Annotated in this window: 204 protein-coding genes, 1 tRNA gene and 1 riboswitch (2 of these 206 running past the window's edge); of the genes, 118 read left to right on the top strand and 87 right to left on the bottom strand. The window is 33.9% G+C overall.

Annotation, left to right across the window (positions count from 1 at the left end; translation table 11 throughout):
- Positions 1-694 carry the 3' portion of a hypothetical protein gene (locus ASD98_RS05980; RefSeq protein ID WP_056201487.1) on the top strand. The gene continues 14 nt to the left of window position 1, outside the view, so the window shows 694 of its 708 coding nt (coding positions 15-708); its start codon lies beyond the left edge, outside the window; it ends in the stop codon at positions 692-694.
- 66 nt (positions 695-760) lie between these two features.
- On the opposite strand, the gene ASD98_RS05975 is transcribed toward ASD98_RS05980, so the two are convergent.
- The 3 genes from ASD98_RS05975 to ASD98_RS05965 are packed head-to-tail and all read right to left on the bottom strand — an operon-like array spanning position 761 to position 6629.
- Positions 761-3898 carry a T9SS type A sorting domain-containing protein gene (locus tag ASD98_RS05975; protein ID WP_056201483.1) on the bottom strand — a complete coding sequence of 1046 codons (3138 nt, stop codon included), beginning with the start codon at positions 3896-3898 and terminating at the stop codon, positions 761-763.
- Positions 3899-3925: 27 nt separating this feature from the next.
- On the bottom strand, positions 3926-4687 hold the full coding sequence (locus ASD98_RS05970) for a LytTR family DNA-binding domain-containing protein (RefSeq protein ID WP_056201482.1): 762 nt from the start codon (positions 4685-4687) through the stop codon (positions 3926-3928).
- A gap of 10 nt (positions 4688-4697) precedes the next feature.
- Positions 4698-6629, bottom strand: a complete 1932-nt coding sequence (locus ASD98_RS05965) for a tetratricopeptide repeat protein (RefSeq protein WP_128414789.1) — start codon at positions 6627-6629, stop codon at positions 4698-4700.
- 240 nt (positions 6630-6869) lie between these two features.
- Between ASD98_RS05965 and ASD98_RS05960 the strand changes: the two genes are divergently transcribed.
- The 10 genes from ASD98_RS05960 to ASD98_RS05915 all read left to right on the top strand — a co-directional run bounded on the left by ASD98_RS05960 (position 6870) and on the right by ASD98_RS05915 (position 17327).
- Positions 6870-7643 carry a hypothetical protein gene (locus ASD98_RS05960; RefSeq protein ID WP_056201479.1) on the top strand — a complete coding sequence of 258 codons (774 nt, stop codon included), beginning with the start codon at positions 6870-6872 and terminating at the stop codon, positions 7641-7643.
- 154 nt (positions 7644-7797) lie between these two features.
- Positions 7798-8298 (top strand): tetratricopeptide repeat protein, encoded by a 501-nt coding sequence (locus ASD98_RS05955; RefSeq protein WP_056201478.1) that lies wholly within the window; start codon positions 7798-7800, stop codon positions 8296-8298.
- A 141-nt stretch (positions 8299-8439) separates the two neighbouring features.
- Positions 8440-10509 (top strand): CotH kinase family protein, encoded by a 2070-nt coding sequence (locus tag ASD98_RS05950; protein ID WP_056201475.1) that lies wholly within the window; start codon positions 8440-8442, stop codon positions 10507-10509.
- 14 nt (positions 10510-10523) lie between these two features.
- Positions 10524-11483, top strand: coding sequence for an ion channel (locus ASD98_RS05945; RefSeq protein WP_056201472.1), 960 nt, complete (start codon positions 10524-10526; stop codon positions 11481-11483).
- Positions 11484-11554: 71 nt separating this feature from the next.
- On the top strand, positions 11555-12454 hold the full coding sequence (locus ASD98_RS05940) for a MerR family transcriptional regulator (protein WP_056201469.1): 900 nt from the start codon (positions 11555-11557) through the stop codon (positions 12452-12454).
- A gap of 37 nt (positions 12455-12491) precedes the next feature.
- Positions 12492-13958 carry an NAD(P)/FAD-dependent oxidoreductase gene (locus ASD98_RS05935; RefSeq protein ID WP_056201466.1) on the top strand — a complete coding sequence of 489 codons (1467 nt, stop codon included), beginning with the start codon at positions 12492-12494 and terminating at the stop codon, positions 13956-13958.
- Between the two features lie 3 nt (positions 13959-13961).
- Positions 13962-14801 (top strand): phytoene/squalene synthase family protein, encoded by an 840-nt coding sequence (locus ASD98_RS05930; RefSeq protein ID WP_056201463.1) that lies wholly within the window; start codon positions 13962-13964, stop codon positions 14799-14801.
- Positions 14802-14951: 150 nt separating this feature from the next.
- Positions 14952-15392, top strand: coding sequence for a sterol desaturase family protein (locus ASD98_RS05925; RefSeq protein WP_056201461.1), 441 nt, complete (start codon positions 14952-14954; stop codon positions 15390-15392).
- Positions 15393-15442: 50 nt separating this feature from the next.
- Positions 15443-15952, top strand: a complete 510-nt coding sequence (locus ASD98_RS05920) for an SRPBCC family protein (protein WP_056201460.1) — start codon at positions 15443-15445, stop codon at positions 15950-15952.
- A gap of 79 nt (positions 15953-16031) precedes the next feature.
- Positions 16032-17327 carry a deoxyribodipyrimidine photo-lyase gene (locus ASD98_RS05915; protein WP_056201458.1) on the top strand — a complete coding sequence of 432 codons (1296 nt, stop codon included), beginning with the start codon at positions 16032-16034 and terminating at the stop codon, positions 17325-17327.
- A gap of 193 nt (positions 17328-17520) precedes the next feature.
- On the opposite strand, the gene ASD98_RS05910 is transcribed toward ASD98_RS05915, so the two are convergent.
- Together ASD98_RS05910 and ASD98_RS05905 are read right to left on the bottom strand one after the other, a co-directional pair.
- Positions 17521-18825 (bottom strand): AarF/ABC1/UbiB kinase family protein, encoded by a 1305-nt coding sequence (locus tag ASD98_RS05910; protein WP_056201456.1) that lies wholly within the window; start codon positions 18823-18825, stop codon positions 17521-17523.
- Entirely contained in the window at positions 18822-19484 is a 663-nt protein-coding gene (locus ASD98_RS05905; RefSeq protein WP_056201455.1) for a TetR family transcriptional regulator C-terminal domain-containing protein, read from the bottom strand. Before ASD98_RS05905 ends, ASD98_RS05910 begins: the two co-directional genes overlap by 4 nt.
- A gap of 98 nt (positions 19485-19582) precedes the next feature.
- Here ASD98_RS05905 and ASD98_RS05900 point away from each other — a divergent pair, with 98 nt between their 5' ends.
- Positions 19583-20494 (top strand): TIGR01777 family oxidoreductase, encoded by a 912-nt coding sequence (locus ASD98_RS05900; RefSeq protein WP_056201451.1) that lies wholly within the window; start codon positions 19583-19585, stop codon positions 20492-20494.
- 2 nt (positions 20495-20496) lie between these two features.
- Here the strand turns inward: ASD98_RS05900 and ASD98_RS05895 are convergent, their stop codons facing one another.
- The 4 genes from ASD98_RS05895 to rmuC all read right to left on the bottom strand — a co-directional run bounded on the left by ASD98_RS05895 (position 20497) and on the right by rmuC (position 23871).
- Positions 20497-21066 carry a YceI family protein gene (locus ASD98_RS05895; RefSeq protein ID WP_056201449.1) on the bottom strand — a complete coding sequence of 190 codons (570 nt, stop codon included), beginning with the start codon at positions 21064-21066 and terminating at the stop codon, positions 20497-20499.
- A 411-nt stretch (positions 21067-21477) separates the two neighbouring features.
- Positions 21478-21873 (bottom strand): VOC family protein, encoded by a 396-nt coding sequence (locus ASD98_RS05890; RefSeq protein ID WP_053474301.1) that lies wholly within the window; start codon positions 21871-21873, stop codon positions 21478-21480.
- A gap of 42 nt (positions 21874-21915) precedes the next feature.
- A complete protein-coding gene (locus tag ASD98_RS05885) occupies positions 21916-22464 on the bottom strand; it encodes an acyl-CoA thioesterase (protein WP_056201446.1) in 549 nt (182 codons plus the stop codon).
- A 33-nt stretch (positions 22465-22497) separates the two neighbouring features.
- The gene (gene rmuC, locus ASD98_RS05880; protein ID WP_056201443.1) at positions 22498-23871 is read right to left on the bottom strand and encodes a DNA recombination protein RmuC; all 1374 of its coding nucleotides are present in this window, start codon (positions 23869-23871) and stop codon (positions 22498-22500) included.
- A gap of 172 nt (positions 23872-24043) precedes the next feature.
- Here rmuC and ASD98_RS05875 point away from each other — a divergent pair, with 172 nt between their 5' ends.
- From ASD98_RS05875 to ASD98_RS05860, 4 genes are all read left to right on the top strand, one after another.
- Positions 24044-24895, top strand: coding sequence for a protease complex subunit PrcB family protein (locus ASD98_RS05875; RefSeq protein WP_056201441.1), 852 nt, complete (start codon positions 24044-24046; stop codon positions 24893-24895).
- 162 nt (positions 24896-25057) lie between these two features.
- Positions 25058-25609 carry an RNA polymerase sigma factor gene (locus ASD98_RS05870; protein ID WP_056201438.1) on the top strand — a complete coding sequence of 184 codons (552 nt, stop codon included), beginning with the start codon at positions 25058-25060 and terminating at the stop codon, positions 25607-25609.
- The gene (locus tag ASD98_RS05865) at positions 25606-27465 is read left to right on the top strand and encodes a hypothetical protein (RefSeq protein ID WP_056201435.1); all 1860 of its coding nucleotides are present in this window, start codon (positions 25606-25608) and stop codon (positions 27463-27465) included. Before ASD98_RS05870 ends, ASD98_RS05865 begins: the two co-directional genes overlap by 4 nt.
- Positions 27466-27586: 121 nt before the next feature.
- On the top strand, positions 27587-28114 hold the full coding sequence (locus ASD98_RS05860; RefSeq protein WP_056201432.1) for a MepB family protein: 528 nt from the start codon (positions 27587-27589) through the stop codon (positions 28112-28114).
- 56 nt (positions 28115-28170) lie between these two features.
- Here ASD98_RS05860 and ASD98_RS05855 read toward each other — a convergent pair whose 3' ends face one another.
- From ASD98_RS05855 to ASD98_RS05845, 3 genes are all read right to left on the bottom strand, one after another.
- The gene (locus ASD98_RS05855) at positions 28171-31581 is read right to left on the bottom strand and encodes a T9SS-dependent choice-of-anchor J family protein (protein ID WP_056201429.1); all 3411 of its coding nucleotides are present in this window, start codon (positions 31579-31581) and stop codon (positions 28171-28173) included.
- A gap of 298 nt (positions 31582-31879) precedes the next feature.
- Entirely contained in the window at positions 31880-32632 is a 753-nt protein-coding gene (locus ASD98_RS05850) for an SDR family NAD(P)-dependent oxidoreductase (protein ID WP_056201426.1), read from the bottom strand.
- A 148-nt stretch (positions 32633-32780) separates the two neighbouring features.
- Positions 32781-33155 (bottom strand): hypothetical protein, encoded by a 375-nt coding sequence (locus ASD98_RS05845; RefSeq protein ID WP_056203238.1) that lies wholly within the window; start codon positions 33153-33155, stop codon positions 32781-32783.
- Positions 33156-33294: 139 nt separating this feature from the next.
- On the opposite strand from ASD98_RS05845, the gene ASD98_RS05840 reads away from it, so the two are divergent.
- The 3 genes from ASD98_RS05840 to ASD98_RS05830 are packed head-to-tail and all read left to right on the top strand — an operon-like array spanning position 33295 to position 34859.
- Positions 33295-33870 carry a pseudouridine synthase gene (locus ASD98_RS05840; RefSeq protein WP_056201424.1) on the top strand — a complete coding sequence of 192 codons (576 nt, stop codon included), beginning with the start codon at positions 33295-33297 and terminating at the stop codon, positions 33868-33870.
- A 52-nt stretch (positions 33871-33922) separates the two neighbouring features.
- Positions 33923-34378, top strand: coding sequence for a tRNA (cytidine(34)-2'-O)-methyltransferase (locus tag ASD98_RS05835; RefSeq protein ID WP_056201421.1), 456 nt, complete (start codon positions 33923-33925; stop codon positions 34376-34378).
- A gap of 1 nt (position 34379) precedes the next feature.
- A complete protein-coding gene (locus tag ASD98_RS05830) occupies positions 34380-34859 on the top strand; it encodes a hypothetical protein (protein WP_056201418.1) in 480 nt (159 codons plus the stop codon).
- Here ASD98_RS05830 and ASD98_RS05825 read toward each other — a convergent pair.
- From ASD98_RS05825 to ASD98_RS05810, 4 genes are all read right to left on the bottom strand, one after another.
- On the bottom strand, positions 34856-35632 hold the full coding sequence (locus tag ASD98_RS05825; protein WP_056203236.1) for an ABC transporter ATP-binding protein: 777 nt from the start codon (positions 35630-35632) through the stop codon (positions 34856-34858). The genes ASD98_RS05830 and ASD98_RS05825 overlap by 4 nt on opposite strands.
- A gap of 91 nt (positions 35633-35723) precedes the next feature.
- Positions 35724-36137 carry a GxxExxY protein gene (locus tag ASD98_RS05820; RefSeq protein WP_056201415.1) on the bottom strand — a complete coding sequence of 138 codons (414 nt, stop codon included), beginning with the start codon at positions 36135-36137 and terminating at the stop codon, positions 35724-35726.
- Positions 36138-36210: 73 nt separating this feature from the next.
- On the bottom strand, positions 36211-37239 hold the full coding sequence (locus tag ASD98_RS05815; protein ID WP_128414787.1) for an iron ABC transporter permease: 1029 nt from the start codon (positions 37237-37239) through the stop codon (positions 36211-36213).
- A 1-nt stretch (position 37240) separates the two neighbouring features.
- On the bottom strand, positions 37241-38383 hold the full coding sequence (locus ASD98_RS05810) for an ABC transporter substrate-binding protein (RefSeq protein ID WP_056201412.1): 1143 nt from the start codon (positions 38381-38383) through the stop codon (positions 37241-37243).
- 95 nt (positions 38384-38478) lie between these two features.
- Between ASD98_RS05810 and ASD98_RS05805 the strand changes: the two genes are divergently transcribed.
- The 8 genes from ASD98_RS05805 (at position 38479) to ASD98_RS05770 (ending at position 46743) form a co-directional block, all read left to right on the top strand.
- Complete coding sequence (locus tag ASD98_RS05805) at positions 38479-38841, top strand: DUF5522 domain-containing protein (RefSeq protein ID WP_056201409.1); 363 nt, start codon at positions 38479-38481, stop codon at positions 38839-38841.
- A 201-nt stretch (positions 38842-39042) separates the two neighbouring features.
- Positions 39043-39552 carry a bifunctional adenosylcobinamide kinase/adenosylcobinamide-phosphate guanylyltransferase gene (gene cobU / locus ASD98_RS05800; RefSeq protein ID WP_056201406.1) on the top strand — a complete coding sequence of 170 codons (510 nt, stop codon included), beginning with the start codon at positions 39043-39045 and terminating at the stop codon, positions 39550-39552.
- A gap of 147 nt (positions 39553-39699) precedes the next feature.
- On the top strand, positions 39700-41379 hold the full coding sequence (gene cobT, locus ASD98_RS05795; protein WP_056201403.1) for a nicotinate-nucleotide--dimethylbenzimidazole phosphoribosyltransferase: 1680 nt from the start codon (positions 39700-39702) through the stop codon (positions 41377-41379).
- A 66-nt stretch (positions 41380-41445) separates the two neighbouring features.
- Positions 41446-41877 carry a transposase gene (locus ASD98_RS05790; protein WP_056201400.1) on the top strand — a complete coding sequence of 144 codons (432 nt, stop codon included), beginning with the start codon at positions 41446-41448 and terminating at the stop codon, positions 41875-41877.
- 366 nt (positions 41878-42243) lie between these two features.
- Positions 42244-43029 carry an adenosylcobinamide-GDP ribazoletransferase gene (locus ASD98_RS05785; RefSeq protein ID WP_056201397.1) on the top strand — a complete coding sequence of 262 codons (786 nt, stop codon included), beginning with the start codon at positions 42244-42246 and terminating at the stop codon, positions 43027-43029.
- Positions 43014-43550 carry an alpha-ribazole phosphatase gene (gene cobC, locus ASD98_RS05780; RefSeq protein WP_056201394.1) on the top strand — a complete coding sequence of 179 codons (537 nt, stop codon included), beginning with the start codon at positions 43014-43016 and terminating at the stop codon, positions 43548-43550. The genes ASD98_RS05785 and cobC overlap by 16 nt, the downstream gene beginning before the upstream one ends.
- A gap of 66 nt (positions 43551-43616) precedes the next feature.
- A riboswitch (cobalamin riboswitch) is annotated at positions 43617-43819 on the top strand.
- 27 nt (positions 43820-43846) lie between these two features.
- On the top strand, positions 43847-45697 hold the full coding sequence (locus tag ASD98_RS05775; protein ID WP_056201391.1) for a TonB-dependent siderophore receptor: 1851 nt from the start codon (positions 43847-43849) through the stop codon (positions 45695-45697).
- Positions 45698-45702: 5 nt separating this feature from the next.
- On the top strand, positions 45703-46743 hold the full coding sequence (locus ASD98_RS05770) for a YncE family protein (protein ID WP_056201388.1): 1041 nt from the start codon (positions 45703-45705) through the stop codon (positions 46741-46743).
- 71 nt (positions 46744-46814) lie between these two features.
- Here ASD98_RS05770 and ASD98_RS05765 read toward each other — a convergent pair whose 3' ends face one another.
- Complete coding sequence (locus tag ASD98_RS05765; RefSeq protein ID WP_056201387.1) at positions 46815-48287, bottom strand: S41 family peptidase; 1473 nt, start codon at positions 48285-48287, stop codon at positions 46815-46817.
- Positions 48288-48448: 161 nt separating this feature from the next.
- Between ASD98_RS05765 and ASD98_RS05760 the strand changes: the two genes are divergently transcribed.
- The 5 genes from ASD98_RS05760 to ASD98_RS05740 all read left to right on the top strand — a co-directional run bounded on the left by ASD98_RS05760 (position 48449) and on the right by ASD98_RS05740 (position 51037).
- Positions 48449-48958 (top strand): RNA polymerase sigma factor, encoded by a 510-nt coding sequence (locus ASD98_RS05760; protein ID WP_053474321.1) that lies wholly within the window; start codon positions 48449-48451, stop codon positions 48956-48958.
- On the top strand, positions 48945-49400 hold the full coding sequence (locus ASD98_RS05755) for a hypothetical protein (protein WP_056203231.1): 456 nt from the start codon (positions 48945-48947) through the stop codon (positions 49398-49400). Before ASD98_RS05760 ends, ASD98_RS05755 begins: the two co-directional genes overlap by 14 nt.
- A gap of 17 nt (positions 49401-49417) precedes the next feature.
- Positions 49418-49945: a DUF4252 domain-containing protein gene (locus tag ASD98_RS05750; RefSeq protein WP_056201384.1), complete on the top strand. Its 528-nt coding sequence runs from the start codon at positions 49418-49420 to the stop codon at positions 49943-49945.
- A gap of 2 nt (positions 49946-49947) precedes the next feature.
- Positions 49948-50484, top strand: coding sequence for a DUF4252 domain-containing protein (locus ASD98_RS05745; protein WP_056201381.1), 537 nt, complete (start codon positions 49948-49950; stop codon positions 50482-50484).
- A gap of 145 nt (positions 50485-50629) precedes the next feature.
- The gene (locus ASD98_RS05740; RefSeq protein ID WP_056201378.1) at positions 50630-51037 is read left to right on the top strand and encodes a hypothetical protein; all 408 of its coding nucleotides are present in this window, start codon (positions 50630-50632) and stop codon (positions 51035-51037) included.
- Positions 51038-51244: 207 nt separating this feature from the next.
- Here the strand turns inward: ASD98_RS05740 and carB are convergent, their stop codons facing one another.
- Positions 51245-54100, bottom strand: coding sequence for a carbamoyl-phosphate synthase large subunit (gene carB / locus ASD98_RS05735; RefSeq protein WP_056201375.1), 2856 nt, complete (start codon positions 54098-54100; stop codon positions 51245-51247).
- 147 nt (positions 54101-54247) lie between these two features.
- Positions 54248-54409, bottom strand: a complete 162-nt coding sequence (gene rpmH, locus ASD98_RS05730; RefSeq protein WP_008464848.1) for a 50S ribosomal protein L34 — start codon at positions 54407-54409, stop codon at positions 54248-54250.
- A gap of 167 nt (positions 54410-54576) precedes the next feature.
- Here rpmH and ASD98_RS05725 point away from each other — a divergent pair, with 167 nt between their 5' ends.
- Entirely contained in the window at positions 54577-55092 is a 516-nt protein-coding gene (locus tag ASD98_RS05725) for a hypothetical protein (RefSeq protein ID WP_056201372.1), read from the top strand.
- 264 nt (positions 55093-55356) lie between these two features.
- Here ASD98_RS05725 and ASD98_RS05715 read toward each other — a convergent pair whose 3' ends face one another.
- The 4 genes from ASD98_RS05715 to ASD98_RS05700 all read right to left on the bottom strand — a co-directional run bounded on the left by ASD98_RS05715 (position 55357) and on the right by ASD98_RS05700 (position 60102).
- Positions 55357-56778, bottom strand: a complete 1422-nt coding sequence (locus ASD98_RS05715) for a thioredoxin-like domain-containing protein (protein WP_082577799.1) — start codon at positions 56776-56778, stop codon at positions 55357-55359.
- Between the two features lie 104 nt (positions 56779-56882).
- Entirely contained in the window at positions 56883-59309 is a 2427-nt protein-coding gene (locus ASD98_RS05710; RefSeq protein WP_082577798.1) for a hypothetical protein, read from the bottom strand.
- A 305-nt stretch (positions 59310-59614) separates the two neighbouring features.
- Positions 59615-59848 carry a hypothetical protein gene (locus ASD98_RS05705; RefSeq protein WP_056201356.1) on the bottom strand — a complete coding sequence of 78 codons (234 nt, stop codon included), beginning with the start codon at positions 59846-59848 and terminating at the stop codon, positions 59615-59617.
- A 62-nt stretch (positions 59849-59910) separates the two neighbouring features.
- Entirely contained in the window at positions 59911-60102 is a 192-nt protein-coding gene (locus ASD98_RS05700; protein WP_128414786.1) for a hypothetical protein, read from the bottom strand.
- 20 nt (positions 60103-60122) lie between these two features.
- Between ASD98_RS05700 and ASD98_RS05695 the strand changes: the two genes are divergently transcribed.
- Positions 60123-60560, top strand: coding sequence for a hypothetical protein (locus ASD98_RS05695; RefSeq protein ID WP_056201348.1), 438 nt, complete (start codon positions 60123-60125; stop codon positions 60558-60560).
- A gap of 140 nt (positions 60561-60700) precedes the next feature.
- Here ASD98_RS05695 and ASD98_RS05690 read toward each other — a convergent pair whose 3' ends face one another.
- The gene (locus ASD98_RS05690) at positions 60701-61360 is read right to left on the bottom strand and encodes a YqiA/YcfP family alpha/beta fold hydrolase (protein WP_056201344.1); all 660 of its coding nucleotides are present in this window, start codon (positions 61358-61360) and stop codon (positions 60701-60703) included.
- A 283-nt stretch (positions 61361-61643) separates the two neighbouring features.
- On the opposite strand from ASD98_RS05690, the gene ASD98_RS05685 reads away from it, so the two are divergent.
- Positions 61644-61955, top strand: a complete 312-nt coding sequence (locus ASD98_RS05685; protein ID WP_242412080.1) for a GNAT family N-acetyltransferase — start codon at positions 61644-61646, stop codon at positions 61953-61955.
- On the opposite strand, the gene ASD98_RS05680 is transcribed toward ASD98_RS05685, so the two are convergent.
- The 5 genes from ASD98_RS05680 to ASD98_RS05660 form a co-directional block, all read right to left on the bottom strand.
- Complete coding sequence (locus ASD98_RS05680; RefSeq protein WP_056201341.1) at positions 61952-63382, bottom strand: anion permease; 1431 nt, start codon at positions 63380-63382, stop codon at positions 61952-61954. The two genes, ASD98_RS05685 and ASD98_RS05680, sit on opposite strands and share 4 nt — an antisense overlap.
- A gap of 20 nt (positions 63383-63402) precedes the next feature.
- Positions 63403-64554: a porin gene (locus ASD98_RS05675; RefSeq protein ID WP_056203223.1), complete on the bottom strand. Its 1152-nt coding sequence runs from the start codon at positions 64552-64554 to the stop codon at positions 63403-63405.
- Between the two features lie 207 nt (positions 64555-64761).
- Entirely contained in the window at positions 64762-66396 is a 1635-nt protein-coding gene (locus ASD98_RS05670) for an ABC-F family ATP-binding cassette domain-containing protein (protein ID WP_056201338.1), read from the bottom strand.
- Between the two features lie 395 nt (positions 66397-66791).
- Positions 66792-67967, bottom strand: coding sequence for a GlmU family protein (locus tag ASD98_RS05665; RefSeq protein ID WP_056201335.1), 1176 nt, complete (start codon positions 67965-67967; stop codon positions 66792-66794).
- A 233-nt stretch (positions 67968-68200) separates the two neighbouring features.
- Positions 68201-68455 (bottom strand): type B 50S ribosomal protein L31, encoded by a 255-nt coding sequence (locus ASD98_RS05660; protein ID WP_011921626.1) that lies wholly within the window; start codon positions 68453-68455, stop codon positions 68201-68203.
- A gap of 249 nt (positions 68456-68704) precedes the next feature.
- Here ASD98_RS05660 and ASD98_RS05655 point away from each other — a divergent pair, with 249 nt between their 5' ends.
- From ASD98_RS05655 to ASD98_RS05635, 5 genes are all read left to right on the top strand, one after another.
- Positions 68705-69235 (top strand): DUF4199 domain-containing protein, encoded by a 531-nt coding sequence (locus tag ASD98_RS05655; protein ID WP_056201332.1) that lies wholly within the window; start codon positions 68705-68707, stop codon positions 69233-69235.
- 9 nt (positions 69236-69244) lie between these two features.
- Positions 69245-70201: a glycosyltransferase family 2 protein gene (locus ASD98_RS05650; protein WP_056201329.1), complete on the top strand. Its 957-nt coding sequence runs from the start codon at positions 69245-69247 to the stop codon at positions 70199-70201.
- A gap of 130 nt (positions 70202-70331) precedes the next feature.
- Positions 70332-72059, top strand: a complete 1728-nt coding sequence (locus ASD98_RS05645) for a phospho-sugar mutase (RefSeq protein ID WP_056201327.1) — start codon at positions 70332-70334, stop codon at positions 72057-72059.
- 279 nt (positions 72060-72338) lie between these two features.
- A complete protein-coding gene (locus tag ASD98_RS05640; RefSeq protein ID WP_056201324.1) occupies positions 72339-74168 on the top strand; it encodes an ABC transporter ATP-binding protein in 1830 nt (609 codons plus the stop codon).
- A gap of 132 nt (positions 74169-74300) precedes the next feature.
- Positions 74301-75002 carry a DUF2971 domain-containing protein gene (locus ASD98_RS05635; RefSeq protein WP_056201320.1) on the top strand — a complete coding sequence of 234 codons (702 nt, stop codon included), beginning with the start codon at positions 74301-74303 and terminating at the stop codon, positions 75000-75002.
- Positions 75003-75185: 183 nt separating this feature from the next.
- On the opposite strand, the gene ASD98_RS05630 is transcribed toward ASD98_RS05635, so the two are convergent.
- From ASD98_RS05630 to ASD98_RS05615, 4 genes are read right to left on the bottom strand one after another with little or no spacing between them, the layout of a single operon-like run.
- Positions 75186-75905 carry a hypothetical protein gene (locus ASD98_RS05630; protein WP_056201317.1) on the bottom strand — a complete coding sequence of 240 codons (720 nt, stop codon included), beginning with the start codon at positions 75903-75905 and terminating at the stop codon, positions 75186-75188.
- A 29-nt stretch (positions 75906-75934) separates the two neighbouring features.
- The gene (locus ASD98_RS05625) at positions 75935-76600 is read right to left on the bottom strand and encodes a hypothetical protein (protein ID WP_056201314.1); all 666 of its coding nucleotides are present in this window, start codon (positions 76598-76600) and stop codon (positions 75935-75937) included.
- Entirely contained in the window at positions 76597-79062 is a 2466-nt protein-coding gene (locus ASD98_RS05620; RefSeq protein WP_056201311.1) for a carboxypeptidase-like regulatory domain-containing protein, read from the bottom strand. Before ASD98_RS05620 ends, ASD98_RS05625 begins: the two co-directional genes overlap by 4 nt.
- 11 nt (positions 79063-79073) lie before the next feature.
- Positions 79074-80756 (bottom strand): M23 family metallopeptidase, encoded by a 1683-nt coding sequence (locus ASD98_RS05615; protein WP_056203219.1) that lies wholly within the window; start codon positions 80754-80756, stop codon positions 79074-79076.
- Between the two features lie 179 nt (positions 80757-80935).
- Between ASD98_RS05615 and ASD98_RS05610 the strand changes: the two genes are divergently transcribed.
- The 3 genes from ASD98_RS05610 to rny all read left to right on the top strand — a co-directional run bounded on the left by ASD98_RS05610 (position 80936) and on the right by rny (position 83296).
- Positions 80936-81226: a hypothetical protein gene (locus tag ASD98_RS05610; RefSeq protein WP_056201310.1), complete on the top strand. Its 291-nt coding sequence runs from the start codon at positions 80936-80938 to the stop codon at positions 81224-81226.
- 5 nt (positions 81227-81231) lie between these two features.
- The gene (locus ASD98_RS05605) at positions 81232-81525 is read left to right on the top strand and encodes a cell division protein ZapA (RefSeq protein WP_012022231.1); all 294 of its coding nucleotides are present in this window, start codon (positions 81232-81234) and stop codon (positions 81523-81525) included.
- 208 nt (positions 81526-81733) lie between these two features.
- Positions 81734-83296 (top strand): ribonuclease Y, encoded by a 1563-nt coding sequence (rny, locus tag ASD98_RS05600; protein WP_056201307.1) that lies wholly within the window; start codon positions 81734-81736, stop codon positions 83294-83296.
- A gap of 56 nt (positions 83297-83352) precedes the next feature.
- Here rny and ASD98_RS05595 read toward each other — a convergent pair whose 3' ends face one another.
- The 3 genes from ASD98_RS05595 to ASD98_RS05585 all read right to left on the bottom strand — a co-directional run bounded on the left by ASD98_RS05595 (position 83353) and on the right by ASD98_RS05585 (position 86575).
- Positions 83353-84873, bottom strand: a complete 1521-nt coding sequence (locus tag ASD98_RS05595; RefSeq protein ID WP_056201304.1) for a PAS domain-containing protein — start codon at positions 84871-84873, stop codon at positions 83353-83355.
- Between the two features lie 142 nt (positions 84874-85015).
- Entirely contained in the window at positions 85016-85912 is an 897-nt protein-coding gene (gene xerD / locus ASD98_RS05590; RefSeq protein ID WP_056201299.1) for a site-specific tyrosine recombinase XerD, read from the bottom strand.
- A gap of 78 nt (positions 85913-85990) precedes the next feature.
- Positions 85991-86575: a porin family protein gene (locus tag ASD98_RS05585; protein ID WP_056201296.1), complete on the bottom strand. Its 585-nt coding sequence runs from the start codon at positions 86573-86575 to the stop codon at positions 85991-85993.
- Positions 86576-87344: 769 nt separating this feature from the next.
- Here ASD98_RS05585 and ASD98_RS05580 point away from each other — a divergent pair.
- From ASD98_RS05580 to ASD98_RS05570, 3 genes are all read left to right on the top strand, one after another.
- On the top strand, positions 87345-87902 hold the full coding sequence (locus ASD98_RS05580) for a porin family protein (protein ID WP_056201294.1): 558 nt from the start codon (positions 87345-87347) through the stop codon (positions 87900-87902).
- Positions 87903-88023: 121 nt separating this feature from the next.
- On the top strand, positions 88024-88437 hold the full coding sequence (aroQ, locus tag ASD98_RS05575; RefSeq protein WP_056201291.1) for a type II 3-dehydroquinate dehydratase: 414 nt from the start codon (positions 88024-88026) through the stop codon (positions 88435-88437).
- A gap of 167 nt (positions 88438-88604) precedes the next feature.
- The gene (locus tag ASD98_RS05570; RefSeq protein WP_056201288.1) at positions 88605-91094 is read left to right on the top strand and encodes a DUF5686 and carboxypeptidase regulatory-like domain-containing protein; all 2490 of its coding nucleotides are present in this window, start codon (positions 88605-88607) and stop codon (positions 91092-91094) included.
- 228 nt (positions 91095-91322) lie between these two features.
- Here ASD98_RS05570 and ASD98_RS05565 read toward each other — a convergent pair whose 3' ends face one another.
- The 4 genes from ASD98_RS05565 to ASD98_RS05550 form a co-directional block, all read right to left on the bottom strand.
- Positions 91323-92198, bottom strand: coding sequence for a cation diffusion facilitator family transporter (locus ASD98_RS05565; protein ID WP_056201285.1), 876 nt, complete (start codon positions 92196-92198; stop codon positions 91323-91325).
- 78 nt (positions 92199-92276) lie between these two features.
- The gene (gene murA, locus ASD98_RS05560; protein ID WP_056201282.1) at positions 92277-93590 is read right to left on the bottom strand and encodes a UDP-N-acetylglucosamine 1-carboxyvinyltransferase; all 1314 of its coding nucleotides are present in this window, start codon (positions 93588-93590) and stop codon (positions 92277-92279) included.
- Between the two features lie 90 nt (positions 93591-93680).
- Positions 93681-94403, bottom strand: a complete 723-nt coding sequence (locus ASD98_RS05555) for a DUF4290 domain-containing protein (RefSeq protein WP_056201279.1) — start codon at positions 94401-94403, stop codon at positions 93681-93683.
- A 4-nt stretch (positions 94404-94407) separates the two neighbouring features.
- Complete coding sequence (locus ASD98_RS05550; protein WP_056201276.1) at positions 94408-94704, bottom strand: DUF493 family protein; 297 nt, start codon at positions 94702-94704, stop codon at positions 94408-94410.
- Between the two features lie 299 nt (positions 94705-95003).
- Between ASD98_RS05550 and ASD98_RS05545 the strand changes: the two genes are divergently transcribed.
- From ASD98_RS05545 to ASD98_RS05520, 6 genes are all read left to right on the top strand, one after another.
- Positions 95004-95915 (top strand): S9 family peptidase, encoded by a 912-nt coding sequence (locus ASD98_RS05545; RefSeq protein ID WP_056201273.1) that lies wholly within the window; start codon positions 95004-95006, stop codon positions 95913-95915.
- Between the two features lie 409 nt (positions 95916-96324).
- The gene (locus ASD98_RS05540; RefSeq protein ID WP_056201270.1) at positions 96325-96858 is read left to right on the top strand and encodes an AAA family ATPase; all 534 of its coding nucleotides are present in this window, start codon (positions 96325-96327) and stop codon (positions 96856-96858) included.
- Positions 96859-96923: 65 nt separating this feature from the next.
- Entirely contained in the window at positions 96924-98819 is a 1896-nt protein-coding gene (locus tag ASD98_RS05535) for an ATP-dependent DNA helicase RecQ (protein WP_056201267.1), read from the top strand.
- A complete protein-coding gene (gene fmt / locus ASD98_RS05530; RefSeq protein ID WP_056201264.1) occupies positions 98819-99766 on the top strand; it encodes a methionyl-tRNA formyltransferase in 948 nt (315 codons plus the stop codon). Before ASD98_RS05535 ends, fmt begins: the two co-directional genes overlap by 1 nt.
- Positions 99767-99946: 180 nt before the next feature.
- Entirely contained in the window at positions 99947-100219 is a 273-nt protein-coding gene (locus ASD98_RS05525) for an HU family DNA-binding protein (RefSeq protein WP_012022249.1), read from the top strand.
- Between the two features lie 129 nt (positions 100220-100348).
- Entirely contained in the window at positions 100349-100909 is a 561-nt protein-coding gene (locus tag ASD98_RS05520; protein ID WP_056201261.1) for a YqgE/AlgH family protein, read from the top strand.
- Here ASD98_RS05520 and ASD98_RS05515 read toward each other — a convergent pair.
- Positions 100906-101742: an aminotransferase class IV gene (locus tag ASD98_RS05515; RefSeq protein WP_056201257.1), complete on the bottom strand. Its 837-nt coding sequence runs from the start codon at positions 101740-101742 to the stop codon at positions 100906-100908. The genes ASD98_RS05520 and ASD98_RS05515 overlap by 4 nt on opposite strands.
- A gap of 54 nt (positions 101743-101796) precedes the next feature.
- Positions 101797-102189 (bottom strand): START-like domain-containing protein, encoded by a 393-nt coding sequence (locus tag ASD98_RS05510; RefSeq protein WP_026727620.1) that lies wholly within the window; start codon positions 102187-102189, stop codon positions 101797-101799.
- 151 nt (positions 102190-102340) lie between these two features.
- On the opposite strand from ASD98_RS05510, the gene ASD98_RS05505 reads away from it, so the two are divergent.
- From ASD98_RS05505 to ASD98_RS05490, 4 genes are all read left to right on the top strand, one after another.
- Positions 102341-102414 (top strand) — tRNA-Met (locus tag ASD98_RS05505).
- Positions 102415-102848: 434 nt separating this feature from the next.
- Positions 102849-103151, top strand: coding sequence for a helix-turn-helix transcriptional regulator (locus tag ASD98_RS05500; RefSeq protein ID WP_056201254.1), 303 nt, complete (start codon positions 102849-102851; stop codon positions 103149-103151).
- Between the two features lie 70 nt (positions 103152-103221).
- The gene (locus ASD98_RS05495; RefSeq protein WP_056201251.1) at positions 103222-104163 is read left to right on the top strand and encodes a proline dehydrogenase family protein; all 942 of its coding nucleotides are present in this window, start codon (positions 103222-103224) and stop codon (positions 104161-104163) included.
- A gap of 210 nt (positions 104164-104373) precedes the next feature.
- The gene (locus ASD98_RS05490; protein WP_056201249.1) at positions 104374-105339 is read left to right on the top strand and encodes a hypothetical protein; all 966 of its coding nucleotides are present in this window, start codon (positions 104374-104376) and stop codon (positions 105337-105339) included.
- Between the two features lie 56 nt (positions 105340-105395).
- On the opposite strand, the gene ASD98_RS05485 is transcribed toward ASD98_RS05490, so the two are convergent.
- Together ASD98_RS05485 and ASD98_RS05480 are read right to left on the bottom strand one after the other, a co-directional pair.
- Positions 105396-106217, bottom strand: a complete 822-nt coding sequence (locus ASD98_RS05485) for an alpha/beta fold hydrolase (RefSeq protein ID WP_056201246.1) — start codon at positions 106215-106217, stop codon at positions 105396-105398.
- 38 nt (positions 106218-106255) lie between these two features.
- On the bottom strand, positions 106256-107026 hold the full coding sequence (locus ASD98_RS05480; protein ID WP_056201243.1) for a carboxylesterase: 771 nt from the start codon (positions 107024-107026) through the stop codon (positions 106256-106258).
- Positions 107027-107508: 482 nt separating this feature from the next.
- Here ASD98_RS05480 and ASD98_RS05475 point away from each other — a divergent pair, with 482 nt between their 5' ends.
- The 4 genes from ASD98_RS05475 (at position 107509) to ASD98_RS05460 (ending at position 110185) form a co-directional block, all read left to right on the top strand.
- Positions 107509-107799 (top strand): GNAT family N-acetyltransferase, encoded by a 291-nt coding sequence (locus tag ASD98_RS05475; RefSeq protein ID WP_056201241.1) that lies wholly within the window; start codon positions 107509-107511, stop codon positions 107797-107799.
- Positions 107800-107941: 142 nt separating this feature from the next.
- Positions 107942-108562, top strand: coding sequence for an alpha/beta hydrolase (locus ASD98_RS05470; RefSeq protein WP_056201238.1), 621 nt, complete (start codon positions 107942-107944; stop codon positions 108560-108562).
- Positions 108562-108912 (top strand): hypothetical protein, encoded by a 351-nt coding sequence (locus ASD98_RS05465; protein ID WP_056201235.1) that lies wholly within the window; start codon positions 108562-108564, stop codon positions 108910-108912. The genes ASD98_RS05470 and ASD98_RS05465 overlap by 1 nt, the downstream gene beginning before the upstream one ends.
- Before the next feature lie 334 nt (positions 108913-109246).
- Positions 109247-110185, top strand: a complete 939-nt coding sequence (locus ASD98_RS05460) for a ring-cleaving dioxygenase (RefSeq protein ID WP_056201232.1) — start codon at positions 109247-109249, stop codon at positions 110183-110185.
- 120 nt (positions 110186-110305) lie between these two features.
- On the opposite strand, the gene ASD98_RS05455 is transcribed toward ASD98_RS05460, so the two are convergent.
- The 10 genes from ASD98_RS05455 to ASD98_RS05410 form a co-directional block, all read right to left on the bottom strand.
- Complete coding sequence (locus ASD98_RS05455; protein WP_056201230.1) at positions 110306-112216, bottom strand: thioredoxin family protein; 1911 nt, start codon at positions 112214-112216, stop codon at positions 110306-110308.
- 6 nt (positions 112217-112222) lie between these two features.
- Positions 112223-112744: a peptide-methionine (R)-S-oxide reductase MsrB gene (gene msrB / locus ASD98_RS05450; RefSeq protein WP_056201228.1), complete on the bottom strand. Its 522-nt coding sequence runs from the start codon at positions 112742-112744 to the stop codon at positions 112223-112225.
- Positions 112745-112752: 8 nt separating this feature from the next.
- The gene (msrA, locus tag ASD98_RS05445; protein WP_056201225.1) at positions 112753-113394 is read right to left on the bottom strand and encodes a peptide-methionine (S)-S-oxide reductase MsrA; all 642 of its coding nucleotides are present in this window, start codon (positions 113392-113394) and stop codon (positions 112753-112755) included.
- A 78-nt stretch (positions 113395-113472) separates the two neighbouring features.
- Positions 113473-113925, bottom strand: coding sequence for a thioredoxin fold domain-containing protein (locus ASD98_RS05440; RefSeq protein ID WP_056201223.1), 453 nt, complete (start codon positions 113923-113925; stop codon positions 113473-113475).
- 102 nt (positions 113926-114027) lie between these two features.
- A complete protein-coding gene (locus ASD98_RS05435; RefSeq protein ID WP_082577797.1) occupies positions 114028-114570 on the bottom strand; it encodes a peroxiredoxin in 543 nt (180 codons plus the stop codon).
- Between the two features lie 120 nt (positions 114571-114690).
- The gene (locus ASD98_RS05430; RefSeq protein WP_056201220.1) at positions 114691-115107 is read right to left on the bottom strand and encodes an OsmC family peroxiredoxin; all 417 of its coding nucleotides are present in this window, start codon (positions 115105-115107) and stop codon (positions 114691-114693) included.
- A 163-nt stretch (positions 115108-115270) separates the two neighbouring features.
- Positions 115271-116269: a hypothetical protein gene (locus ASD98_RS05425; RefSeq protein ID WP_128414784.1), complete on the bottom strand. Its 999-nt coding sequence runs from the start codon at positions 116267-116269 to the stop codon at positions 115271-115273.
- A gap of 33 nt (positions 116270-116302) precedes the next feature.
- Complete coding sequence (locus tag ASD98_RS05420; protein ID WP_056201212.1) at positions 116303-116797, bottom strand: hypothetical protein; 495 nt, start codon at positions 116795-116797, stop codon at positions 116303-116305.
- 164 nt (positions 116798-116961) lie between these two features.
- A complete protein-coding gene (locus tag ASD98_RS05415; protein ID WP_056201210.1) occupies positions 116962-117819 on the bottom strand; it encodes an AraC family transcriptional regulator in 858 nt (285 codons plus the stop codon).
- 69 nt (positions 117820-117888) lie between these two features.
- On the bottom strand, positions 117889-118236 hold the full coding sequence (locus ASD98_RS05410) for a helix-turn-helix domain-containing protein (protein WP_056201208.1): 348 nt from the start codon (positions 118234-118236) through the stop codon (positions 117889-117891).
- Between the two features lie 119 nt (positions 118237-118355).
- On the opposite strand from ASD98_RS05410, the gene ASD98_RS05405 reads away from it, so the two are divergent.
- The 6 genes from ASD98_RS05405 (at position 118356) to ASD98_RS05380 (ending at position 125791) form a co-directional block, all read left to right on the top strand.
- Positions 118356-119315, top strand: a complete 960-nt coding sequence (locus ASD98_RS05405) for an aldo/keto reductase (RefSeq protein ID WP_056201204.1) — start codon at positions 118356-118358, stop codon at positions 119313-119315.
- 94 nt (positions 119316-119409) lie between these two features.
- Complete coding sequence (locus ASD98_RS05400; protein ID WP_056201201.1) at positions 119410-119820, top strand: glyoxalase/bleomycin resistance/extradiol dioxygenase family protein; 411 nt, start codon at positions 119410-119412, stop codon at positions 119818-119820.
- A 138-nt stretch (positions 119821-119958) separates the two neighbouring features.
- Positions 119959-120810, top strand: a complete 852-nt coding sequence (locus tag ASD98_RS05395; RefSeq protein WP_056201198.1) for an AraC family transcriptional regulator — start codon at positions 119959-119961, stop codon at positions 120808-120810.
- Positions 120811-120885: 75 nt separating this feature from the next.
- Positions 120886-122043 carry an MFS transporter gene (locus tag ASD98_RS05390; RefSeq protein ID WP_082577796.1) on the top strand — a complete coding sequence of 386 codons (1158 nt, stop codon included), beginning with the start codon at positions 120886-120888 and terminating at the stop codon, positions 122041-122043.
- 210 nt (positions 122044-122253) lie between these two features.
- Positions 122254-124635, top strand: a complete 2382-nt coding sequence (locus ASD98_RS05385) for a TonB-dependent receptor (protein WP_056201195.1) — start codon at positions 122254-122256, stop codon at positions 124633-124635.
- A 58-nt stretch (positions 124636-124693) separates the two neighbouring features.
- Positions 124694-125791, top strand: a complete 1098-nt coding sequence (locus tag ASD98_RS05380) for a PepSY domain-containing protein (RefSeq protein ID WP_255357661.1) — start codon at positions 124694-124696, stop codon at positions 125789-125791.
- 80 nt (positions 125792-125871) lie between these two features.
- Here the strand turns inward: ASD98_RS05380 and ASD98_RS05375 are convergent, their stop codons facing one another.
- Together ASD98_RS05375 and ASD98_RS05370 are read right to left on the bottom strand one after the other, a co-directional pair.
- Entirely contained in the window at positions 125872-127800 is a 1929-nt protein-coding gene (locus tag ASD98_RS05375; protein WP_056201192.1) for a glycoside hydrolase family 97 protein, read from the bottom strand.
- A 23-nt stretch (positions 127801-127823) separates the two neighbouring features.
- Entirely contained in the window at positions 127824-128855 is a 1032-nt protein-coding gene (locus tag ASD98_RS05370; RefSeq protein ID WP_056201189.1) for an aldose epimerase family protein, read from the bottom strand.
- A gap of 136 nt (positions 128856-128991) precedes the next feature.
- Here ASD98_RS05370 and ASD98_RS05365 point away from each other — a divergent pair, with 136 nt between their 5' ends.
- The 3 genes from ASD98_RS05365 (at position 128992) to ASD98_RS05355 (ending at position 134765) form a co-directional block, all read left to right on the top strand.
- Positions 128992-129900, top strand: coding sequence for an AraC family transcriptional regulator (locus ASD98_RS05365; RefSeq protein WP_056201187.1), 909 nt, complete (start codon positions 128992-128994; stop codon positions 129898-129900).
- Positions 129901-130028: 128 nt separating this feature from the next.
- A complete protein-coding gene (locus ASD98_RS05360) occupies positions 130029-131438 on the top strand; it encodes a sugar porter family MFS transporter (protein WP_056201186.1) in 1410 nt (469 codons plus the stop codon).
- Positions 131439-131456: 18 nt separating this feature from the next.
- The gene (locus tag ASD98_RS05355; RefSeq protein ID WP_056201184.1) at positions 131457-134765 is read left to right on the top strand and encodes a DUF5107 domain-containing protein; all 3309 of its coding nucleotides are present in this window, start codon (positions 131457-131459) and stop codon (positions 134763-134765) included.
- A gap of 242 nt (positions 134766-135007) precedes the next feature.
- Here the strand turns inward: ASD98_RS05355 and ASD98_RS05350 are convergent, their stop codons facing one another.
- The 10 genes from ASD98_RS05350 to ASD98_RS05305 all read right to left on the bottom strand — a co-directional run bounded on the left by ASD98_RS05350 (position 135008) and on the right by ASD98_RS05305 (position 157083).
- Positions 135008-137275, bottom strand: coding sequence for a GH92 family glycosyl hydrolase (locus ASD98_RS05350; protein ID WP_056201181.1), 2268 nt, complete (start codon positions 137273-137275; stop codon positions 135008-135010).
- A 243-nt stretch (positions 137276-137518) separates the two neighbouring features.
- Positions 137519-139921 carry a glycoside hydrolase N-terminal domain-containing protein gene (locus ASD98_RS05345; RefSeq protein WP_242412077.1) on the bottom strand — a complete coding sequence of 801 codons (2403 nt, stop codon included), beginning with the start codon at positions 139919-139921 and terminating at the stop codon, positions 137519-137521.
- 60 nt (positions 139922-139981) lie between these two features.
- Positions 139982-142975 (bottom strand): discoidin domain-containing protein, encoded by a 2994-nt coding sequence (locus ASD98_RS05340; RefSeq protein ID WP_242412076.1) that lies wholly within the window; start codon positions 142973-142975, stop codon positions 139982-139984.
- Between the two features lie 145 nt (positions 142976-143120).
- On the bottom strand, positions 143121-144650 hold the full coding sequence (locus ASD98_RS05335; protein WP_082577795.1) for a RagB/SusD family nutrient uptake outer membrane protein: 1530 nt from the start codon (positions 144648-144650) through the stop codon (positions 143121-143123).
- Positions 144651-144683: 33 nt separating this feature from the next.
- Entirely contained in the window at positions 144684-147707 is a 3024-nt protein-coding gene (locus ASD98_RS05330; protein ID WP_056201176.1) for a TonB-dependent receptor, read from the bottom strand.
- A 441-nt stretch (positions 147708-148148) separates the two neighbouring features.
- Positions 148149-149741: a solute:sodium symporter family transporter gene (locus tag ASD98_RS05325; RefSeq protein WP_056201172.1), complete on the bottom strand. Its 1593-nt coding sequence runs from the start codon at positions 149739-149741 to the stop codon at positions 148149-148151.
- Positions 149742-149744: 3 nt separating this feature from the next.
- Positions 149745-150761: a GntR family transcriptional regulator gene (locus ASD98_RS05320; protein WP_056201169.1), complete on the bottom strand. Its 1017-nt coding sequence runs from the start codon at positions 150759-150761 to the stop codon at positions 149745-149747.
- A 68-nt stretch (positions 150762-150829) separates the two neighbouring features.
- Positions 150830-153034, bottom strand: a complete 2205-nt coding sequence (locus ASD98_RS05315; protein ID WP_056201166.1) for an alpha-galactosidase — start codon at positions 153032-153034, stop codon at positions 150830-150832.
- A gap of 19 nt (positions 153035-153053) precedes the next feature.
- Entirely contained in the window at positions 153054-155024 is a 1971-nt protein-coding gene (locus tag ASD98_RS05310; RefSeq protein ID WP_056201163.1) for a sialate O-acetylesterase, read from the bottom strand.
- 10 nt (positions 155025-155034) lie between these two features.
- Positions 155035-157083: a hypothetical protein gene (locus ASD98_RS05305; protein ID WP_056201160.1), complete on the bottom strand. Its 2049-nt coding sequence runs from the start codon at positions 157081-157083 to the stop codon at positions 155035-155037.
- A 541-nt stretch (positions 157084-157624) separates the two neighbouring features.
- On the opposite strand from ASD98_RS05305, the gene ASD98_RS05300 reads away from it, so the two are divergent.
- Both ASD98_RS05300 and ASD98_RS05295 read left to right on the top strand, forming a co-directional pair.
- Positions 157625-160306, top strand: coding sequence for a T9SS type A sorting domain-containing protein (locus ASD98_RS05300; RefSeq protein ID WP_056201158.1), 2682 nt, complete (start codon positions 157625-157627; stop codon positions 160304-160306).
- 165 nt (positions 160307-160471) lie between these two features.
- Complete coding sequence (locus ASD98_RS05295) at positions 160472-160729, top strand: hypothetical protein (protein ID WP_053474453.1); 258 nt, start codon at positions 160472-160474, stop codon at positions 160727-160729.
- A gap of 66 nt (positions 160730-160795) precedes the next feature.
- On the opposite strand, the gene ASD98_RS05290 is transcribed toward ASD98_RS05295, so the two are convergent.
- The 5 genes from ASD98_RS05290 to ASD98_RS05270 all read right to left on the bottom strand — a co-directional run bounded on the left by ASD98_RS05290 (position 160796) and on the right by ASD98_RS05270 (position 167662).
- A complete protein-coding gene (locus ASD98_RS05290; RefSeq protein ID WP_128414783.1) occupies positions 160796-164440 on the bottom strand; it encodes a DUF2339 domain-containing protein in 3645 nt (1214 codons plus the stop codon).
- A 197-nt stretch (positions 164441-164637) separates the two neighbouring features.
- The gene (locus ASD98_RS05285) at positions 164638-165390 is read right to left on the bottom strand and encodes an SDR family oxidoreductase (protein WP_056201155.1); all 753 of its coding nucleotides are present in this window, start codon (positions 165388-165390) and stop codon (positions 164638-164640) included.
- Between the two features lie 12 nt (positions 165391-165402).
- Entirely contained in the window at positions 165403-165873 is a 471-nt protein-coding gene (locus tag ASD98_RS05280) for a DUF1097 domain-containing protein (RefSeq protein WP_056201152.1), read from the bottom strand.
- A 16-nt stretch (positions 165874-165889) separates the two neighbouring features.
- Complete coding sequence (locus ASD98_RS05275; RefSeq protein ID WP_056201149.1) at positions 165890-166630, bottom strand: SDR family oxidoreductase; 741 nt, start codon at positions 166628-166630, stop codon at positions 165890-165892.
- A gap of 108 nt (positions 166631-166738) precedes the next feature.
- A complete protein-coding gene (locus ASD98_RS05270; protein ID WP_056201147.1) occupies positions 166739-167662 on the bottom strand; it encodes an AraC family transcriptional regulator in 924 nt (307 codons plus the stop codon).
- 159 nt (positions 167663-167821) lie between these two features.
- Between ASD98_RS05270 and ASD98_RS05265 the strand changes: the two genes are divergently transcribed.
- From ASD98_RS05265 to map, 7 genes are all read left to right on the top strand, one after another.
- Positions 167822-168862, top strand: coding sequence for an aldehyde reductase (locus tag ASD98_RS05265; protein WP_056201143.1), 1041 nt, complete (start codon positions 167822-167824; stop codon positions 168860-168862).
- A 3-nt stretch (positions 168863-168865) separates the two neighbouring features.
- Complete coding sequence (locus ASD98_RS05260) at positions 168866-169513, top strand: NAD-dependent epimerase/dehydratase family protein (RefSeq protein ID WP_056201141.1); 648 nt, start codon at positions 168866-168868, stop codon at positions 169511-169513.
- A gap of 2 nt (positions 169514-169515) precedes the next feature.
- Positions 169516-170652, top strand: a complete 1137-nt coding sequence (locus ASD98_RS05255) for an MBL fold metallo-hydrolase (protein ID WP_056201138.1) — start codon at positions 169516-169518, stop codon at positions 170650-170652.
- A gap of 11 nt (positions 170653-170663) precedes the next feature.
- Positions 170664-171464, top strand: coding sequence for an AraC family transcriptional regulator (locus ASD98_RS05250; protein ID WP_056201135.1), 801 nt, complete (start codon positions 170664-170666; stop codon positions 171462-171464).
- A 48-nt stretch (positions 171465-171512) separates the two neighbouring features.
- Entirely contained in the window at positions 171513-172247 is a 735-nt protein-coding gene (locus tag ASD98_RS05245; protein WP_056201131.1) for a helix-turn-helix transcriptional regulator, read from the top strand.
- Between the two features lie 66 nt (positions 172248-172313).
- Entirely contained in the window at positions 172314-172856 is a 543-nt protein-coding gene (locus tag ASD98_RS05240) for a dihydrofolate reductase family protein (RefSeq protein WP_056201128.1), read from the top strand.
- Between the two features lie 77 nt (positions 172857-172933).
- The gene (map, locus tag ASD98_RS05235; RefSeq protein ID WP_056201126.1) at positions 172934-173698 is read left to right on the top strand and encodes a type I methionyl aminopeptidase; all 765 of its coding nucleotides are present in this window, start codon (positions 172934-172936) and stop codon (positions 173696-173698) included.
- Positions 173699-173873: 175 nt separating this feature from the next.
- Here map and ASD98_RS05230 read toward each other — a convergent pair whose 3' ends face one another.
- The gene (locus ASD98_RS05230) at positions 173874-174455 is read right to left on the bottom strand and encodes a Crp/Fnr family transcriptional regulator (RefSeq protein WP_056201123.1); all 582 of its coding nucleotides are present in this window, start codon (positions 174453-174455) and stop codon (positions 173874-173876) included.
- Between the two features lie 126 nt (positions 174456-174581).
- Between ASD98_RS05230 and ASD98_RS05225 the strand changes: the two genes are divergently transcribed.
- The 4 genes from ASD98_RS05225 to ASD98_RS05210 are packed head-to-tail and all read left to right on the top strand — an operon-like array spanning position 174582 to position 178196.
- Positions 174582-175022 (top strand): hypothetical protein, encoded by a 441-nt coding sequence (locus ASD98_RS05225; protein WP_088636445.1) that lies wholly within the window; start codon positions 174582-174584, stop codon positions 175020-175022.
- 17 nt (positions 175023-175039) lie between these two features.
- Positions 175040-176035, top strand: coding sequence for an L-glyceraldehyde 3-phosphate reductase (mgrA, locus tag ASD98_RS05220; protein WP_056201122.1), 996 nt, complete (start codon positions 175040-175042; stop codon positions 176033-176035).
- Positions 176036-176062: 27 nt separating this feature from the next.
- A complete protein-coding gene (locus ASD98_RS05215) occupies positions 176063-177526 on the top strand; it encodes a glycoside hydrolase family 30 beta sandwich domain-containing protein (protein WP_056201119.1) in 1464 nt (487 codons plus the stop codon).
- 16 nt (positions 177527-177542) lie between these two features.
- Complete coding sequence (locus tag ASD98_RS05210; protein WP_056201116.1) at positions 177543-178196, top strand: delta endotoxin C-terminal domain-containing protein; 654 nt, start codon at positions 177543-177545, stop codon at positions 178194-178196.
- 67 nt (positions 178197-178263) lie between these two features.
- Here ASD98_RS05210 and ASD98_RS05205 read toward each other — a convergent pair whose 3' ends face one another.
- Positions 178264-179289 carry a hypothetical protein gene (locus ASD98_RS05205; RefSeq protein ID WP_056201113.1) on the bottom strand — a complete coding sequence of 342 codons (1026 nt, stop codon included), beginning with the start codon at positions 179287-179289 and terminating at the stop codon, positions 178264-178266.
- Between the two features lie 196 nt (positions 179290-179485).
- Between ASD98_RS05205 and ASD98_RS05200 the strand changes: the two genes are divergently transcribed.
- The 8 genes from ASD98_RS05200 (at position 179486) to ASD98_RS05165 (ending at position 186976) form a co-directional block, all read left to right on the top strand.
- Positions 179486-180001, top strand: coding sequence for an RNA polymerase sigma factor (locus ASD98_RS05200; RefSeq protein ID WP_056201111.1), 516 nt, complete (start codon positions 179486-179488; stop codon positions 179999-180001).
- Positions 180002-180050: 49 nt separating this feature from the next.
- Positions 180051-180950 (top strand): FecR family protein, encoded by a 900-nt coding sequence (locus ASD98_RS05195; RefSeq protein ID WP_056201109.1) that lies wholly within the window; start codon positions 180051-180053, stop codon positions 180948-180950.
- Between the two features lie 27 nt (positions 180951-180977).
- Positions 180978-183482, top strand: a complete 2505-nt coding sequence (locus ASD98_RS05190) for a carboxypeptidase-like regulatory domain-containing protein (protein WP_242412075.1) — start codon at positions 180978-180980, stop codon at positions 183480-183482.
- Positions 183483-183801: 319 nt separating this feature from the next.
- Entirely contained in the window at positions 183802-184713 is a 912-nt protein-coding gene (locus tag ASD98_RS05185; RefSeq protein WP_056201106.1) for a hypothetical protein, read from the top strand.
- Positions 184714-184816: 103 nt separating this feature from the next.
- The gene (locus tag ASD98_RS05180) at positions 184817-185212 is read left to right on the top strand and encodes a hypothetical protein (protein WP_056201104.1); all 396 of its coding nucleotides are present in this window, start codon (positions 184817-184819) and stop codon (positions 185210-185212) included.
- Positions 185213-185214: 2 nt separating this feature from the next.
- Entirely contained in the window at positions 185215-186057 is an 843-nt protein-coding gene (locus tag ASD98_RS05175) for a DUF5777 family beta-barrel protein (RefSeq protein WP_056203204.1), read from the top strand.
- Positions 186058-186068: 11 nt separating this feature from the next.
- Positions 186069-186419, top strand: coding sequence for a hypothetical protein (locus tag ASD98_RS05170; protein WP_056201102.1), 351 nt, complete (start codon positions 186069-186071; stop codon positions 186417-186419).
- A gap of 11 nt (positions 186420-186430) precedes the next feature.
- Positions 186431-186976 (top strand): YceI family protein, encoded by a 546-nt coding sequence (locus tag ASD98_RS05165; RefSeq protein WP_056201099.1) that lies wholly within the window; start codon positions 186431-186433, stop codon positions 186974-186976.
- Positions 186977-187294: 318 nt separating this feature from the next.
- On the opposite strand, the gene ASD98_RS05160 is transcribed toward ASD98_RS05165, so the two are convergent.
- Positions 187295-188275, bottom strand: coding sequence for an aldo/keto reductase (locus ASD98_RS05160; RefSeq protein ID WP_056201096.1), 981 nt, complete (start codon positions 188273-188275; stop codon positions 187295-187297).
- Positions 188276-188454: 179 nt separating this feature from the next.
- On the opposite strand from ASD98_RS05160, the gene ASD98_RS05155 reads away from it, so the two are divergent.
- Together ASD98_RS05155 and ASD98_RS05150 are read left to right on the top strand one after the other, a co-directional pair.
- A complete protein-coding gene (locus tag ASD98_RS05155) occupies positions 188455-189348 on the top strand; it encodes an AraC family transcriptional regulator (protein ID WP_056201094.1) in 894 nt (297 codons plus the stop codon).
- A 4-nt stretch (positions 189349-189352) separates the two neighbouring features.
- The gene (locus ASD98_RS05150) at positions 189353-190924 is read left to right on the top strand and encodes a Na+/H+ antiporter (protein WP_056201092.1); all 1572 of its coding nucleotides are present in this window, start codon (positions 189353-189355) and stop codon (positions 190922-190924) included.
- A 68-nt stretch (positions 190925-190992) separates the two neighbouring features.
- Here the strand turns inward: ASD98_RS05150 and ASD98_RS05145 are convergent, their stop codons facing one another.
- Positions 190993-191964: an alpha/beta fold hydrolase gene (locus ASD98_RS05145; RefSeq protein WP_082577794.1), complete on the bottom strand. Its 972-nt coding sequence runs from the start codon at positions 191962-191964 to the stop codon at positions 190993-190995.
- A 59-nt stretch (positions 191965-192023) separates the two neighbouring features.
- Here ASD98_RS05145 and ASD98_RS05140 point away from each other — a divergent pair, with 59 nt between their 5' ends.
- The 3 genes from ASD98_RS05140 (at position 192024) to ASD98_RS05130 (ending at position 195191) form a co-directional block, all read left to right on the top strand.
- Positions 192024-192926: a LysR family transcriptional regulator gene (locus ASD98_RS05140; protein WP_242412074.1), complete on the top strand. Its 903-nt coding sequence runs from the start codon at positions 192024-192026 to the stop codon at positions 192924-192926.
- Between the two features lie 230 nt (positions 192927-193156).
- Positions 193157-194623: a glycoside hydrolase family 130 protein gene (locus tag ASD98_RS05135; protein ID WP_056201089.1), complete on the top strand. Its 1467-nt coding sequence runs from the start codon at positions 193157-193159 to the stop codon at positions 194621-194623.
- 28 nt (positions 194624-194651) lie between these two features.
- Positions 194652-195191, top strand: a complete 540-nt coding sequence (locus ASD98_RS05130; protein WP_056201087.1) for a hypothetical protein — start codon at positions 194652-194654, stop codon at positions 195189-195191.
- A 299-nt stretch (positions 195192-195490) separates the two neighbouring features.
- Here the strand turns inward: ASD98_RS05130 and ASD98_RS05125 are convergent, their stop codons facing one another.
- Positions 195491-196483 carry a hypothetical protein gene (locus ASD98_RS05125; RefSeq protein ID WP_056201085.1) on the bottom strand — a complete coding sequence of 331 codons (993 nt, stop codon included), beginning with the start codon at positions 196481-196483 and terminating at the stop codon, positions 195491-195493.
- Between the two features lie 160 nt (positions 196484-196643).
- On the opposite strand from ASD98_RS05125, the gene ASD98_RS05120 reads away from it, so the two are divergent.
- Genes ASD98_RS05120 through ASD98_RS05110 form a run of 3 tightly spaced genes read left to right on the top strand, consistent with a single transcriptional unit; the run spans position 196644 to position 198227 of the window.
- A complete protein-coding gene (locus ASD98_RS05120) occupies positions 196644-197219 on the top strand; it encodes a Crp/Fnr family transcriptional regulator (protein ID WP_056201082.1) in 576 nt (191 codons plus the stop codon).
- A gap of 52 nt (positions 197220-197271) precedes the next feature.
- Complete coding sequence (locus ASD98_RS05115; protein WP_056201079.1) at positions 197272-197682, top strand: tautomerase family protein; 411 nt, start codon at positions 197272-197274, stop codon at positions 197680-197682.
- The gene (locus ASD98_RS05110; RefSeq protein WP_056201076.1) at positions 197679-198227 is read left to right on the top strand and encodes a nuclear transport factor 2 family protein; all 549 of its coding nucleotides are present in this window, start codon (positions 197679-197681) and stop codon (positions 198225-198227) included. The genes ASD98_RS05115 and ASD98_RS05110 overlap by 4 nt, the downstream gene beginning before the upstream one ends.
- Before the next feature lie 75 nt (positions 198228-198302).
- On the opposite strand, the gene ASD98_RS05105 is transcribed toward ASD98_RS05110, so the two are convergent.
- A complete protein-coding gene (locus tag ASD98_RS05105; RefSeq protein WP_056201073.1) occupies positions 198303-198971 on the bottom strand; it encodes an SDR family NAD(P)-dependent oxidoreductase in 669 nt (222 codons plus the stop codon).
- A gap of 17 nt (positions 198972-198988) precedes the next feature.
- The gene (locus ASD98_RS05100) at positions 198989-199438 is read right to left on the bottom strand and encodes an ester cyclase (protein WP_056201066.1); all 450 of its coding nucleotides are present in this window, start codon (positions 199436-199438) and stop codon (positions 198989-198991) included.
- A 162-nt stretch (positions 199439-199600) separates the two neighbouring features.
- On the opposite strand from ASD98_RS05100, the gene ASD98_RS05095 reads away from it, so the two are divergent.
- Positions 199601-199969, top strand: a complete 369-nt coding sequence (locus ASD98_RS05095; protein WP_053472352.1) for a helix-turn-helix domain-containing protein — start codon at positions 199601-199603, stop codon at positions 199967-199969.
- A 14-nt stretch (positions 199970-199983) separates the two neighbouring features.
- Here ASD98_RS05095 and ASD98_RS05090 read toward each other — a convergent pair whose 3' ends face one another.
- Positions 199984-200760: a TIGR03915 family putative DNA repair protein gene (locus ASD98_RS05090; RefSeq protein WP_056201059.1), complete on the bottom strand. Its 777-nt coding sequence runs from the start codon at positions 200758-200760 to the stop codon at positions 199984-199986.
- Between the two features lie 5 nt (positions 200761-200765).
- Entirely contained in the window at positions 200766-202025 is a 1260-nt protein-coding gene (locus ASD98_RS05085) for a putative DNA modification/repair radical SAM protein (RefSeq protein ID WP_056201057.1), read from the bottom strand.
- A 345-nt stretch (positions 202026-202370) separates the two neighbouring features.
- On the opposite strand from ASD98_RS05085, the gene ASD98_RS05080 reads away from it, so the two are divergent.
- From ASD98_RS05080 to ASD98_RS05070, 3 genes are all read left to right on the top strand, one after another.
- Complete coding sequence (locus ASD98_RS05080; protein WP_056201054.1) at positions 202371-202613, top strand: hypothetical protein; 243 nt, start codon at positions 202371-202373, stop codon at positions 202611-202613.
- A gap of 323 nt (positions 202614-202936) precedes the next feature.
- Positions 202937-203392: a hypothetical protein gene (locus ASD98_RS05075; RefSeq protein ID WP_056201051.1), complete on the top strand. Its 456-nt coding sequence runs from the start codon at positions 202937-202939 to the stop codon at positions 203390-203392.
- 91 nt (positions 203393-203483) lie between these two features.
- Positions 203484-204896, top strand: a complete 1413-nt coding sequence (locus ASD98_RS05070; RefSeq protein ID WP_056201047.1) for a P-loop NTPase fold protein — start codon at positions 203484-203486, stop codon at positions 204894-204896.
- Positions 204897-204948: 52 nt separating this feature from the next.
- Here the strand turns inward: ASD98_RS05070 and ASD98_RS05065 are convergent, their stop codons facing one another.
- A complete protein-coding gene (locus tag ASD98_RS05065) occupies positions 204949-205551 on the bottom strand; it encodes a nucleosidase (protein WP_056201044.1) in 603 nt (200 codons plus the stop codon).
- Positions 205552-205721: 170 nt separating this feature from the next.
- On the opposite strand from ASD98_RS05065, the gene ASD98_RS05060 reads away from it, so the two are divergent.
- From ASD98_RS05060 to ASD98_RS05045, 4 genes are all read left to right on the top strand, one after another.
- Positions 205722-206285 (top strand): DUF6642 family protein, encoded by a 564-nt coding sequence (locus ASD98_RS05060; RefSeq protein ID WP_053472360.1) that lies wholly within the window; start codon positions 205722-205724, stop codon positions 206283-206285.
- A 2-nt stretch (positions 206286-206287) separates the two neighbouring features.
- The gene (locus ASD98_RS05055; RefSeq protein WP_056201041.1) at positions 206288-207208 is read left to right on the top strand and encodes an AraC family transcriptional regulator; all 921 of its coding nucleotides are present in this window, start codon (positions 206288-206290) and stop codon (positions 207206-207208) included.
- Positions 207209-207278: 70 nt separating this feature from the next.
- Positions 207279-207479, top strand: a complete 201-nt coding sequence (locus tag ASD98_RS05050) for a hypothetical protein (RefSeq protein ID WP_056201039.1) — start codon at positions 207279-207281, stop codon at positions 207477-207479.
- A 45-nt stretch (positions 207480-207524) separates the two neighbouring features.
- Complete coding sequence (locus ASD98_RS05045; RefSeq protein ID WP_056201037.1) at positions 207525-208097, top strand: pentapeptide repeat-containing protein; 573 nt, start codon at positions 207525-207527, stop codon at positions 208095-208097.
- Between the two features lie 148 nt (positions 208098-208245).
- On the opposite strand, the gene ASD98_RS05040 is transcribed toward ASD98_RS05045, so the two are convergent.
- From ASD98_RS05040 to ASD98_RS05025, 4 genes are all read right to left on the bottom strand, one after another.
- Entirely contained in the window at positions 208246-209808 is a 1563-nt protein-coding gene (locus tag ASD98_RS05040) for a DUF5123 domain-containing protein (protein WP_242412073.1), read from the bottom strand.
- 48 nt (positions 209809-209856) lie between these two features.
- Positions 209857-211638, bottom strand: a complete 1782-nt coding sequence (locus ASD98_RS05035; RefSeq protein WP_056201031.1) for a RagB/SusD family nutrient uptake outer membrane protein — start codon at positions 211636-211638, stop codon at positions 209857-209859.
- A gap of 20 nt (positions 211639-211658) precedes the next feature.
- Positions 211659-214871 carry a TonB-dependent receptor gene (locus ASD98_RS05030; RefSeq protein WP_056201028.1) on the bottom strand — a complete coding sequence of 1071 codons (3213 nt, stop codon included), beginning with the start codon at positions 214869-214871 and terminating at the stop codon, positions 211659-211661.
- 624 nt (positions 214872-215495) lie between these two features.
- Positions 215496-216662, bottom strand: a complete 1167-nt coding sequence (locus ASD98_RS05025) for an MFS transporter (protein ID WP_056201025.1) — start codon at positions 216660-216662, stop codon at positions 215496-215498.
- Positions 216663-216764: 102 nt separating this feature from the next.
- Here ASD98_RS05025 and ASD98_RS05020 point away from each other — a divergent pair, with 102 nt between their 5' ends.
- The 7 genes from ASD98_RS05020 to ASD98_RS23975 all read left to right on the top strand — a co-directional run bounded on the left by ASD98_RS05020 (position 216765) and on the right by ASD98_RS23975 (position 224874).
- On the top strand, positions 216765-217598 hold the full coding sequence (locus tag ASD98_RS05020; RefSeq protein WP_056201022.1) for an AraC family transcriptional regulator: 834 nt from the start codon (positions 216765-216767) through the stop codon (positions 217596-217598).
- A 70-nt stretch (positions 217599-217668) separates the two neighbouring features.
- A complete protein-coding gene (locus tag ASD98_RS05015) occupies positions 217669-218052 on the top strand; it encodes a hypothetical protein (RefSeq protein ID WP_056201018.1) in 384 nt (127 codons plus the stop codon).
- A 173-nt stretch (positions 218053-218225) separates the two neighbouring features.
- Positions 218226-218756 carry a DUF3347 domain-containing protein gene (locus tag ASD98_RS05010; protein WP_056201016.1) on the top strand — a complete coding sequence of 177 codons (531 nt, stop codon included), beginning with the start codon at positions 218226-218228 and terminating at the stop codon, positions 218754-218756.
- 2 nt (positions 218757-218758) lie between these two features.
- Positions 218759-219319, top strand: coding sequence for an AraC family transcriptional regulator (locus ASD98_RS05005; RefSeq protein WP_056201013.1), 561 nt, complete (start codon positions 218759-218761; stop codon positions 219317-219319).
- A 349-nt stretch (positions 219320-219668) separates the two neighbouring features.
- A complete protein-coding gene (locus tag ASD98_RS05000) occupies positions 219669-222200 on the top strand; it encodes a heavy metal translocating P-type ATPase (RefSeq protein ID WP_056201010.1) in 2532 nt (843 codons plus the stop codon).
- A 9-nt stretch (positions 222201-222209) separates the two neighbouring features.
- On the top strand, positions 222210-224447 hold the full coding sequence (locus ASD98_RS04995; RefSeq protein WP_056201007.1) for a multicopper oxidase family protein: 2238 nt from the start codon (positions 222210-222212) through the stop codon (positions 224445-224447).
- Positions 224448-224718: 271 nt separating this feature from the next.
- The gene (locus ASD98_RS23975) at positions 224719-224874 is read left to right on the top strand and encodes a hypothetical protein (RefSeq protein ID WP_157849138.1); all 156 of its coding nucleotides are present in this window, start codon (positions 224719-224721) and stop codon (positions 224872-224874) included.
- 120 nt (positions 224875-224994) lie between these two features.
- Here the strand turns inward: ASD98_RS23975 and ASD98_RS04990 are convergent, their stop codons facing one another.
- A complete protein-coding gene (locus ASD98_RS04990) occupies positions 224995-225447 on the bottom strand; it encodes a DUF4442 domain-containing protein (RefSeq protein WP_056201005.1) in 453 nt (150 codons plus the stop codon).
- A gap of 251 nt (positions 225448-225698) precedes the next feature.
- Here ASD98_RS04990 and ASD98_RS04985 point away from each other — a divergent pair, with 251 nt between their 5' ends.
- The 5 genes from ASD98_RS04985 to ASD98_RS04965 all read left to right on the top strand — a co-directional run bounded on the left by ASD98_RS04985 (position 225699) and on the right by ASD98_RS04965 (position 230007).
- Positions 225699-226157 (top strand): DUF4870 domain-containing protein, encoded by a 459-nt coding sequence (locus ASD98_RS04985; RefSeq protein ID WP_056203192.1) that lies wholly within the window; start codon positions 225699-225701, stop codon positions 226155-226157.
- A 123-nt stretch (positions 226158-226280) separates the two neighbouring features.
- Positions 226281-226613 carry a PadR family transcriptional regulator gene (locus ASD98_RS04980; protein ID WP_017498072.1) on the top strand — a complete coding sequence of 111 codons (333 nt, stop codon included), beginning with the start codon at positions 226281-226283 and terminating at the stop codon, positions 226611-226613.
- 3 nt (positions 226614-226616) lie between these two features.
- Positions 226617-228347: a PspC domain-containing protein gene (locus ASD98_RS04975; protein ID WP_056201002.1), complete on the top strand. Its 1731-nt coding sequence runs from the start codon at positions 226617-226619 to the stop codon at positions 228345-228347.
- A gap of 3 nt (positions 228348-228350) precedes the next feature.
- Positions 228351-229088 carry a head GIN domain-containing protein gene (locus ASD98_RS04970; protein WP_056200998.1) on the top strand — a complete coding sequence of 246 codons (738 nt, stop codon included), beginning with the start codon at positions 228351-228353 and terminating at the stop codon, positions 229086-229088.
- An 85-nt stretch (positions 229089-229173) separates the two neighbouring features.
- On the top strand, positions 229174-230007 hold the full coding sequence (locus ASD98_RS04965; protein WP_056200995.1) for a GIN domain-containing protein: 834 nt from the start codon (positions 229174-229176) through the stop codon (positions 230005-230007).
- Between the two features lie 161 nt (positions 230008-230168).
- On the opposite strand, the gene trxB is transcribed toward ASD98_RS04965, so the two are convergent.
- Positions 230169-230686: the 3' portion of a thioredoxin-disulfide reductase gene (gene trxB / locus ASD98_RS04960; RefSeq protein WP_056200992.1), read on the bottom strand. Its footprint extends 430 nt past the window's final position; 518 of the gene's 948 nt are visible here — the last part of the coding sequence; its start codon lies beyond the right edge, outside the window; it ends in the stop codon at positions 230169-230171.

The following is a 230686-nucleotide window of genomic DNA, read 5'->3' as shown; positions in this document are numbered from 1 at the left end:
CCAGAAAATTCCAGAAAACATAAAAGTATTAGAAATCCGTAATTATTTATTAAAACCAAATTTAACCGATAAGTTCCGCGATTATTTTCATTCGAAATTTGTTACTCCAATGAATGAATTAGGCGGCTACACGTTGGGAGAATTTAAAATTGACAACATAAATGATCGATTTGTTTGGTTTCGTGGTTTTACTGACATGAAAACCAGATCAAAATTTTTGAATGATTTTTATATCAATAGTACAACCTGGAAAGAATATGGCAAAGGTGCGAACGAGATGATGATAAACTCGGATAATGTTTATTTGTTACGACCTTTAAAAAAAGAAATTAATACTGAGTTACTAAAAACAGATAAAACATTTAGTGTTGTAGATTTCTATATCTGTAATAACACTCTTGAAAAGGTTATTAATTTATTTGAAACCACTTACATCCCTTTTCTTAAAAATTTAAAAATAGAAGATATAACACTTTGGGTAAGCGAAATGGTTGAAAATGATTTTCCAGGATTACCTGCTTTTCAAGATAAAAATCTTTTAGTGAGCATTACACATTATAAAGATGAAAATGAGTTTTATGCCAAACAAAAGGAAATTGACTCTATGCCGATTGATTTAAAAAATTCGATGCAAGAATTAATAACCATTCAGAATAAATTAGTGCTTTTGAATTTGAACCGTGAATTACTGTAAAAAAAGCCTCTCAAAGTCATCAAACTTTGAAAGGCTCTTAAATCAGAATAAAATGGCAACTTAAATTTATTCCTTAATTATTTTTTCTACAGAAATTCCTTTTTCAGAAATTACTCTGATAAAATACAATCCGTTTGATTTATTGGATAGATTAATTTTCGAACTATTTTTGTTTTCAATTACAGACTGAAGTATTCTTCCCTGAACATCAAACAATTCAATTCTTTTTAATGTATTATCACAATTAATAAATACCTCCCCTTTTGTTGGATTTGGATATATATTTATAGTGCTGTCTTTTTCAAAGTCTTTATTGCCTAATGATTTAAAAATGGTTTCTGCCGTATTTGTATCAACTGCTTCGTTATAATCAAAATAAATACTGGCATCTTGTTCAACCTCATCTCCTGAATGAAGCGAAGGCAGTGTTTTTATCTTAAATAAAATATTTCCATGACCTCCAACCGGCGGCGCTTTTGAGGTGCTCAATTTAATTTTAGCAAAAATAAATTCGGCTGTATTTCCTTTGATGACAACATGTACTGCATGTGATGCATCTAATAACTGAAGTGAACTAATATCATACTTACTTTCATCAATAACGACCTTTACAACCACATTCTCAGCTTCGGCCGTGCCTGTGTTTTCAAAATTGATTCCGTAATGTAAATAATCTCCAATTGTTGAAGGAGAAACACTCTCGCCTTCTAAACAAGTAATATCATTTGGATCAAATGAACCAACTATTTCCTGATTAAAAACAAATTGATTATCGGCCGGATTACTATCTCCAGCAATTGGATTTATTGAAGCTGTAAAGTTTAAAATATCTCCCAAATTTGCTGGCGGAACCTGAACAGGAGTATTTACATTTAATCCCACATAAATTCTTCTGCTCTCAAACGGAAGCAAATTAGCGTAATTCCAACCAATAGTTCCCGGCATTTGAACATTTGGTGCCTGCGTAGCTATTCCATAATGTAATACACTTTGATTGTATGTAAAGTTAGCTGTGCCATTTAGCGTTTGATTTCCTTTATTTCGTATCAAAATCTCATACCATGCCATAAATCCGGGTTTTGCAGGATATATAGGCGTAATCACAATTTCAGCATCACTATTTGTTCCTAATGCGCTTACACAAAAATTTTGCTGGGCTGTGTTATTGTTGTTATCTGCAAATGAAACAACTGGTGTTGTTGGCGAAACAGAAAAGAAGGCAGGATTCTCAACCGCTGTTGTTATATTAAAATTTCCGGTATCGGTAAAAAAAGTATATTTTCCGTTTAAATCTGTAAAAGTTGAACTTAAAGAAGAACCATCATTTAAATTCACTTTTACATTAGCTTGTTTTGAATCGGCAGCATCGCAGCCATTATTATCAACATCAAAAGCAATTGTTCCGGTTATGGTATTGTAGCTGCCGCCCGGATTAAAACTGCAGTATGAATTTACCACAACTGCTGACAAACCTAATCCAACTAAATAACTTTTTGTATCTGCTACATTTGCATCATCCTGACAAACAAAAATCAAATTTGAATTTCCGGCATTAAAAAACAAATCTTCATCACGTCCGTTTTTTGCAAACACCATTTTCAGATTCGGATTATCATTTGCTGTCAAAGATTGAAATGCTGAAAAATTCGAAACATCAATATTTTGCAATCCTGTTTTAGTAATATTTAAAACCGTAATATTTGGCGAATCAGAGAAATCAACTGCCGCTAAAGGAATATCATAATAAAATACATTTATCAATGCACTGCAATTTGTTAAATTAATCAAATTGATGTTGCTATAACTGCAGTTTAAAAGTTTCAAATTAGTCAATCCAGATAGATTCAACGAAGTCAAAGGTGCTTTTTGAACATTTGTCCCGGCAAGTACAAGTGTTTCAAGCGCACTGCAGCCCTGAACATTTATTGAATTCAACGCTTCACTCGTATTACTAATAACTTTAAGCGCATTGCAATTTGAGAAGTCGGCGGTTATCAGCGGAACATCCTGAATACTTAAAATATTCAACTTCGCGCATCCTGAAAGATTTAGATTTGCTGTTGGATTAGTATCCAATTCTAAAATTTCCAAATTTGTATTTCCCGAAAGATCAACCGAAGGAATTTGATTAGAATTCAAAAAAACATTTTTTAAATTCACAGTACCAGCCAAATTCAAATTTGAAATAGAATTTGTGTTTGCTCTAAGTTGTGTAAGATTGGGAGACGAACTCAAATCTAAAGCGGTTAATTGATTTTTAGAACACTCAATAGTCAAAAGTGCCGAACATCCTGTGAGACTTAAATTTGTCAATGCATTGTTATAAACATTTAACCCCTGTAACGAACTGCAGCCTGATAAATTTAAAGTAGTCAGCAGATTATCCTGAATTAGAAGATTTTGCAAACTGGAACAATTCGAAAAATCAGCAGTTTTTAATACATTATAAGAAAGAAAAGTAGACTGCGGAAAATTAAGCAGTGAACATCCCGAAGCATTTATATCTTCTAAAGTTGGATTATCTGTTATTAAAAAAGTAGTCAGTTTTGTTAATCCTGAAACATTTAATGTTGTCAGTTTATTATTTACTGCATTAAAATATTCCATATTCGGGCAGCCTGTTAAATCAAGTTCCGTCAAAACATTATCTTCTAAATACACTTGCTTCAAAGCCAAAAGACTGCCAAAATTCAATGTAGAAAAAGCCGGGTTTTGCTGCGCCACGATATTAGAAAGACTGGTACAATTCGAAATATTCAAAGTAGTCATCAACGGATTTTCCATAAAAGTAACTCCCGTTAATCCATTCATTCCTGAAACTGTCGCTGAGGTCAAAGTTGGACTTTTTACATAAATTGTTTTGAGGTTTGGCATACCGCTTAAATTGATTGAAGTAGTGCTGATTCCGTTAAAACCCAATTCAGTCACATTCGTAAAACCTTCAATTCCCTGAATATTGGTAACGGCATAAGCATTGGTACCTTCAATCCAAAGTTTATCAATTAAAGCCGCTTCAGAAACCTGAATTTGATTATCAAAATTAGTATCGATTCTCGTAACAGCAGCGCCGCCAGAATAAGCCGTAAAATTTGCCGCGCCTCCATTTACAAGCATTGTTTTAAATGTTGGATCAGTAAAACTTAAAATCTGTGCCTTTAATATTACTGTGAAAAACAGTAAAAACAAGAGTAATTTTTTTCTCATAATTATTTTGGTTTTTGGGGATAAGAGTTAAAGGGCATTTATTAATTCCTGCAGTTTTTCTTTTTTGCTTTGCGCAATCGGAATATTCGAATTATCAGCCATAATCACATAGCCGCCATCTGTTTTTATATAAGATTTCAGATAAGACAAGTTGATTAAATGTGATTGATGAATGCGCTCAAAACCATGTTCAGAGAGTAATTCTTCGTATTCCTTAAGCGTTTTGGAAATTAATATTGGTTTGTGATTTTTAATAAAAAACTGCGTGTAGTTAATTTTTGCTTCACAGCGAATGATATCCGAAACTTCAAACAAATGAATTCCATCGCTTGTAGAAAGCGCGATACGTTTAAAATTATCTACTTTTTTTCGAATATTTTCCAGCAGTAAATCAATGTTTTCGAATGAATTGTTTTTCCCAACAGCTTCTTTAATTTTTGCCATTGTATCTTGCAATTCTTCGGGATCAACAGGTTTTAAGATAAAATCAAGAGCACTAAATTTAAATGCCTTTACAGCGTATTGTTCATGCGCAGTGATAAATACGACGTGTGCATTTAATTTTCCGTTTACTTTGTTTAGCCTTTCGAGAATGTCAAAACCAGTTCCATCGGTTAAATGAATATCCAGAAAAATAACCTGAGGCCTTAATTTTTCAATAACGGCAATTCCGGTTTTTACACTTTCGGCTTCGCCAATAATTAAAATATCATTTGTATAACGTTCTAAAAGCGCTTTTAGACCTGTTCTCAAATGTTTGTCGTCCTCTATTAATACTGCTGTTATCATTTATTAAAAATTAAGGTATGTATTGAACAGGCAGACGCAAAACGACTTTTGTTCCTGTTTTTTTATTTTGTGATTCTAATTCGGTAATTTCTATCTGTGCAGATTTGGAGGTTATGGATTCCATAATTTCCAAACGCTTTTTTGTAATTCCCAAAGCCATTGATTTATGAGCCGTAACGGAGTTTTCTTTTAAATGTTTCGATTCAGATAAGCCTATACCATCATCCGTAATCGTACAAATCAATTGTTCTTTTTCGACATCAAAATCAACTTCGATTTTTCCTGTTCCTTCTTTGGGAACAATTCCGTGAAGAATCGCATTTTCTACAAAAGGCTGAATTAGTAAAGGCGGCAATCCCATATTAAATTCGACTCTTTCGCTTGATCTTATTTCAAACTCAAATTTGTCATGAAAGCGGAGTTTTTCTAATTCCAGATAATTCTGCAGACTTTCAATTTCTTTATCAATCGGAATCAATGAACCTTTTGAATATTCGAGTGTAAGCCGCATTAGTTTTGAGAATTTAGACAAATATTTCAAAGCCGAATCGGTTCCGTTCTGAACAATAAAACTCGAAATCGAACTCAAACAATTAAAGACAAAATGCGGATTCATTTGTAAATGCAGTGCTTTTTGCTCATACTCCGCAACTTCTTTTTTCAATGTGAGCTGGCGTTTAACCTGCATTCGATTATAAATTACCAATATCAAGGCAATTAAAAGTAAAGCACCTAAAATGGAGAAAACAATAAATTGAATCTGTCTTTTATTCTTTTCAGATAATAAAGCTTCCTTTTTTCTGTATTCGTAATTGACTTCTGCCAAAGCAAATTTCTGACTTGTCGTTTCGTTAATAATACTATCACGTGCTTGTACATAATTTTTATAATGTTCTAATGCTGCTTTTGGATCATTTAAAGCTTCGTATAATTCGCTCAATAATTTTTCAGAATGATACGTCTGATCCAGCACTCCTATTTCTTTTGCATAAGCAAGAGATTTCTCAGCAAAAGGCATTGCTTCTTTATATTTTTTTTGGTTTTGAAGTAAGCCAGCGATATTGTATAAGGAAAGCGAAGCCCCAAATTTATTTTGCAGTTCTTCATACAAATTCAGCGATTTTGTATAATAATCATTTGCAAGATTTATATTGTTTTCCTTTTTATAATAGTCGCCTAAGTAATTGCACAAAAGAGCAAATCCACGTTTGTTATCATTATTTTCAAAAAGTTTTTTTGCTTTTTCGTAATACAGAAATGCATTTTTATTTTCTCCGGTTTCAAAATAAATCGCCCCAATATTCGTCAATGTAACAGCCGCATTTTGTTCTCCTAAAGCCGATTGAATTTTAGAGGCCTTTTTTAAATATTCTAATGCTTTTGGATAATTTAATTGCGATTTATAAATAATCCCGATATTATTAAGTGCCTTAGAAACACTTGCCTGATCATCGATTTCCTGATAAAGCCTTAAAGCTTCTTCGTAATTTTTCAATGCCAGAATTTGATTGCTTTGTTCTGAATACACAACCCCGGAACTGGCATAAGCACGTGCCAGGCCGCTTTTTACTTTTTTACCTGAATCTTCCTTTAAAACTTTTTTAAATTCTAATTGAGCAGTTTTAAAATATTTTAGAGCATTTGGATAATTTCCTAAAATGATTGAAGCGTTGCCTTTATTAATGTAAGCTGTTGCAAGTCCAAAAGTAAAGTCAGATTTCAAACTTAGACTTGCCGCTTTTTGAGCATAAAACAATGTCGAATCAGGATTGATTTCTTTATATAAGTCGGCAATTTTATTATACTGATTGACTTTTGAAGTATCAATCTTAGTATAACTTAGCACTCTTTTTAAGCTGTCGATCTGCACGTTTTGTGCATTCGTCATCTGCCAAAGAAGAAAGAAGAAAAAGAAAATTATTAGACGTAATTTTTGGTTCACTATTTTTTATTTTGCTTGTTGTGAGACAAATGTATGATATGTTTTTTAGTAACAGAACATGAATTATTATTTCTCAGGTTTCATTTATTATTTGGTAATTTTCATTTATTCCAATCTTAAAAACCTTGAAAAACCTAGCTTGGCAAGTCTTTTTTTAATACATATCTTATAGGTCTAAATAATCCTTTTCAATATTTTTTGTAACTTCATCACTGTTTCTATTTCCTTAAAATTATTTCTATGGCACGAATACATTTATTTGAATTTGAAGATCAAAAATGGTTTCCTGTTTTTTTAAGAAACTACATAACTGACTTTTTACAATTCCTTTCAAATAAAACCGGAATGTACAAACCCGTTGTTCCTTTACTTACAGCTATTTTAAAAACCAATCATACGACGACAATTATTGATCTTGCTTCTGGCGGAGGCGGCGGACTTATTTGGTTAAATGGTGAATTAAAAAAAGAAATCCCAAACTTAAAAATCATTCTGACCGATTATTACCCAAACATTCCAGCTTTTGAATACACTAAAAAGCATGCTGATAATTTTGAATACATAAGTCATTCTGTCGATGCACGAAATGTTCCTGCAGAATTAAAAGGACTGAGAACACAATTTCTTTCCTTACATCATTTTAAGCCAAACGACGCTAAACAAATTTTGCAAAATGCAGTAGATTCTAAATTTCCAATCGCAATTTTTGAAGTACAGGAAAGAAGTTTTGCCAGTATTACGGCAATGATTTTTTCTCCAATAAGTGTTTTATTAACTACACCTTTTATCAGGCCTTTTAAAATTGGCCGCATTATTTTTACCTATTTAATTCCTGTAGTTCCTCTTTTCGTTTTATGGGATGGCATTGTTTCTTCATTAAGAACTTATTCTGTCGAAGAAATGAATGATCTTGTAAAAGACTTAGATAATACAGAAACTTATAACTGGCAAATTAACCGTGTAAAATCCGGCCCCGGAGTTGTGCTGTATTTAATAGGAACACAGAAGAAATAAATCCTTAAAGGTATTTATACCAAAAACACAATTCACAATTCACAATTCACAATTCATAATTAGTAATTATTTTACAAAAAAATTCTTTCATAAAAATAAAACTTTGCTAAATTCGTTGGAAGAATAATTAACCTGCTAATCCCAAATTAGTTTTATGAAAAACCTACTATTATTATCATTTATTATGATAAGCTTTTCTTCGTGGTCACAAACCGCAGAAATTTATTTTAACAAAGCTTTTAACAAAGCTGCAACCGGAAATTACAAAAGCGCAATTGCTGATTACACAAAAGCCATTCGCAAAAATTCTAAATTTGTTGAAGCGTATCAAAATCGCGGCGTGGCAAAATATAAGCTCAATGACTTAAAAGGCGCTATGGATGATTTTAACAAAACCATCGAATTAGACAACATGAATGCCGATGCTTTTACCGGCCGCGCCAATGTAAACTTTATGCTCTTAAAATACAAAGAAGCGATCGAAGACTGTACATTTTCACTTGGTTTAAACCCAAGAGATTATGTTGCTTACAATTTACGAGGTTTGGCTTACAATAAAATTGGAGACAAAGTAAATTCCTGCAAAGATTTCTTGAAAGCAATCGAATTAGGAAGCCAAAGTGCCATAAAAAACAAAAGCACTTTTTGTAAATAATAAATCAAATTTGTGTTAACAAAAGGTAATCTGCAAAAGAATATGTTTGCAGATTGCTTTTTATATCTTATTCATAAAAAAATAGTGCCCACTTTTTAATAATCCGGTTAGTTGTTACATTTGTTACAAACTAACCTGACCATGATAAAACACTACTTTTCAAAAACTTACACTTCTTATATCTTTTTCATATTGGTTTTTCTTTTTACAGCCAATGTAAAATCACAAACCTTTACAGATAGCAATTTACCTATCGTTATAATTAATACAGATATAGATCCCAATACGAATCAGCCAATTGAAATTCCCGATGATCCAAAAGTTTTGGCATCGATGAAAATCATTAAAAGACCAGATGGAAGCCGAAATTTTTTAACCGATATTGATAACGCCGCTTATCTAAATTATAACGGAAGAATTGGCATCGAGCTGAGAGGATCGAGTTCACAAACTCTTCCGAAAAAACCCTACGGATTTACGACTTTAAAAGCAAATAACACAAGCAATAATAATGTCAGTTTACTGGGAATGCCAGTAGAAAACGACTGGATTTTAAACTCATTAGCTTTTGATCCTTCTTGTATTCGTGATTATATTTCCTATAATTTATCCAGACAAATTGGCGATTATGCTACCAGAACTGTTTATTGCGAAGTCGTCATTAACAATGAATACAAAGGATTGTATATTTTACAGGAAAAAGTAAAATCAAACGTTAACAGAGTGAACGTCATTAAAATGGCTGATACTGATAATACACTTCCAAATGTCAGCGGAGGCTATATTACAAAAGCCGATAAAACAACGGGCGGAGATCCTGTTGCCTGGACAATGTCTTCTTATAATGGATCTTCTGTAGATTTTATTCATGAATTACCAAAACCCGAAAACGTAACTGTTCCGCAAAATGATTATATAAAAAGTCAATTTCAAAATCTGGAAACTACGACCACCTCACACAATACTGATTTAGCAACAGGGTATTCATCGATTATTGATGTTCCTTCATTTGTTGATTATATGATTTTGGCTGAATTTGCTTCCAATGTCGATAGTTATCAATACAGCACTTATTTCCATAAAGACAAAGAAGGAAAACTGCGTGCCGGCCCTATTTGGGATTTTAATTTAACCTACGGAAACGATTTATTTAGCTGGGGATTTGACAGAAGCAAATACAATGTCTGGCAGTTTTCAAACGGAGATAATGAAGGTGCCAGATTTTGGCAGGATTTATTTAATGACACTACTTTTAAATGTTATTTCACTAAAAGATGGAATGAGCTTACATTACAAGGACAGCCTTTAAACTACAACAGCCTTACTCAGTTTATCGACGAAACTGTAAATTATATCAGTGAAGCAAAAGCGAGAGAAAATCAAAAATGGGGAACAATTCCAAACGATGCACTTGAAATTAGCAGTCTAAAATCTTTTTTATCTAATAGAATTTCATGGATAACAGGCCAGTTAGGAAGTTTTAGCGCCTGTAGTAATCTCGAAATTCCTTCGCTTGTTATCACAAAGATAAATTACAATCCCGGCGTTTCCGCTACTTTTCCAACCAGCAATGATTTGGAATTCATAGAAATTAGAAATACAGGTAATACTACAATTAATTTAACTGGTATTTATTTAAGCGAATTGGGTCTTTCGTATCAATTTCCTGCTAATTCAACATTAGCGACAAATCAGGGTATTTATATTACAAGTAATAAAACTACTTTTGAATCTAAATACGGAGTAACAGCTTTTGGGCAATTCTCCCGAAATTTATCCAATACATCACAAAAAATAGTTTTAGCTGATGGTTTTGGAAACACAATCGATTCTGTTGAATATACAAATGTATCTCCGTGGCCAAGTGCAGATGGAAACGGAAATTATTTACAGCTTTCCAGTACTGACCTTGACAATGCGCTGGCTTCGAGCTGGATTGCAGCATCTGATACTAATTTATCTGTTCCTGAAAGCGTTGAATTAAAAAGTGCCGTTTTATATCCAAATCCGGTAAAAAACACATTGACTATTCAGGCAGACAAACCAATTTTGAATTACAAAGTGTATGATGTACTGGGACGTTTATTATATGAATCCAAACAAGATTCTAATACAATAAAAACAGATTGGAGTTTGTATCCAAAAGGAATTTATTATATTTCGATTTCCAATGAAAATGGATACAGTACCAAAAAAGTAATCAAACAATAACAGTAAAAAACTGCATGTCGATTTTAAGAAAAACAAATACACTTCAAACAGATAAAAATTCAGGATTTGGCACCAATGCCGGAAGCTACGGCGGAAGATTTGTAAATAAAAACGGAACTCCAAATATCGAAAAAAGAGGCATGAACCTGCTTAGACGAATAAGCTGGTATCATACCATGATCGAAATGCCGAACTGGAAATTCATGCTTATTTTATTTTCTTTTTATATTATAATCAATTTTATTTTTGCGGTTGTTTATTATGCCATCGGGATTGAACATCTCGACGGAATTTCGCCATCCGGAAGTATTTTAACTCAGTTTGGGCAAGCTTATTTTTTCAGTGCGCAGACATTTACAACCGTGGGTTACGGACATATCAGTCCAACTGGATTCCTTACAAGTGCTTTATCTGCTGCCGAGGCCTTGATTGGTTTGCTCAGTTTTGCCATTGCAACCGGTTTATTCTTTGGAAGATTCAGCAAACCAACTGCTTTTTTAAAATTTTCGCATAACGCTTTAATTTCTCCTTATGGAGAAGGCAAAGGTTTAATGATACGCCTTGTTCCTTTTAAAAACACCAATTTTACAGATGCAGCCGCAAAAGTTACTTTAGGAATGAGTATGGAAGAAAACGGCCAGAGAGTAAATAAATTTTATAATCTTAATCTCGAATTAGACCGCATAAATGCACTATCATTAAGCTGGACATTAGTTCACCCAATTGATAAAAACAGTCCGCTGTACAATTTTACCGAAGAGGATTTTAAGAAAACACACGGTGAGATTTTAGTCTTCATAACCACTTTTGATGATATGTTTAGTAATACCGTGGCAGCCAGAACTTCGTATACTTTTAATGAAATAATATATGGCGCAAAATTCCAAACCATGTACAACCGAAGCAAAGATGGTACTAAAACGATTTTACATTTAGACAAATTAAATCAGTTTGATACTACAAACTTATTATAAAGCATCATTTTTATATAGTTTTTAAGGTTTTTTGAGATTTTATTTTACTTTTGTTTACATAATCCTATAAAATGGTAAACAACATAAAAACTGTTTTCAGTATAAAAGATCTCGAGAATTTATCCGGAATAAAAGCACATACAATTCGCATTTGGGAAAAAAGATATAACATTTTGGAGCCAATGCGTACTGATACCAATATCAGGCTTTATAATCTGCAAAATCTACAAAAACTTTTAAACATCACATTATTACACGAATACGGTTATAAAATTTCTAAAATAGCAACTTACCCGGAAGAAAAAATTCCGCAGTTGGTTCGTGAAATTATTTCGAAGAAAAACTCTCAAAATTACGCCATTACATCTTTCAAAATGGCCATGATGAATTTTGATCAGGAATTGTTTTTCAACACTTTTGACTGGCTTATTTCTGAAAAAACTTTCAAAGAAGTTTTTAAGGAACATTTTTTACCTTTATTAAAAGAATTAGGATTATTGTGGCAGTCGGAAACAATCACACCTGCAAATGAACATTTTATGAGTCATTTGATCAAACAGAAAATTCTAATTTATACCGAAAGCCTTCAGATTCAAAAACCAACCAAAACAGACAGGATTTTTGTTCTTTCACTTCCATTAAATGAAATTCATCAAATTGGACTTCTTTATCTTCAATATGAAATTTTATCTAAAGGTTATAAAACCATTTATTTAGGTGAAAGTATGCCAATCGAAAATCTACAGGATCTAACCAAACATTTTGAAAACATCACTTTTGTATCCTTTATGACCATTCAGCCGGATCGTAGTGTTATTAATCAATATGTTAAGTCAATGGGGCAAAAACTGCTGCAAAAAAACAATGAAATCTGGCTTATGGGTAAAATGGTTGAACATATTGATCAAAAAGTACTGCCGGAAAGAATCCGTATTTTTGATTCAATGGAAGAAACAATGGAGACTATTTAAAGTTTTGTTTAAAGTTTTTGTATATTTGTTAAACAAAATGACAAAAACTATCACTATAATCGGATCAGGCTTTTCTTCGTTAGCCGCTTCATGTTACTTGGCAAAGCAAGGTAACAAGGTCACTATTTATGAAAAAAATCCAACGATTGGAGGCCGTGCAAGACAATTCAAAAAAGATGGTTTTACATTTGATATGGGACCAAGCTGGTATTGGATGCCGGATGTTTTTGAACGTTTTTTTCAGGACTTCAACAAAAAACCATCCGATTATTACGAGCTTATAAAACTAAACCCCGCCTATCGTGTTTATTTTGGAGTAAATGATTTTATCAGCATTTATGACAATTTAGAAGAAATTAAAACTACGTTTGAAAAGATTGAAAAAGGAAGTGCTCAAAAACTTCAAAACTTTATTGATCAAGCCAAAAGCAATTATGATATTGCCATAAAAGATTTAGTGTACCGCCCCGGAGTTTCTCCCCTTGAATTAATCACTAAAGAAACCGCTTTAAAACTCAATCAGTTTTTTAACAATGTCAGCTCTGATATCCGCAAGAAATTTAAGAATGAAAGGCTGATCCAAATTCTCGAATTTCCTGTTTTATTCCTCGGTGCAAAACCAGCCAAAACGCCTTCATTTTACAATTTTATGAATTATGCCGATTTCGGACTTGGAACCTGGCATCCTAAAACCGGAATGTTTGATGTCATTCGAGGAATCGAAAAATTAGCCATAGAACTTGGCGTTACCATCAAAACCAATGCACCAATCGAAAAAATAATCGTTGAGAATAAAACCGCGACAGGAATTGTTATCAACGGCGAGATTATAAAAGCCGATGTTATTTTAAGTGGTGCCGATTATCAGCATACTGAAACTTTACTGGAAAAAGAGCATCAGGTTTATTCTCAAAAATACTGGGAAAGCAGGATCTTTGCGCCATCCTCCCTTCTATTTTTTGTGGCTTTCAATAAAAAAATTGAGAACATTTCTCATCATGCCTTATTTTTTGATACCGATTTTAATCAGCACGCTATTGACATTTACGATAATCCAAAATGGCCCGAAGCTCCTTTGTTTTATGCCAACTTTCCGTCTAAAACAGATCAAACAGCAGCACCAGAGGGAATGGAAACCGGATTTTTCTTAATTCCGCTTGCGCCCGGAATTGAAGATAACGAAACACTAAGGGAAGCCTACTTCGAAAAGATAATCACTCGTTTTGAACAGCTTACACAGCAAGAAATTAGAAATAACATTATATTTAAAGAGTCATTCTGTAAAAACGATTTTATAGCAGATTATAATGCATATAAAGGAAACGCTTACGGAATGGCGAATACATTATTGCAAACTGCTTTTTTACGCCCAAAACTAAAAAGTAAAAAAATTCGTAACTTATATTTTACTGGACAATTGACTGTTCCCGGCCCAGGTGTTCCTCCTGCGTTAATTTCAGGAAAACTAGCAGCTGAATTAATTCAAAAATCTTTAAGATCCTAAAAAATGAAATCACTATTCGACGCCGTTTCTTTCAAATGCAGCAAACTGGTTACCAAAAACTATAGTTCTTCTTTTTCGCTTGCCGTAAAAATGCTGTCGCCAAGTATTCGAGATGCCATTTACAGCATATACGGTTTTGTTCGTTTTGCTGATGAAATTGTTGATTCTTTTCACGATTATGAAAAGGAATACCTGATCGACGATTTTGAAAAAGAATACTATAAGGCTATGGAATTAGGAATCAGTCTAAATCCTATTTTAAATTCTTTCCAGCATACGGTAAAAGAATACAATATCACCGACGATCTGGTTCAGGCATTTTTAAAAAGCATGAAACTCGACCTTATAAAGTCAACTTATAATACACAGGCCGAATATGCAGATTACATTTACGGTTCTGCCGATGTTGTGGGTTTAATGTGTTTAAAGGTTTTTGTTTCCGGAAAAGAACATAAATATGAACAGTTAAAAAATGAAGCCATGCGATTAGGATCTGCTTTTCAGAAAGTGAATTTTTTGAGAGATTTAAAAGATGATAATACGATCTTAAACCGAACTTATTTTCCGGGCGTTAACCTCAACAATTTCAACGAAGACTCAAAAGCGCAGATCATCAAAGAAATCGAGGAAGATTTCCGCATTGCTTATCAGGGAATTGTAAAACTGCCAATCGAAGCTAAATTTGGAGTTTATACTGCTTATGTTTATTACAGAAAGCTCCTCAAAAAACTAAAAAATACGCCGTCTCATGAAATTGGAAATTCAAGAATTCGGGTTTCTAACTATACAAAAGCCGGGCTTTTAGCGCAGTCTTTTGTGACTTATAAGCTAAAACTCGTTTAATTACAAGTTCAGTTTTGTCATTTCGATTAAGCAACAGTTTGTCGAGAATCAGGCAATAAAACAAAAAATAATCTTTAGAGTCAATCTTTTATAATCTAAAGCTAAACTCATAAGGTTTTAAATTATAATTTTAATAACAACATTTATAAAATGATTTCTTTTTTAATCTTTTTAGGCGTTTTTCTATTTATGGAATGTGTTACCTGGCTCACACACAAATATGTAATGCACGGTTTTATGTGGTATTTTCATGCTGATCATCATCAGCCAAAATATGAGCATACTTTTGAGCGTAACGATATTTTCTTTGTCATTTTTGCGACCCCGAGTATTCTTTTATTTTATTTTGGTGTTCAGGGAGGGTTCAATTATTTGTTTTTCATTGCCTGTGGGGTTACGCTTTACGGAGCATGCTATTTTTTAATTCACGATGTATTAATCCATCAACGTTTTAAATGGTTCAAAAACACCAAAAACAAATACCTCATCGGACTCAGAAAAGCACACAAAATTCATCATAAACACCTTAATAAAGAAAAAGGAGAATGTTTCGGAATGTTGTTTGTACCCTTAAAATATTATAAAATGTAGATTATTGGACGTTCCAAAGAAGCATTTATAACAATTGATTTAGTTAGAAAATGAAATTATACAAGATAGCAACCGTACAATATGTAAACGCCAGTGTCGAAGACTGCTGGAATTTTTTCTCCAGTCCAAAAAACCTGCAGACTATTACGCTCGATAATATGAATTTTGAAATCAAGGATTTCGACGAAAAACGAATGTATCACGGACAAATTATAACCTATACTTTACGACCGCTTTTAGGAATCAAAATTTCGTGGGTTACCGAAATTACAGCCTGCAAAGAAAATCACTATTTTATCGACGTTCAGCGTTTTGGCCCTTATAAATTATGGCATCACAAACACTTTTTTGAACGAACACCAGGCGGCGGAACCAAAATGACAGACATCGTTCATTATGCTCTCCCACTCGGGATTTTTGGAAGAATTATGAATCGGTTAGTGGTAAAAAACAAGCTGAAAACAATTTTTGATTTCCGTTATAATAAAATCGAAGAATTATTTAATTCAAAATCACAGCCAAAAATTATACAGATTAACGCAGAGCAAAAAAGTATTTAAAGAAATAACTTTTCGACTTTGCGTCTTTGCGAGCAATTTAAGTGCTAAAGAAAAACTTAGCGTAGCGAGAACAAATACAATGACAAAACAAAAAGTTTCCTTTTTCTGGTTCAGACGTGATTTGCGTTTAGAAGACAATACCGGATTATTTCATGCTTTACAATCCAATTTTCCTGTAATACCATTATTTATTTTTGATGAAGATATTCTGGACAATCTTCCAAAAAATGATGCTCGTGTAAGTTTCATTTACAATTCAATTCAAAAAATAAATACAGGATTAAACACTTTCGGGTCATCTGTTTTAATTAAAAAAGGAAGAACAAAAGAAGTCTGGAAATCGCTTCTGGAAGAATTTGATATTCAAAGCGTATTCTTTAACAAAGATTATGAACCTTTTGCTATCAAACGTGACGCATCGATTTGTGCTGCATTAAAAGAAAATAATATTGAATGTTTCTCTTTTAAAGATCACGTTATTTTCGAAGAGAAAGAAATCACAAAAGCCGACGGACTTCCGTACACGGTTTATACTCCTTATAAAAATAAATGGCTTGAAAAATACCATTTATCAGGGTCAGCTCCAGAATATGATTCTAATGCATTTCAATCTAATTTCGCAAAAAATCAATTTTCATTTCCTGAATTAGCAGCAATTGGTTTTGAAAGAAGTGCCATAAAAGTTCAGCCTCACAACTTAACAAAAATTACCAATTATAAAGAAACAAGAGATTTTCCGGCTCTTGACAGTACGTCTTATCTTTCGCCGCATTTACGATTTGGAACCGTAAGTATTCGGAAATTAGTAAACTGGGCAAATCGAAAAAACCAGACTTTTTTAAGCGAATTGATTTGGAGAGAATTCTTTATTCAAATTCTGTTCAGCTTTCCTAATTGTGTCAATCATAATTTCAAAGCGGCTTACGACGGAATTCAATGGCGAAATAACGAAGACGATTTTAAACGCTGGTGTTCCGGAACAACCGGATACCCAATAGTAGATGCAGGAATGCGCCAGCTCAATGAAACAGGTTATATGCACAATCGTATTCGTATGGTTGTGGCCAGTTTTTTATGCAAACATTTATTGATTAACTGGCAATGGGGCGAAGCTTATTTTGCTGAAAAACTTTTGGATTTTGAATTGGCTTCAAATGTAGGAAACTGGCAGTGGGCTGCCGGAACAGGCTGTGATGCTGCGCCATATTTCAGAGTTTTCAACCCTGAAATCCAACAAAAGAAGTTTGATGAAAAAGGCCAATACATCCGTAAATGGATTCCTGAGTTTGATTTTGGTTATAATGAACCTATGGTTGATCATGCCTTTGCGAGGGATCGCGCGATTTCGACTTATAAAGCGGGAATCATTAAATAAAATTCCAAATTTTTTTATATTCCAAATTCCAATATTAAAAAAACGTTTCCTTCTTTCTTCAGGATGAGAAAATAGACAAAAAAAACCTTTGTCAAAGTTTGAAACTTTAACAAAGGTCTGTGTATTTTATTCAGCATCAAAAGTAAAACTTGAAACTTGAAACCTGAAACCTGAAACAAAAGAAACTACATCTTTAATATTTCAAATAATTATCAACCACAATTTTAGCTTTCAAATCGAACATTAAATTATAAAGTCCAAAGAAAGTACGGTTCATGTAAATAAAGTGTTTAGAACCACGATTTCCGTTCATTTTTTTAAGATTGGTATCGTTTGAGAAACGTTCCCCTAATTTAGCGATGCTTTCAAAGAAGGTTTCATCGGCAAAATCAAAGGTATCGTTTTGAAAAGGTTTTGTAAAAAGGGATAATAAATCATGAAACATTTCGGTGAAATATTCCACTTCCGCAGGCGAATCGTCCGGACGAAGGATTTCTAATTCGAATAATTTCTCGTTAAAACGTTTTTCATCCGTAATTACCTTTTTATTGATTAACTCAAAATACGGGGTGTAAAATTCTTCCGGAATTTGTTTCATACATCCAAAATCCAAAGCAATTAACTGGTTTTGATCGTCAACTAAAAAATTTCCCGGATGCGGATCTGCATGTACTTTTCGTAAAACATGAATTTGGTACATGTAAAAATCCCAAAGCGCCTGCCCTATTTTATCGCCAACTTCCTGATCTGTATTTTTAGCCGTAAATTCAGAAAGATGAATTCCTGTCATCCAATCCATCGTAATGATTTTCTCTGATGAAAATTCCGGATAGTAATTTGGGAAAATGATATTTTCAATTTTATTACAGGCTTCTACAACTTCCTGGCTTTGTTTTAATTCCAGCAAATAGTTGGTTTCTTCTATAAGTTTATCTTCAACTTCTTTAAAATATTTATCCGAATCTTTTCCCTGCAGATTAAACATTCTAATTGCAATTGGTTTTACCAAAGCCAAATCAGATGAAATACTATTGGCAACACCCGGGTATTGAATCTTAACGGCCAGTTTTTTATCATTTTTCTTGGCCAGATGGACCTGACCAATACTTGCTGCGTTTACTGAATTTGCATTGAATTCATCAAAAATTTCATAAGGTGTTTTACCAAAGTTATTCTTGAAAGTTTTTAAAACCAAAGGTGCAGAAAGCGGCGGAACTGAAAATTGCGACAAAGAGAATTTCTCAACATAAGCCTGAGGCAAAAAGTTTTTGTCCATGCTTAACATTTGAGCGACTTTCAATGCACTTCCTTTTAGACTTTTAAGTCCGTCGTAAATATCCTCGGCGTTATTTTCATTTAGTTTGTCACGGGTTAAATCTGGGTTTACTACTTTTTCAGCATAATGCTTTATATAATTTACGCCGATTTTGGCACCGGTTTGAACCAATTTTCCGGCTCTTTCTATTTTTGAAGTTGGAATATAATCGATTGTTTTCATTGTTTACTGTATATTTTTTCTTTGAATAGAAATTTTCCAAAATCTATTAAATGATTCATTGGTGCAACATTCATTAACTCAAATGATGCATTAACCGATTTTTCGATAAATATGTCTGTTTTTTCAAAAGCAGCAGATTCATCACTCATCCAGAATTTAATCGTCAGCATTAATTGCAGCCATGCCGATTCCTGAATGGCTTTTTCCTGAAATTTCTGCAGTTTTTCCAATTCTAATCTATAATCATCGGTCAGAATTTCAGAAACATATTCTTTGAAACTATTTCTAAGCGTAGTTAACTGCACTAAATTTTTAAGTGGATTTCTATCGATTTTAAGCGATTGTAAAACGTAACTTCTGTTTGCTGTCAGGATTTCGAAGAAAGTAAAATAGAAACTCAGCATTTTATTCTTCATATCATATTCCTGATATTCTTCGTTTTTGTGAAGTAAGTTGACTGTGTTTTCAAAAAACAGTCGGAATATTTCTTTTTCTAAACCTTCTAATGTTCCAAAAAAGGAATAAAACTCAGCTTCGGTAAAATCATTTTCTTTGGCAAAATGATAAACTGATTTTGGTTTTTGGCCTTTTTCTAAAACTTCATCCATGTATTTTGAAACGATATCATCTTTGGTAATTACCTTCTTTTTAGTCGTCATTTTATTAAAATTTAGAATTTGCCATAAAGGTAAACATTGTTTAAGTACCTTTACTAATCATTAAACAGTAAGCACTGTTAAATATATTATAAACTATTATGGCTCAAAATGTTCTATTAACCGGAGGAAGCGGATTCATTGGAAAACATTTAACAGGTGTTCTTATAGAAGCTGGATATTCCGTGTCTGTTTTGAGTCGTTCTGATAAAGAAAACACTTCTGAAGTCACTTATTATAAGTGGGATTTGAACAAAAATTATATTGATGAAAATGCCGTTCTAAATGCTGATTTCATAATTCATCTTGCCGGCGAAGGAATCGTTGAAAAAAGATGGACCGAAAAGAGAAAAAAAGCAATTCTGGAAAGTCGTATAAAACCAATTGATTTGATTTTTTCGGTTTTAGAAAAAAATAATAAAAAACTTAATGCTTTTATTTCCGCTTCGGGAGTTGGAATCTACGGTGCGATTACCAGTCATAAAATATGTACTGAGGAAACGCCTGCAGCAAATGACTTTTTAGGAACAACCTGCCAAATTTGGGAAAATGCTGTTGATAAAATCGAAGCATTAGGGATTAGAACCGTAAAAATCAGAACTGCAATTGTACTGGGAAAAGATGAAGGATTTCTTAAAAAAGTCAATCCTAATTTTAAAGCTGGTTTTGGTGCGGTTTTAGGATCAGGAAAACAATATTTGCCCTGGATTCATATCGAAGATTTATCTCAAATTTATTGCAAAGCAGTTTCAGATGATCAAATGCATGGTCCTTATAATGCGGCTGTAACAGATAACACTACAAATTCGAGGTTTTCTAAAATATTAGCTGCATTATACGGATATGCTATCTGGCTTCCTAAAATCCCTCCTTTTATTCTTAAAATTGTTTTAGGAGAAATGAGCGAGGCTGTCTTAACAGGGCAAAGAGTGTCATCAGAAAAAATACAAAAAACCGGATTTGAATTTCAGTTTACCGATTTAGAAAAAGCACTAATAGCAAGCATCAATTAAAATCATTTCAAAGTTAAATACTTCATGTCTTCACTTTGTACGACTCCAAATAAATTAGTATTGGCCGTTTTTGAAATTTTACCGGCAACAACACTTGGTATTGCTATATTAAAATCTGAAACTGAAATTGGATAATTACACGAAATTTGTATTCCGTTCGGAACTCTTTTTATCAAAGCTTTCATTTCAATGATTTTCGATTTTCCGTGAAGGTAAAGTTTTCCTTTTACGTCATATTCCTTTTCAGTGTCATCAACGTTTTTTAAATCAAATTTTTCAACTTTCCCTTTAAAAACCGCTTTTGGATAACGATGGCTTTCAATATAATTTTCATTAAAATGTTCTTGCATTAAATCCATTTTAAAACGAAAATCTTTGATTACAACAGTACAGATTAAAGTACTTGTTTCTGGTTCGAGAATAATAGTTCCGAGTTTATTTACTGCTTTTACTTCTTCAAAAAAAGGAACAGAAGCTTCAAAATTTACAACTGCCGTAGTGGTTTTAAATTTGTCTTGGGCAAGTAATGAAAATGCAGTAAAAAATAAAATAAGCAATGTAGTTCTTTTCATAATCGTCATCAATTAAACAATTATGTCATTCTATTTCTAAGAAGAATTTTACAAGTTCAAAAATAGAACGGCAGTACTCAGTGAAAAAATTCGTAACCTAATGTTTATACTTAAAGTTACGAAATTTCAAGATGCGGAGTTCTTTAACTAATGCTAAATATTTGTGAATATTTTGGGGTATGAAATGGTGGTTGTGAGATGTGAAATGTAATTGGTAAGAGGTCAGATGAGATGGCACTACGGGACAAAAACGAGGCGGTAATCTTGATTTTTCTACCGATATTTGATTCCTAACGGAATATCTCGTAGAGATTAAATATCGGTAGAAAATTAAATGTTGATATAAAAAAAAATGGGGCACGCCTGTTCATATGTCCCGTAGGGACTATACCTCATATTCTTGATCACAATTTATCCATGCATTGGTGTACAAATCTCCAATAAAAACCCATCTGTATCTCTAACATAGGCTACAACTTGCCCCCACGGTTTTTTCTTTGGCTCTGTAACCAAAACAGCTCCAAATGAAGTTGCCTTTTGCACAAGGTCACCAACATCTTCAGTTATGAAACCTAATTCTATTGCAAAAGGTTTGTCTTCTAAACTGCTTTCTATAAAACCTTCGCTTAAATTATGTGATGCTAATTTTTTTGATGCAAAAGAAATGGTGGTTTCACCAGTATTTAATTCTCCATAATCATTATCCGGACTTATAAATTTTCTTGCAAACCCAAATACATTTTCATAAAACTCTATTGATTTTTCTACGTCTTCAACGTACAAAATTGTATATCCAAACTTTATCATGATTTCTTTGTTTAAATGTGTGATAAATAAAGATAGGAAAAATTAGCTGATTTCTAAAAGTACATTGTATTTATCTAAGCTTGCTAAGTCTTCGATTGAGTTTCTATTGGCAATCTTTTCATGCTCTTCTACTTCTTTTCTAACTTCGATATGTTTGATTGCTTTTCTAAAACGTCTCACTTCTTCGAGATTAGACAAAATAAGTCCGGGAACCTGAACGCTTTTGCCTTCTTTGTCTTTGGCAACCATTGTAAAATAAGACGAATTACAATGTTTTACAGCTCCGGTTTGGATGTTTTCTGCTTCAACACGAATGCCTACAATCATCGAACTTCTTCCCACATAATTTACAGAAGCTTTCATAGTTACTAATTCTCCAACTTCTATTGGTTTAAGAAAGTTTACTGTGTCAACAGAAGCCGTTACGCAATAGTTACCGCTAAATTTTGAGGCCGAAGCAAATGCAATCTGATCCAGCAATTGTAAAATATATCCTCCGTGAATTTTACCGCTAAAGTTGGTATGCGACGGAAGCATTAATTCTGAAATGCTGATTTTTGATGAAGAAACGGGTTTAAAATCTGTAGTCATGTTTTTTGTTTTTGGAATATTTGGTATTTTATTTTAATTCAATAATTCGCTTTCATCCGTATTTAAAGCTCTGTTGATGATATTTTCAGGAAGTGATTTCTTTGCTTTTGCACCCATTTTTTTCAATTTTTCTACACTCGAAATCAAGTTTCCTTTGCCGTCAACAAGCTTGTTCATCGCACTTTCATATTCTGTTTTGGTATCTTTAATTTTATTTCCAATTCTAACCAAATCGGTTACAAAACCTTCAAATTTATCATATAAAGCACCTGCTTGTCTGGCAATTTCAAAAGCATTTTCCTGCTGTTTTTGGTTCGCCCACATACTGTCTATTGTACGCAACGTTGCTAATAATGTACTTGGCGTAACAATTACAATATTTCGGTCAAAAGCTTTATTGTATAAAGTAGAATCTTCGTTCAACGCAATAGCAAAAGCCGGTTCTATCGGGATAAAAAGCAAAACAAAATCCGGGCTTTCAATTTGATACAAATCGTGATAATTTTTATTTCCGAGTTGTTCAACGTGACGTTTAATGGATAAAACATGTTCTTTAAGCCACTCTGTTTTCAGCAAATCAGATTCTTCGTTTACCCATTTTTCGTAAGCAACAAGCGAAACTTTAGAATCAACAATCATTTTCTTTCCATCCGGAAGATTAATTACAACATCTGGAAAAACACGATTTCCTTCGGCATTTACAAAACTTTGCTGTACTTCATATTCACGGCCTTTTTCTAAACCAGATTTTTCGAGAACGCGTTCTAAAACAAGTTCGCCCCAGTTTCCCTGCATTTTGCTGTCGCCTTTTAATGCTTTGGTTAAGTTTAGGGTTTCCTTGCTCATTTGAGCGTTCATTTCGCTTAAGCCAATAATCTGCTGGCGAAGTGCTGCATGATAATCGATGCTTTCTTTATGAGTTTGATCTACCTTTTGTTCAAATACATGAATTTTATCCTGAAGCGGAAGCAGAATGTTTTTCATGTTTTCACTATTCTGTTCTGTAAATTTTGCCGATTTTTCTTCGAGAATTTTATTTGCCAGGTTTTCGAATTCTTTGGTGAATTTTTCCTGAAGTTCGTTTACTTCATTTTTCTGTTCTTTATGGCGTTCCCATAAATTTTCAAAATCGACTTCTTTTTTCGAAAGCTGAATGGCCAGACTGTCTTTTTCTGTTCTGATATTTTCTTTTTCAGAATTAGTTAAATGAAGTTGTTTCTGAAAATTATTTCTTTCCGTTTCAAATTGCTCTTTCTGTAATTGAAGCTGATTTGCATTTGCATTTAATCTTTCTTCTAAACTTACTCTTTCTGCCTGAAATTTAGCAGAAAACAACATTTTCCCTAAGTATATCCCAAGAAACAAAGCAATTACAAAAGCCAATAAAAGCGGAAGAAATTCTAACATATCTAAGTTTATTTTAAGTAAAAGTACGCAATAATACGTAGTGCTTAATTTTTAAAATTAAAATTTCACGAATTAGTTTCCATTCTAAATTAAACAAACATAATTTTTTGTTTTTAACGCAACCATTTCAAAAGTGTTTCATCTACATGATATAACCTATTAAAAAATAATCATGAAAAAATTAATGTTGAGCTTATTTATCGCTTTTGGATTTAGCGCCTGCTCTCTTAGTAATGACGACCTGAATGTTGACTGTGGAACTAATGTAGATTTACCTTTTTCGGGCTTCCCTGTTTTATGCAATTATAGTGTAAAAACTTTACCTAATAATCCGAGTGCGCTTATTATAACTTCGCAGGAAAAAATGGACGCTTATTTTACAAAACATGCCAATACCTGTACAGTTGCAAGCGATCCTAACATTAATTTTAGTGATAACTATATGATTGCACTTTTTGCAGGCGTAAAACCTACAAATGGTTACGCAATAAAAATTACTTCAATTGTACAAAATAACTGCGAAATCATTGTTAATTTCTACGAAAAAGGACCACAAACAGGAGAAACTTTAACGCAGACTCCAACTTACCCAACAGATTTCATTTTGATCCCAAAAACAGCAAAAGCAATTTTGTTTAACAGAACAAACGAAAGCCCTGATAATATCGTAATTGGAAGTTTTGGAACAACAAATGACTTTTTTCAGATCAATGACTACAATGTTTTAAAATTCCTAGGTGTAACTACCGGAAACTACGAGTTTGAGCAATACAAATACAATGCTAAAACAGTAAGAAGCGAATATACTTTATTATCAAAAACTATCCCTACAGAAATTACAGCAATTAAGGGCCAAACAAAAACGTATGGTACACCAGGTGCTCAAGGCGGTGTTTATTTTGAGCTTCGTCAGGGAATTACGGTAACTAAAATTACTATTGACAATAATGACACTGCAGATATGAGCAGCGAAATAAAAGCTTTCAGAATGGCGCTTAAGGCAAAAATCAACAGCTTAAAATAATCATCATTGAGTAACATCTGTATCTTTTGCTACCCAACAAAAGATACAGATATACTTGATAATCAAAAACTAACACAAAATACCACTAGTTCTAACTATTTACAAAATGTAGTTTTGTAAGCTTTTAAGAACTATTTTTGCAAAACCAAATTAATCCATTTTTTGAAAGACGATTTAGAGAAATATATTAAGCTTTGCATGAAAAATGACAGAGGAGGACAACTGAAAATATATCAGTTGTTCTCTCCTGTTTTATATGGTATTTGCCTAAAGTATATGAAAAATGAAGATGATGCGAAGGATGTTTTCCAGGAAGCATTTGTAATTGTTTTTCAAAAAATCGGCCAATATAAATTTGAAGGAAGTTTTGAAGGCTGGCTAAAACGGATTTTCATTAATAAGCTGATTGAAACTTTAAATAAGAAGAAAAAAGAGAGTTTCTTTCTTGATGTTTTTGATCCCGATACTGATTTTGTCGAGGAAGAAGAACTGGAAATTATCCCAATAGAACAAGAAAAATTGCTAGAATATATTAGAGATTTACCGGATCAATATCGAACGGTTTTTAACCTCTATGTTTTTGAAAAGATGAAACACAAAGAGATTGCCGAATTACTAAAAATCTCTGAAGGAACATCAAAATCAAATTTAAATAGAGCCAAACATATTTTGCAAAAAAGAATACTGAGCATAAAAAATTTTAAGATAGCATGAAGAAGCAAAAAATAGAAGATATTTTTTCATCAATGGAAGACTTTTCGAGTGTTCCGCCTCCTGAATTGTGGGGTCAGATTGAAGAAAAACTCGACAAACCTAAAAAGAAGAAGAGAGCAATTCTTTGGTGGTCGGCGGCTGCATGCTTATTATTAGGTTTACTGCTCCCTTCTGTATTGCATTTTAGTTCTGATAATTCGGGAATTAAAACAATACAAAACAATTCTATTGAAAATAACAATGTTGTTCTGGATCAGGAAAATAATGATACCAATAAAACCAGAAGCATTGAAACTAAAGAAAATATCCTTGAAAAAGAATCTAATAATAATCGAGTTTCGTCATCAGAAAAAACAACTAATCAATCAGACCAAAATCAATTAAACCAAAATTCAAAAACAGTTAAAGCTCAAACGGGTTCTCAAAACAAAACAAATAATAACAGCTTTGAACCAAAAGTAAATGTCGAAAGAAATAATGCCGTAGCCGAAAAATCATTTGTTCCAGCTAGAGAAAATAGGTTAAATGCAGCTTCTAAAAATCAAATTTCTACCAATAAAAAAGAAAATATAAATCGCGCTGTCGCCGAAAAAACATTTGTTTCAGCTGGAGAGAATGGATTTAATGCGGCATCTAAAAATCAACTTTCGACCACTAAAAAAGAGAATTTAAACAAGGCTGTTGCCGAGAAATCATTTGCCCCAAACAAATCGAATTCTTTTAATTTCGGTTCGAAAAGTCAATCAGACATTGAAAAAAGAAATGCTGATAAGATTTTAGCAGAGAAGAAATTTGCTCCGGCAAAAACAAATAATTTTAATACTGTTTCAGGAAATCAGGTGCCGAATTCAATTTTTGAAGATCTTTCATCTTCAAAAAATAAAAATGCGCTTGCACTTAATGCTGCAAATTCTGCTGCAAAGAGAAATCCAAATGCTCTAAGTCCTTCGAATAAAGAAAACATTCAAAAAACGACTGCTGACAAAAGTATTGCAAGTGTTCAAAATGATAATTCAAAAAACAATACAGCTTTTATCAATTCAAATGTTTTGAGTAAAAAAGATTCTGTACAGCTAGCTGAACTTCAAAATTTAGAAAAAGGAATTGTAACTATTACTCCGGAAGAAGAGAAAAAGAAAAAAGAAGACAAAACATTATCTAAATCAGAAAAATGGGCTTTACAGCTTTTTGCCGGTGTTGCCAATTCTGAAAATTATAAAAACAATAAAACTTTAGGAAACGTAAACGATTCTAAACAAAGTAATTCGTACGGTGTAAAAACGCAGTATAAAATCAATAAAAAATGGGCTGTTGCTTCTGGGGTTAAAATTAATGAACTGGGGCAAAGTGTGGCAAACGTTTCTTATCTAAACGCAAAAAAACAAGCCCTTTTCAGCTCAAGCGATTATTTTGTAAAAAACGAAAGTGTTCCTCAAATCGCAAGCAATGGAGCAAATTTTGTTTTGGTTTCAAACAGCACAAAAGATGTTTTGCAAAGTGAAAATGTTGAAACCGGAAATTTAGATCAAAATTTACGGTACATCGAAATGCCTTTAGAAGTTTCATATTCTATTTTTAATAAAAACAGAACAAACATTAATCTAAACACAGGCGGATTTGTTGGTAAATTAATTTCGAACAGCGTTGCCATCGATGGGAATTCTATGGGTGAAAACATAAATGCAAACGATTATGTTTATGGCACAACTTTGAGCAGCACAGTACAATATAGAGTTTATAAAAAAACAAACGTTTTTGTTGAACCAGCTGTTAATTATTATGCAAATCCTTTAAGCAATCAATCTTTCAATCAATTTCAATGGGGATTGAATTTTGGACTAAATGTTAACTTTTAATATCTATAGTTTATTGTTTTTAATTCCAATAGATATAACAAAAATGCAGTTCAATTGAACTGCATTTTTTATTGAATTAATGTTTGATTTATTGTATTTTGCAAGAAAAATAAACCAATAAATGACTCTAAAAAAGGATTGGAAAGATCTAAAATTTGTTCCTAAAAATCTCCAAATTGCAAAAGAACTGATTTACGACGTTTGCGGTTTCGAATGTTCTGAACCTCAACCAGAAAAGGAAAGTCAGGAATATGACGCCTTTGATTTTAAAATCGGCGAAAGCCAGATGAAATTTAGATCGGCTAAAATTACGCCTACCAAAACGGGTCAGTTTGTAACTTTATGGAAACGAAATAAAGCTGGAATTATCGAACCCTTTGATTATTTGGATACAATAGATTTTGTAATTGTAAGTGTTCAAAAAGAAAATCTTTTAGGGCAGTTTATTTTTCCGAAAGAGATTTTGCTTAAAAAGGGAATTTTCACTACAATCGCAAAAGAAGGAATAAGAGCCACGAGAGTTTATCCGCCTTGGGATGAAACAACAAGCAAACAGGCACAAAAAACCCAGCAATGGCAATTAGATTATTTTTTACCCATTTCTGATCCAATAGATATAAATCGGGCTAAGTTTTTACTTGGAAAATAATAAAAACAAAAAGGCAGTTCAAATTGAACTGCCTTTTTTATGAATTAATCCTTAGCTTATTTCTTCAGGATTTTTTCTTTATAAATTACTTTATTATTTTCTGATAAAGTATAAATGTAAAGTCCCGGATATAAATTACGAACTGACATTACGGTATTTGAAAGTTCCTGACTGCTTTTAATTTCAATAGAATTTCCTAATACACGTCCGTTTATATCGTAAAGTCTTAATTTAAAGTTTCTGTTTTCGCTTGTTTTTACTGCGAAATTTAAATCATCAACTGCCGGATTTGGATAGGCTGTTACAAAAAATCCGTTTTTAGTTCCAAAATCAGGAGTCGATAAAACATCTTGTTTTAATTCAAAACGAGCAATTACAGGCCCGTGATCTGATGTTGTTGTCGTATAACTCGGAATATCATTACGAGGATCGTAAACTGCAATGGAGTTAGGAATATACTGATCGCTTAATTCATTAGAAATAATAATATGATCTAAAAATCCGCCTGAACTTAAAAAACTGTAAGCACCAGCCTGACTGATTCCTAAAGTAAGTGCATTGTAGTTATTCGTATCTGTAACAAAACTTTCGTAAGAGGAAGGATTTGGCGTAATGACAGATGCTTTTACATCATCATTATAATCTCCTAAAATAATTAAATTAGAATTTGAATAATGCGCATCTAAACTGTCTTTTAAAACCTGAGCATCATATTTACGCATGTTATATCTTGAAATATCGGTTCCGCTGTTGGCACGCGCGTGAAGATCTACCAAATTGATTTCTTTTGTAAATCCACCCATATTAGTTTCTATTGTTACTAAATACGGCAAACGTCCAGAAGAGAAAAAGCTAGAACCATTTCCGCCAGGATAATTCGGTAACGTTTTTGTTCCGGCACGAACTTCATCATAAAACTCTTTAAACATAACACGAGTCTTTTTTACTGTTGTTGTCTGCGTGTTATAAAGTACAACTAATTTTTGCGGAGGGAAATTCGGATCTGGTGCCTCAAAAGAATACGACCATGATGTCGAAGTTGTTTTGTCAAATGTTTTTCCGTTAATATTTATTTTTTGAATTAAAGCATCAATCGACGGATCATCAGAAACTTCCTGAACTACATAAACGTCTGCATTTAATTTGTTCATTATTTTGGCAACATTATCAATTTGTAAGGCATCATCTGTTGGACCAAATTCTACTCCGTCAGTTCCTTTTACATCAGTTCCAAAAAATTCTAAATTATAAGTTACGACATCAAAAGTATCTGCTTTTGGTAAAGAAGAACCGGTCAATAAACCAATTTGTTTGTTTAATGAAGTCCCGGTTACTGTTAGTGTTCCAGAGATTAAAAGTTCTTTTGTAGTGGGTACAAATCTTGCGTAAAGTGTTTTTCCGGCTGCTGCATCGACAGTTGTAACTAAAATGCTGGAGTGAAATGAAATATTATCCAACGACAATTCAAAAGATGCCGGAGCTGTAATTGTAATATTGTCATGACCTTCGGCTTTAAGAATAAAAGACTGACTTGCAGAAATTGTATTTTGTGCAACATCTCCAAAGTCCAAAACAGGATTTGAAGCTACATAACCCGCTTCATTCGTAATTGCCACATCGTCTAATGACCACTCGGCTGCGAAATTAGTTCCGCCAGCTGTAGTTTCATAAACCCAGGCTAAATAAGTATGGCTTGTTTTGTAATCATTTAATTTGATGTATTGCGATTTGGTATAAGTTCCTGTAACGGTTGGAAAATTGCCTTGTAATTCTGTCCAGGTTGCCGTTTCCGGATTACTTTTTCCATCATAATCAGTAGATACCACTAATTTTAAACCTGAACCAGCATAAAATTTACGAGAGTAAAAAGATAATAAGGCAAATTGTCCAAAAGTATCTAAATGCAATTTTGGAGAAATCAGCCAATCTTTACTGGGTCCAGAATCAGAATAGCCATTCATTAAAACGGCTCCAGATCCTGAGTTTACATTTCTTGCAACAGTAGTTGGCGACCATTTGTTTATCGTTCCGGCAATGTTATATTGTGTCCATCCGCTATTAGATAAAACATTAGGGTCATTAAATCCCTGTACATAAGGATTAATTCCTACTCCTGTCAGCGTCACAATTTTTGTTGCTGCACCATTTGATTCATGTGTAATTTCTCCTGTAAAACTGTTGATTGCATTTGGTGTAAACTTTACATAAATTGTTGGAGTGGCATTTGAAGCAAAATCTGCAGCTGCAAATGTTAATGACGATGCAAAAGTGGTATTATCTTTAGAAATGGTAAAGTTTGCTGTTGAAGTTAAAATAACATCATCTGTAAGATTTAAGCCTTGAAGCTGGTACGTAAAAATATCTGAATCAAAGTTTGTTTCAGAAAAGCCTAAATTCAAAGAAACAACAGAAGGAACTAAATTAGGAAGAGCTACACTTGAAGTTGCTGCATCAATTCTATTTACGGTAGACTGAATATTTCCATAAGGATCTTCGGAAATAGAAAAAACAGAATACGCCGTACTTAAACTTAAGCCTGTAAAACTTTTTACATATTCCAGAGATGGATCTGTAATATCTAAAAATCCAGATTGTAAAGCTGCCGTTCCTGCTGCATCCTGTCCTGCTTTTATCTGAGCAATTGTGGGTTCTGCACTTCCGCCCGGTAATAATACATAATACGTTTTTGCCGGTTCGTCTACTTTATTAATAAAATCAAAGCTTTGTGCTAAAATGTTATCTGCTTTTGGATAGCCTGCTGCATTTACCGGAGCTGCAACATCACTTTTAATATCGATATTATCAATTGAAAACGAAGGTCGCGAACCTGATCCTGAAACTTGTCTGGAAATCCATCGAATTTGAACTATTGGCTGATTGTCGCACTCAGCTGGTAAAGTTACTTTTATGGTTTTTGAGTTTTGAGGAGTTGTAATGGTAGTTGTCTGCTTTACATCATTATTTTGATAAGCAGTTGACAGTAATGTAATAAATGGAGTACTAGTACCCACTCTATATTGCAATACCATTTCATTTATACGAGTACTGCTTGCGGCTGCATCATAAGGATTACGAATTGTCGCGGCATCGTATTGCACTTGTATTGCTGTTTCTCCGGTTGCATCAAAAGCAAAACCAATTGCAAGGTCTAATGAACCTGTATTTAAAAAACCAATTTTGCCATCATAATTATGAAAATTACCGCTTGTAGTTGCGGCTGTACTGTTGGCAACTAAAGGTCTGTCTGCCACTAATGCTGCATTTGTATTAAAAGCAGATCCTGGAACTGTACTTGCTGTCCATCCTTGAAATCCAGCAGGATATGCTGTAATACTTGGAGCAATAGAAAAATTCTGCTGATAAGGCAAATCCTGAGGAGTTGGAAAGGTTTGCGCAACCAGACTTAGTGAACAACAAAAAAAACTTAAAAAAGCCACGAGATGGCGAATTGAGTAAATGTTTTTCATAAATTTAAAAATAGGGGTTTAGAAATCAAAGTTATACTCTTTAAAGTTAAGGGAATATTGTAAAAACTTAAATTAATTGTAAGTTTTTACATAAATATTTATCAACAAGAAATCTAATTGTGCATTCTAAAATTTTTCTGATTTAGGCAGAATGCGTTTTCACACTATTTTTTAATAATTATAAAATCAAGACATAAAGTTTTATTTTTATAAGAAAAAACTTTATTTCAAATTATTTGCAATAAAAAAAGCTGTTCTCAACAGAACAGCTTTTTTCTAAATTATGTAATACAGAAAATTAGATTGCAGTATAACCACCATCGGCAATAATGTAACTTCCTGTTGTAAAAGAAGACTTTTCAGAACTTAAAAAGGTTACCAGTTCGGCAATTTCCTCAGCAGTCCCTAAACGATTCATCGGCGCTTTTGCAGCAACGGCATTCATTGCATCATTATTCAAATTATCTTTTAGCAATGCCGTTTCGATATAACCGGGACCTACGGCATTACAGCGAATATTTTTCTGAGCATATTCTGCCGCAATATTTTTAGTCAGCCCTACAACTCCATGTTTAGAAGCAGTATAAGCCGGACTTAACGGAGCGGCAACTTGCCCGTGAATAGAAGCGATATTAACGATGCTTCCACCGCCGTTTTTTTCCATTTGTTCTAACTGATAACGGCAGGCATAAAAAACACCGCTTAAATTAAGTGCAATAACGCGGTCCCAGGCATCTGGTTCATATTCTCCTGTTGGTTTGGCGGGACCGCCCATTCCTGCATTGTTGCAGGCAATATCAAGTCGGCCGTATTTAGAAACCGTAACCTCAACCATGTGTTTGTTATCACTTGCACTCGATGAATCACCTTTTATAAAAAAGGCTTCTCCTCCACTTTCTTTTATAATTTTTACAGTTTCTTCTCCGTGTTCAACATTAATATCCGAAACTACAACTTTTGCTCCTTCCCGAGCGTAGGATTCTGCAACTGCGCGTCCAATTCCTGAACCGCCTCCAGATACAAAAGCTACTTTGTTTTCTAAAAGTGACATATTCTTTAAATTTAAATTTGTAACTGTAATTTACGAAGATGTTGATGGCTGACCATAGCAAAAACGGAGTTTACCATAAGATTAAGACTTTATCATAATCAAATGTTATTTGACATTAAAACCGCATAAATCAAGAAAATTTTCTTTATTATTTATCTTCATCTAATTTCATATTGCCACGATCTTCATGATTGTCCGGATGCGAATTTGGATAGCGGTTTGGTTCAACATCAGAATTTCTGTCTTTATTCTCCACTGTTTTTTTTGCTTCATCTTCTGAAGAAACTCCGCGATTAGCATTTGGGTTATCTGGATTTATACTGTCCTTAACTTTTCGAATATCTTCATTTTCATTTCTCGCTCTGTCTACAACTTCTTTATTTCCGTCCTTATCTGCTACGACCTCTTTTTTCAGGTTGGCATCATCTGCTTTTCCGTCGTGTGAAATATTTTTTCCTTTTGTTTCGTCTATATCTTTTTGTACTCCATTTATCTTTTTAGAGCCTAAATTATTAGTTTCCATATCCTTATTATTTTGAGTTTCTATCTTAATATTACGAATTTTAAATTTTAAAAGAAAGTGGTTTAACATAGCATTTAGTTTATTACCCTATTATTTCTAATGAAGAAAAAACAAGGTTATCTTTGCAAAAAAATAAAACATGCACCGACACTTCATTCTTTTTAAACCTTACGGCTATTTAAGCCAATTTATTTATGAATTGAAAAGAAAGAAAAAGCTTTTGGGCGAACTTCATGATTTTCCCGAAGGTACAATGGCAATTGGAAGACTCGATGAAGATTCTGAAGGTTTGCTTTTACTTACAACTGACGGAAAAGTAAGCGAGCAGATAAGAAGCAAAAAAGTCGATAAAGAATATTATGTTCAGGTTGACGGAATCATTACGCCCGAAGCGATTGAACAATTGCAAAAAGGTGTTGAAATAGGTTTTGAAGGCGGAAAATATAAAACAAAACCCTGCTCTGCTTTTATTGTTACTGAAATTCCTGATTTTGGACCGAGGGCAAAAAAAATCAGAGACGAACGACACGGCCCAACTTCCTGGGCTTCGATTACTGTAAACGAAGGAAAATTTCGTCAGGTTCGCAAAATGACTGCCGCAGTTGGTTTTCCCACTTTACGTTTAGTTCGTGTTCGGATAGGAAATGTATATTTGCAGAACTTAAAAGCCGGAGAGGTTCTCGAAGTAGATCAATTTGATAATGTGTCAATTTGATAATTAGATAATTTCTTAGAAATTCATAACTTATAACTCATAATTCAAAAAAATGCTAAACGTAGTTCTTGTAGAACCAGAAATACCAAATAATACCGGAAACATTGGAAGATTGTGCGTAGGAACTGAAAGCCGACTGCATTTAATTCATCCTTTTGGTTTTGTAATTAATGATAAAAACCTAAAACGTTCCGGCTTGGATTATTGGGTTCATCTTGATGTAACCGAATATCAAAACGTAGAGGAATGGGTACAACAAATTCCGGATCATTCCCGTGTGTTTTTAATGAGTTCTCATTCTGACAAATCGTATTTAGAAAATGAATTTCAGGATGGTGACTGGTTAGTTTTTGGAAAGGAAAGCGTTGGTTTAAGCAAAGAATTTATGGCCCGATTTGAAAATCATTTAACCATTCCGATGTCACCGCTTATTCGCTCTTTTAATATTGCGAATTCTGTTGCTTTTGTTGTTGGTGAAGCTAAGAGACAGATTGGGTTAAAGAAATAATATGAGACCTCTTATAGACGAAAACAATCTTAGTTTTTCTAAAGAAAAATTAATTTATTATTCTCAAACTACAATTTATACTCGGCTTTTAGCTGCAATGGGACTTTTCTTCTTTGCAATTTATTCCCTTACAAATAAAAATACTTTCATAGTATTCTTTTTATTATTGCCAATTATTCTATTTTTAGTTTACAAAGCATCAAAATTGCTAAAGAAAATTAATGAAGTTCAGTTTCGAATTAACTCTAAAGGAATTCAGTACAAAAATGAAGAACTTATTCCTTGGAATAATATTGAAAACGAAAGAGTTGATACGAAATTCTACGGCAAGTCCAGCACCGATTTTTTCATTTATTATGTTATTGAATCTAGTAAGGTAATGAAATTTGATCTTAATGAATTAAATACTGACGCAAGTGAATTAAGCATTGTTCTTAGAATTCATCGAAATAGATTTAAGAAAGAAAATAATATAATCTAAGTCACAATAAACTTCCCTTTTTCGGCATCAAAAATAATATGTTCATCTTTGAATAAAGCTTCAAAACTTCCGTTTGAAATTAAATTACAAGGTTCGTCCTGAACAACATTTTCCGGCGTCATGACAATCATTTCGTCACTTAATTGTATTGCTAAATCAATATCGTGTGTTGAAAACAAAATGCATTTTTGAGTTTCCTGCGTTAATTTTTTCAGCAATTTAAACAATGAAACTTTATGAAGTAAATCAAGATGCGTTGTTGGTTCATCTAAAATAATCAGCGGAGTATCTTGTGCCAAAGCTCTGGCAATTAAAACCTTTTGCAATTGTCCATCACTTATTTCGTAATGCTTTTTATGCGAAAGATGTTCGATTTGTGTCAGCTCCATTGCTTCTTGAACTTTTTCGATATCCGTTTGGGTTAAAGTTCCAACCCAATTAGTATAAGGCTGACGACCAAGCGCCACTAATTCAAAAACAGAGAGATTGCTTGGCGGTAATTTTTCGGTTAAAACCAAACTTAAATTCTGTGCTAAATCTAAAGGTTTATATGTTGCAATATTTTTATCATTCAAATATACATTCCCAGATAAAGGATGCTGAATTCCGGTAATAGTACGCAACAAAGTCGATTTTCCTATTCCATTTGCTCCAATCAAAGAAATAAGTTTTCCTGAACTTAAATTTAAATTAAGGTCTTCAGCAATAGTCACAGTTGTTTTCTTGGATTTGTATCCAATAGTTAAGTTTGAAGTTGATAGAATATTCTTCATTGCGCTTTTATTTAAACACATAGAAACATAGGTTTCTTTGTCTTATTAGAAGGGATATAAGATTTACTTGTAAATCAAACATAGCTGAAGACTAAAGCTTTGGCAATGATCTGAAATATTCATTTACAAGTGTTTTTTGCCCTTCTTTAAAAATATTAAAACAATTAAAATTAATTATAATCCCTTTTGGTGCTTTTAAAAGTTTCATATATGTCAACAGTTGAGCTTGATGAATCGAATTTATTTCGGAAACTGTTTTTAATTCTACTACTAAACAATTTTCAACAAATAAATCACATCGAAAATCTGTTACTAATTCTTTTCCTTTATATAATATTGGAACTCTCATCTCTGTGAAAAAATTTAATTTTCTTTGTGAGAGTTCTTCTTTTAGACATTCTTGATAAACATTTTCCAATAACCCTTTACCAATTATTTTATGGACTTCTATTGAAGCACCTAAAACTTCATACGTTAATTCATCTAAATATTTTTGAGTAATCATTAATTCATTAATTGAAATAAAAACTATGTTTCTATGTGTTTAAAAAATTAAAGATACAAATATTTGTAAGTTTTTACTGAAAATTTCTTTTTCGTACCAAAAGCCAAATCACAACCGGCGCACCAATTATAGACGTTATCGCATTTATGGGAAGCGTAACATCAAACCCCGGCATTTGAGATACAATATCACAAAACAACATTATAATCGATCCGAAAAACAAAGTGCTCCAAAACAAAATAGTATGATTACTGGTTTGAAAAGTCAGCTTTGCAATATGCGGAACCGCTAATCCAACAAAAGCAATTGGTCCGGCAAAAGCTGTAATCGCTCCAGATAAAATACTGGTAGCAAATATGATGATCAATCTGGCACTTTTAAAATTTAGACCCATGCTTTTTGCATAATTTTCTCCTAAAAGCAAAGCGTTTAAAGGTTTGATACTTTTAGCACTTAAAAGCAGTCCTATTCCAACACAGAAAGTCAAAATTCCAATCGTTGGCCAGGAAAGATTCCCAAGACTTCCCATTGACCAAAAAGTAAATTTCTGTAATTGTTCTGCTGTGCTGAAATAAGTCAAAACACTTACGATTGCGGTTGTAAAACTTCCAAACATTAATCCGACAATTAAAATTGCCATTGTGTCTCTTAATCTTTGTGAAACTACTAAGACCAATAATAAGACCAATGTACTTCCAAATGTAGAAGCGATTACGATTCCGTAAGATGACAATGCAATTACACTTAAAAACGAAGGTAAAAACCCAGCGCCTAAAATCACAAAAGCTACACCTAAACTCGCTCCGGAACTTAATCCTAAAACATAAGGCCCAGCAAGGGGATTCCGAAATAAAGTCTGCATTAAAAGTCCACTGATAGAAAGCCCTGTTCCTACCAAAACTGCGGTAATCGCTTTCGGCAGACGATAATTAATTATTATATATTCCCAAGTCGATTTTGCTGCATGCCCTCCGGTTAAACTCGCAAAAACATCTTTTAACGGAATCGTGACAGATCCTAAACTAATGCTTGCAAAAAACATCAGCAAAAGGCCTAGAGCTAAAACAACAAATAAAATAGTATTTCGTTTTTTATTCGCCAATTTAATTCAGTTTTGATGCAAAAGTAAATTCGTAGCTCGACATTAAATCAGGATGGAAAATTTTGATGTAATCTTTTAAAACTAAATCCGGACGGCTTGGAGCTAGTTCATAATAAACCGTTCCTCCTGTTGCTCCCAGTTTTCCTTCAAAACTATAAACATTTTTATTTGTAAAAGCATCAAATTCACTATAATGTGGGTTTGCTTTTTGTAATTCATCTAAACTTTTAAAAGAACCCGAAGCAATCCAGACATTTGCTGTTTTTGCTTTATCTAAAACTTTTTCAAAAGACAAACCTTCACTTCCTGTACCTTTTAAATCTGCCCATAAATAATTGGCATGTGCATCTTTCATAAATTCGGCAACCCAGCTGTTTCCTTTCGCAACGTACCAAACATCTTCATACATTGATCCGTATAAAACGGTTGAACTTGCTGTTTTTTCTGCAGCTAGTTTTTTAGCCTGATCGTAACTCTGAACGATTTTGTCAAATAATTCTTTTGCTTTTTCTTCTTTACCAAATAAGGCTCCGTAAAGCTTTATCCATTCTGCTTTTCCAAGTGGAGATTGTTCCATCCAGTCGCCTTGAATCAAAACATTTAAACCGCTTTTTTTCAAATTATCCAGCATCGGATTATTATTATCTACTCCAAAAGTCACAATTAAATCCGGCGATAATTCGATTAATTGCTCAATATTTAATTTTTCATTTTGTCCAACGTTTTTCACAGAACCTTTGTCAATTAGTGCTCTGGTTTTTTCAGACGAAATATAATCGGTATGCGGAAATCCAACTAATTTATTCTCAACTTCAAGCATTTCCAAAAACGGAATATTGGTCGTTGAAGTTACCACAACAGATTCTAACGGAACCTGAATTGTTGTATAGTTTTGTAAACTATCCGGAACTTTTGCTCCTTTTTCTTTTAAAATATATTTGAAGTCTTTATTTGCGTTAGGCCATGGATTTAAAACTGTTACAACTGAATAAGCATCATATTTTACAATAGAAAGCCCAGAGGCATATTCAATACTATTTTTTGCAGTTTCTATTTTAGCTACTTCGCTCGTTTCGTTCTTCTTACATGCAAAGAGAATAAAAAAAGAAGAAATAAAAATCAATTTAGGGAATAAATGTCTCATATTTTACGTTTTCGAAAGGAACAAAGGTAAAGCATTTTCTATTTTTTTTGTTTATCTTTATTCTTACAAAATTCAACAATTTGTATCTTTGCATTATGAATACCACAAAAATTAAAGTTTGCTCAAGCTGTGAATCTCAGTTCAGCTGTGGAGATATTTCGGTTGAAAATAAATGCTGGTGTAATGATTACCCGCCAATTTTCAATCTTTCTGAAGGAGGAGACTGTCTTTGTCCTACTTGCTTTAAAGAGGCATGCGAAGATAAAATCGATGCTTATATTGAAACTATTACTCCTAAAAATGCCCTTAAAAATAAAGCCATATCTTTACCCAAAACAGAAAAACTAATTGAGGGAATTGACTATTATACGGAAAATGGCAATATGGTTTTTAAAGCCTGGTTTCATTTAAAACGCGGAACCTGCTGCGGAAACAAATGTCGTCATTGTCCTTATTAATTGTTAATTATAAATTGTTAGTTGTTAATTATTAAAAGCAACTGATTATTTAAATGAAAGGAATTCGAGAACATTAACAACGACACAATTTCAATTTTGAAATTAATAACCCGTATTCTTAAAATTTCCAAAAATCATTTAGAAGCAAAAAAAGTTTTCAAATTAAATTAATAATTAACAATCAATAATTAACCATTATAAATGATTTATTTAATTACCGGAGGAGAACGATCAGGAAAAAGCAGTTATGCACAAAATTTAGTGTTGCAGCTTTCTGATTCTCCAATGTATATAGCAACAGCTCGAAAATGGGATTCGGATTTTCAAAACCGAATTGACCGTCATCAACTGGAAAGAGACGAACGCTGGACAAATATTGAAAAAGAAAAATATTTAAGCGAAATTAACTTTTCTGAAAAAGTTGCCTTAATCGACTGTGTAACGCTTTGGCTTACCAACTTTTTTGTGGATAATAAAAACGACGTAGCTTTAAGTTTAGAAGAAGCAAAAAAAGAATTTCTTTCGATTGCCAATCAAGAAAATGCGACGTTGATTATTGTGACCAATGAAATTGGAATGGGTGTTCACGCTGCAACCGAAATTGGCAGAAAATTTACCGAACTGCAAGGCTGGATGAATCAGTTTCTGGCATCCAAGGCAGATGAAGTTGTTTTAATGGTTTCAGGAATTCCGGTCAAAATCAAGAGTTAAATTCCAAAATTTAAATTCCAAATTCCAATCTTTAAAAGGAAAATTCAATATTTAAATTCCAAATTCCAAGGCTATACTTTATCTTTACTAGATTTTTTCAATTATACAAAATTGGAATTTGGGACTTAAAAAAACTGGAATTTAAAGATGAGCCATTTAGACGACATATTAAAATCACGTCGCGATACCCGACATTTTACAACCGATGAGGTTCCTGATGAAGTAATTCAAAAAGCTTTGCAAGCCGGACATTGGGCGCCTTCTGTTGGACTTACCGATGCGACGAGATATTATATCATTAAATCGGATGCCGTTAAATGTGCGATTAAAAACCTTTTTTTGGATTATAATAAAAAAGCCGAAGAACTTACCGATAATCCGGAACAGAAAGAACTCTATAAATCACTAAAGCTTGAGGCGATTGAAGAAGCTCCAATTGGACTTATAATTGCTTACGATCGTTCGGTTTTAAATCAGTTTACAATTGGAACTATTGGCAGTAACGAAGCTGTAAAATTTAGTTCGGTTTGTGCGGCTCAGAATATCTGGCTTTCACTAACAGAACAAGGCTACGGAATGGGCTGGGTTTCAATTTTAAACTATTTCCAGTTTAAAAAGATTTTGGATTTACCAGAAAACATAGAACCGCTTGGGTATTTCTGCATTGGTAAACCCGCAACAAATTATGGCAATCAGCCTATGTTGCAGCAATTACATTGGAAACAAAAATCTGAAACTGCCGACTGTAAAGAAATCAATGAAATTCATCAAATTAATATTTCTGATTTTGATTTAAAAACAGAAAATAAGGTTGAAAATAAAACTGATTTCGATACACTTTTACAAGAAAAAATAGATTCAAAAACAAAACCTGTCGGTTCACTTGGAATGTTAGAGATTCTGGCTTTCCAAATGGCATCAGTTTTTGAAACTTTAAATCCAAAAGTCCTAAATCCTAATATTGTTGTTTTTGCAGCAGATCACGGAATTGCTCATCATGGCGTAAGTGATTATCCGCAGGATGTTACACGACAAATGGTAAATAATTTCATGGAAGGCGGAGCAGCAATTAATGTTTTCTGCAAACAGAATAACATTGAATTATCGATTGTAGATTCGGGAGTAAATTATGATTTCCCAACGAATGCAAAATTGATTAATGCTAAAATTGCAAAAGGAACTCAATCTTTTCTCCATTTTCCCGCAATGAGCGAAACAGAAGTAAATTTGTGTTTTGAAAAAGGAAAATCAGTTGTAGAAAATATTGCTAAAACAGGTTCGAATTGCATTGGTTTTGGCGAAATGGGAATTGGAAATACTTCTACAGCATCAATTTTAATGAGTCTTTTAACCGGTTTTTCAATCGAAGAATGCGTTGGAAAAGGAACCGGAATTAATGATCAAAAATTGCTGAACAAACAAAATATTCTAAAAAAAGCAATCAAGAATTATTCCGGTCAAGCCGAATTAAAACAACAAATCGCTTACTTTGGAGGTTTTGAAATTATTCAAATGGCAAGCGGAATGCTAACGGCTTATGAAAATAAAATGCTGATTCTTGTTGATGGTTTTATTTGTTCTGTTGCTTATTTAATAGCTTTTAAAATAAATCCTGATATTAGAAATAATGCTGTTTTCTGTCATTGTTCTGCCGAAAAAGCACATCAAAAATTATTAGATTATCTTGATGCAAAACCTATTTTAAATTTAGATTTGTGTCTTGGCGAAGGAACGGGCTGTGCAGTTGCATTTCCTATTTTAAAATCGGCGGAGGCTTTTTTAAATGAAATGGCTAGTTTTGAAAGTGCCGGAGTTAGTAGGAAATAGTTTTCAATTTTGATTTACAGTTTATATCTTTGGATCATAAGTTGAAATTATTTTAAAAAATCATACATGCCTTTTACTAAAGTTTATATTCATTGCGTTTGGAGCACAAAAAATAGGTTTCCATTTTTAAATTCGAACGAGTTGCGTCAAAAAATTTGGCACCACATAAAAGAAAATGCATTAAAAAAAGAAATATATCTGGATTATATTAGTGGATATTCTGATCATTGCCATTGTTTGATTTCACTTGGAAATAATCAGACAATTCAAAAAACAATACAACTATTAAAAGGCGAATCTTCATACTGGATTAATAAAAATCAATTGACGAGAGAAAAGTTTGAATGGCAGGATGAATATTTTGCGGTTTCAGTTTCAGAATCTATCGTTGGCAAAGTGAGAGATTATATTATAAATCAAGAAAAACATCATAAAAAGAAAACATTTCAAGAGGAATATGATGAATTTATTGTCAAATTTGGATTTAAAATATCTTGATGGAATTTGGCTAAAGCCCAGAAGGAGCCAATAATTATTATTAACCTCCAGATAAATCTGGAGGCAATTGAATTTATAAATTAAAATAAATCAATTGCCAACAGCTTTAGATGTTGATATAGAAATGTCGTTTCTAAAGAAGGCTTTAGCAAATAGCAAATTCGGCTAAAGCCTTTTAGGCATAACATTTTTGAAACCTCCAGATAAATCTGGAGGCAATTAAACATTTTTTTATTTTCAATTACCTATTAAATATGAAAGAATAAACTATCAACAAAAACAGCACAAAAATCAATTGCCAACATCTTTAGATGTTGGAATAAAAAATCGCCCCAAAAAGGGCTTTAGCCAAATACCACAACCTTAATGAAAAAAGAACTACACATCTTCTTTACCTGTTTAATGTTCTACACCAGAATTCCTTGTCCAAAAAACATTACTCACGATCCCGATTATTTAAATAAAGCAACAAGATATTTTCCTTTTATCGGCTGGATTGTTGGATCAATTTCATTTCTGGCTTTTTTTCTTTTTTCACTTTTCCTTTCAACAGAAACAGCTGTTATTTTTGCAATTATTATTTCAGTCCTAACAACCGGCGCCTTTCATGAAGATGGATTTGCCGATGTCTGCGATGGATTTGGGGGCGGCTGGACCAAAGAAAAAATTCTGATGATAATGAAAGACAGCGCTATTGGCGCTTATGGAGCCATTGGTTTGGCTTTACTTTTTCTGGCAAAATTTAAATTGCTTTCAGAATCTATTTTACTTTTCACTAATAACAATTTACTAATTTTCCTTTTATTTATTTCTGTACATTCTTTAAGCCGTTTGGCGGCGATCAGTATTATTTTTACACATCAATATTCTCGTGATGATGCTTCGAGCAAAAGTAAACCAATTGCTAAAAATCATAGCTGGAAAGAAATTTTTGGATCTTTTTTCTTCGGACTAGTTCCTCTTCTTGTTCTCTCCTATTTCAATTATAAAATTCTTTTAGCTATAATTCCTGTTTTTATAACCCGATATTTTCTGGCTCGGTATTTTCAAAAATGGATTGGTGGTTATACAGGAGACTGTCTTGGCGCAACACAGCAAGTCTGCGAAGTTATTTATTATTTAAGTATTCTTTTTATATGGAAATTTATCTAGTTCGCCACACCGAAACCATCTGCGAAAAAGGAATTTGTTACGGACAATCTGATGTAAATATTGCTGAACCTTTTGATGAAATTTTTGACCGGATTATTTCTGAGTTACCTTCGGAGGCTATTATTTTTTCAAGCCCCTTAAAACGTTGTTCTATTTTAGCAAAACACATTCAAAAGAACATAAAAACAATTTCGTATAAAGAAGATGACCGATTGAAAGAAATGAATTTTGGCGATTGGGAATTGAAAAACTGGAACGAAATTCCGCCAGAACAATTAAATTCGTGGATGGAAGATTTTGTTAACATTCCCGTTTTAAATGGCGAATCATTTACAGCATTACATAAAAGAGTTGGTGATTTTTTAGCAGAACAAATTTCGCAGAAAATCCAAGAGGCAATCATCATTGTAGCTCATGCCGGAATTATTAGAAGCATCTTATGTCATCAAACTTCACTGCCCTTAAAAGAGGCTTTTCAAAATAAAGTTGATTTTGGACAAGTCATAAAAATTAAATATTAATTAGGTTTTGTTTATAATTTGACACAAAAAGTAAAACAAATTTGAATAATAAATATTTTTAACTTTATCTTTGCAGCAAATTAAGGTTGTGTTTTTATAAAACACATTAAAAGGGAATCAAGTAAAATCTTGAGCTGTTCCCGCAACTGTAAGCTTAGTTCTAGAAAGAATGCTTGTTGTAAACTACAAAACCACTGCTCGCCCCGGCGAATGGGAAGGTAAACAACAAGACGCAAGCCAGGAGACCTGCCTTTATAACAAAATATCGAGCTCTCGGGAAAAAGAGTGTAGAAATTATGACTTTAAAAATACGTTTTGCTTTTTTACTTTTAATGTTGTGCCAATTTATTTCGGCGCAGAGCGATTCTATTAAATTAAAGGAAGTCGTAATTTCTGATGCAAATCTAAAAAAATACTCCAATTCACAATCAGTCTTAAAACTTAGTGATTCGATTATCAATAAAAATGAAGCTTTATTGACTGATCTTCTAAATTTCAATTCTACCATTTATTTTAAAGAATACGGACGTGGAATGCTTTCTACTGTTTCTTTTCGCGGAACAACTTCTTCTCAAACGGCTGTAATCTGGAACGGAATCAACATTAATTCGCAAATGAACGGAAGCACCGATTTTAATACGATTTCGGGTTCTGATTATAATTCTATTAGTATAAAAGCCGGCGGCGGAAGCGTTATTTACGGAAGCGGTGCAATTGGAGGAACCGTGCATTTAAATAACGATTTGGCATTCTATAATCGGTTTGAGAATAATTTAAAATTCGATTATGGAAGTTTCAACACTATCGGAATAAATTATAAAACGAATATTTCTAACGAAAAATGGAGCGCACAAATTGGTTTTTCTAAAAACAGCTCCACAAACGATTACAAATATTTAAACCGTTATACGTGGCGTGGCGAACAACGCTGGAACCAAAATGGACAATATGATGTTATAACCATGAGTGCCAATGCTGGTTATAAAATTGATGGTAAAAACACCTTAAAACTTTATAGTCAGATTTCAAATACTGACCGAAATACTTCCTTGATTGTAGAAACTGAAACGAAAAGCAAATATGTAAATGGTTTCAATCGAAGTTTATTAGAATACGACGGTGATTTTGGAAAATTTAAAACCAATTTCAAAACGGCATATATCTTTGAAAACTATCAATATTTTGCTGATAATTCAAGTAATATTTACACTTACGGAAAGACTGAAAGTTTAATTACAAAACTTGATTTAGGATATACGTTATTAAAATCAACTCAAATAAATGGAATCTTAGATTACAACAGAACTAAAGGTTACGGCAGCAGTTTTGGTGATCACGTGCGCGAAATTAGTTCCGCAGGATTATTGGTTAAACAAGATTTCTCTGAAGTATGGAAAAACGAACTCGGCGTTCGAAAAGAGTTTACAAATAATTACAAATCTCCGGTTTTATTCTCTTTAGGATCTTCGTATCAGTTTAGTAAATTGTACAATTTCAAACTGAATGTATCACGAAACTTCAGAATTCCGACTTATAATGATTTGTATTGGGACGAAGGCGGCAATCCGGATTTAAAACCTGAAAGTTCCTATCAGGCCGAAATTGGAAACGTGTTTACTTTTAAAAACATTTCGCTTACACAGACTTTCTATTACATTAAAATTAAAGATCTACTGCAATGGGTTCCTGGTAAAAACGGTATTTGGAGCCCTATAAATAAAGATAATGTTAATAGTTATGGTGCTGAAACTTTGTTGAGCTGGAAAAAACAATTCGGCAAAAATAATTTAAGTGCAAATGCTTCTTATGCTTATACTGTTTCAAAAGATGAAGCAACTAAAAAGCAGTTGTTTTTTGTTCCATTTAATAAAGTAACGGCTTCAGTCGCTTATTCACGAAATAGGATTTCTGCTTATTATCAATTTCTTTACAACGGTTTTGTTTATACAAGAGCAGATAATAATCCAGATGAAATTATAAACGATTACACGGTTTCAAATCTCGGAATCGATTATGATTTTAAATTCCTAGACTCTTTCAAACTTGGTTTTCAGGTTTTAAACATCTTCAATGAAGATTATCAAAGTCTGGAAGACAGACCAATGCCGGGTCGAAATTTCAATATGTATTTAACTCTAAAATTTTAATAATTATGAAACTTAGTAAATTACTTTTAATAGCACTTAGCGTTTCGTTATTCGTTTCTTGTTCGAGTGATGACGATGACGATCAAAAAGGGCAATATGAAAATGGTTTTTTCATTTTAAATGAAGGAAGTGCAGGACAAGGAACTGTTTCTTTTTCAAGCGATGATTTCAGTGCTTTCACTAAAGATGCTTACACTGCTGCAAACGGAACAGATTTGCTTGGAAAATATGCTCAAAATATCTTTTTTGACGGAGACAGAGCTTATATTATCGCAGGTGGTTCAAATGTTATAAATGTAGTAAACAGATACACATTTAAATTAATTGCTAAAATCGACAGCGGACTTGCTAACCCAAGATATGGCGTTGTAAAAGATGGTAAAGCTTATGTTACAAATGCTAATACTTATTTCTCTGCAAACAATCCAAACGGAAATACTGATGATTATGTTGCTATAATCAATTTAGCTACAAACACATACGAGTCTAAAATTAACCTAAACGCAACAGGCAACAGACTTGTAGAAGAAAGCGGTAAATTATATATTACTGAACCTTACAATAGTGATAAATTATTAGTGGTAAATATTGCAACAAAAGCATTAGAAACTCCTGTCGTAATTGGTTCAAGTGCAGATACAATAGAAGAAGAAAACGGAACTTTATATATCTTAAGAGGCCCTTATGGAGACAGAAGCGAAGTTGTAAAAGTAAAATTATCAGACAAATCTGTTTCTAAAATCACATTCCCTGAATCATTAGACGGAGCGGCATTTTTAGATGTTTACGAAAATAAAATTTATTATACAGTAGGAAATTCAGTTTACGCTATCAGTACAAGTGCAACTGAAGCTTCAACAACTGCAATAGTAACTGCCAGTTTGGGTTATTTATACGGATTTGCAGTTAATAACAACCGCATTTACTTAGCTGACAGCGGAGACTTTAAGGCTGACAGTAAAGCATACATTTACAGTTTAACTGGAAGTTTACAAAAAGAATTAACTGTTGGAGTGGGTCCAAACGGCTTTTATTTTAACGATTAATTTATTTTAGAATTAGTTTTTATTTGTTTTTGGAAAAAAAAGGCTTTCATTACTGAAAGCCTTTTTTTTATTTATCTCAATGTTCTTAGAAGCTCTTTAGGAGCATTTTCTAAATACATCTCATTTCGTAATCCGTTGAGTTTTTTAGAATCATTTATATCTGGTAAAACTACACTATGATCATTTTGGATTCTCTTAGCTGCAGAACCTGTAATTTTAGAAATTGCTAAATTCAGTAATGGTTCTGAAGGGTCACCTAAAACCCCATAATTATTAATATATTCATATTGAACATATGTTGGAACCAAGCCTCCTGTATAATCCCCAAAATCTGCAGCATTAGAAATTTTAAATACTAAAGGCTGCATTGCATATTTATGATTTGGATTCACATTTGACTTTGTAAAAGTTGGTGAATCATAAACCGTAAATGAACCTACATTTTTACCAATAGTAGTTCCACCTATTTGCACCACATTGATATACGGTTTTAATCCATTTATTACCAATTCACTTGCCGATGCTGTATTGGAAGTTGTTAGGATATAAACCGTTGCCAGATTCAAACTATTTACAGCATTTCCATCAAAACTACTTACAAATTTTTCGTTTAAAGACTCCAGGTCTTCTGTAGTCAAACCAGCCATTAGTTTGAAATTATATTGTCTTTTCGAAAATATTTCTCCTTCAAACTGCCCGGTAATCATACTTGCCAAACGGGTTGAAGATCGTACAGAACCTCCTCCGTTATATCTTAAATCTAAAATAAAATCAGTTATCCCCTGCGCTTTTAGTTCGCCAAAAGCTTCATTTAATCTCGCATCATATTCCTGATAGAAACCGTTATACATTAAATAACCTATTTTATGACTGCCGGATGTAATTACTTTATTAATTAAAATCGGGTTTTCCTCTAAGATTGTTTTAGTTAATGAAAGTGATTTTCCATTCAAAACAAAAGAAGATCCATTAGAGCTGGCAAAATTTAAAGTATAAGTATCAGCTCCTAATAATAACGATTGGTAATTTGAAACGGTTAGTTTAGTTCCATTTACACCTGTAAATAAATCTCCTCTTTTGATATCTTTACCAGAAGCATCAGAATTCGGGATAATATAACGAACATAACCTACTAAATCATTAGATCCTTCTTCAACTCTAGTAAGTTTAAAATCAACACCATTATTTTTAGTGATTCCGTTAAGTTCTTGTTCTAAAACAGTATAATCTTCTACAATCCAACTGAAACGATCAATAGCATTACTTGGATATTTGCTTACCGGTTTATTTAATAAATCCTGAAATAAGTCTTCGGGATTAGAATATCCGGCTAAAAAAGAATTTAATTCTTGCTGAGAACTAAAACGATCATCGGCTAAATTAGGCACATCTGCCTGCCATAAATAAACCTCATTTAGTCCTTTCCAAATAAAATCATTCACCTGTAATTTTGCAGGAGCCCTTACATCATCCTCATCTTCACAAGATTGCAAAGCAAATGTTAATACAAATAAAAATAGTATTGACTTTAAAATTGGTTTCATAGAAATTAGGTTTCGGTGTCTTGGTATAGTATTAACGTAAAAATACTACCTTTAGTTTTAAGTAGTATTCTTTTTGCCTAAAAAAATTTTACATTATTCCTGTAACAAAAATAATTGTGGCTCGTCTTGACTATATAAGCTAACGAATAACCTTTTAATTTATGAACCAGAATGTGTTTATAGAATTAGTTAATCCTTTTAAAGACAAAGTTTTTCGTCTGGCAAAACGATTGCTTACCAGTACCGAAGAAGCCGAAGATGCCACTCAGGAAGTAATGGTAAAATTATGGAATAAAAAAGAGAATCTGGACACTTACAATAATGTTGAAGCACTGGCAATGACGATGACAAAAAATTATTGTTTAGATCAGTTAAAATCTAAAAGAGCCGGAAACCTCCAGATCGTTCATAATAATTTTACAGATCGTGAGCCGCAGTTAGACCGGAAATTAGAAGATGCTGATAGTTTAGAATGGGTTGGGAAAATTATAAATCAGCTGCCGGAACAGCTTCAAATATTAATTCAGTTACGGGATGTTGAACAATATGAATTTGAAGAAATTGCAAAAATCGTTAATATGAACGAAACAGCAATTCGGGTAGCGCTTTCGAGAGCGAGAAAAAAAATAAGAGAATCAATGGTAAATGCACACAGTTATGGAATTAGATAAAATAGAAAATATATTAGAAAAATACTTTCAGGGAGAAACCACTATTGCCGAAGAAAATCAATTAAAAGACTATTTTTCTTCATCAAATGTTGCGCAGCATTTGGAGCAGTACAAACCCATTTTTGGTTATTTCTCTCAGGTAAAACAACAAAAATCAACGCAGGAAATCCCACTAAAAACTAATAAACGAAAAGTGGCGTGGTTATCGATTGCAGCTTCAGTAGTTGTTTTACTAGGAATTGGAACCTATTATTTTGCAGGCGAAAAAACAACTCCGGTTGTCGCGCAGTCAGAATTAGGAACCTACGACGATCCCGAAGAAGCTCTGGCAGCAACGCAAAAAGCTTTGGCTCTATTGTCAAACAATGTTAATGTAGGTATTGAAAGTGTACAATACATTGGCGAATATGAACAATCAAAAAACAAAATTTTTAAACAGTAATTAAACACAAAAATAAAATGAAAAATTTCATCATAACACTAGTTTTCGCATTCGTTACACAAGCTTTTTATGCACAAAGCGCCTTTGACAAATATGACGGTCAGGACGATGTAACGTCAGTAATTGTAAATAAAAAAATGTTTGATTTAATGAGTAAAGTAAAAGTTGATGCTTCTGACAAAGAAACACAGCAATACATAAATCTGATTAAAAAATTAGACTACTTAAAAGTATTTACAACAAAGAACCCTAAAATCGAAGCAGACATGAAAGCTTCTGCAGATAAATATGTAAAATCTGCCGGTTTAGAAGAATTAATGCGAGTAAACGACAGCGGAAGAAACGTAAAAATATTAGTAAAATCCGGAGCTACAGATACGCAGGTAAAAGAATTGCTAATGTTTATTGACGGAGCAAAAAGTGAAGAATCTGTTTTGTTGTCTCTTACAGGTAATTTTGATTTAAATGAAATCTCAGTACTTACAGACAAAATGCAGCTTCCTGGCGGAACTGATTTAAAAAAAGCTTCTAAAAGCAAAAGATAATCATGAAAATCAACGTTTTCACCACAGCCATTTTAGCGTTACTAACTTTTGTAAGTTGTAATTCTGAGCCTTCACTGCAAAAGTATTTTGTCGAAAACACAGACAAAAAAGACTTTATTGCACTCGATGTTTCGCCTACTATTTTAAATCTAGACAGTACTAAATTGTCTGCAGAGCAAAAAGAAGCGGTAAATTCATTCGACAAAATGAACATATTAGCTTTTAAAGCGAATGATAAAAATCAGGTCCAATTTGAAGCGGAACGAAATAAGGTTAAGGCAATATTAAAAGACCCAAAATATCAGGAATTAATGAAAGTTGGTTCCGGTAAAGACGGCGCATCAATTAGTTATGTCGGCTCTGATGAAAACATCAAAGAATTCATAGTTTTTGCAAACAGAAAAGAAAATGGTTTTGCCGTTGTTCGTGTTTTAGGAAACAACATGAACCCGAATAACATTATGACTTTAATGTCTGTTTTGAAAGAATCAAAAATAGATATGGAACAATTGAAACCTTTACAGCAATTGGTTAAATAAAAAAACATCTTACTTTTTAAACTAAAAAAGCTCCTTAAATGGGAGCTTTTTTTATTGTATAATATACATTTTTTATAATCTTACAAATTAAATGTTAAAAGAAATTCATTTGTTTTTACTTTTTAATATAACTTAAATACCAATAATGAAAACACCAAAAATCCTTTTTCTATTTTTACTTTTAGCATTAAACAGCTGTTCAAGCGATAACAGCGAAAACCCGGAAGACCCAGAAACATCAAAATATGCAATGACAGCAAAAGTTGATGGTACATTATGGGAAATGCAAAATCCGTTTGGTTCAGATTATGCTACAAAAACATTATTTGATATGTATCCGGCAGAAGAATATATTCTTTTACAAGGAAGAAACAGTAATTTTGTAGATGAAATTAGACTTTATATCAAGAGAAGCGATCTAAAAGTTGGAACATATCCTATAACAAAAAACACTTTTGACGCATCTAAAACACAAGTTGAAATCTCATTCAACACTAAAGGAAAAAGTCAATATCCTGTTATGGTTCAGTATCAATTACAGCAATTGACTTAACTGCTAAAAAAGTAACCGGAACATTTTCATTTAATTGCGTAGATGATGATGATGAACCAATTAGCGCTACTAATCCTGTTACAACAAAAGTAACTGAAGGTACTTTTAGTTACAGATATGATGTAGTAGAGAAATAATTCTGATATATTTCCATATAAAAAAGCTCCAATTTACATTGGAGCTTTTCTTTTATAATAGAATCTGAGATTATTTACTCAAATACATTTTTCTTCTGGAGTACAATTCGTAGAATTGATCGTCTTTTAAGTCATCAATAAACAAGATGCTTTCTCCTGTTGATTTCATTTCCGGACCTAATGCTTTGTTTACGTTCGGGAATTTGCTGAAAGAGAAAACCGGTTGTTTGATTGCATATCCTTTTAATTGCGGATTGAAATCAAAGTCAGTTACTTTATTGTGTCCTAACATTACTTTTGTAGCGTAGTTTACATAAGGTTCTCCGTAAGCTTTTGCAATAAACGGAACCGTTCTTGAAGCTCTTGGGTTTGCTTCGATAATGTAAACTGTATCATCTTTAATTGCAAACTGAATGTTGATTAGACCAACTGTTTTTAATGCTCTCGCAATTTTATGCGTATGATCTTTAATTTGCTGCATTACAAATTCCCCTAAGTTAAAAGGAGGCAATGTAGCGTTACTATCTCCAGAGTGAACTCCACAAGGCTCAATGTGCTCCATAATTCCGATGATGTACACATTTCCATCAGCATCACAGATTGCATCCGCTTCAGCTTCGATTGCTCCGGCTAAATAATGATCCAAAAGTAATTTGTTTCCTGGAATTGTTTTCAACAAATCGATAACGTGCTCTTCAAGCTCTTTTTTGTTGATTACAATTTTCATTCCCTGACCTCCTAATACATAAGAAGGACGAATTAAAAGCGGGAAATCTAAAGTGTCTGCTAAATTCGAAGCCTCGTCTGCCGTTTCAGCGATTCCGAATCTTGGGAAAGGAATATGTAATTCTGTCAATAAATCTGAGAATCTTCCTCTGTCTTCTGCCAAATCAAGCGCATCAAAACTAGTTCCGATGATTTTTACACCGTATTTAGATAATTTATCCGCCAATTTAAGTGCAGTCTGACCACCAAGCTGAACGATTACACCTTCTGGTTTTTCGTGTTGGATGATGTCATAAATATGCTCCCAGAAAACTGGTTCGAAGTATAATTTATCTGCTGTATCAAAATCTGTCGAAACTGTTTCAGGATTACAGTTAATCATGATCGTTTCGTAACCGCATTCTTTTGCTGCTAAAACTCCGTGCACACAAGAATAATCAAACTCGATTCCTTGTCCAATTCTGTTTGGTCCGGAACCAAGAACAATCACTTTCTTTTTATCTGTTACGATACTTTCGTTGTCAACAAAACGCTCTCCATTTGCTGTTTCGATTTCTGCTTCAAAAGTTGAGTAGTAATATGGTGTTTTAGCTTTAAACTCAGCCGCACAAGTATCAACCAGTTTAAACACACGGTTGATGCTTTTCTCCATACGCAAAGAATGTACTTCGCTTTCCAGACAATTCATCATATGTGCGATTTGTCTGTCTGCAAAACCTTTTTGTTTTGCTTCAAGTAATAATTCTTTAGGAAGATTTGAAATTTTATAGTTTGAAATTTCTTTCTCTAAAACATATAATTCTTCGTATTGTTTCAAGAACCACATATCGATTCTTGTAATTTCATGAATACGGCTCAACGGAATTCCCATTGCGATAGCATCGTAAATTACAAAAACTCTGTCCCAGCTTGCATATGTAAGTTTTTCGATAATTTGTTCGTAATCTTTGTATCCTTTTCCGTCAGCACCCAGACCGTTTCTTTTAATTTCTAAAGATTGTGTTGCTTTGTGAAGCGCCTCTTGAAAAGAACGTCCGATTCCCATAACCTCACCTACAGATTTCATCTGAAGACCTAAAGTTCTGTCAGATCCTTCAAATTTATCGAAGTTCCAACGTGGTATTTTTACGATTACATAATCTAAAGTTGGTTCAAAAAGAGCCGAAGTAGATTTTGTAATTTGATTCTGTAATTCATCTAAATTGTATCCTAAAGCCAGTTTAGAAGCAATTTTAGCAATTGGATAACCAGTCGCTTTTGATGCTAAAGCAGAAGAACGAGATACACGAGGGTTAATCTCGATGGCTACGATATCTTCTTTTTCGTCTGGAGAAACTGCGAATTGTACGTTACATCCTCCGGCAAAATTTCCGATACTTCTCATCATTAAGATAGCGTAGTCACGTAATTTTTGGAAAGTTGTATCAGATAAAGTCATGGCCGGCGCAACTGTAATCGAATCTCCGGTATGAATTCCCATTGGATCCATATTTTCGATAGAACAGATAATTACAACATTGTCGTTTTTATCTCTTAAAAGTTCTAATTCGTATTCTTTCCATCCCATTAAAGCTTTATCAATTAAAACTTCGTGAATTGGAGATGCTTCAAGTCCGCGAGTTAAAAGCTCATCAAAATCTTCTTTTTTGTAAACTACTGCAGCTCCTGTTCCTCCAAGTGTAAACGATGGACGAATTACAAGCGGAAAACCAAATTCCTGAGCAATTTCTTTTCCTTCTAAGTATGAAGTAGCTGTTTTTGCAGGTGCAGTTGGTACATTTATTCTTTCTAAAAGCTGTTTAAACTGCTCTCTGTCTTCGGTAATATTGATTGCGTTTACGTCAACTCCAATTAATCTTACTCCGAAATCCTGCCAAATTCCTTTTTCTTCAGCTTCCAAACACAAGTTCAAAGCGGTCTGCCCTCCCATTGTTGGCAAAACTGCATCAATTTGTGGATGTTCCTTTAGAATTTCAATAATCGATTTTGTAGTTAGTGGTTTCAAATAAACATGATCGGCCATAGTTGGGTCGGTCATAATTGTCGCTGGATTTGAGTTTATCAAGATAACCTCAATTCCTTCTTCACGAATCGAACGTGCAGATTGAGATCCCGCATAATCGAATTCGCAAGCTTGACCAATAACAATAGGTCCTGAACCTATTATTAAAACTGATTTTATTGATGTGTCTTTAGGCATTGTATATGTATTGTGTAGTTATAAAAGTACTTTGAAAAAACATTCGTAGTCTATTCTAAACTAGAATGTTGCGAAATTTTTTACCGACAAGGTATAAAAAAAGGCGATACTAAAAAAGTAATCGCCTTATGTATGTTTATACAAACATTATTTTTTGTGTCTAGGCTCGCTAGAAACAGTTAATTTATGTCTTCCTTTTGCTCTTCTACGCGCTAGAACTTTTCTTCCATTCGCAGAAGCCATTCTGTCCATAAATCCGTGCTTATTTCTTCTTTTTCTTTTCGATGGTTGAAATGTTCTTTTGCTCATTGCTTTGTATCTTTAAAATGGTGTCTATTATCTGTTTTTCTGTTTTTGAATAGTGTTGCTCAAAAACCGAGTGCAAATATACAAAGACTTTTTTTTCTGGCAAGTAGTTTTATAAAAATATTTTTAATTCATTTTACTATATTTGCAATCACAAATTTACATGAATTATGTTTAATAAAATTATCAAACTTATTTTAGCCGGACTTCTTATAATAGCTGGCGTTTGGCAAATTATAGATAAAGAAACCGGCAATGGTATCTTCCTTATATTATTGTCTGCAATTCCTATTTTTCTTTATTTTAAAAATGAATTTATCCTTTTAGCCTTTCTTAAATTAAGAAAACAAGACTTTGAAGGCGCTAAAAAATGGTTAGCATACATCAAAAATCCTGAAACTGCTTTAGTAAGAAAACAACAAGGGTACTTTAATTACCTTCACGGAATTATGCTTTCTCAAACGAATCTTAATCAGGCCGAGAAACATTTCAAAAAAGCAATCGAACTGGGACTATCAATGGATATGGATCTTGCGGTTGCAAAATTAAACCTTGCGGGAGTTGCTATGTCACGCCGAAGAAAACTTGAGGCAACTAATCTACTTAACGAAGCTAAAAAATTAGACAAACAAGGAATGCTGAAAGAGCAGATCACATTGATGAAAGAACAAATGAAGAAAATCTAAATTCTTTAAAATTCAAATATTTAAAATCCCAAATTCCAAAAGAGTTTGGGATTTTTTTTGTTGTCACAAAACGCACCGTTTCAACGCAAAGAGACCCGACAGGTTTTAAAAACCTGCCGGGTCTGAGTTGTACTATGGAGTTACTTTGAGAGTTATCTTCGTCTCCTTCTCCCGATCCAAAAAAAACTAATTCATAATCAATCATTAATAAACTAACAAAAAGATTTTTTATTCAGCTACATAATAGATTTAGTTTTGTGATTTTTACCTATTCTGATTTTGTACGCTGAAAAAATTTATTAATTGCTTATAGTTGACATCCTTTAAAATAACTTTTTTATTTTCATCTAAAACATATATTGTAGGAAGGCTTTGAATCCAGTACTTTTCCTGAATCTTTTCTTCTCCGTTTTTATCCCACAGATTGAGCCATCTTTGAGGATATGTGTTTTCTTTCACATATTTTTTCCATTCCTGTTCATTATGATTGATATAAATCGCTAATACATGAGCGTCTTTAGGCCCGTCAACATGAAACCATCCTTTCGTTTTGGGAATTACTTCCATGCAATGTGAACATTCAGGATCAAAAAAGAACAAAATTGTATATTTTGATTTCACATCATTTAAAACATATTTTGTATCTGAGGCATCTTTCAATGTAAAATTCACTGCTTTTGATCCTATCATATTCTTTTGATGAATAAGGATTTGCTGCTCGATCGATTGTTTTTTCCAATCAGGCACAAAAGACTGTTCCTGAGCATTTTTTAAAATAGCAACAGCAATATTTTCATCATTATCAATGTAAACAGGTTTATTAAAACTATTATAAAGAGCATCCGATATAACTTGGTAAACCAACGGATTGACTGCACTTTTATCTAATAATTCCTTAACAACTTCATTTAATTGAGAATCATTTTTATCAAATAAAGAAATATACTTTTTTGCTTTTGAAGGCAATAACATCGTATTCAACAAAATATCACTCTTAAAATCCACACCTTTCCAGTAGTTTTCACGCAAAAAATTTGTAATTTCTTTATAATTTGAACTTTTGGGATCTACAATGTAATTCTCTAATATACTTCCAGGCATTAAAGGCAGATTGTTACTTTTTATTATGGCGCTAAGAAGCGTATTAGGATAACGCTTTATAAGACTAATTTCTAAATCATATATTTTTTTCTGCTGCTCCTTAATCTGAATATTAATTTTTTCTTTTCCACTTTCCGTGATATTCACAGCAGTTCCTTTAGTGTACAATTTTTGAATTTGATCTTCTGTTGATTTTACAGTACCCAAATAAGCAGAATAAACTCCATTAATTGGGTTATCCTTAAATAGAACAGTATTGTACAACGCATCAAATGAGACCGTAAAGGTGCTGTTTTTATTATTTTCTATTAACAGTTCTACAATGCCATTATGGACTTCTTTTGGCACTTCTACAAAATACTGTCCCTGTATAAAAGGAGTTTTAGAAGATAGCTGCAAACTCCCCGGTGTAGTAACCAAAACTGTATCACCTTTTGTTAGAGCGCCATTTATAATCTTATAAAAAACACATATATCATTTTTTTTAAGCTGACTGCTTTCCAGCACTATTGATGACTGAGCATTGGTCATCATTGTAAATATAATTGATATTACAACTATTTGAATGAATTGAAATATACGCATAACTGAACCGTGTTTAGTTTTATAGTTTAATCAAATAAAAAGAAAGACCACTTGAATTAACAAGTGATCTTCCTTTTATTCAATATATGATTATCATGCTAAAATTATTTAACAAAATATTGTAATACATAATTATTACCTGTTCTGGCTTGATTTCCATCAGATTTACAAATACTATTTCCATTAACACATTTTGAGAAATGGTCGTTTAACTGCGCACCTCTTGCTGAACTATCATCACCATCAAAATAACCAAATAAATTTACCCATGTACTAGAGCTTGATACATTAGGGTTACCAAACCAGTCAATTCGCATAGCATCTGAACCAGTTTGAACCAACTCAAACCTGTGACCTGACGCACCACTATAAGTTCCATCTCCTTTAGTACCATTTGCACTTGCTGTCATCGTAAAAGGTACTCCCGCTATTTTTCCTTCTCCTGCAACTCCACGCTGAATATATGAATCTATTCTTGGATCAGCACCTGCAACTGTTGTAAATGTTACATAATTTGCGTTAGCTCTTGCGTCTCCGATACTATTTTTTCCTGCATTTGATGCAACACGTAACTTATATTGGCCTGCTCCTGGATTAATGGCAAGCATATCTGCATTAGGAATTCTATATTCATCATATTCTATAACGTCACCGGTTTTATAATGATATCCTGCTTGATTATTGCTTCCTGAACTTGTATAATAGTTACTTACATTCAAATTAGTGTAGCCTCCATAATATTCAACATATCCTGTCCATGTATATTTATTCCAGTTTGTATCTTCAGAAAATGAATAAATCAAAGTATAACCTCCTCCAGTCATATCACATAGTGTTTTGTAACCGTTTGCAGCACCTGCGGTACCAGGAGTCGTTGGATTAATCCAATATTCGCCGTCTGCTGCTGTGTTTCCAGTGGCAATTAAAATATCTTTACAAGATTTACCCGGGTTTGTTTTATCTCCGGGACCATCAGCCACAGTTACATTGATAGTAGTTACATCGCCACAGCTTCCTTTAATAGTAAGAGGAATAGTTCCGCTAACTGAAGGATTTCCGGATGCAGTAAATGTCACTGTAATGTTTTGTGTACCAGGCGTCGCAACTGTTCCTGAAGCCGTCAAAGTCATGCCTGATCCTGATGCCTGTAAAGTATAAGGTCCTGTTGAGCTCGCTGCCAAAGTTACTGTATACTGTGCTCCTGTTAAAGGTACGTTTTTTGCCCAAGACCCTGTCTGGGTTCCTGTAGCTGATCCTACAGCCGCAAAACAACCAACAACTGCCTGAACATTAACATTCACGCTAGGGCAAAGGGTTGTTCCTGACACAAGTTCTTTAAACTGGTTGAATACAACTGTACCAACCATATCAGGAATACCAGATGCTGGTATTTGTATGGTTTGCGATCCTGCCGCAGCAAAAGTACCCGAAACTCTAAATGATAAACCATTTTTGGTTTCTGTTTCTATTGTATAAGGTCCCGGTTTGGTAACATTCAATTTTAATTCGATATAATTAAGTGATGGAATGGTTTCTTTACCTATAGAATAATTACCCTTAACCACCACATTGTTGGTACAATCTACTACATCAAACCCTGCGCTGGCACTTGTTACAGGCACATTTACTGTACATCCGTAAGAAACCCCATCTTTATTTAAAATTTCAAAAGGAATTATACCATCCGGGGCTTTCCATGTTGGTGTACCCGTTGGACGCAAAGTAACTATTTGTTCTCCCGGATAAGAAAAAACTCCTGTTGCCAAAAATGAAATTCCGTTATTTACTGCTGTTTTAAAAGTATAATTACCAATTGTAGTAACATTTACTTTTAAAATTATCTGGTCCTTAATGGTTACCGGCTTACCTTCATTAAAAGCACCACTCACCTGTGCTTCACCACAGCTTAAATTTAATTCAGCATTGTTTTCTGTTACTGTTACCGGCATTGGCGTACAAACTGCCGCACCTGACTGGTCAAGCAAGTTGTAATTAAATGTTCCTGTTGCTGTAGGCGTACCAAAAGCAGGGACTTTAATAAGCTGAGGAACTGCACTTATTGTGCTGATAATAGAGGAAAGGAAAAAACGAACACCATTTTGTGTTTCTGCCACAAAGGTATAAGATCCTGCTTTTTTTACTACCACAGAAAGTTCCAGATATTCATTATTTGTTACGGGTGTATCTTTATAATAAGTTCCTTTAATACCGCTTGATGCACAATTAGTTTCAAATTTGGCAATTAATACCGGGTTACATTCTGTCCAGTTGTCACCAGTCCAGAACTGTAAACATTTGTCATCTATATTATAAATCGTAAGACCTTCGCCTTTACTATTACCTTGTACTGCAAGTGAATTACGTTGTGCAGTTGTCATTTGAGGCATTCGGAGTCCGCCTTTATTAAGCAGTTCAAGAACTGAAAAAGCCTCAGGTTCTTTTTTGCCCCCTATCGTCATTTGAGCCTGCATGTTTACTGAAAATAATATGGCCAGAAGGAGAAGCCACATACAAAATAGATTTTTCTTCATTTTTTAATTTATTTAATTATTTAAAACGGCTCGCTTCTAACTGTTATTCATCGAATAGCAGATTAAAAGACATACCTGATCGATATCCTTTTTGGATATTCGTATATATTTTGTGGTATTTGTGGTATTGTTGAGTAAAAAATAGGCACTATTGAATCTTGTCAATACGGCTTATAAAGATGAAAGGTCTGCCTGTTTTATTAACTTAACCAGGCATATTAATATTATCTGCTTATAAAACTTGGGGCTTTAAGGCTGATAAAGGAGTATAATAACTTTTTGGTTTTCTTGATATATTGATTTGCTTATTTAAGTGTTGTCTGAATAAGATTCATAATAACATCTTTGTGTGCTTTTTCCATTGTTTCATAATCTTTTTTTATGCTGTCCGGCTTTATTCCATATACAGTTCCTTTTACACATTGACGGATGTAATATTTTGACAGACCATACTTTACAAACAAGGCTTCTAAAATATTCGCATCATAGGAGCTATAAACTTTTGTCTTACTTTTATCCATTGCCTTACTTATTTTCATTTGTTAATGATCTTAATTTTACTCTGACAGCAGTTACTTCTTGGGGAGTCAGTCTATGCTGCCTATTTTGTTTTATTTTGAAATTCTTTGATTAGAGCTTCGCGATTTGCAATTATTTTAAGTAACGCTTTTTTCGCAATTTCATCTCCTCTAAAAAATCTCATTTTTGCTGCAGGGGCATTAATTCCCATAACCTGACCAAGCAAGGTATAATCACCATACAGCGTTTTTTCCTTAATTTGTTCGATTGTCATAACAAAAGGTTTATCTTTGAATGCTAAATAATATCCAAATATACACAAAAAACTGTGTAAAAAACTTACAAAACACAAAAATCTGTAATTTTCCTGCAATGAACGATGTAACCTCAAGATTTCTAATTATTTACGAATATCTAAAAGAAGCAAAGGTTGTTTCAAATATTAAAAGTTTTGCTACAGAACTAAATATTAGCACTTCGCTTGTTACAGAAATTTGTAAAAAAAGAACTAATGCAGGAATGGTTCCTATATCTAATTTACTGGCAAGATATAAAGATATTGATGCGAACTGGCTTTTAACCGGTGAGGGATCTATGTTAAAGAGCAGTGGCAGCACTGAAGCCAATATTAATTATAAAGAATTAGCCGAAGCAAGACTTGAAATTATCGCTCTGAAAGATGAAAAAATTGAGTGGCTTAACAAAGAACTTAAAAAAAAGAAAGGTTTGTAGTAACGATGATTCATTCATCACAATAAAAAAAATAACTTATAATTCTATTACAGTATTTCACGCACGCCCTTAGACTTCGCTCAGGAAGACAAAACAATCATTAATCATTAATCATCAATTGTAAATTATCAATTATTTACTCACTCCTCTAATATAATCGAAGGCAGATTCTCATTCAGCCATTTGAATTTATTAAGAATCATAATATGTGTTCCTCCTTTTACAACAATACAGCTATTGATATACTTAATAGGAAAAACTTCGTCCTGATCGCCGTGAATATGAATCACATTTTCGTCAACTTCATTTCTATTCCATAAAATAACAGATTCTACAGCCCATTGCAGGTAGTTAAGATCGCGAACGGCTAAAAACTTTTCGTATAGTTTAATTCGTTTATTGATTTTTTCTCCAAAAGAATATTTCGCCAGACTTTCTATATTCAAAATCAGCTTCATAGGAATCAATTTGTAAGCTTTTGTCTTCTTCCCTATTTTCATTCTTCTTGGGAATTCTACATTACTTCTTACACTCGAAATAATGATTACTTTTTTAGCCTCAATATGTTTTGCAATTTCCTGCACTAAAATTCCTCCAAAAGAAACGCCAATTAACACCGGATTTTCATGCTTGATATTTTTCGAAATTCGGAGTGCGTAATCTGATAAGGCTTCTTTTGGGTGCGGAATTTCCCATTCCAATAAACATGTTTCAAAAACAGATTCATCTAATTTGATTCTTTCAAATATAGCAGGACTAGCCGCCAGACCAGGCATAAAATATACGGGTATTTTACTCATTGATTAAAATGGAATTACAACTATAGGTTTTAATTTCAAGCTAAATTTACTTTTTTTAATAATATATACAGCAAATCGCACACCATAATTGCATATTAAAACAAATTGAGTTGTGAAAATAAATGATTTTGCAATGAACACGATGCTTAAAAAATAATTTCATATTGAAAATCAAATGATTACCTTTGCATTCCAAATCATTCGCAGCTAAACATCCTTTTAAAAGATTTTAGCTGACTATATTTTTCGTTCTTTTTCTAATATTTTTAACCTACCCCAAAACATGACAAATATGGAACCTACCGAAACTATGGAAATCAAAGACAACACTTTTGCAAGACAATTTGAAACCGTGGTCCCTGAAGGATTATTAAGCGTTGAGTATTCTTTTCAGGAAAAAAAGATTTTTTTAACCAAAATCAATACACCTGAAAATTTTGAAAACCAGCCTGTAATCGACACTCTGCTAAAAAACATTATGGAATTAAGCACAGAGAAAAAATTTAGAGTTGTGCCTATTCACCCAAAAATTGCTACTTTTTTCAAGAAAAACCCAAAGTACAAAGATTTATTACCACCGGGAATCAGGATTTAAAAATCACCGATTACCCAAAGCCATAATCCGCCAATTACCATATAAATAAAAAGCATTATAAGTCCGGTTATTAAACCTTTGACCCACCAGCTTTTTAAATCGACATATCCGCTCCCAAAGAAAACGGGAGCCGGACCATGTCCGTAATGGGTTAATGTTCCGTAAATGGATCCCACAAAACCAAGCATAAAAGCAAGAAGTAGTCCCGGAATCCCCAATGAAACCCCAACACCCAAAAGCGCTGCATACATTGCTGCCACATGCGCTGTTGCACTAGCAAAGAGATAGTGGCTGAAAAAGTATACTAATATAATGATAGGAAAAGCCATCTGCCAGCTCAATCCGCCAATTTCGGCTTTTATAAGATTGCTAAACCAGCTAATAAAACCTAATTCGTTTAAGGAACTTGCCATCATTACTAATACCGAAAACCACACGATAGTGTCCCACGCTCCTTTTTCGGCTTTTACATCATCCCACGTTAATACTGAAGTAAGCAGTAAAATTACTAAACCAATAAAGGCTGTTGTAGTGGCATCAATAGAAAACAAATCGCCGGTCATCCAAAGAAATAATAAAATAAAGAAAGTAAGCAGCATCATCCATTCGTTTTTGGTGATTGGCCCCATTTCTTTTAATTTTTGAGAGGCAATTTGCGGCGCATCTCCTGTCTTTTTCAGCTCTGGTGGGTAAATCTTGTACAGCACAAACGGAATAACAAAAAAGGCACACAATCCGGGTACGATTGCCGCAGCTGCCCAGGACATCCATGTTATTTTTATTCCGAGATTAAGTGCAAACTTCTGGCACATGGGGTTACTCGCTGTTCCGGTAAGAAACATAGAGGAGGCTATTAAATTCATATTGTAACAATTCAATGTTAAATATGAACCCAGTTTTCGATGTGTTTCAGGCTGTTCCGGCAAAGAACCAAAACTCATTGACATTGATTTCATTATAGGATAGATAATTCCTCCGCCACGAGCTGTATTACTTGGTACGGCAGGCGCCAAAACCAAATCTGCCAGACCTAAACCGTAGGCTAAACCAAGGGAGCTTTTCCCGAATATTCGAATGAATAGAAAAGCAATTCTGTTTCCTAAACCTGTTTTTATAAATCCGCGGGCTATAAAAAACGAAATTCCAATAAGCCAGATTACTTTGTCCCCAAATCCTTTTAATGCCAGTGTAATTGATTTTCCCGGATCGCCGGGTGCTAAAACCTGCGTAAAAGCGGTTAAGGCAATGGCTATCATACACATGGTCCCCATTGGGGCGGCTTTTAGAATAATTCCTAAAATGGTCGCAACAAATATGGCAAACAAATGCCAGGCTTCGGGCACAACTCCGTTTGGCGCAGGAATAAACCAAATTGCTGCTCCAACTGCAAGTGTAATCAGGGTTTGAGGAATTTGTACTTCTTTCATGGTTTTGGAATTAAATTAAACTACAGCCTGCACTGAAACTGAATTAGAAATAAATTATCATTATAGGTCGATGTATCCGGGATATTTCGGTCAAAACGGTCTATTTCAAACCCCATTTCTATACGACCTGTATAGTTTTTTCCAAATTCAAGACTTATCATAGGGGTATAAGTCTGCCTTACGTTTGAATCGACTTTATAACTGGGGTCAAATCTTTCATAACGACAGGATGCTTCTAAGGAGGTTAATTTTTTATAATCGATTTGATATCTCACATTGGGCAGGAAATAAATACCACGCATTTGATAGTCAGCAACATCAGCTGTTCTGGCATCAACAGGCAAAGAAAAATATAAATTATGATTTGTTCCTTGCTTGTACTCTATCTGCAAATCAAAAGTAAAACGGTCTGTAAGTTTAAAATCGCTGGTAATATCTGCACCTAAAGCATACACTTTTTCTTTAGCATATTTACCGATACCGCCGTTTAAACCGAGATTAATTTTATGCTTTTTTGATAATTCAAAAACCAATCTTGAAGAATATTGTTTGCCATTGTCATTGTCTTTTTCTTGATTTTTCCCATTTCCGTTTAAAACTGAAACAGAATAATTTACAGGAATTTTACCAAGATCAAAATTCCCGGTTGCAGAGGCTCCGATTTGAAAACTTGTCCAGCCATTTTTTCCAAACTCATAATACTGATTCGAGAAATCAAAAGATTTTATAATATCAACCGGAACTAACTCTTCAATACCAAAAGCCGGCCGAAACTGTCCTCCTAAAAAGGCAATGTATTTATTGAAGGTATACTTTGCATAGGCATTTTCGAGAACTTTACCTTTTGTATCTGATTTAAAATCGGCAAGGTTTACTAAGATTACAACTTCTGTAGCTTCGCTTAATTTTGTATTTAGCCCCACACGCATTCTTTTAATGTCAAAGGAACTTTGGGTTACGTCGCCCGTAGAATGGTGAACGCCCATAACATCGACATTATCGCCAAAACTTTCGAGATATCTGGCCTGAAAAAGTCCTTTAAACTGAAATTGGGGATACTTAACACCCTCTTCTGAATCGGCCGCCTTTTGAGTTTCGGCAGTTTGTGAATTCGTGATAAGTGGTATTAAAAAAAGGATAAAAGCAATTCTTATTAGTAAAGGTGTATTCATACGCTCCAGAAATAAAAAATTGAACTTAGCTGATTGTTTGAAAAAACCTAAAAACAACTAAAAGGAAATTGGAAATATCTTACGAAAATAGGAAAAATATTAATGTCTTGTAAAAATTATTGCATTAAAACACTTTTACATATTTAACACGAACAAAAAAAGGCATAAGAATTAACTTATGCCTTTCAGTTCTTATTTTAGAACATTTTATTTTTCGATCTCTCTCATTGAGTCCATTTTTTTGTGAGCAAGGAAACCTGCAACATCTTCAAAATGTTCTTTTACTCGTTTGTTTCCAAATTCAAATACTTTTGTTGCCAATCCGTCAAGGAAATCACGATCATGCGAAACTAAGATTAATGTTCCGTCAAAATCACGTAAAGCATCTTTAATAATGTCTTTTGTTTTCATATCCAAGTGATTTGAAGGCTCATCCAGAATTAACAAGTTAACGGGCTCTAACAATAATTTAATCATTGCCAAACGTGTTTTTTCTCCTCCTGAAAGCACTTTAACCTTTTTTGTAATATCGTCTCCCTGAAACATAAATGCCCCCAAAATATTTTTAATCTGAGTACGGATATCCCCAACTGCAATGGCATCGATTGTTTCAAAAATGGTTGCATTTTCATCTAATAATGAAGCCTGGTTTTGAGCAAAATATCCAATTTGCGCATTATGCCCAACTTCAACGCTTCCTGAATCAACGCCAATTTCTTTCATAATCGCTTTAATCATGGTTGATTTCCCTTCTCCATTCTTTCCAACAAAAGCTACTTTCTGACCGCGTTCTATTACAATATTTGCATCTTTAAAAACCACATGATCTCCATACGATTTAGACATTTCTTTTACAATAACAGGATATTGACCAGAACGTGCTGCCGGCGGGAATTTTAAACGCAATGCAGAAGTATCTACTTCATCAACCTGAACAATTTCTAGTTTTTCAAGCATTTTTACACGAGACTGAACAGCATCTGTTTTTGAAAATGTCCCTTTAAAACGATCGATAAAAGCTCTGTTATCAGCAATCATTTTTTGCTGTTCGTCGTACGCTTTCTGCTGGTGAATACGACGGTCTTTTCTTAATTCTAAATAATGAGAATATTTTGCTTTATAATCGTAAATTCTTCCCATTGTTACTTCGATTGTACGATTTGTAATATTATCTACAAACGCTCTATCGTGCGAAATAACTACAACTGCTTTTGCTGAATTTACCAAAAACTCTTCTAACCATTGAATACTTTCAATATCCATGTGATTGGTTGGCTCATCCAATAAAATCAAATCCGGTTTTTGCAATAAGATTTTTGCAAGTTCGATACGCATTCTCCATCCTCCTGAAAATTCAGAAGTCTGTCTTGTAAAATCTTCACGTTCGAAACCTAAACCAACTAAAATTTTCTCTACTTCAGCTTCGTAATTTACTTCTTCAATAGCATAATATTTTTCGCTTAAGTCCGAAACTCTTTCGATTAATTTCATGTATTCGTCACTTTCATAATCAGTACGAACGGTTAATTGCTCGTTGATTTCGTCAATTTCGGCTTTCATTCTAAAAATCTCGCCAAAAGCTTTTGAAGCTTCTTCCATTACAGTCGAACCGTCTTTTGTCAACAAATGTTGAGGCAAGTAAGCTACAACTGCATCTTTTGGCGTCGAAATACTTCCGGTAGAAGGTTTGCTTTGACCTGCTATAATTTTTAAAAGTGTCGATTTTCCCGCACCATTTTTACCCATAAGGGCAATTTTATCATTTTCATTGATAGCAAAAGAAACATCGCTAAATAATGTAGTTCCACCAAACTGAACCGAAATATCGTTAACTGTAATCATTTAGATTTTTAGATTTTAGACTGCTTAGATTATTAGACTTCTTAGCAAGTGTTTTTTTGAAGGTGCAAAGATAGATTAATTAGATAATTAGGCAATTAGAAAATGTGGCAATTTATTAATTAGATAATTTTGAGAATGTGGCAATTAGAAGATGTGATAATTTTCAAAACCATGGCAAAACAAAAATGCTTTGATTCTGTTTTTTAACCGGACTAAAGTTCGGCCCTACAATATAGCTCGAGCCCAAGGCTCTTTAAGTTCCGAAGGAATAAATTATATTGTAGGGCCGGACTTCAGTCCAGTTTAAGTTTAATATGCAAAAAACAAAACCCGACAGGTTTTAAAAACCTGCCGGGTTGAAAAATTATCTCATTATCAATTGACTAATTATCTAATTACTCCTTTCTCCACTTTTTAGTTTCCTCAAAAATGTGTTCTAAGATTGATGCTTCTGTTTCGTCAAATTCAATATTTCTGCGGCTCATTACTAACTTCGCTGTTTCAAAAGCTTTTTTAGTCACATAAGTTGTAAAACCTGCCGCGCCGCCCCAGGAAAAACTCGGAACAAAATTTCTAGGAAAACCAGATCCGAAAATATTGGCACTTACCCCAACAACAGTTCCGGTATTAAACATCGTATTGATTCCACATTTACTGTGATCTCCCATCATTAAACCGCAAAACTGAAGTCCCGTTTTAGCAAAACCTTCTGTTTCGTAACTCCACAATTTTACTTCTTCATAGTTATTTTTCAGGTTTGAGTTATTACTGTCAGCCCCAATATTACACCATTCGCCCAAAACTGAATCTCCAAGAAATCCGTCATGACCTTTGTTTGAATTAGCAAATAAAACCGAATTCTTAACTTCCCCCCCTATTCTTGATCCGGGACCAACTGTTGTTGCTCCGTAAACTTTTGCATTTAATTTTACCTGCGCATTTTCGCACAAGGCAAAAGGGCCGCGAATAACTGTTCCTTCCATGATCTCGGTGTTCTTACCTATATATATAGGGCCGTTTGATGCATTTAGGGTTACAAACTCTAATTTTGCTCCTTGTTCAATAAAAATATTTTCCGGCGCAATTGTATTTACACTTTTAGGAATTGGCTGTGATTTTCTGTCTTCAGTCAGGTAAGCAAAGTCGGCACGAATGGCAGCATCATTTTTTGAGAAAATATCCCAAGTATGCTCTACTGTCAAACATTCGTCATTATATTGAATGATTTCATAGGTATCAAAATCAACTTCTTCCTGGTTTTCTGTTGTAAAAAAAGCAATTACATCTTCTCCTTTAAAGATTGCCTGATTGGGTTTTAAGTCAGAAACTAATTCTGCAAGCGTATCATTTGGCAAATACGCAGCATTTATCATTACGTTTTCTTCCATTTCTACCATTGGGAATTTAGCAGAAAGGTAATCCTCAGTAATTGTTGTTATAGTCGAACCTAAACGAGTTTCCCATTTTTGGCGAATCGTCATAATTCCGATTAAAATATCAGCCACGGGTCTGGTAAAAGTAAAAGGTAATAGAGCATTCCGGACGGGACCGTCAAAAAGAATGTAATTCATAAAATTAATTTAATGTGTTAAAATTTGTTTGGTTACCAAGGCCAAAGTTACAAATATTTATGTGTTTCATTAATATATGTTTTTTCTGATAGCCACGAATTCACGAATTTTTATTTATGTTAAGCTATTAAAAGGATCATAATAAAATAATTAGTGAATTCGTGGCTATTAAAAAATACCCATAAAAAAAGCCTTCCAAATTGGAAGGCTTCTTATATAATTTTAAACAGCTATTATTTTTTAGCGTGTTTTGCATATTTAGTTTTGAATTTATCAATACGTCCAGCAGTATCGATAAGTTTAGATTTACCAGTATAAAAAGGGTGAGATGTTCTAGAAATCTCCATTTTTACAACTGGATACTCAACTCCGTCAACTTCAATTGTTTCTTTTGTATCTGCAGTAGATTTAGTGATAAAAACGTCATCATTTGACATGTCTTTAAATGCAACTAATCTGTAATTTTCTGGGTGAATTCCTTTTTTCATCTTTCTTTTTATTTATTGTTTAGAACATTTTCATTTTGAAGCTTTTTCATGGTTAGAAAAAGGTGTAAACAAACGATGCTCTTTTTTGTTTAAAATTTTAATTAATTTTGAGTTTGCAAATTTACAATTCTTTTTTAATAAACAAATACTTAGCGTACTTTTTTTTAGTTAAATTCAAAAAGCTTTTTTTCTCCTCGATTATATTGGGAATTGCTATATTTGTGGATTAATTTTAAAACATATATAAATATGATTAATGAAGTTATAAAAAGAAATGGTATTACTTATGGTGTAATGATTGGAATTACATCGGCATTGTTTACTGCGACTATATATGCTATTGATTTAAACTTATTTACAGCCTGGTGGATGGGCATAATAGGACTAGCAATAAGTGTTACTATCAGCATCATTCTACTTTCTAAAACTAAAAAAGAATTAAATGGTGTTTTTCCTTTTAAAGATGCTTTTACTACTTATTTTATAGCAGCTGTAATTGGTATTTTGATTTCTACTTCTTTTAATATTATTTTATTTAACGTTATTGATCCGGGTGCAAAAGACACTTTGAGCGAAATAATGATAAAATATACCGTAAACATGATGCAGAAATTTGGCGCTCCAGCTTCTTCTATTAACGAAGCCGTTGCCAAAATGAAAGTAAGCAACCCTTATTCTACTATAGAATTACTAAAAGGATCTGCTTTTGCTATTGTAATAAGTTCAATTTTCGGATTAATTTTCGCAGCATTTTTTAAAAGCAAATCTACACAAGAATAAAAATTATAAATGAATCTATCTATACTTATACCGCTTCTAAACGAGGAGGAATCGCTTCAAGAACTCTACACATGGATTATTAAAGTGATGCAGTCTAACAATTACTCTTATGAAATCATTTTTGTAGATGATGGAAGTACGGATGATTCTTGGAATATTATTGAAAGTTTTTCTAACGAAAACCCAAATGTAAAAGGGATTCGTTTCATGAAAAATTTTGGAAAATCTCAGGCCTTACATGCTGGTTTTGCTAAAGCAAAAGGTGATGTTATCATTACTATGGATGCTGATTTGCAGGATAGTCCTGATGAAATTCCTGAATTGTATGAAATGATTACCAAAGAGAGATTCGATTTGGTTTCGGGATGGAAAAAGAAACGCTACGACTCTGTTGTAGCAAAAAATTTACCTTCAAAATTATTTAACTGGGCTGCCAGAAAAACTTCTGGTGTTGAGTTAAACGATTTTAACTGCGGGTTAAAGGCCTATAAAAATGCCGTTGTAAAAAATATTGAAGTTTCGGGAGAAATGCACCGATACATTCCTGTTTTAGCAAAAAATGCCGGTTTTGGTAAAATTGGTGAAAAAGTAGTAATTCACCAAGCTCGTAAATATGGTGAAACCAAATTTGGAATGGAACGTTTTATTAACGGATTTCTTGATTTAATTACAATTTGGTTTTTATCAAGATTTGGAAAAAGACCTATGCACTTATTTGGTGCAATCGGATCGTTAATGTTTATTATCGGGTTCTTATTAGCAGGTTATATTGGTATTTCAAAATTATACCATATGTATACCGGAATGAGATATAGTCTGGTTACTAATAATCCATGGTTTTTTATAGCTTTAACGACAATGATTTTAGGGACTCAGCTTTTCTTAGCCGGGTTTCTGGGTGAAATTATTTTGAGAACTAAAAACAACGAAGAACGTTATAAAGTATCACGAGAGGTTAATTTTTAACGTAAAGCCCTAGCCCTGATGGGAACGGCATCCTTTTGTGGCGGGGTTCGCCACAAAAGATATAGTGGACAGCAGGATTAGCTCCTGAAAAAATCTTATCTTTAATTCAAACATTAAAAAGACACTTATAATGAATATTGCACCTAATATATTAAACGCAGTAAACGAATGGCTTACGCCAACATTTGATCAGGAAACGCAGGCTGCGGTAAAAGAATTAATGACGACTTCGCCAAAGGAACTTGAGGAAAGTTTTTATAAAAACCTTGAATTTGGAACCGGCGGTATGCGCGGTGTTATGGGCGTAGGAAACAATAGAATTAACAAATATACACTTGGGAAAAATACTCAGGGTTTATCTGATTATTTACATGAAGTTTTTCCAAACCAGCCATTAAAAGTTGTTATTGCTTACGACTGCCGTCATAACAGTAATACTTTGGCAAAAGTGGTTGCTGATGTTTTTTCAGCAAACGGGATTCAGGTTTATTTATTCTCAGATTTAAGACCTACTCCGGAATTGTCTTTTGCACTTAAATATCTGGAATGTCAATGCGGAATTGTTCTTACGGCTTCGCATAACCCGCCAGAATATAATGGCTATAAAGTGTATTGGCAAGATGGCGGACAAATTGTTCCGCCGGAAGACGCTGCAATTATAAAAGTAATCGAAAATTTAGGTTACGATAAAATTAAATTCAACGCAAACGAAAGTTTAATTCAATATATTGATACTGAAATTGATAAGGCGTTTGTGAAATCATCTATAGAAAACGCAAGTTTTAATACTCCGGCTGAAGCCAAAGATAATCTGCATATTGTTTTTACTTCACTTCACGGAACTTCTATAAAATCTGTTCCAGATACTTTATCACAGGCTGGGTATAAAAATGTTCATATTGTACCAGAGCAGGCGGTTCCAGACGGAGATTTCCCAACTGTAAAATCACCAAACCCAGAAGAACCTGAGGCTTTGACAATGGCTTTGGCCCTGGCAGACAAAACAAATTCTGATATCGTTGTGGGCACAGATCCTGATTGCGACCGTTTAGGTGTTGCAGTTAGAAATAATGACGGTAAAATGATTTTGCTTAACGGAAATCAAACGATGATTTTAATGACTTCTTTCCTTTTAAAACAATGGAAAAAAGCCGGAAAAATTAACGGAAAACAATTTGTAGGCTCAACTATTGTTTCGACTCCAATGATGATGGAACTGGCTACAAGCTACGGTGTTGAATGCAAAGTTGGATTAACAGGATTTAAATGGATCGCTAAAATGATCAAAGATTTTCCTGAACTTCAGTTTATTGGCGGAGGCGAAGAAAGTTTTGGTTTTATGGTTGGTGATGCAGTTAGAGATAAAGATGCGGTTGCTGCTACTTTATTGATATGCGAAGTTGCTGCTCAGGCAAAATCTGCCGGAAGCTCTGTTTATAAAGAACTTTTACAACTTTATGTTGAAAATGGTTTCTACAAAGAATATTTAGTTTCACTGACTAAAAAAGGAATAGAAGGTTTACAGGAAATAAATCAGATGATGATTGATTTACGTGAAAATCCTTTAAAAGAAATCAACGGTCAGCGTGTAATTATGGTTGAAGATTATCAATCATCGACGGCATTAAATTTATTGACAAATGAAGTATCTACGATGGATATTCCGAAATCGAATGTATTAATTTATTATACAGAAGATGGATCTAAAATTTGTGCAAGACCAAGTGGAACTGAACCTAAAATTAAATTCTATATCAGCGTAAATGCCGAATTAGAATCGGTTTTAGATTTTGATGCTGCGGAAAGTTTCTTAGACGGAAAAATACAAAATATCATTGCAGACATGCAATTGAAATAAAAAAAACGAGTGATAAGCTCTTTAAATACCTATTATAGCTGCGCAGGGAATCTCTGCGCAGCTAATTAAATTTTGACATTAGAACTCTGGTTTACATTTAGAACAAATGCAAATCAGAGTTTTTTAATAAAAAAAACTAAAAAAAAATTGAAAACTAATCAATTGGATTAATTTTGTGCATTGAAAAACCACCAAAACAAATTAGTTATAACCACAAAATTATATTGCTAAAAACTCGAAAGAGCATTGCCATAGCAGAAAAATAACATTCAAAAATAAATGAGTAATTTCAAAAAAATAGTTCCTTTTATATATCCGTATAAAAAATATGCGTTCTTAAACATCTTTTTCAATGTTTTGTATGCCCTTTTCAGCACACTTTCGTTTGTTGCGTTAATCCCAATGCTTCAGGTTTTATTTGACAAAACAAAGCAAAACACAGTAAAACCGGTGTTTCACGGGATTATGAAAATCCAGCAATATGGTGAAGATTATTTAAGTTACTATATTACAACAACAAAAGGCACACACGAATCAGGGTACGTTTTATCGATTATGGTAGCCATTATAATCTCGATCTTTTTATTAAAAAACTTAGCCGATTATGCCGCTATGTTTTTTATCACTTTTTTGAGAAATGGTGTTTTAAGAGATATGCGAAATGCGATGTACAAAAAAACGCTTGAACTGCCTTTGGCTTTTTATTCTGAAAAAAGAAAAGGAGATGTAATTTCCAGAATTTCTGCTGACGTAAACGAGGTTCAGACCTCCTTTTTGGCAATTTTGGAGCTTATTGTAAAAGAGCCGCTGACTATTATTTTTACTATAGTTACAATGTTAATTATCAGTCCAAAATTAACTTTGTTTGTCTTTATATTTATTCCGGTTTCAGGCTATATTATTTCATTAATCGGGAAACAACTTAAAAAACAATCAACAAAAGCACAACAGGAACAAGGTACTTTTTTATCTACTATTGAAGAGACTATTGGAGGATTGAAAGTCGTTAAGGGTTACAACTCTGAAAATTATTTCAGTAATGTTTTTCAAAGCTCTACAGAACGCTTTTTCAACTTATCGAACAGCATTGGTAATCGCCAGAACTTAGCTTCACCAGCCAGTGAATTCATGGGGATTACGGTAATTGCTATTTTACTTTGGTATGGAGGCCAAATGGTTTTAATTGACAAAACATTAGACGGTGCTGCTTTTATTGCTTACATGGGATTAGCTTATAATATTTTAACTCCTGCAAAAGCGATTTCTAAAGCTTCATATGGAGTAAAAAGAGGAAATGCTGCCGCAGAACGTGTTCTGGAAATTTTAGATCAGGAAAACCCAATTACAAGCAAAGTTGATGCGATCGAAAAAACAACTTTTGATAATGATATAAACATTCAGCATATCAACTTTAAGTATGAAAATGAAAATGTTTTAAAAGATTTTTCTCTTCAAATTAAAAAAGGACAAACTGTTGCTCTTGTTGGACAATCCGGAAGCGGAAAAAGTACCATTGCAAATTTATTAACCCGTTTTTATGACGTAAACGAAGGGTCTATCTCTATTGACAATATCAATATTAAAGACATGAATCTGCGGTCGCTTCGCAGTTTAATGGGATTGGTAACTCAAGACAGTATTTTATTTAATGATACTATCAAAGCCAATATTGCATTAGGAAAATTAGACGCTACAGATGATGAAATTATCGACGCACTTAAAATTGCCAATGCATATGAGTTTGTAAAAGATTTACCTTTAGGGATCTACACAAATATTGGTGACAGCGGAAACAAACTTTCAGGCGGACAAAAACAACGTTTGTCAATTGCAAGAGCGGTATTAAAGAATCCGCCGATCATGATTCTGGATGAAGCAACATCAGCATTAGATACTGAAAGCGAAAAATTTGTTCAGGTGGCACTTGAAAACATGATGCAGAACAGAACTTCAATTGTTATTGCACACCGACTTTCAACTATTCAAAAAGCAGATGTTATTGTCGTAATGCAAAAAGGAAAAATCGTTGAGCAGGGAACGCATGAGCAATTAATTACACTCAACGGAACATACAACAAACTGGTTACCATGCAGTCTTTCGAATCTTAAGGCTCACACATCATAATCAAACAATCTACACAGATTAAGGAAATATTAAAACTCAGTTTAATTTCTTTAATCTGTGTTTTATTTTATAACTTTAGGTAGTAAAGATTAAAAATCATTTAATTCTTATGGAAAATGTATCTTAGCAGCCCTAACATCAAACTGCCAGACGATCCTGATACTATTGTTTGGAAATATCTTGACCTATCTAAATTTCTTGATTTATTACTCTCTAAGAAACTTTTCATGTCGCGATCTGATAAATTTGAAGATCAATATGAAGGTACTTTTAGCGAGCCTACTTATGAAGAGATTAAAAAACTTGCGGTTGACAATCCTGATTTTTTAAATTATTACAAAACACATCGCGAGCAGGTTGCCGTAAGCAGCTGGCACATTAACGAATACGAATCGTTTGCAATGTGGCAGATATTTACTCAAAACAGCGAAGGTTTAGCAATTCAGTCTACAATTGGAAGGTTACAAAAAGCATTAAAACCCGAAAATAATTTTGACCAATATATTGGCGAAGTAAACTACATTGATTATAAAAAAGAATATATTCCGTTTGAGGATTTGTTCTTTCCTTTTTTATTCAAAAGAAAAAGTTTTCAATATGAACGCGAAGTGCGTATTCTTACCGACACTTCAAAAAGCGGTATCAAACTAAATGATGGAATAAAAATTAATGTTGACATTAATCAATTGATCGAAAAGATATATATTCACCCAAAATCTGAAAACTGGTATAAAAAGCTGGTAATCGAATTGGTTGAACGCTTAGATTTTGGTTTTGAAATCGAAAAATCTGATTTGGAAAGTGATATATTGATATAAAGGTTCTAAGGCTCTGAGATGCTAAGATTCTAAGTTTTTTTTGCCACAGATACACTGATTAAAAGGATTTTATTACTTAAAATAAAAACCATTTAAAAAATTAAGATATAATTTTTTAAATGGTTTTTATATGTACAAAGATTTGAAAACCTTAGAATCTTAGCATCTCAGAGCCTTAGCAACTTATATAGGCTTATAACTTTTAACTTCCCATTTTTTAGAAGTTAGGTCAATATAATTATAATGTAATACATCGTTTTTGTCGAATTGACCGTTTTGATTAGTATCTTCAATAGTTCTAAAATACAAACGGTTTTTTGATTCAATTAAACTCCAGTCAACTAATTCCTGAAGATCTGCTGAGACTTTAGTAAAGTTTTCTCCGCTGATATCACTTAAATATAAAGTTTTGATATCGCTGGTATCAATTTTGCCGTCTTTGTTGGTATCAGAATCTGTTAAAGTATACACCATTACTTTATTTTTAGTTTTATCTGCAACCGTTTTTAAATAGGTTGCCGTTAAAATCAAAACAGGTTTATCTGATAAAGCATGAATAGAATCTGAATCTGTTTTTTGAAATTTCAGGTTTTGTAAATATCCTGTAATTTCATATTCGCCTAAGTTAGAGATCGTAAAACTTACATCGTTAACACTTGAAGATCCATAACGCGCTTTTGAACCTCTTTCAAAAACCCTTAAATCTCCAACCGGATGAATTAAATAATCTGTCCCTTCCATTTGAATAGGCAGATCAGCAACTTCAACCTGAGTCGAATCTGTTTTCGCAACACTTACTTTATTTGACACATCGTAACTTACTTTTGGTTTTTTAACTTCTTCACGACAGCTAATTAATGTTCCGACAATTGCTAAGGCTATATATTTAAAGTACTTTCTCATCGACAAATTATATTCAATTATCAAATATACTATTTTTGATTGTAATTTTGGTTTTTATTGAATTTTACTAGCGTAAAGATGTTGAGAAGAATAAGCCCAAAATATCCACAGAAGATTAACTGCCATTTTTGCGCAAAAAAGGAAACTTGAAAAACACGTGCTTCTTCTTCTTTTCTGTTTTTCCGCTCCCAATAAGCTTGCTGCCTCATTAATTCTCCTGTACCACAATTCATTGTATGATGTTCAATAGTGTCTTTAGGCTTTTTATAAGTGTTACTACTCCCTAAAACATAAATATCATTTTTATTTGTTATCCAAGTTGGAGCTTCTTCTTCAACTAAAATATCGAGGCTGGTAATAAAAGTCTGATAAGCAGATTTTGAACCAAAATGTATTTTAATTCCGTTTATGGTATCTTTTTCAACTCTTAGTTTCCTAAGATAAAGTTTCATTTCGTTTAATCTATTCTTTTCTGACTGGCTTCCATCAAAATTAAATACTTTATATTCCCGCAGCGTAGGAAATTTATACTTTTCGAATTCATTATTAACCGGAATGTATAATTCTATCCTATTGTAAACCTTAAAAGCATCGACTTTATAAAAATGATAAAAACAAAACAAAGGAATTAAAACCAAGGAAATCATTCCCGGAACATAAAAAATCTTCTTTCTTTTTTCACGTTTTGCGATCATAATCTCGCATTCAGTTTTATATTAAAAACTCTGGAAGTCATATAATTTGGAATCGCATATTGATTTTTAGAATATACATCGCGCACCCAAGTGTTTGTAATTGCATTTTGATTATTGAAAAGATTGAAAATTTCCAGTCCAACAGCTAATTCTTTGAAGTTTTTCAACCAGCTTGTTTTAGAACTCTGTGTGCTGCTGTCCACAAAAACCTTGGCAAAACCAATATCAGCTCTTCTGTAATCGTTTAATCTGTTTTGATATAGATATGGATCAGAATACGCTGGCGCGCCGCCTGGCAAACCAGTATTATAAACTACATTAAGATATACTTTTACACTTGGAATATTCGGCATATAATCCTGAAACAACATCGCAAATTTTAAACGCTGATCTGTCGGGCGGGCGATATAACCTTTGTTTTCATAATTTTCTTCTGTTTTCAAATATCCAAAACTCACCCAAGATTCCGTTCCCGGCACAAATTCACCATTCAATCTAAAGTCAAGACCTTGCGCATATGCCTTTGCATTGTTATCAGCCACATATCGAATACGGACATTATCGATAGAATACACATTTACATCCGAAAGGGATTTATAATAAAGCTCCGTTACCCATTTAAAAGGGCGATTCCACATTTTAAAATTATAGTCATTTCCTAATACAACATGAACCGCTTCCTGCGCTTTTACATTTGGATTTACAACGCCGTCAAGATCACGAAGTTCTCTATAAAATGGCGGCTGGTGGTATAATCCACCGGAAATCCTGAAAACCATATCACGATCCCAATCTGGTTTTATGGCAAACTGTGCACGCGGACTTACTACAAACTGATTTTTTCCTTCTTCTAAAGCTCCGGAAACATTCCAACTCTGAAAACGTGCACCAACATGATACCAAATCTGACTTGAACCCAATTCTGACTGCTTATTCCATTGTGCATAGCCCGAAAACCTATTGATAGTATTAAAATTCGTAGCGCGAATATCCTGATAAGGCAATAGCGGGCCTGTATAAGGCGAATATGGCTGATTGTTTTCTGGCAGAATTACCAACGGCGGATTTATAGAAAACCCTGCAGAATCGATCATCTCCCACTCTACAATTCTGTCACGAATTGATTCTCTGGTGTATTTTAATCCAAATTCTAACTGGCTTTCTTTCCAGTCTTTAAAACCTTTAATTTCGGCATTTGCGATTAAGGCATCTAAATCATTTCGTGCGTGATTTAACTGCGAACCTATTCCGCGTGTAAAATCGATTGACGAAGCATCTGTTGGATTTTCAGCATTAACATTACCTAAACGGTATTGGGCTAAAATATCAAAATGTTCTTTTTCTGTGGTATGAAACAACGAACCAATAAATTTTAAAGTCAGCGAAGGCGAAACTTTATAGGTAGTTTTAAAAGCTCCAAAATAAGTATCATATTGATCTTTTTCCTGACCTTCATAATAAACCGCCAAAGCCATTGGCTGATCGATTGTTCCGAATTTGGTTTCGCGGGTTAAAGGCTCATACAAATATTTATTCTGCGAAATATTCCCTAAAAAGCTAATCTGCCATTTTTCAGAAATATCATAATTTATATTGGTTTGAATATCAGCAAAAGTCGGTGTATAATTCGTCTGCGTGTCCTGACTGTTTACCAACAAACTATTATTTCGATAACGAACTCCGGTTACGGCCGACCATTTTTTATTTTTAGAAACTAAATCTACAGAAGCGCTTCCGCCTAAAAAACTTGCTTCAAAAGAAGCTCCAAATTGAGTTGGTTTTCTATAAGTAATGTCTAAAACAGATGATAATTTATCTCCAAATTTTGCCTGAAATCCTCCGGCTGAGAAATCTACGTTTTGAACCAAATCCGTATTGGTAAAGCTCAATCCTTCTTGCTGACCTGAACGAATTAAAAACGGACGGTAAACTTCGACTTCGTTTACGTAGACTAAATTTTCATCATAATTTCCACCTCGAACTGCATATTGTGTACTTAGTTCATTATTTGAATTTACGCCGGGAAGTGTTTTTAGAATATTTTCGATACCGGCATTTGCTCCCGGAATCTTTTTTATAGTAGCGGCATCCACAGTTGTAATTCCCTGAACTCGTTTTTTGTTTCGGGAAGAAACAAAAACTTCTCCCATTTGCTCCTGAGAATTATTCATTACAGGATTAAAAACAAAAATTTCATTTGGTTTTAAACTGACCGTAAGACTGATCATTTTTAAAGAGACATGAGTAAAAATAATCGAAGCTTTTTTATCCGCAATTACCTCAATTTCAAAAAAACCATTCGCATCAGATTGTGTATTGTTTTTACCCGAAGTTATATTGACATTCGAAACAGGATGATTTTCATTATCTAAAATAATACCTTTTACATGAGCATTTTGAGCAAATGAAATACAAGTAAAGCACAAGAAAAGCAAAGCGAATATTAACCTGTTTTTATTCAAAGATTTGGGTTTTATTTTTGTTGACTTCTAAAAAAATGAGTTTCAAAGATAGTAGAATTTCCTACATTATCAACTACTTCCATTTTTAAAAAGTTTTCTCCTTCTGTCAAGTATTGATCGTCAAAAGTATGTGTAATCTTTCTATTTTTATTTTCATATTCAAATAAGACCCAGCTTCCGTTTAAATATCCGTTGTACGACTTTATTCCAGACAGAGAATCACTAATTGTAAATTCAATTTTTTTCTGATCGCTGATCCATTTCCCTTCAACAGGTTTTGTGATTTTTATAACCGGAGCAATGGTATCGAGAACTAAACCATATTGTCCTAATATTTTTGCCTTGGCAGTAAAAACATCCCCTTTTCTAATCGTTCCGTTGTAGCTGGTGCCTTTTCCTATATAAAGTTTATCCTTCAAAGATTCCGGATAAATAGTATCTTTTATAGTAATTGTAAAATTAGAATGCACCGGAACAGTATCATCATGAATATAAATCTTGTTGTTTTTTACATCAAAATTCAAATTAAAATCATCGTAAAAAGTTCCGGCAGGAAAGAAAACAGACATATTATCTTTCTCAAAATTGGAATCTTTATTGTAACGAACAAAATATTTTGAAGTTACAGGTTCTGCGGGAACAAGCGGTGTTTCCAAATCATATTCAATGGGCACTGTAATAGAATTTGAATTTCCGAAATAATCTGAAACTTCAATTCTATAATTGGAAGTCAGATTTGGCACAGCCGAAATTATCCCTCTCAGTGAATCTGTTTTAATAATACTTAATGCAAAAGGCGTTTTCATAAAAAGTTTCTGCACTCGCTGGCTCGTCTTTTTATATCTCGGATAATCAATAAAAGCGTTGATATAACGCATTTCATCAAAAGAATAAGTATTGAATTGATAATTATAATTCTGATTTCCGTTTAAAAATGTTGAAACATTAAAAACACCGTTTTTATTAAAAGAAACGTCATCAGTATCAACGGCATTAATTCCAAATCCAATTTTTCCGTTTGTTTTTACTTTTCCAGCCAAATAAGTCCCGTCTTTTTGAAGTGTCATATTTACAAGCAAAGGCTGTTTGGACTGATTTACCATGGCATTATCCAGTGGATAAACATATAAACTTGATAATGTTGGCTTTTTGGTATCTTTAATATTTTGGTCAAAGCCAAAGAATATCGGATTAATTACAAATTCTGTTTTGGTATCACGAATTTCAAAATGAAGGTGCGGCCCTTCTGAAGATCCCGTATTTCCTGAAAGCGCTATTAACTGGCCTTTTGTAACCGGAAGTTCATCTGGCTTCAGTAACATTTCAATCTCATAAGCCTGTTCTTTATAATGTGTTTTTTTCACATAATCCTGAATTGGCCCAACTGTTGTCTGTAAATGTCCATACACAGAAGTATATCCGTTTGGATGTGTGATGTAAATACATTTTCCGTTTCCAAAAGTCGAAATTTTAATCCTTGACACATAGCCATCGGCAATGGCATACACATTTAATCCTTCTTTTTGATTCGTTTTTAAGTCAAAACCTGCATGAAAATGATTAGGCCTTAACTCGCCGAAATTCCCCGACAACTGCATTGGAATATCAAGCGGCGGACGAAAGTAATCTTTAGGATATTGTGTCTGGGCGAATAGAAAAGGGCAAAAGAAAAAGGCAAGTATTGAAAATTTCATAGGTAACATTTTTGCTAAGATAAAAAATTAACAGGTAAAAACCGAAGAAAAACTTACAAAAACACAATTGATTGAAATTCATTTATTTGTCTATTTTTAATGCAAAAAAATCGAGAAAAAATTGCATTAATAAAAAGGAATACTAACTTTGTATGATTAAGTAATGAATAGGATTTATAATGAGTGTAATTGCCGAAATAATTGATACTCTTGAATATAAAGTCGAGAAGCTTTTTGAAAAATCAAAAGGCCTGGAGAAAAATAATCAGGAATTACGATTAGAATTAGACAAAGCGGTGCAAATTATCCAGAAACAATCTGAAGAAATGGAAGCTTTGAAAAAGCAATATGAAACACTTAAGGTAGCCAATTCGTTGCTTGGCAGCGACAATAACAAGAGAGAGACAAAGCTTAAAATAAATTCATTAATTCGCGAAATTGATTACTGTATAGCACAACTATCAGATTAGAAAACATGGACGGAAAGCTTAGAATTAAAATATCAATTGCCGACCGCGTTTACCCATTAACGGTTGAACCCGCTCAGGAAGAAGGCCTTAGAAGCGCCTCAAAAAAAATTGATGCTATGATCAAGCAATTCGAAGAAAGTTACGCAGTTCGCGACAAACAAGATGTATTAGCCATGTGCGCCCTGCAATTTGCATCGCAGGTGGAACAAAAACAAATTGATAACGCAATCGATGGCGAAGAAACCATTGAAAGAATTAAAAGATTAAATTCGCTTTTAGATCAATATCTCGAAAATTAAACGTTCTTTACATAAACTAAGATACTGCCTACATTAGTTCACAATTGGTAAACTCAACACTAACAATTTAGAATGAGCAAATCGTCGCTACTATAGTATGCCCAGCTTTGACCGGGAAACTTGAACAGTGAGTTAGCTCAAAACTTGTCTTTACGAGTTTATACAAGCAATTAATGTAGGCTTTTTTTATATATAAACCCTAACAAACATGGACATCATAACGATCATTATTTCAGGTGTTGTAGGTATTGCGGCAGGTTTTGCAATAGCTAAAATCATCGAGAAAAGCAATATTTCAAACCTAATCAAAAATGCTAAAAAAGAAGCAGCTTCCATTTTAAAAGATGCTAATTTAGAAGCAGAAAACATAAAAAAAGATAAAATCCTTCAGGCAAAGGAACGTTTTATCGAATTAAAATCTGAACACGAACAAGTTATTCTGGCACGCGATAAAAAAGTAGCCGAAGTAGAAAAACGTGTACGTGATAAAGAATCTCAGATTTCGAATGAACTTTCTAAAGCTAAAAAAGTAAACGACGATTTTGAAGCTAAAACAGAAGAATACAATAACAAAATTGAAGTTTTAGATAAAAAACAAGCCGAAGTTGACAAATTACATAAAAGTCAATTACAGCAGCTTGAAGTAATCTCAGGCCTTTCTGCAGAAGAAGCAAAAGAGCAATTAGTGGAAGGTTTAAAAGCCGAAGCTAAAAGCAAAGCTATGTCTCATATTCAGGAAACAATTGAAGAGGCTAAACTTACTGCTCAGCAAGAAGCTAAAAAAATCATTATCAATACTATTCAAAGGGTTGGAACTGAAGAAGCAGTTGAAAACTGCGTTTCTGTTTTCAATATTGAATCTGATGATGTAAAAGGTAGAATTATTGGCCGTGAAGGTCGTAACATTAGAGCGCTTGAAGCTGCAACGGGAGTTGAAATCATTGTTGATGATACGCCGGAAGCTATTATCCTTTCTTGTTTTGACCCGGTTCGTAGAGAAATTGCCCGCTTGTCATTACACAAATTAGTTACTGACGGACGTATTCACCCTGCAAGAATTGAAGAGGTTGTTGCGAAAACAGCTAAACAAATCGATGACGAAATTATCGAAGTTGGAAAACGTACTGTTATAGATTTAGGAATTCATGGTTTACACCCTGAATTGATTAAAGTTGTGGGTAGAATGAAATATCGTTCTTCTTACGGACAAAACTTATTACAGCACTCAAGAGAAGTTTCTAAACTTTGCGGGATCATGGCAGCCGAATTAGGCTTAAATGTAAAACTGGCAAAAAGAGCTGGTTTACTTCACGATATTGGTAAAGTTCCAGATACAGAAAGCGATTTACCACACGCATTATTAGGTATGCAGTGGGCTGAGAAATACGGCGAAAAAGAAGAAGTCTGCAACGCTATTGGGGCACACCACGACGAGATTGAAATGAAATCGTTATTATCGCCAATCGTTCAGGTTTGTGATGCTATTTCTGGTGCAAGACCAGGCGCAAGACGTCAGGTTTTAGATTCATACATTCAACGTTTGAAAGATCTTGAAGATGTTGCTTACGGATTTAGTGGTGTAAAAAATGCTTACGCAATCCAGGCTGGTAGAGAACTGCGTGTTATTGTAGAAAGCGAAAAAGTTTCTGATGATAATGCTGCAAATTTATCATTTGAAATTTCACAAAAAATCCAAACAGAAATGACTTATCCAGGTCAGGTAAAAGTTACTGTAATTAGAGAAACAAGAGCAGTTAACATTGCTAAATAATTCTCTTTTATCCCTATAAAATTAAAAAGGCTGTCAAATGACAGCCTTTTTAATTTTTAGAGATCGTTAAAAACGATTTTAAAGCTCGTTCCTACTCCAACTTCACTTTCTACAGAAACTGTTCCTTTCATCGCTTCTATTTGATTTCTGGTGATATACAACCCTATTCCGCGTGCTTCGTCATGTTTATGAAACGTTTTATACATTCCGAATAATAATTCGCCATATACTTTTAAATCGATTCCTAAACCGTTATCTGTTATTTTTAAAGATTTATATCCTTCGGGCTCAATTCCAAAATCAAATACAATAAGCGGATCCCGATCCGGATGTGCATATTTTATAGCGTTTGTGGTAAAATTCAGCAAGACACTTTCAAGATAAGCCGGATTAAAATTAATGGTTAAATATTGCGGAACATTATTTACAATCGTAACTTTTTTCTGTTTATCATAGCCTTTTATAGTCGAGATTGTTTTCTCGATATATTCACAAAGTTTTAAAGGCTCAACAGCAATATTAATATTGCTCTGTGTTTTTACAATTTGCGTTAAATTAGAAATTGTCTCATTTAAATCATTTGAAACCGTACGAAGATGTTCCAGCATTTCGCCAACAGTTCCTTTACCTCCATCTTGATCAATAAAATCTAAAATCGATTTTATATTCCCGGCTTGTGTATTTAAATTGTGCGAAACGATATGCGAAAAGTTTAACAGCCGGCTATTTTGATCGCTGTACAATTTCATTGTTTTTAAAAGCTCCAGCTCTTTTTCTTTTTGAAGAGAAATATCGGTGTGGGTTCCAATAACGCGTAATGGTTTTCCATTTTCATCACGTTTTATTACTTTTCCTCTGTCCAGGATCCATTTATAATTACCGCTTGAAGTCATTACACGATGGTAATTTTCATAATACGGAATCTTATTATCAAAATGTTCTTTAATATCAGAGTAATATTTTGGCAGATCATCAGGATGTACAATTTTATCCCAGCGTTCAGGGTCATCAAAAATATCTGCCGATTCTAATTCTAAAATTTTTAGTGAAAGCGAAGAATAAAAAACATTATTGGTTACCATATCCCAATCCCAGATTCCTACGGTTGATGCATCAAGTGCAAATTGGAAACGTTCTTCAGAAATACGGAGTCTTTCTTCTTTGTCTTTTAAATCAGTAATATCAGAAATGTGTCCAAAAAAACTAACTTTTCCATCAGGAGATAATTCTGTTTTTGCAGAAACCCGAAACCATCGCAGTCCTTTTTTTGGTAAAACAGATCTAAATTCTAATTCCCAAGGCACAATTTCTTTACGCGCTTTTACCAGAGACTGAAAAAATTTTTCTCTGTCCTGTTCAAAAATTCGCTCGTAAATGATGTGCTTAATATCGTCTGTAAATTCTTTAAATGAAAGCTCGAAAATTTCGTCAACCGATTTGCTGACAAGAGGAAAAGTATAATGATTATTACTATCTATAACAAATTGAAAAAGCAAATCAGGCATTTCGGCAAATAATTTTCTGTAAAAATTATTTACTTCCAGGCAGTCTTCATTACTGTATAAGTCAAAAATCATATGTCGCTATTTAAGTAAATAATATCTTATTGGATCTGAGTTAAAAAAATCCTCTAAATCCTTTTAATTTACTTCCGTTGAATACAAATGTGATACCAAGTTATAACTTTTGATGTAAAAAAACCAGACTCTTTCCAAAAAATTACTTCCGCGGATGATACGAATGCATTACTTCGGTCAGGAAACTTCTGTCCAGATGCACATAAATTTCTGTTGTTGTAATAGATTCATGTCCCAGCATTAACTGAATCGATCTTAAATCGGCACCATTTTCTAATAAATGTGTTGCAAAAGAATGGCGTAAAGTATGCGGGCTTATATTTTTATTTAAACCAATTTTTACCGCTAAATCTTTTATAATAGTAAAAATCATAGCACGGGTTAGCTGGTTTCCTCTGCGGTTTAGAAACAAAGTATCTTCACATCCTTTTTTAATATTGAGATGAACTCTAATCTCGTCCTGATAGATTTCAATATATTTTTTAGTTAATTTTCCAATGGGCACAAAACGTTCTTTATTGCCTTTTCCGGTAATTTTTATAAAACCTTCATCAAAAAACAAATCCGATATCTTAAGCGAAACCAATTCAGAAACCCGAAGTCCGCAGCCATACAATGTTTCCAGTATAGCACGATTTCGTTCTCCTTCATTACTGCTTAAATCAATAGCAGCGATAAGCGCATCAATATCTTTGATTGATAATGTATCAGGGAGTTTTCGTCCGGTTTTTGGGCTTTCGATTAATTCGAGCGGACTGTCGTTTCGGTAATCTTCAAAAACCAAATAATTAAAAAAACTTTTCAAACCAGAAATAATCCTCGCCTGCGAACGCGGATTCACTTCTTTTGAAACCGAATATATAAACTGCTGAACGGTTTCATCCGTAATTTTTATAGGCGAAATATCGATTTGATTGGTTTCTAAAAAAAAGCATAATCGCTCAATATCAAAGCTATAGTTTTCAATTGTATTTTTAGACAAACCTCTTTCTATTCGAAGATACGATTGATAGTCTTTTATATAATTGTTCCATTTCATATTTACAAAGTAAAACATTTTTAGGCACAAAAAAACCTTCCTTGTTGGGGAAGGTTTTTGAATATTTTAGAAGTGGGATTAGAATTTATAAGCAAAAGATAATGCTAAAACGCTATTTTTTGCGCTGTCATAATAATCACCTTCATCTTCGATATCTGCATCATCTGCAAGAGGAGATAAACCAATTGTATAGCGAAGGTTAAGAGAAACATTTTCTGTAAAATGGTAACCTGCTCCTAAGTTAAATCCAAAATCTACCGTTTTGAAAGCATCTTTCACATCTTCGCCTTCAGATTTTGCTGATAATAAAACACCAAGTTGTGGACCGGCTTCAACACTGAATTTTTCTACTATGTAATATTTAGCTAAAACAGGAATATTTAAATAATTCGTTTTAACTTCAAAATCTCCTAAAAATGCACCACCATCAAATTTAGTTCCTTGAGTAGAAAATAAAAGTTCTGGCTGAATAGCTAATTTTTCAATGATTTTAATTTCGGCAAATCCTCCAACATGGAAACCTACTAAAGCTTTGGTATCTTCAACGTCTCCACCTGCCCAATTTGAAAGGTTAAGACCTCCTTTTACACCAAATCTAGTTTGCTGTGCATTAGTAAATCCAAATGCCATTACTGCAATAGCAGCTAAAATAATTCTTTTCATACAAGTTGTTTTGGGTTATTAATAATCAAATATAAAAATATTCTTCATAAATAACTGCTTGGATTTTAACAAAAAAAATAGTAATAAGCATACAAATTGTTAATTGAAGGTCAATTTGCCTTTAAATGAAAAGAAAAAAGCTTCCTCAAAAAAATGAAGAAACCTTTAAAAATTAACTAAAAATTTTCTGTTAGAATTTGTAAATAACTCCAAAACTTTACATCTCAAATCAGTTCCTAATCCAAAGCATTAGTTTTACCTGTTCCATTCTGTACACTAATTTAACTTCAATTGCAATATCTTTTAGTTACAAAGCACCTACCCTTGGCTCAATTTCAAAAGCATTATTTTAATATCACCTGTTTTTTTCAGAGCCTAAAGTTAAGACTCCAAAAATAAATGCATCTCCTTTAGCTAAGCCTGTTGTTTTGCGCATTTGCAAACCCAAAACCCATTACTGCAATAGTAGGTAGCTAAAATAACTTTTTCATGTTTTATTTTTTAAATTATAATTAAAAAATAAGATTATACTTATTAAAAAATAACTTCAAAAAGTAATTAAACTAATAAAATAAGACAAAACAAAACCTTTTATAACACATTAAACTTCAAGCTTTTTCTGAGAATGAGGAAACTCAAAACAGAGCAAACTCAATAAAAAGTGAGAATTTTAATAATTAAATAGAATCTCGTATAAAACAATAAAACCAAAAAAACGTAGTTTTGAACTAAAGAATAACATTTAAATACCAAACTAAAAACATTTTTTATGAAGAAAATACTTTTAGCAGCTGTATTGTTCATTGCAACAACAGCTACGATTCAGGCACAATTATTACAAATTGGGGTTAAAGCAGGGGTTAACTTTGCTAGTCAAACCGGAGATGCGTTTCCCGATCAAAACATTGACAAAGAAGGAATAACAAGCTATCATGCAGGTCTTGTAGCTGAAATTAAATTATTAGAAAAATTCTCTATTCAGCCTGAGCTTCTATATTCAACTCAAGGAGCTAGTTATAAAAGTGTAGGTCAAGAGATTAAAAAAGAATTAGGCTATTTATCTATTCCAGTAATGGCAAAAATTTATCTTAATAAATCAATTAGTTTAGAAGTTGGACCTCAAGCTTCATTTTTATTAAGCGAAAAAGATGATTTTGATTTGTACAATGCTGAAACTTTTGAATTTGCAGCTAATGCCGGACTTGGAGTAAAACTTACAAAAAACATTTTCTTGCAAGGTCGTTATAGTTTAGGATTAACAGAAGCTTCAAAAAATGCTGATGTTAAAAACTCAACAGTTCAAATATCTGCTGGATTCATGTTCTAAAAATATATCACATACTTTTATAAAAACCGGTCTATTAATTAGATCGGTTTTTTTATTTTTACATTCTTGTGAATTGTATTCTGTAAAATGAATTTGCAATAATTAATTAAATTAAGTCATTATGAAAATCGCGATAATCAACGGCCCAAATTTAAACCTTTTGGGGAAAAGGGAGCCTGAAGTATATGGGCATGAAACTTTTGAAGAGTATTTTGAAAGACTGGAACATAAATTTCCAAACGTTGAACTTTCTTATTTCCAAAGTAATATTGAAGGCGAACTAATTGGAAAAATTCAGGAAGTGGGTTTTACTTTTGACGGAATTATTTTGAATGCTGGTGCTTATACACATACTTCTATAGGGTTGGGCGATGCTATGAAAGCTGTTACAACTCCTGTTATCGAAGTACATATTTCGAATACTTATGCGCGTGAAAGTTTTAGACACCAATCTTATTTGTCTGGAAACGCAAAAGGTGTTATTTTAGGATTTGGATTAAAAAGCTACGAATTGGCGATTCAGTCATTTTTATAAGATATAGCCATCCTGAACGAAGTCGAAGGGGCTTATCACATTGAGGGGCTTCGACTTCGCTCAGCCTGACAAGAGTTGTTCATCTCTATATTGACTTTGCTTAATTTAACAAATTATTAATAAGCTCATTTTCAACTTATTTTATTTTTGTGAGAGAAACCACTTTCATGAAAAACTATATTTTATTCGCCTTTTTATTTTTTTCGATTTCCAGTTTTGCCCAAATCAAAGGAACCATAACCGATGAAAAAGGTAACCCGCTGCCGTTTGTTTCTATCTTTGAAGAGAATACCTATCGCGGAACTACTTCAAATGAACAAGGACACTATCAATTGCAGGTAAAAGAAATTGGTAAAAACAGAATTGTTTTTCAATATCTTGGATTTAAAACTCAGAAAATAACCGTTTCTGCAGATTCAAAAACATTAACTTTAGATGTTAAAATGCAGGAAGAAAGTTTTGCATTAAACGAAGTCGTTATTGACCCTAAAAATAATCCAGCAAACGCAATCATTAAAAATGCCATTGCAAACAGAAAAGTAAACTCCGAAAAAACAGCTCGCTTTACGGCCGATTTCTATTCAAAAGGAATTTTAAAAGTAAAAGATTTGCCTAAAAAAATATTAGGCCAAAAAGTAGATCTGGGCCCCGATTTGTCTTCTAATTTAGATTCGACCGGAACTGGGATTTTATATTTATCAGAAACTATTTCGAAGGTTTCCTATCAAAAACCAGATAAATTAAAGGAAACTATAATTGCGTCTAAAATCTCAGGAAACAATAAAGGCTTTAGTTATAATACTGCCGCTTTATCAACTTATGACTTCTACGACAATACATTAGAGTTTGACGTAAATCTTATCTCTCCTATTGCTAATAATGCTTTCAGCTATTATAAATACAAATTGGAAGGAAGTTTTTATGATGATAATAAACAGCAGATTTATAAAATTAAAGTAATTCCAAAGCGAGATAAAGAACCTGTTTTTGAAGGTTACATTTACATTGTTGATGATAGTTTTGCTATTTATGCAGTCGATTTTGACATCAAAGGTTACCGAATGAAAAATGAATTTACTGAAGTAATGAATTTAAAACAAAGCTTTAGCTACAATGTAAAAAACAAAATCTGGTCAAAAAATGCACAGACTCTTTCGTTTAATGCCGGAGGTTTTGGAATAAAATTCTCAGGCCAGTTTAATTATGTTTATTCCAATTATGAGTTTCCTGAATCGTTTGCCAAAAAAACTTTTGGAAACGAAATTGTTGCTTTTGATTTGAACGCAAATAAAAAAGATGATTCTTTTTGGAATGAAATTCGTCCGATTCCGTTAACACTCGAAGAAAGTACAGATTACACCAAAAAAGATAATTTACAGGTCATTAGAAAATCTAAAAAATATACCGATTCTATTGACGCAAAAAACAACAAGTTTAAGGTTTTAGATATTCTTGGCGGTTACGATTATAAAAATACTTTTGAAAAATACTCTTTTAAATTTGACGGATTGCTAAGTCCAGCGTCTTTAAGCTTTAATACGGTTCAGGGATTTAATCTGGGAACCGGATTTTCGTTTAAAAAATGGAATGAAGAAAAGGGAAAAAGCACTTCTATAGGAACAGTTTTCAATTATGGTTTTTCTGATGAACGCCTTCGTGTTATTGGCGAATTCAGCCATCGATTTAATACTATTAATTATGCTACAATTTCGGCTTCGGGCGGAACAAAAACAGAACAATTTAATAGTGCCGAACCTATTAGCAAATTGATCAATTCTGTAAGTTCGTTATTTTTTAAAGACAATTATATGAAATTGTACAACCTGGAATTTGCTCAAATTAACTATGCACAAGATGTTGCAAACGGACTAAATTTAAACGCAAGAATAGCTTACGAACAAAGAAAATCTCTTTTCAATACAACTGATTATTCGTTCTTTAAAAGAGATGATATTTATTCGTCAAATAATCCGCTTTTACCAAATGATTTCAATACGCCGGCTTTTGATCAGCATCATTTAATGAAAGCTAATTTAACAGCCAGAATTAATTTTGGAAACAAATACATTTCAAGACCAGACGGAAGATATAATTTTAAAGATGAAAAATATCCAACCGTATTTTTAGCTTTTGAAAAGGCATTTGCTGCAAGCGAAAAAAAATACGAATTTGAAAGAATTGGCGCCGCTGTTCAATATGATTTATCACTGAACAACAAAGGTGTTTTAGGAATGAATTTTAGAGCCGGTAAATTCTTTAATGCCGAAAATATCTCTTTTATTGATTACAGACATTTTAATGGAAACCAAACTCATATTGGTACAAGCGATCGTTATTTGAATGTTTTCAATTTAATGCCTTATTATGACAATAGCACAAACGACAGTTACTTTGAAATGCATTTGGAGCACAACGACATGGGATTTCTAATGAATAAAATTCCCCTTTTAAATCTTTTAAAATCAACAATGAATCTTGGATTTCATTCTCTGGCCATTCCGGATAGAAAACCTTATACTGAATTTACAGTTGGTTTAGACAATTTAGGTTTCGGGAAATTTAAATTATTCAGAGTTGATTATGTACATTCTTACCAAGGCGGAATTCAGCAAAATGGTGTTGTGTTTGGTTTGAAGATTTTGAATGTTCTTAATTAAGATACTAAGGTTCTGAGATGCTAAGGTTCTAAGTTTTTTTCTTTTGAATTAAAATATTTTAAAAAAAAATCCGCTTATCTGCCAAATCTCGGTGAAACCAGACTGGACATAAGCGGATTTTTTTTTTAAAGTTTGAAGATCTTTGCGCGGGCTTCGACTTCGCTCAGCCTGACAATAATCAATATTAGATCCTAAAAAACTTAGAACCTTAGCATCTTAGAATCTTTCTCAGTGATAATCATCCGGTTCAATATGAATCAAAACATTTCCTAACTGCGGAATTTTTTCTTTCAGAGTATCTTGTAATTTATGAGATAAATCGTGTCCTTCTTTTACCGAAATTTCAGCCGATACAATAGCATGAAGATCGACATGATAGCGCATTCCGGCTTTTCTAATGAAACATTTCTCGGTTCCGAGAATACCGGGTACTGTCAGCGCTTTTATACGAATTTCTTCTACTAAATCATCGTTCATGTTTTCATCCATGATTTCGCCAAGCGCAGGTCTGAAAATTTTGTAACAATTATATAAGATAAAAAAAGCAGCAAAAAGTGCCGCCCAATCATCTGCAGATTCGTAACCTTTTCCCATTATCAACGCAATCGAAATCCCAACAAATGCCGCAACAGAAGTTACAGCGTCACTGCGATGGTGCCAGGCATCTGCTGCAAGAGACGAACTATTTGTTTCTTTACTTCGTTTCATCACTAAACGATACGAGTATTCTTTCCAAATAATTATTGCCCCTAAAACATATAATGTCCATGATTTTGGCAAATCATGTGAACTTTGAATATTAGCAATACTTTCGTATCCAATAATGGTCGCCGAAGTGATTAAAAAACCAACTACCAAAAAAGTAATTAAAGGTTCTGCACGCCCGTGACCGTAAGGATGATTTTCATCTGCCGGTTTATTAGAGTATTTGATTCCAAATAAGACTAAACAGGACGAAAATATATCTGCTGTCGATTCGATCGCATCTGCAATCAAGGCGTATGAATTGCCAAAAAAACCTGCCAAACCTTTTATCAAGGCTAGGCAGGTGTTTCCAGCTATACTAAAAATAGTAGCTTTTACAGCTTTTTGTTCATCTGTCATCTAGACTATTTTTTTTGCCACGAATTCACGAATTAAATAAACTCTTAATTTTCGTTTTATTCGTGGCAAATATTCTTTTTACGCTCTCACGATTTTTGCTCCAATAGCTCTTAAACGCTCATCGATACGCTCGTATCCACGGTCAATTTGTTCGATATTTTGAATCGTGCTGGTTCCTTTTGCAGAAAGGGCCGCAATCAATAATGAAATTCCCGCACGAATATCAGGCGAAGACATTGTAGTTGCTTTTAATTGAGATTCAAAATTATGTCCCATAACCACAGCTCTATGCGGGTCACATAACATGATTTTTGCTCCCATGTCGATTAATTTGTCTACGAAAAACAAACGGCTTTCAAACATTTTCTGGTGAATCAAAACATCGCCTTTTGCTTGTGTTGCTACTACCAAAACAATACTTAATAAATCTGGTGTAAATCCCGGCCAAGGTGCATCTGCAATTGTTAGGATAGAACCGTCAATATCTGTTTTTACTTCGTATCCGTCTTTGTGAGCCGGAATGTAAATATCATCGTTACGTTTTTCAATTGTAATCCCTAATTTTCTAAATGTATTTGGGATCAGACCTAAATTTTCCCAGCTTACATTTTTGATCGTGATTTCGCTTTTTGTCATAGCCGCAAGACCAATCCAAGAACCAATTTCAATCATATCAGGAAGAATTCTGTGCTCGCAACCTCCAAGGCTTTCTACCCCTTCGATAGTCAATAAGTTTGAACCAACTCCAGTGATTTTAGCTCCCATAGAGTTCAACATTTTGCATAACTGTTGTAAGTAAGGCTCGCAAGCAGCGTTGTAAACTGTTGTTTGTCCTTTTGCTAAAACTGCAGCCATCACAATGTTTGCCGTTCCGGTTACAGAAGCTTCGTCAAGCAGCATATCTGTTCCTTGCAGTCCTTCTTCTGGAGATTCTACTCCGTAAAAGTGATCTTCTCTGTTGTATCTGAATTTTGCTCCAAGGTTAATAAAACCTTCAAAGTGAGTATCTAATCTACGACGACCGATTTTATCTCCACCTGGTTTTGGAATATATCCTTTTCCGAAACGAGCTAAAAGTGGTCCAACAATCATAATAGAACCACGAAGCGCTCCACCTTCTTTTTTGAAAGCTTCGGTTTCTAAATATCCAACATTAACTTCATCGGCCTGAAACGTAATCGAACCCGGTTCATTGCGTTGAATTTTTACACCTAAATTACCCAGTAAAGTAATTAATTTATTGATGTCAATAATATCGGGAATATTATTAATTCTTACTTTATCCCCCGTTAGAAGCACGGCACATAAAATTTGTAATGCCTCATTTTTTGCTCCTTGCGGAGTGATTTCTCCTTTTAAAGGAATTCCTCCTTCGATTTTAAAAATTCCCATAGATCTTGTTTAGGTTCTAAGGTTCTGAGATTCTGAGGTTCTAAGCTAAAAATCTTAGTATCTTAGTCCCTTAGTATCTTAGTTCCTTTTTTATTTCTGATTATTGTTTTTTTGAAAAGTTTTAGGTTTACCGCCTTTATTATTGTTTTTGTTATTTTGAATTTTAGGCTGTCCTGCAGGCGTGATTTTGTTTGATACACGCTTGTTTGTACGCATTAAATCTGTTGTGTTCAACAGCTCTTCTGTACTGTGCAGCAAGTTTATTTTTCCTCCGGACAATTCAAACAAATGTTCGAAAATAACATCATCTTTTACAGTGTCTTTGTTCCAGCTCAAAAATGACTTTTTCATGTGGTTGGCAATAACCATAACCAATGCATTTTTCATTTCGCCATCTTCCCATTTATTAGCAACATCAATCATGTATTTGATGTTGTTTCCATAAAATCTGTATTTTGGGAAATTCTGAGGATATTGTAAAACATCTGGCTTCAACTGCAGTACATCTCTTGAAGGAATTGGGTACGGAGATTCAACGTTTAATTTAAAATCAGACATGATAAAAAGCTGATCCCATAATTTATGCTGAAAGTCCGGCACATCACGCAAATGCGGATTTAAGCTTCCCATAACCTGAATGATATATTTCGCAGCTTTGTTGCGTGTTTCATCATCTTCGATTGCAGTAGCCTGATCGATCAGTTTTTGTAAATGACGACCGTACTCCGGAATAATCAAACGCTGTCTTTCAGAATTGTATTCTAAATTAAAAACAACATCGTTTGCGACTTCTTTTTTATATTTTTCGACCATAAGTTTATAATGAAACTATACCTTCTATTGTAGAAACTTCTTTGTATTTACCAATCACCTCATCAGAGCTGTTCATAGTAACATCTACAGAAACACTGGTAAATTTACCAGTTTTAGATTTTGTTGTTTTAATAACCGCGCCCATTCTATCAAAAGCTTTTTCAACACGTTCTACATTATCGGCTACAGTAGGCACAATGAATTTATACAAATATTCTGCTGGCCAAGTGTTTGCGTTATCTAGCTCGACTTTTAATCTTTCGTAAAATTCGGCGGTATTTTTTTCTTTATCGTTCTCCATTCGTAATTAAAAATAAACGCAAATATACGGTTTTGATTTCAGATTTTTTAGATTTTTTATTTTGAAAAAAGGTTCAAAGTTACAAAGGCGCAAAGGTGCATAGAAAAAAGCAATAGAAGATTATTTCTTTGTAAATTTTACTCTTATATTTGAGAAAATAATCTGCCAAAATCTCTCGCAAAATTTTTATTTAGCCACAGATTTAAAAGATTAAAATGATTTAATAAAATCTGCTCGAATCTGCAAAATTTGCGTGAAGCTAAAAACTTTATTCCTTTACGAGACTAAACCATATTAAAATGAAAAAAATACTTTTACTTTTTATCGCACTTACAATCAATAATATTCAAGCGCAGGAAGTTAAAACTTTAACCTATTTTCAAAATGACACTTTAAAACTAGATTTAGATTTATATCTGCCAAAGAAAAAAGCCGGTGAAAAAATTCCGTTGATTATGTTTGCTTTTGGCGGAGGATTTTCCGGCGGAGAACGTACCAGTGAAAAAGAATTCGGAAAATTTATGGCTGAAAACGGTTATGCGGTTGCCAGCATTTCGTACAGTTTATATATGAAAGGAAAAGATTTTGGCTGTAAAGGCGTTTTAACCGAAAAAATAAAAGCAATTCAAATTGGCGTGAGCGATATGTGGCAGGCTACAGCTTTTCTAATTGAAAATGCAGACAAATATAATCTCGATTCTTCAAAAATTTTTATTTCGGGAATTAGTGCCGGAGCAGAAATTGGTTTCCATGCTTCGTTTTGGGATTATAAATTGATGAATTTATACAAAAGTAATCTGCCGGAAAACTTTAAATATACCGGATTTATTGGAGGTTCGGGCGCTATTCAGGACATTAATCTGATTACGAAAGAAAAAGCAATTCCGATGTTATTGGCACATGGCAGTAATGACGATACGGTTCCTTATAGTGCGGGCTCGCATCGTTCCTGTCCGACAAATGCTTCGGGCTGGTTGATTTTATTTGGTTCGTATGCGGTTTACAATCATATGCAGGATTTACATAAAGATGTCGAATTGATTACTTTCTGCGGCGGCGGACACGAATTCTCCGGCTATCTTTTTCATGATGGTCAACAATATGTTCTGGATTTTGTAAATGATGTTTTGAAAGGAAAGAAATTTGAATCGCATTTGATTGTTCCTTCTAAGAAAGGAAAAGGTTCTGGGAAATATTTGTTTTGTGAGTAAAAAAATTGACCTAGCCAAAATCTTAAAATTTATTATTCTGTTTCCGGTTCGGCACCCAAAACAAACATTCTCAAACTGGACTAAAGTCCAGCCCTACAATATTTGATGAGCCTCCGGCTCTTTTCTCCATTTAGTTACGAAGGAAAAATCTACATAATTAAGGTTAACCTTTCAGCCTGGTTATTACAATATTCGACAAGCCCACGGCTTTTTTCACAATTTAGTTCCAAAGGAACGATCCATATTGTAGAGCTGGACTTCAGTCCAGTTTACCGTGATATTTACCAAATGTGCACCTCTAGTAAAACGAGCTATTTTTTTTATAAAAATGCTAAATTATTCGCTCTTGATAAATATTCTTTTTAAATACGAATAAGTTTAGGTAAATTTGCGCTTTATTTTTAGAATAGTGCAAAAACAAATCATAGTTCTCATTGGCGGTCCTGGTACAGGAAAATCTACGCTTATAAACGAATTAGTCGCTCGTGGCTATTGTTGTTACCCTGAAATTTCCAGAGAAGTTACACTCGAAGCCCAAAAAAGAGGCGTCGAGCAATTGTTCCTGGAACAGCCTTTATTGTTTAGTGAAATGCTGCTGGAAGGGCGTATTCAGCAATTTGAAAATGCTAAAAAAGAACCCGATACTATTGTTTTTATAGATCGCGGTATTCCTGATGTTGTGGCCTATATGGATTATATTGGCGATGAATATCCGGACGATTTTGTAAAAGCATGTGAGAATTATAAATATTCCAAAACTTTTATTTTACCGCCTTGGGAAGAAATTTATCAGAGCGACACAGAGCGTTATGAAAATTTTGAACAGGCACTTACAATTCAGAAACACTTAATAGAAACGTACAAAAAATACGGTTACGATTTAATTGAGGTTCCGAAAGATACGGTTGAAAACAGAATTCTTTATATCTTAGACAAAATTTAGCAGCCGGTTTTAAAGTTGCAAAACTAGAAACTGATTTCTACATTTTTAACTTTAAAACACAGGCCATGCAGGACGCACAGGAAATTCTTTTAAAATACTGGAAACATTCTAGTTTCCGACCGTTGCAAAAAGAAATTATTGATTCGGTTTTAGAAGGGCAAGATACTTTTGCACTGCTGCCAACGGGAGGCGGAAAATCGATTTGTTTTCAGGTTCCTGCCATGATGCGTGAAGGAATTTGTCTGGTTGTTTCGCCTTTGATTGCCCTGATGAAAGATCAGGTGGCGAATTTGCAGAAAAGAGATATTAAAGCGATTGCGCTAACAGGCGGAATTCATACCGAAGAAATTATTGATCTTCTGGATAATTGCCAATTCGGAAATTATAAGTTCCTTTATCTTTCTCCAGAGCGTTTACAGTCTGACTGGATTTTAGAACGCATTAAAAATCTTCCTATAAATTTAATTGCTATTGACGAAGCACATTGTGTTTCGCAATGGGGCCACGATTTTAGACCAGCTTATTTAAAAATTTCAGAACTTAAAAAATACTTTCCTAAAATTCCGTTTTTGGCTTTAACAGCAACTGCAACTCCACGAGTTGTAGAAGATATTAAAACAGAATTGGGTTTAAAAGATACCAAACTTTTTCAGCAGTCTTTTGAAAGAAAGAATATCGCCTACATGGTTTTTGAAGTCGAAGACAAATTGTATCGTGTTGAACAAATTTTGAAGAAAAATCCGCAGCCTTCTATTATATATGTACGAAACAGAAAATCGTGCTTAAATATGTCAACGCAATTGCAATCGTTGGGATTTAGAGCAACATATTATCACGGCGGACTTTCGGCTCAGGAAAAAGATAAGAATATGCAGTTGTGGATGTCAGAACAAGCGCAGGTTATTGTAGCCACCAATGCGTTTGGAATGGGAATTGACAAAGACAACGTAAAAACGGTTATTCATACACAATTGCCCGAAAACTTAGAAAATTATTATCAGGAATCTGGAAGAGCGGGACGAAATGGCGAAAAGTCATTTTCGGTTTTGTTATTTAATAATTCCGATGCAAATCAAACAGAGCAGCAATTTATAAGCGTTCTTCCTGATAAAAAGTTTCTAAAAACCATGTACATCAAACTATGTAATTACTTTCAGATTGCATACGGCGAAGGTTTAGACGATTCGTTTTCTTTTAAAATGAATCATTTTTGCCACAAATACGACTTCCCTACTTTGAAAACGTATAATGCTTTACAGTTTTTGAACCAACAGGGAATTATTACAATGTCTCAGGAATTTTCAGAAAAAGTTACGATGCAGTTTTTAATCGAATCGAAAGAAGTAATGCGATATATGAGTCTGAATCCAAATGATGAAGAAATTATTCTGGCGATTTTAAGAACGTATCCGGGAATTCACGAAATGAAAACACCTCTTAATCTTTCGCTGATTTCAAAAAAATCAAATCTTACTGAAGAACAGGTTACGGCTCTTTTAGAGAAATTGAAAGAGAAAGATATTATTGAATACAAATCTAAAAACAACGACGCAACAATTTTATTTAATGAAGTCCGCGAAGATGATTTGACGATAAACAGAGTCTCTAAATATCTGGAAAAACAAAACAAACTAAAACGAGATCAGCTTTCGTCTGTTCTCTATTATATTAAGGAAGACAAAACATGCAAAAACAGATTGGTTTTGGATTATTTTGGCGAAGAAACTAAATCGAATTGTGGCGTTTGTTCTTTCTGTATTACTCAAAAAGGAAAAATTACCGAAACTGATTCAATTGCTGATAAAATTCTTCACTTATTAAAGGCAACTGCACTAACTTCGCGTGAAATTCAGAATCAAATAAAATTAGATGCTAAAGATGTTATTCTGGTTCTTCAGGAATTACTGGAAAACAACCATATCATTATTTTAGCCAATAATAAATACGCTTTAAAATCATAATGGAAAAATTACGAATTATATTTATGGGAACTCCGGAATTTGCAGTTGGCATTCTGGATACCATTATTAAAAACAATTACGAAGTTGCTGGGGTTATTACAGCTGCAGACAAACCGGCTGGACGCGGACAAAAAATAAAATATTCGGCTGTAAAAGAATATGCACTAGCTAATAATCTTACTTTATTACAGCCAACGAATTTAAAAGACGAGAGCTTTTTAGCTGAGTTAAAAGCTTTAAATGCCAATTTACAAATTGTTGTTGCTTTTAGAATGCTGCCAAAAGTGGTTTGGGAAATGCCAAGTTTAGGAACATTTAATCTGCATGCTTCCTTGTTACCAAATTATCGCGGAGCCGCACCAATTAACTGGGCTATTATTAATGGTGAAACCAAAACCGGAGTCACCACATTCTTTATTGATGATAAAATCGACACCGGAGCAATGATTTTAAATTCGGAAATTGCAATTGAACCAACAGAAAATGCAGGACAACTACACGACCGATTAATGAATTTAGGAAGTACAACGGTTATCGATACTCTAAAAGTAATTGAAAACGGAAATATCACTACAACAATTCAGGAAGATGACAACGATATCAAAACAGCTTATAAACTAAATAAAGAAAATTGTAAAATTGACTGGACAAAATCCGGAGATGAAATCAATAATCTAATTCGCGGCTTAAGTCCTTATCCTGCAGCATGGTGTTTCTTAAAAGATAAAAATGAAGAATTAAACATAAAAATATATGAAGCTAAAATGGCTTCAGAGACTCATTCTTATGAAGCGGGAAGTTTAATCAGTAATAAAAAAGAAATCAAAATTGCAATAAAAGAGGGCTTCATTCAGTTATTAAGTCTACAATTACCTGGGAAAAAACGAATGCAAGTGGCTGAATTGTTAAATGGAATAACTTTTTCTGATAGCGCCAAAGTCTATTAAGGTCAGTAAAACAGGGGTTTCTACCTGTTTTTGATCGATAAACAACACGCTTTATGAACAAAAAAAACAAGTTATCAACAATTATTGCTAAAATTAAAGAAAACACTTGCACGCAACGGATTTCCTACTAAATTTGTGTATTAACAATTTTTTTTAACCAACAATTAATAACTAATTATTATGAACAAATCAGAATTAATCGATGCTATCGCTGCTGATGCAGGAATCACAAAAGCTGCGGCTAAATTAGCTTTAGAGTCATTTTTAGGAAATGTAGGAACTACTTTGAAAAAAGGCGGAAGAATTTCATTAGTAGGTTTCGGATCTTGGTCAGTATCTGCGAGAGCTGCTAGAGACGGTAGAAATCCTCAAACAGGAAAAACTATCAAAATTGCTGCTAAAAATGTAGTAAAATTCAAAGCTGGAGCTGAATTAGAAGGTGCAGTGAACTAAGTAAGAAAGTTCTCTAAACTAAATAATATAATTAAGACCCTCCTTATGGAGGGTTTTTTTGTGCGGTTTAACGATTTTTTTTGGGAATTTAAAATTTTTATGATTAAATTTAGTAAAAATTGTAGCCGTATGATTTCAGAAAAATTAAAAAAAGGACACCTGCTTATTGCCGAGCCTTCAATAATTGGAGATTTATCATTTAACAGATCGGTAATTTTATTAGCAGACCATAACAAAGAAGGATCAATAGGTTTTATCATTAATAAACCATTAAAATATACTATTAATGATTTAATACCTGAAATTGAAGCTAACTTTAAAATATATAACGGAGGCCCAGTTGAACAAGACAATCTGTACTTCATCCACAACATTCCTGACTTAATCCCGAATAGTGTCGAGATTTCTAACGGGATTTATTGGGGAGGGGATTTCGAATCAACCAAAGACTTAATAAACGACGGATCGATCAATAAGAACAATATTCGTTTTTTCTTAGGTTATACCGGTTGGGACGAAAATCAGCTTGAAAATGAAATGCAGGGAAATTCCTGGATCATCGCCGATAATAATTACAAAAACAAAATTATCGGAAAATCTACCACTCATTTCTGGAAAGAACAGATTATTGAGCTTGGCGGTGATTATGTTATTTGGTCAAATGCACCTGAAAACCCATATCTGAATTAATTTTCGGATATGGATTCATTTAGTTTCTGCACTAATAAATGAGCCAGATTATTTGTAAACTCTTTTTTTCGGTATTTGCTTATCGGTTGTATCCCTGTGATTACATTTGTGAGAAATAATTCATCTGCTTTTTGAAGATCAAACGGCGAAATTATTTCTTCTGCTACTTCTATGCCTTCCACCTTCTTAGCTATAGCTAAAATCTGTTTACGCATAATTCCGTTTAAACATCCTTCAGAGATTGGAGGTGTAATTAGTTTTTTGCCAGAAACCATAAATAAATTCCCTTGCAAAGCTTCTACAACATTTTTAGTATCGTTAACTAAAATGCAATTTGCCAATCCGTTTTCATGGGCAAAAATACTACCCGTGACATTAATCATTTTATTAGTCGTTTTAATCGACGATAACAATTGTTTTGCTATATAGAAGTCTTTATACAAATCAACTTCATATTCGGCTGTATTTAAAGCGTATAAAGTATTTTCAAGCGGTGTTGCGTGAATTAAAAACGAAACATCATTCGTTTTGGGCAGATATAAACCTCCATCGTTTCTAAAAACAGTTATTCGGGCTCTTGCAGATGAAACAATATTTTTTTGCTGCACAAGATTTAAAATCTGTTCTTCAAAATATTCCATTGTAAAATTCATCGGAATTTCCATTCTAACAACACGCATTGAAGCCATTAACCTAAAATAATGATCTTCGAGAAACAAGATTTTATTATTGATTATTTTTACTGTTTCAAAAACGCCGTCTCCGTATAAAAAGGCACGATTTTGAGTTAATACATTTTCTTCCTGTGCAATGTTTCCGTTAAAATTGATCATAAAAAAACCCTGAATTTTGTTCAGGGCAAATATAAGGCATAAAATAGACTTTTACTAAACAGATCCTATAAGATGTTTTAGGTCTGAGATTTGATTCTCCCACAATTGTTTAGCTTCTCCTACTTCTTCTTTTTCTGCAAAATCGACTACCATTAATGATACATCCTTAGTTAATTCATCGACTAAAATATGGAGTTCAAAAAAGTATTCAGTATCCTTACTGCTTTCATCAACCCATTTAAACTTTACTTTTTCACCTGTTTTTTTAGAAGCAAGACGTGCTTTTTCCTGCGAATCATTCCAGATGAAAGTAAAAAACTCACCTCTTGAATTAACATTGTCAGCAAACCATTCTGATAAACCTGACGGAGTTGATATATATTGATACAATAATTGTGGCGAAGAATTGATCGGAAACTCGATTTCGTAACGTATTTTTGAATCCATGTGCTACTTTTAATTTTTTCGAAATATAAGAATATATGTCCAAAAACAATGCGTTTTTAAAAATATTTTTTTTTCTTCATTTTATTCTTGTAAGCTTTAATATTATTTCTATCTTTGCACCCGCAATCAGGAATTCAATGATAGCAGTCCAGGCGAGGTAGCTCAGTTGGTTAGAGCGCAGGATTCATAACCCTGAGGTCACGGGTTCAACTCCCGTCCTCGCTACAAAAGGCAAAACCCTTAAACAGAAATGTTTAAGGGTTTTTTATTGGAATTAACCCTTCATTAACAAAAATGCAGGTGGAAATCTCAGAAAACACAAAATTAAACCCCTAACAATGGGATCAGTACAAAACTGATCTCAGGTTCTTCGATATCTTTTTTCTATTCTACATTAAAAACTACTACAACGTAAAATATAGAGAACTATAGTTCAGAAAAACATTAATTATAAATGCCTGAAATTTCTATCATTCTGAGATATAGGTTAGATATCAACATAATATAATTTTAAGAAAATATTTTTTTGCTTTTTTTCTTTGTTTTTGTCTGCATATTATTAGTGAATTTGACCGTTCCTTTTAAGTTATTTTTGAAGTTTTAAAATTATTATTTTAAACATATCGATATATCTAGATATATAGTTATATATTTGTGATATGGATATTATAGAAATTAATAAAGCATTGTCTAATCCAGTTCGAATAGATATGCTAAAGTGGCTAAAAAAGCCCGAAGACAATTTTCCTAAGCAAATTTATGTTCCGGATTTTAGTGATGGTGTTTGCGTTTGCCATATACAGGATAAAACAGGTTTATCACAATCTACTGTGTCACATTATTTAACTATGTTACAAAAAGCAAATTTGCTTATTGCCACTAGACACGGCAAATGGACCTATTATCGAAGAAACGAAAGTGAAATTTTAAAATACATACAAACATTGTCCAACGAGCTATAATTTAAACTTATAACTATACCAAATACTTTTAATTGAATTTTTTAATTAATAAACAGTAAAATAATATAAGATGGATCAGGAATTATTATTAATGGGAGCCAGTGCTTTGAAAAAAGCAGCCATAAATGAACAGGCTAAACAATATATTCTTTCAAATGATATTCTATTTAACACAATTAAAAAAGCGGCAAACCGATATATTGGAGGTGAAACATTAGAAGAAACAATTCAGAAAGTCAAAAATCAGAACAATCAAGGATTTAAAACTTCTATAGAATTCATGGGCGAAAATACACTCACTGAAAAAGAAGCTTTTGAAGCAACTAATGAATTTATCCGAATTGCTGAAGAAATTAAATTTCAAAAATTGAATTCGACATTCTCTCTTGATCTTTCTCATATTGGGTTATTAATTTCAAAAGATTTATGCTTAAACAATTTAGCTTTAATATGTCAGGCAGCCGAAAAAGAAAATATAGAAGTAACCATCAGCGCTGAAAACACTGAAATAACGGATGCGGTTATTGATTTATACAAAACAGCATCTAAAACCTATAAAAATACTTCTATAACACTTCAGGCTTATTTACACCGATCAATGGATGATTTTGAAGAACTAATTCAGGAAAATGGCAGAATTAGAATCGTTAAAGGGGCTTTTGAGACTCCCAAGAATCTTTCAATTCCAAGAGGAACTGAACTTAACGAACGATATTTATACTATGTAGATCAGCTGTTACTTAGAAATCACAAATGTTCCATTGCTACACACCATGATTTGATTCAGAAAGAAGTTGTTGAATTGCTTAAAAATTATAACCCAAGCAAAGATTTATATGAGTTTGAAAGTTTATACGGAATTCAAAATGAGCAATTAACCATCTTAAAAGAACAAGGTTATCCAACAAAAATATACTTTGTATATGGCAAAGAATGGTATTTATACTTATGCAACAGAATAGCTGAATATCCTTTGAATTTGTTTCAGGCGATAAATGATATTGTGAGCTAATTACGTATAAAAAAGCGCAGTTCTTCAACTCCGTCTTCACTACAAAAAAAGCATAAAATATTAAAAAACTGATAATTACAATATCTTGTCGTATTGTATATTTTATTCTGTATCCTTTCGTAAATTTGAAAGTATGAAGTATAATTGGCATTATTATTTCTAAAAATCATTTAATCTAAATCAGAAAATGAATACTTAAATTCTCCCGCTATGGAAATGATTTTAGCCTATATCGATTTACTTGGTTTTACAAAGATGATTGAGAAAAATCAAAAGAAATCAGAAGAAATACTACTGCAATTCTATGATATAGCTTTTCAGATTATCAATAACGATGACCGTCTTAAAGGGAATATTTCTTCTGATTGTTTACTGGTTTATTCTGAAAGTTATCCGGCATTAATAAATTGTCTTACTGAAATTTACAGAGGTTGTTTTTTATGGAACGACTCCTTTACAGATCCTGATTTCTATTTACTTCCAAGAGGTGCGGTAAGTATAGGCGAAATGACCATTGGGCAGCGAGATACCTCAATGACTATTACAAAAGATTTTATGATTGGCAAAGCTCTTGTTCATTCTTCTAAACTTGAACCCTTAATTAAAGGCAGCCGATTAGTGGTTGCTGTGCATAATAAAGATGAACAACAAATAGAAGCGTTACTTTATAATAAAGAGATTTGCAGCTTGCTGTATAGAAACTGTACCTTCAAATTCTGGAAAGATTACAGTTATGTAGATGCATTATGGTTTTTAGATTTAAACAAGCCGCCTCTTGAACAAAAGAAACAAGTAGTACAGCTCCTCAATATTGCCATTAAACTTGCCACAAAAAACAATAGAAACAAAAAAGTACTTACCCATTATATAAACACGTTAAGAATTGGGTTATTAAGTTATGCTCCGTTTATTGAGAATGAGGAAGATCAAATTATTAAAAACGTAATGAAAGAATTCAGGGCTGGGCATTATTGGTTAATCTGGCTTACGGTGATTGAAATTTTGCTTAATAACCAAAATAAAAAAAGTTATTCAGAATGGCGGTCTCTTCAATTATTTTATAAAAAAGTAAGCCTTGAAAAGAGCTGGATTTATATTCTTGAAGAAATTAACAAACCAGAAAAAGCGTATCTAAAAAAAGACATTCAGAGATTTGTAAATAAAATAAATCTCTGAATGTGTAAATGGGAAAAGTTTTCCTTCTTCTGATAGAAAATCCTTAAATAAAATACTTAGGATTTAATAAAGTTAAGAATGTCTGCATTCACTCTATCAGCATCTGTTGTTGGTATTCCGTGACAAAGTCCAGGATAAGTAATTATTTTTCCATTTTTTACCAATTTAATAGCTCTTAGGGCTGTGACATTATAAGGAACTATCTGATCGTCTTCGCCATGTAATATAAGTACAGGAAAATCAACACTTTTTAGATCTTCAGTAAAATCTGTTTCAGAAAATGCTTTTATACAGTCATAATGTGCTTTAATCCCGCCATTCATTCCCTGTCGCCACCAATTGTCCTGAATTCCTTTTTTTATATCTGCTCCTTCTCTATTATATCCATAAAACGGAAAAGTAATATCCTGATAAAACTGCTGTCTGTTATTGGCCGTATTAAAACGGATATCATCAAATACTTCTATTGGTACTCCATCTGGATTTCCTTCATTTTTAATCATATAAGGCGTCACCGCACTAATAAGTATTACCTTAGACACACGGTTTTTTCCATATTTTGCGGCATAATGAATCGCTTCACCTCCGCCAGTAGAATGTCCGATATGTATAGCATCTTTTAAATCTAAAAACTCCGTAAGTTCTGCAACGTCTGCAGCATAAGTATCCATTTCATTACCGGAATAAGTTTGTGTAGATCTTCCGTGTCCTCTCCTGTCATGTGCAATTACCCTAAATCCCTGATCTAAGAAAAATAGCATTTGTGCATCCCAGTCATCTGCTGATAAAGGCCAGCCATGATGAAAAAAAATAGGCGTTCCTGTTCCCCAGTCTTTATAATAAATCTCTGTTCCGTCTTTAACTGTAATCTTGCTCATTGTATTATGTTTTAATTGTTAGTATATATTATTGAAGTTTATAATTTTTCGTACCAGTCCAAAATATAATCTGCTACAGCTTCCCAGCCTGACTCTCCACATATAAAATGGCTTTTGCCCTGAAAAATTTTCAGGTCTACCCTGCTGTTGCTGTCTTTATATTTTCTGGCCAGTGTAGTGGTAAGCGATGAAGGGAAAATATTGTCACTGCCTCCGCCAATAAATAAAATAGGATTGTGAGGTTTACTAAAATCAATATTAGAAAAAGAATTCAATACCAATTCACGGCTTACTTTATAACTTTCCGGAACGGCAATACTGTCAAAAGCATTTGCTCTGTCTCTTTCCGGAAGTGTATTGAAAAAACATTTGTCATACCATTCACGGCTGCCCATGAAATATTTTTTGGAAGAAAAGAAACCAAATGCCGGTATAACTGATTTTAATGTTGCAAAGGGAGGAAATACATTTTTTGGAGGAGCACCATCAATACTAACTGCAGCAGCAGCTTTATCTAATTCTAATAATTTCATCGCGGCCATTCCTGCCATTGAATGTCCTATAATTAACGGCTTTTCGGGCAGGGTTTCAATTAGTTTAATAATATTGCTGACCACATCTATAAAACCCGTTTTAGTAAGATCAGGATGAACTTGCTTTCTTAAGTCAGAAGGAATTCCATCATGTCCGGGATTAGCCGGTGTGTAAACGGTATACCCTTTTTGTTCATATCGGTCCTTCCACTTTTCCCAACTGGTTTGGTTTACAAAGTTTCCATGTATCAGAATAATAGATTTTGATTTTGTCATAAGATTAATATTTAAGGAGTTATTGAGGTTTACATATTGACATATTTTACTTTTAAATTAGCATTACAATCTGAGCAAAGCACCTATTTTAAAAATTAGAATTCATTCCTTTATTAGAAATCCTAATACTAAAAGAATAGTCTAATTCCTGTCATGTGCCTAATCATGGAAACTGATAATGCAAGCACTATGCTAATTTAATAATTTATTGACAATCAATTAGATACATTTTTAAAAAAATATTATAATAACTATATTTCGCTAAAAATATCGCTTGTAATGAAATATAAATAATGAAATTTAACAGCTGCTATTTTTTTCTTAATCTAGATTAATCAAGGTGCATTTACAACTTCACTAAGTTTGTATAAGAAATTTAATGACTAAATTTAATTGTTGCCTTGCATTGTAAGTTTGTTAGAACAGCATTTCTATTCAATGAGGAAAAAATAATATGTATAAAAAGATAATAATTGAAAAATATGGAAACAATAAAACTAGAATTAGACGAGAAAAAACATGGCGCTTTTAATCTATATGTTGATGATAAAAAACAAGGCGAAATGACACTAAGCATTAAACCTGATTTACTCACCGTTTATCATACAGGAGTTGAACCTGAAGCAGAAGGAAAAGGTTATGCGAAAAAACTTCTGGACGAAATGACATCGTATGCACGTGCCAATAATTTGATGGTTTTACCGCTTTGTCCATACGTTCATGCGCAATTCAAAAGACATCCGGAAGAATATCAGGATATCTGGAAAAAATAATTAAAAGTCTTTATAGGCCACAGATTACACGGATTATATAGATTAATGCCGTATGACCAATTGCAAAATGGTAAAGCAAATCTGCTAAATCTATCAAATCTGCATGCAAATCTGCCTTACTTAATTAAAAAAATATAACATTATGAATACAGAAATTTTAACCGATGGCATTCCTTTAAATGAAGCTAAAAAAGCTTTGATTATGATTCATGGCCGTGGTGCGAGTGCTCATGATATTCTTTCAATTGCGAAACATCTTAAAGTAGATGACTTTGCATTGATAGCGCCTCAGGCACAAAACAGAACCTGGTATCCCTATTCTTTTTTAGCTCCTCTTAATGAAAATGAACCTTCTTTTTCAAAATCATTAGAAGCTATTCATCAGGCTGTTGTTGCAATTCAACAAAACGGAATCGAAAAAGAGAACATTTATTTTCTTGGATTTTCACAGGGTGCTTGCCTGGCTTTAGAATTTACAGCCCGAAATGCTGCAAAATACGGAGGTGTTGTGGCTTTTACAGGCGGACTTATTGGCGATAAAGTATATGAAAATCATTATTCCGGAAACTTCGAAAATACGCCAATTTTCATCGGAACAAGCGATCCTGATTTTCATGTTCCTGTTGAAAGAGTGAATGAATCTGAAGCACTTATGACAAAAATGGGTGCAGACGTTACTAAAAAAATCTATCCAAATATGGGACATACTATAAGTCAGGACGAAGTGGATTGTGCAAATGCATTAATTTTCAACAAAAAATAATGATTACAATAACACGAGTTTATAGCGATTCCAACGGCGAAAGTCATTTTGAAGATTTCGAAGTTCCGTTGAAAAACAATGGTGATATTGGATTTTTATCTGATGACGAACCTGTAAAATCTATAGTATTTAGAGAAGTCAGTCCTTCTTATGACTATGATTTTCACAATGCACCAGACCGCCAATATATTGTTTTACTGGAAGGCGGTGTAGAAATCGAAACTTCTTTAGGAGAAAAAAGAAAATTTGAAACCGGATCTATTTTATTGGTTGAAGACACCACAGGAAAAGGACATAAAACAAAAAATATTGAACCCAAACTTCGAAAATCAATATTTATAAAATTATAAAACTGCCGGCGTTCTGTCGGCTTTTTTATTCACCATTATTTAGTTTGATATTTCATACTTCAGCAAGGAGAATTTGAAAAATAGTCTTATCTGGATTATTATCGATTTTCTAAATAAAACAGCTTCTTTCATAAAATTGCGATATATCGTAAAAACAAAAACATAAGTAAAGTACTAACAAACAATTATTTAACAAACTTGGAATGTTATTTGGTTATTCGTTTTACAGATAATAAAAAGAGGTTTTATTTCTTAATCTAGGTTAATCGATCCAGAGCGATAACAGAGGTAAATTTGTATAAGAAATCAATAACAATTTAATATCATAAATACCATGGAAAATAAAATTTTAGGCTTACACCATATTACTGCAATTGCAGGTGACGCAAAAAGAAACTTCAACTTTTATTCAAATATTTTAGGATTACGTTTCATTAAAAAAACAGTAAATTTTGATGATCCGGGAACATATCACTTTTACTTTGGTGATGAAGTAGGAAGTGCCGGAACAATCTTAACTTTTTTCCCTTGGGGAGAAGGAATTCAGCAAGGAAGAAAAGGTTCTGGAATGGCTACAGAAATTGGATATTCTGTTCCAAAAGGAAGCTTGGATTTTTGGCAGAAACGTTTTGAGCAATACAATGTAATTTATAATAAGCCATCTGAAAAATTCGGAGAAAAATACCTCACTTTCTTAGATCCGGATGGTTTAAAACTAGAGTTAATTGAATCTAAAACAGACGATAACAGAAAAGCCTGGGAAACAGATCAAGTTAAAGCTGATGTGGCTACTAAAGGTTTTCATAACATCACGCTGACTTTAAACGACATTAAACCAACTGCTGCAATTTTAACGGAAATATTTGGTTACAAATTAATCGATCAGGATGTAAACCGTTACCGTTATGCTACAGATGCTGTAGAAAACGCTGCAATTGTTGACTTGGTAGAATTGGCTGAAGAAAAACGCGGTTTAAATGCAAATGGAACTGTTCATCACGTTGCTTTCCGTGTAAAAAATGATGAAATTTTGATGCACTTTCGTGAAAAAATCGAAGCTTACGGATTGTCAATTACACCGCAGATAGACAGACAATATTTCCATTCTTTATATTTTAGAGAACCAGGAGGCGTTTTATTTGAAATTGCTACAGATAATCCTGGCTTTACTGTAGATGAAAGCTTAGAAGAATTAGGCCAAAACTTAAAACTTCCTGCTCAATACGAATCTCAAAGAGCTGCTATCGAAAATCATTTGGTAAAAATTAATTAATCATACTTTTAGAAAAAGCTATAAAAAGGCAAAACCCTTAAATATTTCTGTTTAAGGGTTTTTTATTGGTATAAAGTTAGAGACACAAGATCTTTTTCAATTAAGTATCATTAAAATAACTTAAAAATTCTCAATCCCATTTTGTAAAAATGCGGCATATTTTTTTACATCTGACTCGTATGCTGCCGGTTTAGAAAGCATATTTCCATTTGTATCCATCAAAACATAATAAGGCTGTGAATTGGTTTGAAATCTTTCTGTTTGAAAATCACTCCATTTATTGCCGACTGTTTTGATCTTTTTGCCGGTAGTTTTTGAAATGATCTGCTCCTTTTCTGGCAGCAATGTTATATCGTCTACATAAAGTGAAATCAGTACATAATTGTTATTCAATTTGTCCCATACTTCTTTATCACTCCATACATTGTCTTCCATCTTACGGCAGTTGACACAGCTCCACCCTGTAAAGTCAAGTATAATAGGTTTGTTTACTTTTTTTGCATAAGCCAGTCCTTCTTCATAATCATGAAAACAGTTGAGATTTTGCGGACATGGCTGTGAATGTTTTTCTGTCACATTCCCTGTATTGGATGAAACAGAAACTGCATTATTTTGATTCCATTCCTTGTAAAAAGACGGAGGTAAAAATCCGCTGGCTAATTTCAAAGGAGCGCCCCAAAGCCCGGGCATCAAATAAACCACAAAACTAAATATCAAAATAGAAGATACAAAACCACTAATTGAAACTTTCGAATTGTTTTCGTATTCATCAAATTTTAGTTTGCCTAGCATATAAAATCCAAATAAGGCAAAAATAACAATCCAAATAGCTATAAAAAGTTCACGTTTTAATATTCCTAATCCATAAACAAGATCAAAAGTTGAGAGAAACTTCAGCGCAAGAGCCAGTTCCAGAAATCCTAATATTACTTTTACCTTTCCCAGCCAGCTGCCCGATTTTGGCAGTTTTTTAAGCATACTCGGAAAGGCCGCAAAAAGCATAAACGGAATTGACAATGCAAGTGAAAATCCAAACATACCAATTGCAGGACCAACAATGCTTCCGCTGATTGCAGCTTCTACCAGAAGATTCCCTATAATTGGACCTGTGCAGGAAAACGAAACCAGAGCCAGTGTGAAAGCCATAAAAAATATCCCTATCAATCCACCTTTATCTGCCATTTCATCTGATTTGTTAAGCCAGCTGCTTGGAAGTGTTATTTCAAAAGCGCCTAAAAATGAGATCGCAAATACCACAAAAATCAAAAAGAAAATAAAATTCACGATACCATTGCTTGCCAAAGCATTAAGAGCATCCGGCCCCAAAGTGAGTGTAACGGTTAAGCCAAGAGTAACATAAATAGCAATAATAGATGCCGCATAAATAATCGCTCGTTTTATTCCTCCATTTTTTGTAAAATAACTAACCGTAAGCGGTATCATAGAAAACACACAAGGCGTCAAAATTGCCAAAAAACCGCCTAAGAATCCTCCCAAAAATATCCACCATAAATTAGCTTCTTTTGCTGGTGGTGCATAATTTGCATTTCCTGCACTTTGTTTAGGCATATACTTTAAATTAATTTCTTCGGTTTCTGGCGGAAGACACATCGTACTTCCGCACGACATATAGGTAACAGCTGCTTTAACTTTGACACTGCCTTTCACTTTAGGAATTATCTTTTGTATAAAAGTGACTTTATTTTCAAAATAATACAACGTTTGATTCTCAAACCCCTTCTCTATTCGGCTTAAGGGTTTGGGTTCAATCACTCGGCCTGCAAGGGCATATTGATCTGATTGTTCAAAATGAAAAGATGTAGAAAGCGGCCCATCCTGTATCTTGTTAAACTGACTATTGATATGCCAGCCTTTTTTAATTACAGCCGAAAATTTTAAATGCAAAGTATCACCAGAACCCTGTTCAATACTGGATTTCCATTTTACAGGATTTTCCTGAATTTGAGCGTTTACATTTATAAAAAGCAAAACGAAAAGTATTCCCAGAATACCCTTAAATTTTTGATTCATATTTATTTATTTTTTTGATTCTCCTTCAGGTTCAAAATCCAGCGAAATAGAATTCATGCAGAATCGTTTGTAAGTAGGCGCCGGACCATCATCAAAAATATGTCCCAAGTGAGCATCACAACGTCCACAGAGAACTTCTGTACGGCTCATTCCGTGTGAACTGTCGTCATGATAATACACACTATTTTTTCTAATGGGTTCGTAAAAACTCGGCCATCCACAGCTGCTCGCAAACTTGGCATCTGATTTAAAAAGTATATTGCCGCACGCAGCACAATAATAAGTTCCTTTGGTACTGCTTTTCCAATATTTCCCGGTAAAAGGTCTTTCCGTATTTTTTTCTCTTGCCACTAAGTATAAATCAATCGGTAATACTTTTTTCCATTCAGCATCAGATACAGTCAGTTTTGAAGTATCCGTTGTTGAATAGTAAGGGTTATTTTCATGTCCTCTCTCTGATTTCATATTTTGCGCATATCCGATGGCAGTCAACAAGGCCGTTATACAGCTTAATACTATATTTTTCATAGTGATCACTATTTGAGTTTCTTTTTAAATATTTCCCTGAATTTATCCAGCTCCGGCTGAATTACATATCGGCAATAAGCCTGATTGGGATGCTTTTTATAATATTCCTGATGATAATTTTCGGCATTATAAAATTTAGTAAAGGGTGTTACTTCAGTAACAATCATGGCTTGATAGATTTTTTTCTCTTTAAGCTGAGCAATACAATATTTGGCTTTCTGCCTCTGATCTTCATTATGATAAAAAATCGCCGAACGGTATTGTGTCCCAACATCATTGCCTTGACGATTTAACTGTGTTGGATCATGTGAAAGAAAAAAAGCTTCCAGCAATTCATCATATGAAATTAAAGACGGATCATAAACTATAGAAAATGCCTCAGCATGTCCGGTCGTTCCGGTGCAAACTTCTTCATAACTCGGATTTTCTGTAAGACCACCTGTATAACCAGACGTAACTTTTAATACTCCTTTAAGCTGTGAAAATTTAGCTTCTCCGCACCAGAAACATCCTGTAGCAAATGTTGCTGTTTCTGTTTGAACAGCCTTTGTCTGGGTCGAACTGCTCAGCTTCTTTTTAAAAGTGTGAAATGCAAATCCTGAAAGCGAGGAAAATAACAGGATATAAATTGCCAGAACATGTTTTTTCATAAATTTTATTATTAATTCAGATGAGCATCTGATGAGATTGTTCCTCTATAAAACTTCTGATTCAATCAAAAACGTAGATTATTGACCCGAGGCTTCTTTAGTAAATTCAAGTAATCCTGCACCATCAACATATCCAATGTGACTGGCAATTACTTTACCATTTTGGTCCAGAATTAAAAGTGTTGGCAGCCCTTCAATTCCCCATGATTTAGCTAGTGCGGTTCCTTCTCCTTTTTCTACATCTATGCTGAAATTGATATAATTTTTATTGAAATAAGCAGCTGCCTTAGAATCTTTGAACGTAGTTTTTTGAAGTTGTTTACAAGGTGCACACCATACTGCATAAGCATCTACGAAAATCTTTTTATGACTTGCTTTAGCCATAGTAAGTGCCTGCTGATAATTCTTTGAAATAAAATTTATTTCATTTCCTGTCGCTTTTTTCTGAGCACCCGCATTCAAAGCACAAAACATTGAAAACAGGAAGAAATAAAACGATATAATTCCGGAACCGTTTTTTAAATTTTTCATTTGAATAATATTTTAAGATTAACCGCTCCACGCACCGATGCCGTCAGTAACCTTGAAGCACCGATGCTTAATAGCGGACACTTTAAAAAATAGAACTGATTATTATTTTTTTAGATAAGAAAGTACTTCTTTAGAATGATCTTCACCTTTCATAAAATCTCTGAAGCTGTAAGCAATAACACCATCTTTTCCAATCACAAACGTTTCACGTCCGCTCAGGATCATAGTGCCTAAATTTTCTTCTTTTACGCCAAACAATTTCAATACTTTATTATCCGGATCGCTTAACAAATCAAAAGGAAGTTTTTCTTTTGATTGAAATGCTTTATGGCTTTCAACAGTACCTTGGTTAATTCCGATAACAAGAGCGTTGGCATCTTTGTATTTTGCGTAAGCATCTCTAAACGCACATACTTCGGCAGTACAAACCGGGCTCTGATCCATTGGGTAGAAAAAAACCACTATGTTTTGTTTTCCCAGATGATCTGCCAGTTTAAAATCTTTGCCATCTTGATTTTTTAAAGTAAATACTGGAGCCTTATCTCCTTTTTTTAATGTTTCCTGTGCGTAGATATTCGAAACTGTTAGAGACAGAATTGCAATTATCATCATTACAATTCCCTTCAATTTTTTTGATGTTATCATGATTTTAAATTTTAAATTGTGTCATTATTGACATTGTAAAATTGCAATACAAAAAAGAGTATGCTTTTGCGATTAAGTTCAATTATTTGGCAAATTGGTTCACCTCAAAAGTTATTTCATTTAAGCGAAAAGCTGCGCATCAGAAGTGATTTGGATACTTAAGGCTTTTGAGATTAAACAATTCTGTTCTGCTGCTTTTGTAACGGCTATAAACTCTTCTTCGTTAATTCCCGGTACACTTCCTGTAATCGAAAGATGAATTCCCGAAATAGCAAAACCTTCCATCGTTAAAGTCGCTTCAGTATTTAATAATGTTGGTGTTAAGCCTTTTTCTGTCAAGGCAAAACTTACTGCCATTGTAAAACAGCCTGCGTGTGCCGCCGCTAATAATTCTTCGGGATTTGTACCTTTTTCTTCTCCTGTAAAACGAGTTTTAAAACTGTAGTTGGTTTGATTTAAAATCCCGCTTTGAGTCGTTAATTCTCCTTTTCCCTCTTTTGCACTTCCTGTCCATTGTGCTTTTGCTGTACGTTTCATTTCTTAATTATTGTTTAATTTGATTGTCACTATTGACAGTACAAAATTGCGTTATACTTAAGAGAAGAATTTTGCCAATAAGCCCAATTATTTGGCGATTTAGTCCAAAAACAAAGCCTTAAATCTTTTCAGTTTAAGGCTTTGCTATAAGATATTTTATTTATTAGAAAGACAATAGAGAAATGCCGGCATTTACATAACCCACACTGGTATCATCACTTGTAAAAGAAGCGTTGCTGTAATGCTCACCATCCTTAAATAATCTGGAAGAGAAATAACTATTGAGGCCGCCTCCAACACTTAACATAATATTTTTGGCAAAGAGATATTCGAATGCTGCACCGCTTTTAAGTTCGATTGTATTGTAACTTACTTTCCCATCCAGCAGAGTATTACTGCGATTATAAAAAGTACTGAACGAACTTTGGTTGGAACCAAGAATAACCCAGGCATTTCTTGCCACTTCTTTTTTAAGATTAATTCCTGTGGGAATATCTACAATAAGTTCCAATCCTGAAGAAACGAACTTATGATAATAATTTATAATGGGTTCTACCGGAATTGGTGAAGAAGGGTCGATCAGCACCAAAAGTCCAACAGAAAATGAAGAATTTTCTGTTTTCTTTATAGGCAGCGTGAAACTTCCATTAAAATTAAAACGTCTCACAGAATTTAGATTATCAGAAATGCCTCTTGCTACCAATGAATATATGATAGGATGATTAAATATACGGTCAGATCTGGAATAATTCACCGCCACATCTATTGTGTTTCTATCCGATGTTAAAGGCATTAATTGAGAATCAGTAAGATTGGTTATATCTTTAAGTTCGATGGCGGTATACGTATAAAAAACCGTTGCCGAAAGAGAATTTCCACTCCACTGAATTGCCGGAGAATTGAAAAAAGTAGTGATGCGCTCGGTCTTTATTTTTCCTTTTGCAAAATCTTGATCATCCAGTTTTGAATCAAAATCGCTATAACCAAAACTGCTGGCAGAAACACCAAACTGTCTCAATGCCGGATAACGAATTGCGAGTTCTCTTTTTCCTGCACTTGTTGTGTCTGCTGCAGGATGTACAGATGACATACTGACCATGTTTTGCGCTTGTAATGCGCACGAGAAAAGTAAGATATAAATGAAAAAGGCTTTTATTTTCATGGCTTTGTTGTTTAAAATAGTATGTTTTTTGATCTAAAGTCCTGCTGCTTTATTAATTAATTTCTGTTTTCTAAATTGATAAATTGAACCCGCAATAAAGAGCAGCAATAAAATAAGAAGCGTATTACCAATTACAGGATCTTTAATATCTTTCGCTAACGGATGTCCAACCGGAACTCTCGTAAAAGTTTCATTAACCGTTGGAACTAGTGAAAGGAAAAAACTAAAAGACAGCCAGAAATTTTCAAAATAACGCGCTCTTCCGCTGTTTTTTCTTTTTGAATTCAGAAGATAGGCTGCCAGCACCAGAATGATTATAAAAATAGCAAAGACATGTCCCGGATTAAACCCGCCATGTTTGGAGATACCTAATGAGGTTAGTGAGGTAACGACTGTTCCGTAAAAATATATTTTGCCGGATAATGTATTCAAATTGATTTTACCGTATTTGATAAAATCTACTACTGCCGCTGCGATTGCGGCAACACCTATAATTGTGTGAAAAATTCCTAAGCTTGATAATCCCATTTTTTATGATTTAAATTTGTTTGAAAATACATAGCAAACTTCCGATAGATCAAGGAGAATGGTTTTGTCAATTAGTCCAACTATTTGGCAATTTGGTTCACAAAAAAAAGCATCCTTCAAATAAATGAAGGATGCCTAAATATTATACAAAACGAGTTTTACAATTACTCTTTGTTATTCAGTTTCTGGCGATAACTTGTTGGGCTGATGCTGTATTTGCTGGTAAAACTTTTGGTAAAATTTGCCAAATCATTAAAACCACAGTCAAATGCTATTTCAGTAATACGCTGATCAGAAACTTGCAGCAATTCGGCAGCTTTCTCCAGCTTTTTAGCCTTAATATAATTGGCCGGTGTATCATGGTATATTTTTGCAAATTCTCGTTTGAATGATGATACACTCAAATTATTCTGCTGCGCCAGTTCTTCAATTGTGAGCTGTGAAAGCAAATTTGCTTCAATTATTTGTTTGAAAGTGTAAGTCGTAGGAGAAAAAAGCTGCGATAGTATCAACTGTATCGATTCTGAATTTTGTGTTTGAGAAAGTAAAAGTATAATCTCCTTTACTTTCAGCACCAAAATATCTTCATTAATCAAAGAAGGATTTTCAAAATAAAACAATAATCCTTCAATGTATTTTTGGATTAGAAAATCGTTGTTTATTTTTTCACTTGATTTATTCGATATTACATTCTTAGGTTTCTGAAGCAGTAACGGAAGTTCCCTGTCGTATATTTTTTTTAATATCTCCGGATAGAACGTAACAATCACAATTTCACAATTACTTTTTGACTTTGAATTGTGTATTTGTTTCCCGGAGTTTATACAGTTCAGTAATAACGAATAATTCGTTGCAAGGTTTATCTGTTCATCATCGATTTGATATTCAACGTCTCCTCCTTTCACATATAAAAAACAAGCCTGTTCCGTAACCGGAAAATCAAAATTAAACGGCGGTGTCAATTCAATTTTTTGAATTAGTGTTTTGCCGTATAGATCGTGTTTTTTATAGTCGTTTATCATAACTTTTTTATTTGTCTTCTTTAGCCAATATTTAAATATGAACTACAAACTCTTTTCTGAGCTGCATTATTATGATTGGATTAATTTTTCTAATTCTTCACGATGGTCTTCGCCCCACTGCGCTGTGTATTCAATTGCAGGTATCAGCGATTTTCCTAAAGAAGTTAATTCATACTCTACCTTTAAAGGGCGTTCGTCATACGTAATTTTGGTTAAAATTCCATGATTAACCAGTTCGCTTAACTGCGTATCGAGAAGTCTTCTGGATGCTTTCGGCATTTTACGCTGTAGTTCGCCAGGACGTTTGATACCCGAATGAATACACCAGATTAAACTGATTTTCCACTTGCCCTGAATTATCTCCATAAACAAATGCAGCCCGCAGTCTAAATTTACCGGAATCTTCTTTTTATACATAATCATTTCAATTGGACATCAAAGGTAAAATATAAAAATGATAAATCTTATACGGCTGAATTTAGCCGTACTTGACTGATTTAAAAGCAGTCTGTAATTTTACAAAAAATAAAAAAATCATGAAATATAAATTATTCGGCACAGGAACGGGATTATATTCCAGTGAAATTATATTGGGCGCAGCGAGTTTTGGAACACGTAAAGGACACGGAACAAATCCCGAAGAAGTTCATAAAATATTAATGGCTTATGCAGATGCGGGCGGGAATTTTATAGATACTTCTGACCGATACCAACTTGGAGAATCGGAAGAACTGATTGGGAAATTTATTGAACACCAGCGCAGCAATTTTATCATTTGTACAAAATACACACAAAGTAATGAAGCTGCGCCTAAAATCAGCAATTTTGGAAATCATCGCAAAGCAATGAGACAAGCTGTAGAATCTAGTCTGAAACGCTTAAAAACAGATTATATCGATATTTATATGCCACATTTTGATGATGGCGTTACTCCGCTTGACGAAATTATTAGAGGTTTAGAAGATTTGGTAAAAAGTGGAAAAGTGCTTTATACTGGTTTAACTAATTTTCCTGCATGGAAGGTTTCTGCAATAGCTGCTTCAACCAAACTGACTGCTGTACAAATCGAATATAATCTATTACAGCGTACTGCAGATCGTGAATTTATACCAATGGCAGAGCAGTTTGGATTAGGAACCATGATGTACTCACCTCTTGCCGGCGGCACATTAACGGGAAAATACAGAAAAGGAGAAACAGGGCGAATAACTCTTGCTTCTTCTGATTACCACGAAGATGAAAAATCAAAAGCAATACTGGATCAACTTTTTGTAATTGCAGAAGAAATTGATTCAACACCTGGACAAGTGGCTTTTGCTTGGGTAAAATCTAAAAGCGCTTTTCCAATATTAGGTGCACGTACAATGGATCATTTTAAAGATGGACTTAAAGCTTCTTCTATAGAATTAACAACCGAACATATTCAACAATTAGATAAACTGAGTGCCATTAGTTTAGGATATCCGCATGATCTGCTGGCAAACGTGAGAGGTTAACCGTTGGTTCCTAAAAATAAAAAACTCAAGTCTACTGACAAACAGCTGTCATAACGTGAAATTACTTTTGTCTTATAACTTTAAAAAATAAGATATGAATTTAGTATCAATTCGCATTATTACTGCCCGTTTAGAAGAACTAGTAAAATTTTATGAGCAGGTTACGGGGATAACCGCCGTGCAATATACTCCAGATTTTGCCGAGGTTAAAACACCTACCACAACATTAGCTATTGGAAGTACCAAAACTTTACTTTTCTTTGGTGGTGATGAGGTCGCAAAACCAGCTCAAAACAGCAGTGTGATTATAGAATTTAAATCAGAAGATGTAGAACAAGACTATATTAGATTAGAAAATTATCTTCAAAATAATATCGTTCAAAAGCCTACCACAATGCCGTGGGGAAATAAATCATTCTTATTTCGTGATCCAGATGGTAATCTTGTCAATTTATTTACGCCGGTCACAGCAGAAGCCATTGCAAAATTTAACGCTCAAAATTAGCTCTAACTATCGAAGAAATTCAGGTGAATTATAAATAGTATTTCCTGAGTCAGATTTCAATTGAAATCTGACTCAGGATTATAATTGAGTTTCCGCATATGAATTATTTTGTAGTTTTATAAAAATTTTGGGTGAATTATGCCGACTAAAAAAGAAACTATCGAAATACATAAAGATGAGCTAAACGCTCCGGGTATTGATATTGCTTCCTTTGATAATCTTCAGGAATATCTCCATACTGCACACAGGGACGATCATTATATGTTTGTTATCCTGCAAAATGGAAATTTTCTTTGGGAACTTGATTTTAAAGAGATAACCCAGATTGGTCCCGCTGTAGGTTTCGTAGCACCCGGACAAGTACATCGCTATCTTGAAGCAAAGCAATGCAAAGGCTGGTTGGTATTTGTAGATAATGATTTAGTTCCGCTTCAATATCGTGACATTTTCATTACCTATTTAAATGCAAAACAATCTGCATCGGTAACGAGTGATGAAACGGTTTTTAAAATACTTCCGTTATTGGCATCAATGCTTGAGCAAACACAACAACCGCTGTTTGATTCTGTCGTAAGATCAATAATAGAAACTCTTGCTGGTTTGGTAGCTTCAAAAATTTTAGATTCACAAGATTCAGTGATTCGTCCGGAAGGACAAAAATATAATACTGTCGTAAAATTTAAACAGCTAATAGCTGAGCACAAAACAAAAGTAAAACAGGTTCAGGAATATGCATCACTTTTAAATATTTCACCACTTTACCTTAACGAAATTGCAAAACAAATCACGGGCTTTCCGGCAAGTTACTGGATCAATCAGGAAATTTTACTGGAAGCCAAACGTATGCTCTATTATACCACACTTGATGTTAAACAAATAGCTTACGAATTAGGCTATGAAGATTATCAATACTTTTCACGCTTCTTTAAAAAGAATACTGCGATGACTGCTCTTGAATTTAGAAATTCAAAACCATTAATTGTCCAATAACAGCCATTAATCGGCTATCCCCTGCGCTGCCCTTCCCGTCTACCTTTGCCGTTGTATAATTATAAAAAATCTACAATGGTACAAACCAACAATTTCACTAAAATGATCACACCAATAATTCTATCGGTGTTTGCTATTTACTTAACTATTGGCATGACTCTGGGAATTCTGCCTGGTTTTATAAAAACAAATTTAAACCTCAGCAATTTTATTGTGGGCTTAGTTATCGGACTACAGTCATTTGCGACTCTGTTTACAAGAGCATATTCTGGAAAGGTAACGGATACAAAAGGTGCAAAAAACAGCAATCATCTGGGAATACTACTGATGATTATTTCAGGGGTTATTTATATAATTGCTTCCTTATTTACAAATAATGCTCTGACTGCTTTAATCTTCCTGATAATTGCCCGAATCGTACACGGTACTTCTGAGAGTCTTGCTATAACCGGCGCTCTATCTTGGGGAATAGGTCTGGCAGGCATACAGCAATCTGGAAAAGTAATGACATGGAACGGAATTGCCATGTATGCAGGAATCGCAATTGGAGCTCCGGCGGCTTTATGGCTTAAAAGTACTTATGGTATAACGATAGTATTTATTTTAATAAGTGTGCTCTCTGCAGCAAGCTGGATTTTTACGCTAAAACTGCCATCTTTACCTGCAGATCCGTCTCTCGTAAGATCTCCATTTTACAAAGTTGTGGGACTTATTTCACAACAAGGTTTGGCATTAGCATTTTCTGCTATTGGGTTTGCCTGTATATCGTCGTTTATTGCTTTGTTGTTTTTAGATAAAAACTGGGAAAATCCTTCATTGGCTTTCATGGCATTTGGATTTTTCTATATATTAACAAGGGTTCTTTTTTCTTCATTTCCTGATAAATTTGGCGGTTATAAAGTGGCACTTGTATCTTTGGTTATCGAAATTATAGGTCAGCTTTTAATTGGGTTTGCGCCTTCAAAAATGATTGCTTTGGCAGGCTGTAGTCTTACCGGAATAGGATTTTCTTTGATATTCCCATCTCTGGGCGTACTGGCAATTAAAAAAGTAGTTCCACAAATGCGCGGTACGGCTTTAGGTGCTTATGCGGCATTTTTTGATCTTTCACTTGCATTGGCCGGACCAGCTGCTGGACTTATTGCAGGTTTTTATAACTATCAGTCGGTTTATTTCTTTGGAGGGATAAGCTCGCTTCTTGCAATAGCAACATTATTTTATAAGAAACAGTAAAGCCTCTTTTTACGTTAAAAAATTAAAACCTCATTTTACATTGAGGTTTTTTCTTTTATATATTTCCTGACTATCAATTTAAGATTCTGAATTTTTCCGGCTTAATATTTTTAATATTATTTTAAGAAAATTTTAATGTTGCTATTGAATTTATACTTCTATTTATATATTTGTAATCAGTCTAAATAAGAATAAATTACAAAACTTCATATGAAAACAACATTTAAAACACTTAAAAACAATGTTTTAACAAAAGTGTTTCTAGCGTTCCTGATCGTATTTTTATGTTCAGAAACGGCTTTTTCTCAGTCAACTTTGGGAACTATTTCAGGTAAAGCAATTCTGAAAGACGGAAATCCTTTACAAGGTGCTACGGTAAAAATTTCAGAATTAAATAAAACTACCACAACAGATTCTGATGGTACTTATCTACTAAAAAATATTCCTTTTGGAACGTATTTAGTCGAAATAAAACTAAACGGTTATGAGTCTACTCCGGCTTCTATTTTAGTAGATCAAAATAATGCAAATGCAACTCTTGATTTTGAACTTGCTTATACTTCACAAAAATTAGAAGAAGTTATTGTAAGCTCAGGAGGAAACCGATTTGCAAGAAAAGAAAGTGAAGAAGTTTCTAAAATGAAACTTAAAAACATGGAAAATCCGCAGGTTTATAGCATTGTAAGTAAAGAACTTATGAAGGAACAAGTAATCACGGATTATAATAGTGCTTTTAAAAACATTCCGGGCGCGGGTATTTCTGAGGTTAGAAATCAGGGAAGATCAACTAATATTTCGAGAGGATTTGCAACACCTCAGTTAGTAAGAAACGGGGTTGGAAGTTTTACTTATAATTCAATTGATCCTTCTAACTTAGAGCGTATTGAAGTTATCAAAGGGCCATCGGCAACATTATTTGGAAGTACGATTTCTTCTTTTGGAGGTTTGTTTAACAGGGTAACAAAAAAGCCTTTCGATTTCTTTAAAGGTGAAGTTTCTTATTCTGCAGGAGATTGGGATTTAAATCGTTTTACAGCCGATATTAATACCCCGATTAATGATGATAAAACAGCTCTTTTTAGAATTAATACAGCATTGCATAGCGAAAGAAGTTTTCAGGATGCAGGTTTTAACAAAAGCTTTTTTATAGCACCAAGTTTTTCTTATCAGGTAAACGAAAGACTGACTTTACTTATTGATGCTGAGTTTAGTGCATCAAAAGGAGTTTCTCCAACGAGATTAGCTCCTTTTACCGGAGCTGGCGCTACTGCACACAGCATTGAAGAAATGGGAATTCCTTATAAACTTTCATTTGCTAACAATACTGTAAATTATACCGCTCAGCAGTATAATATATTTGCACAGTTAAAATACCAAATTTCAGATGAATGGACGTCACAAACTATTGTTTCGCGTACAAGATCATCATCAGAAGGATATACTGTAGCATTGACTGCTATGAGTAACGAAACATTAAGACAACAAGTTACAAATCAGGATTATCCTTATTATGGTACAGACATTCAGCAAAACTTTAATGGTGATTTCAAAATTGGAAGCTTACGTAACAGAGTTGTAGCAGGTTTAGATTTCTACAGCGTACGTGCTACGCGTAATGATGCAACGGTAAATATGCCGGCTATCGATTTCAGAGAACCGGGTAATGCTTATAATAACTTTACTCTGGAAAAAATAAAGCCTTTATTTGCTGCAGCTACTTATGTGAATTATACATCTAATGACGAAAGAACATACAGCGCATACGTGTCTGATGTATTGAATATTACTGATCGATTAATTGTAATGGCAGGTCTTAGAGCTGACCGTTATATTAATAAAGGATTGTATTATCCAGCTACTAACCTTACTACAGGTAATTACAACCAAACCGCGTTTTCTCCTAGATTTGGAGCAGTTTATCAAATTGTTAAAGAGAAAATCTCTGTATTCTCCAATTACATGAACGGATTTAATAATGTTGGAGGTTCAGATTTTAACGGAGATGTTTTTAAACCAAACCACGCTAATCAGTTAGAAGGAGGAGTTAAATTCGACTTTAGCAAAATTAGTGCTACTTTGAGTTATTATAATATTGAAGTAACTAACGTAACGCGTAATGATCCGGATCATGCAAATTTTCAAATTCAGGATGGTACACAGTTAAGTAAAGGTTTTGAAGCTGAACTTATTGCAAATCCTATTAAAGGTTTAAATATCGTTGCTGGTTATACGTATAATGACAGTAGATTATCAAAATCAAATCCGACTACTAACGGATTACGACCAACAACTGCTGGTTCGCCAACAACTGCCAATCTTTGGGCAAGTTACAGATTAACCCAAGGTGCAGCATCTGGTCTTGGATTTGGTGTTGGAGGAATTTACGGAAGCAAATATTTCCAGACTAATACAGCTACTTTTAAATTCCAAATTCCTGAATACACTGTTTTAGATGCTTCTGTTTTTTATGACAGACCAAAATACAGATTAGGTTTAAAAGTAGATAACTTAACAAACGAGAAATACTGGTCATACCGTTTAGCTGCTCAAAATCCAACGAGAGTTACGGGAAATATTACCTTTAAATTCTAAGATTTTCAGTTCGTTATTTCGACTGATATTATTTACATTTGGGCTTTTATAATAAGTTATGACCAAAGGTTTTAAAAAGACAATAAGACAAATACATTTGTGGCTCGGTTTAGCATCGGGCCTCATTGTTTTTATAGTGAGCATCACCGGATTTCTTTATGTTTTTGAAGAAGAAATCCGTGATTTTTCACAGAAAGAATATCTGCATGTTCCTGTTCAGCAAAAATCATTTATAGGATTAAAAACTATAATTGAAAATTATGAAAAACTGGAGCCTAAGCAAAAAATTACGGCCTTAAAAATAAATACGGAAGAACCCAATGCAGCGGTTCAAATTTCAACCAAAAAGAAAAAAACGTATTATTTTAACCCTTATGACGGAAGCTTAATTAACAAGCAAAGTGCAGACTGGCTGAATATTGTTCTTGAAATACACCGCACTTTATTACTGGGAGATGTTGGTGAATTTATTCAAGGCTGGTCGGTCGTGATTTTTATCATCATGCTGATTACCGGAATTGTATTATGGTTTCCGAATCAAAAACGTTTACTAAAGCAGTCACTAAAAATAAAGTGGAGCGGTTCTTTTAAAAGAGTCAATTATGATCTGCATCAGGTTTTAGGGTTTTATGCTTCTATTTTTTTGCTTTTAATCGCTTTTTCTGGAACGTATTTTAAATACGATACCGTTAAAAAATCGGTTAGTATAGTAACCGGAAGCAAACTTAGAAAAGGAGATGAAGTTTTATCTAAAGAAAAAATTGATTCAACCACAATTCCGGTTCGATACAATAACATTTATGAAAGTGCCAACTCAAAATATCCGGGAGCAACTTCAGTTTCATTTTCAATCAGAAAAACGGGAGAATTGAGAGTAAGAATGACGTATCCGAATGATTGGGCAAGAAAACAAAACACCCTTTTCTTTGACGGAAAAACGGGTCAAATGCTTCGCGCAAAACTTTACAAAGACAACAATGCTGCAGATGTATATGAAGCCAGTAATCATGATTTACACACAGGTGTTTTCTTTGGCCTTACAGGGAAAATAATCTGGAGTTTGGTAAGTTTGATTGGAGCTTCTCTTCCCATAACCGGATTTATTATTTGGTGGAAAAAAGGAAAGAAATCAAAAACTAAAAAGGTAAAAGCTTAGTCTTTCATTCAATAAAAAATTAAAACAAAAATCCTTTAAACAAGAATGTTTAAAGGATTTTTTACTTTTGATATCTTCAACTATTTTATAAACTGAATAATAAATCCTCCTTTTGGAGCTAAATTATACTGCCATTTTGAAGTTATAGGATAATTTGAAATCTTAAATTCCATTAACGGATCTGCACCTTCAGAAATAACCCTGAATTTTGAAAAACCCTTACCGTATTTAGTCAAATCAATTGAAATTGGCAATGATGTATTAGTACCGTTTATCCCAATAACATAAGAAAGATTATCTTTTTTACGAAATAAAACAATTTCCTTACCTGGTTCAGCAATTACATACTCTGTTTTATCCCAGGTAGCCGGCATTTCTTTTAATAAATCCTTAAGTTCGTTTGGAAGCGAATTAAAAACCTCTTCTGAATCGGCAAAATGAATAATTCCCGATGTATAAATCATGGCCATTGCCAATTCATGCACTGCTGTATTTAAACGCGTATATTTTCGAAATGTCAACGCAAACGGAGTATAATCTGCAGGTCCCGCAACGTTTCTTGTAAAGGGTAATACTGTATTTTGCTGCGCTGCCATTTCAGGAAATCTTGGTTCGTAAAAATAGCTTTCTGTTCCTAAAATAGCTTCTGCCGTTACAAAGTTGGGCCATGTTCTGTGCCATCCTCTTGGTACAGTTGTACCGTGCAGATTTACAAGCAAATGTTCTTTGGCGGCATCTTCAAAAACCGATTGAAGCATGCTCATTACTTCTTGTCTGTCTGAACACCAAAAATCTATTTTAACGCCTTTTACTCCCATATCAGCGAGTTCTTTAAATCTTTTTTTCCTTTTTTCCGGATTAAAATATTCTGCCGAATATCCCCAAACTAATGGCTGAACTCCTTTAGACAAAGCATGATCAATAATTTTTCCTTCTTTATTGGCTTTTTCCCATCCCGCATCAAAAAGCGTGTATTTAAAACCAAATGAAGCCGAAACATCCGTGAATTTTTTATACATTTCTGGTGTGAAATCATCAGGATGCGACCACCATGACCAGGCTGCTTTTCCCGGTACAATCCATGAAGTATCTTCAATTTTAGAGGCTGGAGCCAAATCTGTAATTAGAGTTGATAATAATATATCTCCCGCTTTATCACCAATCAAAATAACTCTCCATGGCATTGTCCATGGTAAATTTGATTCAGGATAAGCGTTTGTATCTGGTAAAGGCAAGGTGAATTTTTCATCTTTTTGTGCAAATGCTATTTTGTAAATTCCGTCATTAGAATCCGGCTGTAAATGACAGCCCGGAAATGTACCTTCAGCTCCTGATTCTGCAATTAAAACCCAATTTTTAGTATCGTTTACATTAAAAAGCGCCGGCATACACCAGCCAACAGAAACATTTCGCGCACCGCTTATTGGATCTCCGGATTTTACATTCACATAAAAATCTTCATAACCCGGCGTGTAATCTCCAGCCTTATTGTACGGCTGAAGCCAGCCTTTTGCATTTTGATCGATATGAAATCCAGTAATTTCGTTTTTAACCACTCTGGTTTTCTCTTCCTTTTCAGCAAACTTATATCTAAAAGCAACACCTTCTTCTCCGGCAATTAAATCGATTGTGATTAAAGCGCCTTGTTTGTTTTTAAAGGTTATGCTTTTAGTTTTAAAAATATGATCGGCAACTTTATTATTGGCGACTTTAAGCTCATATTTTTCACGCTTTTCTTCGATTGAAGAAATTTTAACAACCGATAGTCCAGATGTAAAATCATTATTTTCACAATTCAGTCCCAACGGCGAATCCAGAATTATCGTTTTATCTCTGCGGGTAACTTTATAAGACAACTTTCCATCTTCGGTTAAAGACAAAGTAATTTTATTTAGATTATCCTTAGACTTCAGGTAAAGGTCTTTGTTTTGTGCTTTACCGCTTGTCAGTACAAAAAATACTGCGGGTATCAGTAAGCTCAAAGTTCGATGAATAAACATTTTTCTCATTATATAATTTTTAAAGGTGATAGTTAAATTTTGTTAGCTGCTATATCAAAAGCATAGGTAATAGTTTCATTATAAACCTGCTCTGCCTTGAATATTGTATTTGGAAAATGTGCGTGGTTGGGGCTGTCCGGATAATACTGGCATTCTAAACAAAGTCCGTCAAAAGGTTCATAAAATTTAGAATGTTCCCCAATTTCGGCACTGTTTAAATAATCTCCCGTATACAATTGTACGCCCGGATATGAGGTATATACACGCATTATTCTTCCAGATATTTCTTCGAATAATTCACAAACCGAATTTTCATCGACATTATTTCTATTAAAAATATAATACGTATTCAGTCCGCCGTCTTTCATAACATCTCCTAATTTGTAATGGTAAAAAGAACAGTTTTCTGCGGGTAAAATTCTTCCTGTCGGAATATAATCTTCCATACTTTCTACTATTTTGTCGGCCTGAATATTCAGATAATGATTTTGTATTTTTTCTGTACAAGCCGATAAATTAAAATAAGAATGATTCGTAAAGTTTATTGGAGTTGATTCATCGGACACAGCCAAAAATTCAATTTTCAGTTCGTTTTTATCTGTCCATTTATAAATGACTTTGGTTTTTAAATTTCCGGGAAAACCGCCATCTCCGCTTTCATTTTTCAAAGTAAAAATTACAGCATCCTCATTTATGCTAAAATCAAAAACCTTGCTGTTAAATCCGGCTGAACCGCTGTGATTATTGTTCTCGCCATCATTTTTATCTAAATAATAGGTTTTATTTTCAATAGAAAATTCGGCATTATTGATTCGGTTGGCAAAACGCCCAACAGTTGCTCCTATATAAGACGTATCTTTTATGTAACCCTCTAAAGTTGGAAATCCTAAAACTACATTTTCTTTTTTTTCGTTCTTGTCCGGAACTACTATGGATTTTACTATGGCTCCATAATTAAGCAGTTCAACATAATTCCCGTGAACGTTTGTAAGTGTAAATTTAAAAATTTCTTTTTCAGAATACCAGCCAAAAGGCTCATATACAATTGTATTTAAAGGGTTCATATTGTTTTAAAAAAGGATTGAAAACATCAAGGTTATAATAGTGTTTCAAATGTACTTTTGATTATTCGTCTCAAAATGGACATTTTTTTTAAAAGCATGGATTAAATTACGATATTTGGAAAAGACAATCCGAAAAATGAAAAATTCATCTCAAAAAGAAAAAACAAAAGTCAAAGAAGGTTTCTTAGGGCAGCGCATGATTGTGATCCCTAAAAACATCCTTTCAAACATCAAAAAGAATCCTCTTATTGCGAGTTTGTATTTTACTGACATTGGCGTTTTTCCTAATGCAAGTCATCATTCGATGAAACGAAAACACGGGAGTAAGCAGTATATCCTGATTTATTGTTATAAAGGAGAAGGCATTATTAGTAAAGAAAACAAAACCATAACACTCAAAGCCAACACCTTTTATATTATCCCTCCAGAAGTTGCGCATGATTATTATGCTTTAAAACAAAACCCGTGGAGTATTTTCTGGATTCATTTTACCGGACCTCAGGCACCTCATTTTTATGAGAAATTCATAACTGAATTTCCTGACACTGCGCCCCAATTATCGCTTGAAGAAAGACGCATCGAACTTTTCGAAAACATACTCGATGTTATGGAAGACGGTTACAGTGCGAGTAATCTTGAATTTGCCAATCTTTCATTATGGCAATTGCTGAATGCTTTTTTATATGAGAAATTTTTCATTCAAAAGAACCGAAAATTTTCAGAGGATAATACTATTGAATCAGCGATTGACTACATGAAAAAACATCTGGATCTTTCGTTAAAAATCAATGATGTGGCTGCTTATTTTAATTATTCGTCCTCTCATTTTTTTACCTTATTTAAGAAACAGACCGGGTATTCTCCCATACATTATTTCAACTATTTAAAAATGCAGAAAGCCTGTCAGTATCTTAGTTTCACTACTATGAGTATAAAGGAAATCAGTTTTAATCTCGGCTTCAATGATCCGCTTTATTTCTCCCGTTTGTTTAAAAAAATAATGAGCACTTCGCCTATACAATACCGTACAGAATACAAACAGTAACGCAATGGTTTTCGTATTTTAATGCACCGCATCAAAAAATCAGATTATAATCCATCTATTCAAAAAAAATATCCATAAATCAAAGGTTTCTATTCCGCTAATTTTACAAAAGCTATTAAACCCTTTTTATGAAAAACTATAATTATACCTTTTTACTATCGATTAGCCTTGTTGCAGCATTGGGTGGTTTACTCTTTGGCTACGACTGGGTTGTAATAGGTGGTGCAAAACCATTTTACGAAATTTATTTTGGCATTTCAGATTCACCGGCCTTACAAGGCTGGGCAATGAGCAGTGCCCTTGTTGGCTGTGTTGCAGGTGCCGCAGTTGCCGGAAAACTGGCAGATACCTACGGAAGACGTCCTATGTTAATCGTTGCCGCCGTATTATTCTCCTTATGTGCAATTGGAACCGGAGCTTCAGAAACTTTTACCATATTTATTATCTGGCGTATTATTGGAGGTATCGGAATTGGGATTGCCTCTACAATATCACCTTTATATATCGCAGAAATCGCACCTCAGGAGACCCGCGGACTTTTTGTTTCGATTAACCAGCTTACTGTAGTTATAGGAATTCTGGCCGCACAAATCACAAATATGTTGATTACAGAGGTTATTCCCGCAGGTTATACGCATGCTCAAATTCTGGCTTCATGGAACGGACAAACGGGTTGGAGATGGATGTTTTGGGCAGGTTTTTTTCCGGCAGTTTTATTCTTTCTTTTAATGTTTTTAATTCCCGAAAGCCCTAGATATCTGGCTAAAAAAGGAAATTACGATTCGGCAGAAAATACACTTACTAAAATTGGAGGTTTGGCCTACGCCAAAGAAGCTACTGTAAAAATCAAAGAAACTTTCACTGATGAAACGGAGAAAACAGATTTCAAAATGCTGTTGGACAAAAAGGCTTTACCTATATTGACAATTGGTATTGTTCTGGCGGCTTTTCAGCAATGGTGCGGTATTAATATCATCTTCAATTACGCTCAGGAAATCTTTGTTTCGGCGGGTTACAGCATCAACGATTTATTTATGAATATCGTGATTACCGGAAGTATCAATCTGGTTTTTACTTTGGTTGCTATGGGAACTGTAGATAAAATTGGACGCAAAAAATTAATGCTTTTTGGTTCTGGCGCATTGGCCGTAATTTATGCTTTACTGGGTTATTTTTATTATACCAATGTTACCGGTTTCCCTTTATTATTGCTGGTATTATTAGCTATTGCAATATACGCAATGTCACTTGCTCCTATTACATGGGTTATTTTATCTGAAATTTTCCCTAACCGAATCAGAGGTGTTGCGATGTCTATAGCCACATTTGCACTCTGGATTGCTTCTGCACTATTGGTACAAACATTTCCAATTTTTAACGAATACCTGGGCACATCAGGAACTTTCTGGGTGTATGGTATTATCTGTGCCTTAGGATTTGTATTTGTTTTCAGAAAACTTCCTGAAACAAAAAACAAAAGTCTTGAAGAGATTGAGGAACTAATGGTTTCTGATCGTCAATCGAAGAATATTCAATAATCTAAATTTCATTACATCATGCAAAAAGTAAATGTTTGGAAGGAAAAAATAATCCTGCCAACTTATGAGGTGGGCAAACCTGAAAAAAATCCTGTATTTATTGAGAAAAGAGTGTATCAGGGAAGTAACGGATCTGTATACCCTTATCCGGTTATTGAAAAAATAGCAGATGAAAAAACCAACAAAGAATATCAGGCGGTTTATCTTGAAAATGAATTTATTAAAATAATGATTTTGCCTGAGCTTGGCGGACGAGTTCATATGGCTTATGATAAAACTAAAAATCGTCATTTTGTTTATTACAATCAGGTTGTAAAACCTGCATTGGTTGGACTTACAGGTCCGTGGATTTCGGGCGGAATTGAGTTCAACTGGCCACAGCATCACAGGCCGACTACTTTTGATCCGGTTGATTTTACTATAGAAGAACATGAAGACGGCAGTGCAACGGTTTGGTGCAGCGAAGTAGAACGTATGTTTAGAACCAAAGGTATGGCAGGTTTCCGATTATATCCTGATAAAGCTTATTTGGAAATCAAAGCGCAGTTATACAACCGTACATCATTTCCGCAGACTTTTTTATGGTGGGCAAATCCGGCAGTTAAGGTAAATGATGATTATCAGTCTGTTTTTCCGCCAGATGTAAATGCTGTTTTTGATCATGGTAAACGTGATGTTTCTTCTTTCCCTATTGCAAAAGGAACCTATTATAAAGTCGATTATTCGCCGGGAACTGATATTTCCCGTTACAAAAATATTCCGGTTCCAACCTCTTATATGGCGATTGCATCTAAGTACAATTTTGTGGGCGGATATGAAAATGATTCTAAAGGCGGATTACTTCACGTAGCTAATCATCATGTTTCTCCGGGAAAGAAGCAATGGACATGGGGTCACGGTGATTTCGGTCGTGCCTGGGATCGTAACCTTACGGATGAAGATGGTCCGTATATCGAATTAATGTGCGGTGTTTATACCGATAACCAACCGGACTTTACCTGGATTATGCCGGGAGAGCAAAAGGATTTTACGCAGTATTTTATGCCGTATCGTGATTTGGGTATTGTGAAAAATGCGACTAAAAATGCGATGGTTAATTTAGAGAGCATTGATAACAAATTAGTAATTAAGGCTTACACAACTGGCGTTTATCCTAAAACTACTATTACTTTAAAAAATAATGATGTTGTTATATTTCAAAAACAATATGATGCCTCGCCATACAATTCGTTTGAAGAAACAATTGATTTTAATTTTGGTTTAGAAGGTTTATCTATTTCTGTAACAGATGCGGAAAATAAAGTTTTAGTTGATTGGATTTACGAAGGTCAAAACGAAGATGAAATTCCCGAAGCTGCAAAACCTGCCCTTGCACCTGAAGAAATCGAGAATAATGAACAATTATTTCTAACGGCTCAGCATTTAGAACAATACAGACACGCTACTTACAGCCCGATTCCGTATTATGAAGAAGCTATAAAGCGTGATTCTGGCGACATTCGTTCTAACAATGCAATGGGATTGTGGTTAATGCGCAGAGCAAAATTTGCAGAAGCTGAACCTTATTTTAGAGCCGCAATAAAAACACTGACACAACGAAATCCAAATCCATACGAGGGTGAAGCTTATTTTAATTTAGGATTATGTCTTAAATATCAAAATAAGAATGAAGATGCTTACAGTGCTTTTTACAAATCGACATGGAATGCGGCCTGGCAAAATCAGGGTTATTTTTATATCGCGCAGCTTGACGCTCTAAAAGGCGATTACGATTTGGCATTAACGCATATTAAAAAATCAATTTCTAAAAATACCGAAGATCATAAAGCACTGCATTTACAAGTGGCGCTTCTTAGAAAACTAAATCAAAAAGAAAAAGCCCTTGCACTTACAAACCGCTATTTACAAGACGACTGTTTTAATTTTGGATTGCTTTATGAGAAATATCTTTTAAGCAATGACAAAAAAGACCTCAGCTATTTTAATTCGCTTATCCGAAACAATATTCATACGTATATCGAATATGCTTTAGATTATGCTGCAGCAGGGTTTTATGAAGAAGCTGCGGGATTATTAAATGAAGGTTTGAAAGACGAAAACACATACCCAATGGCGTGGTATTTTGCAGGTTCTTTTTATGAAAAATTAAATGATTTCGGTCAAGCCGAAAAATGTTTCAAAATGGCCTCTGAGGCAAAACCGGATTATTGTTTCCCAAATCAGGTTGAAGCTGCGTTGGTACTTCAAAATGTAATTCAGAAACAAACCAATGATGCTAAGGCTTTGTATTATTTAGGCAACTTTTGGTATGCTGCTAAGTTTTATGACGATGCTATTTCCTGCTGGGAACAATCTGTTGCTATAGACAATAGTTTCCCTACCGTACACCGTAATTTATCATTGGCCTATTACAACAAACTAGGCGACGAACAAAAAGCGCTTTCAAGTTTAGAAAAAGCTTTTTCATTGGATTTAGAAGATTCCAGAATCTTAATGGAATTAGACCAATTGTATAAACGTTTGAACAGGGATTTAGTTTTCAGACTTGCTTTCTTGGAAAAGCACTTAGAATTGGTAATTCAAAGAGATGATGTTTATCTAGAAAGAGCTGCGATATACAATCTTTTAGGCAAACATGATAAAGCACTTACTCTATTACAAAACCGAATTTTCCATCCGTGGGAAGGCGGCGAAGGAAAAGTAAGTGGACAATATCTTATTTCTTTAACTGAAATTGCAAAACAGCAGATCTCACAAGGAAATTATGACGCAGCCATAGAACTTTTGGAACAGGCTCAAATTTATCCTGATAATTTAGGCGAAGGAAAACTACCAGGCGCACAGGAAAATGATATTCATTACTGGCTTGGCGTTGCTTTCGAAAAGAAAAATGATCTGAAAGAAGCTCAAAACTGGTGGCAAAAAGCAACTCAAGGACTAGAAGAACCTACAGCCGCAATTTTCTATAACGATCAGCAGCCGGATAAAATTTTCTATCAAGGTTTAGCTTTCTTAAAATTAAATAACACAGCTGAGGCTGGTAAACGTTTTGAAAAACTAGTCGCTTACGCTCAAAAACATGTAAACGATTCTATTACGATCGATTATTTTGCCGTATCGCTGCCCGATCTTATGATTTGGGAAGATGATTTGGATAAACGAAACAAAATTCATTGTCTATACATGAAGGGATTAGGACTTCTTGGTCTTGATAAAAAAGCAGAAGCAGAAGAAACATTCAACACGGTTCTTGATGAGGAAAAAAGCCACTCAGGCGTTACGATACATTTGTCTTTATTGAAAAATGAAGAATCAGTTTTTGTTTAAGTTAGTATTGGTCATTTAAGTTTAGCCCCGACAGGTTTTTAAAAATCAGTCGGGGCTTGTGGTTTTACACAATCTTGTCATTCCGAGGAACGAGGAATCGCACTAGAAATTCCTCAAAGAAATGTCAACGATCATTGTCGATTCACTTGTGCCATTCCTCGTTCCTCGGAATAACAAAACAATAAAATTAAAATCCGCCGTAATTCGTTTAATCCGCAAAATCCGTGGGCAATATCTAATATCTAATTAACAGGTCTATCCTCTAATTTAATTCCCCATTTTTTATTAGGTTTTGGTCCCATACTAAATTCTAAAACCCCGCCATTATCAATCTCTGATTGATGAATAAAGGTCTTAGGATATGTTTTACCATTTAGCTTTGCACTTTGGATATAAATGTTTTTGTCTGAAACATTTTGTGCCACAACTTTAAAAATCTTCCCGTCTTTCAACTGAATTGAAGCTTCTTTTAATAATGGAGAACCAATAACATACGTACTGCTTGCAGGATTAACAGGATAAAATCCCATTGCGCTAAAAATATACCAGGCAGAAAGTTCTCCGCAATCATCATTTCCAGAATAACCAGATGAAGTCGTGTTGTACATTTTCTTTAAAATTTCAGCTGCGTATTGCTGCGTTTTCCATGGCTGACCTGCATAATTATACAAATAAGCAATATGATGACTTGGTTCATTTCCGTGCGCATATTGGCCAATGAAGCCAGAAGCATTATCGTTTACTTCTTCCGGTTTATCTTCTAAAGTAAAAAAAGTGTCTAGTTTTTTGGCAAAAGCATTATCTCCTCCAACCAAATTTATAAGCCCTTTTACATCTTGAGGAACGTACCAAAAGTATTGCCAGCCATTGCCTTCGGTAAAAGGGTATCCTCCGTTTGCACCATATTTTAACGGATCAAATGGTTCGATCCAGTTTCCTTTATCATCTTTGGCTCTAAAAAAACCTATTTGTTTATCGTATAAGTTTTTGTAGAATAGAGAACGTTTTGTAAAATGATTATAATCATCTGTTTTTCCGAGTTTTTTAGCCAATTCTGCCACGCACCAATCATCATAAGCCATTTCTAAAGTCAAAGAAACTGACTGTGATTTTAAATTTTCGGGAATGTAACCGTACTTTTCCCAGATCCCAAAAGGCGACCCCGGATGTTCGCGAGCTGCTGAATTCTTTACAGCTTCAAATGCTAAGTCTGCATTAATGCCTGATAAATTCTTAAGCACGGCATCAACCACAACCGGAATGGCATGATTTCCTATCATACAATAATTTTCCTGACCCCATAATTGCCAAATTGGTAAATAGCCAAAAACTTTGTAATACGCCAGCATACTGTTTACAAAATCAGCAGAACGTTCCGACTGCAAAATGGTGTACAAAGGATGTGCGCCACGATACGTATCCCACAAAGAAAATGTCGAATAATAGGGTTTAAATGAATTTCTAACCGTGAAATCTGCCGATGGATAATCGCCGCTGACATCAGATAAAGTATTCGGCTGAATAAAAGTATGATACAAAGCGGTGTAGAAAATCTGTTTTTGTTCTTCTGTACCGTCAATTTTTATTTTGCCGAGTTCTTTTTCCCAAACAGCATCTGCATTGTTTACGGTTGCATTAAAATCCCAAGACGGAATTTCAGCTTGTATATTTAAACGTGCATTTTCGATGCTTGTCGCAGAGATTCCAACTTTAACCAAAACTTCTTGTTGTTTTGAAGTATCAAAATCTAATATTCCCCTGATTGCATTTCCGTTAACGATTTTCGCATTATCATAACTATTGCTTCCATCTTTTATATGATTATGAATTATGGGCTGCGAAAATTCAGCATGAAAATATACTTTTCGCATTGGCGCCCAGCCTGTAATAATGCGATATCCTTCTACGGTATGATCATTGGGAAATGACAATTGTGAAGCTATAATTCGTGTATTCCAATCTGATTTTTTCATCGAATGATCTAAATCGATAATGATATGCGCTTCTTTATTTTTAGGAAAACTGTATTTATGAAACCCAGCGTGAGTTGTTGCTGTTAATTCTGCTTTTATTTGATAATCCAAAAGTTCTACGCTGTAATAACCTGGTTTTGCCGATTCTTTATCATGTGTAAATTTCGACTGATACGCATTTTGTCCTTCTGTTTCTTTCACTATTGCACCGCTAAAAGGCATTAGCATTACATCAAACAATTCTGCAACTCCAGTTCCGCTTAAATGTGTATGACTGAAACCTGCAATTGTATCATCGTTATAATTATAACCGCAGGCAACGCTCCAATCGGGTGTATTACGAGTGTCGGGACTAAGCTGCACCATACCAAACGGAACTGTCGCTCCGGGATAATTATTTCCTGAAAGTGGTGATCCGTGTGCTGCTCCCGTTCCAATAAACGGATTAACGTGTGCGGTTATTTTTTCTGTAGTCTGCGCTCTCAGGATTATAGAACTTAGAAATGCAACGCAGATCATTATTTTATTGAAATTCATAATTTTTTAGGATAAAAATTAGTGACATAATGATTTGATTCTTCTTTTTTAATTGCCTCCTGCTTTAGCTGGAGGTTGTTGAAATTAGATTCAAATAGGGCTTTAGCCGAAACGCTATGATTTTGGCTAAAGCCCTTTGTTTAATAGACTCTTTTTAACCTCCAGCTTTAGCTGGAGGCAATAAATTTTTTATTGATATTGCTTAATCCTGCAAGGTTTCAAAAACCTTGCAGGAATCACGCTCTATAATTTGGAAGATGTAATCTCTTTCAATTCCCCGTTTACTTTCACTTTTACTTTTGTTGCTACAGGAGATAGTATTTCATATTTGGTGATTTTTCCTTTTTCCCATTTCATATTTATGGTAAAATTTCCTTCGGCTTTAAGCCCTTTTACCTCACCTGCCTTTAACCAAACATCTGGCATAGCAGGTAATAATTCAATAAACCCTGCATGACTTTGAATCAACATTTCTCCAATTCCTGCTGCAGCTCCAAAATTTCCATCAATCTGAAACGGCGGCCCGGCAGAAAGTAAATTAGGATAAACTCCCCCACCTGCTCCATAATTGATATTGGTAGCAAGAGTTGGTCTCAAAATTGTTTTTAATAATTTATAAGCTCTGTTTCCTTCTTTCAAACGAGACCAAAACAGCATTTTATAAGCAATTGACCAGCTTGGTCCATCATCTCCCCTGACTTCAAGCGTTTTCTTCGCCGCTTCGGCAAGTTCCTGTGTGCTTTCAGGAGTTATTAAAGAAGCAGGATATAATCCGTATAAATGAGAAATGTGGCGATGCTGCGCGTCTGGTTCTTTATAAGGTTTTAGCCATTCCTGAATTCTTCCGTCTGGACTAATAACTCCCGGCGGAGGTAATAATTTCAATCTTTTCTCTAGTTCAGTGCTCAAATCCGTATCGATTCCCAGTTTTTGAGATGCTGTAATTACGTCATTAAATAATTCACGAACAATTTGATTGTCAATTGTAGGTCCCATACAAACATGAGCATCTTGCCCATTTGGCAAGAAAAATGAATTTTCGGGAGAAACTGACGGCGAAGTTACCAGCCAGCCCGTTACCGGATCTTTTACCAGCATGCTATTATAAAACTGAGCCGCTCCTTTTATAATGGGGTAAATTTCTGCTAAATAAGCCTTGTCGTTTGTATACAAATAATGGTTCCATAAATTGTTGCATAACCAGCCTGAACCTGCTTTTGCAATTCCCCATGAAGCGCTTTCGCCTGGTTCTGTAAATCCCCAGACATTGGTAATTACGTGCGCTACCCAGCCATCGGCATTGTAGTAGGCTTTGGCTGTTTTTTCTCCGTAAGGAACCATTTGTTTCACCAAATCTTTTAATGGGAGATTTAATTCTGAGAGATTCCCCGTTTCCAGTGCCCAATGATTCATCTGAACATTTACATCAAGATGATAATCTCCATTCCATGGAGTCTGCACCTGATGCGCCCATAATCCTTGCAAATTTGGAGGCAATAATCCAACTCTTGTGCTGCTGATGCTTAAATAACGTCCGTATTGGTAAAACAAAACCGGAAGTTCGGTATCTGAATCAGGTTCTTTTAAAAAAGCATCTAAACGCTCATTTGCAGGCAGTACTTTTTTATCCGATTTTCCAAAATTTAAAGCCACACGATTGAACAATTTCTGATAGTTTTGAATGTGGATTTTCTTCTGATCCTGATACTTTTTCTGCATCGCTGCATCTAAAATTTTATCAATAGAAGATTCAAAACTTTTATCTTTAAAATCTGTTCCGGCACCAATATATAGCACAACTTCTGTTGCGTTTTTTATTTCAATTGTATTATTGGTATATAAAGCACTTCCGTCTGTTGTTTTAGCTTTTACTTTGGCTTTATATTTCATCCCTTTTCCGTCAATTCCATTGTTCAGCTGCCCCGCCATAACAAGAGAATTGTCATTTTCATTTACAGTTTTAAAATGTTCCGGCCGGTCTAACTGTATTGTAAAATTGAGTTTTCCTTTTTTACTTGAAGTCAGTTTTACAAAAAGGGCATCATCTCCAAAACCTGCAAAATATTCACGCTTGTATGTAACTCCGTCAATGGTAAATTGTGTGGATGCAATCGCAGTTTGTATATTCAGATTTCGGCTGTAATTTGTGACTTGCGAATTGGTTTTGTAATCAAATTTAAGGGTCATATTCCCTAAAACCTGGTAACATCCAAATTGTACATTTGCGCCGTCTCCGCTTCCTGATCCCGGTCCTTTACACACAAAATTTTCATTGATCAATTTCTCGGCTTCACTATTTTTATCTGCCAAAAGCAATTCTCTTATCTGAGGCAGAAAAGAAAACGCTTTGTAATTGTTGGCATCTTGTGGCGATCCGCTCCAAAGGGTAATATCATTTAAAACCAATTTTTCGGTTGTAATACCACCGTCAGGCATAATTCCTAAACGTCCGTTTCCTAAGGGTAATGTTTCTTCCCATTGAGATGCGGGTTTTATATACCACAACTCTAACGGATTACTTTGCGAATAACCTAAAATCGGTATGAGTATAAATAGCAATGCTTTGTATTTTTTGATATTCATGTTGTTTGTTTTTTTCCACAGATTAAAAGGATTAGAATGGTTTTTTGTCTGTGATAACTTCATATTTTTTTGTGTTTTAGTTCGTTTGTATTAAACCTGTCAGGTTTGCGTTGAAAACACTTTTTATTTATTATAAGGAATTGCTTTTATAACCGGTTTTTCTCCATTTTTTAAAGCCGATTCATCAAATTCTATAGTAACTTCTTTGCTTTCACCTTTTAGCAAAGTAAAGTAGCTGTCACTTACGATTGCTGGTAATATTTGAGTTCCCGATTTATCATTTAGTGCTTGTATCTGGATTCCGAATGCAATTCCTGAAGGGCTTGAAACTTTAGATTTAATAACATATTTCCCGTTTTGTTTTACCACTTTACTGGAAACATTTACATTTGCTTTTGGTAATTTATTCAAATCTGTGAAATCTTTCATATTAGAACCCCTCCAATAAAAATTCTCACTGATTACTTTATTCTGGGCATCTTTTAATTTTAATCGGATGAAATGCACCGGACTTAAACTGGAAATATCGCTATTAGTCTCTGCTCCAAAAACTTTAAAATCGTACAAGGAATATCCCCAGCCGGAACCGCGTTTTATTCCCAGCATTCGTACATAACGGCCTTTGGTTTCATCAAACGAAATATTCTGAAGTCCTTGTTTTCCATCTTTAATACTACTCGCATCTGCCCAGTTTTGAGCGTCAGAACTTATTTGGATTTTATATTCTTTGCCGTATGCATTTTCCCAGTTTAAAACGACACGATTAATGATATATTCCTTTTCAAGATCTATGTAAATCCACTCATTATCTGTCGAATTACTAGCCCAGCGGGTATTTGAATCGCCGTCTGTAATATCTTTAGTATTTCCTCCGTCTGTAGAGGATGCGGTAACATTTTTTTGAAAAGCTAAATCTTTTTGATTGGAATAAAACGGAATTACGAAACTTTCTGTTGCTGTGTTAGAATAAGAATCTACAACGGCATTTTGACTGAACTTCGCTACTGATTTTCCATCTAAATTATAAACCGTTGCTTCGGCATTCAAATTCTTGAAATCAGTTCCGGTAGTATTAATTACTTTAACCGAATTATTTACAGGACTCCACTGAATATGCATAGGTTCACATGCCGATTTTACGCCCCAATAAGCTCCTGTTAAATCATAGTAATAATCGTAAGTCTGCCAAACCATACTTGGATAAGAGGACTGACTCATCCAAATCATTATTCCCGAAGCGTCTTCCCACATATGGTCTAACCAGCCTTCATACATCGCTTTATTGGTTTCGATATTTAACAATTGGGCTTTTCTGGTATATTCTTCCAGATTATTTGGTTTGCCGTAACGTTCTGTTATGCTTTTATCATAATTGTCCGGAGAAGCATTAAAAGCTTTTTGTCCGAAGAAATGTTTGTCCCACATATCGTTTCTCGGCCACCAGTCTTTTTCCGGAATAAATTTTTTGAAACTTTCAATATTAGGAAAAACGGCTGTACCAATTTCAGATCTTAAACCCCAGCTTGGGCCGTCTCCTGTTCCCACATAAGGTTCAGGATATTTTGTAAAATAAAACCTTGGATCTTTATTGCCCCAAAGTCCGCTGCCGCTTAGATTTCCTGTATTTGAACAAGGCTGATAATAACGGTCGTTATTGTCAAATGTTTTGATGTTTTCGGCAATCCATCCATTGAGCGGAGGCTGAGGTAAACCTTCATTATTGCCACACCAGATTGCAATACTGGCATGATTTCTAACGCGTTTGATTTTCTCAATTACATTGCTGTTGAAAACATGAATATCTAAAGGAAGGTTCGGATTTGCATTTAACCAAAAATCATCCCAAACCATAATACCATATTTATCGCAAGCCTGGTAAAATTCATCATCTGTTGTCGAACCTAACCAGTTACGAATAATATTGTAATTCATTTCTCTATGAAGTTTGACTTTCAAATCGTATTCTTCGCCTCTGCAGCGAAGCATATATTCGCTCATTCCCCAGTTTCCTCCTTTAAGAAAAACACGTTTTCCGTTAATCGAGATATGTAAAACACCGCCTTCTGTATCGTAGGTATATTTTTTAATTCCGAAAGTTATTTTTTGAGTATCCGAAACTTCATTTCCTATTTTGAAAGTAAACTGGCAGGTATATAAATTAGGATTCCCGTAACCATTTGGCCACCATAATTTAGGGTTTTGAATAGAAAGCTCAGGAAATTGTTCTTTGCTCAATTTTACACTTGTAACTGCATCTGCATCAAGACTGATTTTTTTTGAAAAAGTAATATTTCCAGGCATAATTACACCTGTAAGAACTCCTTCCTGATTTTGTGCAGATGAATTTTTAAGGTCTACTTTTATATCCAAATCTGCACGGGAGTTAGTTGGCAGATTGGCATGAACCCAAGGGTCAGCAATTGTTACTTTATCTGTATTGCTTAAAAATACATCATCTGTAATTCCTGAGTTTAATCCCGGCACATAAGGCATCCAGTCCCAGCCCGCACTTGAAATATAAGTTGGGCTTCCATAATTGTTTAAAGGCTGTTTTGGAATGCTTACCAAAATCGTCAATACATTTTTGGCTTTGCGATGAATCAATTTTGTAATATCAAATTTACCACGCTGCATCATTCCGCTAAGGGTGGCTAATTTTTTTCCGTTGAGATAAATATCTCCTTCACGATTGATTCCTTCAAAGTTTAGCCAGATTATTTCTTTGGTGAAATTTTCGGGAATGCTAAATTCTGAACGATACCAAAAACTGCGGTCGTATTTTAATTTATCAACCTGATAAATATTGTCGCCAAAGTTGGGATCTTTTTCCAAACCGCTTACTACATAGGAATTAAAAACCGTACCTGGAACTACTGCTTTTGCCCAATCTGTATCTGAGTAATCTGCACTAGATATTTTAAGGCTGTCTTTTCCTAATTCTGCCTGCGGTTTTACTTTCCAGACAATGTCTGAAGAATTTAGGCTTACTTTATTCTGAGCATAAAAACTTAGTGATATGGCATTTAAAACAAATAAAGAGATATAAACTTGAATTGTATTGAATTTCATATTGTTATTTGAATGATGAAAAATTGTAACTAAAAATAAGAATGCCATTTTGGAATAAGTTTTTCTAACAGAATTCTCAGGACTGTTTATTACCTATACCCAAAATGGCATTACAAATCAAAACTGTGATTATTAACCAAAAAATCACATAACCAAACGATAAAAACTATTTTAAAAACTTTTCTAAATGATATTAATAACCAGGATTTTGATCTTCCGGGTTTATATCATCATTAAGCTGAATTTCTTTTAGAGAAATTGGATACCTGTTGTGAAATTCGGCTATTGTTCCGCTTTCAGCTGCCCATTTATTACGAGCTTTTACATTCTGCACCAATTTTCCTGTACGGATAAGATCCATTCTTCTCCAGCCTTCGAATGCTAATTCGCGCATACGCTCATCTAAAATTCGGTCTCTGAAATCTGCCTGAGAAAGTCCAGTCCAATTCATTCCCGCCGGAAGTGTTCCTCCAAAAGCACGAGTACGAACTTGATTTACATATCCTTCAGCATCAGTAGTACTTCCCAGCTCATTTAAACATTCTGCGTAGCACAACAATACATCAGCATAACGAATGTATGGTTTGTTTTTTCCTGAATTCCAAAATGATTGTCTTCCGTCTACACGAACATCTTCGTATTTTTTTACATGCGGATCTAATTCGTCTCCTCCAAAACCTGCAGGAATTGTTGGTGTAATACCTCTATAAGTAAAATCATAACGAATACTTGCGTCTTTACGTTTATCGCCTGGTTCCCAGATACCGCCTGCTGATTTGTCTTTGTAGCAATATTGTGTAGGGACTAATAAATCATATCCTCCAAAATAAGCGTATTGATCTAAGTTTGCTATTGCTCTAGAACCCGTCTGCCACTGAATTTGATTGTTATCAGGCCAAGTGTTGTTGAACTGAAATTCATAAAGTGACTCTGTAGAGTTAGCATGATCCGGGCTAAAAACATCTGCATAATTTGCTAATAAGCTGTATTTTCCTGAAGCGATAACTTTTCCAAGCCATTCTTTTGCCTGAGTGTAGTCACGTGCGCCAGAGCCTACAGGAGCATATAAAAATACTTTACCCAATAATGCCTGAGCAAGATATTTTACAGGCAAAGCTTTATTTGACTGTGTAACTGGCAAATTTGCTTCGGCTACTTTAAGATCATTGATAATGTATGTATATACATCTGGCAATGGCTGTCTTCCATATCCTAATTCCTGAGTACGTGCCTGATCCAAAATTGGAATTTCTCCCCAGTATTGCGAAAGCTCAAACATTAAACTAGCTCTTATAAAACTAGCTTCTCCCAATAATATACTTCTACGGGCTGTATCAGCTTCTGTATTGTTGTTCAATGCATATATTGCCTGACCAGCACTTTGTAAAACTAACCAGCGTGAGTCCCATTGCTCAGCCAAAGCTGTATTTTCCTGAGAAAGAAAACCGTTATAGTAATCTAATCCAGCTTGTCCAGGAGTTGTCATTACCTGAAATGCCCCTTGCTGTGTTTCATCTGTTCCTAATTGAAACATTAGTCCTCCTCTGTCTTTTTGTACATTTCTCCATGAAGAATACATTCCCAAAACAAGAGGTTCAATATTATCCATTTTTGAATAAGTCTGTTCTTCAGTAAGAGCAGTATTTGGGTCCTGATCTAAGAAATCTGAACAGGAAGCAAAAAGCATTAAGGATGCCATTGCTGTTAAAATTTTTACTTTCATAATTATATTTTTAATTATTGTCGAAAATTATTTTTAAAGTGAAACATTTAAACCTAAAACAAACATTCTTGAATTAGGATAACTATCTCCTCCTTCTGGATCGTAACCTTTGTATTTTGTGATCGTAAATAAATTAGATCCAGTAACATAAAGTCTTAGATTTTGAAGATATGCTTTCTCCAAAATTGAATTAGGAAAGTTGTATGACAACGTCAATGCATTTAAACGTAAGAACGAAGAATTTTGAATGGCCAATGATGTCTCATAACTGTTAAATCTTCCACCGCCATAGTAAGCTCTTGGCACATCTGTATCAGTATGCTCTGGTGTCCAACGATCTAATAAATCAGTATGAGCGGCGCTCATTCCGCCAGAACTCATAAAACTTTCATAAGCAGAGCTAATTCTTCTTCCTCCAATAGAATAAGCAAAAACAGCATTCAATCCAAAACCTTTGTAGCTGAAATCAGTTGCAAATCCTCCATAAAAATCTGGATCTGTGTTTCCAACCACATAACGGTCGTTATCATCAATTTTTCCATCTTTATTTCTATCTACAGGAACAATATCTCCTGGTTTAACTGTTCTTCCTCCAAAATTGATTTTGCTTATTTCCGTCATATCCGATGCTTGAGCAATTTTATCAAACTCAAATACATAAATAGAATTGACAGATTTGCCTACGAATAAATTTCCTGTTCTTTGAATTTCAACTCCCGTGTAACCTCCTGTATTGTAGATCGCCGTAGTTTCTCCATATAACTTCGTAATTTTATTTTTGGCTGAAGAAATGTTTCCTGAAATATCCCAGTTAAGGTTATTATTTTTTAAAATTTTATAGTTTGCACTAAATTCAACTCCTTTGTTTACCATCGTTCCTACGTTGTCTATTCCAGTAGTAAACCCACTTAAACTAGTTACGCTTTTTATCATTAACAAGTTGTCATTTTTAATATCAAAATAATCCAGAGTCATAGAAAATCTGTTATCTGAAGTTGCAAAGTCTAACCCAAAATCAAATTGTTTTTGTCTTTCCCATTGTAAGTCAGGATTTCCTAAATAATCACTTGGTTTATAAACGACACTTCCATTCGTATAAACTGGTCTATATTTACTTACATAAGCGTAGTTTGGTATGTTTTGATTACCTGCAATACCATAACTTCCTCGAAGTTTTAATAATTTAATACTTTCTACAGATTGTAAAAATTCTTTGGCAATATCCCAGCCTAAAGCTACAGATGGAAAAGTTCCCCATTTATTATTAGGTCCAAAACGAGAAGAACCATCTAAACGTGTTGTAACTGTTGCGAAGTATTTTTTATCATACGAATAATTTAATCTTCCTGTGTAAGACAGTAATGTCGTAGTCACAAAATCTGAACCTAATGAAAAATCTTGCTTTTGAGAAGCACCATTTAAGTACATATAAGTAAAATCATCTGATGAAAAACCTCTTGCATCAACTTGCGTGTAATTGTTTGAATTTTTCTGCATAGAAAAAGCTCCAAGTGCACTAAAATCGTGTTTTCCTATTGACTTATTGTATGTGATAGTATTATCCCATTGGTAGTTCAATTCGCTGTATCTGTAATGATTAGCATCTCCGTTTGCAGAATTTCTGATAGATTGTCCCGTATCCATTGGCTGATACGAAAAGTTAGCCTGATCAGTAATATCTACAGAAAAAGTAGTTCTTAAGTTTAATCCGTCTGCAGGTTTAATGTTTACATAATTACTTGACATTAAACGGTTTTTAGAACTTACATTATCAATCGTTAAACTTTTAATTGGATTGTAAGCATCTGCGTTCAATACGTCTCCGTATTTCAAATAAGTAGCATCTGGATCAATAGGCAATAGTGGATTAGCGCCTAATGCATTTCCGAAAGCACTTCCTTCGATATAACTTGCCTCGCTGCGTGAAAAAGTAGTACTTGTACCTATTTGAAGCCATTTTTTTACGTCCTGCGTCAAATTGATTTTTCCGTTATATCTTTTGAAAGAAGACTTTTCTAAAAGCCCATCCTGATCTGCGTAGTTGAAGCTCACAAAATAAGAACCTTTGTCTCCTCCCCCTGAAAAAGAAAGATTGTAATTAGTCTGCATTCCTGTTCTTGCTACTTCATCTAACCAGTTGTAACTCTTTCCTGTTCTGTAAGATTCTAATTCGTATGGGGCAAATACTGTAGATCCGTCTGATTTAATCTGGTTAACGTAAGCAGCGCGATCAGCATTTGGATTTTGATCCATATATTGATTTGCAAACGCATCAACTCTAAGGTCAAACAATTGCTGCCCGTTCATTAACGGAAGCGTTTTGCTAAACTCAGACATTCCAACCCAGGTATCAAAGTTTATTTTCCCTTCTCCTTTTGATCCTTTTTTAGTAGTAATCACCACAACTCCATTTGCTCCTCTGGCACCATAAATGGCTGTAGAAGATGCATCTTTTAAGATATCAATATTCGCAATATCATTTGGATTTATCGATTCAAAACCGCCGTCAATAATAAGGCCGTCTACAACAAATATTGGATTTGTACCAAATTGGATTGAGTTGTTTCCTCTAATTTTAATACTACCGCTTGAACCTGGAGTTGTATTTTGCTGTACATAAACACCCGCTGCACGACCTTGCAATGCCTGCACTGCGTTTGCCGTAGGTGTTTCCAGCAATTTTTCTCCTTTTACGTTTCCAACTGCTCCGGTAAGATCTCCTCTTTTTACTGAGGCTCCTACTACTACAATCTCATTTAATTCCTGTGGACTTGGAGTTAGAGAGACATTAATTTCAGATTTATTGGCAATAACCGTCTGCGGATTAAACCCTATAAACTTGAACTCTAAAGTTGAGCCGGATTTTACGTTTGACAATTTATAACTGCCATCTATGTCTGTTACTGTAGAATTCGGTGTACCTTTTACCAGAATTGTGGCACCTGGCAATGGTAAATTTTCATTGTCTGTAACTTTACCGGTTATGGTTTGGGAGTAAAGTGTACCGGCACACATCATAACTACTAAGAAGCATAAGTATCTTATTGCAATTCTCATAATAATTTGGTTTTTTAGTTAATAAATTAGTGAGTTAGTTTTATTCTTTTTATTGAGCATTAAAATATGAGAAAACGAATTGACTTATACTATACTATACTACAACATTACAAACATACAAATATTTTCAATACATCCAAATTTATGTTTTAAGAATTTGATATTTTTTTTGATGATTTATTTCGGCTTTAATAGAAATACCAAGCTTTAAAAAGGAAAAAGAAAATAAAGGAATAATTAATTTAAAGAAATCTCAGACAAAACCTAAGAGTGTTTTGGATTAAAACAAAGAAAACAGGTATAATTTACCTGCAAAATCAAAGAGACGATTTTGAACAATTTTCAGATATTTCAACCCATCTACAAACAAAAAAAGACGCACTGCTGTGCGTCTCTACATAAACCTTTTAACTTTTGTCCCTCAGAACCTCAGAACCTTCCTTAAGCTATTCCCCATTTTGAGAATAAAACGAAGATACTTATCATCCCAATTATTAAAGCACCAAAATACCAATAGCGGTTTCTCCAAGGTGATAATTCAACCGATTCTAATTTTATTTCTACATAATTATATTTCGGATAAAACTTAGAAACCAACAGCATGCATACAGAAGTAAGCACAAATAAAAGTGCCAGCATGTGCAGATAATGCAATTTAATATCGAGTACGTAGTTAAAAATAATATAGCCTAAAATAAAAAATATCATCCCCATTTTTGCAGCCTGCGGTGGTACTTTTTTAAACACAAAACCAATCAGAATAATGGTAAAAATAGGCAGGCAGAACATACCGCTCAACTGTTGTAAATAAGTATAAAATCCAGCTTTGCTAAACAATATAAACGGAGCCGAAAACATGGCTAAAGCCGATACTATGATCTCAAATTTACGTCCGGTATAAACCAAATGTTTCTCTGTTACTCCTTTGTTTCTTTTCTCTAACCATGGTTTATAAAGATTCAGCACGAACAATGTACTGCTGCTATTAAGACCTGCATTAAAAGTACTAATTGCAGCTCCAAGAACCACTGCGGCTGTTAAACCAATCATAACTCCGGGCAATGTATCTTTTACAACAAGCGGGAAAACTTCGGCTGTATTTTCGAGATTTTGGTAAAGATGAACCCCAACCAATCCGGGAATATTGATGATAAAAGGACATAATAACTTCCCTAAACAGGCCAGTCCCATTCCTTTTTGACTGTGCGATAAACTTTTTGCAGAAAGTGCCTGTTGTACAATAAATTGCTCCATTCCCCAATAGTACAGGTTCATAATAAACATTCCTGTAAAAATGGTACTTAACGGAATTTCATCGTGCGGTCCTCCTATGGAATTTAAATGTTCTTTATGCTGCGAAAGCAAAATATGAAGCCCTTTGAACCAGTCTCCGTTTCCTAAAAATTTAAATCCGAAGTAAGGAAAAGCAATACCAATGGTCAATAAACCAACACTTAAAACCGTGTCACTAATCGATATGGCACGTAAACCGCCTAAAACTGAATAGGCACAGCCAGTAAGACCTATCATCCAAACCATAACCCAGATATTCTGCCAGTAGGTTAATTCTAAAGGATATAAAAAATTGAACATTCCGGTTAGGGCAACGGCACCTCCGTATAACACTGCCGGAAGTAAATTGACAATATAACTGCATAAAAATATGATCGATACGAGTTTTTTGGTAGAATCGTCATAACGTTTTCCCAGATAATCCGGAATTGTCATGGCTCCGGTACGAAAATAAATAGGCAGAAAAAACTCTGCAACAAGCAGCATAGCCAACACAGAACTTACGCCCCATGCCATAACGCTCATGTTGTTGGTGTATATAGATTCGTTTTCGCCTATAAACTGATTAGCACTTATATTGCTGAGCAGTAAAGCTCCTCCAACTATAAAAAAGTTATTGTTATGATCTGCAAAAAAAAGTCCGCTTGTGGTTTGTACCTTTCTTTTACGTGTTTTTATGGCTGAAATTACGGCAACTAAACCTGTAATCAGTAAAAAACTAACAATGGATAAAACATTCATAAATTACAACGAATTTCTATCAATAAGAATTGTCGGGATAATCACTTGTGTCTTTTTTCTGTTCAGCACAAAATCAGCGGCTTTCTTTCCCATTTCAGAGAAATCTGTAGAAAACGTGGTTACGCCGTCAAAGATGATTTCTTTTACAATATCATCGTTGTGCGAAATAAAACCAATATCTGTACCAATCTTAAGTCCTTTTATTTTAGAATCTTTCAGCATTTCCCAAAGTTCCAGATTGTGAATCGTAAAATACACTTTTCCTTTTTCCAGAGAACCTGCTGTGTATTCTTCTTTTATAATTCCTTTGATATCATAATCCTTCATGAATCTTTTAAATGAATTTAAAATTTCATTAGGTTCTGCAGACGACGGCTTGAAGAAGAAAACGAGCTCATCGTACTTTTTAATTTTATCTTTAAGCTGCACAAAAGCATTGTAAGACGAATCTCCAAACTCTTGTGCAACATAATTGTAATCCTCATCTGTTTCTATAAAACGGTCTACCAGCAATACTCTGTTTGTTGGCAGCTGTTTTAAAACATCCGGTGTTTTTTTATTAGGAATCGGGGCAATAACAAACATTCCGTATTTTCCTTTTATACTTTGAATAATATTTTCGAACGTATCAAAATTATTATGATGGAAAAAAATATCTAATTGTACATTTTTTCCAAGGCCTTTTCTGAAATTTTCATAAAACGTTTCCTGAAAAATATCAAATGCAAATATTAGCAGCGCCACTTTCAACTCTTGTTTTACATCATTGGTTGCAACGAAATATCCCAGTCGGTTTTTTGATTCGATAATTCCTCTGTGAACAAGTTCTTTATAAGCTTTGGCAATAGTTTCTCTTGCAAAACCTAATTCGCTTATAAAAGTATTTACAGATGGAAGCAGATCACCTTTTGTTACTACCTTTTCATCAATGGCATTAATTATTCCCTGAACCAGCTGCTCGTGTTTGGATAGGGAATTAATTGATTCAAGATTTTTTATCTGTTGAATAATTTGCTTCATAAACGTTTTAATAGGTATTTATTTAGAAAATATATAGTACAAATATATACTAATGTTTGAAATTTATTTTAGGCCTTTGTGATTTTTAAAACAACGCTGTTATTTGATACTGATACATTTGGATTAATTCCAACCTGCATTAAAAAATCTCCGGAATAAACCGCTGTTTCTACAGAAGGTTTTTTATCCGGATACACATTGATTTCTTCTACTTTGTAGTTTTGTCCAGCTTGCAATCCTTTTAATTTTATCGGAAGATGTGTTCCGGCTTCATATCTCGAATTAACCGAATAACTAAACATTACGGCTTCGTTTCCGTTTTTATTCACAAACATTACCGATGCCGCATCATTGCCCCACGGGTTTTGCAGACGATATTGATCTCCCTGCCAGATTGTTCCGCTTAATGCCTTGTAGTTTTTAATGGCTTGCTGCGTAAAAGCTAAATCTTTTTCGTTTAAATCTTTAACCACAATATCAAAACCTAATCGTCCCATCATAGCAACATCTGTACGGTATTTTATAGACTGTTTTCCCCAGTCTGTAACGTGTGCTGCGATTGTAAGAGCCGGATAAAAATACGAGTATTCCCATTGCATGTATACACGCTCTAAAGGATCTGTATTATCACTTGGCCAGAATTCAGTAAAGTATTTTAAAGCTCCGTAATCTACTCTTCCGCCGCCTCCGGAACAAAGCATCATTGGCACTTTTGGATATTTTACACGAATACGTTCTAAAACTTTATAAAGCCCGTTTACATAATCCGTATAAAAATTATTCTGATTGTCTTTTAAATTACTTGAATACGCGTTATAAATCACTGCATTGCAATCCCATTTGATATAAGCCAATTCTGGATTTTGAGTAAAAAGATTGTCTACAACTCCATAAACAAAATCCTGAACTTTTGGATTTGATAAGTCTAAAACCAATTGATTACGGAAATAATGTTCTGCTCTTCCCGGTTGTTTAATCACCCATTCCGGATGTTTTTTATACAAATCACTCGCCGGATTTACCATTTCAGGTTCAATCCATATTCCGAATTTAACCTGATTGTCTTTAGCTGTTTTTACCAAAGTTCCAATTCCGTTTGGTAATTTCTTTTTGTTAACCTCCCAATCTCCTAAAGCTGCGTCGTCATTATTACGTGGATAAGTATTTCCGAACCATCCATCATCTAATAAAAACATATCAACACCCAGTTTTTTACTATCAGCGATAAGCACTTTTAGTTTCTCTTCATCAAAATTAAAATAAGTCGCTTCCCAGTTGTTTAACAAAGTTAAACGATCTCCTTTTCCGTCAAGGATTTTATGACTTCTTGACCAATCGTGCAAATTACGGCTTGCAGTTCCTTTTCCTTTTGATGATAAAGTATACCAAAATTTAGGCGTTGTAAACACTTCATTTTTAGCTAATTTATAAGCCGCTGCTGCATTATTAATTCCTGAAATTACACGAAGATTATTTAAAGGATCTAATTCTAAATCGGTTCTAAAATTTCCTGACCATTCTAAACCTGCAAACAAAACTTTTCCTTCATCTTCTGAAGCTGGTTTATCTAAAGAAACCATAAATACCGATGGCTGAAATAAATTAGTACGAGATCCTAATTTAGAATCTAACACTTTAATTCCGTGCGTTAACTTTGTTTCTTCGGGCTGCATTTCTTTTGCCCAGTCACCATGATATTGATTTAGGTAAAAGTTATTGTATCCTTTAAGATATAAATTAGCCGAAGCATATTTATTTAAAGTAATACTTGCTTTTTCATTATGCTGAATGGTTGTCCACTGCTCTATTACATCATTATCATAATAAGACTGAATAAACAAATGAACCTCAACCGGATAAACAAGATCTTTTAGCGTAATATCAGTTTGAAAAACTCCTGTACTAATTTTGTTTGTTTCATGACTTACGTATAACAAATCAAGCGAAGTATTTCCGTCAGCGTGCGTTACGGTAATGGCAGGTTCTAACAAATTTTTAGATCCCGATGCCGTATAAGCCGCATTATAAATACCAGAGTAATCTGTTCCCTGACGAAACTGAGCTTGTATTTTTGTATATTCTGAATCGTTTGCCAGTTTTTCTCCTAAATAAATAGTGTTTATTTCTTTTCCCGGAGTTACTTGTAAAACCAATGCGTTGCTTTTTGTTTTTACCGTAATAATCTGCTGTGCTGTTATTGAACTGCAATAACTCGTGAGAATAAAAAATGCTATCGCAAAAGACTGCCTTAAAGTTGTAAATTGTTTTTTCATTTTATTATGTGTTATTTTCTTATTTCTTTTTTTGTGTAATTCCTGCCCAGTTATCGGTTCTAAAAGAGGATGCCGGCAACCCTGAAGCATTGGTTAAGTTTCCGTTTGGATTGTCTGCCCAATTGTATCGCACCGAAACCGGATTTGGGACTTCCTGCGCATATACTTCTACTTTTCCGTTGACGATTTTGGCTTCTGCCCAATGAAATTTTTGGTCGGCTCCAGCAATCGAAAACCCTTTTAGGAGATTATCTTTTGCTTTTATATTTTCATTAAAATCAAAATCTACTGTAATCACATTTGCTTTAATCATATACGATTTATAAAGTGGCCCAGAATACTCAATTTTAGTATTGTAAACTTTTGCTAGAGCAATATTTGCCAAACGTCCTCCAACATCTTGTTTGTTTTTTGGGTGAATGTCTTCTCCATTTCCAATATCAGTTGTCACCGCCATTCCGGTATTTGGTAATTTCAAAGCCATGAATTGTGCTTCTCTTAATTCTGCCCAATCTGAATCTTCAGGCTGTTGTTTTTGCTGCTTATAATTGGCTAACTGAACAAACAAAAACGGCAGATTTTTATCTTTAAATTTAGCTCTCCAATCGTTTATCAGCAGTGGCAATAATTTTTGATATTGAAAAGCTCTTTCTGCATTGCTTTCTCCCTGATACCAGATTACTCCTTTTATTTTATAATCTAACAAAGGCGCAATCATAGCATTATAAATCGCACTTGGTCTGTTTTGCCCTTGCGCTAAATATGGTTTTGCCTGTAGATCTTTACTGTCTGCACCAATATTATATTTCCAGTCTCCGGCTAATGAAAGAGTTTCATTTTCAGATTTTAAAGTGATTTTTTCATCTGTGTAAACTCCTCCGTTTCCTGCTCCGTCAAAAACTCTGATTGTGATTGTATTTTCTCCTTTTTTCAGAAACTTAACAGGAATCGTATAATGACGTTCTACATTATAACCTTTGGTTTCGCCAACATGATTACCATTTACCCAAAGTATATCATCATCATCGGCATAATAACTCAGGTTAAAATCTTTATTATTTTCAGTGATGGTGAACTTTTTTCTAAACCAGATTACGCCATCAAAATTGGCTAATCCGTGGCTGTCAAAAAAAGAAGGCAGTTTCATAGTTTTCCAGGATGCATCATCAAAGTTTTCTGCTGACCAAATTGCTTTTTCCTGCTGCATTCCTTTGTCTGCATTCGCAACCTGCTTTTCCCAAACAGCCAAATCAGCATTGTATTTCTGCAGTAAAGCTTCTCTGTTCGTTTCAGATTTCATGGCTTCGATTTCGGTATCAAAATCATGAATTGTACTTAACGCTCCAGAACTTGTCCAGGCTTCTATAAGTGTTCCTCCCCACGAAGAATGAATTAATCCTATCGGAATCTTTTTTTCTTTGTAAATCTTTCTGGCAAAAAAATACGCTGTTGCACTAAAATCGGCAATGTTTTTTGGACTGCATACATTCCAGCCGTCGTGCTGTACTTTTAACGTATTTAGCGGTAAAGTACTTTCGATATGTTCGGCTTGTAATAATCGTATTTGAGGATAATCAGCGTTTTGTATTTCTTCTTTATAATTGTTTATTTTTCCCCATCCTTCAAGAGGCATTTCCATATTGCTTTGTCCGGAACACAGCCAGACTTCACCAATTAAAATATTTTGAAGCGTCTTTAAATCTCCGTCATTTATAGTAATCGAATAAGGTCCGCCGAAAACAGGGGTTTTCAAAACCACAGTCCATTTGCCGTTTACGACATTCGCTTTGTATGTTTTTTTATCCCATGAAGTTGTAATTGATACTGATTTTTGATTGCTTTCTCCCCAAAACGGAACTGCACTTTTTTGCTGCAATACCATATTATCTGTAAAAAAAGAAGGCAGTGTTACCGAAGCTTTTACAGCATTTGATGAAAGTATCAGCAACGATACAACTAAAATGGTTTTCTTAAAAAAATGTCTTTTCATATACATTCAATTAACGATTTATGATTTTGTACAAATGAGCATCTTTAGAACCAAGACTTACATTTATATTATTTTTTACATTAGTATTTTGATTTGTAAAAAGATCTTGCAGTTTATAATTACCCTTTTTTATGCCCAATCTTTCCAGAGGAAGTGAATAATTTTTAGGTGTATTACCATAATTTAAAACCGCTATATACCAATCGTTTCCTATTTTTTGTTCGAAAACTTCAGTCGTATGTTTTCCTGTATTTCCTTCTACCGGACGAAAAGCTACTCCGTGAGAAACAATTTTTAGTAATTCTTTATTCTGAAGCCATTCTTTTGCGCGTACGCTCCAAATTCCATCTTTACTATAATCGTCTCCGGTTATTAAAGTTCCTGTAATGACTGCCGAAATTAATCTGGCGCGGTTTTCTCCTTCTGTTACATCTGCAAAAACCACATGATCGGCATCAATATAATCATACGAGTAGGTTTGCCACCAGCCATAATTTACACTATTAAGTGTGTATTGGGTATGTTCGATTGTTTTCCAGGCATCACATGCAATACGACGGACGTGGGCATAACGAGATGTTGCCATGTTTGGGGAAATAGCAGCATAAATAAGCATTTGCCCGTCTAGTGCATTTACCAAATGTTCCATTCCAACTTTGTAAGCCTGCATTCCAGTAGTAACATTTTTATCATAAAACGAAGAAGATTCTGCAGCAGCGTGGCCTAAAAAGTCAATTTTAATCATTTTAAAACCGCATGCTTTTAGTTTATTAATTACATAATCAACACGTTTTAGCGTACCCGGATGTGTTGGGTCGATCGCTCTGGCACCGTCAAAATCAAAATATGTGTTTCCGGTTTTGGTCCACATTTCTCCAAAAGTATAATCACTTCCTTCGGCTTTACGGTTTGGCCCGTCTTTCCAACCCCAATCTGTAAAAGGCGCCCAATATGCTCCCGGTTCTAAACCTTTGCTTTTACAATAATCTGCGAATTCTTTTAGTTTGCTAAAATCTCCCGTAAAACCGCCTTTTACCATATTGTCCCAAAATGAATCCAAATCGATATAAGCTGTGTTACCTACTCTAAACTGTGGAATTGAATTGGCAAAAAAGTCTGCAACCTTTGTCGTATTTTCAAAATTAATTTTCTCCATCAAAACTCCCCAGCTGTTCCATCCTACCGGAGTTGGTTTGTCCCACTCAAAAACATAAGGCTTTTCTACAATGCGATTGGTTTTGGCATAATCTTCCATACCATTTCGCCAATCTGAATAATAACCCACGAAAAATTTTGGAGACAATACTTTATTGCCTTTTACCAAACCGTGTGCGATACTGTCACGTGTAATTTCTTTTTCAGCATATCCTGCCCATGCAGAAAATAAAGCTGTCGGTTTTTTATTGGTTGTTTTTACAGCACTTTTCCAAACGGTGTGTTCTAGAGAACCTATTATAAAACCATTTCTGGAAGTATTATTGAATAAAATTCCGACTTCGGCACTTGTACTATGCGAAATTGTATCCAGCTTCTTTGAATTGTAACTGATAAAAGCATCATTATCATAAGGCACAAAAACGGTTTGCAGGTTTTCAATTTTATCAAAAGTAATTTTTCCTAAATCTAAAGGCGAAATATAATTGGTGGCGACTTGCTGCCCTGTACCTAAAATTTCTATTTGAGTTATAAAATAGGACTGATTGTTATAAGTATAGAAGTTTTGGATTAGGGTGGGATTGGTTTTATCCGTATAAGTAAGTGTATATTTTGTTCCTTTTCCTAAATTATCATTCAGTGTTTCTTTTGACAAAACAGCTTCTGAATAATCATTAACCGAAATTGTTTTACCATTCACAATAACTGAAGCTTTTGCTTCTGAAAAAATAGTTTTTCCAGATTGGCTTACAGCAATTGTTTTTTGTTTTGCATCATAAGTTATGATTCCGTTTTTCCCAAAAGTTATTTTGATACTTTTTTGGGCTAAAGCCGAATTAAAGAAAAATGCCACAAACAAAATGGACAAAAGCATTTTTTTGAATAGAAAAAAATTGGGTTTCATTAAAGGGTTATTTTTGGTTATTATACTATTCTATACTACAATGATACAAATTAAAATTTATTTCGCAAGCACTTCAAAAAATATTTCATTAAATCTTCCATTTAAAAGGCATTAAAAAATAATTTATACAATTAAAAAACCAGCACTTAAATCTTGCTTTCCCCTTAAAAATAAGGTATATAACCATTAACATATTCAATTAACAGCTAACGCAATCGAAAGAAATTTTTATTTTCTGAATAATTGTAAATTTTACAATTTTTTCAAATAATTTCAAAAAACAAGACGATCAGTATCCATAATATTATCCTTCACTTCGGTCAGGATAATCAAATTTTAATACTTCTTTTCCATTTTTTGTTTAATTGATTATTCAATTAATCTATACTTATTTTAAAGATTATTTAAAAACGAAAAACATAATTCTGGCAGCTTCAAAAATAAAAACTCTCAAATTTTTAACATTATATTATTATTTTTCTTATCATTGTAGCACAGTATAGTATAGTACTGCATTCTAACTATCTAAACCAAAATTATTATGCAAGAAAAAATTACAAAACAAAGATTATTTATTAAGGCATTGTTTACCACCACATTGCTCTTTATAGCGTTATATACTTCAGCTCAAACCTATGAGTTCGAAAATGGTACACGTACTAATAGTGCTGACATACAAAACTGCGATTCCTGTTCCGGCAAAATTGTTGGGAATTTGGGAGGGAACAGCAGTGTATCAACAAATGTTACGGTTTCGGCTGCGGGCTGGTACAATCTTCAATTATTTTATTGTACCGGAGATCCGCGCACCATTCGTTTAACGGCTGGTTCAGCCACAGCGATATCTATTCCGTGCGATCCAAGCGGCGGATGGAGTACTGCTGCATCTAAAAATTTAAGTGTATACTTAAACAGCGGAACCACAACGCTGCTTTGGGATAATACAATTTCATGGGCTCCTAATTTAGATAAGTTTGTTTTAACGCCGCTTAGTTCTTCGAGTCTTCAAACTATTGCTTTTGGTACAAATAATAGCATTGTTTACAATTTAGCCACTAAAACTTATAGTGTAAAGTTTAATGGAGCTACTGTTATTACAAACGCATCTGCTTATGCAAATAGTGATCAGCAGTATTTGAGCAGTAATTTTGCTACAGCTGCTTATTCATCGGCACCCTTTACAGATAATATTGGCAGCGGAACAAAACATATTTTTACTTTAAGCGGAAATTATACTTTGGGCATGCAGCAAATATTTTATACGTATACCAATAAAGAATATGTGGCGGTACAAGTTGTACTTACCGGAAGCGGATCGAACTGCTATAGAATGTCCCCTTTAACGAGTTATCAGGTAACGCCAAATTTTGGTACAGGCGACACAAGAGCTGTGTTTGTTCCTTATGATAATGATGCATGGATCCGCTATAATGCTTACACTTTAAACTCAGCTGATTTTACTGCATCTGAAGTTACGAACATCTACAATAATACGAACCGTAAAGGTTTGGTTATTGGTTCTCTTGAACATACAAAATGGAAAACAGGTATTACTGTAAATGGCGGCGGTGCATCCTCTGCTTATGTTTCGGTTATTGCTGGCTGGACAAAACAGGAAATAACCAGAGATAAACGTGGTCATGGCTGGGTGAATGTGGGTCAAACGAGCTGTCCTTCGCCTAAAGTAATGATAAATGCGGGTGATGACTGGAGAACAGGTTTTGAAGAATTTGCGCAGGCAAATGCCGCACTGCAGCCAAAATATATTTTTGACTGGACAGCTCCAAAACCTATGGGCTGGAATAGCTGGGGTGCAATGCAGACTAATATTAATTTAACTAAGGTTAAGGCTGTAGTAGATTATTTTCATGATGACTGCCCGGCATATAAAACGGAAGACAATACTTTATTCATTGATCTTGATTCGTATTGGGATAATATGACCGATGCTCAGCTTGCACAATTTGTTACCTATGCAAAAAGCAAAGGATTTAAAGCGGGTATTTACTGGGCTCCATTTGTAGACTGGGGTAAATATAACCGTCAGGTAGAAGGCAGCTCATACAGTTATAACCAATGCTGGACAATGGTTAACGGAAGTCCTCTTGAACTGGATGGAGCTTATGCCATGGATCCTACAAGTCCGGGAACTAAGGCCAGAATAAAATATTTTGTTAATCGTTTTAAAGCGGCAGGATTTGAAATGGTTAAAATCGACTTTTTGACTCATGCGAGTATAGAAGCCGACAGTTTTACAAATTATCAGATTCACACGGGTATGGAAGCCTATCAAGAAGGTATGAAGTACTTAGTGGATGAAATTAACGGAACAATGCTGGTTGAGGCTGCTATTTCGCCTAATTTGGCAACTGGCCCGTTTGCGCATGTACGTCGTATTGCTTGTGATGCGTACAGCAGTATCAGCGATACTGATTATACTTTAAACAGTACTACTTATGGCTGGTGGCAAAATCAGATTTATGATTACCTGGATGCTGATAATGTTGTATTTGGCAATGTTTCTATTGGACAAAATCGCGCGCGATTATTAAGCAGCGTAGTAACGGGAACGATTACAAGCGGTGACGATTTCTCTGTTGCCGGTACGTGGAAAGCTACAGGACAAAATCTTTTACAAAATGATGCTGTTATGGATGCAGCCCGAAACGATATGCGTTTTATTCCGTCAGAAGGTAATACAGGAAATAGTGCGGCAACTGTTTTCTATGCGACACACAATAATGTTACCTACGTTGCGGTATTTAATTACAGCAATGTTGCAACAACTAATAATATTAGTTTAAGCCGAATTGGTTTGGGTTCCGGAACTTATAACGTTAAAGAACTATATTCCGGAACAATAAGCACGGCGCAAGGAACTTTAAGTGCGCAACTTCCTCAGGCAGATGCTGCTTTGTATGCTCTTTATGACGGTCCAATTTTAAGCACTCCGGATTATAACTGGGGAATTGCTGCCACAAACTATATTTTCCCTAATCCTGCTTCAACAACTTTCAGGATAAAATTTGATCATACGATTAGCGAACCTGCTGTTATTTCAGTGTACGATATATCAGGTAAAGAAGTATCGAAAACAGCTCTGGTTGCTGAAGATATGATTAGTTCAGAAATACCTGTAAACAATCTTGCAAAAGGTGTTTATGTGGTAAAAGTTTCCTCGGCAGATAATAAGGTTCAAAACTTTAAGTTTGTTAAAAAATAAATAGTTACTTCTTAAAAAAATCCCGATTTTCACTTCAAAATGAAAATCGGGATTTTTTATTGCTGCAAAACAGAACCTCAACTTGCTATTTTAAATTATTCATATTTTTATTTATACAATTAATTACAATAACTTTGCAATTTCATTAAGCAACTTAGAAATAATATGGACATAGTTAAATTTAAAATTACATCAAAAACGATAAAAGTAGAAGTACGCAATTCGAATAATTATGTTTTTAATTTTAATACTGCCTTAGATATTGCAAAAGAAGACAAAGATGTTTTATTGAAACTATACCATGCATTGGATCTTCTGTTTAAGAAGGAAACTCCTCCCGAAAATAAAAATTACATTTCGCCAAATCAAACTAATATTCTGGATCAGATTTCTGCTGTTGATAATTTAGAAAACGAAGAATAAATAAGTTCCCTATAAAAAAGAAGCCCTTAAATATTTCTATTTAAGGGCTTCTTTTTTAGCATTATTTTAATCAAATCGTTCTTTGTATTTTTTAAATAAAGTATTCATTACTAAAAGTACTACTCCAACGCCCAATAAAACTAATGCTCTTATAAGGAAATCGGCATTTGATAAATCAAAAAACATTAATCGAATTACACAAACACCAACTAAGGAAAGTGAAACGTAACGAAAATATTTTTCTTTTAGAATAATTCCGAGTATCAGCAATCCTAAAGATTCTAAAATCCAGAAGAATGTTAAGATTCCTTTATCAAACGAAAGAAATAAAAACAATCCGATGCTGAAAGTAGCCGGATAAATAATAATACTATTTCTTAGTTTGAAATCTTCGATGTATTTGTAAATGATAAAAATATATAAAGCGAGCAAAGCAAATATGATCAGATAAACGAATTCAAATTTAGCTTCGAAATAATTAAAACTCACAAAAGCTAAATGAAAGTTAGCCAGCAAATAGTAAACAATGCTGATTTCTTTTTTGTTCCCTATTTTTTTATAATAAAGCAATAAATTTACAATAGCTGTCACCGCCCAAAATACAGGAAGCCATTTGTGTTCCAGCTGTGAGAACATAATAATAGAAAGCCAGATATTTACAGCTATTTGATAATCTATCTGCAAGGATTTAATAAACTCTTTTTTCTTTGTCAGAAAAACCAAAACAATCAATAATACCACTGCCGAAAGCTGTAAAACCCAATCCATCAAAGTAAAATGATTGAGTACTTTGATGCTGTAAAAAACAGAAGTTAAAATAGATAAAAGTCCAATAACTAATATTGATTCTGAAGCCAATTCTATTTTTTTGTATAAAATCAAACCAAAATTAAGGATTGCCAAAAACATAAATAGTAAAGGCAAATAGACTATTTCTACCTGAATAAATAATAAAGCAATTACCCATAAATTTTGAATAAAAGGTAAAATTGCAATAAACATTTTCCCTTCTTCTTTCCGGCTCTTCATCTGCAGATAACTATAAGCGGCAGATATCAAAACACTTATTGTTTGTGTTATATAAAGGATATTTTTATTCAACTCTTTATCTGCATCAAAAATGGCTAAATAAATACTTAAAAGCACACAGCCTATCAGTAGTACAAAAGAATAAATATTATAGCGTTTCATTTTTTCGGTTTTTTGAAAAATCCAAAAAGTTACCAACGCTAAACTTCCTAAATAAACCGGAATATAATCTAGTTCAATACAAGAGAATCCAAAAACTAACGCATTAAAAAGAATGAATTCAGAATTTAGTGTACCGAAATTTTTCCAGCCTGAAATTTCTTCATTCGATTTATTTCTGATTTTATCTGCAAACAAAATGTAAACTTCGATAACAGAAAGTCCAACGGCGATTAAACCAATTTCGGTATTACTTAAAAATTGGGTATTGTATAAAAACAATGCGCTTCCGAATATTGAAAAAGCAAGACAAAAAAGATACAACAACACTTGATTGTCATCAGAAAGTGATTTTCGTTTAAACTGAATCCAAAGAAATTCGTGGTTTAGCACCGCAGCAGTAAATAATCCGAAAATCTGAACAATATCATAACCAGCTAAATATTTATACGAAAACAAAACCAACAAAGCATTTACACCAATAATCCCGATGGTTTTTATGGTATGTTCATTTCTATAAAATAATTTTACAAACCAGTTAAATGTTATTACAGCAATAATTCCTAAAGCAAAAACCACATCTAAATTAGATTTAGGATTTTGGAAAATTAATACTAAACCTGCAATGATCGTTGTGTTTAAAAAAATGAATCGTCCTAAATCAAAAGTATTGGTTTTGAATTTGAATCGTAAAAAGCACCACAATAAAGCAAGGAATACAAGAGGATAATAAAACGAAATTTCGATCGTATGATACCAGCTTACAAAAAACAATGTGGAGAACAGCACAGAGAAAATTCCGTTTAAGCTCAAATCTTTTTTAACGGTTAAAGAATCAATTTCTGAGAATTCTTTTTTTACAGCGCAGAAAACAGGAACGATTAATGTAATTAAAGTCATAACAATCAACGACGCAAAAGTATGCGTACTATTCGTTTGCTCAAAAGGTGCATTAACCTGCACAATAAAAAAGCCAAAAATGATTAAGCCTAAAATATGATTAAGACCTAAAAATATTTTATGCAGCAAAATTTCCCCGCTTTTGTAAACGATAAATAAACAAGTGATAACCAAAAAGTATAATGCACAGGCGATAACATCAAAACCTACTTTCCAGTCATTAAGCATAATAATACTTAGTGAGAAAAGTAAAAATGAAACCATTCCGTCTAAATGATACAGCCAGAAAATCTTTTTCTTTCTGGCAAAAAGAGCAGCAAAAAGGCAAAGAATTCCCGCAGTAAACAAAACAAATATTTTGATTTTACTTCCGGTTGAATGTAAAATTAAACCTAAAGCAAATAAGATCCAGTTGGTAAGATGTGTTATAAAAGCAATTCGGTCGAAGCGTGTATTGGTATAAATACTTCGGTACTGCATGTACATACAACTTACTGAAACCAAAATAATACCCAATATGGCAAATATATTTTGAGACGGACTGAGACTATGTATTCCTTGTGTAAACCAAATATCAAATATTATAAAGGCCGAAATAACGATCAACAAATGATATTCCCATTTTTCTTTATAAGACAATATAATTCCTGCCGTTGCGGTTAAAGCTGCCAGCAAAAAGGTAACTAAGAGTTTTTCGGGAATGACACATAAAACCAAAATACTTAAAATGACATGAAGTGATAAAAAGGTTTGTTGTTTTATGATATACCCTACATATAAATTTATTGCAATCCCAACTCCAATGAGTGAATAAGCGAGCGGAATACTTTCTATAAAAGTAAGCGCAGGAATTTGCGAAGCGCCAAAACATCCAAACAAAAACAAACTTGCTCCGGCACTGCGAAGCCAAAGTCCTGTTTTAAACCATTTTTCTTTTTTCTTTAAAAAGAAATATGAACCTACTAAAACTCCAGAATAAAGCCAAAGAATTAAAATCCTAAACATTGGCGAAACTTTCAAAGCCGTATAAATGCTTAAATAACCAATTCCTAGAACCATTATTGCGGTTCCTAAAATCCCCGTCCAGTTTTCGGCAAACTGCTGTTCTAATTTTTTTATAAAAATTGAAAAAGCACTTTCTACATAAACTTCTTCTTCCTTATGTTGAGGTTCCGGTTGTGTTTCAAATTCAGGAATTGACTGTGTTTCGATATTTTCTATCGGTTCAGCAGCCTCTTTTTCTTCAACAATTTGGTTTGGGACAGAAACAGGAATACCTTGTGAATCAAAGCTTAAAGCAAGTTTCTCTAAAGATTCTTCATTAATGTTATTTTCTTCATTTTGAAGGACATCATCAAAACTATTAGCAAGATCTTGAATTGGCGGCAAAACTTCAACTACTGGCGCAGGACTTTCTTCAATTTTTTGCGGTAAATCAGCAGTAAAACCAGATTGGCCTATCTGTTTTTTAATTTCGCTAATTTCATTTTTCAAAAAATTGTAATCTTCTCTGCTTTTTCTATAAAGAGAATCCAGATGCTCGTTTTCTTCTTTTACTTTAGAGAGACTATTAAACAAGACAATAACACATACAAATAAGACAAAAAGTATAAAGTACTCCATAGTTTGAATTTTGGTTTGGCGAATGTAAGAATTTTATATGTATTTAATTTCTGCCAAATTTCTTCCTAAAATAGAATAGATTTTTGATATTAAGTCTGTAATTAGAAGAAAAATAAAAAAGTCAGGTTTTGATAAAACAAAAAACCTGACTTTTTTAGAACACTTTTGAAGACGAAAGCTATTCCCGTCAAAGTTTATTATTGATTTGCTCCGCCGTTTACAAGCAAATGCTGACCATTTACGAAAGAAGACAAATCACTTGCAAAAAATTCAGCAATATTGGCTACATCTTCTACTTCTGCCAATCTTCCCATTGGGCAGCTGTCAATCAATGATTTTCTCAATTCCGGATAACTGTTTTCATCTGTAAAAATTCCCGAATGATCTACAGCAAACGGAATAATTGTATTAACCGTAATTCCTTTATGTCCAATTTCTTTAGATAAAACATCGACCATATAACGCGGCGTACTTTTACTTCCACCATAAATTGCCATTCCCGGTATTGGGAAAGCCGTTGTACTTGAAGCAATATAAATTATCCTTCCGTTGTTTTCTACTTTCTTCGCCGCTTGCTGCATGGTGAAATAAGCTCCTTTTGTATTGATAGAAAATAGTTTATCAAACTGAGATTCTGTAAATTCAGTAACCGGAGTTTCTACCATTTCGATACCGGCATTGGCAACAACAATGTCAATTTTTCCAAAAGCTTTAATGGCTTCTTCAAATAATCTTTCGATATCGGCAACTACACTTACGTCGGCCTGAACAGCGATTACTTTTACGCCCATTGCTGTAATGTTTGATACTACTTCATCTGCAGAAGCTTTGTCTTTTGAATAATTGATTACAATATTGGCACCCAATGATGCATATCTTTCTGCAATAGCTTTTCCTAAACCTCTTGCTGAACCCGTAATTACTGCGACTTTATTATTTAATATTTTCATGATTTTTAAATTTTAATTGTTGAATGATTTTGATACGATTTGAATTGAAGAATCATTGAGCCAGGCAAATGTAAATCCTGCAATTACCGGAATCAAAAGGCTGACAATAGCCACAAATTCAAGTTCCGGATGTACTCCGAAAATGATTATCAATCCGATAAACCAAGCCGGAATACTTTTTAAACCTTCTATTTTGGATAAGAAAGCCAATGAACCGATGAATAAAAATACCGCCAGTTGAAAACCTGCAACTCCAATTATGGTTTCAAAAAATTTCGCCGATACCATTATCCCTACTCCCATCAAGATTCCGAAGATTATTTGTACGAAGACCGGAATAGAAGTTTTAATCGATTTTCCGAATAAATAATAACTTACCCAAGCCAGGAACATCGTCCATGTTGGCCATTGCAGCATGAAGGAAACAGTAACCGCAGCAGCGCCAAACAATCCTAATATTATAGCGTTTATGTATGTTTTCATAATTTTAATTTTAAGATTATGCCATTCCGCCGTTAACACCAATATTCTGCGCATTTACCCATTTTGCGTCGTCAGAAGCAAGGAATACAACCACATTTGCAATATCATTAGTTTCTCCAATTCTATTGAAAGCTGACAATGATGCTAATCTTGCGATAACTTCTTCTGATTTTCCGTTTGTGAATAATTCTGTGTTTGTTGGTCCGGGCGAAACGGAGTTTACGTTAATTCCTCTTGAACCAATTTCTTTAGAAAAAACTCTTGTCAATTGCTCCACCGCAGATTTTGTGGCTACATAAGTGGCGTAACCCGGAAGCATAATACGATTTACAGAAGTCGAAAAGTTGATAATACTTCCGTTATCAGCCAGTTTAGAAGCTGCTTCACGCATGGTATTAAAAGTTCCTTTTACATTGATATTGAAGTGACGGTCAAAATCTTCATCTGTAGTATCCTTGATTAATTTGGTAATCATAATACCCGCGTTGTTAATCAACACATCGATTTTTCCAAAATGCGCGATACTTTCGTCAAAAAGATTTTTAACTTCTGTAGAATTGCTTACGTCTGCTTTAATAGCTAAAGCCTGACCTCCGTTAGAAATGATTTCCTGAGCTAATTTTTCGGCAGGTTCTTTACCCCCTGCATAATTGATGATAACTTTTGCTCCGGCCTGAGATACTTTTAGTGCAATTGCTGCTCCAATTCCTCTTGATGAACCTGTAATTAAAACTACTTTGTCTTTTAAATTTTCCATGATTATTTATAAATTTTGTTATGTCATTATCGACAGTACAAAATTGCAAATACAATGGAAGGTAGTTGTTGCGAAGATTACAGATTGAAATGCAAATTTCAAAGCATACTATAAATCTGCCGATTTTCTATATTCCTCAGGCGAGGTTTTCGTGTTTTTTTTGAAGTAATTACTAAAATGAGAAGTTTCTATAAAACCCAATTTATAAGCTATTTCTTTAATGGAAAGCGTAGAATTTTTTAAAAGGGATTTTGCTTCTGCAATCAATTTCTCCGAAATCCAGTTGCTAACTGATTTTCCGGTTTTACTTTTAATAACATTGTTCAGATAATTTTCGTGCAGATTCTGTGCCAAAGCATAATCTTTCACCCGAAGCTGTTTATCTGTTTTTCCGTCCAGTAATTCCCTAAAATGATGTTCCAGATTTTTCTTGAAGTTTTTTACAATTTGAGAACTTTTATTTCCTTCGTAGATTGGGTTATAATTGTTCCAAAAAGCTTCTTTTATCTTCAAAAGTAAAATAACCAAAAAACTGCCAATTACTTTATTTTTTATGGAAGATGTCGAACCAAATTCTTTTTCCATTTGAAGATAAATCGTTTCAAACTCTTTAAAATCAGTTTCATTCAGGTTTCTGGGATAAACCGTTTCAGACAATAAAAAAGGAAATTCTTCGAAGATATTTGTATGAACATTTTCTTTTAAAAAGGCTTCCGTAACCGTTATTAAATAAACGTCATTAATCTCCTCCCATTCAAAAGATTTAAAATGTCCCGGATTTGTAAAATATATAGTACCCGGTTCTGTAATAAAAGAAACATCATCGGTTGTATATTTTCCTTTTGCATCTTTTACAAATAAAAAAGAAAAATAACTGGGTCTGTAACCAATTGATTTAAAAGGCAAAACCGGATGCAGATCTTTCAGGTTATTGATTGTCAAGCCATCGTTATCAATAATTTCATTTACAGGAAGTCCCATATTTTTATAGGTTTCGTGTAGGTTTTTAAATAAAATTATTTCTTTAGACATTGCTTTTCTTTATAAGTTCCAGCGAATATAAGATTTTTTCAGAAAAGCCCATTTGTTTCGTTTTCAGCATCCTGAACCTCTCAACAAAATAACTTTGGACTTTTCAACAAAATAACTTCTCTGCATTCTCCTGAAATTTGCCCTATAAAAATACAATCGATGATACAATCAAATCAAAAAGTATTAGTTACCGGCGGAACAGGCTTTGTTGCCATACATAGTATTTTGCAATTACTCAATCGCGGTTACAAAGTTAGAACAACTGTTCGCTCGCTAAAAAGCAAAGAAAAGATTTTTGAAATGCTCGAAAACGGCGGCATTACAGATTTTAGTGAATTAGAATTTATTGAAGCTGATTTAACCAGCGATGAAAACTGGCCAGAAGCTATGATCGACTGCGATTTTGTACTTCACATTGCTTCGCCTATATTTTTAAGATTACCAAAAAACGAAGACGAAATGATTCGCCCTGCGGTTGACGGTACCTTGCGTGTGCTAAAAGCCGCAAGAGATGCAGGCGCAAAACGTGTTGTAATGACGTCTAACTTTGGAGCTGTGGGCTACAGCCATAAAGACAAAAATTCACTTATTACCGAAGAAAGCTGGACAAACCCTAACGAAAAAGGACTTTCGACTTATAATAAATCGAAAGTACTGGCAGAACAAGCGGCATGGGATTTTATGAAAACCGAAGGTGGCGCATTAGAACTTTCTGTAATAAATCCAATGGGAATTTTTGGGCCTTCCTTAAGCCCGGATTTATCTAGTGGTTTTGAACTCCTTAAAAAAATATTAGATGGTTCGATGAAAGCAATCCCTGATATTAGATTAGGGATTGTTGATGTAAGAGATGTTGCCGAATTACACATTTTGGCAATGGAAAGCCCCGAAGCAAAAGGACAGCGCTTTTTAGCATTGTCGGGCGGTACTATGTCATTACTCGAAATCGTAAAACTGCTGAAAGAAAAAATGCCGTATATAACCGAAAAAGCATCAACAAAATCTTTGCCTACCTTTATAATACGTTTAACCGCATTTTTTAACGATCAGGCCAAAGCAATTTTGCCTTTAGTTGGAATTAACCGAAATGCCAGCAACGAAAAAGCAAAAACAATATTAGGCTGGAAACCTAGAAGCAATGAAGAGGCTATAACAGCCACAGTAATTAGTTTAATAAAATGGAAATCTCTTAAAATATAAAGGATGAAAGTAATTATAACCGGTGCCACCGGAATGGTTGGCGAAGGCGTTTTAATAGAATGTCTTGAAAACAATCAAATAGAAGCTGTATTGTACGTGGGTAGAAAACCAAGCAGAAAATCGCATCCTAAATTAACGGAATACCTCGTTTCAGATTTTCTTTCGCTGAAAAGCGATAATATTAAACTTGCTGGTTATGACGCCTGTTTTTATTGCGCCGGAATTAGCAGCGTAGGACTTGATGAAGCGCAATACACTTATATTACTTACGACACAACAATACATTTTGCAGAAATTGTATTAAACCAAAATCCTAATATTGTTTTCAATTTTATTTCAGGATCGCATACAGACAGTTCTGAAACCGGAAAAGTGATGTGGGCGCGTGTAAAAGGTAAAACTGAAAATGCTTTGCAAAGAATGTCTTTTAAAGCGCAATACAATTTCCGTCCGGGATTAATGAAACCGGATCAAACACAAATTCATCTAAAAGGATTTAATAAATACATCAAATTTCTGTACCCTATTATGGGATTATTTTATACAGGCTGCGAAACCAGAGAAATTGGCCGCGCCATGATTTCGACAGCACGATTCGGATTCTCTAAAAAAATACTGGAAGCAATTGACATAAAAAAAGCCGCGAACTAAAAATGAAAAAAAGAATCCTAAAAATTATCAAAAAAATGCTGTTAATTATCGTTATCCTTATACTGATTTTTGGTTTCAGCACATGGTTATATATGCAAAAAGCTACATTTGGAAGTTTACCTTCAGAAGAAAGCAGGATTAGAATGGAGAAATCATCTCATTATAAAAATGGAGAATTTCAAAATAATACCTACACGCCAACATTTGCACCCGGTTATACTTTTTGGGGCGTAATACGAAAACAGCTTTTTGACAAAGCAGTTCCAACTGAACCTTCAGATAAAATTCCGTCTGTAAAAAGAGATTTGAAACATTTGCCTGGAGATCAGAATTTGTTGGTTTGGTTTGGGCATTCTTCTACCTTTTTGCAAATCGACGGAAAGAAAATTTTAATCGATCCTGTTTTTAGTGACAACGCATCGCCGCTTCCTAATAGTGTAACCGTTTTTGAAGGAACAAATTCATATCATGTTCAGGATTTACCCGAGATTGATTATCTGCTAATCTCTCACGATCATTATGATCATCTTGATTATGAAACTATTTTAGCATTAAAAGACAAAGTCAAAACTGTAATTTGCGGTTTGGGCGTTGGCGCACATTTTGAACGCTGGGGATATCCTAAAGATAAAATTATGGAAGAAGACTGGAACGATTCTATCACAATTGGAAAAGATTTCACGATTCATACGCTTCCGGCAAGACATAAATCAGGTCGTGGATTCACACAGAACCAATCTTTGTGGGCGTCGTATTTAATTAGTTCTCCAAAAATGAAAGTTTTCTACAGCGGCGATGGCGGTTACGACACACATTTTGCCGAAATCGGAAAGAAATTTGGCCCAATCGATGTTGCTATTATGGAAAACGGACAATACAACAAAGCCTGGCATTATATCCATATGCTGCCCGAAGAAACTTTGCAGGCGGCAAAAGATCTAAACGCCAAAAGTGTTGTTCCCGTTCATAATTCGAAATTTGCATTGGCTAAACATACCTGGAATCAACCCCTAAACGAAATCACTCGCTTAAATGAAAAATATCACATTCCGCTGATTACCCCTATTATGGGAGAAATCGTTAATTTTGATAGCCCTAAAGTTTTCAAACAGTGGTGGAAAACTAATCCTGAAAAATAAATACTGAGCATATGAAATATACAGAAATCAAAAGTTGTTATATAGGTCCCGAAATATCACCGGAACATTTTATTGCAGAACATTTCTTTTTATATCTGGCAAAAGGTTCTATTGAAGGTTATGACGGCGTTAGCAAATACAACTTAAAACCAGGCGAATATTGCATTGCCCGAAAAAATCATCTCGCACGATACAACAAACAAAAACAAGAAGGGGAATTTGAAAAAGTTGTCGTGATTTTTGATACTGCGTTTTTAAAAACTTTTGCCGCAAAACATAAAACAAAAGCTCAAAAAAGTGAAGATGAAGCGGCATTTTTTGCTTTAAAAAATACAAATCTGGTTCCGAATTTCATTCTTTCTCTAATGCCTTATTATAATGATGGCGGCGAAATCGATGAAACATTTTCGAATATAAAACGCGAAGAATTACTTTTGATTCTTCTAAAAGAAAATCCGAATTTATCAGACATTTTATTTGATTTTGCTCCGCCGGAAAAAATAGATTTAGAAGCTTACATGAATCGGAATTATAAGTTTAATATCAGCATGGAACGTTTTGCGTATTTAACCGGAAGAAGTATTTCTGCTTTTAAACGCGACTTCGCTTCCATTTTTTCAGATACGCCAAGCCGCTGGCTCATTCAGCGCAGACTTAAGGAAGGTTATTTTTTAATGGAAAAGAAAGGCAGAAAACCTTCTGATATTTATCTTGATCTCGGTTTTGAAGATCTCTCCCATTTTTCTTTTGCTTTTAAAAAAAAATATGGGTTTTCTCCTTCGGATATTTTGAAATCGATGAAGAAAGTGTAACTTGTAATCCCTGATTTTTTCAGAAACTATCAACGAACACATAAACAAATGGAGTACAAAGAAACAAAACCCTGTACAGAATTAGAACCTTTTATTCATTCCTTTTGGGAAATGAAAGGCAGCGAGCAAGATAAACAGTGGGAACGAATCTTTCCGGATGGATGTACAGGATTAGTTTTAAATTTGGGTGGCAATTGTATTACAGATAATGGTTTAGTTTCTATGGAATCTGAAAAAACTTATGCAGTTGGTGCGATGACTTCGTTTAAAGATAGTTTTATTGACAATAACACGCATCTGTTTGGAGTATGTTTGAAGCCGGCAGCATTTACCAATTTTTATAAGTACTTACCGCAAAGCGAATTAATAGACAATACTGTCGAATTCGACAAAACGTACTCTTTTAATATTGATAAAATCCTTAAAAATCCTATACCGTATCTCAATCAATTTTACAGCGATAGAATTATAAAAAAAGACAATGGACTAAAATTAGTTATTGAGGATATCCATAACTCAAACGGACAGCTGCCTGTTTATGAGCTTGCCAAAAAGAATTACACAACAGTAAGGCAATTAGAACGAAATTTTAAAACTCATATCGGAATTTCTCCAAAAGAATATTCAAACATTGTACGTTTTCAAAATACTTTAAACGTAATTAAAAACGCTGATCATAACCGAAACTTATTTGATATCTCTTTCGAATGCGGTTTTTATGACCATTCACATCTTACCAATAATATTAAAAAATACAGCGGTCTTACACCAACCGAACTTTAATTTGTCGCATTTTTCCAAAATAGAAAAGAATACTCCTTTCTATTTTTGCAGGTAAAAATAGAAATCATGAAAAAAATAATTTTAAATCTTGCAGTAACATTAGACGGATTTATTGAAGGTCCAAACGGAGAAATCGATTGGTGTATAATGGATGATGACATGAATTTTGATGCCTTCATCGAAAGTATAGACACCATGTTTTACGGAAGAGTGAGTTATGATGCTTGGGGAAATTTTCAACCGGATGAGAATACAAGTCCAGTCGAAAAAGAAATGTGGCAAAGTATACATTCTAAAACCAAATTTGTTTTTTCGAGCCAGAACCGAGCAAATGAAAAAGATACTTTTATTTCTTCAGACATAGCCGCCAAAGTAGCAGAAATAAAAAATCAGGGCGGAAAAGATATCTGGCTGTATGGCGGAGCAAAACTTATCAAAACTTTTATAAAATTAGGACTTATAGATATCTATAAAATCTCTGTACACCCGGTTGCTTTAGGTTCTGGAAAGCCTCTGTTTGAGGATTTAGACAAACGTGTTGAATTAAAACTAACAGGCACAAGAGTATTCAAATCCGGAGTTGTTGAATTGACTTATGTCCCGGAATAAACAAAATATCTTATATTCGCAAAGCTCAAATTCTTTTTGGAGTAAGTAATTTATCCAAATATATAATTAAAAATACCATGTCAATAACAACTGAAACAGAATTAATCGGAATGAAAAAGGCAAGCGAAGCTGTAGCTTACGCTTTGAGAGAAATGAGAAATTATGCCAAACCCGGAATTTCAACAAAAGAATTAGACGACTACGGCGGAAAAATCCTGAATGATTTAGGAGCAAAATCGGCACCGTATGTTACGTATGGATTTCCCGGATGGACATGTATCAGTGTCAATAAAGAATTCTGCCACGGAATTCCTTCTGATAAAAGAATACTTAAAGAAGGCGATTTAATCAATATTGATGTTTCGGCAGAATTAAACGGGTTCTTTTCAGATAATGGCGGTTCGTTTGTTATTGGAGAAGACGTAAATCAGCATCAAAAACTGATTGAAGCCTCAAAAGAAATTCTGCATAAAGCAATTCACAATATAAAAGGCGGCGTTCGTATTTCTGACATTGGTTTTTTAATGGAAACAGAAGCCAAGAAAAGAGGTTACAAAGTCATCAAGAATTTAACAGGTCACGGCGTTGGAAGAAGTCTGCACGAAGCACCACATGAAATCGCCAATTACAGAGATAAATTTAACTTAACAAGATTTAAGAAGAATTCTGTAGTTGCTATTGAAACCTTTATCTCAACAACTTCTACAATTGCCGAAACTTTACAAGACGGCTGGACAATGGTAGGAAACAAAGGAGGTTTTATGGCGCAGCACGAACATACGATTGTTGTTACAGATGGAAAACCTATTATCTTGACAGAAATGAATGAGATTTGGAATTAAAAATTATGAAACATACATAATTTAAAAAGCGTTATCCGGTTATCATTCCGTTAGGAATGTTTCATCGGTAGAAAAAATAACGATGAGATGTTCCTACGGAACAGAGAAATATATAAATTTAAAAGGGCTGCTTCGATTTTGAGCAGCCCTTTTTTATTGTTTTTCAAATTTAAATTCATCCATTCTTTAAATGCTTCGCACGTAATCTGCTTAAAAACTCAGGCGTAATTCCTAAATAAGAAGCTATATATTGCTGTGAAACCCTTTGTGAAATTGTTGGATAACGCGTTACAAACTCAATATATTGATCCATTGCGGTTGAAGAAACGGTTTTAAACAATCGTTTTTGCAATTTCGACAAATGTCGCTGAATCATCAAACGGAACATTCTTTCTAACTGCGGAACTTCGTTAATCAGGTTTTCTTTAGATTGACGGGTTAAAACCAATAATTCGCAATCCTCCAATGTTTCAATATACATATCACTCGGAATCTGGTCTTCAAAACTGGTAATATCACTTACCCACCAGTCTTCAGTCGCAAACTGAAGTGTCAATTCAATTCCTGCATCATCAATAAAATATTCACGAATACAGCCTTTATTAATATAAGCTTCAAAATTACATACTTCTCCAGCCTGTAACAAGATTGTTTTTTTTGGAACCAGTCTCAATTCCAGACTGTTCTCAAAAATTTTAATCTCTTTTTCAGAAAGGCGGACAGACCTTGAAAGATATTCTCGTATTCTTTGAAACATTGTTTTACTGATTTACAAGATGTAAATATAAGATGATTTATTTATTAATATTTCTTGATCTAGTTTAAGAAATGAGGAAACAAATTATTTGATCTTTGAAACCCTAACATTTTATAAATCAAAATAATGAATGATCAAATTCTACACTTAAGAATTGCTTTAGCTTTATTGGCTATTGAAGATCTGATCCCCAGCTACATGGACGTTCAGGAAGACAAAGTAATTTCAAACGGAAATGTAGCCGTATGTATTATTGACGAAGAAGGGACGGTTTATGGACGCATGTACGGAAATGATAAAGCGAGAAAAAGACAATCGTATAAAATTGCGTGGACAAAAGCAAGTCAGGTTTGGCTTACCGGAGTAAAAACGGGAGATTATGAAAAATTGGTTTTTAATAATATTGTAGACGAAAACGCAAACGGAATTGAAGCCCCAGACCTTATTGGCTGGCAGGGCGGACAACCTTTAACTTTGTCTGACGGAACAAAACTTTCTGTTGGGTTTAGCGGCTTTAGAGGTGTTAGCGATTTAGAAATTGTAATAAAAGCATTTAAAAAAATATAAAAATTCAGCATAAAAATATGAGCTATTTACCTGATTCAAACCGATATCAAAAAATGGAATACCGCCGCAGCGGTAAAAGCGGATTAATGCTGCCTGCCCTTTCTCTTGGGTTGTGGCACAACTTTGGTGCGATTGACAATATCGAAAACGCCCGTAAAATATTGCATACTGCATTTGATAACGGTATAAGTCATTTTGATTTGGCCAATAATTATGGTCCGCCGGCGGGATCTGCAGAGCAGACTTTTGGTCAATTATTTAAAGAAGATTTCAAACCTTTCCGTGATGAACTTGTAATTTCTACCAAAGCTGGATGGCCTATGTGGGATGGCCCTTACGGTGATTGGGGATCTAAAAAACATTTAGTTGCGAGTTTAGATCAGAGTCTTTCCCGCCTCGGATTAGATTATGTTGATATTTTTTATCACCACAGACCAGATCCAAATACGCCATTAGAAGAAACTATGGCGGCACTTGACTTAATTGTACGTCAGGGAAAAGCACTTTATGTGGGTATTTCGAGCTACAGCCCGGAAGAAACTCAAAATGCAATTACAATTTTGAAAGAATTAGGAACGCCTTGCTTAATTCATCAGCCTAAATATTCTATGCTGGAGCGTACTATCGAAAACGGCTTATTGGATGTTCTGGAATCTAACGGAGTTGGCAGTATTGCTTTTTCTCCTTTGGCGCAAGGACTTCTTACGAATAAATATTTAAACGGAATTCCTGAAAATTCAAGAGCAAACGCACATCGCGGAAACGGAGCAATTGAAGAAGATGCAATTACACCGGAGAATATTGAAAAAGTCCGCAAACTAAATGAAATGGCATTAGAGCGCGGTCAGAGTCTGGCGCAAATGGCATTGTCATGGGTTTTAAAAGATAAACGTATCAGTTCGGTTATCATTGGCGCAAGCAAACCAGAGCAGGTTTTAGATTCTGTTGGCTGTCTTCAGAATACTGCTTTTTCTGCTGATGAACTTCAGAAAATTGATAGCATTCTAGCCTAAAACGATACTAACTATTTAACCATAATTATGAAAACATATAAAATCAACACATGCCTGACCATCATGTTATCGGGATTTCTGGCGACAAGTTTAACGGCGCAGAAAAAGCAGACTAAAGCAGCCGATTATAAAAGTGTAACGGTTTTTGTAACGGCAAAAAACACCGATAATAAACTAACAAAAACCGAAACCTTATCGTTTTTTGATAAACCTCAGCCAACAGAAAAAGAAACTTCTGTTTTTGTTGATCCTTCTAAAACCTATCAAACTTTGTTAGGAATTGGCGGCGCACTTACTGACGCTTCTGCAGAAGTTTTTTATGCGCTTCCAAAAGATAAACAAGAAGAAATCCTGACGGCTTATTACGATAAAGACAAAGGAATTGGTTATACTCTGGCACGTACTAATATGCAAAGCTGTGATTTCTCAAGTGATATTTACAGTTACATTGCTGAAGGTGACAAAGATTTAAAAACTTTCGATATCAGCCACGACAGAAAATACAAAATTCCGTTAATTAAAGAAGCGATTGCAAAAGCTGGAGGAAAATTAACTTTATACGCTTCGCCTTGGAGTCCGCCCGCGTGGATGAAAACCAATAATAATGTTTTGCAGGGCGGTGCTTTAAAACCGGAATACCACCAAAGCTGGGCTAACTTTTTTGTGAAGTTTATTAATGAATACGAAAAAGAAGGAATTCCGATTTGGGGTTATACCGTTCAAAACGAACCAATGGCGGTTCAAAAATGGGAATCGTGCATTTTTACTGCCGAAGAAGAACGTGATTTTATAAAAAACTTTCTTGGGCCAACGATGCAAAAAGCAGGATTATCTAAAAAGAAACTGATTATGTGGGATCACAATCGTGATTTAATGTACCAGCGTGTAAGCACCGTTTTAGAAGATAAAGATGCAGCAAAATATGTTTGGGGAGTTGGATATCACTGGTATGAAGACTGGATGAAAAACGGAATGAACTTTGAAGCCGAACGCCGCGTTGCAGAGGCTTTTCCAGACAAACCGCTCATTCTTACGGAAGGCTGCGCTGCAGATTTTGACCAAAAATTATTAACGGAATGGAGTTACGGTGAAAAATACGGAATGTCGATGATTAACGATTTCAATATTGGAACGGTTGCCTGGACAGACTGGAATATTTTGCTGGATGAAAGAGGCGGACCAAATCACGTTCAAAACTTCTGCATGTCTCCTATTCACGCTGATTTAAAAACCGGAAAACTGATTTACACCAACGGATATTATTATTTAGGACATTTTTCTAAATTCATTAAACCGGGTGCAAAACGTGTGGCTTGTAATTCGAGCAGCAATAAATTGTTGTCGACTGCTTTTGTAAATCAGGATAATAATCTTGAAGTTGTGGTCATGAACCAAACTGATAATGATGTAGAATATTTTCTATGGATAAAAGGAAAAGCTTCAAAAATAACAAGTCTTGCACATTCAATTGCAACTTTAGAAATACGTTAATATTAAAATCAATACTATGAAAAAAGTATTATTATTTCTGAATGCTTTCGTATTACTAAATGGTATTTCAGCCTTTGCGCAATCATCGGCTGAAAAGCCAAAACCTTTTAAATCGCAGCAAATTCCCGGAAAAATAGAATGCGAATTTTATGATTGGGGAGGCGAAGGCGCTGCATACCACGATACGGATGACATAAACAACGGAAGCGGAAAACTGAATCCCATAAACGGAAATCCGTTAAATGAATTCAGATTAAAAGAAGGCGTTGATATTTCGTATACAAAAACAGACAGTATAGACGATACGCCTTATACCAAAGTTCCCATAAAGATGAAACAGCTTTATGTGGGCTGGACGCAGCCAACGGAATGGATTAATTATACGGTTGGGGTTAAAAAATCAGGCACTTATAAAATTGGTGTTTTGTATACGGCAAACGGCGACGGGGCAATTTCTATTGCTGTAAACGGAAAAGATGCAACCGGAAACATGAAAATTGTTTCTACACACGATGATAACGATCCTGTTGCCTGGAGACAATGGCATCATTGGAACAGTTCAGAAAATATTGGTACAATTAAATTAGAAAAAGGAAAGCAACTGCTCACTTTACATATCGCAGAAAACGGTAATATGAATTTAGATTATTTGACCTTTACGCCTAATTAATAATGATTTATGATTAGTTAACTTGATTTGGCCGCATGATTCAAACCAAATTGTGCGGCCATTTTCTTTACAGCTTTTCAAAATAAAGATAATTGGTACTGCTGCTTACATCACGTAATCTAATCTGCGAATTATTAAATTCAAACAATTTCCAGCTGTTATTTAATTTACTAAGTAACGGTGAACTGAAAGTCAGTTTTAATTCCCTAACATTATTTTGTACACTGCTTTCCCATTGGCCCGTTTCTGAAGCTCCCGCTTTTGTTGCCACTACAGAATTATCATTATTAAATACAAATGAATAACCGCTGTAAGAGGAAGTTTTCTCAGAATCATCAAAATAATACGGAATATCCCAAGCCCCTTTTGTAATTACTTCATTTAAATCTAGCGTTACAATATTGTTTTCCGGGCAGTAATCAATAGCATATTTTATAGCATTTTCGAAATCCAGATTATTATTAATAGTTTTCGTCTGACCATGATAATCAACTATCGAAATTGGGTATTTTAATGAAATATACTGACTGGCACTTAAATTTTTAATAAAATTAAAAAAGGCCTGATCGCTTATAATGGTTTGAGAACTTCCAATTTGATTAGCGCTGTTATAAATATTTATTGTTATTGGATAATTGATATTGAGTCCGTTGATTTTAGATAGAAGATCAGGATATTGATTCCAATAATCGATTAAAGAATCAAAATCAGCTTCATCAGGAATAAATTTTTCGATGTAATTATAGTACACCATCGTTACCGGAAAATCTATTGATACAATATCATCATCACTATTACTTGCATTGATATTATCTATTACTTTTTGATAATCGGCAGTAGTATTAACTGCAATTTGAGTATTATTTACAGTAACGGTGTAAGGAAGTTTTATAGTACAATAAGTAGAACCGTCGATTACATTATCCTGCACTGTCTGAACCATTGCAACTCTTTGCAAGTAAGAAGTAAGAGGAGAAGCATTCGTGATTGTTCCTTGCGCATTATTATCCTGATCATCAGGCGATTCGTTTTGACAAGATAACAAAAGCAGGAAAACTGCTGCTATTGATAAATATTTTTTAAAAGGAAGCATATTTATGTTTTTACAAAGGTAATAAATTTAGGGAAACTGGTTTTTAATAAATTAACATTAAGGGGCTTCGGCCTCTTTCAATACTAAATTATCAAAAGCCAATAGCATTTTATTCTTCTATAAAACAATCAGCTTTGCTTTTACCCTACTTATACTAAAAACAAATACTTTTGTACCATACCAATCGAAAACATAAATGCCAACTAAGAACCAATCAGATACTTGCGATGAAATAATTTTTTCGTCTTTTTTCAAGAGTCATATAAAAGCACTTCGGAATTTTCTTTTTTACAAATTTGGCAATGTCAATCAGGCAGAAGATGTGGCGCAGGAAGCATTTGTAAAACTTTGGCAAAACTGTGCATCTGTGCCGTTAGAAAAAGCAAAATCATATGTTTATACGGTTGCCAACAACAGCAGTCTTAACGAAATTGCACATCAGAAAGTAATTTTGAAATATAAAAAAAACTTCACAGGTTTAGACAAAACAAATGAAAGTCCCGAATATATTCTGGAGGAAAAACAATTTCAGGCTAAACTTTTGAAAGCCATAGAAAATTTAAACGAAAAACAGCGTGAAGCTTTTTTAATGCATAGAATTGACGGAAAAAAATACAGCGAAATTGCCTTAGAATTAGATATCAGTGTAAAGGCAGTAGAAAAGCGCATTCATCTCGCTTTGTTAAGCCTTCGTAAAGAAATTGATTTATAAAAGTAGGGTAAATTTAGTTTTAATTGTTTTAATTATATAGTACAGTACAATGAAAAAAAATCGCTTATTAGCAAAATGGCTCAATGATGATTTATCTCCGGATGAATTAGCTGAATTTGAGGCAAGTCCCGATTTTGAAAAATACCGAAAAATAAAAGATTATACAGCTCATTTAGAGGTAGGTGATTTGGATGAAAACGCTATGTTGTCGAACATTTTGAGCCAGAAAAAAATGGCTCCAAAAGTAGTTCCGCTATACAAAAAATGGGCTTTTAGAGTGGCGGCTATATTTGTTATCGCTCTTGGAATCACGTTTGCAATGAAAGTTTTAGTACCGCAGACAGAAACAGCTGATTTTGGAAAAAAGACCACTTTTTCATTACCTGATAATTCTGAAGTGGTATTAAATTCCGGTTCTGAAATAAATTATAAAAAATGGAACTGGGACAACAACAGACATCTGGAACTAAAGGGAGAAGCTTATTTTAGAGTAGCCAAAGGCCGAAAATTTGAAGTGCAGACCAATTTAGGAAAAGTAACGGTTTTAGGAACTCAGTTTAATGTGAAAGCCAGAAAAAACAGGTTTGATGTAGTTTGTTATGAAGGACGAGTAAAAGTAAATTATGCCGATACTCAAATTTTATTAACTCACGGACAAAGCGTTAGTTTTAAAAACGGAAAACAGGTTAAAATGGCTGTAAGTTTAACGCAGCCTGAATGGATCGTGAACCAAATAGGATTTTACAAAGAAAATATCAGAAGCATTCTTGACGAAGTTGAAAGACAATATAATATTACAATCGAATTAAATACAAAAGATACAACATCATTATTTACAGGGAAATTGCCCGCTAACGATTTAAAGACAGCCTTGCAGATTATTAGTACAACTTATCATTTAGAGGCTAAACAAGTCTCAAAAAATAAAATAATTTTTGACGAAAAATAAATGTTGCTCCCCAAACAATTTCATTTTTTGTTTTTTCTATTTTTCTTTGTCCTGAATGCTTTTGCTCAGGACAAAGGGAAACTTATGCCTTTTAAGAAAATCATCCTAGAAATTGAACAACAGCATCAGGTTAGTTTTAATTATACCGAAGACAATATTGTCGGACAGGAATTAGTTCCGCCAAAAAAATCACTTTCTTTAGTAGAAAAACTGGAATATCTGGCTCAAAAAACCCATTTGTCTTTTGAAAACATAGGCAACAAATTCATTAATATTTATAAAAAAGAAAATCAGGAACCACTAATCTGTGGTTATGTTTTTTCTAATATGGATAAAAAACCAATTGAAAACGCCAATATTAGTCTGTCTAACAAAACTCAGGTTTCAACGGATGCAAACGGTTATTTTGAATTTAAAAAAGAAGATAAAAACATATTCTTAATCAGCCATATAGGATTTACAACTAAAAAAATTACTGCTGCAAATGCCGAGTCTAAAGATTGTCTCCAAATATTTTTAGACCCCGAAATCACGCAGCTTCAGGAAATTAAAGCCAGCGCTATTCTGGCTTCGGGGATTTCAAAAAACAAAGACGGATCGTTTGAAATTAAACCCAAGAAGTTTGGGATTCTGCCCGGACTTATCGAACCCGATGCTTTGCAGACGATGCAGCAAATTCCTGGTGTAAACAGTATTGACGAAAGTGTTTCAAGCATCAACGTTCGCGGTGGTACGCACGACCAAAATTTATTTTTGTGGAATGGTATACGAATGTTTCAAACGGGGCATTTTTTTGGTTTAATATCGGCTTTTAATCCTAATTTGGCGCATACTATTTCTATTTATAAAAACGGAAGTTCTGCCTTTTACGGAGAAAGTGTATCCAGCGTTGTGGCTATTTCTTCTACTCCCGAAATGGCTGAGAAAAACTCATTCAGTGCAGGATTAAATATGATTAATGCTGATATTTATGGGAAATATAATATTTCTCCAAAGAGTTATATCGAAATTTCGGCACGTAAATCGATTACTGATTTTGTAGAAACGCCAACCTATAAAGAGTATTTCAATAAAGTATTTCAAAACACTACAATCACTGATTTTTCAGATAAACAAAATGTCGATTATCACAGTGACAAGAAATTTGGTTTTTATGATGCTACGTTAAAATATGCTCAAAAAATAGGACTTAAAGACCAAATCGTTTTAGATCTGATTACGATTAAAGATAATCTGGAAGTTTTTCAAAGTGCAAAAGTATATGACATAAACAGTTCTGAGAACAATATTTTACGTCAGCAAAATTATGGCGGGAATTTGTCATGGAAACGAAACTGGAACAGCTTTAATACGACTAAAATTAACATTTATAACTCTGCTTACGAGCTTCGCGCCAATCAATCTACAAGCGAAGGTCAAATCGTAATTCAGGAAAATACGGTGAACAATAACGGAGTTAATTTAGAGAACAATCACATTCTTAATTCTAAATTTACTATAAACGACGGCTATCAGTTTAACGAAATTGGTGTTACGAATTTAGAGCAGGTGACGAATCCTGATTTCTATCGTAAAGTGAAAGAGGTTTTGAGAACTCATGCTTTAATTGCAGAAGTAAAATACAACGATACGATCTCCAGAATATATTTTAAGGCCGGAACCCGAATTAATTATATCGAAAAGTTTAAAAAATATATTATAGAACCGCGCGGGCAGTTTAGCTATGGCATCAGTAAAAGTTTAAATGTAGAATTGCTGGGTGAACTAAAAAGTCAAAATTCACAGCAGATTATTGATTTGCAAAAAGATTATTTCGGTATTGAAAAAAGACGCTGGATTATCTCTAATAACTCCACAATTCCTATTCAAAAAAGTAGACAGCTTTCTTTAAATTTATCTTATATAAAGAACGACTGGCTTTTTGATATAGAAAATTTTTATAAAAAAGTAATAGGAATTACAACTTCCAGCCAGGGTTTTCAGAACCAGTTAGAATTTGTTAAAACTACGGGCGATTATGAAGTTTGGGGAACCGAAATGCTGATTCAAAAAAAGATGAACCACTTTTTAACTTGGTTAAGTTATACGTATAATCATAATAATTATCATTTTTCGAATTACGAATACCCCATTTTTCCTAACAATTTTGAGGTAATGCATACGGCATCGTGGGCGGGAATTTATGAGAAAAACAATTTTAAAATTGCTTTGGGTACAAAGTGGACTTCGGGCAGACCTAAAACTTCTCCAGATAATGCTCAAATTGACCCTTCAAATCCTACCTTGATTTATCACAAACCTAATAGTGATAATCTGCATATTTTTTCGCAGGTTAACTTTTCTTCGACTTATAAATGGGAAACAGACAACGGTATTCAATACAAATTAGGGATCTCTATCTTAAATATTTTAAACAGAAGAAATGAAATCAGCGAATATTACAGAGTAAGTTCACTAACAAATTCTATAGAAGAAGTCGAGACTTTTTCACTGCAAAGAACTCCAAACGTGAGTCTTAGGGTTTCATTTTAACTTTCTTCAAACCGGGATTTTAAAAATTCCTACATTATTTTTCATTTTTTTTTACAAAAACTTCAATTCTTTGGTAGGGTAATCTACATCAAGGCTGTTTTACTATTGAACCTTATCAAAAGAATAAAAATGACCGCCTTACAAAACTTCAGAAAATACCACGAAGGCTATTTTATTTATGACTCTTCGTAGCATAAACTAAAAAGTATGGAACGAAATGCATTAAAACATGACTTCCGATGTACAATTTAAAACAAATCACTTTACTGTTACTGTAAAGTTTCAATTCCCTTATCAATATAACTTAAATTAAAAAACGATGAAATTAAAACAACTTAAATTCGCTGCGGCCCTGGTAATTACAACATTCTTTTTAAGCTGCAGCAGCGACAGTGGAGATAGTGGAGACAATGGTGGAAATAATAACCCGCCAACTCCCGAAGTTAAAAAGGCTGTCAGCCTTGCTACAAGCACTACATTAGGTTCTTACCTTGTAGATAAAGACGGAAGATCTTTATATTTTTTCTCAACAGATGCAAACGGACAAGTATCTTGTACTGGCGATTGTGAAAAAGTCTGGCCTCCATTTTTTGTAGATAATTTAACTGCAGATAAATTGGGTGCAGGATTATCGTTATCAGATTTTGGAACTGTTACTGTTGGTGCAAAAAAACAAGTTACTTATAAAGGATGGCCTTTATACTATTACTCACCAAGTTCTGGAGATGATGGATATGGAAACATAACCAATACACCAGAAGCTGCCGGAAAAACAGGAGGAGACGGAATTGGTGGTATTTGGTTTATTGCAAAACCAGATTATTCTATCATGATTGTTAGAAGCCAGCTTGTGGGTCATGACGGTAAAAACTACAAATCAGATTATACTGTTGGAGACGGTGCTACAACGTATTTTACAGATGCTAAAGGTTTAACATTGTATACTTTTAAAAATGATAATTTCAAGAAAAACAATTTTACAAAAGAAGATTTTTCTAACAATCCAGTTTGGCCAATATATGAAACAGACAAAATTGTAGTTCCTTCTACTCTTGATAAAACTAAATTTTCTGTTATCACGGTTTTTGGTAAATCACAATTGGTTTACAACGGATGGCCATTATATTATTTTGGACAAGATGCCAGCGTAAGAGGCGCTAATAAAGGAATTAGTTTCCCTGCTCCTGCTGTTTGGCCGGTTCCTGTAAAAGATATTCCGCTTGCGATCTAAAAAATCAAAACTTAATCTATTTCAAATTAGTCCAGTTTTTATTGGACTAATTTGAAATAATAAATTCTGGCACATTGCTGTAAAATTTAAACCCCCAATTGACATGAACAAGAGAAAAATCACGATTTTGATAGTACTGCTGTTGGTAAGTTTTGGCCCTTACTATATCTACCAAAACATTATTTACAAAGATGCCAGAGACATCAATAATGAAAAATCAATAGTTACCATTTCTGCTAAAAACTTAGAAAACCACTATGCGAAAAACGCTTTGCAGGCAGATTCAAAATACTTAAATAAAACAATTGAAATTGAAGGAACAGCCACAGAAGTTACTGATTCCTCAATGGTAATCGACGGAAAAGTATTTTGTAAAATGAATGAAATAGTAAAAACGAACTTCACGAATAAACCAATCAATATAAAAGGAAGATGTATAGGTTTTGATGATTTATTCGGGGTCGTAAAATTGGATCAATGCAGTATACAACAACACTAAATATGAAAAAAATATTCTTAATAGCCAGCTTTTTAATCTGCTTATATGCGAATGCCCAAGAAGATTTACTTTCCAGCCTGGACTCAACACAAGTAGTTGATAAAAACGCAACTGCCACTTTTAAAGGGCTGCAGATTATAACAATGCAGTCGACAAAAATGGCGGCCAAAAAAGAGCTTTATATTGTAATATCACATCGATTTGGATCTGTAAAAGGCGGAATCTCTGAGTTTTTTGGTTTTGATGATGCCACAACAAAAATTGGCGGAATTTATGGTGTAACCGATTGGCTTTCTGTAAGTGCGTCACGTCATACATTGTTGAAAATTTACGAAACATCGGTTAAATATCGACTGACCAGACAAAACGACGAATTTCCGTTTGATATTGTGGGTTATAATACGATCGATATTAACAGCGGATTAAAAAAAGATGATTATCCTAAAATTGAATTTTCTGACCGATTAACCTATATTAATCAGCTTTTGATTTCAAGAAAATTCTCTGATAAATTATCGCTGGAATTAGCACCTTCCTTCATCCATAAAAACCTATATAATCCGGATAATGAAAACGATAATCAATTTACTTTAAGTGCCGGAGGAAGATTAAAATTAACCAAAAGACTTTCTTTAAATCTTGAATACGGTGAAAATTTCAATAAACCTGACTTTTATAATAATCCATTATCTGTTGGATTGGACATAGAAACCGGCGGCCATATTTTTCAATTAATTTTTACGAATTCGCAATCTATGACCGAGAGCGGCTACTTGACAAATGCAACGGGCGATTGGGGAAAAGGCGATTTTTTCTTTGGATTTAATTTATATAGAGTTTTTTAAAAGTATACAATATGAAAAAATATATCTTCTTATCTGTCATTATATTATCCTTATACAGCTGCGAATCTACTACTTACGAAAGTTTGGAAGAACCAGAGGTTATAACAGGCCCGGTTACCTACACCGCCAATGTGAAATCTATTATTGATGCAAACTGTATTGCCTGTCATAATTCTGAGTCTCAGCTTATTCCTTTAGAAACGTATGCTCAGGTGAAAGACGCCACTTTAAATACAAATTTGATAGACCGAATTCAGCGTCAAAACGGAACCCCGGGACAAATGCCAAAAGCAGGAAGAATGTCTCAGGATAAAATCAATACAATTCTGCAATGGAGTACGGACGGATTATTAGAAAATTAAATCGATAGAAAATGAAAAAACGAATTGTACTGCTATTTTTATTGCTTGGAATATTCCATGTTTCGGCACAAAAATATGCGACAAAAACAGGAAACTTAAAGTTTGAAGCTTCTGTTGATTCTTTTGAAGAAGTTGCAGCAGAAAACAAAAACACATCGGCCATTTTAGATTCAGGAACGGGAGATATTGCAGTGTTAACACTTATGAAAGGATTTCGGTTTAAAGTGGCCTTAATGGAAGAGCATTTTAATGAAAATTATGTCGAATCGGATAAATTTCCAAAAGCTTCATTTAAAGGAAAAATTGAAGATTTTGATGCATCTAAACTTTCAGCAACAGCTAAAACAGTAAAGATTTCGGGAGATTTAACCCTGCACGGAAAAACAAAAAAAATTACTGCAAATGCCAAAATTTCTAAATCGGATGACAAGATTACTATAATAGGAAATTTTGAAGTAAAAGCAGCAGATTTTGATATTGAAATTCCTAAACTGGTTTCTAAAAAAGTGGCTGATAAAATAAAAGTCAATTTTAACCTGCCGCTTACAAAAATGTAATACTTTTTTTTAGTTCATGGTTGTTAGTTATGGGGCTGTCTCAAAAGTCAGCCCTTTATCTAATAATTTATTATATCCAGTTATCATTCCATTAGGAATGTTTCATAGGTAGAAAAATAGAGTTCTTCGATATTTATACGTTCCGTAGGAACGTTTGATATATTAAATTATTAAAAAACGATGCCAAATCAAACGTTCTACGGAACGTATATCATGATAACAATATAATCTTCTACCTATGAAATGTTCCTACGGAACAAGAAATATATAAAATAAAAGGGGCTGTCTCAAAAGTTGAGACAGCCCCTTTTCAAAAGATTACTTCCCTACTGTTTGCTGAAATTGAGCAGGATAACGATCTCCTTTTATTGTAGTTTGAGCAAAAGCATCATCGATTTTTTTAACATCATCTGATGATAAATGAATGGAAGCTCCGCCAATGTTTTCTGTTAATCGGTGTGATTTTGTTGTACCCGGAATTGGTGCAATCCATGGTTTTTGTGCCAAAAGCCAACCCAATGCAATTTGTGCAGGAGTTGCTTGTTTTTGAGAAGCAATTACAGATAATAAATCAACTAGTTTTTGATTTGCTTTTCTATTTTCTTCACTAAAACGAGGAAGGTTATTTCTAAAATCTGTAGCTTCAAAATTGGTACTTTCAGTTATAGCTCCAGTTAAAAATCCTCTTCCTAAAGGACTAAACGGTACAAAACCAATTCCTAATTCTTCCAATACCGGTAAAACTTCTAACTCTGGTTCTCTCCACCAAATAGAATATTCACTTTGTAAAGCTGAAACCGGCTGCACCGCATGTGCTTTTCTAATTGATGCTGCACCCGCTTCAGACATTCCAAAATATTTTACTTTTCCTTCCTGAATCAAATCTTTAATTGTTCCCGCAACATCTTCAATCGGTACATTTTGATCTACTCTGTGTTGGTAAAACAAATCAATAACATCCGTTTTTAAACGTCTTAAAGATTCTTCGGCAACTGCCCTGATATTTTCTGGTCGGCTGTCTTGTCCGTTAAATGCCTGTCCTCCCTTAAAACCAAATTTGGTTGCAATAACAACATCTTTTCGAAACGGGGCCAAAGCTTCTCCTAACAGTTCTTCATTGGCAATACCATACGCTTCGGCAGTATCAAAAAAAGTAATTCCCTGTTCGTATGCTTCTCTAATTAATTTTATTCCTTGTTCTTTGTCTACCGCTGTACCATACGCAAAACTTAATCCCATACAGCCCAATCCCAATGCAGAAACCTCTAATCCTTGTGTTCCTAATATTCTCTTTTCCATAATTTTATTTATATAAAAGTTAATTGTTATTTTTAACAGTACAAATTTCCTTTAATAAAACCAGTCGTCTATAATACAGATTACTGCTATTATTACCATTTTTACTGATTTGAATAATCACGCTAAGTTATTAAGAATCTGAATAGTATATTTGTGCAGCTATTTTTTATAAAGAGATCATGGACCAATTAAAACTCGAACAAGTTACACAGTACAATCAGTTAAAAGGTGTTGAAACGCAGCATCCTTTAATCAGTGTTTTTGATAATTCTAATAGCAACGCATTACCCAATAATACCCGTCTGCACTTTGGTTTTTATGCTGTATTTTTAAAAGCCGGTCATTGCGGTGAATTAAAATACGGACGTAATAATTATGATTACGATGATGGTACAATGGTTTTTGTAGCACCCGGACAAGTACTCGAAGTTAATAATACAGACAATTATAAATCGACAGGTTTGACCTTACTTTTTCATCCTGATTTGATAAAAGGAACTGCGCTGGCTAAAAATATAAATCAATATTCGTTCTTTTCTTATGATTCGCACGAAGCACTTCATTTATCTTTAAAAGAACAGCAAATCATAAAAGATTTATTTAGTAAATTACAATATGAATTAAGCCAATCGATTGATAAACACAGTAAAAATATTATAAGCAATACAATTGATTTGCTTTTAAATCATTGCGTGCGTTTTTATGACAGGCAGTTTATTACGCGCGAAAACATCAATTCTGATATTTTATCAAAATTTGAGAATTTGTTAAACGATTATTTTCAATCGGAAATTGTTCAAGATTCTGGTTTACCTTCTGTTGGATATTTTGCAGATCATTTGCATCTTTCTTCTAATTATTTTGGAGATTTAATTAAAAAAGAAACAGGGAAATCGGCGCAGGAACACATTCATCTTAAGTTAATAAATCTGGCCAAAGAACGAATTTTCGATGCAGAGAAATCAGTTAGCCAGATTGCCTCAGAATTAGGGTTTAAATATCCGCAGCATTTTAATCGAATGTTTAAAAAGAATACCGGCTACACACCAATTGAATATAGAAACCTAAACTAAACGAATGCTGGACGACTTTCCTTTTTATCTCGGTCTTTTAATTATCATTTTACTGCTCATTATGCTGGGCAATAAAATAAAAGTGGCTTATCCTGTACTTTTAGTATTGGCAGGATTGGTTATCAGTTTTATTCCGGGTGTTCCCGCTATAAATATTGAGCCCGAACTCATCTTTTTTATTTTCCTTCCCCCGTTATTATATGAAGCGGCATGGACAGTTTCATGGAAAGAAATGTGGCGCTGGCGGCGTATTATTACAAGTTTTGCTTTTATAGTTGTTTTTGTTTCGGCGCTTTCTGTAGCGATTGTTGCTAATTATTTTATTCCGGGCTTTTCATTAGCATTAGGTTTTGTTTTAGGCGGCATTGTATCGCCCCCGGATGCTGTAAGTGCCGGAGCTATTTTAAAATTTGTTAAAGTACCCAAAACTATTTCGTCAATCTTAGAAGGCGAAAGTTTATTGAATGACGCTTCTTCCCTGATTATTTTCAGATTTGCCATGATTGCCGTGGCAACAGAGCAGTTTATATTTTACAAAGCAGCAATGAGTTTTAGCTGGATGATTTTTGGAGGCGTTGCCATTGGTTTATTAATTGGATGGCTTTTTATGAAAGCGCATAAATATTTACCAACAGATGCCAATGCCGATATTGTGCTGTCATTATTAACACCTTATATTATTTATCTGGCGGCTGAAGAAGTTCATAGTTCAGGGGTATTGGCCGTTGTAAGCTGCGGATTGCTTTTGTCTAATAACAGGCACCGTTTTTTGAGCAGCAGATCGCGTATACAAGGCGTAAATGTCTGGGAAAGTTTATGTTTTATTTTAAACGGATTGGTCTTTATGCTGATTGGATTAGATTTACCCCAAATTACCAAAGGACTTGAAGGAGTAAGCCTTATAACCGCAATTGGATATGGCGTGCTGATTACGCTTGTTTTAATTGTAAGCCGAATGATATCATCTTACGGTGCTGTAATTGTCACCTTAATTGCCCGAAATTTTATCACTGTTGCCGACAGAAGACATCCTGGTTACAAAACGCCTTTTATTCTAGGCTGGACAGGAATGCGCGGCGTTGTATCATTGGCCGCAGCATTATCTATTCCGGTTTATTTGAATAATGGCAACGGATTTCCACAGCGTAACCTTATTTTGTTTATCACTTTTATTGTGATTCTTTTGACGTTATTAATTCAGGGATTAACACTTCCTTATTTTATTAAAAAAATTAAATTGCCTAATATCTACGATGTCCCTCGTGAAGAAGCTTATCATCAAATACGACAAGAATTAGCCGAATTTGCTTTACACTATTTAAAGACGAATTATGACGGTCAGGTAGAAAATAACACTTCATTGCAGCATCTTATTCAAAAATGGGAACAGCATATTAAAGGAATCGATGATGAATCGATAAGTCAGGATCTTAAACATATTTATTTTGATTTATTAAATCAGCAGAGACAATGGCTCATCAACAGAAATAAAGAAGATCAGACTTTGGATGAATCTATTATTCGCAGACAAATGCATTATCTGGATATTGAAGAAGAAAAACTAAGATATCTTTAGATTTAATAATAAAAAAACAGCCTCTAGTTGGGCTGTTTTTTTATTAAGACAGAACGGTTGTTTTAGCCTTACTTCGGAAGCTTAGCAAGAAATTTTAAAATATCATTCCCTATTTCGTTTACATGTGTTTCAAGTGCAAAATGTCCGGTATCATAAAATTTTACCTCAGCATTTGGGCTGTCTTTTTTATACGCTTTTGCTCCGGCTGGTAAAAAGTAAGGATCTTTATCTCCCCAAACTGCTAATATCATTGGTTTTTTAGTTCTAAAATATTCTTGAAATTTTGGGTAAAGTGCCACATTCGTTCTATAATCTTTTACAAGATCAAGCTGAATTTCAACATTTCCCGGACGATCTAAAAAGTGCTGATCCAGTGTATAGGTTTCAGGAGCAATCAGGCTTTTATCCGCTACTCCGTGAAAGTATTGAAACTGTGTAACTTCTTTAGAAACAAAAATATTAAGTGCGTCGCGATTCGCTTGTGTAGGCTCTTTCCAATATTTCTGAATAGGATTCCATTCGCTGCTTAAACCTTCTTCATAAGCATTTCCGTTTTGAGATATAATCCCTGTAATTTTTTCCGGATTTGCCAAAGCAAGTCTAAAACCAGTTGGCGCTCCGTAATCAAATACATAAATCGCAAAACGTTTTAAACCAAGCTGATCAATAAAGCCCTGCATCGTTTTAGCCAGATTATCAAAAGTATAATCAAATTGTGTATGATCTGGCGCATCAGAAAAACCAAATCCAGGTAAATCTGGTGCAATTACATGGTATTTTTTACTCAAAATAGGAATCAGGTTCCTGTACATATGCGATGAAGTAGGATATCCATGAAGTAATAGTACTACAGGCGCGTCTTTAGGCCCTGCTTCACGATAAAAAATATTCAGTCCGTCTACCTTTATGGTATTAAAATGTGTGGCCTGAATTTCAGTTTTACTTTTTGCTGCAGAAGATTTTTCTTGTGCATTTGCATCTATTCCGGATAGCGCTGTTAAGGTTAACATTAGCGCTGCAGATTTAATTGTGTTTTTCATATTTTCAATTGTTTGATACAAATTTACTTTGTATTTTTGATATCTAAATATGATATGTTATGATCATATTAATCACTAATTATGATGCAATGAATAGTAATGACCTCAAAATATTTGAAGCTGCCGCAACACTCGGAAGCTTTACAAAAGCTGCAGAAGCTACTTTTACTGTACAATCGAATGTTACGGCGCGTATAAAAAGTCTGGAAGAAGAATTTGAAACCGAACTTTTTAAGAGAGTTTCCCGAAAAGTTGTACTTACAGAAGCCGGTGAAACATTATTAAAATATGCGAAGAAAATAGGCAATCTGCTGAATGACGCAAAAAATGATATTCAGAATTCAGATCAGGTTGGAGGTACGGTACGCATTGGCTGTATTGAAACCACAATGGCATTAAAAGCACCTGATATTATTAATAGTTTTAGCGAAAGTTATCCGGCTGTTGAACTCGAGTTTCATTCGGCAGCATTATCGACACTTGTTCATGATGTATTAAATTATAAACTGGATGCTGCATTTGTTATAGCGCCAATAAATATTCCTGAACTGGAACAAGTGGTTGTACGCAACGAAAAACTTCTTATAATTTCTCCATCAGGAATACATAAACTAGACGATATCCTTAATGAAGATCCTTTAAAAATAGTCGTTTTTGAAAAAGGCTGTGTTTTTAGATCCAGACTTGAAACCTGGTTAAGTTCAAAAGGAATAACACGCTACAAAAGCACCGTACTTAATTCTATTGAAGGAATTATCAATTTTGTTGAAGCAGGCTTAGGAATCAGCATTCTTCCCGAAGAAGTAATTAACTCTTATTACAGCGGCAGGAATATAAAAACTTTTCCTGTAAGCAAGGAGTTGAACACTATGACAACCTTATTAGTTTACCGAAATGAAGAACTCCATTCTAAAGCTCTAAATGCTTTTATTGAACAATATAGGGAACCTTCACCAGTTTAAACTTTGATCTTTTACTTCCTTTTAAAATAAACAGAGAAAGAAAACACAGCCAAATAGTTTATAAAAAAGTTTTTTTTAGTTATCAAAATCATTAACTTGTTATTGAATTAGAACTAATACCAAAGTGTTAACGAGGTTTATTTCTACATTTTCTAAAACAAATTATACACGAAGTAATTTTTCTAACAGATAGAAAACACACTTACCCATTGTACTAAAAAAACAAAACTATGCGAGTATCAGTAGTCCGAAAAAGTATAAAATTCACCCCAGATTCCAGAAGAGTTGTTGCCCGATATTTTATGAATGGTTACGATCGAACCCAGCAAATGGTGCTTCGGATCATGACATTGGATGAAAAACAAGTGTTGGAAACTTTAGAGCAGACTCTTCGTGAATTTGCCAGACGCCATCGCAATATTTCGGCTATATTTTTTAGACACTGCGAAAAAATCAGACCTATTATCGAAGCGATGCAGGTTGATTACGAGGCCATGTCTCTTAATCGAAAAATGCTTATTGGTTCTTATTGCACCATGGAATATGCAATTGAATCTGCGGCCATTTTTAATCCCTCAATTGTAGAAGATTTTGATCAGTCGGGTCTGGAAGTTGGAGAAAAACGTGTTATTATTTCTTTTCGTGCCACAGGCGAAGGACATATTTCATCGATTGTTTTTAGAAGGGGAATTCTGGACAGAGACAACAATTTGCAGATCATGAAAATTGGTCATCATATTGATAAGGCCGAAATCGAACATAAAACCTTATTCAATAAAGAGCGATTTTTGACTAAGCTGATCGAAATGCATACGCAGGACAAGTATATAGATCAAATTATGCAGGATTTACCGGAGGAATTTGAATTTGCTATTCTTAAAAATTTACTGACTACAGCTTTAAGCGATTCCACGATTCGTCAGGAAAGAAGAGTTGCGCTGGAAGAAATTCTTTGGTTAGCCAATTCATTTTATGACTTGCAATTCAAACACGATTCTGATATTACGGAGCGTGTTATATTTCCAATATCCGATTCTGAAAGCCGAGGAATTGAAGATGCGCGTTTTGTGCGTTTTGTTGACGATGATGATTCTGTCCGTGTTATGGCTACTTATACTGCCTACAATGGTCATGCGATTTTACCAAAACTAATTTCTACAGAAGATTTTTATACTTTTAGAGTCATGCCCTTACACGGAGAAGGAGCGCAAAATAAAAACCTGGCTTTGTTTCCAAGAAAAATAAAAGGAAAATATGCGATGCTTGCCCGAATCGACGGGGTTAACAATTACATTATGTATTCGAACCGCGCAACGCAATGGAACAATCCCGTTTTATTACAGCAGCCGCGTTACACCTGGGAACTTACCCAAATAGGAAATTGCGGTTCACCGCTTTGGACTGAAGAAGGCTGGCTTGTCATTACGCACGGTGTTGGTACAATGCGTCGTTATTGCATTGGTGCATCACTTTTTGATCTTGACGATCCGTCAAAAGAAATTGGAAGACTTAGCGAGCCGTTGCTTTCTCCGCTCGAAGATGAACGTGAAGGTTATGTTCCGAATGTTGTGTATTCCTGCGGGGCTATTATTCACAATAATAGTTTGATATTACCTTATGCGGTTTCTGATTATTCGTCTACTTATGGTGTGGTTGATATGGTGGAATTGTTAGATGCTTTGAAGAAGAGTAAGTAAAAATAATGGGCTTTTAAAATACATTTAAATGGCAAAAAAAATTATATGCACTTTATTTGCATTCATTATTTCTATAGCATTTGCGAGTTGTGAAACTAAAAAAAGTAATTTGGAAGAATCTGTTTATTATGTTGAGAATATTAAACCAATACAAGATTCTATTTATAAATTAAAAACTTATGGATCTAAATTAGTTGTATGTAGTTTAAAAAAAACTTCTACTCATACTATAATTAATTTATCTTCACCCAGCACTCCTTATAAAATTCACACCAACTATAAGTATAAAAAAATTCAGGGAGTTAATATTCTGTTTGTAAATTATGATGAAAAACTGATTAATCAAAAAATTCCAAAACAACTTATAAAAGATAAGATTTTAGTATTTAATGGCCCTGAAAATAATGAGCCACCGTATTTAGAGTTTATTTTTTGTCCAAATGATATTAATTCAATAAAATGTTTTAATAATATCCAGTTGGACGATTTTGATCAGGAATATAGAAAAAACAAAAAGATTTTTAATGAAGATATGTTGGTTACAAAATGTGATGATAATAAAACCTAATATTTTCATCTTTACTCCGATTTGTACAGTACAAAGTTCACTTATAAAAAAGTAGCTTTATCAATACAAGACGGTATATGGTGGACAATTCACATATTTCCCATAAATTCACAAAATGATGGATGATTCGCTTATGATTTAGGGTGTTTTTAGCATGAAAATATGCCTCAAATCATTCAACGTTTACAAAATGAAGGTTTATCATTTGCAAAAAAAATCCTGGCAACAGCTTAAAATGATCCGCTGATTTACCAGGAAAGAAGAGTTATAATGAAAAGCAAGTAATTAGATGTAATATTCTATTCTTGTAATTTATCGATAAAACCATAATGTTCTACTAATTTAACGCCATCCGGCATTTCATTAAATGCCCAATAGAAAACATTTTTTTTATCTTTATCAATGCCTTTAAACAATTTCGATACCTCAACTTTTACTTTGTCATTTTCATCTTTTAAAGCTTTGACATTTTTCACATTAATACTAGATAAATAGTATACCATCGGGAAAAAACCTTCATTAGTTATTTGAGGAAAAATTTTAAATATTTTTGGTTTTGTATCAATATTTTCAAGAGTCATTGGCAAAGCAAAATTAGTATTTGCTTCGTTTAATACCTTAGTGTAGAAATCTGTAATTTCTTTTTCTTTTTTATATTTAAAATTTTCATTTCCAGGCCTTAAACATTGATTTGCTAAACTTATATAATTTACCGCATCAATTAAGTATGATTTGTTATAAGATTCCTGTGCGAGTTTATAATAGTCTGGGGCTGTTTTTTTGAACAGACTATATTGTCCAAATTGCAAAATATTTATTTTCCATTCATCACCATATTTACCATAAATAGCAGTTACCAGTAATTCATTATCAAGTCCAGTCGGCATTAACAATGAAACATACATATCTTTATTCATTGCCTTATAATTAATTATATAACCGTTATCAGCCGAAGCATCTGACATCAAGGTATTACTTAAACCAGTAGTAGAATTAACAACATTATATTCATCAACTATTTTATAGCTCTTTGAATTGAAAGAAGTATTAATATTTTTAATTGAATTATAAAAGTTACTGTCTACTTTTTCAACTAATTCAGGAGCCATTAATCTTTTTATTCCTTCAGTATTGCCACTCATTAATGCTTTGAATAATCTATCATTTAAAAGTTTAATTTCTTCTCTTTTTTCTTTTTCGATATGATCATTCTGCCAACTTCCTGAAGTTCCTAAATTACAACTTTGCAGTGCTAAAGCGATTAAAATAATTAGTGAAATCTTTTTTATCATCTCGTTTATTTATGGGTTTATCTGTAATTCAAAGAAAAGTAAAAAAAGTTTCATGACCATCGAGAAGGGTTTAATTTTTAAATCTTGATTTCTTTTATTTTCAATCAGCAATAATATAGATTACGTTATCTTTACATAGATTATTGTACATCAATTAGTAATGGAATCACTACGCGCTATTTTCATCGAAACCTTAGGATTAAGTTCCAATCATTTTGAAGAATTCTTAAAAGAATTGCATCTCAAAACCCTCAAGAAAAAAGAACATTTAATTCAGGAAGGTTCTGTCTGCGATTTTATTGCTATCGTGATTTCGGGAACCTTGAGATCGTATGTGCAAAATAATGATGGCGAATTTAATAACGATTTTTATCTCGAAAATAGTTTTGCGAGTGCTTATACGAGTTTTTTAACGCAAATGCCAACAAACTGTAATATAGAAGCTTTAACCGATGTTGAGTTGTATTACATTACTCATAAGCAGTTTCATTCGTTAATCGAAAAAGACACTAATTATTTAAAACTTGCCAAATACATCTCTGATAATTATTTCATCAGAAAATGTAAAAGAGAAACTTCTTTCCTAAAAAATTCTGCTGCCGAAAGATTAGAAATGATCAGAAAACTTTATCCTGAAATTGAGCAAAAAGTACCGCAATACCATATTGCTTCGTATTTAGGAATTAAACCCGAGTCTTTAAGCCGAATAAAACTCTTAACATACATCAATAAATAAGTCTGCTGTTATAATGAGCTTTGTACTTCATTAATTATTAAATATTTGAAGTATGCCTATTATAAATTTAAAAGTAAGCGGCGAAGAAGACGCTGCTTTAGCAAAAGAATTAGCGATAATTATTAGCGGCCTTACCAAAAAAGTGCTGAATAAAAAGCCCGAAGTTACGGTTGTCACGGTATCATTTGTTCCAGACAATTTTTGGTTTATTAATTCTGAATCGCTGGTAGATTTACAAACAAAAAGTTTTCATCTTACGATTAAAATTTCCGATTCTACCAATCTAAAAAACGATAAAGCCAATTATATTGATGCTGTTCACAAGGCGTTGGAACTTCGATTGGGCGGAATTCATCCCGTAAGTTATACTGCAATCGAAGAAATGAAAGCTGATGCGTATGGCTATGAAGGATTAACTATTGAATACAAACTGATTCATAATCGTATAAAATTAGAAAAATGAAATCTATAAAATCATTGATTTTGGGCTGTTTGATTCTCATTCAAAATACAAACGCACAGCAAAAAGCTGATAATAAAAAAGAAATAAATGCCATTATAGAAAAGTACAGCGAAAGCGTGATCAAAAGAGATTCGATTACTTTTTACGATTTATTTAATGACGGAACTGTGACTTGGTGCGCTGCGCTTATGGATAAATCACAAAATAAAGAAATAGAAACAAACGGAAAAGAAAAAGCCCGATCGAATTATTTTTCCGGGACTTATAAAGGTTTTATGCGAAGTTTATTCCGCCACCAATCTACCGAAGATAAGTTTGATAATATTCATATTATTGAAGATGGAACTGTCGCCGCCGTAACAATGGATTATAGTTTTTGGGCCGATAATAAAATGACCAATTTTGGTGGTAAATATTTAACTCTAATAAAAAGAGACGGCAAATGGAAAATTACCAGCGTCATTTATTCCTTAGAACTTACCTCTTATTTTGAACAGCCTTCGCTTACAAATAGAAAAAAAGAGAAGAAATCACAATTATTATAAAAGTCCTAACTCTGGAAAACAAAACCCTTAAACATTGATTTGTTTAAGGGTTTTATAGTTTAAAATTCAAAATAATTAATCTAAACCAGGAATGGTAATATCCCAAAATTTACCTGATGCTGTGTTTAAAAGAATGGCATTATAAATTCCGTCTGCAGAATCTTCTGTAGTAAATGGCGCTTGGTTTCCGCCTAATTTAGTTTGAACCCAGCCCGGATGAATTGGCGTAACAACAATTTGTTCACTAACAACTCTGGTTGCCAACATTGCTGCATACATATTAATGGCGTTTTTTGACAATCGATAAGCTGTTCCGTTTGGAGCTGCATTTTTTAATAATCCCATACTGCTTGAAATAAAAGTAATTTTTCCGCCCGTTTTAATATTTTTTAATAATGATTCTGTAAAGAAAATTACACTCGTCACATTTGTATTAATGGTTTCGGTAAAGGAATCAAAATCAGGTTGATTTGAAAAAGCATCGGGAGCAATTCCCGCGTTATTTACCAGTAAATCAATATCTGTTGTAATCGCTAAAATTTCATTAATCGCATTATTTCTGCTTTCCTGATTGGTAGCCTCTAATGGAATCACTTTTAAATTCGAATGCGAAAAATCATCTAACTTTCCAGACCTTGTTGTTCCTATTACATTAAAATTTTCGTCCAGCAATTTTTTAGTCAACGCTAAACCTATTCCACTGCTTATTCCTGTTATTACAGCTGTTTTATATAATTTGTTCATTTCGTTTTTATCTTAAATTAATTATTGGGTTTAAATCCGCCGCTTTGCATTAGTAAACCAAACCAGTCTTCTAAATGCCAGGTATGTGTTATTTTTCCATCTTTTAAATAATGAAATTCATGTATCGCGACCGACACTTTTTTGCTCGTTGCCGGTATACCTATCAATTCTTTATTATGTGTAAATACAATTTCAGCTCTTACCGCCGCGCGTTCATGCGTTCCGAAAATCTCTAAAATATTGATTTCGATATCGGGAAAATCAGTTGTAAAACCTTTAATAATATCTTGTAAACCTTTTGGGCCTGCTGCTTGATTGGGTAAAAGCGGCATATCCTTCCAGTCCGGCGTACAGATTTCATCTAATAATTCAGGTTGTTTTGTTCCCCAAATTGTATAAAAGGTTTTGATTGATTCTATTTCGGATGTTGTTAATCCTTTCACCATTTCTTCCTTATTTGTCTCCATAATTTTTCATTTTTTTAGTCGTTTTTTCTGCAGAAAAATGGCTTATTACTATTTCTTAACTACTTTTGCCTCCAATAGTTCTACAAATAAACTATCAATAGTTTATATTTGCAACTAATGCAGTTTGATTTAAGAAAAATTGCGGTAACTAAAAAGTAACTTATGGCACGAAAACTCCTTGAGAATAAAGATTCTTGTTCAATGCTTCACACAATAAATATAATTGGCACTAAATGGAAGCCTCTTATCCTGTATTTACTGGCTAATAAAAGCGTACGTTTTGGAAAACTACTTTTCTTTATGGAAGGTGTTTCGAGAAAAGTATTAACTGATCAGCTTCGTGAACTTGAAGAGGATGGTTTTATTTTGAGACAGAAATTTGGAGAAGTTCCGCCAAGAGTAGAATATTCCTTAACAGAAAAAGGAAAATCTTTTCTTCCGGTTTTAAAACAAATGTGTGACTGGACGATTCAATGGAATCCGGAAATTTCGTTTATGGATTGTAAGATAGTTTTGCCTTTAGAAGATTAAATTCGTCCAAATTATTATCTTCTTAAATTCGGGATTTTCTCTGTCAAATTCTTCCAATAACGTTTTGGCATGTGCTGTAAATGCAGTTTGGTATTTTTTCTCGATTCGATATTGACGCTGCTGAAATAACGGCGCCAGAGATTCTGAAAAAACTCCTCATCGTCGTCACATATTTCGGCTAAAAATTTAGAAGAATTGGAATCAGCATTAAACTCTAATTGTACCGATGTTGTATTTTCGAGATCATAATAAATGCCGTATTTGCGTTTTGCATCATAAATTAACCAGCGCTGATCGGCATAACGGTTTTTAAAATGTCTTTCTATCAAAGGCAAAACATCGCAGTCGGGTTCTACGATTGCGTAATACAAATTGTCTTTGGTCAATTTAAACCGAACAAAAGCTTCCATTCTGTGGCTTTCTCTTCCGGTTAAATGAGCGGCTTTTCTAACTTCTAAAACTGGTGAATTAGATAAATCACCTTCCACATTTATGGAACTCGAAAAAATATATTTTACGTATTGAAATAAGGTTTCGTCTATTTTATCATTTTCAGATAAAAATGCTCTGTAAATATTCGCAAAACCTTCTTTTGATAGCTTTTGTTTCAATCCGTTTAAAACCCGTTTTGCTTTTACTAAATCTGTTGATACAAAATGTTTATCCGAAAAAAGTAAAGCATTTGAAACTTCACTTTTAGCAAAAACAACATCTTCGAGTTTAAGCTCGTAGATTTCAAATACAGCCGAAAGCCAGCCTTCAAAAGTACTATCGTAAATTATTTGTGTCATTGGGTTTAAAATAAAGAAAGCTGATTCGAAAAATCGTTTTTGTATTTGCTTTTCTGCGTATTTAAAATATGATCTTTTATTTGGATGGAAGTCAAATCCCGCTGCAATTGAAAAGGCGAAGCAAAAGCCAAAAAGTATTTTGATCTGCTGTAAGCGATTCCTAATTTCTGTAAATCTTCGGGCTGCAATCTTTTAAATTTTCTGGCGGCGACAATCTTATAAGCACTTCTAACTCCGATTCCGGGAATTCGAAGAATTAATTCTAAATCGGCAGTATTGATATCAACCGGAAATTGATTCAGATTTCGCAAAGCCCAGCCGAGTTTTGGATCAATATCCAAATCCAGATTTGGCTGATCGAATCCTACAATTTCATTTACATTAAATCCGTAAAAGCGAAGTAGCCAATCGGCCTGATACAAACGGTTTTCCCGAATCATAGGAACCGGAGTTCCAATCGCCGGAAGCCGATTGTCGTAACTTATGGGCACATATCCCGAATAATAAACACGTTTCATGTTCATTTGTTCGTAGAAATAATTGGCCATTCCTAGAATTTCCATGTCATTTTCTTTGGTTGCGCCAATAACCATTTGCGTACTTTGACCCGCCGGAGCAAAAAGCGGCGCTTTATAGTTTAGTTTTTTTTCTTCTTTATGACCAACAATTTCATTTTTGAGATATTCCATTGGTTTAATCACATCAATATGATTTTTATCGGGAGCTAGTAATTTAAGACTTTGCTCTGTTGGCATTTCGACATTTACGCTTAAACGATCAGCATAAAGTCCTGCCTCTTTTAGTAATTCGTCGCTCGCACCCGGAATCGCTTTTAAATGAATATATCCATTAAAGTTTTCTTCTAACCGAAGTTTCTTTACGATTCTCACCAAACGTTCCATTGTATAATCGGGATTATCAAAAATACCCGAACTCAAAAATAAACCTTCGATATAATTTCTTCGGTAAAAACCAATCGTCAAATCCACCACTTCCTGAACTGTGAAAGCGGCGCGTTTTACATCATTGCTTTTTCTGCTCACGCAATACGCACAGTCGAAAATACAATGATTGGTCAGCAAAATTTTAAGTAAGGAAACGCAACGTCCGTCTTCGGTATAGGCATGGCAAATTCCCTTTCCCATCGCATCGCCAAGTCCTTTAGATTTATTTTCTCGCTTACTTCCGCTGGACGAACACGAAACATCATATTTTGCTGCATCGGCTAAAATTGCCAGTTTCTCCATCACTCTTTCGTGTACCATTTTGACCTTTTTTATTTGTTTTTGGAATGAAATTTTATCATTTCAAAATTAGGAATTTGGTATGGAGAAGGGTCGGGAATTAGTGTTCTAAATTGTATCAAAATTTTAAGCCAAAACCAGTAATAACAAAGCTTTTCCTAATAATTATATCGCTCAGAATAAAATAGTTAAAGTTTAAAAACAGGTATAAATACCTGGTCGAAAATTTTTGAATATTTATACATTGCACTAACAGTTAAGAAAGTTTTTTTAGCCCCCTTAGAATTATTTTTCAACTCTTTTTTTTCGTAAATTGAGACTACTGTATTAGCGAAAAAATATTAAAGAATCAAAAAAGCTAAAGCAATGAATTTTGAAAAAGGACAAGATGTATCCTACACAACTTTAAGTGGGAGATCTTACAGGGCTATCGTATTAGAACGAAAAATAGATTTTAAAAAAGGACTTATCAAAAAATCTGCAATGAAAGAAATGACTTTTCATTATTTGATTGAAGTCTATAGAAATGATCTTAGGGAACAAATTCTTTGTTCAGAGGATCAAATTAAGCTTTTAGAGCAAAAGGTATGTGTGAAAAAGGCGGCTTAGTAAACCCGTTTTAGTAAATTTGTTATTCAATTTTCTGTAAAAAATGCACTTTATATCGTTTTTTTTCTGCTGTTACTACACAACACGAGATTCTATTTATATGTACACTTTAAATTTTCTTATTTAGATTAGCTTCTTAATTGCATCAAAATTATGAAATCAGGTATTTATACTTAGCCTTTATTTTATAATAATTGTGATGTTTGTAATATACTGAAAGTTCTAGAACTCTTTTTAAAAGTCATGTCTTTAATTATATATTGAGTTGAAATATTACAAATATTTGATGTCTAAGTTTTCCATAAATAATAAAACCAAAAAAAATGATAGAAATTGATCCCAACAACCTCGAATTAACAAAAATTTTAATTGAAAATGAGAAACTAGCCATTGAAAAATCAAAAATGAAATGGTATATCTCAGCAACAATAATTCCTCTATTAGCAATAATATTTACCATCTTTTTTAGTATTTATACCCAACAACAAAATGAAAAAAATATGTTTCAAATTAAAGCTGCTGAAATTATATTTAATTCTAAAGATGATTATGAAGCTAAAGATAAAATTACAATACTGAAGCAAATATTTCCAGATAAGTTACCTAAAGATTTCTCTAAATCATTTAAGCCTTATCCATTCGATTCTTATGAAGTTAACTCTAAAAAAGATTTATTAAAGCTTCTAACGGCAGATCATAATAAAAATAAAGAAATTATTCTCAATTGGAAAAAAGCATTTCCCGGTGATTTATGGGTTAATGATCTCATAGAAAAATAACATTAACATTCTGTCGGTCTAACCCAATTATTTTATATTTTTCTGAATTGATCAAATTTTATAAGTCAAGCATTTAATCTACAAAATAAACATGAGTTTAAAACATAAAGAAATTGAGATTCAAGAAGAAAATCCTTTTGAAAATTGCAAATTAGACCGGGAAAAATACGGAACAATTTTAACAACGTTAGTTAAAAATTATTCTGATGGATTTGTATTGGCTATAAATAATAAATGGGGAGCAGGAAAAACGACATTTGTAAAAATGTGGGAACAAGATTTGAAAAACAATTCATATCAAACCGTATATTTTAATGCATGGGAAAATGACTTTGAAAACAATCCATTAACGGCATTGATGGGAGAGTTAAAAACCTTGACAACAAAAGAAACAGAACCTAAATTCCAAACTGCCTTAAAAAATGCGGCATTATTGTCAAAACATATATTGCCAACAATAGTAGAAGCAATTGCAGATAAATATATTGGAAATACTAAGGAAATTAAGGAAACAATTGTAAATATTTCAAAAGGTATAAGCGATATTTTTGAAAATGATGTAAATGATTATGCAAAAAAGAAAATAGGAATTAATGAATTTAAAAAAAGTCTTTCAGAATTTATTGCAAATACAAACGAAGGTAAGCCTGTAATATTTATAATTGATGAATTGGATAGATGTCGTCCAAATTACTCTGTATCTATTTTAGAACAAATTAAGCACTTCTTTTCTATTCCAAACATTGTATTTATATTATCGATCGATAAAACACAATTAGGAAACGCTGTAAGAGGAGTTTACGGAAACGACAGAATTGATTCTGATGAATATTTAAGAAGATTTATTGACTTAGAGTATTCAATTCCAGAACCTGATAAAGAAAAATATTACAAATACTTATATGAGTATTTTGATTTTGAAAAATTTTTTAATTCAAACGAGAGACTTAAACATCGAGATTTAAGTTATGATGGTGATTATTTTTTAAAAACTTCTGAACTGTTATTTAATAATTCGCAAATTTCATTAAGAACACAAGAGAAAATTTTTTCTTTAGCTCGTCTTGCTTTAAGAAGTTTTGCAAGTAATAGTTCCGTTATTCCGAGCGTCTTTTTAATTCTCATATATATCAAAATAACTGATGATACTTTCTATGATGAGATTAAATCAAAAAAACTAACAATAGAACAGTTGCAAGATAATTTTTTTATAATATTTAAAAATAAGATATCTAGTGATACGGAAGATAATTTAATGTTGATAGAATCGTATTTTGTTCTCTTCTATAATAACTTTATTTATTCGAGATATGATCGTAGAAAATTATACGAAAAAGATGAAGCAGATGGAAATAAGTTGATCATTAGTTCTGTTATAAACCCAAATAAAAACTATATTTTACTAGATAACTTTGAGAGAATAAAATCCAATAGAACCATTGATAGTATATCGCTGGGTTATTTTTTAAACAAGATTGATTTAACTGAAAATATTGTAATCTAAAAACCACGTTAAAAACCAAATTAAAGACTACAGGACGTAGATACCATTATAACTACACTAAAGCCTCTTCATTACTCAATCCTAAAATCTTACCATAAGCTACGGCCGCTTTATGCACCTGAACAAACCAGTCTTCGGCAGCATTATCATCGGCACCATCAGAAATGTATTTGAGACATAAAAACGGAATATTCTCTTTCATGGCAATCATGGCTAAAACATAGCCTTCCATATCTACAACATTGTAGGCATCAGAACAATGTCCCATTTCAAAATTATCGCCTGTTCCACAGATTCCTTCTTTCAGGTTATCCATTTTCAAACCATATTCCAGAACAGGAGGCAGTCCTGATAATGGCGTTTCATATTGCGCGTAACCTAATCCCTGAACATCCATATCTCTTTGTACAAATTTAGTACAGCAAATAACGTCTCCTTTTTGAAAAAAACTGCTTCCGGCAGATCCTAAATTAACTATTAATGAAGGCTTTTTATTTTGAATAGCTTTAGACAATTCATACGCTGCATTAACTTTTCCAATCCCCGTAATCAATGTATTATAGTTTTTAAAAACTTCTGCTGCTTCAGATTCAAGAGCAAAAGAGAATAATATATCGTCGATGGAAAAAGATTGGTTTTGATTAATTTGGATCATATTTAATTTGGATTTTCAGTCAGCAAAAATACGTTTAAAAAAGTTTTTCATTTAACGTATTTCTTCTAATTCTAAAAAACACGTTAAAATCCCAATCAAATAACAGTTTTTCCATATAAAAAAATATATTTGTCAAAAGCAGTTTTCCTTAGAACCGAAAAGACATTTGTATGGATAATGAAAAATTTATTTTCTGCCTTGAAGGCGTACAGGACGTAGATACCGTTACGACTACTGATGTGGTTAAAAATCTGGAAGAAATTGCTATTGACCAGGGAATTGCAAGTATTTACAAAGCCTGCGATACAATTGAAGGTTTAGAGGAAAGTTTGAATACGCTGCTTTATGACGATCATAATTTTAAGGATTATGAAATCATTTATCTTGTCATGCCGGGTCAGGAAAACAACATCTGCCTTCATGATTATTATTACAGCCTCGAAGAAATAGCCGAACTTTTTGAAGGAAAAATGAAAGGAAAGATTATTCATTTTGCCAATAAAAAAAGACTGGACCTCAACGACGAAGAAGCACAATATTTTCTGGATATTACCGGCGCGCGTGCCATTTCGGGTTACGGATCAACTTATAATAAAATCGCCAGCTGCAGTACAATCGACAAAGCGTTTTTTAGTTTGTATCAGGAAAACGACGATCTTACGGAAGTGGTGGAAGATTTGTACCAAAAACATTATGCGCTTTGCAAATTACTTGATTTTAGATTGTATTATTAAGTATGGGCGCCAAGATAACCGAGAAAATAAAAACGTATAATCCTTCAAGATTTCGGGAGAAGTTTCTGGGAGAGGACAACCCTATTCATTTGCTTTTCAAATCAAATTCGGATCATTTTTTCTGTTTGGAGATTGAGGAAATTATGCAGATGCAATATCCGGTGCCGCCATCGAAACATTCTTGTCATACTTTAATTTTTATTTCTTCGGGTCAGCATGTTATGAAATTAGGCTATCAGGAATACATTACTACCGATAACGAAATAATTATGGTTCCCGCTGGTCAGATTTTTTCCCTTGACAATGTAAATAGTATACACAAAGGCTATATCTGCCAGTTTCATCCCGATATTTTAATTGGGAAATATGGCAGCCGTGAAATGCTGAACGAATTTGATTTTATGAAAATTTCCGGAAACCCAAAAATTACTTTAGCTTCAGAAGACGTTGCAAATGTTACTGCTGTTTTAGAACGGCTTCAAAGAGAATATTCTGAAACAACAACTGCAAATTTGAATATTGTTCAGTCGTATTTAATTGCTTTGTTTTATGAAATGAATAAAAATTCGGTTAAGAGTTCTAAAAATATTTCGGCCGCAGAAGTTATTACAAATAAGTTCAAAGAATTGATTCATCAAAATATTAAAACCCATCATTTTGTTCATTATTATGCTTCACTGCTTAATGTTACACCAAATCATTTGAATAAATCTGTTCGAACCGTTACCGGAAAATCGGCAGCAAAATGGATTGACGAAACCATATTGCTCGAAGCTAAATATCTGTTGTTTCAAACCACTCTTTCTGTAAGTGAAATCGCAATACAAGTAGGACTTGAAGACCAATCGTACTTTAGTCGGTTTTTTAAAAAGCACGAAGGAATTAGTCCTATTCAATATCGAAAAATGATTGATAAATCCTAATTATTGATTATTGCATCCTAATAAATAACAATACATTTTTCTGAAATTTGCATCTCAAAAAATGCATATTATGATTTATGTTTTTAAAACTTCCGTTGACAGTCGATCCAAGCTTGAGTCGGCTTCTGCCCTGCTTCAGGAATTACTGCCAAATACGTTATGGAATTTTGATCTTGAGGATTGCGATAATATTTTAAGAATCGACAGCGAACTTGATATTCCTGCTTTAATTCAAAACAATGGCATTTTTGATTGCAGCGAATTAGAATAAAATCAAGTTTATTTCTTCAATTTTTCAATTTCTTCATACCCTTTAATGGAAACAAAATTATACCAAAACCGAACTTTTGATACGGTAGATTACGCTGATCAAAGTTTATCGAATACTGAATTTGTGAACTGCGAATTCATCAATTGCAACTTTTCTAAAAGCGATTTAAGCCACAATGATTTTCTGGATTCTACTTTTAAAAACTGCAATCTTTCATTGGCGATTCTCAAAAACACGGGATTAAAAAACATAAAATTTATTGGCTGCAAACTGATGGGTTTGGATTTCAGCGCAAGTAACAGCTTTTTATTTTCCATGAATTTTCAGGATTGTCTTTTAGATTATTCCACTTTCATTTACAAGAAATTAAAGAAAACGAATTTCATCGATTGTTCAGTTAAAGATGTTGATTTCTCGAATACTGATTTGTCTTTGGCTGTTTTTAAAAATTGTGATTTATCGAATGCCACTTTCGTGGAATGTATTCTGGAGAAAACTGATTTTAGATCGTCTCGAAATTACGCTTTTGATCCTTCTGAAAATAAAATTAAAGGGACTAAGGTTTCGCATATTGCTCTTGCGGGGTTATTGGAAAAGTTTGACTTGGAGATTGAATGAGTTTTTAGTCGCAGTTTTCAGTTTTCAGTCTCGGTTTGTGTGTAATTGGCATGCGGATTTTCGCAGGTTGGAACGGATTTATTTTATACAAAAAGGGATGCAAAAAACTGCATCCCTTTAAACTAAATATGAAAAAAAATGAAATCATTTAATCCAGCCAGCGTGGATCTCCAATTTGGTTATCAATCAGGGTTTGATTTTTAACTGTAAAATCGCTTCCGGCTGGGTTTACAAATTGTGGATCTGCACTAGTTCCTGATGCGTCGATTTTATTTAAATTAATCGTTGCATCCATAAAACTTGGGGCATTAAAATAATAGTTTTTAGTAAATACTGGCTGCTCAGTATTGGCTTGATTGGTATAAATCGCAGTTGTTCCCGCTATCAAAGTGTTTTTTACCGTTGAAGCATTATCTAAAAACCTAACATATAAGATTCTTTTTGGAGCTGCCATATTTGAAACATTATACAAGGTACATTTATCAATTAAACTATTGGTTACTAAACCTGTTCCGGATAAGTTAGCCGCCACATCTGCTCTAATAAAATCACGAGATGAAGAACAACTGTCGAATGTACTGTTTTTAAGCACTATACTTGCAATGTAGGTGTTTCTGAAATCGATAAAATCAGCACCAACATTTGTATTTACATTTTTGACAATACTGTTATCAACCGTAAATGATGCTACTTTTGCATTTGTTACGTTGGCAGAAATTAAAGCACGAGTATAGTCATGAATATTACTTTTACTGATTAAAATATCTCCATAATTTGATGCTGCTCCGCTAATTGTTATTACGGCTGCATTGTTCAATCCTGTTCCATTCAAATCTAAATCTACCAACGAAAGATTTGTAACTCCCGGATTGACCGTAAACTTGACATTCAGTTTTGGTTTATCACCTGTTTTTAATCCTCTAATAATAAGTGATTTATTCAAAATTATTTCACCAGTAGTACTAAAAGTTCCCGGCATTAATAATAATCTTGAACCTGCAGGCGCGGCTGCAATACTTGCTGCTAAATCATCTCCCGGATTCACTACAATACCATTCGTAATATCGATTCCGGTTGTAAAAGTAGCAGTTCCTCTTGTTTTGGTTCCGTTTAATAATGTTGCTGTATAGTCTGTTTCACCAGTAAGTCCGTTTACTGTTGCAACTCCTGCCGTTTTTTCTGCAGGTGTTATAGTATGAATGATATTTCCCGGAGCAACAGAAATTTGTGTAACGTTGCTATTTGGTGTCCATCTTAAAGTAACAAATTTCGCATCTATATCAGCGTCCTGAACCGGGAAGAAAATTTGCTCTGAAAGCGTAGTTGCTGTTACTACAGACCATTTTGAGTCTTCCAATCCTGTTGAACCAACCGCTTTTACTCTAATCGAATAAACAGTTTCACCCTCTAATGCAACCTGAATTGGCAATTGTTCCGGTGTAACGTTAATAGTTTTAAAAATGGTTTTAAAGTCTGGATCATCTGCACTAAATTCTACTATGTAATGATCTGGATTTTCTTCCTCTTTTACTGACCAGTTTAACTCAACTGTAGTCTGGTTTCTGACTTTTGCTGTTAAACCAATTGGAGAAAATTCCCTGCTTGCATTTATGCTGTCTATAACTTCTTCGTTATAACTTTCACAGCCCGAAATAACAGCTGCCAATACTATTGAAGCTATTAATCCTTTTATTATATATTTTGTTTTCATAAACATGATGCCTTATAATTAATAAATAATTGTATGAGATTAATAACCCTAATCATTAGTTAATTTACCGTTACTTCCATCAATAAATACTTGCCAGATTGGCCAGAATTGTTTGTTATCAGGATTCATGCCGGCTTTATACAAACTATTGATTTTTGCATCGGTAGCAGTGCCTGTCCATGTCCATTCAAAAGAAGTATAATCAGCTCCCGGATTAGCAGTTTCTCCACGATTTAATCCGTAAATGTCTAAGCTGACATTATCGGCTTTAAATTTATAATATAAGGTTGTTGGCACTGTGGCGTATTCGCCTAAACGCTGCGATAAGTTTGTCATTTTAACTTTAGCTTCGTCTAGTTTCGTTTTAAGAAGATTCCAGCGAATAAGAGCTTGTTTGCGTTCCATTTCTCCTGTAAACTCAAATTTATTTTCTTCTACCAATGCTTTAAACATGGCGTCTTTGCTTGTTAAGGCATTTACGTAAGCATCTACTTTTACAGCCTGAGCTGCTGCAGGAAATGCTCTTCTGCGGATTTCTTTTAAATACGGAGCCGCTGCACTTGGGCCTTCTAATTCGTTAGCTGCTTCTGCTGCTATTAAAAGAACCTCAGCATAACGCATATAAATTTTGTTTACACCATCATCATTTGTTGAAGTTACAAAACGTGTCATCCACTCGTAACGGTATTTCCCAAAATACCATGTATTTAAAGCTCCTAATTCTTGTTTTGCAATATTGTTTACCGCTGTTCCATATTTGTACGGAACACAAGTTACATCTCTACGCGTATCTGCCTGATCGTAATCGTAAAAAACAAAAGGCAACGGTCCTGCAGTTCCTCCACGGTTCGGTCCATTTGCGTGAAATTGATCGTTTGTAGTATGGCGCACTGCAAATGTAAACAGCATACGGCCTCTTCCTTCTGAAAATGGAAGTTCCCACAATGATTCGCCGCCTGCTACTAAATATTCCTGATTGTATTTTCTCCAGAATGTTTCAAAAGAAGATTCTAAATGTGCAGATCCGCTTTCAATTACCGAACGGGATTCTGCCAATGCCAATGCGTACATATTGGCAACAGAAAGCTGCGGATCTGTACTTCTTCTTACTCCGTCAGGATATTGCTGATAACCGCTCGCAGCCATTGCCAAACGGGCACGGAATCCTTTTACGAAAGCTTTATTGATTCTTTCTACACTGCTTGTTGCGGTAGTTTCTCCAGGCCATGGCACTAATGTTGCTGCTTCGCCTAAATCTTTAAGCAGCTGTTTGTAAATTTCGTCACGGCTTGTTTTTCCTATATAAAGTGTTTCATTTGTTAGTGGTTCAAATCGGTACGGAACATCTCCAAAGGCCTTTATCAAATCAGCATAATAAATGGCTCTCAATGTTAAGGCTTCACCTAATAAATATCCTAAGTCTGATCCCGGTGTTGGATTACCATAAGTACGTAAACCGCGAACACAAAGATTGGCACGCTCAATTCCTGAATACATCATTGCCCAGGCATTGTTGGTTGTGTTCATTTGAGAATTATTTGCTTTTGCATCATACGTACATAAATCTGATGCATCACTTACAGTCTGTGAAGAATTATACCATTCTACATCTGTGTTTAATCCATAAAAAGGAAGAAAACGGCCTCTGTAAGAATTAGTTTCTGCAAACGGAATTTTAATTCCGTCTACGGCTCCCGCAGCTAAATCAGGACTGGAAAAAATAACCGATTCGTCTAATGTTGATTGTGCCGGAGCATCTAAGTAGTCATCTGAGCAAGAACAAAAAAGACTTGCAACAAACATTCCTGCTATTAATATTTTATGTTTCATCTTGTGAAAGTTTTACTGAATTAAAAATTAAGGTTTAAACCAAATATCAACTGTCTGCTTCTTGGATAAGCCGAATAATCAACCCCAGGAGTCAGCGGCGTATTTCTTCTTGTTGAAGCTTCAGGATCTTGCCCAGTGTATTTTGTCCAGACAAATACGTTACTTGCAGTTAAGTAAAATCTTAACTTAGAAACGCCTAAAGCAGAAGTTAAATCATTTGGTGTAGTATAACCTAAACTCAAAGTATTAAGTCTTAAAAAAGACCCGTCTTCTACTGCCCAGTCACTAAAAACATAACGCGGCATATAAGGCGACCACATTGTAGTATTTGCATTTAAGGCAGTAAGCGCTGCAGGATCTGTTACTAATTGTCCTGTGTTAGGATCAAAGTTTGTCCATCTTGTCCCGTCAGCCATTTCAGTATTTAAATTTCTATATTGTCCGTTTGGAATTGAAGTAGAAAATTCAACTTTGTTGGCATTGTATACATCATTCCCGATGCTGTAGTTAAATGCTGCAGAAAGATCAAAGCCATATGCATTGGCATTCAGCACAAAACCTCCTGTAGTTTTTGGATTTGCATTTCCGATAACCGTAAGGTCGTTAGCATCTACTTTCCCATCATTATTGATATCTTTTAACTTCATTGCACCTGGCTTCATAGTTCCTACAATTGTAGTTCCATCTGGTACTCCGGTTTTTAAAGTGTAAGTTCCTGCGTTATAATTGAAATCAGATACTTCGTAACGTCCGTCACTTTTATATCCATACATGACACCTATTGACTGGCCTACGTTTACTAAATAATCATTTCCAATAGCCGTGGAAGCCCATCCAGAACTTGCACCAAAGTTATTCATTACACCAAGTGAGTTAATTTTATTGGTGTTGAATCCTGCATTAAACGATAAGCTTACACCGAATTTTTCTCTTTCGATTAGGTTAAGATTTAAAGTTGCCTCAACTCCGCTGTTTTGAACTTCACCCATATTTCTGTACTGAAAATCATATCCTCCGGAAATTGGGAAGTTTATCAATAAATCTTTTGTAATGTTTTTATAAACCTCAACAGATCCCGTAACACGGTTTTTGAACAAATCGAAATCTAAACCTAAATTTTGAGTAACAGTAGTTTCCCATTTCAAATCCGGGTTTGCCATTGTTTTAGAAGGTGCCCAGTAATTATCAACACCGTTAATCCAGGTAGATGTTGTAGAGGTAAAACTCTGAACCATTTGTCCTGTCGGGATATTGTTGTTTCCTGCTTCACCATAACTTACTCTAAGTTTAAGCAAATTAACCCATGAAGCATTTTTCATAAACTCTTCTCCCGAAATTTTCCATGCTGCAGCTGCAGCCGGGAAAAATCCCCATTTATTATCACCTAAAAATTTACTTGAACCATCGGCACGATAGGTTGCTGTAAAAAGGTAACGATCTTTATACTCGTAATTTACACGACCAAAAAATGAAAGTAATTTATCATCCGGGAAATAGAAATTATCCACAGAAACCGGTGTTCCCTGAGTCGTTAATTTTTTGGCCTGATCCAAACCAAATGTTAATGGATAACCATGAATGGCAGTGTTTACATCATTTCTTTTGTATTCAATAGACTCTTCACCAAAAAGCAATTTTAAGTTATGATTTTCTCCAACAAATTTTTTCAAATCATAGTTCAGGGTATTTGCATTTCTAAAACGGGTATCTTTTCTGTCTCCCAATATCATGGCAGGCATACCTTGTCTTTCTGCCGCCGGATTATTTTTCACATAATAAGTAGAGCGTCCAAAATAACGATAGTCTAGGTAATTATAATTATCCAGACCTAATTCTGTTTTAAACACTAAATCTGAAGTAAGTTTCCATGAAAAACTTCCCAGCATATTAAAGTTTTTTCTAAACTGCTGGCGGTCAGTATCAGCAATAGCTACAAAAGGATGCGTTAAATTATCTGACACCGCTTCATCTGTATCATCAGTTGTTAAACCCGGAACCGGAATTGGAGCATATCCCACAATATTTTTTAAACGAGAATCTGCTGATGAAACCTCATTTTGTTCATTCATTCCCCCTCCATTAATTTCAGTATCTGAATAACGAACTGTAAAACTCAAATCTACTTTATCAGAAGCCTTACTGTTTAAAGCCAGCGACAAGTTGTTTCTGTTAAAATCTGACCCGTTCATGATTGCTTTTTCATCATAATGAGCATAATTGAAATTATAGTTCATTTTGTCTGAACCGCCGCGAATAGATAAGTCACGGCTTTGAACTTCACCTGTACGTCCAAAAACCTGTCTTTGCCAGTCATTACCTTTTATGCCTTTGTACATATCATAATCATTCCATGACCCAAAATATTTTTCATACGAACTTAGATCAGTGTTGTCCTTAAGCAAAGCATACTCATACTGCCATTTCACATAATCTTCAGGAGCTGTAACATCAATAGTATTGGCTATCTTTTTCATACCATAAAACATGTTATAGTTTACGGTGACTTTACCATCTTTACCTTTCTTAGTTGTAACAATAACAACTCCATACGCACCTCTGGAACCATAGATTGCAGTAGACGAAGCATCTTTTAATATGGTCATCGTATCAATATCAGAAGAAGAAATATCATTAATATTGTTTACCGGAAATCCATCTACAATGTACAATGGAGAAGCATCCTGCGTTAAAGAACCGTTTCCACGAATTCTAATCTGCACGTTTGAATCCGGCGAACCTTCAGATGAAGTTACCTGAACCCCTGCTATACGACCCGTTAAAGCTTCTGCTACGTTAGGAACAGGAATTTTACGCATTTCATTTCCAGAAAATGTAGCCACCGCACCCGTTAAATCAGATTTTTTTGAAGTACCATATCCAATTACAACAACCTCATTTAAGTTGTTTGAATCTTCAGACATAGTTGCATTTACTTTGGCTTTCCCTTCTGTAGGTATTTCAATACTTTTAAATCCTATAAATGAAAAGCTTAAAACCGCTTTTGGATTGGTCAATTTTAATTTATAGTGGCCGTCAAAATCTGTAGAAGTCCCGTTCTTCGTTCCTTTCTCCAGTACATTAACCCCTGGCAAAGAAAGTCCGGCTGCATCCTTAACGGTTCCTTCTATTGTCACTGTCTGAGCATTCGCTCGATTGCTCAACAGCAAACACAATAAAAAAACAAATGCAAAGCAATGATTTGCTCCCTTGTTTAATAAATCTTTAAAATTCATGGTTGTTTGTTTAAGTTAGTAAATTGTTTAAAAGTGGTTTTTGTGGTTCTTTTTTTGTTTGTAAGCCCTGTCTCTGCTAATAACAACAAAGAGTAGGTCTATACTATTTTTGAATTTTAATCATTCGTTTTTTGTAAGAATCGAAACTTCTATTAACAATGTCTAAAAAAGTTGTAATCGATTACACAAACATAGATATTTTTTTTATATAAAAAATTAAAATTCATAAAAATTTCATAAATAAGATTACATATTAAAAATAAAATAGCTTTTTTATACGACTTATGTAATTTTATCGATATATAAATATTAAATATATTATCGTAATTCGATGATTTGTTATGATTTTATCTAAAAAAACAATCGATTACAAGCTTACAATTTAATAAATTTTTAAGTGTGTTTTTAACATTTAATATTGATTCGAAAATCATTAATTTTTTTTAATCGATAGTATTTTTAACAAGCTTTTCTTTCAAAAAGAAATCCATAATTTGTTTTTGCCTTTCTATTTTAGCCATAAAAGAAGCATTCGAAACCCTAAACAAATCCTAAATAAATTTTGGGCACAAAAAAACCCTTAGAGATAATCTAAGGGTTTAATAGTTATTGAGAATATAAAACTTATGCGCTTTGAAGCTTCAAATCGTTCTTGCGGATTTTAATTAATGTCACCGTTATCAGCATTCCAACAATAGACATTCCAACTCCTATAAGATTTGGAGATTCATAACTATATCCCGCAGTTAAAGGTAATCCGCCTAGAAAAGCCCCAAGAGCGTTTCCTATATTAAAACTTCCCTGCAAAGAAGCCGAAGCAATCATCTCTGCTCCTTTTGCAGTTCGTATCATCAACATTTGAATTGGTGCAATAACTGAGAAAGAAATAGCACCCGTTAAAAATGTTAAAAACAATGAAATATATTGATTTGATGAAAAGAAGTAAACTAAAACCAAATCGATCGACATGACAAACAATAATGCCAAAGTGGTTGGTGCAGGTGAATATTTATCTGCCAGTTTTCCACCGGCAAAATTTCCGACTACCATTCCAAGCCCGGCAAGAATTAAAATATACGAAACATCACCTTCGCCAAATTTAGAAACGTTAATTAATAAAGGCGCGATATAACTGATCCAGGCAAATAATCCTCCAAAACCAATTGCAGTGATACCGATAATTAACCAGGCTTCGGTTCTCTTGAAAAACTCTAATTGTTTCTTCATATTTACTGTTTCACCTTTATCTAACTTTGGCATCCATAAGGTAATAAGCAAAAAGGTTAACATGCCTACAATTGCAATTAGCACAAAAGTATAACGCCAGATAAAATTATGACCAATATAAGTTCCGATAGGAACACCAATTAAATTAGCCAGGGTTAAACCCGAAAACATAATAGCAATCGCCTGTGCTTCTTTTCCTTTATCGGCTAAACGGCTTGCAACTACTGCACCCACTCCAAAAAAGGCTCCATGCGGTAATCCCGATAAAAATCGCGAAGCAAATAAAAAATTATAAGAAGGTGCAATAATCGAAAGCGCGTTAAAAACCGTTAACATTAAAGCTAAAATTAAAAGCATTTTTTTAGGTGGAAAATTTCTTCCAAGTATTACTAATAAAGGAGCACCAATAACAACTCCAAGTGCATAGGCAGAAATTAAATATCCGGCAACAGGAATACTAACTTTCATATCTGAAGCGATATCAGGAAGAAGACCCATCATTACAAATTCGGTTATACCGATTGTTAAGCCTCCAAAAGAGAGTGCAATAAGACTTTTTTTCATTTGATTTGATAAGAAAGGGAAAGACTTTCTACAGTGCAAATTTAACACCATTAAACAAGAAAATAGTTGTACATTTACAACATAAACTTGTAATAATAAGACATGCCGAAATTAAATCAATTTGAAACTCTTGTCATTCATGAGTTCGAAGATGAAAAATTTCATCTGCCGCCTCACACCCATACCTATTACGAAATCATATATATAAAGAAAGGAAGCGGCGTTCACCACCTCAACAATAATTTTCTTCCTTATAAATCCGGCGACCTATTTGTGATTTCGCCAGAAGATGAACATTATTTTGATATTAAAAAATCAACTCGCTTTGTTTATATCAAATTCACTGATAATTATTTTAATTCTAAACAAAATTTAACCTGCGATGAATTCTTAATTCACACGCCGGAAAATTTTATGCGGGATAAATTATTAAAAGAAACCGTTTTAAAATTAGACGATCCTTGCAAAACGATTCTGAAAAACACAATTGAGAATATAACAGCTTATAATTGTAAAACCGATGTTTCAACTTCTCCCATAATCTTTTATCAAATCCTTTCTATTTTTGGTTTAATAAAAGAAACGATAAGAGGTATGAATTTGCGAATGGAATCGACGCATATCGACAACGAACAAATTGCCACTTATATTCATCAGAATATTTATAACCCGAAATTAGTTCAGATAAAAGTCATTGCCAGTCATTTTAATATTGCCGAAACTTATTTTAGTGCTTATTTTAAAAGGACTTTCTCTATCAGTTACCGCGAATACATCAATAACCTGCGAACAACTTTAATCGAAAAACGCATTCATAACGACAAGCTTTCTATTAAACAAATTGCTTACGAATTTGGTTTTACTGATGAAAGCCATCTTTCTAATTATTTTAAAAAGAAGAAAAACATGAAGCCGACTGATTTTAAGAAAACATAAAATTTGAAATCTTAAATAAGTAACTGCTCTTAAAAAAATTATCTAAATTTGTAATTCCAAAGCATTTTCATTGAAGAAAAAAGTCCACATATTACTTTTCCTTTTAACTCTTGGCTTCTTTTTGATGTCCAGTTCAAGTTATGCGTGTGGAAAATCTGCTGAGAAAACTTCGTGCGAAAAGAAAGCTGCTTCTAAAAAAGAGAATTCAGATTCTTGTCAGGAAAATTGCTGCAAGAAAGGTCATGACTCAAAAGACCAGCACGGCTGCAGTGGAAAATGTGATCATTCGAGCTGTACAACTACTGCTTTACAATTTAGTCTGCTTACCACAAACGAATTTGAATTCGAAAATAATCTCTTTAATTTCTCTCCTGAGAAATCTATATCTTACTATAAAACCGCCAGTATTTCTGATGGTTTTACCTCTATTTGGTTAATTCCAAAAATAAAATAATTCTATTTCTGACAGCCATAATTATGTTCTGCCACGAAGGCACAAAGGTTCGAAGAAAAAATTAAACTTTGCTCCCTATAGCTATCGGGATTCCGAGATTAAAACATCCTATAAAAAATTAAAATTATTTAACTTAGAGAAAAAATTACATTCTCTGTCAAAATTTACATACAATGAAAAACACAATATTAACTATAGCAGCAATAATCACATTATTATTTTCTGCAAATACAATTCAGGCACGTGCAGCAAAAACAGAAAAAAATGCAATTGAGATTACAGAATCAACACAATTGCAAGCTGTTTATGATGCTTATTTTACTGTAAAAGATGCTTTAATTAAAAGCGATGCTAAAGCAACTTCGGCGAAAGCCAAAGATTTATTAGATGCTATTACTGCCATAAAAATGGACAAACTAAAAAGTAATGAACATACTGTATGGATGAAAGTGGTAAAAAAATTAACCGCCGATGCCAAAAGTATTTCAGGTACTTCAGATCTTAAAAAACAGCGCGAAACTTTCAAATCACTTTCTAAAAGCACTTACGATCTTATAAAAGTTTCAAGTCCAGACCAGCCGGTTTACAAGCAATATTGCCCAATGGCAGATGCAGACTGGTTAAGCAAAGAAAAAGCAGTTAAGAATCCGTACTACGGTTCTTCGATGCTGACTTGCGGAAACGTGGTAGAAACCATCAAATAAATATGAAGCTCTACATCAAAAACATGGTGTGCGCCCGATGCAAAATGGTTGTGGAGTCTGAGTTGGATAAACTCGGACTTCAGACTATTTCTGTTGAATTAGGCGAAGTCGAACTACAAGATGATATTACCGATTCTCAAAAAGAAATTTTGCTTAAAAACCTGCAAGCTTTAGGTTTTGATTTATTGGATGATAAAAAAACCAAAACTATCGAGAAAATAAAAAACCTCATTGTCGATTTGGTTCATCATAAAAACAACGAACTCAAAATCAATTTATCTGATTATTTAGCAGAAAACCTCAACCAGGATTACAATTCGCTGAGCAATCTTTTTTCTGAGATTGAAAATACAACCATCGAAAAATACTTTATCAGCCAAAAAATAGAAAAGGTAAAAGAGTTATTGATTTACAATGAGCTTTCATTAAGCGAAATTGCCGATCTTTTAAACTACAGCAACGTAGCACATTTAAGCAATCAGTTCAAGAAAATTACGGGTTTTACCCCTACTTATTTCAAACAGCTGAAAGATAAAAACCGTATTCAGATCGAGAATTTGTAATTTTTTTTAACCGCAATCCCGATAACTATCGGGAGCAAAGGTTTACGCAAGGTTCTCAAAGATTATAAACATAGCCAATGGTTTCAACCATTGAAACGCAATGATTTTCTATAACATACGTCCCCAAGGTTAAAACCTTGGGCTATGTTTTTCTACAAAGTACCCAAAGTTATTCACACATAGCTTTGCGAACTTTGCGCTTTTTATAAATACAGCATGTCAAAAATTCCTTGCGCTCTTTGCGGTTAAACAACATTTAGTAAATATTACAAATCATTCTCAAAATTATACAAACCGTTGTAAATCTTACTTCGGAAATTTGCATTGTAATACCTTAAAAACGAAAACAATGACGCATCAATATATAATTTCAGGAATGTCATGCAATGGCTGTCGAACCAAAGTTGAAAAAACGTTAAATGAAGTTGAAGGAATTCATGCCGAAGTAACGTTAGATCCGCCATTGGCAACCATAACAATGGAAAAACATGTATCAACAGAAAAATTTCAGGAAGTTTTATCTGCTGTTGGGAAATATACTATTGAAATGGATTCTCCTAAAAAAGACGAATCTGAAGTAAAATCATGTTGTTCAGGTCATAAAAAAGAAGACCATTCGGCTCATCATCATAAAAAAGAAAAAACGGCAATTCCTCATAATGCAACCGGAGTTTTTTACTGCCCAATGCATTGCGAAGGCGATAAAACCTATAACAAACCCGGAGATTGTCCCGTTTGCGGAATGGATTTGGTACCTCAAATTGCCATTGGAACACAATTTACCTGCCCAATGCATCCGGAAGTTATTTCTAATGAACCGGGCGACTGTCCAATCTGCGGAATGGATTTAGTGCCAATGCAGACATCTGATTCTGACGAAAACAAAACGTATACCGACTTACTAAAGAAAATGAAGATTGCGACGTTGTTCACGCTTCCTATTTTCATTATATCAATGTCAGAAATGATTCCGGATAATCCGCTTTTTAAAATCATGTCGATTGAAAAATGGAACTGGGTTCAGTTTTTATTTTCAATTCCGGTTTTGTTTTACGCCGGATGGATGTTTTTTACCCGCGCCTGGAAATCGATTATTACCTGGAATTTAAATATGTTTACTTTAATTGGTATCGGAACCAGCGTTGCTTTCCTCTTCAGTATTGCCGGAATGTTCTTTCCCGATCTTTTTCCATCAGAATTTAAATCACATCACGGAACCATTCATCTTTATTTTGAAGCTGCAACAGTCATTATAACTTTAGTTTTATTAGGACAATTATTAGAAGCCAAAGCGCACGGACAAACCAATGGTGCGATTAAGGAGTTACTAAAATTAGCCCCAACCGAAGCTACTTTGGTAGAAAACGGAAATGATAAAACTATTTCAATTCACGATATTAAAAAAGGGGATTTATTGAGAGTTAAACCAGGAGAAAAAATTCCGGTTGATGGAAAAATAACTTCCGGAGAAAGTAGTATTGATGAAGCTATGATTACCGGAGAACCAATTCCGGTAGATAAAAAAACGGGCGACAATGTGATTTCGGGAACTATAAACGGAACCAAATCATTTGTTATGATTGCCGAAAAAGTAGGTTCAGAAACTTTGCTTTCGCAGATTATTCAAATGGTAAATGACGCCAGCCGTTCGAGAGCGCCAATTCAAAAACTGGCGGACCGTGTTGCTAAATATTTCGTTCCAACCGTAGTCGCTGTATCTATATTGACTTTTATTATTTGGGCAAAATTTGGCCCTGAACCTTCTTATATCTACGGATTAATCAATGCAATTGCCGTTTTAATTATTGCCTGTCCTTGTGCTTTAGGATTGGCAACTCCAATGTCGGTTATGGTGGGCGTTGGAAAAGGCGCACAGCACGGAATTTTAATAAAAAATGCCGAAGCCCTCGAAAACATGAATAAAATCGATGTTTTAATTACCGATAAAACCGGAACAATTACAGAAGGAAAGCCAACTGTCGAGAAAATTTATGCGATTGATAATAACGAAGATTTTCTATTGCAAAACATTGCTTCGCTAAATCAGCACAGCGAACATCCTTTGGCGCAAGCCGTTGTTAATTTTGCTAAAAATAAAAACCAGCAATTACTTGAAGTTCCAGATTTTGAAGCCGTTGCCGGAAAAGGAGTTTTAGGAACCGTAAATAATTCAAAAATTGCATTAGGAAATAAAAAATTAATGGAACAGATTAAAGCTTCGGTCTCTGATGATTTTGAAAGCAAAATTACAGCCGAGCAAAATCTGGGAAAAACAGTTTCATACATTGCTGTAAACAATATCGTTTCGGGTTACGTAACCATTACGGATGCCATAAAAACAAACAGTGCCAAAGCAATCAAAGATTTAATTGATCAGGGCGTTGAAGTGATAATGCTTACAGGAGACAATAAAAATACAGCCAAAGCGGTGGCAGATCAGCTTCATTTAAGTTCTTTTAAAGCCGATTGTCTTCCTGAAGATAAACTGAGAGAAATTGAACGTTTGCAAGCCGAAGGAAAAATAGTCGCAATGGCCGGCGACGGAATCAACGATGCTCCGGCTTTAGCCAAAGCCGATATTGGAATCGCGATGGGAACCGGAACTGATGTTGCCATCGAAAGTGCTAAAATTACACTCGTAAAAGGCGACTTAAACGGAATTGTAAAAGCTAAAAAACTAAGTTTTTCCGTAATGAAGAACATCAAGCAAAATCTTTTTTTTGCTTTTATATACAATGTTTTGGGTGTACCAATTGCAGCAGGAATTTTATATCCAGTATTCGGAATTTTGCTTTCGCCAATGTTAGCTGCGCTGGCTATGAGCTTAAGTTCGGTTTCGGTAATTGTAAATGCATTGCGATTGCGAAACCTCAACCTTTAAAAAATCAATATGAAACTACATACTATTTTAATTGTCTTTTTGATTGCTTTTAGTTCCAATGCTCAAAAAGTAGTTCGTTATGATTTACACGTTCGCGATACGATTGTCAATTTTTCCGGAAAAGAAAAACGTGCTCTTACTGTAAACGGGCAAATTCCGATGCCGACATTAACTTTTACGGAAGGCGATATTGCAGAAATTTACGTGCATAACGATCTAAAAAATGAAGATACAGCACTGCATTGGCACGGATTATTTCTTCCGAATAAAGAAGACGGCGTTCCGTATTTAACGCAAATGCCTATTAAACCCGGAACGACTCACAAATACAGTTTTCCAATTATTCAGAACGGAACGTATTGGTATCACAGTCATTCGGGATTACAGGAACAAATTGGTTTGTATGGTCTTTTCATTATTAATAAAAAGAAAGACGATCCTACTTTTAGAAAAGGTATTGACGATTTGCCAACCGTTCCGATTATTTTAAGCGAATGGACAGATCTTAAACCCGAAAATGTACAGCGAATGTTGCATAATGCCAACGATTGGTTTGCTATAAAAAAAGGAACCACTCAAAGTTATGCCGAGGCGATCAAGAAAGGGCAGTTCTCGACAAAAGTTACCAACGAATGGAAACGTATGAATGCTATGGATGTGAGTGATGTTTATTATGAGAAATTCTTGATTAACGGAAAAAATGAAGACCAGCTTTCGCAGTTTAAAGCCGGAGATAAAGTCCGATTACGAATTGCAAACGGAGGTGCATCCAGTTATTTTTGGCTCACATATGGCGGTGGAAAAATAACGGTTGTAGCCAGCGACGGAAACGACGTTGATCCTGTTGAAGTAGATCGCTTAATTATTGCTGTTTCTGAAACATATGATGTTGTCATTACGATTCCCGAAGATAAAAAGTCCTTTGCATTTTTGGCTACAGCCGAAGACAGAACCGGATCTGCTTCTTTATTTTTAGGCGAAGGAGCGAAACAATCTGTCAAACATCTTCCCAAATTAAAATATTTTGAAGGGATGAAAATGATGAACGATATGATGAAAATGAACGGCGAAATGAATGATATGGGCATGAAAATGTCGCTCAATAAAATGGACATGAATGCCGTAATGTATCCTGAAATTTCTGGAGAAGAGGAATCAGCAAAAACAGAAGATCATTCAATGCACAATATGGAAGGCATGGAAATGCCAGATGATTCTACCTCAACTTCTGAAATTGTAACATTAAATTACGGAATGCTGAAATCTCCAACCAAAACAACATTACCCAAAGATGCTCCGGTAAAAGAATTACGTTTTACATTATCCGGAAATATGAATCGGTATGTTTGGAGTCTGGACAATAAAGTAATTTCTGAAACGGATAAAATCTTAATTAAAAAAGGAGAAAACGTTCGTATTGTATTGTACAACGGATCGATGATGCGCCACCCCATGCATTTACACGGACACGATTTTAGAATTCTGAATGAACATGGTGATTATTCTCCACTAAAAAACGTGATTGATATTATGCCTATGGAAACCGACACGATCGAATTTCAGGCAAATGCCGATGGCGACTGGTTTTTTCATTGTCACATATTATATCACATGATGGCAGGAATGGGACGCATTTTTAGTTATGAAAATTCGGCTCCGAATCCATTAATTCATCATCCCGAAATGGCATATAAAATGCTAAAAATGGACGATCGCATGTTCCATCTTATGGCCGAAAATGATTTTGCCACAAATGGAAATGACGGAGAAGCCATGTACAGCAACACACGCTGGAGCATTGGAACAGAATGGCGTTTGGGTTATAACGACAAACACGGTTATGAAACTGAAACTCATATTGGCCGATATATTGGCAAAATGCAATGGTTTATGCCTTTTATAGGTTTTGACTGGAGATATAGAAAAATGGGAATAGACGAACAAGAACAAAATCTTTTTGGGCAAAGCAATACAAAAGACAATCGTTCGGTTTTCAGTATCGGAGCAGAATATACGCTGCCAATGCTTGTAAAAGCTCAGGTTGAAATGTATACCGATGGAAATGTGAGAATCCAGTTTGAACGAAAAGACATTCCTCTTTCCAGACGTTTGCGAATGAATTTAATGTGGAATACGGATAAAGAATATATGGCCGGATTAAAATATATCGCTGGTAGAAATTTTGGAATTACGACACATTATGACAGCGATATGGGGATTGGTTTTGGGCTTAATTTGAATTATTAAACAAGTGTAGTCCCTATGGGACATTTAGTGATGTTATTTTACTTTCTACCGATATTTTATCTCTACGAGATATCTTTTCTATTAAATACTCCGTTAGGAGTATAATATCGGTAGAAAAAAAATAACCCGCATTTAAAATTGTCCCGTAGGGACTACATAAACATTTCTACATTAACTTATTGTTGACAATTTCCAAAACTAAATCGTACTATATTTGAACCAGCATCTTCAATCAAAAAAGAAAAATACTAACAACTAAATTTTACAAAAAATGCAAAAATTATTTACCGTTTTAGCCATCGCTTTATTTACAATTGGATTACAAGCTCAGGATACTACAACCGCTAAGAAAGAAAAAGCTAAAAAAGAATCTTGCTGCAAAAAAACAGACGCTAAAAAAGACAAAAAATGCTGCGCTAAAAAATAATCGCAGCACGCATTAAATTTAAAAGGCCTCAAATATTTGAGGCCTTTTTTATGGTGTTCTTTTTCGCCACGAATTCACGAATTAATTTGTGAAAAATTAGTGAATTCGTGGCGAAAAAATCTATTTTAGTCTAATGCTCCATTCAAAATCCATTTCAGAAACCTGAACACCTTCTTCATTAGTTCCAATAGATTTCATCCAGAAGGTCTGCCCCTCGCCTGTTGCAATGGTCTGCTGAATGGCTTCGGCAATTAAATGTCCGTCATTGCAGACAAAAGTTATTCTTCCTGTTGCTTTTTTGGTGAAGTTTCCTTTATTATTGGCTACAAGCATTGAGATTTTTTTACCGCTTTGCTGAATTTGCGAAATAACCAAGGCGCCAGTTGTTAACTCTGCAGCCATTGCCTGAACTGCGAAATACATCGAATTAAAAGGGTTTTGATTAATCCAGCGGTGTTTTACACTTACAACACATCTGTCTTTGTCAATTGCTTTTACGCGTACGCCGCAAAAGTATGCCGACGGTAATTTGAATAATACAAATTTGTTAAGTTTAGATACGGATATTGCCATTTGATATATTTTTTATGTAAAAATACAAAAAAACTATGCACGCACAATAAATTGATATTACTTTCTAAAACTAGCAGTAAAATCAATATCTAGCAATGATTTTCAGTTATTTATATTTCTTAAACTCATTTTGTAATTGTTAATATTTTGTTAATATTTGGTACTATGCAAAACAAGATACTGTCTTTTAGATATATATTTGCATAAGAAATTACTATATGCTTTTAATCATTCAATCAAAACCACTCATCATGGAAAAATCATCAGAAAAGAATACTTCGGCATTCGCACATTTAAGTACATTAAGTCAATACATTATTCCGTTTGGAAATTATATTTTTCCAATCATCATTTGGTCAAGTTATAAAGACAAATCGGAGTTTGTAGATCATCACGGAAAACAAGCTTTGAACTTTCAGTTAAGTTTATTGCTTTACACATTAATTCTGGCTTTAATCGCAATCCCGATTTTTGTTACGGTTTTTTTACAGAATCTTCCAATCGAAGCTGTTTTTAATGACAATGAAGATTTCTACATCAGAAATTTCAATTTTGAAGGAAACATTGGCCTTTTAAGTATTGGAGCTACGGCAGTAGTACTTTTTGGACTTTTAAAATTTGTTGAATTCTTTTTAGTGATTTATGCTTCAATAAAAGCTTCAAACGGAGAATTATACAAATATCCGCTAACGATTCCTTTTATAAAATAAGACTTCGTCTTCGCTCAGTGTAACAAAAAGATTAAAGGTTATAGCACAAAAACAATCAATCATCAATCAATCATCATCAATCAAAAAACGAATTGTTCAATCTAAAAAAAACAAAATGAAATTATGAACATTGAAAACACAAAAGCACAGATGCGCAAAGGTGTTCTTGAGTTTTGCATCTTATCTGTTCTAAAAGAAAAAGACGCATATACATCTGAAATATTAGACACTTTAAAAAACGCGAAATTACTAGTTGTTGAGGGAACAGTTTATCCGCTTTTAACTAGATTGAAAAACGACGGTTTACTAAATTATCGATGGGAAGAATCGACATCGGGACCACCAAGAAAATATTATGGATTAACCGAAATCGGGCAAACATTTTTAAACGAACTTAGCGGTACCTGGACAGAATTGTCTGACGCCGTAAAACTAATCACCAATCAAAATCAATAAGTCATGAACAAAACAGTAAATATTAACTTAGGCGGTATGTTTTTTCACATCGATGAAGATGCATATTTAAAATTGACACGCTATTTTGACGCTATAAAACGATCACTTAACAACTCATCTGGACAAGATGAAATTATTAAAGATATCGAAATGCGTGTTTCTGAATTATTAACAGAAAAACAAAAAAGCGAGAAACATGTTGTTGGACTGAAAGACGTTGACGAAGTGATTGCGGTAATGGGACAACCTGAAGATTACATCATTGACGAGGAAGAAAAATCAAATCAGTCTTTTAATAATTATAGTGGAAGAAGTCACAAAAAATTATACCGTGACAAAGAAAATGGTATGATTGGCGGTGTTGCAACCGGTTTGGCTCACTATTTTGGAATTGACGCTGTATGGATCAAAATCGTATTCTTAATATTTGTTTTTGCAGGTTTTGGAACTGGAATTTTAGCTTATTTCGTTCTTTGGATTGTAACGCCTGAGGCAGTTACAACTTCTGAAAAACTAGAAATGACAGGAGAACCGGTTACGATTTCGAACATTGAAAAAAAAGTTCGTGAAGAAATAGAGTCATTATCTGATAAATTTAAAAATGCAGACTATGACAAAATGGGAAACCAGGTAAAGTCGGGAGCTGAGAGAATAAGTAGTTCATTTGGAGACTTTATCATGACGGTTTTTAAAATCTTCGCTAAATTTTTAGGAGTAGTTTTAATCATGTCCGGAATTGTGGTTTTAATCATGTTAATGGTTGGGGTTTTTACCTTAGGAACGAATGCTTTTGTTGATTTCCCTTGGCAGAACTTTATTGAAGCCGGAAACTTTACAGAATATCCTATTTGGTCTTTTGGTTTATTGATGCTTTTTGCAGTTGGGATTCCGTTTTTCTTCTTAACATTATTAGGATTTAAATTGTTGTCTCCAAACCTTAAATCAATTGGTAACATTACTAAATATACTTTGTTAGCCGTATGGATTATTGCTGTTGCAATCGCAATTAGTATTGGAATTAAACAAGCTACAGAAATCTCTCGTGATAATAAAGTGGTAGAAAAGAAAACAATTGCCATTACATCAAAAGATACTTTGTATGTAAAATTCAGATACAATGATTATTACGCTAAAGATTTATATCGCCATGGAGATTTTCAATTTGTACAAGATTCAGCAGGTAATGATTTAATTTACTCAACAGATGTACGTTTACACGTTTTACACACTGATGAAGCATCTCCTTATATTCAGGTAGAAAAAAGCGCAAGAGGAAATTCATTTACAAATGCTAAAAAAAGAGCAGAAAAAATCAATTTTAAATACCAGGTTATTGGAAATCGTTTAATTTTGGATAATTATTTTCTGACAGATGTTAAAAACAAATTTAGAGGTCAGGAAGTAGATGTGTTCTTATATTTACCAGAAGGTCAATTATTTAAACCAGATGCATCTATACAAGATTACGATGACTCTGAAGATGATTTCTTCAACTTACACTTCAGCGGAAATTACAATTATAAAGTAGAAGGTTCAAAAATTAAATGTTTGAACTGCCCTGCAGAAGAAGTTGATGAAGATTATGATGGAGAATACCATGAAGAAAATCATATTGAAAAAGATACTGTAAACGAAGTTTCTATTAAAATAAATGGAAAAGAAGTTCTAAACGGAAAAAAAACAAACGGAAAGCTAACCACTGATAAAAACGGAGTCATAATTAAAATTAACTAAGCCATGATAAAAATAATCATTCATATTACGAAATTTGTTATTGCCACAATTACTGCATTATTGTTTGCCTCATGTAATAACTTTAACATGAACACTATTGAGGGCAGTGGCAATGTTACAACAGAAAAAAGAATTGTTCAGGGAGATTTTAAAAACATCGAAGTAAGCAATGCGATAGATTTAGTTATTCAGCAATCTGATTCGGTAGACATTACAGTTGAAGCTGATGATAATCTGCAAAAAGAAATCATCACAACAGTTGAAAACGGAACTTTGATTATTAAATGTAAATTTTCTTCATTCCGTAACGTAACTCAGAAAAAAGTAACAGTAAAAATGCCTCATGTTGGCAGAGTCGAAGCATCTAGCGCTGCGAGTGTGTTAAGTAAAAATACACTTCAGGGAGAAAGCATAGAGTTGGAAACATCAAGTGCTGCATCAATGCATGTAGATGTAGAATCTGATAATATTTCTTGTAATTCAAGCAGCGGAAGCTCAATTGATATTAAAGGAAAAGCATTGAAAGTGCAGACTTCAGCGTCTAGCGGCTCTTCAATCGAAGCTGGAAAATTATTAGCAAATGATGTTGATGCCGATGTTTCGAGCGGAGCAGTTATAAGTGTTCATCCTATTTTAAGCTTAAAAGCACAAGCGAGCAGCGGTGGAAATATTAACTATAACAATGTTCCAAAGACTATCGAGAAAACTGCAAGTTCTGGAGGAAGCGTTAGTCAAAGCTAACATTTTTAAACTGTTAAATATAAAAGAAATCATTCATCTAAAGTGGATGATTTTTTTATATTTGCCAAAATCAAATCTAGAATAAATGAAAAAAAATACAGCCCTATTCCTATTACTTTTGGTTACAACATTAACTTTTGCTCAAAAGAGAGAAAAAGTAAAAGGATCTAAAATTGTAACTACTTCTATTAAGGACGTAGGAAGCTTTGATGCCCTTGAAGCCGATGATAATATAGAAGTTTATCTTGAAAAAGGAGAAAAAAACGAAATCAAAATTGAAGCCGATGACAATCTTCATGAAATCATTGGAATGGATTTGAGAGATAAAACACTTCGTTTATATACCTCAAAAGAAAGTACGATTTTCAAAAAGCTTTCGGTAAAAGTTACTTATACTAGTTCACTAACGAGAGTAATTGCAAAAAACGAGGCTAAAATTTATGCTATTCAGGAAGTTCAATTAGATGATATTACTTTTAGTAGTTTTGATTATTCCAGATTATACCTGAATGTCAATTCAAAAAAGTTCAATTTAATTGCTGATGACAAATCAAAAACAGAGTTAAACTTAAAAGCCGAGGATGGAAGTTTACAATTGAGCAAAAGCGCTTCTATCAAAACTTTAGTTTCTGCTATTAAATTTAAATGTGATTTGTACCAAAAAGCAAATGCTGCTATTGAAGGAATTGCTGAAAAAGCTACTATACGTTTAGATAATAATTCGGTTTTCACCGGAACAAAATTTACTTTGAAAGATGCTAATGTAACCGCAGAAAACAATTCTGTTGGAAGCATTTTAGCCGAAACTACTGTTTCAATTGCAGTTGGAGACAAAGCTGAATTATCTTTATTTGGAAATCCAAAAATTGAATTAACCCGTTTCTCTGAAGAAGCTAAGTTGATTAAGAAGATTAAATAATTTTTTTTGTTTCAGGTTTTTCTTGTTTCAGATTTCAGGTTGAAATTAGGGACGTTAATTATAAAAGAAAATCCCAGTCTAAAATTTAGACTGGGATTTTTTATTTTTAAGTTTTACGTTCCAATAACTTGAAACAAAAAAACCTGAAACCTGAAACAAACTTACTCCTTTGAAGCTAAATAACGCTCTGCGTCAAGTGCAGCCATACATCCAGTACCCGCAGCAGTAATTGCCTGACGATAAACGTGGTCTGCAGCATCTCCGGCAACGAAAACACCTGCTACATTTGTATTAGAAGTTCCAGGAGTATTTACGATATACCCGGTTTCGTCAAGAGTGATGTAATCTTTAAAGATATCTGTATTTGGTTTGTGACCAATTGCTACGAAAAATCCGGTTGCAGGAATTTCGATAACTTCTCCAGTTGTTTTGTTTAATGCTTTAATAGCATGCACTACGTTATTATCACCAAGAACTTCAACAGTATCATGATTCATTAAAATCTCAATATTTTCTGTTCTACGAACGCGTTCTTCCATAATTTTCGAAGCTCTGAATTTCTCGCTTCTTACTAACATCGTTACTTTTTTACAAAGCTTAGATAAGTAATGTGCTTCTTCACAAGCAGAATCTCCTGCTCCAACAATCACAACTTCCTGATTGCGGTAGAAAAATCCGT

Source organism: Flavobacterium sp. Root186 (genome assembly GCF_001428525.1).
Lineage (GTDB): Bacteria > Bacteroidota > Bacteroidia > Flavobacteriales > Flavobacteriaceae > Flavobacterium.
Note: the sequence above shows the minus strand (reverse complement) of the source record. Positions and strands in the feature narration are given on the sequence as shown.

Bases quoted from the DNA above. Each gene is read 5' to 3' on its own strand.
- ASD98_RS05975 (WP_056201483.1), bottom strand. From the start codon at position 3,898: ATGAGAAAAAAATTACTCTTGTTTTTACTGTTTTTCACAGTAATATTA.
- ASD98_RS05970 (WP_056201482.1), bottom strand. From the start codon at position 4,687: ATGATAACAGCAGTATTAATAGAGGACGACAAACATTTGAGAACAGGT.
- ASD98_RS05960 (WP_056201479.1), top strand. From the start codon at position 6,870: ATGGCACGAATACATTTATTTGAATTTGAAGATCAAAAATGGTTTCCT.
- ASD98_RS05955 (WP_056201478.1), top strand. From the start codon at position 7,798: ATGAAAAACCTACTATTATTATCATTTATTATGATAAGCTTTTCTTCG.
- ASD98_RS05950 (WP_056201475.1), top strand. From the start codon at position 8,440: ATGATAAAACACTACTTTTCAAAAACTTACACTTCTTATATCTTTTTC.
- ASD98_RS05945 (WP_056201472.1), top strand. From the start codon at position 10,524: ATGTCGATTTTAAGAAAAACAAATACACTTCAAACAGATAAAAATTCA.
- ASD98_RS05940 (WP_056201469.1), top strand. From the start codon at position 11,555: ATGGTAAACAACATAAAAACTGTTTTCAGTATAAAAGATCTCGAGAAT.
- ASD98_RS05935 (WP_056201466.1), top strand. From the start codon at position 12,492: ATGACAAAAACTATCACTATAATCGGATCAGGCTTTTCTTCGTTAGCC.
- ASD98_RS05930 (WP_056201463.1), top strand. From the start codon at position 13,962: ATGAAATCACTATTCGACGCCGTTTCTTTCAAATGCAGCAAACTGGTT.
- ASD98_RS05925 (WP_056201461.1), top strand. From the start codon at position 14,952: ATGATTTCTTTTTTAATCTTTTTAGGCGTTTTTCTATTTATGGAATGT.
- ASD98_RS05920 (WP_056201460.1), top strand. From the start codon at position 15,443: ATGAAATTATACAAGATAGCAACCGTACAATATGTAAACGCCAGTGTC.
- ASD98_RS05915 (WP_056201458.1), top strand. From the start codon at position 16,032: ATGACAAAACAAAAAGTTTCCTTTTTCTGGTTCAGACGTGATTTGCGT.
- ASD98_RS05910 (WP_056201456.1), bottom strand. From the start codon at position 18,825: ATGAAAACAATCGATTATATTCCAACTTCAAAAATAGAAAGAGCCGGA.
- ASD98_RS05905 (WP_056201455.1), bottom strand. From the start codon at position 19,484: ATGACGACTAAAAAGAAGGTAATTACCAAAGATGATATCGTTTCAAAA.
- ASD98_RS05900 (WP_056201451.1), top strand. From the start codon at position 19,583: ATGGCTCAAAATGTTCTATTAACCGGAGGAAGCGGATTCATTGGAAAA.
- ASD98_RS05895 (WP_056201449.1), bottom strand. From the start codon at position 21,066: ATGAAAAGAACTACATTGCTTATTTTATTTTTTACTGCATTTTCATTA.
- ASD98_RS05890 (WP_053474301.1), bottom strand. From the start codon at position 21,873: ATGATAAAGTTTGGATATACAATTTTGTACGTTGAAGACGTAGAAAAA.
- ASD98_RS05885 (WP_056201446.1), bottom strand. From the start codon at position 22,464: ATGACTACAGATTTTAAACCCGTTTCTTCATCAAAAATCAGCATTTCA.
- rmuC (WP_056201443.1), bottom strand. From the start codon at position 23,871: ATGTTAGAATTTCTTCCGCTTTTATTGGCTTTTGTAATTGCTTTGTTT.
- ASD98_RS05875 (WP_056201441.1), top strand. From the start codon at position 24,044: ATGAAAAAATTAATGTTGAGCTTATTTATCGCTTTTGGATTTAGCGCC.
- ASD98_RS05865 (WP_056201435.1), top strand. From the start codon at position 25,606: ATGAAGAAGCAAAAAATAGAAGATATTTTTTCATCAATGGAAGACTTT.
- ASD98_RS05860 (WP_056201432.1), top strand. From the start codon at position 27,587: ATGACTCTAAAAAAGGATTGGAAAGATCTAAAATTTGTTCCTAAAAAT.
- ASD98_RS05855 (WP_056201429.1), bottom strand. From the start codon at position 31,581: ATGAAAAACATTTACTCAATTCGCCATCTCGTGGCTTTTTTAAGTTTT.
- ASD98_RS05850 (WP_056201426.1), bottom strand. From the start codon at position 32,632: ATGTCACTTTTAGAAAACAAAGTAGCTTTTGTATCTGGAGGCGGTTCA.
- ASD98_RS05845 (WP_056203238.1), bottom strand. From the start codon at position 33,155: ATGGAAACTAATAATTTAGGCTCTAAAAAGATAAATGGAGTACAAAAA.
- ASD98_RS05840 (WP_056201424.1), top strand. From the start codon at position 33,295: ATGCACCGACACTTCATTCTTTTTAAACCTTACGGCTATTTAAGCCAA.
- ASD98_RS05835 (WP_056201421.1), top strand. From the start codon at position 33,923: ATGCTAAACGTAGTTCTTGTAGAACCAGAAATACCAAATAATACCGGA.
- ASD98_RS05830 (WP_056201418.1), top strand. From the start codon at position 34,380: ATGAGACCTCTTATAGACGAAAACAATCTTAGTTTTTCTAAAGAAAAA.
- ASD98_RS05825 (WP_056203236.1), bottom strand. From the start codon at position 35,632: ATGAAGAATATTCTATCAACTTCAAACTTAACTATTGGATACAAATCC.
- ASD98_RS05820 (WP_056201415.1), bottom strand. From the start codon at position 36,137: ATGATTACTCAAAAATATTTAGATGAATTAACGTATGAAGTTTTAGGT.
- ASD98_RS05810 (WP_056201412.1), bottom strand. From the start codon at position 38,383: ATGAGACATTTATTCCCTAAATTGATTTTTATTTCTTCTTTTTTTATT.
- ASD98_RS05805 (WP_056201409.1), top strand. From the start codon at position 38,479: ATGAATACCACAAAAATTAAAGTTTGCTCAAGCTGTGAATCTCAGTTC.
- cobU (WP_056201406.1), top strand. From the start codon at position 39,043: ATGATTTATTTAATTACCGGAGGAGAACGATCAGGAAAAAGCAGTTAT.
- cobT (WP_056201403.1), top strand. From the start codon at position 39,700: ATGAGCCATTTAGACGACATATTAAAATCACGTCGCGATACCCGACAT.
- ASD98_RS05790 (WP_056201400.1), top strand. From the start codon at position 41,446: ATGCCTTTTACTAAAGTTTATATTCATTGCGTTTGGAGCACAAAAAAT.
- ASD98_RS05785 (WP_056201397.1), top strand. From the start codon at position 42,244: ATGAAAAAAGAACTACACATCTTCTTTACCTGTTTAATGTTCTACACC.
- cobC (WP_056201394.1), top strand. From the start codon at position 43,014: ATGGAAATTTATCTAGTTCGCCACACCGAAACCATCTGCGAAAAAGGA.
- ASD98_RS05775 (WP_056201391.1), top strand. From the start codon at position 43,847: ATGACTTTAAAAATACGTTTTGCTTTTTTACTTTTAATGTTGTGCCAA.
- ASD98_RS05770 (WP_056201388.1), top strand. From the start codon at position 45,703: ATGAAACTTAGTAAATTACTTTTAATAGCACTTAGCGTTTCGTTATTC.
- ASD98_RS05765 (WP_056201387.1), bottom strand. From the start codon at position 48,287: ATGAAACCAATTTTAAAGTCAATACTATTTTTATTTGTATTAACATTT.
- ASD98_RS05760 (WP_053474321.1), top strand. From the start codon at position 48,449: ATGAACCAGAATGTGTTTATAGAATTAGTTAATCCTTTTAAAGACAAA.
- ASD98_RS05755 (WP_056203231.1), top strand. From the start codon at position 48,945: ATGGAATTAGATAAAATAGAAAATATATTAGAAAAATACTTTCAGGGA.
- ASD98_RS05750 (WP_056201384.1), top strand. From the start codon at position 49,418: ATGAAAAATTTCATCATAACACTAGTTTTCGCATTCGTTACACAAGCT.
- ASD98_RS05745 (WP_056201381.1), top strand. From the start codon at position 49,948: ATGAAAATCAACGTTTTCACCACAGCCATTTTAGCGTTACTAACTTTT.
- ASD98_RS05740 (WP_056201378.1), top strand. From the start codon at position 50,630: ATGAAAACACCAAAAATCCTTTTTCTATTTTTACTTTTAGCATTAAAC.
- carB (WP_056201375.1), bottom strand. From the start codon at position 54,100: ATGCCTAAAGACACATCAATAAAATCAGTTTTAATAATAGGTTCAGGA.
- rpmH (WP_008464848.1), bottom strand. From the start codon at position 54,409: ATGAGCAAAAGAACATTTCAACCATCGAAAAGAAAAAGAAGAAATAAG.
- ASD98_RS05725 (WP_056201372.1), top strand. From the start codon at position 54,577: ATGTTTAATAAAATTATCAAACTTATTTTAGCCGGACTTCTTATAATA.
- ASD98_RS05715 (WP_082577799.1), bottom strand. From the start codon at position 56,778: ATGCGTATATTTCAATTCATTCAAATAGTTGTAATATCAATTATATTT.
- ASD98_RS05710 (WP_082577798.1), bottom strand. From the start codon at position 59,309: ATGAAGAAAAATCTATTTTGTATGTGGCTTCTCCTTCTGGCCATATTA.
- ASD98_RS05705 (WP_056201356.1), bottom strand. From the start codon at position 59,848: ATGAAAATAAGTAAGGCAATGGATAAAAGTAAGACAAAAGTTTATAGC.
- ASD98_RS05700 (WP_128414786.1), bottom strand. From the start codon at position 60,102: ATGACAATCGAACAAATTAAGGAAAAAACGCTGTATGGTGATTATACC.
- ASD98_RS05695 (WP_056201348.1), top strand. From the start codon at position 60,123: ATGCTAAATAATATCCAAATATACACAAAAAACTGTGTAAAAAACTTA.
- ASD98_RS05690 (WP_056201344.1), bottom strand. From the start codon at position 61,360: ATGAGTAAAATACCCGTATATTTTATGCCTGGTCTGGCGGCTAGTCCT.
- ASD98_RS05685 (WP_242412080.1), top strand. From the start codon at position 61,644: ATGACAAATATGGAACCTACCGAAACTATGGAAATCAAAGACAACACT.
- ASD98_RS05680 (WP_056201341.1), bottom strand. From the start codon at position 63,382: ATGAAAGAAGTACAAATTCCTCAAACCCTGATTACACTTGCAGTTGGA.
- ASD98_RS05675 (WP_056203223.1), bottom strand. From the start codon at position 64,554: ATGAATACACCTTTACTAATAAGAATTGCTTTTATCCTTTTTTTAATA.
- ASD98_RS05670 (WP_056201338.1), bottom strand. From the start codon at position 66,396: ATGATTACAGTTAACGATATTTCGGTTCAGTTTGGTGGAACTACATTA.
- ASD98_RS05665 (WP_056201335.1), bottom strand. From the start codon at position 67,967: ATGAATTACATTCTTTTTGACGGTCCCGTCCGGAATGCTCTATTACCT.
- ASD98_RS05660 (WP_011921626.1), bottom strand. From the start codon at position 68,455: ATGAAAAAAGGAATTCACCCAGAAAATTACAGATTAGTTGCATTTAAA.
- ASD98_RS05655 (WP_056201332.1), top strand. From the start codon at position 68,705: ATGATTAATGAAGTTATAAAAAGAAATGGTATTACTTATGGTGTAATG.
- ASD98_RS05650 (WP_056201329.1), top strand. From the start codon at position 69,245: ATGAATCTATCTATACTTATACCGCTTCTAAACGAGGAGGAATCGCTT.
- ASD98_RS05645 (WP_056201327.1), top strand. From the start codon at position 70,332: ATGAATATTGCACCTAATATATTAAACGCAGTAAACGAATGGCTTACG.
- ASD98_RS05640 (WP_056201324.1), top strand. From the start codon at position 72,339: ATGAGTAATTTCAAAAAAATAGTTCCTTTTATATATCCGTATAAAAAA.
- ASD98_RS05635 (WP_056201320.1), top strand. From the start codon at position 74,301: ATGTATCTTAGCAGCCCTAACATCAAACTGCCAGACGATCCTGATACT.
- ASD98_RS05630 (WP_056201317.1), bottom strand. From the start codon at position 75,905: ATGAGAAAGTACTTTAAATATATAGCCTTAGCAATTGTCGGAACATTA.
- ASD98_RS05625 (WP_056201314.1), bottom strand. From the start codon at position 76,600: ATGATCGCAAAACGTGAAAAAAGAAAGAAGATTTTTTATGTTCCGGGA.
- ASD98_RS05615 (WP_056203219.1), bottom strand. From the start codon at position 80,756: ATGAAATTTTCAATACTTGCCTTTTTCTTTTGCCCTTTTCTATTCGCC.
- ASD98_RS05610 (WP_056201310.1), top strand. From the start codon at position 80,936: ATGAGTGTAATTGCCGAAATAATTGATACTCTTGAATATAAAGTCGAG.
- ASD98_RS05605 (WP_012022231.1), top strand. From the start codon at position 81,232: ATGGACGGAAAGCTTAGAATTAAAATATCAATTGCCGACCGCGTTTAC.
- rny (WP_056201307.1), top strand. From the start codon at position 81,734: ATGGACATCATAACGATCATTATTTCAGGTGTTGTAGGTATTGCGGCA.
- ASD98_RS05595 (WP_056201304.1), bottom strand. From the start codon at position 84,873: ATGATTTTTGACTTATACAGTAATGAAGACTGCCTGGAAGTAAATAAT.
- xerD (WP_056201299.1), bottom strand. From the start codon at position 85,912: ATGAAATGGAACAATTATATAAAAGACTATCAATCGTATCTTCGAATA.
- ASD98_RS05585 (WP_056201296.1), bottom strand. From the start codon at position 86,575: ATGAAAAGAATTATTTTAGCTGCTATTGCAGTAATGGCATTTGGATTT.
- ASD98_RS05580 (WP_056201294.1), top strand. From the start codon at position 87,345: ATGAAGAAAATACTTTTAGCAGCTGTATTGTTCATTGCAACAACAGCT.
- aroQ (WP_056201291.1), top strand. From the start codon at position 88,024: ATGAAAATCGCGATAATCAACGGCCCAAATTTAAACCTTTTGGGGAAA.
- ASD98_RS05570 (WP_056201288.1), top strand. From the start codon at position 88,605: ATGAAAAACTATATTTTATTCGCCTTTTTATTTTTTTCGATTTCCAGT.
- ASD98_RS05565 (WP_056201285.1), bottom strand. From the start codon at position 92,198: ATGACAGATGAACAAAAAGCTGTAAAAGCTACTATTTTTAGTATAGCT.
- murA (WP_056201282.1), bottom strand. From the start codon at position 93,590: ATGGGAATTTTTAAAATCGAAGGAGGAATTCCTTTAAAAGGAGAAATC.
- ASD98_RS05555 (WP_056201279.1), bottom strand. From the start codon at position 94,403: ATGGTCGAAAAATATAAAAAAGAAGTCGCAAACGATGTTGTTTTTAAT.
- ASD98_RS05550 (WP_056201276.1), bottom strand. From the start codon at position 94,704: ATGGAGAACGATAAAGAAAAAAATACCGCCGAATTTTACGAAAGATTA.
- ASD98_RS05545 (WP_056201273.1), top strand. From the start codon at position 95,004: ATGAAAAAAATACTTTTACTTTTTATCGCACTTACAATCAATAATATT.
- ASD98_RS05535 (WP_056201267.1), top strand. From the start codon at position 96,924: ATGCAGGACGCACAGGAAATTCTTTTAAAATACTGGAAACATTCTAGT.
- fmt (WP_056201264.1), top strand. From the start codon at position 98,819: ATGGAAAAATTACGAATTATATTTATGGGAACTCCGGAATTTGCAGTT.
- ASD98_RS05525 (WP_012022249.1), top strand. From the start codon at position 99,947: ATGAACAAATCAGAATTAATCGATGCTATCGCTGCTGATGCAGGAATC.
- ASD98_RS05520 (WP_056201261.1), top strand. From the start codon at position 100,349: ATGATTTCAGAAAAATTAAAAAAAGGACACCTGCTTATTGCCGAGCCT.
- ASD98_RS05515 (WP_056201257.1), bottom strand. From the start codon at position 101,742: ATGATCAATTTTAACGGAAACATTGCACAGGAAGAAAATGTATTAACT.
- ASD98_RS05510 (WP_026727620.1), bottom strand. From the start codon at position 102,189: ATGGATTCAAAAATACGTTACGAAATCGAGTTTCCGATCAATTCTTCG.
- ASD98_RS05500 (WP_056201254.1), top strand. From the start codon at position 102,849: ATGGATATTATAGAAATTAATAAAGCATTGTCTAATCCAGTTCGAATA.
- ASD98_RS05495 (WP_056201251.1), top strand. From the start codon at position 103,222: ATGGATCAGGAATTATTATTAATGGGAGCCAGTGCTTTGAAAAAAGCA.
- ASD98_RS05490 (WP_056201249.1), top strand. From the start codon at position 104,374: ATGGAAATGATTTTAGCCTATATCGATTTACTTGGTTTTACAAAGATG.
- ASD98_RS05485 (WP_056201246.1), bottom strand. From the start codon at position 106,217: ATGAGCAAGATTACAGTTAAAGACGGAACAGAGATTTATTATAAAGAC.
- ASD98_RS05480 (WP_056201243.1), bottom strand. From the start codon at position 107,026: ATGACAAAATCAAAATCTATTATTCTGATACATGGAAACTTTGTAAAC.
- ASD98_RS05475 (WP_056201241.1), top strand. From the start codon at position 107,509: ATGGAAACAATAAAACTAGAATTAGACGAGAAAAAACATGGCGCTTTT.
- ASD98_RS05470 (WP_056201238.1), top strand. From the start codon at position 107,942: ATGAATACAGAAATTTTAACCGATGGCATTCCTTTAAATGAAGCTAAA.
- ASD98_RS05465 (WP_056201235.1), top strand. From the start codon at position 108,562: ATGATTACAATAACACGAGTTTATAGCGATTCCAACGGCGAAAGTCAT.
- ASD98_RS05460 (WP_056201232.1), top strand. From the start codon at position 109,247: ATGGAAAATAAAATTTTAGGCTTACACCATATTACTGCAATTGCAGGT.
- ASD98_RS05455 (WP_056201230.1), bottom strand. From the start codon at position 112,216: ATGAATCAAAAATTTAAGGGTATTCTGGGAATACTTTTCGTTTTGCTT.
- msrB (WP_056201228.1), bottom strand. From the start codon at position 112,744: ATGAAAAATATAGTATTAAGCTGTATAACGGCCTTGTTGACTGCCATC.
- msrA (WP_056201225.1), bottom strand. From the start codon at position 113,394: ATGAAAAAACATGTTCTGGCAATTTATATCCTGTTATTTTCCTCGCTT.
- ASD98_RS05440 (WP_056201223.1), bottom strand. From the start codon at position 113,925: ATGAAAAATTTAAAAAACGGTTCCGGAATTATATCGTTTTATTTCTTC.
- ASD98_RS05435 (WP_082577797.1), bottom strand. From the start codon at position 114,570: ATGATAACATCAAAAAAATTGAAGGGAATTGTAATGATGATAATTGCA.
- ASD98_RS05430 (WP_056201220.1), bottom strand. From the start codon at position 115,107: ATGAAACGTACAGCAAAAGCACAATGGACAGGAAGTGCAAAAGAGGGA.
- ASD98_RS05425 (WP_128414784.1), bottom strand. From the start codon at position 116,269: ATGAAAATAAAAGCCTTTTTCATTTATATCTTACTTTTCTCGTGCGCA.
- ASD98_RS05420 (WP_056201212.1), bottom strand. From the start codon at position 116,797: ATGGGATTATCAAGCTTAGGAATTTTTCACACAATTATAGGTGTTGCC.
- ASD98_RS05415 (WP_056201210.1), bottom strand. From the start codon at position 117,819: ATGATAAACGACTATAAAAAACACGATCTATACGGCAAAACACTAATT.
- ASD98_RS05410 (WP_056201208.1), bottom strand. From the start codon at position 118,236: ATGTATAAAAAGAAGATTCCGGTAAATTTAGACTGCGGGCTGCATTTG.
- ASD98_RS05405 (WP_056201204.1), top strand. From the start codon at position 118,356: ATGAAATATAAATTATTCGGCACAGGAACGGGATTATATTCCAGTGAA.
- ASD98_RS05400 (WP_056201201.1), top strand. From the start codon at position 119,410: ATGAATTTAGTATCAATTCGCATTATTACTGCCCGTTTAGAAGAACTA.
- ASD98_RS05395 (WP_056201198.1), top strand. From the start codon at position 119,959: ATGCCGACTAAAAAAGAAACTATCGAAATACATAAAGATGAGCTAAAC.
- ASD98_RS05390 (WP_082577796.1), top strand. From the start codon at position 120,886: ATGGTACAAACCAACAATTTCACTAAAATGATCACACCAATAATTCTA.
- ASD98_RS05385 (WP_056201195.1), top strand. From the start codon at position 122,254: ATGAAAACAACATTTAAAACACTTAAAAACAATGTTTTAACAAAAGTG.
- ASD98_RS05380 (WP_255357661.1), top strand. From the start codon at position 124,694: ATGACCAAAGGTTTTAAAAAGACAATAAGACAAATACATTTGTGGCTC.
- ASD98_RS05375 (WP_056201192.1), bottom strand. From the start codon at position 127,800: ATGAGAAAAATGTTTATTCATCGAACTTTGAGCTTACTGATACCCGCA.
- ASD98_RS05370 (WP_056201189.1), bottom strand. From the start codon at position 128,855: ATGAACCCTTTAAATACAATTGTATATGAGCCTTTTGGCTGGTATTCT.
- ASD98_RS05365 (WP_056201187.1), top strand. From the start codon at position 128,992: ATGAAAAATTCATCTCAAAAAGAAAAAACAAAAGTCAAAGAAGGTTTC.
- ASD98_RS05360 (WP_056201186.1), top strand. From the start codon at position 130,029: ATGAAAAACTATAATTATACCTTTTTACTATCGATTAGCCTTGTTGCA.
- ASD98_RS05355 (WP_056201184.1), top strand. From the start codon at position 131,457: ATGCAAAAAGTAAATGTTTGGAAGGAAAAAATAATCCTGCCAACTTAT.
- ASD98_RS05350 (WP_056201181.1), bottom strand. From the start codon at position 137,275: ATGAATTTCAATAAAATAATGATCTGCGTTGCATTTCTAAGTTCTATA.
- ASD98_RS05345 (WP_242412077.1), bottom strand. From the start codon at position 139,921: ATGAAGTTATCACAGACAAAAAACCATTCTAATCCTTTTAATCTGTGG.
- ASD98_RS05340 (WP_242412076.1), bottom strand. From the start codon at position 142,975: ATGGCATTCTTATTTTTAGTTACAATTTTTCATCATTCAAATAACAAT.
- ASD98_RS05335 (WP_082577795.1), bottom strand. From the start codon at position 144,650: ATGAAAGTAAAAATTTTAACAGCAATGGCATCCTTAATGCTTTTTGCT.
- ASD98_RS05330 (WP_056201176.1), bottom strand. From the start codon at position 147,707: ATGAGAATTGCAATAAGATACTTATGCTTCTTAGTAGTTATGATGTGT.
- ASD98_RS05325 (WP_056201172.1), bottom strand. From the start codon at position 149,741: ATGAATGTTTTATCCATTGTTAGTTTTTTACTGATTACAGGTTTAGTT.
- ASD98_RS05320 (WP_056201169.1), bottom strand. From the start codon at position 150,761: ATGAAGCAAATTATTCAACAGATAAAAAATCTTGAATCAATTAATTCC.
- ASD98_RS05315 (WP_056201166.1), bottom strand. From the start codon at position 153,034: ATGAAAAAACAATTTACAACTTTAAGGCAGTCTTTTGCGATAGCATTT.
- ASD98_RS05310 (WP_056201163.1), bottom strand. From the start codon at position 155,024: ATGAAAAGACATTTTTTTAAGAAAACCATTTTAGTTGTATCGTTGCTG.
- ASD98_RS05305 (WP_056201160.1), bottom strand. From the start codon at position 157,083: ATGAAACCCAATTTTTTTCTATTCAAAAAAATGCTTTTGTCCATTTTG.
- ASD98_RS05300 (WP_056201158.1), top strand. From the start codon at position 157,625: ATGCAAGAAAAAATTACAAAACAAAGATTATTTATTAAGGCATTGTTT.
- ASD98_RS05295 (WP_053474453.1), top strand. From the start codon at position 160,472: ATGGACATAGTTAAATTTAAAATTACATCAAAAACGATAAAAGTAGAA.
- ASD98_RS05290 (WP_128414783.1), bottom strand. From the start codon at position 164,440: ATGGAGTACTTTATACTTTTTGTCTTATTTGTATGTGTTATTGTCTTG.
- ASD98_RS05285 (WP_056201155.1), bottom strand. From the start codon at position 165,390: ATGAAAATATTAAATAATAAAGTCGCAGTAATTACGGGTTCAGCAAGA.
- ASD98_RS05280 (WP_056201152.1), bottom strand. From the start codon at position 165,873: ATGAAAACATACATAAACGCTATAATATTAGGATTGTTTGGCGCTGCT.
- ASD98_RS05275 (WP_056201149.1), bottom strand. From the start codon at position 166,630: ATGGAAAATTTAAAAGACAAAGTAGTTTTAATTACAGGTTCATCAAGA.
- ASD98_RS05270 (WP_056201147.1), bottom strand. From the start codon at position 167,662: ATGTCTAAAGAAATAATTTTATTTAAAAACCTACACGAAACCTATAAA.
- ASD98_RS05265 (WP_056201143.1), top strand. From the start codon at position 167,822: ATGATACAATCAAATCAAAAAGTATTAGTTACCGGCGGAACAGGCTTT.
- ASD98_RS05260 (WP_056201141.1), top strand. From the start codon at position 168,866: ATGAAAGTAATTATAACCGGTGCCACCGGAATGGTTGGCGAAGGCGTT.
- ASD98_RS05255 (WP_056201138.1), top strand. From the start codon at position 169,516: ATGAAAAAAAGAATCCTAAAAATTATCAAAAAAATGCTGTTAATTATC.
- ASD98_RS05250 (WP_056201135.1), top strand. From the start codon at position 170,664: ATGAAATATACAGAAATCAAAAGTTGTTATATAGGTCCCGAAATATCA.
- ASD98_RS05245 (WP_056201131.1), top strand. From the start codon at position 171,513: ATGGAGTACAAAGAAACAAAACCCTGTACAGAATTAGAACCTTTTATT.
- ASD98_RS05240 (WP_056201128.1), top strand. From the start codon at position 172,314: ATGAAAAAAATAATTTTAAATCTTGCAGTAACATTAGACGGATTTATT.
- map (WP_056201126.1), top strand. From the start codon at position 172,934: ATGTCAATAACAACTGAAACAGAATTAATCGGAATGAAAAAGGCAAGC.
- ASD98_RS05230 (WP_056201123.1), bottom strand. From the start codon at position 174,455: ATGTTTCAAAGAATACGAGAATATCTTTCAAGGTCTGTCCGCCTTTCT.
- ASD98_RS05225 (WP_088636445.1), top strand. From the start codon at position 174,582: ATGAATGATCAAATTCTACACTTAAGAATTGCTTTAGCTTTATTGGCT.
- mgrA (WP_056201122.1), top strand. From the start codon at position 175,040: ATGAGCTATTTACCTGATTCAAACCGATATCAAAAAATGGAATACCGC.
- ASD98_RS05215 (WP_056201119.1), top strand. From the start codon at position 176,063: ATGAAAACATATAAAATCAACACATGCCTGACCATCATGTTATCGGGA.
- ASD98_RS05210 (WP_056201116.1), top strand. From the start codon at position 177,543: ATGAAAAAAGTATTATTATTTCTGAATGCTTTCGTATTACTAAATGGT.
- ASD98_RS05205 (WP_056201113.1), bottom strand. From the start codon at position 179,289: ATGCTTCCTTTTAAAAAATATTTATCAATAGCAGCAGTTTTCCTGCTT.
- ASD98_RS05200 (WP_056201111.1), top strand. From the start codon at position 179,486: ATGCCAACTAAGAACCAATCAGATACTTGCGATGAAATAATTTTTTCG.
- ASD98_RS05195 (WP_056201109.1), top strand. From the start codon at position 180,051: ATGAAAAAAAATCGCTTATTAGCAAAATGGCTCAATGATGATTTATCT.
- ASD98_RS05185 (WP_056201106.1), top strand. From the start codon at position 183,802: ATGAAATTAAAACAACTTAAATTCGCTGCGGCCCTGGTAATTACAACA.
- ASD98_RS05180 (WP_056201104.1), top strand. From the start codon at position 184,817: ATGAACAAGAGAAAAATCACGATTTTGATAGTACTGCTGTTGGTAAGT.
- ASD98_RS05175 (WP_056203204.1), top strand. From the start codon at position 185,215: ATGAAAAAAATATTCTTAATAGCCAGCTTTTTAATCTGCTTATATGCG.
- ASD98_RS05170 (WP_056201102.1), top strand. From the start codon at position 186,069: ATGAAAAAATATATCTTCTTATCTGTCATTATATTATCCTTATACAGC.
- ASD98_RS05165 (WP_056201099.1), top strand. From the start codon at position 186,431: ATGAAAAAACGAATTGTACTGCTATTTTTATTGCTTGGAATATTCCAT.
- ASD98_RS05160 (WP_056201096.1), bottom strand. From the start codon at position 188,275: ATGGAAAAGAGAATATTAGGAACACAAGGATTAGAGGTTTCTGCATTG.
- ASD98_RS05155 (WP_056201094.1), top strand. From the start codon at position 188,455: ATGGACCAATTAAAACTCGAACAAGTTACACAGTACAATCAGTTAAAA.
- ASD98_RS05150 (WP_056201092.1), top strand. From the start codon at position 189,353: ATGCTGGACGACTTTCCTTTTTATCTCGGTCTTTTAATTATCATTTTA.
- ASD98_RS05145 (WP_082577794.1), bottom strand. From the start codon at position 191,964: ATGAAAAACACAATTAAATCTGCAGCGCTAATGTTAACCTTAACAGCG.
- ASD98_RS05140 (WP_242412074.1), top strand. From the start codon at position 192,024: ATGATCATATTAATCACTAATTATGATGCAATGAATAGTAATGACCTC.
- ASD98_RS05135 (WP_056201089.1), top strand. From the start codon at position 193,157: ATGCGAGTATCAGTAGTCCGAAAAAGTATAAAATTCACCCCAGATTCC.
- ASD98_RS05130 (WP_056201087.1), top strand. From the start codon at position 194,652: ATGGCAAAAAAAATTATATGCACTTTATTTGCATTCATTATTTCTATA.
- ASD98_RS05125 (WP_056201085.1), bottom strand. From the start codon at position 196,483: ATGATAAAAAAGATTTCACTAATTATTTTAATCGCTTTAGCACTGCAA.
- ASD98_RS05120 (WP_056201082.1), top strand. From the start codon at position 196,644: ATGGAATCACTACGCGCTATTTTCATCGAAACCTTAGGATTAAGTTCC.
- ASD98_RS05115 (WP_056201079.1), top strand. From the start codon at position 197,272: ATGCCTATTATAAATTTAAAAGTAAGCGGCGAAGAAGACGCTGCTTTA.
- ASD98_RS05110 (WP_056201076.1), top strand. From the start codon at position 197,679: ATGAAATCTATAAAATCATTGATTTTGGGCTGTTTGATTCTCATTCAA.
- ASD98_RS05105 (WP_056201073.1), bottom strand. From the start codon at position 198,971: ATGAACAAATTATATAAAACAGCTGTAATAACAGGAATAAGCAGTGGA.
- ASD98_RS05100 (WP_056201066.1), bottom strand. From the start codon at position 199,438: ATGGAGACAAATAAGGAAGAAATGGTGAAAGGATTAACAACATCCGAA.
- ASD98_RS05095 (WP_053472352.1), top strand. From the start codon at position 199,601: ATGGCACGAAAACTCCTTGAGAATAAAGATTCTTGTTCAATGCTTCAC.
- ASD98_RS05090 (WP_056201059.1), bottom strand. From the start codon at position 200,760: ATGACACAAATAATTTACGATAGTACTTTTGAAGGCTGGCTTTCGGCT.
- ASD98_RS05085 (WP_056201057.1), bottom strand. From the start codon at position 202,025: ATGGTACACGAAAGAGTGATGGAGAAACTGGCAATTTTAGCCGATGCA.
- ASD98_RS05080 (WP_056201054.1), top strand. From the start codon at position 202,371: ATGAATTTTGAAAAAGGACAAGATGTATCCTACACAACTTTAAGTGGG.
- ASD98_RS05075 (WP_056201051.1), top strand. From the start codon at position 202,937: ATGATAGAAATTGATCCCAACAACCTCGAATTAACAAAAATTTTAATT.
- ASD98_RS05070 (WP_056201047.1), top strand. From the start codon at position 203,484: ATGAGTTTAAAACATAAAGAAATTGAGATTCAAGAAGAAAATCCTTTT.
- ASD98_RS05065 (WP_056201044.1), bottom strand. From the start codon at position 205,551: ATGATCCAAATTAATCAAAACCAATCTTTTTCCATCGACGATATATTA.
- ASD98_RS05060 (WP_053472360.1), top strand. From the start codon at position 205,722: ATGGATAATGAAAAATTTATTTTCTGCCTTGAAGGCGTACAGGACGTA.
- ASD98_RS05055 (WP_056201041.1), top strand. From the start codon at position 206,288: ATGGGCGCCAAGATAACCGAGAAAATAAAAACGTATAATCCTTCAAGA.
- ASD98_RS05050 (WP_056201039.1), top strand. From the start codon at position 207,279: ATGATTTATGTTTTTAAAACTTCCGTTGACAGTCGATCCAAGCTTGAG.
- ASD98_RS05045 (WP_056201037.1), top strand. From the start codon at position 207,525: ATGGAAACAAAATTATACCAAAACCGAACTTTTGATACGGTAGATTAC.
- ASD98_RS05040 (WP_242412073.1), bottom strand. From the start codon at position 209,808: ATGAAAACAAAATATATAATAAAAGGATTAATAGCTTCAATAGTATTG.
- ASD98_RS05035 (WP_056201031.1), bottom strand. From the start codon at position 211,638: ATGAAACATAAAATATTAATAGCAGGAATGTTTGTTGCAAGTCTTTTT.
- ASD98_RS05030 (WP_056201028.1), bottom strand. From the start codon at position 214,871: ATGAATTTTAAAGATTTATTAAACAAGGGAGCAAATCATTGCTTTGCA.
- ASD98_RS05025 (WP_056201025.1), bottom strand. From the start codon at position 216,662: ATGAAAAAAAGTCTTATTGCACTCTCTTTTGGAGGCTTAACAATCGGT.
- ASD98_RS05020 (WP_056201022.1), top strand. From the start codon at position 216,765: ATGCCGAAATTAAATCAATTTGAAACTCTTGTCATTCATGAGTTCGAA.
- ASD98_RS05010 (WP_056201016.1), top strand. From the start codon at position 218,226: ATGAAAAACACAATATTAACTATAGCAGCAATAATCACATTATTATTT.
- ASD98_RS05005 (WP_056201013.1), top strand. From the start codon at position 218,759: ATGAAGCTCTACATCAAAAACATGGTGTGCGCCCGATGCAAAATGGTT.
- ASD98_RS05000 (WP_056201010.1), top strand. From the start codon at position 219,669: ATGACGCATCAATATATAATTTCAGGAATGTCATGCAATGGCTGTCGA.
- ASD98_RS04995 (WP_056201007.1), top strand. From the start codon at position 222,210: ATGAAACTACATACTATTTTAATTGTCTTTTTGATTGCTTTTAGTTCC.
- ASD98_RS23975 (WP_157849138.1), top strand. From the start codon at position 224,719: ATGCAAAAATTATTTACCGTTTTAGCCATCGCTTTATTTACAATTGGA.
- ASD98_RS04990 (WP_056201005.1), bottom strand. From the start codon at position 225,447: ATGGCAATATCCGTATCTAAACTTAACAAATTTGTATTATTCAAATTA.
- ASD98_RS04985 (WP_056203192.1), top strand. From the start codon at position 225,699: ATGGAAAAATCATCAGAAAAGAATACTTCGGCATTCGCACATTTAAGT.
- ASD98_RS04980 (WP_017498072.1), top strand. From the start codon at position 226,281: ATGAACATTGAAAACACAAAAGCACAGATGCGCAAAGGTGTTCTTGAG.
- ASD98_RS04975 (WP_056201002.1), top strand. From the start codon at position 226,617: ATGAACAAAACAGTAAATATTAACTTAGGCGGTATGTTTTTTCACATC.
- ASD98_RS04970 (WP_056200998.1), top strand. From the start codon at position 228,351: ATGATAAAAATAATCATTCATATTACGAAATTTGTTATTGCCACAATT.
- ASD98_RS04965 (WP_056200995.1), top strand. From the start codon at position 229,174: ATGAAAAAAAATACAGCCCTATTCCTATTACTTTTGGTTACAACATTA.